General features: G+C 67.0%; 208 protein-coding genes, 3 tRNA genes, 1 pseudogene and 1 riboswitch (2 of these 213 cut by a window edge). Of the genes and pseudogenes, 105 read left to right on the plus strand and 107 right to left on the minus strand.

The genetic code is table 11. The features are described 5' to 3' along the window. Positions 1-1,275 carry the 5' portion of a metalloprotease PmbA gene (gene pmbA / locus AC1DK4_RS11335; protein ID WP_441613094.1) on the minus strand. The gene continues 93 nt to the left of window position 1, outside the view, so the window shows 1,275 of its 1,368 coding nt (coding positions 1-1,275); its start codon is at positions 1,273-1,275; its stop codon lies off the left edge, out of view. Positions 1,276-1,332: 57 nt separating this feature from the next. Here pmbA and yjgA point away from each other — a divergent pair, with 57 nt between their 5' ends. Both yjgA and mog read left to right on the plus strand, forming a co-directional pair. Next, the gene (gene yjgA, locus AC1DK4_RS11340) at positions 1,333-1,953 is read left to right on the plus strand and encodes a ribosome biogenesis factor YjgA (RefSeq protein ID WP_441613095.1); all 621 of its coding nucleotides are present in this window, start codon (positions 1,333-1,335) and stop codon (positions 1,951-1,953) included. A gap of 19 nt (positions 1,954-1,972) precedes the next feature. Continuing rightward, positions 1,973-2,626, plus strand: coding sequence for a molybdopterin adenylyltransferase (mog, locus tag AC1DK4_RS11345; RefSeq protein WP_441613096.1), 654 nt, complete (start codon positions 1,973-1,975; stop codon positions 2,624-2,626). Positions 2,627-2,637: 11 nt separating this feature from the next. Here mog and AC1DK4_RS11350 read toward each other — a convergent pair whose 3' ends face one another. Then, positions 2,638-3,519: an AEC family transporter gene (locus AC1DK4_RS11350; protein ID WP_441613097.1), complete on the minus strand. Its 882-nt coding sequence runs from the start codon at positions 3,517-3,519 to the stop codon at positions 2,638-2,640. Positions 3,520-3,587: 68 nt separating this feature from the next. Beyond that, positions 3,588-4,232 (minus strand): oligoribonuclease, encoded by a 645-nt coding sequence (gene orn / locus AC1DK4_RS11355; RefSeq protein ID WP_441613098.1) that lies wholly within the window; start codon positions 4,230-4,232, stop codon positions 3,588-3,590. A gap of 159 nt (positions 4,233-4,391) precedes the next feature. On the opposite strand from orn, the gene AC1DK4_RS11360 reads away from it, so the two are divergent. From AC1DK4_RS11360 to AC1DK4_RS11370, 3 genes are read left to right on the plus strand one after another with little or no spacing between them, the layout of a single operon-like run. After that, a complete protein-coding gene (locus AC1DK4_RS11360; protein WP_441613099.1) occupies positions 4,392-5,639 on the plus strand; it encodes a M48 family metallopeptidase in 1,248 nt (415 codons plus the stop codon). Next, positions 5,636-6,628 (plus strand): ribosome small subunit-dependent GTPase A, encoded by a 993-nt coding sequence (rsgA, locus tag AC1DK4_RS11365; RefSeq protein ID WP_441613100.1) that lies wholly within the window; start codon positions 5,636-5,638, stop codon positions 6,626-6,628. The genes AC1DK4_RS11360 and rsgA overlap by 4 nt, the downstream gene beginning before the upstream one ends. 35 nt (positions 6,629-6,663) lie before the next feature. Next, positions 6,664-6,972: a putative signal transducing protein gene (locus AC1DK4_RS11370; RefSeq protein ID WP_441613102.1), complete on the plus strand. Its 309-nt coding sequence runs from the start codon at positions 6,664-6,666 to the stop codon at positions 6,970-6,972. A 16-nt stretch (positions 6,973-6,988) separates the two neighbouring features. Here the strand turns inward: AC1DK4_RS11370 and AC1DK4_RS11375 are convergent, their stop codons facing one another. Then, positions 6,989-7,981 (minus strand): CobD/CbiB family protein, encoded by a 993-nt coding sequence (locus AC1DK4_RS11375; protein WP_441613103.1) that lies wholly within the window; start codon positions 7,979-7,981, stop codon positions 6,989-6,991. A 167-nt stretch (positions 7,982-8,148) separates the two neighbouring features. Then, a complete protein-coding gene (locus AC1DK4_RS11380; RefSeq protein ID WP_441613104.1) occupies positions 8,149-8,847 on the minus strand; it encodes a pirin family protein in 699 nt (232 codons plus the stop codon). A gap of 140 nt (positions 8,848-8,987) precedes the next feature. On the opposite strand from AC1DK4_RS11380, the gene AC1DK4_RS11385 reads away from it, so the two are divergent. Then, entirely contained in the window at positions 8,988-9,911 is a 924-nt protein-coding gene (locus AC1DK4_RS11385; RefSeq protein WP_441613105.1) for a LysR family transcriptional regulator, read from the plus strand. A gap of 39 nt (positions 9,912-9,950) precedes the next feature. Continuing rightward, a complete protein-coding gene (gene gluQRS / locus AC1DK4_RS11390; protein ID WP_441613106.1) occupies positions 9,951-10,859 on the plus strand; it encodes a tRNA glutamyl-Q(34) synthetase GluQRS in 909 nt (302 codons plus the stop codon). A gap of 64 nt (positions 10,860-10,923) precedes the next feature. Here the strand turns inward: gluQRS and AC1DK4_RS11395 are convergent, their stop codons facing one another. Beyond that, positions 10,924-12,426, minus strand: a complete 1,503-nt coding sequence (locus AC1DK4_RS11395; protein WP_441613107.1) for a DEAD/DEAH box helicase — start codon at positions 12,424-12,426, stop codon at positions 10,924-10,926. A 494-nt stretch (positions 12,427-12,920) separates the two neighbouring features. Here AC1DK4_RS11395 and AC1DK4_RS11400 point away from each other — a divergent pair, with 494 nt between their 5' ends. The 4 genes from AC1DK4_RS11400 (at position 12,921) to AC1DK4_RS11415 (ending at position 16,751) form a co-directional block, all read left to right on the plus strand. Beyond that, positions 12,921-13,415, plus strand: a complete 495-nt coding sequence (locus tag AC1DK4_RS11400) for a hypothetical protein (RefSeq protein ID WP_441613108.1) — start codon at positions 12,921-12,923, stop codon at positions 13,413-13,415. Positions 13,416-13,478: 63 nt separating this feature from the next. Then, entirely contained in the window at positions 13,479-14,201 is a 723-nt protein-coding gene (locus tag AC1DK4_RS11405) for a PspA/IM30 family protein (protein ID WP_441613109.1), read from the plus strand. A gap of 63 nt (positions 14,202-14,264) precedes the next feature. Then, positions 14,265-14,924, plus strand: coding sequence for a YqiJ family protein (locus AC1DK4_RS11410; protein ID WP_441613110.1), 660 nt, complete (start codon positions 14,265-14,267; stop codon positions 14,922-14,924). Between the two features lie 69 nt (positions 14,925-14,993). Further along, positions 14,994-16,751 carry a flotillin family protein gene (locus AC1DK4_RS11415; protein ID WP_441613111.1) on the plus strand — a complete coding sequence of 586 codons (1,758 nt, stop codon included), beginning with the start codon at positions 14,994-14,996 and terminating at the stop codon, positions 16,749-16,751. A gap of 114 nt (positions 16,752-16,865) precedes the next feature. Here AC1DK4_RS11415 and AC1DK4_RS11420 read toward each other — a convergent pair whose 3' ends face one another. Together AC1DK4_RS11420 and AC1DK4_RS11425 are read right to left on the minus strand one after the other, a co-directional pair. Continuing rightward, positions 16,866-17,864, minus strand: a complete 999-nt coding sequence (locus tag AC1DK4_RS11420) for a Bug family tripartite tricarboxylate transporter substrate binding protein (protein WP_441613112.1) — start codon at positions 17,862-17,864, stop codon at positions 16,866-16,868. 206 nt (positions 17,865-18,070) lie between these two features. Further along, positions 18,071-19,699 (minus strand): acyl CoA:acetate/3-ketoacid CoA transferase, encoded by a 1,629-nt coding sequence (locus AC1DK4_RS11425; protein WP_441613113.1) that lies wholly within the window; start codon positions 19,697-19,699, stop codon positions 18,071-18,073. 161 nt (positions 19,700-19,860) lie between these two features. On the opposite strand from AC1DK4_RS11425, the gene AC1DK4_RS11430 reads away from it, so the two are divergent. Then, complete coding sequence (locus AC1DK4_RS11430) at positions 19,861-20,667, plus strand: IclR family transcriptional regulator domain-containing protein (RefSeq protein WP_441613114.1); 807 nt, start codon at positions 19,861-19,863, stop codon at positions 20,665-20,667. Positions 20,668-20,818: 151 nt separating this feature from the next. Here the strand turns inward: AC1DK4_RS11430 and AC1DK4_RS11435 are convergent, their stop codons facing one another. Then, the gene (locus AC1DK4_RS11435) at positions 20,819-21,685 is read right to left on the minus strand and encodes an NmrA family NAD(P)-binding protein (protein WP_441613115.1); all 867 of its coding nucleotides are present in this window, start codon (positions 21,683-21,685) and stop codon (positions 20,819-20,821) included. Positions 21,686-21,794: 109 nt separating this feature from the next. Between AC1DK4_RS11435 and AC1DK4_RS11440 the strand changes: the two genes are divergently transcribed. Continuing rightward, positions 21,795-22,703 (plus strand): LysR family transcriptional regulator, encoded by a 909-nt coding sequence (locus tag AC1DK4_RS11440; protein ID WP_441613116.1) that lies wholly within the window; start codon positions 21,795-21,797, stop codon positions 22,701-22,703. A 76-nt stretch (positions 22,704-22,779) separates the two neighbouring features. After that, positions 22,780-23,247, plus strand: coding sequence for a hypothetical protein (locus tag AC1DK4_RS11445; protein WP_441613117.1), 468 nt, complete (start codon positions 22,780-22,782; stop codon positions 23,245-23,247). Here the strand turns inward: AC1DK4_RS11445 and AC1DK4_RS11450 are convergent. Beyond that, entirely contained in the window at positions 23,244-23,408 is a 165-nt protein-coding gene (locus tag AC1DK4_RS11450; RefSeq protein ID WP_441613118.1) for a hypothetical protein, read from the minus strand. The two genes, AC1DK4_RS11445 and AC1DK4_RS11450, sit on opposite strands and share 4 nt — an antisense overlap. 597 nt (positions 23,409-24,005) lie before the next feature. Between AC1DK4_RS11450 and AC1DK4_RS11455 the strand changes: the two genes are divergently transcribed. Next, complete coding sequence (locus tag AC1DK4_RS11455; RefSeq protein ID WP_441613120.1) at positions 24,006-26,003, plus strand: acyltransferase family protein; 1,998 nt, start codon at positions 24,006-24,008, stop codon at positions 26,001-26,003. Positions 26,004-26,072: 69 nt separating this feature from the next. Here AC1DK4_RS11455 and AC1DK4_RS11460 read toward each other — a convergent pair. Together AC1DK4_RS11460 and rpoD are read right to left on the minus strand one after the other, a co-directional pair. Beyond that, positions 26,073-26,151: transfer RNA gene (locus AC1DK4_RS11460), tRNA-Ile, on the minus strand. Positions 26,152-26,186: 35 nt separating this feature from the next. Then, positions 26,187-28,460, minus strand: coding sequence for an RNA polymerase sigma factor RpoD (gene rpoD, locus AC1DK4_RS11465; RefSeq protein WP_441613121.1), 2,274 nt, complete (start codon positions 28,458-28,460; stop codon positions 26,187-26,189). On the opposite strand from rpoD, the gene AC1DK4_RS11470 reads away from it, so the two are divergent. Continuing rightward, on the plus strand, positions 28,450-28,845 hold the full coding sequence (locus AC1DK4_RS11470; protein WP_441613122.1) for a hypothetical protein: 396 nt from the start codon (positions 28,450-28,452) through the stop codon (positions 28,843-28,845). The two genes, rpoD and AC1DK4_RS11470, sit on opposite strands and share 11 nt — an antisense overlap. Before the next feature lie 108 nt (positions 28,846-28,953). Here AC1DK4_RS11470 and dnaG read toward each other — a convergent pair whose 3' ends face one another. From dnaG to AC1DK4_RS11490, 4 genes are all read right to left on the minus strand, one after another. Then, entirely contained in the window at positions 28,954-30,768 is a 1,815-nt protein-coding gene (gene dnaG / locus AC1DK4_RS11475; RefSeq protein WP_441613123.1) for a DNA primase, read from the minus strand. 238 nt (positions 30,769-31,006) lie between these two features. Next, on the minus strand, positions 31,007-31,456 hold the full coding sequence (locus AC1DK4_RS11480) for a GatB/YqeY domain-containing protein (protein WP_441613124.1): 450 nt from the start codon (positions 31,454-31,456) through the stop codon (positions 31,007-31,009). A 129-nt stretch (positions 31,457-31,585) separates the two neighbouring features. Next, positions 31,586-31,798 carry a 30S ribosomal protein S21 gene (rpsU, locus tag AC1DK4_RS11485; protein ID WP_017226050.1) on the minus strand — a complete coding sequence of 71 codons (213 nt, stop codon included), beginning with the start codon at positions 31,796-31,798 and terminating at the stop codon, positions 31,586-31,588. A gap of 110 nt (positions 31,799-31,908) precedes the next feature. After that, positions 31,909-33,183, minus strand: a complete 1,275-nt coding sequence (locus AC1DK4_RS11490) for a BaiN/RdsA family NAD(P)/FAD-dependent oxidoreductase (protein WP_441613125.1) — start codon at positions 33,181-33,183, stop codon at positions 31,909-31,911. Positions 33,184-33,345: 162 nt separating this feature from the next. Between AC1DK4_RS11490 and tsaD the strand changes: the two genes are divergently transcribed. Continuing rightward, positions 33,346-34,374, plus strand: a complete 1,029-nt coding sequence (gene tsaD / locus AC1DK4_RS11495) for a tRNA (adenosine(37)-N6)-threonylcarbamoyltransferase complex transferase subunit TsaD (protein WP_477131536.1) — start codon at positions 33,346-33,348, stop codon at positions 34,372-34,374. Between the two features lie 58 nt (positions 34,375-34,432). On the opposite strand, the gene folE2 is transcribed toward tsaD, so the two are convergent. The 4 genes from folE2 to AC1DK4_RS11515 all read right to left on the minus strand — a co-directional run bounded on the left by folE2 (position 34,433) and on the right by AC1DK4_RS11515 (position 38,671). Beyond that, the gene (gene folE2 / locus AC1DK4_RS11500; RefSeq protein WP_441613127.1) at positions 34,433-35,236 is read right to left on the minus strand and encodes a GTP cyclohydrolase FolE2; all 804 of its coding nucleotides are present in this window, start codon (positions 35,234-35,236) and stop codon (positions 34,433-34,435) included. Between the two features lie 250 nt (positions 35,237-35,486). After that, positions 35,487-37,397: a 1-deoxy-D-xylulose-5-phosphate synthase gene (gene dxs / locus AC1DK4_RS11505; RefSeq protein WP_477131537.1), complete on the minus strand. Its 1,911-nt coding sequence runs from the start codon at positions 37,395-37,397 to the stop codon at positions 35,487-35,489. Positions 37,398-37,454: 57 nt separating this feature from the next. Continuing rightward, the gene (locus tag AC1DK4_RS11510; protein WP_441613129.1) at positions 37,455-38,375 is read right to left on the minus strand and encodes a polyprenyl synthetase family protein; all 921 of its coding nucleotides are present in this window, start codon (positions 38,373-38,375) and stop codon (positions 37,455-37,457) included. Next, entirely contained in the window at positions 38,372-38,671 is a 300-nt protein-coding gene (locus tag AC1DK4_RS11515; RefSeq protein ID WP_441613130.1) for an exodeoxyribonuclease VII small subunit, read from the minus strand. The genes AC1DK4_RS11510 and AC1DK4_RS11515 overlap by 4 nt, the downstream gene beginning before the upstream one ends. A gap of 353 nt (positions 38,672-39,024) precedes the next feature. On the opposite strand from AC1DK4_RS11515, the gene AC1DK4_RS11520 reads away from it, so the two are divergent. The 3 genes from AC1DK4_RS11520 (at position 39,025) to AC1DK4_RS11530 (ending at position 42,073) form a co-directional block, all read left to right on the plus strand. Beyond that, a complete protein-coding gene (locus AC1DK4_RS11520; protein ID WP_441643183.1) occupies positions 39,025-40,128 on the plus strand; it encodes an aromatic ring-hydroxylating oxygenase subunit alpha in 1,104 nt (367 codons plus the stop codon). 98 nt (positions 40,129-40,226) lie between these two features. After that, positions 40,227-41,147 carry a DMT family transporter gene (locus AC1DK4_RS11525; protein ID WP_441613132.1) on the plus strand — a complete coding sequence of 307 codons (921 nt, stop codon included), beginning with the start codon at positions 40,227-40,229 and terminating at the stop codon, positions 41,145-41,147. Between the two features lie 68 nt (positions 41,148-41,215). Then, positions 41,216-42,073, plus strand: a complete 858-nt coding sequence (locus tag AC1DK4_RS11530; protein WP_441613133.1) for a sulfurtransferase — start codon at positions 41,216-41,218, stop codon at positions 42,071-42,073. A 4-nt stretch (positions 42,074-42,077) separates the two neighbouring features. Here the strand turns inward: AC1DK4_RS11530 and AC1DK4_RS11535 are convergent, their stop codons facing one another. From AC1DK4_RS11535 to polA, 4 genes are all read right to left on the minus strand, one after another. After that, complete coding sequence (locus AC1DK4_RS11535; RefSeq protein ID WP_441613322.1) at positions 42,078-42,911, minus strand: ZIP family metal transporter; 834 nt, start codon at positions 42,909-42,911, stop codon at positions 42,078-42,080. Between the two features lie 130 nt (positions 42,912-43,041). Continuing rightward, a complete protein-coding gene (locus AC1DK4_RS11540) occupies positions 43,042-43,914 on the minus strand; it encodes a dienelactone hydrolase family protein (RefSeq protein ID WP_441613134.1) in 873 nt (290 codons plus the stop codon). A gap of 93 nt (positions 43,915-44,007) precedes the next feature. Further along, a complete protein-coding gene (locus tag AC1DK4_RS11545; protein ID WP_441613135.1) occupies positions 44,008-45,333 on the minus strand; it encodes an NAD(P)/FAD-dependent oxidoreductase in 1,326 nt (441 codons plus the stop codon). A 227-nt stretch (positions 45,334-45,560) separates the two neighbouring features. After that, positions 45,561-48,380 (minus strand): DNA polymerase I, encoded by a 2,820-nt coding sequence (gene polA, locus AC1DK4_RS11550; protein ID WP_441613136.1) that lies wholly within the window; start codon positions 48,378-48,380, stop codon positions 45,561-45,563. 4 nt (positions 48,381-48,384) lie between these two features. On the opposite strand from polA, the gene AC1DK4_RS11555 reads away from it, so the two are divergent. The 4 genes from AC1DK4_RS11555 (at position 48,385) to AC1DK4_RS11570 (ending at position 51,953) form a co-directional block, all read left to right on the plus strand. Continuing rightward, on the plus strand, positions 48,385-49,326 hold the full coding sequence (locus AC1DK4_RS11555) for an LOG family protein (protein WP_441613137.1): 942 nt from the start codon (positions 48,385-48,387) through the stop codon (positions 49,324-49,326). Positions 49,327-49,499: 173 nt separating this feature from the next. After that, positions 49,500-49,925 carry a DUF2782 domain-containing protein gene (locus AC1DK4_RS11560; RefSeq protein WP_441613138.1) on the plus strand — a complete coding sequence of 142 codons (426 nt, stop codon included), beginning with the start codon at positions 49,500-49,502 and terminating at the stop codon, positions 49,923-49,925. A gap of 238 nt (positions 49,926-50,163) precedes the next feature. Further along, on the plus strand, positions 50,164-51,147 hold the full coding sequence (locus AC1DK4_RS11565; RefSeq protein WP_477131538.1) for a homoserine kinase: 984 nt from the start codon (positions 50,164-50,166) through the stop codon (positions 51,145-51,147). A gap of 5 nt (positions 51,148-51,152) precedes the next feature. Continuing rightward, a complete protein-coding gene (locus tag AC1DK4_RS11570; RefSeq protein ID WP_441613140.1) occupies positions 51,153-51,953 on the plus strand; it encodes a BPSS1780 family membrane protein in 801 nt (266 codons plus the stop codon). A gap of 43 nt (positions 51,954-51,996) precedes the next feature. Here the strand turns inward: AC1DK4_RS11570 and AC1DK4_RS11575 are convergent, their stop codons facing one another. Then, positions 51,997-52,794 (minus strand): amidohydrolase family protein, encoded by a 798-nt coding sequence (locus AC1DK4_RS11575; RefSeq protein WP_441613142.1) that lies wholly within the window; start codon positions 52,792-52,794, stop codon positions 51,997-51,999. 182 nt (positions 52,795-52,976) lie between these two features. Here AC1DK4_RS11575 and AC1DK4_RS11580 point away from each other — a divergent pair, with 182 nt between their 5' ends. Together AC1DK4_RS11580 and AC1DK4_RS11585 are read left to right on the plus strand one after the other, a co-directional pair. After that, positions 52,977-53,744: a GntR family transcriptional regulator gene (locus AC1DK4_RS11580; protein ID WP_441613143.1), complete on the plus strand. Its 768-nt coding sequence runs from the start codon at positions 52,977-52,979 to the stop codon at positions 53,742-53,744. A gap of 49 nt (positions 53,745-53,793) precedes the next feature. Continuing rightward, the gene (locus tag AC1DK4_RS11585) at positions 53,794-54,771 is read left to right on the plus strand and encodes a tripartite tricarboxylate transporter substrate binding protein (RefSeq protein ID WP_441613144.1); all 978 of its coding nucleotides are present in this window, start codon (positions 53,794-53,796) and stop codon (positions 54,769-54,771) included. 206 nt (positions 54,772-54,977) lie between these two features. Here AC1DK4_RS11585 and AC1DK4_RS11590 read toward each other — a convergent pair whose 3' ends face one another. Next, entirely contained in the window at positions 54,978-57,332 is a 2,355-nt protein-coding gene (locus tag AC1DK4_RS11590; RefSeq protein WP_477131539.1) for a UvrD-helicase domain-containing protein, read from the minus strand. A gap of 386 nt (positions 57,333-57,718) precedes the next feature. Here AC1DK4_RS11590 and AC1DK4_RS11595 point away from each other — a divergent pair, with 386 nt between their 5' ends. Continuing rightward, the gene (locus tag AC1DK4_RS11595; RefSeq protein ID WP_441643184.1) at positions 57,719-60,586 is read left to right on the plus strand and encodes a valine--tRNA ligase; all 2,868 of its coding nucleotides are present in this window, start codon (positions 57,719-57,721) and stop codon (positions 60,584-60,586) included. Positions 60,587-60,639: 53 nt separating this feature from the next. After that, positions 60,640-61,509, plus strand: a complete 870-nt coding sequence (gene galU / locus AC1DK4_RS11600; RefSeq protein ID WP_441613148.1) for a UTP--glucose-1-phosphate uridylyltransferase GalU — start codon at positions 60,640-60,642, stop codon at positions 61,507-61,509. Between the two features lie 853 nt (positions 61,510-62,362). Here galU and AC1DK4_RS11605 read toward each other — a convergent pair. The 6 genes from AC1DK4_RS11605 to AC1DK4_RS11630 all read right to left on the minus strand — a co-directional run bounded on the left by AC1DK4_RS11605 (position 62,363) and on the right by AC1DK4_RS11630 (position 66,812). Next, a complete protein-coding gene (locus tag AC1DK4_RS11605; RefSeq protein ID WP_011297045.1) occupies positions 62,363-62,590 on the minus strand; it encodes a sulfurtransferase TusA family protein in 228 nt (75 codons plus the stop codon). A gap of 53 nt (positions 62,591-62,643) precedes the next feature. Beyond that, positions 62,644-63,231, minus strand: a complete 588-nt coding sequence (locus AC1DK4_RS11610; protein WP_441613149.1) for an NUDIX domain-containing protein — start codon at positions 63,229-63,231, stop codon at positions 62,644-62,646. A 100-nt stretch (positions 63,232-63,331) separates the two neighbouring features. Beyond that, positions 63,332-64,363 carry a threonine aldolase family protein gene (locus AC1DK4_RS11615; RefSeq protein WP_441613150.1) on the minus strand — a complete coding sequence of 344 codons (1,032 nt, stop codon included), beginning with the start codon at positions 64,361-64,363 and terminating at the stop codon, positions 63,332-63,334. 73 nt (positions 64,364-64,436) lie between these two features. Continuing rightward, entirely contained in the window at positions 64,437-64,625 is a 189-nt protein-coding gene (locus tag AC1DK4_RS11620) for a 4-oxalocrotonate tautomerase (RefSeq protein WP_441613151.1), read from the minus strand. A gap of 53 nt (positions 64,626-64,678) precedes the next feature. After that, positions 64,679-65,452 (minus strand): class II aldolase/adducin family protein, encoded by a 774-nt coding sequence (locus AC1DK4_RS11625; protein WP_441613152.1) that lies wholly within the window; start codon positions 65,450-65,452, stop codon positions 64,679-64,681. A 136-nt stretch (positions 65,453-65,588) separates the two neighbouring features. Further along, on the minus strand, positions 65,589-66,812 hold the full coding sequence (locus AC1DK4_RS11630) for a YbfB/YjiJ family MFS transporter (RefSeq protein WP_441643185.1): 1,224 nt from the start codon (positions 66,810-66,812) through the stop codon (positions 65,589-65,591). A 204-nt stretch (positions 66,813-67,016) separates the two neighbouring features. Here AC1DK4_RS11630 and AC1DK4_RS11635 point away from each other — a divergent pair, with 204 nt between their 5' ends. From AC1DK4_RS11635 to AC1DK4_RS11645, 3 genes are all read left to right on the plus strand, one after another. Next, the gene (locus AC1DK4_RS11635) at positions 67,017-67,880 is read left to right on the plus strand and encodes a LysR substrate-binding domain-containing protein (RefSeq protein ID WP_441613154.1); all 864 of its coding nucleotides are present in this window, start codon (positions 67,017-67,019) and stop codon (positions 67,878-67,880) included. Between the two features lie 108 nt (positions 67,881-67,988). Continuing rightward, positions 67,989-69,497 carry an NfeD family protein gene (locus tag AC1DK4_RS11640; RefSeq protein WP_441613155.1) on the plus strand — a complete coding sequence of 503 codons (1,509 nt, stop codon included), beginning with the start codon at positions 67,989-67,991 and terminating at the stop codon, positions 69,495-69,497. A 2-nt stretch (positions 69,498-69,499) separates the two neighbouring features. Further along, positions 69,500-70,261, plus strand: a complete 762-nt coding sequence (locus AC1DK4_RS11645; RefSeq protein WP_441643187.1) for a slipin family protein — start codon at positions 69,500-69,502, stop codon at positions 70,259-70,261. Between the two features lie 163 nt (positions 70,262-70,424). Here AC1DK4_RS11645 and alaS read toward each other — a convergent pair whose 3' ends face one another. Then, positions 70,425-73,049 carry an alanine--tRNA ligase gene (gene alaS, locus AC1DK4_RS11650; RefSeq protein WP_441613157.1) on the minus strand — a complete coding sequence of 875 codons (2,625 nt, stop codon included), beginning with the start codon at positions 73,047-73,049 and terminating at the stop codon, positions 70,425-70,427. Between the two features lie 335 nt (positions 73,050-73,384). On the opposite strand from alaS, the gene AC1DK4_RS11655 reads away from it, so the two are divergent. From AC1DK4_RS11655 to AC1DK4_RS11665, 3 genes are all read left to right on the plus strand, one after another. Further along, positions 73,385-74,605, plus strand: a complete 1,221-nt coding sequence (locus AC1DK4_RS11655) for a CaiB/BaiF CoA transferase family protein (protein WP_441613158.1) — start codon at positions 73,385-73,387, stop codon at positions 74,603-74,605. Positions 74,606-74,757: 152 nt separating this feature from the next. Further along, positions 74,758-75,210 carry a DUF2214 family protein gene (locus AC1DK4_RS11660; protein ID WP_441613159.1) on the plus strand — a complete coding sequence of 151 codons (453 nt, stop codon included), beginning with the start codon at positions 74,758-74,760 and terminating at the stop codon, positions 75,208-75,210. Positions 75,211-75,309: 99 nt separating this feature from the next. Continuing rightward, on the plus strand, positions 75,310-76,317 hold the full coding sequence (locus tag AC1DK4_RS11665) for a tripartite tricarboxylate transporter substrate binding protein (protein WP_477131540.1): 1,008 nt from the start codon (positions 75,310-75,312) through the stop codon (positions 76,315-76,317). 48 nt (positions 76,318-76,365) lie between these two features. Here AC1DK4_RS11665 and AC1DK4_RS11670 read toward each other — a convergent pair whose 3' ends face one another. Next, positions 76,366-78,108 (minus strand): potassium/proton antiporter, encoded by a 1,743-nt coding sequence (locus AC1DK4_RS11670; protein ID WP_441613161.1) that lies wholly within the window; start codon positions 78,106-78,108, stop codon positions 76,366-76,368. A 346-nt stretch (positions 78,109-78,454) separates the two neighbouring features. Here AC1DK4_RS11670 and AC1DK4_RS11675 point away from each other — a divergent pair, with 346 nt between their 5' ends. Both AC1DK4_RS11675 and AC1DK4_RS11680 read left to right on the plus strand, forming a co-directional pair. Beyond that, a complete protein-coding gene (locus AC1DK4_RS11675) occupies positions 78,455-78,916 on the plus strand; it encodes a tripartite tricarboxylate transporter TctB family protein (RefSeq protein ID WP_441613162.1) in 462 nt (153 codons plus the stop codon). Positions 78,917-78,928: 12 nt separating this feature from the next. Then, positions 78,929-80,431 (plus strand): tripartite tricarboxylate transporter permease, encoded by a 1,503-nt coding sequence (locus tag AC1DK4_RS11680; RefSeq protein WP_441613163.1) that lies wholly within the window; start codon positions 78,929-78,931, stop codon positions 80,429-80,431. Positions 80,432-80,539: 108 nt separating this feature from the next. On the opposite strand, the gene AC1DK4_RS11685 is transcribed toward AC1DK4_RS11680, so the two are convergent. Next, positions 80,540-81,424, minus strand: coding sequence for a LysR substrate-binding domain-containing protein (locus tag AC1DK4_RS11685; RefSeq protein WP_441613164.1), 885 nt, complete (start codon positions 81,422-81,424; stop codon positions 80,540-80,542). 193 nt (positions 81,425-81,617) lie between these two features. Here AC1DK4_RS11685 and AC1DK4_RS11690 point away from each other — a divergent pair, with 193 nt between their 5' ends. The 5 genes from AC1DK4_RS11690 to AC1DK4_RS11710 all read left to right on the plus strand — a co-directional run bounded on the left by AC1DK4_RS11690 (position 81,618) and on the right by AC1DK4_RS11710 (position 86,730). Continuing rightward, positions 81,618-82,595 carry a Bug family tripartite tricarboxylate transporter substrate binding protein gene (locus tag AC1DK4_RS11690; RefSeq protein ID WP_441613165.1) on the plus strand — a complete coding sequence of 326 codons (978 nt, stop codon included), beginning with the start codon at positions 81,618-81,620 and terminating at the stop codon, positions 82,593-82,595. 69 nt (positions 82,596-82,664) lie between these two features. Beyond that, positions 82,665-84,290: a gamma-glutamyltransferase gene (gene ggt / locus AC1DK4_RS11695; protein WP_441613166.1), complete on the plus strand. Its 1,626-nt coding sequence runs from the start codon at positions 82,665-82,667 to the stop codon at positions 84,288-84,290. Positions 84,291-84,488: 198 nt separating this feature from the next. Beyond that, positions 84,489-85,349, plus strand: a complete 861-nt coding sequence (locus tag AC1DK4_RS11700; RefSeq protein WP_441613167.1) for a PhzF family phenazine biosynthesis protein — start codon at positions 84,489-84,491, stop codon at positions 85,347-85,349. Between the two features lie 122 nt (positions 85,350-85,471). After that, positions 85,472-86,089, plus strand: a complete 618-nt coding sequence (locus tag AC1DK4_RS11705) for a pyridoxamine 5'-phosphate oxidase family protein (protein ID WP_477131541.1) — start codon at positions 85,472-85,474, stop codon at positions 86,087-86,089. Positions 86,090-86,112: 23 nt separating this feature from the next. Continuing rightward, positions 86,113-86,730, plus strand: coding sequence for an FMN-binding negative transcriptional regulator (locus tag AC1DK4_RS11710; RefSeq protein WP_477131542.1), 618 nt, complete (start codon positions 86,113-86,115; stop codon positions 86,728-86,730). 55 nt (positions 86,731-86,785) lie between these two features. On the opposite strand, the gene AC1DK4_RS11715 is transcribed toward AC1DK4_RS11710, so the two are convergent. Continuing rightward, entirely contained in the window at positions 86,786-88,225 is a 1,440-nt protein-coding gene (locus AC1DK4_RS11715) for a CoA transferase (RefSeq protein WP_441643189.1), read from the minus strand. A gap of 225 nt (positions 88,226-88,450) precedes the next feature. Here AC1DK4_RS11715 and AC1DK4_RS11720 point away from each other — a divergent pair, with 225 nt between their 5' ends. The 7 genes from AC1DK4_RS11720 to AC1DK4_RS11750 all read left to right on the plus strand — a co-directional run bounded on the left by AC1DK4_RS11720 (position 88,451) and on the right by AC1DK4_RS11750 (position 93,217). Continuing rightward, positions 88,451-90,226 (plus strand): glutamine--tRNA ligase/YqeY domain fusion protein, encoded by a 1,776-nt coding sequence (locus AC1DK4_RS11720; protein WP_441613171.1) that lies wholly within the window; start codon positions 88,451-88,453, stop codon positions 90,224-90,226. Between the two features lie 2 nt (positions 90,227-90,228). Beyond that, entirely contained in the window at positions 90,229-90,447 is a 219-nt protein-coding gene (locus AC1DK4_RS11725; protein ID WP_441613323.1) for an RNA-binding S4 domain-containing protein, read from the plus strand. 103 nt (positions 90,448-90,550) lie between these two features. Next, complete coding sequence (locus tag AC1DK4_RS11730) at positions 90,551-90,934, plus strand: MAPEG family protein (protein WP_441613172.1); 384 nt, start codon at positions 90,551-90,553, stop codon at positions 90,932-90,934. A gap of 12 nt (positions 90,935-90,946) precedes the next feature. Continuing rightward, a complete protein-coding gene (locus AC1DK4_RS11735) occupies positions 90,947-91,549 on the plus strand; it encodes a YceI family protein (protein WP_441613173.1) in 603 nt (200 codons plus the stop codon). Positions 91,550-91,725: 176 nt separating this feature from the next. After that, positions 91,726-92,037, plus strand: coding sequence for a hypothetical protein (locus AC1DK4_RS11740; RefSeq protein ID WP_441613175.1), 312 nt, complete (start codon positions 91,726-91,728; stop codon positions 92,035-92,037). 174 nt (positions 92,038-92,211) lie between these two features. Further along, on the plus strand, positions 92,212-92,760 hold the full coding sequence (locus AC1DK4_RS11745; protein ID WP_441613176.1) for a YaeQ family protein: 549 nt from the start codon (positions 92,212-92,214) through the stop codon (positions 92,758-92,760). 109 nt (positions 92,761-92,869) lie between these two features. Beyond that, a complete protein-coding gene (locus tag AC1DK4_RS11750) occupies positions 92,870-93,217 on the plus strand; it encodes an FKBP-type peptidyl-prolyl cis-trans isomerase (protein ID WP_020204589.1) in 348 nt (115 codons plus the stop codon). Between the two features lie 76 nt (positions 93,218-93,293). On the opposite strand, the gene AC1DK4_RS11755 is transcribed toward AC1DK4_RS11750, so the two are convergent. After that, on the minus strand, positions 93,294-93,614 hold the full coding sequence (locus tag AC1DK4_RS11755; RefSeq protein WP_441613177.1) for a hypothetical protein: 321 nt from the start codon (positions 93,612-93,614) through the stop codon (positions 93,294-93,296). A 208-nt stretch (positions 93,615-93,822) separates the two neighbouring features. On the opposite strand from AC1DK4_RS11755, the gene AC1DK4_RS11760 reads away from it, so the two are divergent. Both AC1DK4_RS11760 and AC1DK4_RS11765 read left to right on the plus strand, forming a co-directional pair. Continuing rightward, entirely contained in the window at positions 93,823-94,527 is a 705-nt protein-coding gene (locus tag AC1DK4_RS11760; protein ID WP_441613178.1) for a gamma-glutamylcyclotransferase, read from the plus strand. 16 nt (positions 94,528-94,543) lie between these two features. After that, on the plus strand, positions 94,544-95,353 hold the full coding sequence (locus AC1DK4_RS11765; protein ID WP_441613179.1) for an ankyrin repeat domain-containing protein: 810 nt from the start codon (positions 94,544-94,546) through the stop codon (positions 95,351-95,353). Between the two features lie 42 nt (positions 95,354-95,395). On the opposite strand, the gene AC1DK4_RS11770 is transcribed toward AC1DK4_RS11765, so the two are convergent. Then, complete coding sequence (locus AC1DK4_RS11770) at positions 95,396-97,093, minus strand: long-chain fatty acid--CoA ligase (protein ID WP_441613180.1); 1,698 nt, start codon at positions 97,091-97,093, stop codon at positions 95,396-95,398. A 207-nt stretch (positions 97,094-97,300) separates the two neighbouring features. Between AC1DK4_RS11770 and trxA the strand changes: the two genes are divergently transcribed. Together trxA and AC1DK4_RS11780 are read left to right on the plus strand one after the other, a co-directional pair. Next, positions 97,301-98,146 carry a thioredoxin gene (gene trxA / locus AC1DK4_RS11775; protein WP_441613181.1) on the plus strand — a complete coding sequence of 282 codons (846 nt, stop codon included), beginning with the start codon at positions 97,301-97,303 and terminating at the stop codon, positions 98,144-98,146. A 38-nt stretch (positions 98,147-98,184) separates the two neighbouring features. Next, a complete protein-coding gene (locus AC1DK4_RS11780) occupies positions 98,185-98,568 on the plus strand; it encodes a cupin domain-containing protein (RefSeq protein ID WP_441613182.1) in 384 nt (127 codons plus the stop codon). A 15-nt stretch (positions 98,569-98,583) separates the two neighbouring features. Here AC1DK4_RS11780 and AC1DK4_RS11785 read toward each other — a convergent pair whose 3' ends face one another. Then, positions 98,584-99,048: a bacteriohemerythrin gene (locus AC1DK4_RS11785; RefSeq protein ID WP_441613183.1), complete on the minus strand. Its 465-nt coding sequence runs from the start codon at positions 99,046-99,048 to the stop codon at positions 98,584-98,586. Between the two features lie 170 nt (positions 99,049-99,218). Here AC1DK4_RS11785 and AC1DK4_RS11790 point away from each other — a divergent pair, with 170 nt between their 5' ends. Beyond that, complete coding sequence (locus AC1DK4_RS11790) at positions 99,219-99,797, plus strand: P-loop nucleotide/nucleoside kinase family protein (RefSeq protein ID WP_441613184.1); 579 nt, start codon at positions 99,219-99,221, stop codon at positions 99,795-99,797. 18 nt (positions 99,798-99,815) lie between these two features. Here AC1DK4_RS11790 and tcdA read toward each other — a convergent pair whose 3' ends face one another. Continuing rightward, positions 99,816-100,709: a tRNA cyclic N6-threonylcarbamoyladenosine(37) synthase TcdA gene (gene tcdA / locus AC1DK4_RS11795; protein WP_441613185.1), complete on the minus strand. Its 894-nt coding sequence runs from the start codon at positions 100,707-100,709 to the stop codon at positions 99,816-99,818. 249 nt (positions 100,710-100,958) lie between these two features. Here tcdA and AC1DK4_RS11800 point away from each other — a divergent pair, with 249 nt between their 5' ends. The 5 genes from AC1DK4_RS11800 (at position 100,959) to AC1DK4_RS11820 (ending at position 107,968) form a co-directional block, all read left to right on the plus strand. Beyond that, positions 100,959-103,244, plus strand: coding sequence for an AsmA family protein (locus AC1DK4_RS11800; protein ID WP_477131543.1), 2,286 nt, complete (start codon positions 100,959-100,961; stop codon positions 103,242-103,244). 255 nt (positions 103,245-103,499) lie between these two features. Next, entirely contained in the window at positions 103,500-104,693 is a 1,194-nt protein-coding gene (locus tag AC1DK4_RS11805; RefSeq protein WP_441613187.1) for an MFS transporter, read from the plus strand. A gap of 135 nt (positions 104,694-104,828) precedes the next feature. Beyond that, positions 104,829-105,467 (plus strand): pyridoxamine 5'-phosphate oxidase, encoded by a 639-nt coding sequence (pdxH, locus tag AC1DK4_RS11810; protein WP_441613188.1) that lies wholly within the window; start codon positions 104,829-104,831, stop codon positions 105,465-105,467. Positions 105,468-105,647: 180 nt separating this feature from the next. Then, positions 105,648-106,880 (plus strand): class I SAM-dependent methyltransferase, encoded by a 1,233-nt coding sequence (locus AC1DK4_RS11815; RefSeq protein WP_441613189.1) that lies wholly within the window; start codon positions 105,648-105,650, stop codon positions 106,878-106,880. 8 nt (positions 106,881-106,888) lie between these two features. Beyond that, positions 106,889-107,968: a DUF72 domain-containing protein gene (locus tag AC1DK4_RS11820; protein WP_441613190.1), complete on the plus strand. Its 1,080-nt coding sequence runs from the start codon at positions 106,889-106,891 to the stop codon at positions 107,966-107,968. Between the two features lie 40 nt (positions 107,969-108,008). On the opposite strand, the gene msrA is transcribed toward AC1DK4_RS11820, so the two are convergent. From msrA to AC1DK4_RS11845, 5 genes and pseudogenes are all read right to left on the minus strand, one after another. Further along, positions 108,009-108,536: a peptide-methionine (S)-S-oxide reductase MsrA gene (msrA, locus tag AC1DK4_RS11825; RefSeq protein WP_477131556.1), complete on the minus strand. Its 528-nt coding sequence runs from the start codon at positions 108,534-108,536 to the stop codon at positions 108,009-108,011. Continuing rightward, a pseudogene (locus AC1DK4_RS11830) lies at positions 108,513-110,063 on the minus strand (class I adenylate-forming enzyme family protein); the annotation flags it as partial. The pseudogene AC1DK4_RS11830 and the gene msrA, both read right to left, overlap by 24 nt. Beyond that, positions 110,060-111,304 carry an acyl-CoA dehydrogenase family protein gene (locus tag AC1DK4_RS11835; RefSeq protein ID WP_441643191.1) on the minus strand — a complete coding sequence of 415 codons (1,245 nt, stop codon included), beginning with the start codon at positions 111,302-111,304 and terminating at the stop codon, positions 110,060-110,062. The gene AC1DK4_RS11835 and the pseudogene AC1DK4_RS11830, both read right to left, overlap by 4 nt. 72 nt (positions 111,305-111,376) lie before the next feature. Then, positions 111,377-112,222, minus strand: coding sequence for an alpha/beta fold hydrolase (locus tag AC1DK4_RS11840; RefSeq protein ID WP_441613194.1), 846 nt, complete (start codon positions 112,220-112,222; stop codon positions 111,377-111,379). Between the two features lie 53 nt (positions 112,223-112,275). Then, positions 112,276-113,343: a 2,5-dihydroxypyridine 5,6-dioxygenase NicX family protein gene (locus AC1DK4_RS11845; protein ID WP_441613195.1), complete on the minus strand. Its 1,068-nt coding sequence runs from the start codon at positions 113,341-113,343 to the stop codon at positions 112,276-112,278. A 167-nt stretch (positions 113,344-113,510) separates the two neighbouring features. Here AC1DK4_RS11845 and AC1DK4_RS11850 point away from each other — a divergent pair, with 167 nt between their 5' ends. Together AC1DK4_RS11850 and AC1DK4_RS11855 are read left to right on the plus strand one after the other, a co-directional pair. Continuing rightward, a complete protein-coding gene (locus AC1DK4_RS11850) occupies positions 113,511-114,065 on the plus strand; it encodes a flavin reductase family protein (RefSeq protein WP_441613196.1) in 555 nt (184 codons plus the stop codon). A gap of 18 nt (positions 114,066-114,083) precedes the next feature. Beyond that, complete coding sequence (locus tag AC1DK4_RS11855; RefSeq protein WP_441613197.1) at positions 114,084-114,530, plus strand: MarR family winged helix-turn-helix transcriptional regulator; 447 nt, start codon at positions 114,084-114,086, stop codon at positions 114,528-114,530. A gap of 12 nt (positions 114,531-114,542) precedes the next feature. On the opposite strand, the gene AC1DK4_RS11860 is transcribed toward AC1DK4_RS11855, so the two are convergent. After that, complete coding sequence (locus tag AC1DK4_RS11860; protein WP_441613198.1) at positions 114,543-115,025, minus strand: Lrp/AsnC family transcriptional regulator; 483 nt, start codon at positions 115,023-115,025, stop codon at positions 114,543-114,545. Positions 115,026-115,187: 162 nt separating this feature from the next. Here AC1DK4_RS11860 and kynB point away from each other — a divergent pair, with 162 nt between their 5' ends. From kynB to kynA, 3 genes are all read left to right on the plus strand, one after another. Further along, positions 115,188-115,850, plus strand: coding sequence for an arylformamidase (kynB, locus tag AC1DK4_RS11865; protein WP_441613199.1), 663 nt, complete (start codon positions 115,188-115,190; stop codon positions 115,848-115,850). A 63-nt stretch (positions 115,851-115,913) separates the two neighbouring features. After that, entirely contained in the window at positions 115,914-117,170 is a 1,257-nt protein-coding gene (gene kynU / locus AC1DK4_RS11870) for a kynureninase (protein ID WP_441613200.1), read from the plus strand. 13 nt (positions 117,171-117,183) lie between these two features. Beyond that, positions 117,184-118,065 (plus strand): tryptophan 2,3-dioxygenase, encoded by an 882-nt coding sequence (gene kynA / locus AC1DK4_RS11875; RefSeq protein WP_441613201.1) that lies wholly within the window; start codon positions 117,184-117,186, stop codon positions 118,063-118,065. Positions 118,066-118,127: 62 nt separating this feature from the next. On the opposite strand, the gene AC1DK4_RS11880 is transcribed toward kynA, so the two are convergent. Continuing rightward, positions 118,128-118,952, minus strand: coding sequence for an IclR family transcriptional regulator (locus tag AC1DK4_RS11880; RefSeq protein WP_441613202.1), 825 nt, complete (start codon positions 118,950-118,952; stop codon positions 118,128-118,130). A 265-nt stretch (positions 118,953-119,217) separates the two neighbouring features. Between AC1DK4_RS11880 and AC1DK4_RS11885 the strand changes: the two genes are divergently transcribed. Then, complete coding sequence (locus tag AC1DK4_RS11885) at positions 119,218-120,411, plus strand: acyl-CoA dehydrogenase (RefSeq protein WP_441613203.1); 1,194 nt, start codon at positions 119,218-119,220, stop codon at positions 120,409-120,411. Positions 120,412-120,583: 172 nt separating this feature from the next. Here AC1DK4_RS11885 and AC1DK4_RS11890 read toward each other — a convergent pair whose 3' ends face one another. Continuing rightward, entirely contained in the window at positions 120,584-121,222 is a 639-nt protein-coding gene (locus tag AC1DK4_RS11890) for a peroxiredoxin (RefSeq protein ID WP_441613204.1), read from the minus strand. A 231-nt stretch (positions 121,223-121,453) separates the two neighbouring features. On the opposite strand from AC1DK4_RS11890, the gene AC1DK4_RS11895 reads away from it, so the two are divergent. The 5 genes from AC1DK4_RS11895 (at position 121,454) to AC1DK4_RS11915 (ending at position 126,144) form a co-directional block, all read left to right on the plus strand. Beyond that, positions 121,454-121,771 (plus strand): ElaB/YgaM/YqjD family protein, encoded by a 318-nt coding sequence (locus tag AC1DK4_RS11895; RefSeq protein WP_369796917.1) that lies wholly within the window; start codon positions 121,454-121,456, stop codon positions 121,769-121,771. Positions 121,772-121,945: 174 nt separating this feature from the next. Beyond that, a complete protein-coding gene (locus AC1DK4_RS11900) occupies positions 121,946-122,326 on the plus strand; it encodes a phage holin family protein (protein ID WP_441613205.1) in 381 nt (126 codons plus the stop codon). Continuing rightward, positions 122,323-122,853 (plus strand): DUF3318 domain-containing protein, encoded by a 531-nt coding sequence (locus AC1DK4_RS11905; RefSeq protein WP_441613206.1) that lies wholly within the window; start codon positions 122,323-122,325, stop codon positions 122,851-122,853. Before AC1DK4_RS11900 ends, AC1DK4_RS11905 begins: the two co-directional genes overlap by 4 nt. A gap of 200 nt (positions 122,854-123,053) precedes the next feature. Then, positions 123,054-124,238 (plus strand): AI-2E family transporter, encoded by a 1,185-nt coding sequence (locus AC1DK4_RS11910; protein ID WP_441613207.1) that lies wholly within the window; start codon positions 123,054-123,056, stop codon positions 124,236-124,238. A 40-nt stretch (positions 124,239-124,278) separates the two neighbouring features. Continuing rightward, positions 124,279-126,144: a S9 family peptidase gene (locus AC1DK4_RS11915; RefSeq protein ID WP_441643192.1), complete on the plus strand. Its 1,866-nt coding sequence runs from the start codon at positions 124,279-124,281 to the stop codon at positions 126,142-126,144. Positions 126,145-126,261: 117 nt separating this feature from the next. On the opposite strand, the gene AC1DK4_RS11920 is transcribed toward AC1DK4_RS11915, so the two are convergent. The 10 genes from AC1DK4_RS11920 to ybgC all read right to left on the minus strand — a co-directional run bounded on the left by AC1DK4_RS11920 (position 126,262) and on the right by ybgC (position 133,948). After that, positions 126,262-126,337 (minus strand) — tRNA-Lys (locus AC1DK4_RS11920). A gap of 85 nt (positions 126,338-126,422) precedes the next feature. Then, a complete protein-coding gene (locus AC1DK4_RS11925; RefSeq protein WP_441613209.1) occupies positions 126,423-127,538 on the minus strand; it encodes a YeeE/YedE family protein in 1,116 nt (371 codons plus the stop codon). A gap of 102 nt (positions 127,539-127,640) precedes the next feature. Beyond that, positions 127,641-128,396 carry a 7-cyano-7-deazaguanine synthase QueC gene (queC, locus tag AC1DK4_RS11930; protein WP_441613210.1) on the minus strand — a complete coding sequence of 252 codons (756 nt, stop codon included), beginning with the start codon at positions 128,394-128,396 and terminating at the stop codon, positions 127,641-127,643. A 76-nt stretch (positions 128,397-128,472) separates the two neighbouring features. After that, positions 128,473-129,231 carry a tol-pal system protein YbgF gene (gene ybgF / locus AC1DK4_RS11935; protein WP_441613211.1) on the minus strand — a complete coding sequence of 253 codons (759 nt, stop codon included), beginning with the start codon at positions 129,229-129,231 and terminating at the stop codon, positions 128,473-128,475. An 18-nt stretch (positions 129,232-129,249) separates the two neighbouring features. After that, entirely contained in the window at positions 129,250-129,762 is a 513-nt protein-coding gene (gene pal / locus AC1DK4_RS11940) for a peptidoglycan-associated lipoprotein Pal (RefSeq protein WP_441613212.1), read from the minus strand. 16 nt (positions 129,763-129,778) lie between these two features. Next, on the minus strand, positions 129,779-131,044 hold the full coding sequence (tolB, locus tag AC1DK4_RS11945; RefSeq protein ID WP_441613213.1) for a Tol-Pal system beta propeller repeat protein TolB: 1,266 nt from the start codon (positions 131,042-131,044) through the stop codon (positions 129,779-129,781). 144 nt (positions 131,045-131,188) lie between these two features. Continuing rightward, positions 131,189-132,337: a cell envelope integrity protein TolA gene (tolA, locus tag AC1DK4_RS11950; protein ID WP_441613215.1), complete on the minus strand. Its 1,149-nt coding sequence runs from the start codon at positions 132,335-132,337 to the stop codon at positions 131,189-131,191. A gap of 19 nt (positions 132,338-132,356) precedes the next feature. Further along, positions 132,357-132,794 (minus strand): protein TolR, encoded by a 438-nt coding sequence (gene tolR, locus AC1DK4_RS11955; protein WP_441613216.1) that lies wholly within the window; start codon positions 132,792-132,794, stop codon positions 132,357-132,359. 69 nt (positions 132,795-132,863) lie between these two features. After that, positions 132,864-133,547, minus strand: coding sequence for a protein TolQ (gene tolQ / locus AC1DK4_RS11960; RefSeq protein WP_477131544.1), 684 nt, complete (start codon positions 133,545-133,547; stop codon positions 132,864-132,866). Further along, positions 133,544-133,948 (minus strand): tol-pal system-associated acyl-CoA thioesterase, encoded by a 405-nt coding sequence (gene ybgC, locus AC1DK4_RS11965; RefSeq protein WP_441613218.1) that lies wholly within the window; start codon positions 133,946-133,948, stop codon positions 133,544-133,546. The genes tolQ and ybgC overlap by 4 nt, the downstream gene beginning before the upstream one ends. Before the next feature lie 163 nt (positions 133,949-134,111). Next, a riboswitch (ZMP/ZTP riboswitch) is annotated at positions 134,112-134,213 on the plus strand. Positions 134,214-134,335: 122 nt separating this feature from the next. Between ybgC and glyA the strand changes: the two genes are divergently transcribed. Further along, on the plus strand, positions 134,336-135,583 hold the full coding sequence (glyA, locus tag AC1DK4_RS11970; RefSeq protein WP_441613219.1) for a serine hydroxymethyltransferase: 1,248 nt from the start codon (positions 134,336-134,338) through the stop codon (positions 135,581-135,583). A gap of 159 nt (positions 135,584-135,742) precedes the next feature. Next, positions 135,743-136,207, plus strand: coding sequence for a transcriptional regulator NrdR (gene nrdR / locus AC1DK4_RS11975; protein ID WP_441613220.1), 465 nt, complete (start codon positions 135,743-135,745; stop codon positions 136,205-136,207). A 44-nt stretch (positions 136,208-136,251) separates the two neighbouring features. Here the strand turns inward: nrdR and AC1DK4_RS11980 are convergent, their stop codons facing one another. From AC1DK4_RS11980 to AC1DK4_RS12005, 6 genes are read right to left on the minus strand one after another with little or no spacing between them, the layout of a single operon-like run. After that, entirely contained in the window at positions 136,252-139,848 is a 3,597-nt protein-coding gene (locus AC1DK4_RS11980; RefSeq protein WP_441613221.1) for a pilus assembly protein, read from the minus strand. A gap of 6 nt (positions 139,849-139,854) precedes the next feature. Continuing rightward, positions 139,855-140,370, minus strand: coding sequence for a pilus assembly PilX family protein (locus tag AC1DK4_RS11985; RefSeq protein WP_441613222.1), 516 nt, complete (start codon positions 140,368-140,370; stop codon positions 139,855-139,857). Between the two features lie 44 nt (positions 140,371-140,414). After that, complete coding sequence (locus tag AC1DK4_RS11990) at positions 140,415-141,584, minus strand: PilW family protein (protein ID WP_441613223.1); 1,170 nt, start codon at positions 141,582-141,584, stop codon at positions 140,415-140,417. 7 nt (positions 141,585-141,591) lie between these two features. After that, positions 141,592-142,038: a type IV pilus modification PilV family protein gene (locus AC1DK4_RS11995; RefSeq protein WP_477131545.1), complete on the minus strand. Its 447-nt coding sequence runs from the start codon at positions 142,036-142,038 to the stop codon at positions 141,592-141,594. A 1-nt stretch (position 142,039) separates the two neighbouring features. Beyond that, the gene (locus tag AC1DK4_RS12000; protein WP_441613225.1) at positions 142,040-142,558 is read right to left on the minus strand and encodes a GspH/FimT family pseudopilin; all 519 of its coding nucleotides are present in this window, start codon (positions 142,556-142,558) and stop codon (positions 142,040-142,042) included. 7 nt (positions 142,559-142,565) lie between these two features. After that, positions 142,566-143,057, minus strand: a complete 492-nt coding sequence (locus tag AC1DK4_RS12005; protein WP_441613226.1) for a type IV pilin protein — start codon at positions 143,055-143,057, stop codon at positions 142,566-142,568. Positions 143,058-143,465: 408 nt separating this feature from the next. On the opposite strand from AC1DK4_RS12005, the gene AC1DK4_RS12010 reads away from it, so the two are divergent. The 12 genes from AC1DK4_RS12010 to AC1DK4_RS12065 all read left to right on the plus strand — a co-directional run bounded on the left by AC1DK4_RS12010 (position 143,466) and on the right by AC1DK4_RS12065 (position 154,033). Next, positions 143,466-144,002 (plus strand): hypothetical protein, encoded by a 537-nt coding sequence (locus AC1DK4_RS12010; RefSeq protein ID WP_441613227.1) that lies wholly within the window; start codon positions 143,466-143,468, stop codon positions 144,000-144,002. Next, the gene (locus AC1DK4_RS12015) at positions 143,987-144,940 is read left to right on the plus strand and encodes a PilW family protein (protein WP_441643193.1); all 954 of its coding nucleotides are present in this window, start codon (positions 143,987-143,989) and stop codon (positions 144,938-144,940) included. The genes AC1DK4_RS12010 and AC1DK4_RS12015 overlap by 16 nt, the downstream gene beginning before the upstream one ends. Further along, positions 144,940-145,551: a pilus assembly PilX family protein gene (locus tag AC1DK4_RS12020; RefSeq protein WP_477131546.1), complete on the plus strand. Its 612-nt coding sequence runs from the start codon at positions 144,940-144,942 to the stop codon at positions 145,549-145,551. Before AC1DK4_RS12015 ends, AC1DK4_RS12020 begins: the two co-directional genes overlap by 1 nt. Further along, entirely contained in the window at positions 145,548-147,272 is a 1,725-nt protein-coding gene (locus tag AC1DK4_RS12025; RefSeq protein ID WP_441613230.1) for a pilus assembly protein, read from the plus strand. The genes AC1DK4_RS12020 and AC1DK4_RS12025 overlap by 4 nt, the downstream gene beginning before the upstream one ends. Positions 147,273-147,359: 87 nt before the next feature. Next, the gene (locus tag AC1DK4_RS12030; protein WP_441613231.1) at positions 147,360-147,809 is read left to right on the plus strand and encodes a type IV pilin protein; all 450 of its coding nucleotides are present in this window, start codon (positions 147,360-147,362) and stop codon (positions 147,807-147,809) included. 3 nt (positions 147,810-147,812) lie between these two features. Further along, positions 147,813-148,364, plus strand: coding sequence for a GspH/FimT family pseudopilin (locus AC1DK4_RS12035; protein WP_441613232.1), 552 nt, complete (start codon positions 147,813-147,815; stop codon positions 148,362-148,364). Positions 148,365-148,445: 81 nt separating this feature from the next. Continuing rightward, positions 148,446-149,564: a bifunctional diaminohydroxyphosphoribosylaminopyrimidine deaminase/5-amino-6-(5-phosphoribosylamino)uracil reductase RibD gene (gene ribD, locus AC1DK4_RS12040; protein WP_441613233.1), complete on the plus strand. Its 1,119-nt coding sequence runs from the start codon at positions 148,446-148,448 to the stop codon at positions 149,562-149,564. Positions 149,565-149,692: 128 nt separating this feature from the next. After that, positions 149,693-150,313 carry a riboflavin synthase gene (locus AC1DK4_RS12045; RefSeq protein ID WP_441613234.1) on the plus strand — a complete coding sequence of 207 codons (621 nt, stop codon included), beginning with the start codon at positions 149,693-149,695 and terminating at the stop codon, positions 150,311-150,313. A 204-nt stretch (positions 150,314-150,517) separates the two neighbouring features. Continuing rightward, positions 150,518-151,627 (plus strand): bifunctional 3,4-dihydroxy-2-butanone-4-phosphate synthase/GTP cyclohydrolase II, encoded by a 1,110-nt coding sequence (gene ribBA / locus AC1DK4_RS12050; protein WP_441613235.1) that lies wholly within the window; start codon positions 150,518-150,520, stop codon positions 151,625-151,627. Between the two features lie 70 nt (positions 151,628-151,697). Then, positions 151,698-152,201: a 6,7-dimethyl-8-ribityllumazine synthase gene (ribH, locus tag AC1DK4_RS12055; protein ID WP_441613236.1), complete on the plus strand. Its 504-nt coding sequence runs from the start codon at positions 151,698-151,700 to the stop codon at positions 152,199-152,201. Then, positions 152,194-152,703 (plus strand): transcription antitermination factor NusB, encoded by a 510-nt coding sequence (gene nusB, locus AC1DK4_RS12060; RefSeq protein ID WP_441613237.1) that lies wholly within the window; start codon positions 152,194-152,196, stop codon positions 152,701-152,703. Before ribH ends, nusB begins: the two co-directional genes overlap by 8 nt. A 148-nt stretch (positions 152,704-152,851) precedes the next feature. Continuing rightward, positions 152,852-154,033 (plus strand): pyridoxal phosphate-dependent aminotransferase, encoded by a 1,182-nt coding sequence (locus AC1DK4_RS12065; protein ID WP_441613238.1) that lies wholly within the window; start codon positions 152,852-152,854, stop codon positions 154,031-154,033. A 119-nt stretch (positions 154,034-154,152) separates the two neighbouring features. On the opposite strand, the gene AC1DK4_RS12070 is transcribed toward AC1DK4_RS12065, so the two are convergent. Continuing rightward, entirely contained in the window at positions 154,153-155,226 is a 1,074-nt protein-coding gene (locus AC1DK4_RS12070; protein WP_441613239.1) for a lytic transglycosylase domain-containing protein, read from the minus strand. A 633-nt stretch (positions 155,227-155,859) separates the two neighbouring features. On the opposite strand from AC1DK4_RS12070, the gene ubiD reads away from it, so the two are divergent. Both ubiD and AC1DK4_RS12080 read left to right on the plus strand, forming a co-directional pair. Beyond that, entirely contained in the window at positions 155,860-157,404 is a 1,545-nt protein-coding gene (ubiD, locus tag AC1DK4_RS12075; protein WP_477131547.1) for a 4-hydroxy-3-polyprenylbenzoate decarboxylase, read from the plus strand. Between the two features lie 97 nt (positions 157,405-157,501). Next, the gene (locus AC1DK4_RS12080) at positions 157,502-159,523 is read left to right on the plus strand and encodes an acetoacetate--CoA ligase (RefSeq protein ID WP_477131548.1); all 2,022 of its coding nucleotides are present in this window, start codon (positions 157,502-157,504) and stop codon (positions 159,521-159,523) included. A gap of 70 nt (positions 159,524-159,593) precedes the next feature. Here AC1DK4_RS12080 and AC1DK4_RS12085 read toward each other — a convergent pair whose 3' ends face one another. After that, positions 159,594-160,247, minus strand: coding sequence for a glutathione S-transferase family protein (locus AC1DK4_RS12085; protein WP_441613242.1), 654 nt, complete (start codon positions 160,245-160,247; stop codon positions 159,594-159,596). Positions 160,248-160,681: 434 nt separating this feature from the next. On the opposite strand from AC1DK4_RS12085, the gene AC1DK4_RS12090 reads away from it, so the two are divergent. Further along, positions 160,682-161,896 (plus strand): polyhydroxyalkanoate depolymerase, encoded by a 1,215-nt coding sequence (locus AC1DK4_RS12090; RefSeq protein WP_441613243.1) that lies wholly within the window; start codon positions 160,682-160,684, stop codon positions 161,894-161,896. Positions 161,897-161,912: 16 nt separating this feature from the next. On the opposite strand, the gene AC1DK4_RS12095 is transcribed toward AC1DK4_RS12090, so the two are convergent. Then, complete coding sequence (locus tag AC1DK4_RS12095) at positions 161,913-162,401, minus strand: cupin domain-containing protein (RefSeq protein ID WP_441613244.1); 489 nt, start codon at positions 162,399-162,401, stop codon at positions 161,913-161,915. Positions 162,402-162,674: 273 nt separating this feature from the next. On the opposite strand from AC1DK4_RS12095, the gene AC1DK4_RS12100 reads away from it, so the two are divergent. The 5 genes from AC1DK4_RS12100 to trmB all read left to right on the plus strand — a co-directional run bounded on the left by AC1DK4_RS12100 (position 162,675) and on the right by trmB (position 167,807). Further along, a complete protein-coding gene (locus AC1DK4_RS12100; protein ID WP_441613245.1) occupies positions 162,675-163,619 on the plus strand; it encodes an aldose epimerase family protein in 945 nt (314 codons plus the stop codon). Between the two features lie 169 nt (positions 163,620-163,788). After that, a complete protein-coding gene (locus AC1DK4_RS12105; RefSeq protein WP_477131549.1) occupies positions 163,789-165,414 on the plus strand; it encodes a methyl-accepting chemotaxis protein in 1,626 nt (541 codons plus the stop codon). 520 nt (positions 165,415-165,934) lie between these two features. Beyond that, positions 165,935-166,417, plus strand: a complete 483-nt coding sequence (locus AC1DK4_RS12110; protein ID WP_441613247.1) for a hypothetical protein — start codon at positions 165,935-165,937, stop codon at positions 166,415-166,417. Between the two features lie 480 nt (positions 166,418-166,897). Further along, positions 166,898-166,972, plus strand: a tRNA-Gly gene (locus AC1DK4_RS12115). A 76-nt stretch (positions 166,973-167,048) separates the two neighbouring features. Beyond that, positions 167,049-167,807, plus strand: a complete 759-nt coding sequence (gene trmB, locus AC1DK4_RS12120) for a tRNA (guanosine(46)-N7)-methyltransferase TrmB (protein ID WP_441613248.1) — start codon at positions 167,049-167,051, stop codon at positions 167,805-167,807. Between the two features lie 105 nt (positions 167,808-167,912). Here the strand turns inward: trmB and AC1DK4_RS12125 are convergent, their stop codons facing one another. The 3 genes from AC1DK4_RS12125 to AC1DK4_RS12135 all read right to left on the minus strand — a co-directional run bounded on the left by AC1DK4_RS12125 (position 167,913) and on the right by AC1DK4_RS12135 (position 169,766). Further along, positions 167,913-168,794 (minus strand): undecaprenyl-diphosphate phosphatase, encoded by an 882-nt coding sequence (locus AC1DK4_RS12125; RefSeq protein ID WP_441613249.1) that lies wholly within the window; start codon positions 168,792-168,794, stop codon positions 167,913-167,915. Between the two features lie 97 nt (positions 168,795-168,891). Beyond that, positions 168,892-169,452: a DUF1439 domain-containing protein gene (locus AC1DK4_RS12130; RefSeq protein WP_441613250.1), complete on the minus strand. Its 561-nt coding sequence runs from the start codon at positions 169,450-169,452 to the stop codon at positions 168,892-168,894. 20 nt (positions 169,453-169,472) lie between these two features. Further along, a complete protein-coding gene (locus tag AC1DK4_RS12135; protein WP_441613251.1) occupies positions 169,473-169,766 on the minus strand; it encodes a YkgJ family cysteine cluster protein in 294 nt (97 codons plus the stop codon). A gap of 179 nt (positions 169,767-169,945) precedes the next feature. Between AC1DK4_RS12135 and AC1DK4_RS12140 the strand changes: the two genes are divergently transcribed. The 6 genes from AC1DK4_RS12140 to AC1DK4_RS12165 all read left to right on the plus strand — a co-directional run bounded on the left by AC1DK4_RS12140 (position 169,946) and on the right by AC1DK4_RS12165 (position 177,983). Continuing rightward, complete coding sequence (locus AC1DK4_RS12140; RefSeq protein ID WP_477131550.1) at positions 169,946-170,740, plus strand: TetR/AcrR family transcriptional regulator; 795 nt, start codon at positions 169,946-169,948, stop codon at positions 170,738-170,740. Beyond that, a complete protein-coding gene (locus tag AC1DK4_RS12145; protein ID WP_477131551.1) occupies positions 170,737-171,870 on the plus strand; it encodes an efflux RND transporter periplasmic adaptor subunit in 1,134 nt (377 codons plus the stop codon). Before AC1DK4_RS12140 ends, AC1DK4_RS12145 begins: the two co-directional genes overlap by 4 nt. A 10-nt stretch (positions 171,871-171,880) precedes the next feature. Beyond that, complete coding sequence (locus tag AC1DK4_RS12150) at positions 171,881-175,075, plus strand: efflux RND transporter permease subunit (RefSeq protein WP_441613254.1); 3,195 nt, start codon at positions 171,881-171,883, stop codon at positions 175,073-175,075. 209 nt (positions 175,076-175,284) lie between these two features. Continuing rightward, complete coding sequence (locus AC1DK4_RS12155; protein WP_441613255.1) at positions 175,285-175,938, plus strand: protein-L-isoaspartate O-methyltransferase family protein; 654 nt, start codon at positions 175,285-175,287, stop codon at positions 175,936-175,938. A gap of 14 nt (positions 175,939-175,952) precedes the next feature. Next, positions 175,953-176,276 (plus strand): rhodanese-like domain-containing protein, encoded by a 324-nt coding sequence (locus tag AC1DK4_RS12160; protein WP_441613256.1) that lies wholly within the window; start codon positions 175,953-175,955, stop codon positions 176,274-176,276. A gap of 210 nt (positions 176,277-176,486) precedes the next feature. After that, positions 176,487-177,983 (plus strand): TolC family outer membrane protein, encoded by a 1,497-nt coding sequence (locus AC1DK4_RS12165; RefSeq protein ID WP_441643194.1) that lies wholly within the window; start codon positions 176,487-176,489, stop codon positions 177,981-177,983. A 97-nt stretch (positions 177,984-178,080) separates the two neighbouring features. Here AC1DK4_RS12165 and AC1DK4_RS12170 read toward each other — a convergent pair whose 3' ends face one another. From AC1DK4_RS12170 to AC1DK4_RS12185, 4 genes are all read right to left on the minus strand, one after another. Then, positions 178,081-178,923 carry an META and DUF4377 domain-containing protein gene (locus AC1DK4_RS12170; protein ID WP_441613258.1) on the minus strand — a complete coding sequence of 281 codons (843 nt, stop codon included), beginning with the start codon at positions 178,921-178,923 and terminating at the stop codon, positions 178,081-178,083. Positions 178,924-179,107: 184 nt separating this feature from the next. Continuing rightward, positions 179,108-180,433 carry a lipid IV(A) 3-deoxy-D-manno-octulosonic acid transferase gene (waaA, locus tag AC1DK4_RS12175; protein ID WP_441613259.1) on the minus strand — a complete coding sequence of 442 codons (1,326 nt, stop codon included), beginning with the start codon at positions 180,431-180,433 and terminating at the stop codon, positions 179,108-179,110. Then, positions 180,433-181,518 (minus strand): lipopolysaccharide heptosyltransferase I, encoded by a 1,086-nt coding sequence (waaC, locus tag AC1DK4_RS12180; protein WP_441613260.1) that lies wholly within the window; start codon positions 181,516-181,518, stop codon positions 180,433-180,435. Before waaC ends, waaA begins: the two co-directional genes overlap by 1 nt. Before the next feature lie 4 nt (positions 181,519-181,522). Continuing rightward, entirely contained in the window at positions 181,523-182,908 is a 1,386-nt protein-coding gene (locus tag AC1DK4_RS12185; RefSeq protein WP_441613261.1) for a phosphomannomutase/phosphoglucomutase, read from the minus strand. Positions 182,909-183,123: 215 nt separating this feature from the next. Between AC1DK4_RS12185 and AC1DK4_RS12190 the strand changes: the two genes are divergently transcribed. From AC1DK4_RS12190 to AC1DK4_RS12215, 6 genes are all read left to right on the plus strand, one after another. Further along, positions 183,124-184,281 carry a glycosyltransferase family 4 protein gene (locus tag AC1DK4_RS12190; RefSeq protein WP_441613262.1) on the plus strand — a complete coding sequence of 386 codons (1,158 nt, stop codon included), beginning with the start codon at positions 183,124-183,126 and terminating at the stop codon, positions 184,279-184,281. Next, complete coding sequence (locus AC1DK4_RS12195) at positions 184,278-185,594, plus strand: sugar transferase (RefSeq protein WP_477131552.1); 1,317 nt, start codon at positions 184,278-184,280, stop codon at positions 185,592-185,594. The genes AC1DK4_RS12190 and AC1DK4_RS12195 overlap by 4 nt, the downstream gene beginning before the upstream one ends. 35 nt (positions 185,595-185,629) lie before the next feature. Beyond that, positions 185,630-186,754, plus strand: a complete 1,125-nt coding sequence (locus tag AC1DK4_RS12200) for a glycosyltransferase (protein WP_441613264.1) — start codon at positions 185,630-185,632, stop codon at positions 186,752-186,754. Further along, positions 186,754-188,004 carry a lipopolysaccharide biosynthesis protein gene (locus AC1DK4_RS12205; protein WP_441613265.1) on the plus strand — a complete coding sequence of 417 codons (1,251 nt, stop codon included), beginning with the start codon at positions 186,754-186,756 and terminating at the stop codon, positions 188,002-188,004. The genes AC1DK4_RS12200 and AC1DK4_RS12205 overlap by 1 nt, the downstream gene beginning before the upstream one ends. Continuing rightward, the gene (locus AC1DK4_RS12210) at positions 188,001-189,110 is read left to right on the plus strand and encodes a glycosyltransferase family 4 protein (RefSeq protein WP_441613266.1); all 1,110 of its coding nucleotides are present in this window, start codon (positions 188,001-188,003) and stop codon (positions 189,108-189,110) included. Before AC1DK4_RS12205 ends, AC1DK4_RS12210 begins: the two co-directional genes overlap by 4 nt. Before the next feature lie 110 nt (positions 189,111-189,220). After that, complete coding sequence (locus tag AC1DK4_RS12215) at positions 189,221-190,069, plus strand: Wzz/FepE/Etk N-terminal domain-containing protein (RefSeq protein ID WP_441613267.1); 849 nt, start codon at positions 189,221-189,223, stop codon at positions 190,067-190,069. A gap of 99 nt (positions 190,070-190,168) precedes the next feature. Here AC1DK4_RS12215 and AC1DK4_RS12220 read toward each other — a convergent pair whose 3' ends face one another. The 23 genes from AC1DK4_RS12220 to rfbB all read right to left on the minus strand — a co-directional run bounded on the left by AC1DK4_RS12220 (position 190,169) and on the right by rfbB (position 215,590). Further along, positions 190,169-190,837: a class I SAM-dependent methyltransferase gene (locus AC1DK4_RS12220; protein ID WP_441613268.1), complete on the minus strand. Its 669-nt coding sequence runs from the start codon at positions 190,835-190,837 to the stop codon at positions 190,169-190,171. A gap of 248 nt (positions 190,838-191,085) precedes the next feature. Further along, positions 191,086-192,216 carry an acyltransferase family protein gene (locus AC1DK4_RS12225; protein WP_441613269.1) on the minus strand — a complete coding sequence of 377 codons (1,131 nt, stop codon included), beginning with the start codon at positions 192,214-192,216 and terminating at the stop codon, positions 191,086-191,088. A 33-nt stretch (positions 192,217-192,249) separates the two neighbouring features. Continuing rightward, entirely contained in the window at positions 192,250-192,843 is a 594-nt protein-coding gene (locus AC1DK4_RS12230) for a sugar transferase (RefSeq protein WP_441613324.1), read from the minus strand. Positions 192,844-192,845: 2 nt separating this feature from the next. Next, entirely contained in the window at positions 192,846-194,000 is a 1,155-nt protein-coding gene (locus AC1DK4_RS12235; RefSeq protein ID WP_441613270.1) for a DegT/DnrJ/EryC1/StrS family aminotransferase, read from the minus strand. 86 nt (positions 194,001-194,086) lie between these two features. Beyond that, the gene (locus tag AC1DK4_RS12240; RefSeq protein WP_441613271.1) at positions 194,087-194,731 is read right to left on the minus strand and encodes an acyltransferase; all 645 of its coding nucleotides are present in this window, start codon (positions 194,729-194,731) and stop codon (positions 194,087-194,089) included. A gap of 9 nt (positions 194,732-194,740) precedes the next feature. Then, positions 194,741-195,976: a glycosyltransferase family 4 protein gene (locus AC1DK4_RS12245; protein ID WP_441613272.1), complete on the minus strand. Its 1,236-nt coding sequence runs from the start codon at positions 195,974-195,976 to the stop codon at positions 194,741-194,743. Next, positions 195,973-197,202, minus strand: a complete 1,230-nt coding sequence (locus AC1DK4_RS12250) for a hypothetical protein (RefSeq protein WP_441613273.1) — start codon at positions 197,200-197,202, stop codon at positions 195,973-195,975. Before AC1DK4_RS12250 ends, AC1DK4_RS12245 begins: the two co-directional genes overlap by 4 nt. A gap of 142 nt (positions 197,203-197,344) precedes the next feature. Next, positions 197,345-198,520 carry a lipopolysaccharide biosynthesis protein gene (locus AC1DK4_RS12255; protein ID WP_441649656.1) on the minus strand — a complete coding sequence of 392 codons (1,176 nt, stop codon included), beginning with the start codon at positions 198,518-198,520 and terminating at the stop codon, positions 197,345-197,347. 324 nt (positions 198,521-198,844) lie between these two features. Continuing rightward, on the minus strand, positions 198,845-200,404 hold the full coding sequence (locus AC1DK4_RS12260; protein WP_441613275.1) for a hypothetical protein: 1,560 nt from the start codon (positions 200,402-200,404) through the stop codon (positions 198,845-198,847). 58 nt (positions 200,405-200,462) lie between these two features. Continuing rightward, a complete protein-coding gene (pseI, locus tag AC1DK4_RS12265; RefSeq protein ID WP_441613276.1) occupies positions 200,463-201,512 on the minus strand; it encodes a pseudaminic acid synthase in 1,050 nt (349 codons plus the stop codon). After that, positions 201,509-202,075: a UDP-4-amino-4,6-dideoxy-N-acetyl-beta-L-altrosamine N-acetyltransferase gene (gene pseH / locus AC1DK4_RS12270; protein ID WP_477131553.1), complete on the minus strand. Its 567-nt coding sequence runs from the start codon at positions 202,073-202,075 to the stop codon at positions 201,509-201,511. Before pseH ends, pseI begins: the two co-directional genes overlap by 4 nt. After that, positions 202,068-203,156 carry a UDP-2,4-diacetamido-2,4,6-trideoxy-beta-L-altropyranose hydrolase gene (pseG, locus tag AC1DK4_RS12275; RefSeq protein WP_441613278.1) on the minus strand — a complete coding sequence of 363 codons (1,089 nt, stop codon included), beginning with the start codon at positions 203,154-203,156 and terminating at the stop codon, positions 202,068-202,070. Before pseG ends, pseH begins: the two co-directional genes overlap by 8 nt. A gap of 5 nt (positions 203,157-203,161) precedes the next feature. After that, positions 203,162-204,451, minus strand: a complete 1,290-nt coding sequence (locus AC1DK4_RS12280) for an aminotransferase class III-fold pyridoxal phosphate-dependent enzyme (RefSeq protein WP_441613279.1) — start codon at positions 204,449-204,451, stop codon at positions 203,162-203,164. A 5-nt stretch (positions 204,452-204,456) separates the two neighbouring features. Next, a complete protein-coding gene (locus AC1DK4_RS12285) occupies positions 204,457-205,227 on the minus strand; it encodes a cytidylyltransferase domain-containing protein (RefSeq protein ID WP_441613280.1) in 771 nt (256 codons plus the stop codon). Then, a complete protein-coding gene (locus AC1DK4_RS12290) occupies positions 205,224-206,120 on the minus strand; it encodes an aldo/keto reductase (protein WP_441613281.1) in 897 nt (298 codons plus the stop codon). The genes AC1DK4_RS12285 and AC1DK4_RS12290 overlap by 4 nt, the downstream gene beginning before the upstream one ends. Continuing rightward, positions 206,117-207,265 (minus strand): UDP-4-amino-4,6-dideoxy-N-acetyl-beta-L-altrosamine transaminase, encoded by a 1,149-nt coding sequence (pseC, locus tag AC1DK4_RS12295; RefSeq protein WP_441613282.1) that lies wholly within the window; start codon positions 207,263-207,265, stop codon positions 206,117-206,119. The genes AC1DK4_RS12290 and pseC overlap by 4 nt, the downstream gene beginning before the upstream one ends. Further along, positions 207,262-208,263 carry a UDP-N-acetylglucosamine 4,6-dehydratase (inverting) gene (gene pseB / locus AC1DK4_RS12300; RefSeq protein WP_441613284.1) on the minus strand — a complete coding sequence of 334 codons (1,002 nt, stop codon included), beginning with the start codon at positions 208,261-208,263 and terminating at the stop codon, positions 207,262-207,264. Before pseB ends, pseC begins: the two co-directional genes overlap by 4 nt. Before the next feature lie 32 nt (positions 208,264-208,295). Then, on the minus strand, positions 208,296-209,246 hold the full coding sequence (locus AC1DK4_RS12305) for a UDP-glucuronic acid decarboxylase family protein (RefSeq protein ID WP_441613285.1): 951 nt from the start codon (positions 209,244-209,246) through the stop codon (positions 208,296-208,298). A gap of 15 nt (positions 209,247-209,261) precedes the next feature. After that, positions 209,262-210,623, minus strand: coding sequence for a UDP-glucose dehydrogenase family protein (locus AC1DK4_RS12310; RefSeq protein WP_441613286.1), 1,362 nt, complete (start codon positions 210,621-210,623; stop codon positions 209,262-209,264). Between the two features lie 443 nt (positions 210,624-211,066). After that, positions 211,067-212,986: a polysaccharide biosynthesis protein gene (locus AC1DK4_RS12315; protein ID WP_477131554.1), complete on the minus strand. Its 1,920-nt coding sequence runs from the start codon at positions 212,984-212,986 to the stop codon at positions 211,067-211,069. A gap of 68 nt (positions 212,987-213,054) precedes the next feature. Next, positions 213,055-213,606, minus strand: a complete 552-nt coding sequence (rfbC, locus tag AC1DK4_RS12320) for a dTDP-4-dehydrorhamnose 3,5-epimerase (RefSeq protein WP_441613288.1) — start codon at positions 213,604-213,606, stop codon at positions 213,055-213,057. After that, the gene (gene rfbD / locus AC1DK4_RS12325) at positions 213,603-214,544 is read right to left on the minus strand and encodes a dTDP-4-dehydrorhamnose reductase (protein ID WP_441613289.1); all 942 of its coding nucleotides are present in this window, start codon (positions 214,542-214,544) and stop codon (positions 213,603-213,605) included. Before rfbD ends, rfbC begins: the two co-directional genes overlap by 4 nt. Then, the gene (rfbB, locus tag AC1DK4_RS12330; protein WP_441613290.1) at positions 214,541-215,590 is read right to left on the minus strand and encodes a dTDP-glucose 4,6-dehydratase; all 1,050 of its coding nucleotides are present in this window, start codon (positions 215,588-215,590) and stop codon (positions 214,541-214,543) included. The genes rfbD and rfbB overlap by 4 nt, the downstream gene beginning before the upstream one ends. Before the next feature lie 211 nt (positions 215,591-215,801). Between rfbB and AC1DK4_RS12335 the strand changes: the two genes are divergently transcribed. Further along, positions 215,802-216,656, plus strand: coding sequence for a symmetrical bis(5'-nucleosyl)-tetraphosphatase (locus AC1DK4_RS12335; RefSeq protein ID WP_477131555.1), 855 nt, complete (start codon positions 215,802-215,804; stop codon positions 216,654-216,656). 22 nt (positions 216,657-216,678) lie between these two features. Here the strand turns inward: AC1DK4_RS12335 and AC1DK4_RS12340 are convergent, their stop codons facing one another. From AC1DK4_RS12340 to AC1DK4_RS12370, 7 genes are all read right to left on the minus strand, one after another. Further along, positions 216,679-217,545: a lysophospholipid acyltransferase family protein gene (locus AC1DK4_RS12340; protein WP_441613292.1), complete on the minus strand. Its 867-nt coding sequence runs from the start codon at positions 217,543-217,545 to the stop codon at positions 216,679-216,681. 21 nt (positions 217,546-217,566) lie between these two features. Further along, positions 217,567-218,841 (minus strand): dihydroorotase, encoded by a 1,275-nt coding sequence (locus AC1DK4_RS12345; RefSeq protein ID WP_441613293.1) that lies wholly within the window; start codon positions 218,839-218,841, stop codon positions 217,567-217,569. 64 nt (positions 218,842-218,905) lie between these two features. Then, the gene (locus AC1DK4_RS12350; RefSeq protein WP_441613294.1) at positions 218,906-219,877 is read right to left on the minus strand and encodes an aspartate carbamoyltransferase catalytic subunit; all 972 of its coding nucleotides are present in this window, start codon (positions 219,875-219,877) and stop codon (positions 218,906-218,908) included. 124 nt (positions 219,878-220,001) lie between these two features. Beyond that, positions 220,002-220,529, minus strand: coding sequence for a bifunctional pyr operon transcriptional regulator/uracil phosphoribosyltransferase PyrR (gene pyrR, locus AC1DK4_RS12355; RefSeq protein WP_441613295.1), 528 nt, complete (start codon positions 220,527-220,529; stop codon positions 220,002-220,004). After that, on the minus strand, positions 220,526-220,963 hold the full coding sequence (gene ruvX / locus AC1DK4_RS12360; protein ID WP_441613296.1) for a Holliday junction resolvase RuvX: 438 nt from the start codon (positions 220,961-220,963) through the stop codon (positions 220,526-220,528). Before ruvX ends, pyrR begins: the two co-directional genes overlap by 4 nt. Beyond that, entirely contained in the window at positions 220,956-221,528 is a 573-nt protein-coding gene (locus tag AC1DK4_RS12365) for a YqgE/AlgH family protein (protein WP_035863791.1), read from the minus strand. Before AC1DK4_RS12365 ends, ruvX begins: the two co-directional genes overlap by 8 nt. Before the next feature lie 111 nt (positions 221,529-221,639). Continuing rightward, positions 221,640-222,353: a 16S rRNA pseudouridine(516) synthase gene (locus AC1DK4_RS12370; protein ID WP_441613297.1), complete on the minus strand. Its 714-nt coding sequence runs from the start codon at positions 222,351-222,353 to the stop codon at positions 221,640-221,642. 145 nt (positions 222,354-222,498) lie between these two features. Here AC1DK4_RS12370 and AC1DK4_RS12375 point away from each other — a divergent pair, with 145 nt between their 5' ends. Next, complete coding sequence (locus AC1DK4_RS12375) at positions 222,499-224,046, plus strand: cryptochrome/photolyase family protein (RefSeq protein WP_441613298.1); 1,548 nt, start codon at positions 222,499-222,501, stop codon at positions 224,044-224,046. Between the two features lie 64 nt (positions 224,047-224,110). Here the strand turns inward: AC1DK4_RS12375 and AC1DK4_RS12380 are convergent, their stop codons facing one another. The 3 genes in view from AC1DK4_RS12380 to hemC are tightly spaced (at most 9 nt apart) and all read right to left on the minus strand, a layout consistent with a single transcriptional unit that may run on beyond the window. Next, positions 224,111-225,301, minus strand: coding sequence for a heme biosynthesis protein HemY (locus AC1DK4_RS12380; protein ID WP_441613299.1), 1,191 nt, complete (start codon positions 225,299-225,301; stop codon positions 224,111-224,113). A 3-nt stretch (positions 225,302-225,304) separates the two neighbouring features. After that, complete coding sequence (hemDX, locus tag AC1DK4_RS12385) at positions 225,305-227,590, minus strand: fused uroporphyrinogen-III synthase HemD/membrane protein HemX (protein WP_441613300.1); 2,286 nt, start codon at positions 227,588-227,590, stop codon at positions 225,305-225,307. A gap of 9 nt (positions 227,591-227,599) precedes the next feature. Further along, a protein-coding gene (gene hemC, locus AC1DK4_RS12390) for a hydroxymethylbilane synthase (RefSeq protein ID WP_441649657.1) crosses the window boundary here: on the minus strand, positions 227,600-227,948 show its 3' end. The gene runs 653 nt beyond the window's last position; only the last 349 of its 1,002 coding nucleotides appear in the window; its start codon lies beyond the right edge, outside the window — the gene reads right to left on this strand; it ends in the stop codon at positions 227,600-227,602.

Here is a 227,948-nt window from a genome sequence, read left to right on the forward strand (position 1 = left end):
GCGGAACATCCCGGCCATGCTGCCGGCAATGGTGATCTCTTCCACCGGATAGCGGATCTCGCCGTTCTCCACCCAATAGCCCGAGGCACCGCGCGAATAGTCGCCGGTGACGTAGTTCACGCCCTGCCCCATCAGCTCCGTGACCAGCAGGCCGGTGCCGAGCTTGCGCAGCATGCCGGCGAAATCGTCGTCGGGCGTGGTCAGCTTGCTGGACAGCGTCAGGTTATGCGAGCCGCCGGCATTGCCGGTGGTCTTCATGCCCAGCTTGCGCGCCGAATAGGTGGAAAGGAAGTAGCCCTCCACCACGCCGCCGCGGACCACGTCGCGCGCATGGGTCCTCACGCCTTCCTCGTCGAACGGCGCGCTGCCCATGGCGCCCGGCAGGTGCGGCTGCTCGTGGATATGGATGTGCGGGGCGAACACGGCCTTGCCCAGCGTGTCGTAGAGGAACGTCGACTTGCGGTACAGCGCGCCGCCCGACACCGCCTGCACGAAGGCGCCCAGCAGGCCTGCCGCCAGCGGCGCCTCGAACAGTACCGGGCAACGGCGCGTGGAAAGCTTGCGCGAACCCAGGCGTGCCAGCGAGCGCTCGGCGGCATAGCGGCCGATATCCTCGGGCGCGGCCAGCGCGCCGGGAGCCCGCTTGGACGAGTACCAGTCGTCGCGCTGCATGCCGCTGCCGGTGCCGGCGATCGGCGCGCAGGAGATGAAGTGGCGCGAGTACGGGTAGCCGCCCGTGAAGCCGCGCGAGGTGGCCAGCACGAACTGCGAATGCTGGGCCGACACGCTGGCGCCATCGCTGTTGCGGATGCGCGGCGAGACGGCGAAGGCGGCGGCCTCGGCGCGGCACGCCAGCTCGATGGCCTGCGCGGCGTCGATGTTCCACGGATGGAACAGGTCGAGATCACGCGGGTTGTGTTCGAGCAGTTCTTCCTCCGCCAGGCCGGCGCAATCGTCCTCGGCCGTGAAGCGGGCGATGTTGTAGGCGGCCTCGGCCGTGGCGCGCAGCGCCGCCGGCGAGAAATCCGAGGTGCTGGCATTGCCGCGCCGCTTGCCGATCATCACCGTGACGCCCACCACCTTGTCGCGGTTCTGCTCGATAGTCTCCACCTCGCCCTTGCGTACCGAGACCGACAAGCCGCTGCCTTCGGAGATCTCGGTGGCCGCGTCGGTGGCGCCCAGTTCGCGTGCCACCCGCAGCACATCGGCGGCCATCTCGCTGAGCTGAGCCTGGGTATAGGTGAAATGGGCGGTCTGGTCTGCGGATTGATCCATTGTGGGCGCGGTCATCAAAAGTCCAAACAAGAATCATAGCAAGATAAAATGCCACCCATGACGCGAAACTCCCGCACCTCCCCCCGGAACGCCTCCGGCTTCCCCGGCCAGTTCGCCCCCGAACCGGACGAAGACGACCTGCCCAAGAGCAAGTCACAGAAAAAACGCGATATGCTCGCCCTGCAAGACCTGGGCGTGGAACTCGAAGCGCTGCCCAAGGATCGCCTGGCGCGCGTACCCATGCCCGAAGCGCTGGCCGACGCCATCCGCGATGCGCGCCGCATCACCAACCACGAAGGCAAGCGCCGCCAGATGCAGTTCGTGGGCAAGGTCATGCGCAGGCTGGACGACGCCGAGGTCGATGCCATCCAGCGCGTGCTGGAAGCCTTCAAGGGCGCCAGCAAGTCCGAGACGGCCAAGCTGCACCTGGTCGAGCGCTGGCGCGAACTGCTGCTGGCCGATGACGCCGCGCTGACGAAGTTCCTGGCCGAACACCCCGATACCGATGTGCAGGCGCTGCGCAACATCATCCGCAATGCCCGCAAGGAACGCGAACTGAGCAAGCCGCCGCGCTATTTCCGCGAGTTGTTCCAGGCGGTCAAGAGTGCGCTGGACGGCACCCAGGCAGCCGCCGGCGAAGCCGAGCCACTGCCGGACGGCGAAGCCAGCGACGAATGACCGCAAACCCGGAGCCAAGATGACGCAGACCACCACCCCCGCGACGACCCATCCCGTGGCCCGCAAGCATCCGGACGAACTGGTGGTCGGCTTCGTCTCGATCTCCGACCGCGCCTCGGCCGGCACCTACCAGGACGAAGGCATCCCGGCGCTGCGGGACTGGTTCGGCCGCGCCCTGACCTCGCCCTGGCAGGCCGTCGAACGGCTGGTGCCCGACGAGCAGGCGCTGATCTCGCGCACGCTGATCGAACTGGTCGACGTGGCCGGCTGCGACCTGGTGCTGACCACCGGCGGCACCGGTCCGGCGCGCCGCGATGTCACGCCGGAAGCCACGCTGGCTGTCGGCACCAAGGAAATGCCCGGCTTTGGCGAACAGATGCGCCAGATCAGCCTGCATTTCGTGCCGACCGCGATCCTGTCGCGCCAGGTGGCGGTGATCCGCGAGACCGCCAGCCGCGCCGCGCTGATCATCAACCTGCCGGGGCAACCGCGCGCCATCCGCGAAACGCTCGAAGGCCTGCGCTCTGACGATGGCAAGACCATCGTGCAGGGCATCTTTGCCGCCGTGCCCTATTGCGTGGACCTGATCGGCGGACCGTACATCGAATCCGACGAGGCGGTGGCCAGGATATGGCGGCCCAAGCAGGCCATCCGCGCCAGGCCCGCGGCCTGAGCGGCCAGGCTTCAGCGCAGCCCGAGGTAGAGCCCCAGCGGCACGAACACCACCGCGCCGACATTGCCCAGCAGCACGATCGAAGCCACCTGGTCGGGCTCCTGGCGGAAGTGGTCGGCCACCAGGAAGTTGAGCACCGCGGGCGGCAGCGACGCGAACACGAACAGCAGCCCGCGCTGGAGCTGGGTGAGCGGCACCACCTGCGCCAGCAGCAAGGCACACGCAATGCCTGTCAGCGGGCATACCGCGGCGCCGATCGCGCCCATGGTCCAGTTGCGCAGGTTCACGTCCTTCATGCGCACCCCGAGCGCGAACAGCATCAGGGGCACGGTAGCGTCGCCCAGCAGCTTGACCGATTGCAGCACCGGCTCGGGCAACGCGAACCACGGCCGCGCCAGCGACAACCCCACCCCCGCCACGGTCGCCAGCACCATCGGGTTGCGCGCGATCTGCGCCACCCGCGCATGGCGGTTGACGATCTTCATGCCGATGGTGAAGTGCATCAGGTTGGAGGCGGCGAACAGCGCCACCGCCGGCGCCAGCCCGACCTGCCCGAAGGCGAATACCGACAGCGGCAGGCCCATGTTGCCGCAGTTGTTGAACATCATCGGCGGCACGAAGGTGCGCGGGTCAGCCCGCAGCAGGCGCGCACCGAGCCATGCGAGCACACCGGAACCCAGCACCACGGCCACCGCGCAGCCAAGCAGCTCGAACTGGTCGGCCAGCACGAAATCCTTGCTGACGAAGGCCGAGACCACCAGCAACGGCGCGATCACGTCCAGCGTGGCGCGGTTGATGCCCGCCATGTCGGGATGCGCGCGCCGCCCGTACAGCCAGCCCACCAGGATGATCAGGATGACCGGGGTGATGATCGAGACGATGCGCGCGAACATGAAAGGTGGCTGCGGTAATTAACAAGGCGCCCCGCGAGGCGCCTCGTGAGTGGCGTGGAATGCTCGTATCAGGCCGCCGGGGCGGACGGCGCCACGGGCGCATCGGCGGCCACAGCCGCGGCGGGCGCCGGATGGCGGATGAAATGCGTGCGGTAGTAGCGCAGCTCTTCCACCGATTCCAGGATGTCGGCCAGGGCCGTGTGCAGCTGGCGCTTGACGAAGCCCTTGTGGATGGCCGGCTCCCAGCGCTTGCACAGCTCCTTCAGGGTAGACACATCGAGGTTGCGGTAGTGGAAGAACGCCTCCAGCTTGGGCATGTAGCGCGCCATGAAGCGGCGGTCCTGGCAGATCGAGTTGCCGCACATGGGCGACTTGCCAGCCGGCACCCAGCGCTTGACGAAGGCCAGCAGCTCGGTCTCGGCCTGGGCTTCGCTCAGGGTCGATGCCTTGACCTTGTCGATCAGGCCGGAGCGGCCATGGGTGCCCTTGTTCCAGTTGTCCATGCCGTCGAGCACGGCGTCTTCCTGGTGGATCACCAGCACCGGGCCTTCGGCCAGGATATTGAGTTCCGAATCGGTCACCACGATCGCGATCTCGATGATGCGGTCCTGGTCCGGCATCAGGCCGGTCATCTCCATGTCGAGCCAGATCAGGTTGTTTTCGCTCTTGACGGATTTGGCGCCGGCGCCGGCGTGCGTGTTTTGGCTGGTCATCTGGACTGCAATCGAAGGAGAAGCAAGAAGGGGCGCACCCGGGCCCGGACGATGAACACGGGGCGCCAGGCGCGAACAACTTATAATTCTCGCATATCCGCCGCCGCGGCCGGCCTTCGGCCCTGCACGGCAACGGTTCACACGACAAGGCCCCGCCCGATGTTCACGTTTCTGTTCCTCGCCGCCCTGATGCTGATGGTGCTGACCAAGCTCTGGCTGGCAGCCCGCCAGGTGCGCCATGTGGCGCAACACCGTCACGCGGTGCCCGGCCGCTTTGCCGACACCATCACGCTGGCTTCGCACCAGAAGGCAGCCGACTACACCATCGCGCGCACCCGCTTGTCGATGCTGGAAGTGCTGGCCGGCGCCGCGCTGCTGATCGTCCTGACCATGCTGGGCGGGCTGCAGTGGATCAACCAGTTCTGGCTGGACACCTTCGGCCCGGGCTATGCCTACAGCGTCGCGCTGATCGCCAGCGTGGCCGTGGTCGGCGGCCTGGTCGACCTGCCCTTCTCGGTCTATGGGCAGTTTGTCATCGAACAGCGCTTCGGCTTCAACCGCATGAGCTGGCAGCTTTACCTCGTCGACCTGGTCAAGATGACCGCGGTCGGCTGCGCGCTCGGCCTGCCCCTGCTGCTGGCCGTGCTCTGGCTGATGGAGCATATGGGCCAATACTGGTGGGCCTGGACCTGGCTCACCTGGATCGCATTCACCGTGTTCGTGCAGATGATCGCGCCGTCGGTGATCATGCCGCTGTTCAACCGCTTCGAGCCGCTGGCCAATGCCTCGCTGGAGGCGCGCATCACGCGCCTGCTGCAAAAGTGCGGCTTCCGCAGCCGCGGCCTGTTCGTGATGGACGGCAGCAAGCGCAGCGCGCACGGCAACGCCTACTTCACCGGCTTCGGCGCCGCCAAGCGCATCGTCTTCTTCGATACGCTGATGGAGCGCCTGGCGGACGACGAGATCGAAGCGGTGCTGGCGCACGAGCTCGGCCATTTCAAGCGCCGTCATATCCTCAAGGGCATGGTGGTCAGCTTCGCGCTGAGCCTGGCCTTCCTGGCCGCGCTGGGCTGGCTGGCCAGCCGCACCTGGTTCTACACGGGCCTGGGCGTGCTGCCCAACCTCGGCACCAGCAACCATGCGCTGGCGCTGGTGCTGTTCTTCCTGACGTTGCCGGTGTTTACGTTCCTGCTCGGGCCGCTGGCCAGCCAGACCTCGCGCCGCCACGAATTCGAAGCGGATGCCTTTGCCGCGGGACAGACCGACGCCGGCCACCTGATCTCGGCGCTGGTCAAGCTGTACAAGGACAACGCCTCGACCCTGACCCCCGATCCGCTCTACAGCGCCTTCTACTACTCGCATCCGCCCGCGGCACAGCGGATCGACCGCCTGCTGGCGCACGCATGAGCCGCGCCGCCAGAGGGGGCCAGCAGCGCGCCGCAAGCGCTGCCAAGGGCAATGGTGCAGCCACGGAAGAAGCGCTGGTCGTCGCCGCGCACGGCCGCCACTATGTGATCGAACTGGGCGACGGCAGCCGCCTGCACGCCTTTCCGCGCGGCAAGCGCAGCGAGTGCGCCGTGGGCGACCGCGTCAATATCGAGTACGCCTCCGCGGACCAGTGCGTCATCACCAGCGTCAAGCCGCGCAAGAACCTGCTGCACCGCTCGGACCAGTTCAAGTCCAAGCTGCTGGCCGCCAATATCGACCAGGTGGTGATCGTGCTGGCGACCGAGCCGGGTTTCTCGGAAGACCTGCTCGGGCGCGCGCTGGTATCGGCCGAAGCGCTGGAAATCCGGCCGCTGATCGTGCTCAACAAGGTCGACCTGACCGCGCGCCTCGACGAAGCCCGCAGCCGGCTCGCGCCCTACCAGGCGCTGGGCTACGAGATCCTCTACATGTCCGTGCACGGTGCGCCGGAAGACGCGCTGGCGCAGTTGCGCCCGCGCCTGGCGCAGCGCGCCAGCATCCTGATCGGCCAGTCCGGCATGGGCAAGTCCTCGATGCTGAACCTGCTGATCCCGGGCGTCGAAGCGCAGACGCGGGAGATCTCGGCCAAGCTGGATTCGGGCAAGCACACCACCACGTTCACGCGGCTCTACCACCTGCCGGCAAGCGTGGATAGCGATGCCGACCATGGCGAGCGCCAGCGCGGCTGCCTGATCGACTCGCCCGGCTTCCAGGAATTCGGCCTGCATCATCTCAGCGAGGGCATGCTCGAGCGCGCCTTCCCCGAGTTCCGGGCGCGCCTGACCGAGTGCCGTTTCTACAACTGCCACCACATCAACGAGCCCGGCTGCGGCGTGCTGGCGGCCATCGAGGCAGGCGAGATCTCGGAACGCCGCCATCAGCTCTACACGCAGCTGCTGCACGAATCCCGCCAGCAAAAGCCGTGGTAAGGTGATCGGGCGCCCACCCGGCGCGCCCGATCCTCATGAAACTACTGCTCTCCACCCCTTCGCTCGTGCATGCGGCGCATTGCCAGAACCTGCTGGAAGCCGCCGGCATCCGCGCTGACCTGCGCAATACCTGGCTGGTCGGCGCGATGGGCGACATTCCGTTCCGCGAAAGCGCGCCCCAGGTCTGGCTGATCGACGACGAGATGGAAGCCCAGGCATGGGCGGTCTTGCGCGCGGCCGCCAACCCGCCCTCCGGGCCAGGCTGGCAGTGCTTGTCCTGCGGGGAATGGCACGAGGCGCAGTTCGGCTCGTGCTGGCAATGCGGGGCGCCGCGCCAGGGCTAGCCTGGCGCCTGGCGCTTCAGCCCACCCACAGCGCCAGCGACAGCATCGCCAGCAGCAGCATCCACAGCACCACGGCTCGCCACACCAGGCCGATGGCCGATTGCAGCGTGCGCACGCCGGGTTCCGCGCCGAACTCGGGCGCGACCGGCTCGGGCTCGCTGTCGCCCTCCATGCCCGGCGCATAGTCCACCGCCGGGCCGGCCACGATGGTGCGCAGCACCACGGCGGAGTCGGCCTCCGCCAGCGGCACGCCGAGGCGTACGCCGAGCGCGCCGCCGCCGCTGGCCAGCAAGATGCCGTTGACCGCGTCGTTCCACTTGCGCGCATGGTTGCGCCACGCGTAGACCGCGTCTTCGAAGTTACCGACGATGGCAAAGCCCACCGCGGTCAGCCGCGAGGGAATCCAGTCCAGCAGATAGAAGGCACGCGCGGCAAAGCGACCGAGCGCGGGACTGCGCTCAGTGGAAGGCAGGTTCCAGTGGCGCGCCAGGTATTCGGTGATCCGGTACAGCACTACCCCGCCCGGGCCGATCGGCACCAGGAACCAGAAGAACACGCCGAACACATGGCGGTGGACCGCCACGATGGCGGCCTCGAGCGTGTGGCGCACGATCTCGGTGACCGGCATTTCCACGGTATCGAGCCCGGTCCACTGGTGCAGCAGCGCGCGGGCGCGCGGCAGGTCGTCGCGGTTGAGGGCTTCGTGGATGTCGGTGAAGAAGTGGCTGAACTGCCGGAATCCGAGCGTCAGGTAGAGCAGCAGGACATTCCAGGCGAGCGTGAGCGCCACGCTGATCGAAGCCAGCAGGTAGTGCACCACCATGGCCGTGAGCGTCAGCGGCAACACCACCGTGAACCAGGCCAGCGCGGCATCGCGCGGACGGCCTGTGTCGAACGCGTGTTCGGCCCGCTCGGCGAGCACGCGCACGATGTCGTAGATCGGATTGTTGCGGCCCAGGGCGCGGAACTGCTCGGCGATCAGCGCGAGGAGAACGGATACAAAAGTCATCTCTGGTCTGGGGGTCGATGGCCGGAGCGCGCCGGAAGCGGCAAGTGCCGGCCCGTGCGCTTATCTATAGCGAGAAGATAGCACACGCCAAACCCGCCAAGACAAAGCCCCGCAGACCGCCGGTGCGCCGGCGGGCTGCGGGGCTTGCCAGGACCGCCGCGGGCGCCTCAGGGCAGGTCGAAGACCAGCACTTCCGCGTTGTCTCCACCGGACAGGGCCACGGCGTCCACGCCTTCGATCTTCGCGGCGTCGCCGGCTTCGAGCGCCTTGCCGTTGATATTGACGCGGCCGCGCGCCACATGCACGTAGGCGCGCCGTTGCGGGGCGAGCGCGAGCGTGGCGGACTCGTCACCGTCGAACAACCCGGCGTACAGGCGCAGGTCCTGGTGGATCACCACCGAGCCTTCGGCGCCGTCGCGGCTGCCCACCAGGCGCAGGCGTCCGCGCTTGTCGGCGGCTTCGAAACGCCGCTCCTCGTAGCCGGGCTCGAGATTCGCCGCCTCCGGCAGGATCCAGATCTGCAGGAAGTGCGTGGTGTCGTGCGCCGCGTGGTTGTACTCCGAATGGCGCACGCCGGTGCCGGCGCTCATGCGCTGCACATCGCCCGGACGGATCACGCTGCCGTTGCCCATGCTGTCCTTGTGGGCCAGTTCGCCCTCCAGCACATAGCTGATGATCTCCATGTCGCGGTGACCGTGCGTGCCGAAACCCATGCCTGGCGCGACGCGGTCTTCGTTGATCACACGCAGCGGCCCGTACTGGACGTGGCCGGCATCGTAGTAGTCCGCGAAGGAAAAGCTGTGGTAAGACTTGAGCCAGCCATGATCAGCGTATCCGCGTTCACCCGCCTTTCTGATTTCAATCATTTTGACGGCCCTCCTTCAGGCCACATCGGCACAGAGACTGAGTCCTGGCCTTGCGCTACGTTTCGATACTAGGCAGTTTATGGGCGCAGGAGTATATTAAGCGGGACGATCTTCGTAGCAATCATTCAGAATTTCTGAACATGGCCCTCTCTCTCGAATCCCTGGAAGTCCTCGATGCCATCGAGCGCAAAGGCAGCTTTGCCGCAGCCGCCCACGAGATGGGCAAAGTGCCGTCGGCGCTGACCTATGTGGTGCGCAAGCTGGAAGAAGACCTCGACGTGCTGCTGTTCGACCGCCGCCGCCACCGCGCCGAGCTCACGCCCGCCGGACGCGCCCTGCTCGACGAAGGCCGCCACCTGCTGCACGCCGCCGACGACCTGGCGCGCCGCGTCAAGCGGCTGGCCACCGGCTGGGAAGCCACGCTGACCATCGTGGTGGACGACCTCATCAATTTCCGCGCGCTGCTGCCGGTGATCCAGGATTTCTATGCCGAGAACACCGCCACCCGGCTGCGCTTCGCCAAGGAAGTGCTGGGTGGCGCCTGGGACGCGCTGGTCAGCAACCGCGCCGACCTGGTGATCGGCGGCGCCTACGACGCGCCGAGCACGCAGGGCTTCCAGGTAAGGCCGATGGGCACCATGCCCTTCGTCTTCGCGGTGGCCGCGCATCACCCGCTGGCCACCGAGCCCGGCCCGCTCACCACCATCCAGATTGCCAAGCACCGCATCGTGGCCGTCGGCGACACCTCGCGCAACCTGCCTGCCCGCACCCACGGCGTGCTGGCCGGGCAGGACGTGCTGGTGGTGCCCACCATGCGCGACAAGCTCGAGGCGCAGATCCGCGGCCTGGGCTGCGGCTGGCTGCCGGCGCCGATGGCGCAGCCTTTCATCGAGAGCGGCGTGTTGCAGGCGCGCGAGACGCTCGAGGTGCGCGCGCCCGGCAATTTCAAGGTGGCCTGGCGCACCAGCACGCGCGGCAAGGCGCTGCAATGGTGGGCCAGCAAGCTCGAAGACCCGCGCCTGGTGCAGGCATTGCTGCAACAGCAGCCGGGGCAGCCCGACTGACACCGGCTGCGGTATCGATGATGTTCCGATGAAGTCCAGATGACGTCCCACGCCCCGGCCCCCGGTTATTGCGGCCGCTTTGCCCCCTCGCCCACCGGCCCGCTGCACATGGGCTCGCTGGTCACCGCGCTGGCCAGCTGGCTCGATGCGCGCGCGCACCGCGGCCGCTGGCTGGTGCGCGTCGAAGACATCGACTATCCGCGCTGCGTGCGCGGCGCAGACCAGCAGATCCTGCATACGCTGGAACGCCTCGGCCTGCATCCGGACGCGCCGCCGCAGTGGCAAAGCCGCCACGAGGCGTCATATGCCGATGCACTGCGCCGGCTCGATGCCGGCCACCAGACCTACCCCTGCGGCTGCTCGCGCAAGGAAATCGCCGACTCGCTGCTGCATGCGCGCGAGCGCCACCAGACGCTCGGCTATCCGGGTACCTGCCGCGACGGCCTGCACGGCAAGCTGCCGCGCGCCTGGCGCGTGCGGGTGCCGGATGGCGACGCGGCGCTGATCTGCTTCGACGACCGCTGGCAAGGCCGGCAATGCCAGAACCTCGCGACCGAGGTCGGCGATTTCGTGCTGCGCCGTGCCGACGGCCTGTGGGCCTACCAGCTCGCGGTGGTGGTGGATGACGGGCAGCAAGGCATCACGCATATCGTGCGCGGCGCCGACCTGCTCGATTCCACGCCGCGGCAGATTCACCTGCAGCACCTGCTCGGCCTGCCTACGCCGTCATACCTGCACGTGCCGGTGGTCACCAACGAGATCGGGGAGAAACTCAGCAAGCAGAGCGGCGCGGAATCGGTCGATGCACTGGAGCCGCTGGCGGCATTGCGCGCGGCGGGCGCCCACCTCGGCCTGGCGAGCGGAGCGGATTCGATGCAGGGCTGGCTGGCGGAGGCTACCGCCGGGTGGGAAGCGCTGCTCGAACGGCAGCGCAGGGGACAACGCTAGCTTTCCCGGCGCCCGCGCGCGCGGGCATCGCCGGATGCGGCGCGCCAGGCGCGCCGTCGACAGGTCAGGACTTCCTGGGCACGCCACCCAGCAGCGCCGCCAGCGGGCGCTTGGGCGCGGGCCGGCCGCGACCGAACGCGGCGGCGTGGTCGGCGGCTTCCGGCTGCACGGACGCGGCACCGCCGCTGGGCTCGTAGGGACGCGAGAAGAAAGGATCGTCGGAAGGACGGAAGGCATTGCGCGAGCTGACGGGATCGTGCCTGCGCGGACGCGGCTCTTCTTCCGTGCCGGGGCGGCTGCGGCGCACATCGGTGCGGGCGCGGCGGCGCTCGCTTTCTTCGGCGCGCGCATTGGCGCCGGTGGGGTCGAACCCTTCCAGCGCGCTGCGCGGGATGCTGCGCTTGAGCAGCTTCTCGATATCCACCAGCAGGCGCTCGTCGCTCGGCACGTAGATCGACAGCGCATCGCCGGTGGCGCCGGCGCGGCCGGTACGGCCGATGCGGTGCACGTAGTCCTCGGCGCTGAACGGCAGGTCGAAGTTGATCACGCAGGGCATGTCGGGAATGTCCAGGCCGCGCGCCGCCACGTCGGTGGCGACCAGCGCGTCGATCGCGCCCTGCTTGAAGCCGTCGAGCGTCTGCATGCGCTCGGTCTGGGTCTTGTCGCCATGGATGGCGGCCGCGTTGATGCCTTCGCGCTCGAGATGGCGGGCCAGGCGCGAGCAGCCGATCTTGCTGTTGACGAAGACGATGCACTGGCGCGACAGCCCTTCGCCGGCGCGCTTCTTCAGCAGGTGCACGACGGCGGCCTGCTTGTGGCCGTCCTCGACCTGGAACACGGCCTGGCGCACGTTCTCGTTGGCCGAGTTGCTGCGCGCGACTTCGATGGTGACCGGCTGGCGCAGGTAGCTCGAGGCGAGACGCTTGATCTCGGTGGAGAACGTGGCGGAGAACAGCAGCGTCTGGCGCTGTGCCGGCAGCAGGTTGATGATGCGCTGCAGGTCGGGCAGGAAGCCCATGTCGAGCATGCGGTCGGCCTCGTCCAGCACCAGCATCTGCACCTGCGACAGGTTCACCGATTTCTGCTGCACGTGGTCAAGCAGCCGGCCCGGGGTGGCCACCAGGATCTCGACGCCGCGGCGCAGGGCTTCGGTCTGCGGGTTCATGTCGACGCCGCCGAACACCACCGTGCTGCGCAGGTCGGTGTGCTGGGCGTAGCGGGCCACGTTGTCGTAGACCTGGTCGGCGAGTTCGCGCGTGGGCGTCAGCATCAGTGCGCGCACCGGATGGCGGGCGGGCGATGCGCTGGCGCTGGCCATCGGCAGCAGGCGCTGGATGATGGGCAGCGCAAAACCGGCGGTCTTGCCGGTACCGGTCTGGGCCGCGCCCATGACGTCCTTGCCCAGCAGCACCACGGGGATCGCCTGCGCCTGGATCGGCGTGGGCTTGGTATAGCCTTGCTCGGTCAGCGCGCGCAGGATGCGCGCGTCGAGTCCAAAGCTGTCGAAGGTGATCTCGGGGGTGGTCTGGCCGGTGGTCGCGGCGGTCTCGGTGGTCGTAGTCGTCATGGTTTCCGTGTCTTGCAGGAGGCGAACCCGGCGCCAGCGGACACGCGTCTTGAACCGAGCGGGGAAGATCTGCGCGTGGATTTCGGGGCGCGGCCGGGCAGCGTGACTGCCGCCGCTTGCCGTGCACTGCCAGTGCCTTTCGCGGGGAATTCCGCCGCGAGATCAATAGCTCATGTAAATCAAAGACTTAGATTGTAGCATCAGAGCCGCTCCGATGGGTAGTACGGGTGTGGCGCCCAAGGCAGTTTAAGCGCGACTGATTTCAGGCTGATGTCAGGCGGGCCTGGCCGTGCGGGTGCACACGGCAGTACCGCAAACGCCCCACGCGCGCCGCGCCAGGCCGGCTCCCCGCCCTTCGCTCCGTTTCTTCGCCCCGTTTCCTCGCCTCGTCCGCCATTGTTTGCCATTGTTTGCCATTTTTAAATTTCAAACGTATACAAATGCTTACGCGTGTCCTATGCTGGGTTCAGCGCATCACTTCCAGGCCGCCCCCAATGCAAACCGTCTCCGTCCGCATTCCCGAAGAAGACCTCGCCTGGCTGGGAAACCTCCGGTTGCCCGGCACCAGCAGCCCCAGCGACAAGATCCGCGCGCTGCTGGCCGATGCGCGCCGGCGTGCCGAGGGATCGTCGGACTACATCGGCTGCCTGTCGCTGCTGCGCGACCAGGTGCGCCCGCTGCTCGACGCTGCGCAAGCCCTGGAACTGGATCACCAACTGCATTCGGAAATCGTCCCGACGCTGGCCATGCAACTGCCCGAACTGATGGCCAGCCTGATCGCCGGCGTGCCGGCCGGCGACCAGGCGCCCGCGCAGGCGCGCGAACTGGAAGCCCGCCTGACCGCGCGCGCCATGCGCATGCTGCTCGGCATGCTGCGCCTGGCCGTGACCCAGCGCACGCCGGCCTACGATCCGGCCGTACTGGACGCCTATATCCCGGAAGTGTTAGAACTGGCAACATTGATCAGGAGCGCGCGCCCGGCCGGCTAGAACCAGTCCGCCTCGACGCTCGCCGCGGCGAGGCGCCCAATCGATGCACCGAGGAACCACACCATGACGACAGAAGGCCTGGGTAACCGAGTGAAGCGACTGCTGACCGCCAATGTCCACGCGCTGGTCAGCTCGCTGGAAAGCCGCACGCCGCAAGCCGTGCTCGAGCAATACCTGCGCGAGTTCGACGAAGTCATCGCCCAGGCCCGCATCGGCCTCGGCCAGCACGAAGCGGCCAAGCACCAGGCCGCCAAGGCCATCGCGCGCGTCAACAACGAGATCGAGAAGCTCGACGAGCAGGTCAGCGTCGCGCTCGACCGCGGCGACGAAGCGGCCGCACGCGCAGGCACCTCGCGCCAGATCGACCTCGAAGACCAGCTCGGCACGCTCAACGCCGGCCTGCAGGAAGCCGTGGAAAAATCGGCAGCGACGGAATCCGACCTGCTCGGCCTGCGCGCCAAGCGCGCCGAGATGGAGCAGGCCCTGGCCGCGATGGTGGCCGCACGCGTCGCGGCCGGCGTCACGGCTGGCGGCGCGGCCGCCAACGCCGGCAGCAGCGCCGCCGGCAACGCGGCCGTCCGCGCCGGGCAGCTCGAACAAGGCTTCAACCGCACCATGACCAGCGCCACCGGCATCGCCGGGCTGGGCACCGGCGGCTCGGACGCAGACCCCTCGCTGCTCAAGCGGCTCGAGACCTTGCACAAGGAACAGCGCATCAGCGAAAGACTGGAGCGCCTCAAGGCGGCGACGGCCGGGCAGGCGGGGCGCGGCGGCAACCCCGCCTGAGCCGCGCGGCAGCCGCCGCCGCGCCCGCCGCCCCTGACCGATTCATCACAACAAGAAGCCAAAATGAATCAGCTGTTATTGCCGGGCAATGCCCCGTTCGTAGTAGCGATTGGCCTGATGGTGGTGATTGGCTTGCTGGAGGCCCTGGCCGTATTGCTGGGCCTGGGCCTGTCCGAGCACGCCGATAATTTCCTCGTCACCCATTTCGCGCTCGACCACGCCGATGCCACCGGCTCGGATGCAGGGGTCATCGGCCAGTTCCTCGGCTGGCTGCATGTGGGGCGGGTGCCGCTGCTGATGCTGGTCGTGCTGTTCCTGACGGGGTTCGCCATCGCCGGCCTGATCCTGCAGTGGATGCTGGCGGCCCTGGCCGGCCACATGCTGCCGGTACCGGTGGCGGTGGCGCTGGCCACGCTCGGCGCGCTGCCCTTCGTCAGGAAAGCCGGCAGCGTGGTGGCGCGCTATTTCCCGCAGGACGAATCCTCCGCGGTGTCCGAACTGGATTTCGTCGGCCGCATCGCGCAGATCACGGCCGGCGAGGCCTCCGCCGGCACGCCCGCCGAGGCGCGCCTGGTCGACGAATACGGACAACCCCACTACATCCGCGTGGAGCCGGACGAGCCCGCGCAGCGCCTGCCACGCGGCGAGAGCGTGCTGGTGGTGGCGCGCGTCTCGGCCACCTTGTACCGTGTCATCGCCAACCCGCGGCCGGACCTGCTCTAGCGCCGCGCAGCCCTCGCCTTCTCGCTGTCCCACGGTCTTTCCATGAACTAAGGGAGTGTCAAAACCAAAATGGATTCCATCATCTTCTGGGGTGTCATCGGGCTGGCCGGGGTGATCGGCCTGTGCATCGTCGGCCTGATCTTCTCGCGCCTGTACACGCGCGCTTCCGCGGAACGCGCCTTCGTGCGCACCGGCCTCGGCGGGCAGAAGGTCATCATGAGCGGCGGCGCCATCGTGCTGCCGGTGTTCCATGAAATCATCCCGATCAACATGAACACGCTCAAGCTCGAGGTCAGCCGCGCCTCGCGCGACAGCCTGATCACCAAGGACCGCATGCGGGTCGACGTGGTGGTGGCCTTCTTCGTGCGCGTCAAGCCCACCGTGGAAGGCGTCTCCACCGCCGCGCAGACCTTGGGCCAGCGCACGCTCGCGCCGGAGAGCCTGCGCGCGCTCGTGGACGACAAGTTCGTCGACGCGCTGCGCTCCACCGCCGCCCAGATGAGCATGCAGGACCTGCAGGATGCACGCGAGCAGTTCGTGCAGGGCGTGCAGAATACGGTGGCCGAAGACCTCACCAAGAACGGCCTGGAACTGGAGAGCGTGTCGCTCACCAACTTCAACCAGACCTCGAAGGAATTCTTCGATCCCAACAACGCCTTCGATGCCGAGGGCCTGACCAAGCTGACGCAGGAAACCGAGCGCCGCCGCAAGGAGCGCAACGAGGTGGAGCAGGACACCGAAGTCGCCGTGCGCGAGAAGAACCGCGACGCGCTGGCCAAGAAGCTGGCGATCGAGCAGCAGGAATCGTTCATGAAGCTCGAGCAGGAGCAGCAGGTCAAGACCCGCACCGCCGAGCAGAATGCGCGCATCGCATCGTATGAGGCCGAGCGGCGACAGGAAGCCGAGCAAAGCCGCATCACGGCCGAGCGCCAGGTCCAGGAATCCGAGATCCAGCGCGAGCAAGCCGTGCGCACGCGCAAGGTGGAAGCCGAGCGCGACGTGCGGGTCAAGGAGATCGAGCAGCAGCGCGTCACCCAGATGGCCGCCATCGAGCAGGCCAAGGTCACGGAAATCGCCGCGCAGGAAAAGGCCATCGTGATCGCCGCCAAGTCCGAAGCGCAATCGCAGGCGCAGTCGCGCGCCAACGAGGCGCTGGCCGAGGCGGTCAAGGCCGAGCAGATGGTGGAGACCACGCGCCGCACCGCCGAAGCCGACCGGGCCAAGCAGGTCGCGCTGATCGAAGCGGCACAGGAAGCCGAGACCCAGGCCGTGCACGTGACCACGCAGGCGCGCGCCGAGCGCGAAGCCGCGCAGATGCAGGCCACCGCCATCGTCGAACTCGCCGAGGCCGCGCGCAAGAAGGGGCTGGCCGAAGCCGAGGCGCAGCATGCGCTCAACGACGCCATCAACGCGCTGTCTTCGGACCAGACCAGCCTCAAGTTCAAGCTCGCGCTGCTGCAGGCACTGCCTGCCGTGATCGAGCAGAGCGTGGAGCCGATGAAGGCCATCGACGGCATCAAGATCATCCAGGTCGACGGCCTCAATCGGGGCGGCGTCGCAGTGCCGGGAGATGCCGGCAACGGCGGGGGCAATGCCGGCAACGGCGGCAGCAACCTTGCGGAGCAGGCGATGTCCGCGGCCCTCTCCTACCGCGCCCACGCGCCGCTGATCGATTCGCTGCTGAAGGAAGTCGGCTTGTCCGGCGGCACGCTGCAGGGCCTGGTGCCCGGCCTCGCCGCCGGCTCGCCGGATGGCGGGAACGCCCAGGTCTTCCCGCTCCCGCATGCCGCCGCGCATGCCAACGGCACGCCGCGCGCCGATTCCTGAGCGCGACCGCCTGGCAAGCGCCCACAGGCGAGAGAGGCCGCCGGACAAGACAGCCGGCGGCCTCCTTCACTCCCGGCCGGCAACCTTCCCGCCGGCCAGTCCAGGCATCGGCCCTCAGTCGCCCTTGATGCCGTTGTCCTGGATCACCTTGCCCCACTTCTTGTAGTCGTTGCGCATGCGCGTGGCCAGTTGCTCGGGCGGCATGTAGGCCGCGACCGTGCCCGCGCCCAGCATCTTCTCCTGCACCACCGGATCGGCCAGCGCCGCCTTGAGTTCGGCCGACAGCTTCGCGACCACGTCCTTGGGCGTGCCGGCGGGCGCCAGCAGGCCACCCCAGGCGGTGGCTTCGAAGCCGGGGAAGCCCTGCTCCGCCACCGTCTTCACATCGGGCGTGAAACTCACGCGCTTGGCCGAGCCGACTGCGATCGGGCGCAGCTTGCCGGCCTTGATATGCGGCAGCGCCGCGATCATGTCGGAGAACATCATCGGCACCTGGCCGGCCAGCAGGTCGGAGATCGCCGGCGCGCTGCCCTTGTACGGCACGTGCTGCACGTCGAAATGCCCGAGGCTCTTGAGCAGCTCGGTCGAGAGGTGGCCAAAGCTGCCGTTGCCCGCGCTGGTGTAGTTCATCGCACCGGGCCTGGCCTTGGCGCGCGCGATGTATTGCTGCAGGTCCGTCACGTCGGGCAAGGCTTGCGGGTTGACCACCATGACGATAGGCAGGTCATAGGCAGCGCCGATCGGCGTGAAGTCCTTGAAGATGTCGTAGCCCTTGCGCGCGATCAGGTGCGGCGCCAGCAGTGTCGGCGTGGCCAGCACCATCAGCGTGTAGCCGTCGGGCGCGCTCTTGGCTACCCCTTCCGCGCCGATCGTGCCGGATGCGCCCGGGCGGTTGTCCACCAGCACCGTCTGCTTGAGCGATTCGCCGATCTTCTGGCCGATGATGCGCGCGGCGGTGTCGGTGGGCCCGCCCGGCGGGAATGGCACCACCAGCCGGATCGGCTTGGACGGGTAGGCCTGGGCGAATGCCTGCGATGCGCACAGCGGCAAGGCGGCTGCCAGGATGATCGCGCCCGCGCGGCGCGTGAAAGTACGGCGGCTTGTCTTCTGCATGATGAGTATGAAACGTGATCCGGCAATGACGCGGCCGGCTCCACAGCCCGCGCACGCGTCGGCCACCCGGCAAACCAAGGGGAACGACAGGACAAGGCTTCGATGGTCTCCTCCGCGGCCGGTCATGGCCGGTCGCCATTCTTGATGGCCGGCGGGCGCATGCCTGCCCGTTTCCCCGGGGTGTGGCCGCCGGGAGCCTCAGGGAATCAGAGCGCCAGCGGACCGGCGCGGAACAGCCGTGCATCCATCACGCGCAGGTCGCTGGCCACCGCGATCTCGGTGGCGCACTGGTCGAGCACGTCGCGCTGCAGATCGATGCCGGGCGCAATCTCGATCAGCGTCAGGCACTCCGCGCCGATCGCGTCGGGCCGCATCTCGAACACCGCGCGCTCGGTGATGTAGAGCACGGGCACGCCCATCGACGCCACATAGGGCCCGTTGAAGCTCAGGTGGGAGACGTGGGGCACGATCTTCTTGACGCGCCCTTCGCGCACGATGCGCAGCGCCCCATTCTCGACGCTCACCTCGAGCCCGCCCGCCGTGAGCGTGCCGACGAAGACCACGGCCTTGGCGCTCTGCGTGATATTGATGAAGCCGCCGACGCCGGCGATCAGCGCTTCGGCACCTTCGCCGAACTTGCTCACGTTGACGTTGCCGTGCCCGTCCAGCTCGGCCAGGCCGAGGATGGCCAGATCGATGCCGCCGCCCTCGTAGAAATCGAATTGCGCGGGCTGGTCGATCACGGCCTCCGGATACGCCGATGCGCCGAAGCTCAGCCCGTCCGCCGGCGTGCCGCCGATCGGACCGGCTTCCACGGTGAGCGTGAAGCCATCGAGGCCGGCCCCGGATGCCAGCATGCCGACAGCCGCCGGCATGCCCACGCCGAGATTGACCACGCGCGGCTGGCGACGCGCCAGCTCCAGCGCAGCGCGCCGCTGCACGATGGTGCGCGCGTCGAGCGCGACATCGGCTTGCGCGGCATGCTCGCCGGCCGCTTCGGCTTCCTCGCCCCGCCACGGCGTCACGTAGGCGGGGTTGAACGCCTCCGCGAAGGTCATCTGGTGATGCGCGGGGTCCTGGCTGACGACGACGTAGTCCACCAGGATGCCGGGCACGTGGATGGCCTGCAGGTTGTCGTGATGGTCCACCAGCGACTCCACCTGCGCGATCACGATGCCGCCGGAGTTGTGGGCGGCCTGCGCCAGCGACAGCAGTTCGTGGTGAAAGGCCTCGCGATGCGTGCTCAGGTTGCCGCGGCTGTCCGCGGCCGTGCAGCGGATCAGGGCGCAGTCGATGCGAAAGCTCGGGTAGAAGAGATATTCGTCGCCGCGGAATTCGATCGCTTCGACCCAGTTCGCGCGGTTCTCCGCGATGGCCTGCTGCCCGCCGCGGTTGATGGCGCCGCCATGGTAGCGACTGTCCTGCGCCGTGCGCGGATCGACGAAGGTATGCAGGCCGATCTTGCTCATCACGCCGGGCTTGCCGCCCGCGATGGCGCGGTACAGGTGCGTCAGCACGCCCTGCGGCAGGTTGTAGCCCTCGCACTGCTCGGCCATGGCGAGCGCGGCCAGCCGCGTGGCGGAACGCCAGTGCCCGCCGACGATGCGGCCCGTCATGCCGGCATTGCCGAAGTGGTTGACGCCGCGCGCGCCGCGGTCGCCCTGCCCGGCCGAGTACACCAGCGTCAGGTCGCGCGGCAGCCCGCACTCCAGGAAACGCTGCTCGAGCGCGCTGGTCACAGCCTCCGCATGGCCCGCGCCCACGAAACCGGCGCTGGCCACGGTCCACTGCGATTGCACGAGCGCAGCAGCCTGCTGCGCGCTGATGACCTTCATGGCTKTCTCCGTCTGTTCTTCCAGTCCGTTCTGTGCCGGACCGCATTCCGCGAACAAATGTTCGCAAAACGCATATCATACGGAGGCATGTCCGTATCGCGCAAGTGCGCTCAGGGCAATAAAATCCCCCGTTTCGATCGTTCCCCATCCACAAGCAGCCCATGAACCGTGCAAGAGCGGCAGACGAGGTCCCCGCGGCCGACCCGCAAGAAAAGAGCGAGTTGCTCGATTCCCTGACCAAGGGCCTGGCGCTGCTGCGCCTGTTCGCCTCCGGCGCGGGCAGCCTCACCATGCAAGAGGTGGCCGAACAGCTCGATGTTACCCGTGCCGCCGCACGCCGCCTGTTGCTGACGCTGCAGCACAACGGATACCTGGCGCAGGACGGGCGTGAGTTCTCCATCACGCCGCGCGTGATGGACCTGGGCTACGCCTATTTCGCCTCGATGGACCTGCCGCGCCTGGCCGGACCCTATCTGAAGGCGCTCGCCGAGCAGGCCGGTGAAACCTGTTCGCTCGGCGTGCTCGATGGCGAATCGGTGGCGCTGGTGGCGCGCGAGGAGCCGCAGCAGATACTGCGCGTGGACATGGGAGTCGGGCGCCGCATGCCCGCCTATGCGCACTCGCTCGGGCGCGTGCTGCTAGGCGGCCTGGACGACGAGGCGCTCGATGCGTACCTCGCCACCGCCCAGCTGCGCAAGCTCACCCCGTTTACCGTCAGCTCGCGCACCGCGCTGGCGCGCACCCTCAGGCAGGTGCGCAGCCATGGCTACTGCACGCTGATCAGCGAGCTCGTGGATGGCTACGCCGGCATCTCCGTGCCGCTGCGCGCGGCCTCCGGCAAGGTGGTGGCGGGCGTGGGCTTCAGCATGGTGCTGGGCAGCCGCGACGAGGCCCATCTCGTGCGGCACTACCTGCCGGCGCTGCAGCGCGCGGCGCAGGAAATCGAAGCGGTGCTGCGCAGGAGCTGACCCGGCGAACCACGGCTGTCGTCGCGCACGATCCGGGCAGCAGCACCGCGCTGTCACCCGGCAAGCCCGCACACCGCATCGGGCGGGATCACCGCCCGCCCACATGGCGGCCGGGCACTACCGCCGCCGGACATGCGCCCTCGATGCGCCTTCACTGCTGGCGCTCCACCATTGCCGCCAGCACTGTCTGCAGCGGCACGGTGCCCTTGCGCGTGTCTGCCTGCGCCGCCTCGAAGTCGATCCAGCCGGCGTTGAAGCCATCGAGCATCTGCGCGCGCGGCACCGGGTTGTTCATGCCCTGCGCGCGGAACAGCGCTTCCCACGAGGCACGCGGAACAACCTGCGCCTTGACCTCACGGCCCAGGAGTGTCGAGAGCGCGGCGGCAATCTCCAGCGGAGCGATGCGGCGCGGCCCTTCCAGCTCCACGACCCGGCGCCCTTCCCAGGATTGCTGCAGCAACTCCGCCGCGACGCGGCCCACATCGGCCGTCGCCACCATCGGCACCGGCTTGTCCAGCGGCTGCAGGTAGCTGGCGAGCACACCGTGAGCAAGCGCCGGCTCGATGTCCCACAGTGTGTTTTCCATGAACCAGCCTGCGCGCACGAAGGCAACCGGCACCGGCAGCGTGCCCAGCTCGCGCTCCATGTGGGACAGCTGCTGCAACAGGTTCGGCTGGGTTGCCTGCGCGCCGATGGTCGACAGGCAGACCACGCGCCGCGGCCGGGCGGCCAGCAGCGCCTGGCGCAATGCCGTCACGATCGCACGCGACTCGGACAGGTCGGCGCAGGGATCGAAGTTCGGCGGCAGCAGCACGAACACCGCCTCGGTGCCCGTGAAGGCACGCTGCAGAGCCTGCGCATCACTCATCTCGGCGAGCGCGACCTCGCAGCCCTGCGCGGCCCATTCGGCACCCTTGTGCGCCGAGCGCACCACCGCGCGCACATCCCTGCCAGCGGACAACAGCGCACGCGCCACCACACCACCCACCTTCCCGGTAATCCCAGTCACAGCAAACATCGTCATCTCCAGTCGGTCGCGGCACGCGCCGCGGTGACCGAATTGTGGTTTCCGCCGGGGAATTTAGCGATAACATGCCTGTCACTTGATTGATGACTGCGAGGCATCGATGAGCTTCGACGAGCGGATCCTGGACGGCATCGGCGTGCTGCTGGCGGTGGTCGACAACGGCGGCTTCGCGCGCGCCTCCGAGGCGCTGGACATGACGCAATCCGGCGTCAGCCGCGCCATCGCGCGGCTCGAAGCCCGGCTCGGCATCCGCCTGTTCGACCGCACCACGCGCACCGTCGCGCTCACCGACGATGGCCGCCGCTTCTACGAAGACATGCTGCCGCTGCTCGCGCAACTCGAGGAAACCACCGCCTCCGCGGGCAAAGGCGTGAGCGTGGTGCGCGGCCGCTTGCGCGTCAACATGGACCCGCTCTTCTCGCGTCTCGTGATCGCCCCGCGCCTCGGCGCATTCGTCGAAGACCACCCCGACCTCACGCTCGACCTGGTCACGCGCGACAACCTCGGCGACATGATCGGCGACGGTTTCGACCTGGCCTTCCGCTTCGGCTTTCCGCGCGCCTCCACGCTGGTCGCGCGCAAGCTGCTCGACATCCCGGTGCTGACCGTGGCTGCGCCCTCGTACCTCAAGCGGCATGGCGCGCCGCAGACGCCGTCTGACCTCGAGAGCGGCGCCCACGCCTGCATCCACTTCCGGGATCCGGAGACAGGCCGGCCCTTCCAGTGGGAATTCCATCGCGGCGATGAACGCATCCTCATCCAGGCCAGGGGGCGGCTGACGGTCAACGATGTCGGCACCATGCACAGCGTCTGCATGGCCGGCCACGGCATCGCGCAGGTGCTCCAGCTCGGCGCCGAGAGCCTGCTGGCTGACGGCCGGCTCGTGCCGGTGCTCACCGACTGGCCCGACGAGCGCTTTCCGCTGTACGCGCTCTATCCCTCGCGGCATCACCTGCCCGCCAAGGTACGGGCCTTCATCGATTTCGTCGCGGCGCTGTGCGTGCGCTAGCCGGCTGCAGGCGCGGCGGGCGGCATAATCGACACAACCGGCGTTAAGTCCCACGCCGCTCAAGAAGGAAGAAGACGTGCCATTCATCATTGCCGGCCTCGCGCTGATCGGGGCCCTCATCTACGGCGCGGTCCGGCTCTACGCAGCCGTGGCCGCCATGTACGGCTCGCTGGCCGGCACGGCGGCGGTTGCCACCGGCGTGGCGCTGCTGGCCGCGCTGGCCGCCAGCCTGCTGCGCCGCTACCGCGCCATCCACGGAAAGAAGATCAACGGCGAACGCGTCGTGTCCCTGGCCGGCCCGTGGGGCAGCATCCGCATCGACGCCGAGAACAAGCGCGGCTATCTCGACCTGGGCGGGCGGCAAGCGAAATTCCTGTTCGCCGATATCGCCGGCGCCAAGGCGGCGGACATCGGCGGCAGGTGGACGGTCGGCCTGGCGCTGGAGCACCACGCGCAAGCCAGCTGGGAGTTACCGATGGCGAGCCGCAAGGAAGCGCTGCGGTGGGAGAAGATCATCGGGCTGGCGGCGGCCCAGCAGCTTTAGGCGTCGAAGGCGGATGGCGGAAGGCGCGAGCGCACTGCGCATGCCCGCCGCCGTTCACCCTGCTTGCCCAGGCCTGGCTTCTCCATCGCGGCCTTTTCCTGCCGCATCGCTTGCGCCGCGTACTTCGCGTACGTCGCGCCATCCGTGTAGCGGATCTCCATGTGGGAGCGCGCCAGCGATTCCGCTTAGTCCGGCACCTCCATCGCCGTTCCGGCGTAGCCCAGAAAGCCCCGTGTTTCACGCGGAATAGACGGGTATTTCGGCGCGTTCGTGCGTTGACCCACGCAAATTGCCTACCTTATGATCGGCCCGCATGGCTGTCGAATGGCGCCATGCATCCCGGTCTCAACAAGTAGCAGCAGTGGCCAAGGTCCAATTCACGGCAAAGCAAGCAGACGAGCACGACCTTCCCGAAGGCGAGCCCGCAGCCAGCGATGCCAACTCTCGTATTCGCTTGCGCAAGCTTCCCCGGCAACGTTCCTGCCTGAGCGTTCGCGCGATCGGTGACGCCGATCGATGTCCCCTGCAAGGGATGACTGCCCAGGCACGCGAAACGCACCCCATCGGATATTCCGCACAAGCCCGCGCCGCACGCACGGCCCGCTGCCTTCGGGCAGCGCAGCGGCGCTGGGCGAGATATCACTGCTACGCGTGCGCCGCGCTCATCGATATCTGGCTTCCTCGCATTCCGGGAAATACAAACGGTATTTCACGGAATGTCCCGGGACATTCCCGGCCAAGATAAGAATTCACTGACAATGCCTCCCCCATACAGATCCGAAATAGACGGACTAAGAGCGCTCGCCGTCTTAAGTGTCATCCTCTTCCATGCCGGCATCGAGCGAGCTTCCGGAGGATTTGTCGGCGTCGACGTCTTCTTTGTCATATCGGGATACCTCATCACCTCCCTGGTACTCAAGGAAGCAGGGGAAGGAACATTTTCCTTACGCGCGTTCTATGAGCGCCGCATTCGCCGGCTGCTGCCGCCGCTTATCCCGGTATTCTTTCTCACATGGGGATGCGCATTCTTCCTGCTGAATGCCACCCAGTTCAAGAGTTTCAGCAAGAGCGCATATGCCGCGCTCGGCTTTGCCTCCAACTGGTATTTCCTGTCTACGGTCGGATATTTCGAAGGCCCCGGGGAATTCACGCCGTTGCTGCATACATGGTCCCTGGCCATCGAGGAACAGTTCTATTTCCTCTTCCCCTGCATCTTGTTGCTGCTGCTCAAGATGAAGGGCAAGTGGCTGGCCTTCGGCGTGGCGCTGGCGGGCTTGCTCTCCTTCGCTTATGCCTGCACCCTCATCGGAGACGGGCTGGTCGACACGGCCTTCTACAGCTCCCTGTCGCGCTTCTGGGAATTGCTGACAGGTGCCCTGCTCGCAACCGTTGTCGTCTCCGGGCCGCGCCGCGCCATCGTGGCCGACACGATGGAGTTGGCGGGCGTGGCGATGATCATCGCACCCGTCTTGATGTACACGGACAGCACGCCATTCCCGGGCGCGTTCGCCCTGCCGCCGACCATCGGCGCCGCCTTGATCATCGCGGCGTTCGGGCGTGGCCGCCTCGTGGCACCGATGCTGAAATCACGGCCCATGGCCGGGATCGGCCTGATTTCGTATGGCCTGTACCTGTGGCACTGGCCGATTCTCGTCTTCGCACGCACGGCAAAGCCGTCGGACGACAACAAGTTCATCTTCGCCAGCCTGTTGGCAACGCTGCTGTGTGCCGTCATTTCCTACCACTACGTCGAGAAACCCATACGGACGAAAGCCGCTGCTCCCGCGACGAAGGATGTCTACGCGCTTTTCCTGGCTTTCACCACGTCGATGCTGGTGGTGGTGGCGATTGGCGCGAGTCCGTTCGTCAAGGATTATCGCTACAGCGCATTTGCCCAGATCCGCAAGGCCCTGTATTCCGGCGGCAAGGCGCAGGTCATCGCCCATATCGAGGATGAGGAAGCCTACTACCTCGACACGTTGAATCTCAACTACGACGGCGAATCGGGAGACTATGATCCCGCTCAGGACAGCCGCTGGACATGCAGCTATGACTACGACAACAGCCCGGAACGGATCCTTCGCTGCCTGACCTCGCAGGCAAAAAGGCATAACGTCCTTGTCATGGGCGACAGCGTTGGCCGCGATACCTTGCACGCCTTGCAGCGAGGATTCCCGGCGCTGAATTTCATCATGCTGCATCAATCCTCGTGCCCGCCCGGGGACCGTCCCAAGCGGGTCGGCGGCGTCATGTGCTTCCCCGACTCCGCCGACCTTCTCGCCCAGCTGAAGAAGCGCATCCACATCGATGCGATCGTGATCAATTTCAGCTACGTCCCCGAGAACTGGGAAAACGTCGAGCCGGGCCTGGTCGCGGCGAAGACGGTGACGGACGACGTGGTCATGCTCGGCGTGTCGCCCATGTTCTACCTGCCGATCTCCCGGTACATCAAGTCGTTGCCGAAGAACGTCCCCATACCGCAGACGATCCCGGAGGCCGACACCAGCCTGACGCGCTGGAACTATCACGATATCGCGCATGAGGCGCAGTCGATGGCAGCCCGGCATGGCATCGCCTTCGTCGGTGTCACGGATATGTTCTGCCCATCGCAGCAATGCAGGCTCTGGATAAACGGTCGGCACGACAAGCCTCTTTTTATCGATCAGGAACACCTGACCAACGAAGGCATCGACGTATTTGCGCGCTTCCTGGAATCGCAACCGGTGCTGGCCAGGGCGCTCGAGCGGGCAAGCTAGGCGAGCGCTGATCTTCGCGCAATGGAAAAAAGAAAAGGCCCCACAGCAAGCTGTGGGGCCTTTCAACATTGGTGGGCCTCCCGTGAGTCGAACACGGCACCAACGGATTATGAGTCCGCTGCTCTAACCAGGCATGAGCTAGAGGCCCTGGAAAGTCAGACCGGCGCGCTGAGCGCGCTCCGGTCAGCTACCTTCGAGGAAACTCTTCAGCTTGTCGGAGCGGCTCGGGTGGCGCAGCTTGCGCAGCGCCTTGGCTTCGATCTGGCGAATACGCTCGCGGGTGACGTCGAACTGCTTGCCGACTTCCTCCAGCGTGTGGTCCGTGCTCATTTCGATGCCGAAGCGCATGCGCAGCACCTTGGCTTCGCGCGGCGTGAGCGAGTCCAGCACGTCCTTGACGACGTCGCGCATGGAACCGTGCAGCGCCGCTTCGGCCGGGGCCAGCGTGTTGGTGTCTTCGATGAAGTCGCCCAGATGGGAGTCGTCGTCGTCACCGATCGGCGTTTCCATGGAGATCGGTTCCTTCGCGATCTTCATGATCTTGCGGATCTTGTCTTCCGGCATCTCCATCTTCTCGGCCAGCGTTGCCGGATCCGGCTCGTTGCCGGTTTCCTGCAGGATCTGACGCGAGATGCGGTTCATCTTGTTGATCGTTTCGATCATGTGCACCGGAATACGGATGGTGCGCGCCTGGTCGGCGATCGAACGGGTGATGGCCTGGCGGATCCACCACGTGGCGTACGTGGAGAACTTGTAGCCGCGACGGTATTCGAACTTGTCCACCGCCTTCATCAGGCCGATGTTGCCTTCCTGGATCAGGTCGAGGAACTGCAGGCCGCGGTTGGTGTACTTCTTGGCGATCGAGATCACGAGACGCAGGTTGGCCTCGGTCATTTCACGCTTGGCTTCGCGGGCGCGCTTCTCGCCTTCGGACATCTTGCGGTTGACGTCCTTCAGTTCCTTGAGCGGCAGCACCACGCGCGCCTGCAGGTCGATCAGCTTCTGCTGCAGTTCGTGCACGGCCGGCACGTTGCGCTCGACGATGGTGCTGTAGCCCTTGCCGTCGTCGATGATGGTCTGGATCCAGTCGAGGTTGGTCTCGTTGCCCGGGAAACGGGCGACGAAGTCCGCGCGCGGCATGCCGCACTTGTCGACCACGATCTTGAGGATGGAGCGCTCGAACTTGCGCACTTCGTCCACCTGGCCACGCAGCGTGTCGCACAGGCGCTCGACATTGCGCGCGGTGAAGCGGATGCTCATCAGCTCGGCCTGGATGGCTTCCTGGGCCTTGACGTAGGCCTTGGACTTGTAGCCTTCCTTCTCGAACGAGCGGCGCATCTTGTCGAACTGCTCGGCGATGACGCGGAATTTCTCCAGCGCGGCCTGCTTCAGTTCTTCGAGCTGGCGTGCCGAAGCGGCCAGGCCGCCGGCGTCGTCGTCCTCGTCGTCCTCGGACTCTTCGTCGTCGGACTCCAGGTCTTCCTCCTCGGCGGCGGCAGCGGCTGCCACCGGCGCGGGGGCGGCGGGAACGTCATCGGCGTTGGGATCGATCAGGCCATCGACGAATTCGTCGATCTTGATCTCGTCGCTGGCAACGCGCTCGGCCAGGGCCAGGATTTCGGAAATGGTGACCGGGCAAGCCGAGATCGCCATGACCATGTCCTTCAGGCCGGCTTCGATACGCTTGGCGATTTCGATTTCGCCTTCGCGCGTGAGCAGCTCCACGGTACCCATTTCGCGCATGTACATGCGCACGGGATCCGTGGTGCGGCCGAATTCGGAGTCCACGGTGGACAGCGCCGCTTCGGCTTCTTCCTCCGCTTCTTCCTCGCTGGTGGCCGACGGTGCGTTGTCGTTGAGCAGCAGGGTYTCCGCGTCGGGCGCYTGTTCGTAGACRGCGATGCCAATGTCGTTGAGCGTGGCGACCAGSGTGTCGATCGTTTCCGAATCGACCATGTCGTCCGGAAGGTGATCGTTGATTTCCGCGTAGGTCAGGTAACCGCGCGACTTGCCCAGCTTGATCAGCGCCTTGAGCTTCTGGCGGCGAGCTTCGAGTTCTTCCTCGGTGCCCTGCTGGGTCGAGGCGAACTCCTTGAGCAGGGCCTTTTCCTTGGCCTTGCGGTCACGGGCCTTCTGCTTTTCGGTCTTGGGCGCCGCAGCAGGTGCTGCTGCGGGCATATCATCTTCGTAAAGCTCTTCAGTCACGTCGTCTGTGGTGCTGTCGTCGTGCTGCATGCCGGCCTTGGGCTTGCGGCCACGCTTCTTCGGCTCCGGCTTGACTGCCGGAGCGGCGGGACGCTCGGATGCAACGGGGGCGGAAGTGGTGGCAGGTGCCGGGGCCTCCGACTCGGGGGCGGCCGACTTGGCGCCTCCGGTCTTGGCACTGGCTGCTGCCGCTCGCTTGCTCTCGACTTCGGTAATCTGCTGTTTCGCCACGGTGATACTCTTGCCTTTCACTGGTACAGATGCGGCGTACTTGCCGCTTGTATTGGCGCTATCGCCGCTCTCGCGTGCCGAAGTCGAGGGCCTCAAATTTTCGGATATGCGGGTTCCGGAGGAAGTGCTCGCAGCGGGCGCCTTGGCGCTCCGAGCGGTCTTAGCTGGCACAGGCTGGGCGGGCGTCTTGACTGACGCGGCTGACGTCGCAGCCGCCGTTGATTTCACGGACGCCTTGCCGCTCCCCGCTTGGGGAGCTTTAGTGGAAACCTTTTCGGTTGCTTTGGCCTTTGCCATTGGCACGCTCACTTTCACCAGAACTGGAGAGAAAGATTTCGCTATCCAAACCGACTATTGTAGCACGTTGCAGCTAGCCGGCTTCCCATCAGGTGAGGTTTTCACCTGAAAAATCAAGGCTTAAGCTCAAAACGACCAGGCCAAGCCTTCACTTGTTCCTAATGCATCCACCGCCACGCCCGCTTCGGCGCACCTCGCCGGGCAGGCCTGGCGGCGCCTATCCCAGCTGCCGCCGGCGGTTGATCTCGCTGACCAGCCAGCGCATGCGGCTCTTGGCGGCCTCATCGGCCGTGCCCGCGATCACCGCCGCCTGCAGGCCATCGAGCTCGCGCCGCAGCGGCTCCGCCAGCAGCTTCGCGATGGCCGCGTCGAACTCCTGCTCGGCGGGCTCCTCTTCGATCTCTTCGCGCAGCACGGCCGCGCGCACATTGGCATAGACCTCGGCGTAGGGCGACTGCGCCAGATGCTCGCTGAAGGCCGCGAAGTTCACTTCGCCACGCAACTCGTCGCAAGCGGACACCAGATGCGCGAGGACTTCGGCGCCGGCCTGCTCGTCTTCCAGCAACAGTGCGCGGCTGTCGGCGTCGAGCCGGGCCGAGAGCTGCGGGTAGCACATCAGCAGCTGCAACACGCGCTGCTCGAGCCCCGTGGGCGCCTGACGCTTGGTGCGGGGCCGCGGCTGCGCGAACCGGCCTACCCGCGCCGGGTCGCTGGCCAGGCCGCAGACCGCCTCGATCTCGGCCGGCGTGGTGCCGGTGGCATCGGCCAGCTCGCGCACGATCTGCAGGCGCAGGCCCCCGGCCGGCATGGCCTGCAACAGCGGCTTGGCCTCATACTGGGCGCGGGCGCGGCCTTCTGGCTGGCGCAGGTCCTGCCCCTCGGCAACCACCTGCAGCAAGAAGCGCGACAGCGGCATGGCGTCGCGCACCTGGGCAGCGAAGGCATCGGTCCCCTGTTCGCGCACATAACTGTCCGGATCGTGTTCGGCCGGCAGGAACAGGAAGCGGATGGTCTTGTTGTCCGCCACGTAAGGCAGGCAGGCTTCCAGGGCGCGCCGCGCGGCCCGGCGCCCCGCGGCATCGCCGTCAAACGAGAAGACCACCGCGTCGGTCTGGCGCAGCAGCTTCTGTACGTGCACTGCCGTGCACGCGGTGCCCAGCGTGGCAACCGCGTTGGCAAAGCCCAGCTGGGCCAGCGCGACCACATCCATATAGCCTTCGACCACCAGAACGTAGCCGGTTTCCCGGATCGCATGGCGCGCCTCGAACAAGCCATAGAGCTCGGTGCCCTTGCTGAACAGCGGCGTTTCGGGCGAATTCAGGTACTTGGGCTCGCCCTGCCCCATCACCCGCCCACCAAAGCCGATGACCTGGCCCTTGGTGTTGCGAATGGGGAACATGATGCGGTCGCGGAAGCGGTCGTAGCGGCGCGGCTTGCCGTCGGCATCGCGTTTTTCGCTGCTTTCGATCAGCAGGCCAGCCTCCACCAGCGGCCCCGCGATGGCGTCGTCGCGGTAGCTGCCGAATACGGCTTCCAGCCCCTGCCAGTCATCCGGCGCATAGCCGAGGCCGAAGTGCGCGGCGATCTCGCCGGTCAGCCCGCGGCCCTTCAGGTACTGGACCGCCTGGGGCGCGCCGCGCAACTGCTTGCGGTAGAACTCGGTGGCGCGCGTCATGGCGTCCGACAGCGCCAGCGAACGTGCCTGCTGCTCGGCGCGCTGGGCCGGCGGCAGGCGATCGCGCTCCTCCGGCACCGACAGGCCGACCGATTGCGCCAGCTCGCGCACGGCATCCGGATAGCCCTGGCCGGAGTATTCCATCAGGAAGCCGATGGCCGAGCCATGCGCGCCGCAGCCGAAGCAGTGATAGAACTGCTTGGTCGGCGACACCGTGAACGACGGCGACTTCTCGTTGTGAAAGGGACACAGCCCCATGAAATTGGCGCCGCCCTTCTTCAGCTGCACGTATTTGCCCACCACGTCGACAATGTCGACACGGTTGAGCAGGTCCTGAATGAAGGATTGCGGAATCACCCGGCTGTTCGTCCTTGTGCCGAACCGCCCGTCGGGAGCGGGCGGCGGCGATATGATGGCGATGAAAAGCGTGACCGGAACTGCGCTTTCCCGGCCCTTAACTCTATATTGTAGTGCAGACGCAACGGATTGCAGGGAGCTCCGGCGAGGGGTAGTGGCCCGAATGCGACGCAAGACATACTTTTGCAGCGCATCGATGAGCGGCCGCCCGTCGCCCCGGGGCAGCATGCATTGCCGCTCAGCGCGGGGCCAGCGCGGCCTTGACCAGGCCGGAAACCGCCGTCATGTCGGCGCGGCCTGCCAGGCGGGGCTTGAGCACGGCCATCACCTTGCCCATATCCTGCGGGCCGGCCGCGCCGCTCTCGGCCACGGCCTTCTGCACTTCGGCGGCCACTTCGGCGTCGGACAGGGCCGCGGGCATATAGGCCTTGAGCACTTCCACCTCGGCGCTTTCCTTGTCCGCGAGATCGGTGCGGCCGGCTTGCGTGAACTGGGTGATGGAGTCCTTGCGCTGCTTGATCAGCTTGTCGATCACGGCCTGCACGGCGGCATCGTCGAGCTCGATACGCTCATCCACTTCCTTTTGCTTGATGGCGGCCAGCAGCAGGCGGATGGTACCGAGGCGCTCGGACTCGCGGGCACGCATGGCGGCCTTCATGTCATCGCTGATACGGGCTTTGAGGGACATGGCAATCTTCCAGATAGAGTGATGCGGGACGGGGGCGACCGGGGAACACGGCCTGCCGCGCGGCCGCCAATGCAAAAACCCGCCGGGGCCTTGCCCGCAGCGGGTTCTGACGCAGATGCGAAGGTACGGTCAGTACAGCTTCTTCGGCAGCATCTGGCTGCGGATGCGCTTGTAGTGGCGCTTCTCGGCAGCGGCCTTCTTGCGCTTGCGCTCGGCCGTCGGCTTTTCGTAAAACTCGCGAGCCCGCAACTCGGTAATCAACCCATTCTTTTCGATGGTGCGCTTGAAACGGCGCATGGCGACTTCAAACGGCTCATTGTCTTTAAGGCGGATGGTAGTCATGTGCTGAAATATGTAGCAGCGGTTAAACGGTACTGCGAGGTTTTTGCGAAAGCGCAAAGTTTAGCACAGGGGTTGTCAAGTCCGCATTGCAGGAAATCGCAGGGCGCAGCCTAGGCAGCGCCCTGTCCCGCGGCCCGTGCGATTTCCGCAACAGACTGGCCTGCGGCCACCCCGGATGCCCACGCCCACTGGAAGTTGTAGCCGCCCAGCCATCCGGTCACGTCGACCACTTCGCCGATGAAATAGAGATTGGGCACGGTACGCGCCATCATCGAGCTCGACGACAAGCCGCGGGTGTCCACGCCGCCAAGCGTCACCTCGGCCTTGCGGTAGCCCTCGGTCCCGGACGGCACCAGTTGCCAGCCGTTGAGCGCCGCGCCGAGCCGGCGCAGGGACTTGTCGGGCATGTCGTGCAGCGGCTGGGCGCCGTTCAGGCCGGCCGCCGCGCACCAGGCGTCGGCCAGCCGCGCCGGCAGGCGCTCGGCCAGGAGGTTGGCCAGGTGCTTGCGGCTGCTGCCCTTGTGCTCCAGCAGCCAGTCGCTCGCATCGTTGCCGTCGAACAGATCGATGGTGATGGGCGTACCCGGCCGCCAGAAACTGGAAATCTGCAGCACGGCGGGGCCGGACAGGCCACGGTGCGTCCACAGCAGGTCTTCGCGGAAGGCGCCGGCGGCCTTGCCGCCGCCGGAGGCGATGTCCACCTCCATCGAAACGCCGGCCAGCGGCGCGAACGGCGCCCAGCCCTGCCCGTCGAAGGTCAGCGGCACCAGCGCGGGGCGCGTCTCGACCATGCCGAGGCCGAACTGGCGGGCGATCCGGTAGCCCAGGTCGGTGGCGCCGATCTTGGGAATCGACAGGCCACCGGTCGCCACCACCAGCGCGCCGGCCCGGATCGGCCCCTGCGTGGTCATCACCAGGAAATCGTCGCCTTCGCGGCGCACCTCCTCGACGCTGCAACCGGTGCGCCAGGCCACGTCGCCAGCCCCGCATTCGGCGCCCAGCATGTCGATCACCTGCTCGGCGCTGTCGTTGCAGAACAGCTGGCCGCGGTGTTTTTCGTGCCAGTCGATCTCATGGCGGCGCATCAGGCCGAGGAAATCCTGCGGCGTGTAGCGCGCCAGCGCCGAGCGGCAAAAGTGCGGATTGCCAGACAGATAATTGGCCGGGCCAGCCTGCAGGTTGGTGAAGTTGCAGCGCCCGCCGCCGGAGATGCGGATCTTCTCCGCCAGCTTCGTGGCGTGGTCGACCAGCACCACGTTGGCGCCGCCCTGCCCCGCCACCGCGGCGCACATCATGCCCGCGGCCCCGGCGCCGAGCACCGCCACGTCGAAGCGCCCGGCGCGCGCGCTACCCTGCCCGGCTCCCGTGGTCTGCCTGCTGCTCATGTCCATCCTGCCTGCTGAAGAAGCGGCGATTGTAGCGAAAAGCGGGGCCAGCGCCGCTGTGCTACCCTGCTGGCCTTGCGCCAGGCCACCGCCCACACGGGCCGCGGCCTGCGCCAACCCCTTGATTTGCCGGCCCCGCCCGAGGCCGGCCCGGCGCTTCCCATGCTTGTCCTCGGCATCGAATCCTCCTGCGACGAAACCGGCCTGGCCCTCTACGACACCGGGGCCGGCCTGCTCTCCCACGCACTCCATTCGCAGATCGCCATGCATCGCGACTACGGCGGCGTGGTGCCCGAACTCGCCTCGCGCGACCACATCCGCCGGGTGCTGCCGCTGCTGCAGCAGATCCTCGGCGAGGCCGGGCGCACCCGCGCCGACATCGACGCGATCGCGTTCACGCAGGGACCCGGCCTGGCCGGCGCGCTGCTGGTAGGGGCATCGGTCGCCAATGCGCTGGGCTTCGCACTCAATGTGCCGATGCTCGGCGTGCACCATCTCGAAGGCCACCTGCTGTCGCCGCTGCTGACGCGCGATCCGCCGCCCTTCCCCTTCGTTGCCTTGCTGGTGTCCGGCGGGCACACGCAACTGATGGAGGTGCGCGGCATCGGCGACTACACGCTGCTGGGAGAAACGCTGGACGACGCCGCCGGCGAAGCCTTCGACAAGACCGCCAAGCTGCTCGGCCTGAACTATCCGGGCGGGCCCGAGGTATCGCGGCTGGCCGAATTCGGCACGCCCGGCGCCTTCGCGCTGCCGCGGCCGATGCTGCATTCGGGCAACCYGGATTTTTCCTTTGCCGGACTCAAGACGGCGGTGCTGACGCAAACCCGCAAGCTCGGCAATGTGTGCGAGCAGGACCGCGCCAACCTGGCGCGCTCGTTCGTCGACGCCATCGTCGACGTGCTGGCCGCCAAGTCGATGGCCGCGCTCAAGCAGACCGGGCACCGCAGGCTGGTGGTGGCCGGCGGCGTGGGCGCCAACCGGCAGTTGCGCGAGCGGCTGAACCAGCTCGCCGCGCAGAAGAAGATCGAGGTGCATTACCCCGACCTGGCGTTCTGCACCGACAACGGCGCGATGATCGCCTTCGCCGGCGCGATGCGCCTGCAGGCCGCGCCGCAGCTGGCGCAGCGCGACTACAGCTATGGCGTGACGCCGCGCTGGGAACTGTCGGATATCCGGCTGCCGGCCTAGCGCCCGGCAGGTCCGGCGGACCGCATGCTGCCTGCGCCCGCCGGCAGCATGCAGACGATCAGGCGACCCGCTTGTCCCGCTCGATCACGGCGTAGGCGCTGTGATTGTGGATGGATTCGAAATTCTCCGCCTCGAGCACGTACGCCACGATGCGCTCGTCCGCATTGAGGCGCATGGCGATGTCGCGCACTAGGTCCTCGACGAACTTCGGATTTTCATAGGCGCGCTCGGTGACGAACTTCTCGTCCGGGCGCTTGAGCAGGCCCCACAGCTCGCACGAGGCTTCTTCCTCGGCCATGCGCACCAGCGCCTCGACCGGCAGGTCGCCCGCCAGCTCGACATTCATGGTGATGTGCGAACGCTGGTTGTGCGCACCGTACTGCGAGATCTTCTTGGAGCACGGGCACAGGCTGGTGACCGGCACCAATGCCTTCAGCGATACCTTGGCGGCGCCGTTGCGCACTTCGCCGACCAGGGTGACCTCATAGTCCATCAGCGATTGCACGCCCGATACCGGCGCGACCTTGTTGATGAAATACGGGAAGGTGACTTCGATGCGGCCGGCCTCGGCCTCGAGCTTGAGCAGCATCTTGTCGAGCAGCCTGCGGAAGGTGGCCGGTTCGAGCGGCTCGCGCTCTTCCTCGAGCAAGGCCACGAAGCGCGACATATGCGTGCCCTTCTGGTCGGCGGGCAGGTGCACGTCGAGATTGAAGGTGCCAACGGTGGCCTGCACGCCAGCCGGCGTCTTCAGCGACAGGGGATAACGCACGCCTTTCACGCCGACCCGCTGGATGGGGATCTGGCGGGTGTCGAGGCTCGACTGCACGTCGGGCATCACGAAGGCGGGATTGATGTCATTCATACCGGATTCCTAGGTTTCCTCTACGGTCGCGGCATTTTTCGCAGACAACACTGCCGCGCAACGAGTGTGAAACCGCGGGCGACGGCAACCCATGCCTCCCGCAGCTGCGAACACAGAACGTGGGATTCTAAGTGAAATCGCCCGGGGCTGCCCGGGCGGAGACGATACCCGCACACGGAGCGCGGGGATGCGCAGGGGGATCAGCGCGCGGCAAGCGCACGCCCGCCGGCAGCGGGCATGCGGGGCAGGATCAGGCCGCGCGCGTGGCGACCGTCGCCGCGGCCAGGTTGAAGCGTTCGCGCACCGAGTGCTCGATGCCGGCAGCGTCCAGCCCGCACTGCGAGAGCAGGAAGGCGGGGTCGCCGTGGTCGACGAAGCGGTCGGGCAGGCCGAGCTGCAGCACCGGCACCGCGACACCGGCAGCGGCCAGCGCTTCGAGCACCGCGCTGCCCGCACCGCCCATCACGCAGCCTTCTTCGACGGTGACGAGATAGTCGTGCTCGCGCGCCAGCTTCTTCACCAGCTCTTCATCGAGCGGCTTGACGAAGCGCATGTTGGCCACCGAAGCGTCGAGCGCCTCGGCCGCGCCCAGCGCAGGATGCAGCATCGAGCCGAAGGCCAGGATGGCCACGCGCTGGCCGGCGCGCGCGCCGCCAGTGCGGCGCATCTCGCCCTTGCCCACCGGCAGTGCGGTCAGTGCCGCCTCGGTCGCCACGCCGGCGCCCGCGCCGCGCGGATAGCGCACGGCGGTCGGACAATCCTGCTGGAACGCGGTGGTCAGCAGCTGGCGGCATTCGTTCTCGTCGGCCGGCGTCATCACCATCATGTTGGGGATGCAGCGCAGGAAGGCGATATCGTAGGCACCCGCGTGGGTGGCGCCGTCGGCGCCGACCAGGCCCGCGCGGTCCAGCGCGAACACCACCGGCAGGTTCTGCAGCGCCACGTCGTGGATCAGCTGGTCGTAGCCGCGCTGCAGGAACGTCGAATAGATCGCCACCACGGGGTGCAGGCCCTCGCAGGCCAGGCCGCCGGCGAACGTCACCGCGTGCTGCTCGGCGATGCCCACGTCGTAGTAGCGGTCCGGGAAGCGCTTCTYGAACTCGACCATGCCCGAGCCTTCGCGCATGGCCGGCGTCACCGCCACCAGGCGCGAATCGGCCGCGGCCATGTCGCACAGCCAGTCGCCGAACACCTGGGTGTAGGTCTTGCGCGCCGGCTTGGCCGACGGGCGGATGCCTTCGGCCGGATTGAACTTGCCCGGGCCGTGGTACAGGATCGGGTCGGCCTCGGCCAGCTTGTAGCCCTGGCCCTTCTTGGTGACCACGTGCAGGAACTGCGGGCCGCCCCCTTCGAGGGCGCGCTGGCGGATGTTCTGCAGCGTCGGCACCAGCGACTCGAGGTCATGGCCGTCGATCGGGCCGATGTAGTTGAAGCCGAACTCTTCGAACATCGTCGCCGGCACCATCATGCCCTTGGCGTGTTCCTCGAAGCGCTTGGCGAATTCCAGCACCGGCGGCGCCACCGACAGCACGCGTTCGATATGCTTCTTGGTCGAGGCATAGAACTGGCCGCTCATCAGGCGCGCGAGGTGGCGGTTGAGCATGCCGACCGGGGGCGAGATCGACATGTCGTTGTCGTTGAGCACCACCAGCAGCGGCAGGTCCTTGTAGACGCCCGCATTGTTCATGGCTTCGAAGGCCATGCCCGCGGTCATCGCGCCGTCGCCGATCACGGCGATCGCTACGCGCTTCTCGCCCTGCGTGCGCGCGCCCAGCGCCATGCCGAGCGCGGCCGAGATCGAGGTCGAGGAATGGGCGGTGCCGAAGGTGTCGTATTCGCTTTCCGAGCGGCGCGGGAAGCCCGAGATGCCACYCCACTGGCGCAGCGAATGCATGCGGTCGCGCCGTCCGGTCAGGATCTTGTGCGGGTAGCTTTGGTGGCCGACGTCCCATACCACGCGGTCCTCGGGGGTGTCGAACACATAGTGCAGGGCGATGGTCAGCTCGACCGTGCCGAGATTGGACGACAGGTGGCCGCCGGTCTGCGACACGGATTCGAGCACGTAGGCGCGGAGTTCATCGGCCAGCGTCTGGAGCTGGCGCCGGTCCAGCCTGCGGAGGGCGGCGGGGTCTTCTATGGTTTTGAGCAGTGCGTAGGTCATAATGTCCGTTCGGCGGCCGGATTCTTGTGCCCGGTTATCGGTTTTCTGCTTATCAGTTCAATTCGAGCGCAGCACGATCAGATCGGCCAGTTCGCCCAGGCGTTTGGCGCGCGCGCCGAACACCGCCAGCGCCTCGTGCGCCGAGGCGCGCAATTTCGCTGCCAGCTCGCGGGCGGGCTCGAGGCCCATCAGCGAGACATAGGTCGGCTTGTCGTTGGCGGCATCCTTGCCGGCGGTCTTGCCCAGCGTGGCGGTATCCGCAGTCACGTCGAGGATATCGTCCACCACCTGGAACGCCAGCCCAACAGCCGCGGCATAACGGTCGAGCGCGGCCAGGCCGGCTTCGTCCACCTTGCCGCAATAGGCGCCCATGCGCACGCTGGCGCGCAACAGGGCACCGGTCTTCATGCGGTGCATCGCTTCGAGTTCATCCAGCGACATGGCCAGGCCGACGTGCTGCAGGTCGATTGCCTGCCCGCCCGCCATGCCGACCGAGCCGGAGGCCCGGGCCAGTTCCGCCACCAGGCGCATGCGCGCGGCAGCATCGAGCGAGGCCAGCGAAGCCGATTCGGCCAGGACCATGAACGCCTGGGTCTGCAGCGCGTCGCCTACCAGCAGCGCCGTCGCCTCATCATAGGCCTTGTGCACGGTGGGACGCCCGCGACGCAGGTCGTCGTCGTCCATGCAAGGCATGTCGTCATGCACCAGCGAATACGCGTGGATCATCTCCACCGCGCAGGCCGCGGCATCGCAGGCCTCGGGTGTGGCACCAGCCACTTCGCCGGCAGCGTGCACCAGCAACGGCCGTACTCGCTTGCCGCCGCCGAGCACAGCATACCGCATCGCGTCATGCAGCTTGCCGGGCACGGTATCGACGGCGGGCAGCTCGGCCTCGAGCGCCGTTTCGGTCCTGGCGCCCCGGGCGCGCATCCAGCCGGCGAAATCGCCGGCGTCGAGATTCTGCCTGGATTCGCTCATTCCTGCTCTCCCGCCATCGTGGCCTCGGCCGGGGCGGACTTCAGTACATCGCCCTCCAGCACCTTGACCTGCTGTTCCACGCGCTCGAGCGTCTGCTGGCAATACCTCACCAGCTCCGCGCCGCGCTTGTACGCCGCCAACGAATCTTCCAGCGGCAGTGCCCCGCCTTCCATGCTGGCCACCAGTGCCTCCAGTTCGGCCATGGCGGCCTCATAGGATGCGGGCGTCGCGGTGGCGGACCGCTGGTCGGCCGAGGCCGGATCGGCCTGGGCCGGGGAGCTCGTAGTCTTGGGCATTGCGGACATTGAATCTGGGGAAGCTGGGATTTTACGCCAAAGCGCGAGATTGGCCCCATCCATGCATGCGTGTGTGCATGGCGTTGCCGGAAAGTGACTTGTGCGCTTGGGTCGTCTTTCCGAATGCGCCCGCAACCGCACCCCCATGACGACCCGGGTCGACTTTTTCGCTAAAAAGGCAAAATAATCAGTCCCTTAACATTTTGGCTCGGGTACAATCCGCGGTTCGTCAGCGCGATCTCAACTCCACGGCCGGGAAGCAGGCCTGGGCGCGACTGACTGTCTTTCCCAAATCGATTTCTTTCGATGGTTGGGTTGTTCACTGCTTTCGCCTGTCATAGGGAGTGGGGATAATGTCCAATCTCAGCACCGCGCTGAAACTGGTGCCGGCTGATTCGCAACTGCCCGTCAACGTCTACTTCGACGAGGCGCTGCATCAACAAGAACTGGAACTGCTGTTCAAGAAGGGCCCCGGCTACGTCGGCCATGAACTGATGGTCCCCGAAGCAGGCGACTACCAGGCGCTCGCCGCCGAGGAAGAGGGCCGCATCCTGGTCCGCAACCCGGATGGAATCGAGCTCCTGTCCAATGTCTGCCGCCACCGGCAGGCCATCATGCTCAACGGCCGCGGCAATACGCCGAACATCGTCTGCCCGCTGCATCGCTGGACCTACGACCTGAAGGGCGAACTGCTCGGCGCGCCGCATTTCGACAAGCAGCCGTGCGTGCACCTGAACCGCTCGCCGCTGCAGAACTGGAACGGGCTGCTGTTCGAAGGCCAGCGCGACGTGCGCGCCGACCTCGCCCGCCTGGGCGTGGCCGAAGACCTGGACTTCGACGGCTACATGCTCGACCACGTCGAGATCCACGAGTGCGACTACAACTGGAAGACCTTCATCGAGGTCTATCTGGAGGACTATCACGTCGTGCCGTTCCACCCGGGCCTGGGCAGCTTCGTTTCCTGCGACGACCTGAGCTGGGAGTTCGGCGACTGGCACAGCGTCCAGACGGTGGGACTGCACGCCGGGCTCAAGCGCCCGGGCAGCCCGACGTACCAGAAATGGCACGAGGCGGTGCTGCGCTTCAACAACGGCGTGTTGCCGAAGTACGGCGCGATCTGGCTGACCTACTACCCCAACATCATGGTGGAGTGGTACCCGCATGTGCTGGTGGTTTCGACGCTGCATCCGCTCGGACCGAACAAGACGCGCAATGTGGTGGAGTTCTACTACCCCGAGGAAATCGTGCTGTTCGAGCGCGAATTCGTCGAGGCCGAGCGCGCGGCCTACATGGAAACGTGCGTGGAAGACGACGAGATCGCCGAGCGCATGGATGCGGGCCGCAAGGCTTTGCTCAGGCGCGGGGTCAGCGAAACCGGCCCGTACCAGTCCCCCATGGAAGACGGCATGCAGCACTTCCATGAATGGTATCGCCGCGCCATGTCCTTCCAGGACTGATCGCCTGGCGGCCGCCACCGTGGCAAAAGCCCCAAAACCGATGAAACGGACCGCCCCGGCGGTCCGTTTTCTGTTCATTCCTCCTTTTCGCCCCCGCCATGCAATCGCTCTGGATGCTGTTCGCCGCCTTCGCCTTTTCCTTGATGGGGGTGGGCGTCAAGCTGGCGTCCGAGCTGTACACCACGGGCGAGATCGTGTTCTACCGCAGCCTGGTGAGCGTGATCATCATGTGGGTGGTGCTGTCATCGTCGGGCGTCTCGGTACGCACGCCGCACATGGTCATGCATATCAAGCGCAGCCTGTTCGGCGTGACCGCGCTGCTGCTGTGGTTCACCTCGATCACGCTGCTGCCGCTGGCCACGGCGATGACGCTGAACTACATGTCGCCGGTATGGATCGCCCTGATCCTGGGCGCCGGCGCCGCGCTGACCGGCACCGGCGGCGCCGACCGCAAGCTGATCGGCGCCATCCTGATGTCCTTCGCCGGCGTGCTGTGCCTGCTGCAACCGTCGGTGGGCCACGATCAGCTCACCGGCGGCCTGATCGGCCTGATCTCCGGCATCTTCACCGCGCTGGCCTATGTGGAAGTGCGCCAGCTCGGTCAGCTGGGCGAGCCCGAGGGCCGCATCGTGTTCTATTTCTCCGCGGTGGGCATGGTGGTCGGGCTGGCCTGGATGCTGTTCAGCGGCCACAGCGCGCATAGCTGGCACGGCGCGGGCCTGCTGCTGGGGATCGGCGTGCTCGCCACCCTGGGCCAGACCGCCATGACGCGCGCCTACAAGCGCGGCAACACGCTGCTTACCGCCAACCTGCAATACGCCGGCATCGTGTTTTCCAGCCTGTGGGGCATGCTGGTCTGGAGCGACAAGCTCAACTGGCTGTCGTGGCTGGGCATGGCCCTCATTATCGCCAGCGGCATCGTCACCACCCTGACGCGCGCGCGGGAGGGTTCCAACCAGCAGCCCACGCGCAATACCCCGGTCAAGTCGGCGGAGGCCGAAGTCCACCCCGAGGTGTAGCATCCAACGTGGCGCGCCGTGCCCGTCCCGCGTCGCGCCAGAGTGCTTTCACAACCAGAGGCTATTCCATGTTCACCACCCTGATTTCCAGCCAGGACCTGCGCGCGCTGCGCGAAGACAGCGGCCGCCACAGCGTCGTGATCGACTGCAGCTTCGACCTGGCAAACCCGGCCGCCGGCCGCGAGTCCTACCATGCCGGCCACCTGCCGGGCGCCTTCTACCTGCACCTGGACAATGAACTGTCCGGCGAGAAGACCGGCAGCAACGGCCGCCATCCCCTGCCCGACCCCAACGCGCTGACCGCGCGCCTGCGCGTGCTCGGCGTCAACGAAGACAGCCAGGTGATTGCCTACGACGCCCAGGGCGGCATGTATGCGGCGCGCCTGTGGTGGCTGCTGCGCTGGCTGGGACATGAGGCGGTGGCGGTGCTGGACGGCGGCAAGAACGCGTGGGTGGCAGCCGGCCTGCCGCTGGAAGCGGGCAGCACGCCCGAGCCCGCGACGGCGGGCACGCTCACCGGCAAGGCATCGCTGGCGGCAACGGTGGACGCGAACCTGGTGCTTGCCAATATCGACGAGCGGGGCCGGCTGGTGGTGGACGCCCGCGCGCCCGACCGCTTCCGCGGCGAGAACGAGACCCTGGATCCGGTCGGCGGACATATTCCCGGCGCGGCCAACCGGTTCTTCAAGGACAACCTGCTGGCCGACGGCAGCTTCAAGTCCGCCGCCGCGCTGCGGCAGGAATTCACGCAGGTGCTCGGCGCCAGGCCGGCCAGCGAGGCCGTCATGCAGTGCGGCTCCGGCGTGACCGCCTGCCACAACCTGCTGGCGCTGGAAGTGGCGGGCCTGCGCGGCGCCGCCCTGTACCCGGGCTCCTGGAGCGAATGGTGCGCCGATCCGGCCAGGCCGGTGGCGAGCGGCGCGTAGTTCCTTAACGGACCGACGCCACCGCGCCGGCGTGGCGGTGGCCATGCCCCTCGTGCACGCCGTTGGTGATGAAGACGATGGCGCAGATGCCGGTTGCCACCAGCACCACCTGGATGATCGATTCGCGCCAGCGCGGCTTGCGCTGCATCTGCGGCATCAGGTCGCTCACCGCGATGTAGACGAAGCTGCTTGACGCGATCACCAGCACGTAGGGAATCCAGCCGCTCATCTGGTCCAGCAGGTAGTAGCCCACCAGGCCGCCGGCGATGGCCGCCAGGCTGGACAGCAAGTTGAACGCGAAGGCGCGCGCCTTGGAAAAGCCGGCATTGAGCAGCACGATGAAATCGCCCACTTCCTGCGGGATTTCATGGGCGGCGATGGCCAGCGCGGTGACCAGGCCGATATGCGGGTCGGCCAGGAAGGCCGCGGCGATCACGATGCCGTCGGCGAAGTTGTGGAAGGTATCGCCGACCAGGATGGTCAGGCCGCTGCGCCCGGCTTCCTCGCGGTCATGGCCGTGGTGATGGTGGTGCCCGTCGCCCTCGTGATGGTGCGAGTGGCGCAGCAGCGCGATCTTCTCCAGCAGGAAGAAGCCCAGCAAGCCGGCCAGCAGCGTGCCGAACAGGGCACGCGGATCGGCCCCCGACTCGAACGCCTCGGGCAGGGAATGCAGCAAGGCGGTAGCCAGCAGCACCCCGACCGAGAAGCTCACCATGCGCTCCACCACGCGCGAGGCCACCGTCAGCGACAGCAGGGCCGCCCCGAAGATACTGCCCACCCCCGAAATCGTGGCAGCTAGCAGGATGTAGACAAGGGTGGAATCGATGATGGGCTCCAGGGATCGGCTATGCGCCCCCTGGGGAGCCGCATCGATCTCAAACGCAACAGTGTTGCAAGAAACGAAGCCCGCATTGTACGTAGATTGGCGCCGACTTTGCAAATGCGTCGTACGGCGCCCCGCGCGGCGCCTAGACGCCGCGCTGCTTGAACCAGGTCAGGCAGTGTTGCCAGCCGTCCCTGGCATCGGCCTCGCGGTAGCTTGGCCGGTAGTCGGCATTGAAGGCATGCCCGGCATCCGGATAGACCACGAAGACCGACGCACGGGCGTTGGGATTGTCCGTCGCCGCCAGGGCCGCCTTCATCCTGGCCACGTGTTCCTGCGTGATGCCGGTATCCTTGCCGCCGTACAAGCCCAGCACGGGCACCTCGAGTTCGGCTGCCAGGTCGGACGGGTTCTTCGGCTTGAGCGGGTTCGGCTCGCCTACCAGCTGGCCATACCAGGCCACGGCGGCCTTCAGTTGCTTGCTGTGCGCGGCATACAGCCAGGTGATGCGCCCGCCCCAGCAGAAGCCGGTGATGGCCAGGCGGCTGGTATTGCCGCCATTGGCGGCGGCCCAGGCCACGGCTGCATCGAGATCGCCCACGGCCTGCTCGTCGGGCACCTTGGAGACCAGCTTGGCCTGCAGTTCCTGGATGGTGCCGAAACTGGCCGGATCTCCCTGGCGCGCAAACAGCTCGGGCGCGATGGCGAGGTAGCCCAGCTTGGCGAAGCGCCGGCAGATGTCGGCGATATGCTCGTGCACGCCGAAGATCTCGCTGACCACCAGCACCACCGGCAGGTTGGTCTTGCCCTCCGGCTGGGCGCGGTAGGCAGGCATCTGGAAGCCGCCCGAGGCGATGGTGACCTCGCCGGCGGTCAGCCCGGCGAAGTCGGTCTTGATGGCCTGCGCCATCACCGGCAGGGCGGCCGCGGCAAACGCCGAACCCAGTGCCGTCTTGACGAACGTCCGGCGGTCGAAGGACTGGCCGGGTACAAGGCTTTCCACTTCTGGCTTCAGCATGCGGTCTCCTGCTTGGAGAGTGGGCGGGAGACCGATTCTAAGCAAACATGGCGTGAAACGCACGCGGCGGGGCAAGAGGGCTGTCGCCCCCCGTCAGTGGAGCTTGACGCGCGGGCTGGTCTTGCTGCGCAGCCAGTGGGTGACGGTGTCCAGCCCCATGCGCACGGCGCCGTGCAGCGCCAGCACATGCATGCGGTACAGCGAGCTGTACATCACCCGCGCCATCAGGCCCTCGATGAACATCGAGCCGCCGATCAGCCCGCCCATCAGGCTGCCGACCGCGCTGAAGTGCCCGAGCGACACCAGCGAGCCCAGGTCCTTGAACTGGAACGCGGGCAGCGGCTTGCCCTCGATGCGTGCGCGCAGCGCGCCGAAGAGGAAGGTGGCCTGCTGGTGCGCGGCCTGGGCGCGCGGCGGCACGGCCGTCTGCTTCTCCGGCCACGGGCAGCTGGCGCAGTCGCCGAAGGCGAAGATATCGGGATCCCCCTCGCTTTGCAGCGTGGGCTTGACCACGATCTGCCCCATCCGGCTGACCGGCAGGCCGAGACTGGCCAGCACCGGCGGCGCAGTGATGCCGGCGGCCCACACCGTCAGGTCGGCGTCGATGCGCTTGCCGCTGGCGGTCAGCACCGCATTCGCGGTGACCTCGGTGACGCGCTCGGCGGTGAAGACATCGATGCCCAGCTTGTGCAGCAATTTGGTGGTTTCGCTGGAGACGCGCTCGGACAGCGCAGGCAGGATGCGCGGGCCGGCCTCGATCACGTGGATGCGCACGTCGCGGCGCGGATCGAGTTGGTGCAGGCCGTAGGCGCTGAGCACGTGCGCGGTATTGCGCAGCTCCGCGGAGAGCTCGACGCCGGTTGCGCCGGCCCCGATGATGGCCACGTCCACGCGTGGCCGCCCGTCCTCGCCGACGCGTCCGCGCGCGTTCTGCGCGCGCACGCAGGCCGCGATCAGCCGGCGGCGGAAGCGCTCGGCCTGGGCCACGGTATCGAGGGCGATGGCGTTGTCGGCGGCGCCCGGCACGCCGAAGAAATGCGTGACGCAACCGATCGCCAGCACCAGGGTGTCATAGGGCAATTCGCGCGCGGGCAGCAGCTCCATGCCATCGAGATCGACGCAGGCGGCCACCGAGATGGTCTTGCGCGACCGGTCGACCCCGGTTAGCTCGCCCTGCTGGAACTCGAAGTCGTGCCAGCGCGCCTGCGCCACGTATTCGAGCTGGTGGGTGTTGGGATCCATGCTGCCGGCCGCGACTTCATGCAGCAGCGGTTTCCAGATGTGCGTCGGCGAGCGGTCCACCAGCACCACCTGCGCTGCCCCGCTCTTGCCGAGCTTGTCGCCCAGCCGCGTCACCAGTTCCAGCCCGCCTGCGCCTCCTCCCACTACGATGATGCGATGCGCCCTCTCTGTGCTCATGATCTACCCAGTGTCGTCGAAATGCTTATAGCCGCAGGGCCAGACGCGCGTCGGCCGGCATGGCTTTTCGCCAGTTTGCTGCACAGCAGCACGACTGGCAAGACGCCATTCACCGATTCAGCGGTCGCTTCAATCGAAACCAGAATGCAGGAATACCACCGCGCCGGCAATGCCGGCGCGCAGCCCATGTGTTGGGAAAAGCGCAGAGGCGGGAGCAGGCGCAGCGCTTAGTGCGCTTCCTCCCAGTTGCTGCCGCTGCCCACCTCGGCCACCAGCGGCACGCGCAGCTCCGTCACGCCGCACATCAGTTCCGGCAGCTTGACCTTGACCAGCTCCAGTTCGGCCTCGGGCACTTCCAGCACCAGTTCGTCGTGCACCTGCATGACCTGGCGCGTACCGAGCCCGTCGCGCTCCAGCCAGCCCTGCACGGCGATCATCGACAGCTTGATCAGGTCGGCCGCGGTGCCCTGCATCGGCGCGTTGATGGCCGCGCGCTCGGCGCCCTGGCGGCGCGGGCCGTTGCCGCCGTTGATGTCGGGCAGCCACAGGCGGCGGCCGAACACGGTCTCGACGAAGCCCTGTTCGCGCGCGGTCTGGCGTGTCTCCTCCATATAGCGCGCCACGCCCGGATAGCGCATGAAGTAGCGGTCGATGTAATGCTTGGCGGCCTCGCGCTCGATGCCGAGGTTGCTGGCCAGGCCGAACGCGCTCATGCCGTAGATCAGGCCGAAGTTGATGACCTTGGCGTAGCGGCGCTGCTCGCTGTTGACGGCGGCCTGTTCCACGCCGAAGATCTCCGCCGCGGTGGCGCGGTGCACGTCGGCGCCTTCGGCGAAGGCGCGCAACAAGTTCTCGTCGCCCGAGATATGGGCCATGATGCGCAGTTCGATCTGCGAGTAGTCGGCGGAGACGATCACGTTGCCGGGGCCGGCGATGAAGGCCTCGCGGATGCGCCGTCCTTCCTCCGTGCGCACGGGAATGTTCTGCAGGTTCGGCTCGGTTGACGCGAGCCGGCCCGTCACCGCGGTGGCCTGCCCGTAGCTGGTGTGCACGCGGCCCGTGGACGCGTTGACCATCTTCGGCAGCTTGTCGGTGTAGGTCGACTTGAGCTTGGCCAGGCCGCGGTAGTCCAGCAGCAGCTTGGGCAGCGGGTAGTCCTCGGCCAGCTTCTGCAATACCTCTTCGTCGGTGGACGGCGCGCCGCTGGCGGTCTTCTTGACCACCGGCAGCTTCATCTGGCCGAACAGGATCTCGCCGATCTGCTTGGGCGAGCCGAGGTTGAACGGCTGGCCGGCGGCCTCGTAAGCGGCCTTTTCCAGCTCCAGCATGCGCTGGCCGAGTTGCGCGCTCTGCGCGCCCAGGCGCTCCGCATCGATCAGCACGCCGTTGCGCTCGATCTTCTGCAGCACCACCGAGACCGGCATCTCGATCTGCTCGTAGACGTAGTGCAGCCCGCGCAAGGCTTCCACCTGCGGGTACATATTGCCGTGCAGGCGCAGCGTGACGTCGGCATCCTCGGCAGCGTACTCGGTGGCGCGCGCGATATCGATCTGGTCGAAGCAGATCTGGCTCGCGCCCTTGCCGCACACTTCTTCGTAGGTGATGGTCTTGAGGCCGAGCACGCGCTCGGCCAGGCTGTCCATGCCGTGGTTGCGGTGCGATGCCAGCACGTAGCTTTGCAGCATGGTGTCGTGCGCGACGCCGCGCAGCGCGATGCCGTGGTTGGCGAACACGTGCACGTCGTACTTCAGGTGCTGGCCGAGCTTGGCGCGCGCGGGGTCCTCCAGCCACTTGCGCATGCGTTCGAGCACGAACTCGCGCGCCAGCTGCCCGCGCGCTTCCAGGCCGGCCACGTCGGGACCGACGTGGGCCACGGGGATATAGACGGCCTCGCCCGGCTCGATCGACATCGAGATGCCGACCAGCTGTGCCTGCATCGGATCAAGTGAAGTGGTCTCGGTATCGATGGCCACCAGCGGCGCGGTTTCCACGCGGCGCATGAAGGCCTCCAGCGCGGCTTGCGTGGTGATGGCCTCGTAGCGGATCTGGGCCGGCGCCGGCGCGGCATCGAACAGGCCGCCCTGGGCCGGGCCCTCGGCCGCGCCGGGCACCGTGCCGTTGCCGGCCGGCAGCGGCTCGCCGGCGCGCGCGCGCGCCTGGGCCCGTGGATTGGGCAGGCTCTCGCCGGCGGCTTCGCGCAGCCAGGTCTTGAAGCCGTAGCGCCCGAAGAACTCGACCAGCTTGTCCTTGTCCTCGCCCGCATCCTTGAGCTGGTGGAAATCGGACAACGCGCTCTTCAGGTCGCAGTCAAGCTTGACCGTCACCAGCTCGCGCGCCTTGGGCAGCCATTCCAGCGTATTGCGCAGGTTCTCGCCCACCACGCCCTTGATGCCYGCGGCATTGGCCATGATGTCGTCGAGCGTGCCGTACTCGGCCAGCCATTTGACAGCGGTCTTGGGACCCACCTTGGGCACGCCGGGCACATTGTCCACGGCGTCGCCGATCAGCGAGAGATAGTCGACGATGCGCTGCGGCGGCACGCCGAACTTGGCCACCACGCCCGGCGGGTCCAGGATCTCGCCGCTCATGGTGTTGACCAGCGTGACATGCTCGTCCACCAGCTGGGCGAGGTCCTTGTCCCCGGTGGAAACCACCGTGCGCATGCCCTGCGCGGTAGCCTCCCGCGCCAGCGTGCCGATCACGTCGTCGGCCTCTACGCCCTCCACCACCACGATCGGCCAGCCCAGCGCGCGCACCGCGGCGTGGATCGGCTCGATCTGCCTGGCCAGGTCCTCGGGCATCGACGGGCGATGCTCCTTGTAGGCGGGATAAAGGTCGTCGCGGAAGGTCTTGCCCTTGGCGTCGAACACGCAGGCGCTATACTCTGCCGGGAAATCGTTGCGCAGCTTGCGCAGCATATTGATCATGCCGTAGATTGCCCCTGTGGGCAGCCCTTCCGCGTTCCTCAGGTCCGGCAGGGCGTGATACGCGCGATACAGATAGCTCGACCCATCGACGAGCAAGAGTGTTTTTGGACTATCCGACATTCCCATGGACTCAAAATTGACTGGTGCCGCCGCAGGCGGTGCGAATGCCGCTCCCAGCACCGGCGCGGCCGACGCCGCAGACCCGGCTGCGGCCCTGAAGCAGGCCGCGCAAGGCAGCATTACCACTGCGGCCGATATGGACGTGAACGTGACGGTCAGCGCCGCTTCCGATGGCCCGGGCGATACCGCTCCCGCTGCCGCCGGCATTCGCGCCAACCCGCGCAAGATGATTCCCAGCCTGCGCGCGCTGGCCGACGAAGATCGCGCAACGGCAAAGAAGGCGCGCGCCTCGTGGCAAATGTTCACGATTATGGCAGAGTTCATCGAGGCGACCGAGTACCTYTCGGAGATCCGCCCGGCCGTRTCGATCTAYGGCAGCGCACGCCTGCGCGAGGACTCGCCCTACTACCAGCGCACCATCGAGATCGCGCGCCTGTTCTCGGACGCCGGCTTCGCGGTGATCTCGGGCGGCGGCCCCGGCATCATGGAGGCGGCCAACAAGGGCGCCCATGCCGGCAAATCGGCCAGCGTCGGACTGAACATCGAGCTTCCGCACGAGCAGCAAGGCAATCCCTACCAGGACATCGCCATGCGCTTTCGCCACTTCTTCACGCGCAAGGTGACCTTCGTCAAGAACTCCGACGCCTTCATCGTGATGCCGGGCGGCTTCGGCACGCTCGACGAACTGGCCGAAGTGCTGACCCTGGTGCAGACCGGCAAGTCGCGCGCGGTGCCGGTGGTGCTGTTCGGCAGCCGCTTCTGGAAGGGCCTGCTCGACTGGTTCCGCTTCACGCTGCTGCCGATGGGCCTGATCGCCGAACACGACCTCGACCTGATGAAGATCGTGGACGAACCGCATGAAGTGCTCGAAGCGGTATATGAATACTACGAGCAGCGCGGCGGCGACAACCCGATTCCGCCCAAGGAAGAAATGTTCTACCTGTAGGTTCCGCCCGGCACGGCGCGTGCCAGGGTGCCCGGCGGGTCACCGCAGGGGCCCGGCACGGGCAGGAATTGCTAGAATGGAAGCCTGACACACTGCCAAAGCCCGGCGTCGCCGGGCTGCAGCGCCATTCGCGATGCAGCATGCCTGACTGCTGGATCGCACAGGAGCCTTGAATGACCTCCCCCTCCCTCCTGGCCGCCGCGAACGCGGAAGAGCCGGAGCCGTTTCCCGCATCCGCGCGGGTGCTGGCATTCACAGCACTGCTGGCGCTCGGCGCACCTTTCGCTGCGTTTGCGCAACAAGGCACCGAGCAGGTCGGCGGCGCCCTGACCCAGCAAGAGCTGAACCAGATCAACAACAGCCCGATTGCGCCGCCCGCCAAGACCCAGCTCAACAAGCCGCGCGAGCCGAGCTTCCAGCTCAACGAGCCGGACGGCACGCAGATCCGGGAATACCGCAACAAGGGCCAGGCCACGGATATCGAGGTCAAGTCCGGGGTGGGCACCAAGTACCAGATGAGCAAACCGGAAGACAGCTCGCCGAAGATCCGCGACCGCGACATGAACCGCGTGCCGTCGGTCAACGTGCTGCAATTCTGAGACTTGCCCGGGGCCGGATGGCACAATCCGGCCGGTGGGTATCGCAGCCGGGCCGTGAAACCTGAACAGGGATTCCGGCGCTGGCTGCCTGACCCGGTTCCGATTTCCGTTTTTTTCGCTTTCCCACGACCCCGCCAGAGTACCGCTGCGGGGCCGCGCCGGCGCTTCCGGCATCCATGCCGCGGCGATGCGCAGGCTTTTGCGCCCGCCGCCATCCGATTCGATTCACACAAAGAGTATGGCCGTATTCAYCACGGTCTCGCCGGACGAGATCGCCAGTTGGCTGCTTGACTACGACCTGGGCAAGATGCGCGACCTGCGCGGCATTGCCTCGGGCATCGAGAACAGCAATTTCTTCCTGACCATGGAACAGGACGGCAGCACGCGCGAGTACGTGCTGACCATCTTCGAGCGGCTGACTTTCGAGCAGCTGCCCTACTACCTGCACCTGATGGCTCACCTGGCCACGCAAGGCATCCGCGTGCCGGCCCCGATCCCGGGCCGCGACGGCGAAATCCTGCGCGCGCTCAAGGGCAAGCCGGCCACCATCGTCACGCGCTTGCCGGGCAGCTCGCAGCTGGCGCCCGCGGCAGGGCACTGCGCCGAGGTGGGCGACATGCTGGCCCGCATGCACCTGGCCGGCCAGAGCTACCCGCGCCAGCAACCCAACCTGCGCAGCCTGCCCTGGTGGCAGCAGACCGAAGCCGAGATCCTGCCCTTCCTGGATGCCGGACAGCGCACGCTGCTGCAGCAGGAACTGGCCCACCAGGCCGCCTTTTTTCACGGCACCGACTACGCCGCGCTGCCGGGCGGCCCCTGCCACTGCGACCTGTTCCGCGACAATGCGCTGTTCGAGGTCGACCGGCAAGGCCACGACAAGCTGGGCGGCTTCTTCGACTTCTACTTCGCCGGCAACGACAAGTGGCTGTTCGACCTGGCCGTCACCGTCAACGACTGGTGCATCGACCTGGCCAGCGGCACGCTGGACGACGCCCGTGCCCAGGCGCTGCTGCGGGCCTATCATGCGGTAAGGCCGCTTGGGCCGGTCGAGGCGGCGCGCTGGCGCGACATGCTGCGCGCGGGTGCGCTGCGCTTCTGGGTATCGCGCCTTTGGGACTTCTACCTGCCGCGCGAAGCCGACATGCTGCAGCCTCACGACCCGACCCATTTCGAACGCATCCTGCGCCGGCGCATCGAAGCCGCCGCACTGCCCTGGACCTGAGCGCCATGCAATTACTGGAAGTTTCCGCCAAGGAAGGTTATGTCTGGTTCCGCCAGGGTGTCTGGCTGTTCCGCAAGAACCCGCTCGCCTTCCTGATGCTGCTGTTCATCTACCTCATCGCCGCGCAGCTGGCCGTGTTCGTGCCGCTGATCGGCATCATCGCGCTGCTGGTGATCACCCCGGGCTTGTCGGTCGGCATCATGACCGCCTGCCGCGAAGTGATCCAGAACAAGCGGGTACTACCCACCGTCCTGCTAGCGGGGTTCCGCGGCAACGGCAAGCTGGCCAGCCGCAACCTGCTGGTGCTCGGCGGCATCTACGCCGGGCTGGTGTTCGTGCTGAGCCTGATCGCCGGCAGCCTGGTCGACATCAGCACGTTGCTGCCGATCCTGCTCAAGGAGGAGGCGCCTTCGGCCGACGCAGTGCGCCAGCTTTACTTCGCGCTGATGATCGGCGCCGCGCTGTACACGCCGATCGCCATGCTGTTCTGGTTCGCGCCGCTGCTGACAGCGTGGCACAACGTGCCGCCGGTCAAGGCGCTGTTCTTCAGCTGGACCGCGTGCTGGCGCAACCGCGGCGCGTTCTTCGCCTACGCCGTGGTGTTCGCGGTGCTGCTGGTGGCGATCCCGTTCTTCCTCGAGGCGGTGTTCGGCGCGTTTGGCGCGGAGGCCCTGCTCTCCTTCCTGGTCACGCCGTATTCGCTGCTGATGCTGGCGATCATGTACTGCTCGTTCTACGCGACCTACCGCGGCTGCTTCAACGTGGTGCCCGAGAACTCCACCGGCAACGTGGACGCCGCTGCCTGAACGCATGCGGGGCCCCGGCCCCGCATGCCTGCACTGCCCACCGCTATGCCCCCGGCGCCGCCGGCAGGCCGAACAGCCGCGCGGCATTGCGGTCCGGCGCGTCGCGCAGCGGACCCAGCCATTCCCACACCATGCGCTGCAGCGCGCCGTAGCCGGGCCCCGCCTCGTGGTTGGTCCATGGCCAGTCCGATCCCCATAGCAGCCCCTGCTCTCCCAGGCAATCGTGCCAGTCGGCCACCAGGCCGCGCAGGTCCGCCGCCGCCACGCGGTATGGCGCGCTCAGTTTGACGCAGACCTGGCGCTGGCTGCGCCACTGCCGCGCGCAGGCCAGCATCGGCGCATCGCGCGCCGCGCCGGCGGCAGGCTTGCCGAAGTGATCCAGCACCAGCGCAATCGGCACCGGCGGCAGCCATGACTGCACTTCGGGCAGGCGGCCGGGATCGGTATGCAGCTCCAGGTGCCAGCCGAGCGCATGCGCGGCTTCGAGCAGAGCCGGCCAGCGCGCATCGCGCCAGCCCGCATCGTCATGGCGCCCCACCATGTTCCAGCGCAGGCCGCGCACGCCAAGCGCATGCAGCCGCGCCAGCTCCGCGGCGCACGCTTCAGGCCCCAGCACGCAGACCCCGCGCAGCGCCGCCGACGCCGCCAGCGCCGCCTCCAGTTCGCTGTTGTCGCTGCCGAAGAAGCTTGGCTGCACCACCACGCCGGCGCGCACCCCGTGCGCGGCCGCGATGGCCTGCCATTGCGCCAGGCTGGCGCCGTAGGCGGGCCGGTAGCGTGCGCCGCCCACCGCGGGCGCGCCGGTGGAGAACACGTGGAAATGGGTATCGATCTCGAACATGTTTCGCTGGCTGATGGCGCCGGGGTGGCCTGGCCGGAATGCCTGGTGTCCGCCTGGCGCCGTGTCCCGCCGTCAAACCCGTTGACAGCGCACAGCCTCCATTCTAAGCTCTACTCCTATAGATGACTAGATCTCCGATGACGGCCTCGATGCCAGCGCGGAAATCCGACACGGAGACATGCATGCCAAGCGGTTCCCCCTCCCCCATCCCGGCGGCAGCCGACGCCCCCGATTCGGCCGCCAGCCTCGCGGCACCCCGCTGGGCCCGCATCGCTACCGCGCTGCGGGGCCGGATCCTGGCCGGCGAATGGGCCTCGGGCACCGCCATCGCGGCGGAGAGCGCGCTGGCCGAGCACTACGGCGTGGCGCTGGGCACCATGCGCGCCGCCATCCAGGCGCTGGTGGACCAGGGCCTGCTCGAACGCGTGCACGGCCGCGGCACTTTCGTGCGGGGCGCGCTCGCGGGCGCCACCATGGCGCGCTTCTTCCGCTTCGGCGACGCCGGCTCGGAGATCCCGGAATCGCGCATCGTGTCGGTGCGCGCGCTGGCCGCGCCGGCCGAGGTCGCCATCCAGCTCGGCCTGGCCAGCGGCACGCAGGTGCTGCGCATGACGCGCCAGCGCGGCTGGGAAGGCAAGGTCCGCCTGCTTGAGACGATCTGGCTGCCCGCGGCGCTGTTCGACGGCCTTGCCGCGCTCAAGCCGGCCGAGTTCGCGCCCCTGCTGTACCCGATGTATGCGCAGCGCTACGGCGTCACCGTGGGCCGCGCGGTCGACGACCTGCGTTTTAGCCGGCTGGGCCCGCGCGAGGCCGCCCGGCTTGGCCTGCCCGAGGGTCACCCGGCGCTGGCGGTCAGCCGCGTGGCGTTCGACCTGGCGGGCCGGCGGGTCGAGTACCGGCAGACGCTGGGCAACGCCGACGACTTCCACTATCGCGCCGAGGTCCGCTGACGCGCCCCGCCTCGCTGCCACCCCATACCTACAGACCCCGAGGAGACCCATGCGAAATTCCATCCGCCTTTGCGCGACCGCCCTGTTCGGGCTCGCCGCCTGCGCCAGCGGCCTTGCACTCGCGCAGGCCTGGCCCGCCGCCAAGCCCATCCGCCTGGTGGTCACCTACGCGCCGGGCGGTGGCGCCGACACCATGGCCCGCATGATTTCCCCCCGCCTGGGGCAGGAACTCGGCCAAACCATCGTGGTGGACAACCGGCCCGGCGCGGGCGGCCAGATCGGCACGGACATCGTTGCCAAGTCCGCGCCGGACGGCTACACCGTGCTGCTCGATGCCGCCTCGTTCGCCTCCAACCCGGCGCTTTACAAGCGGCTGCCCTATGATCCGGCCAAGTCGTTCATCCCGGTCTCGGTGCTGGCGCTCTATCCCAATATGCTGGTGGTGAATCCGCAGTTCCCGGCCAAATCCGCGCAGGAACTGGTGGCGATGGCCCGCGCCAAGCCTGGCAGCATCGCCTACGCCTCGTCGGGGAACGGCTCGGCGCAGCATCTCGCCGGCGCGCTGTTCGCGCAGCGCATGAAGCTGGATCTGCTGCATGTGCCCTACAAGGGAGGCGGCCCGGCCATGGCCGATGTGATCGCGGGCCAGGTGCCGGTGTTCTTCGCCAACACGGCCTCGGGCCTGCAGCATGTGCGCGCGGGCAAGCTGCGCGTGCTGGCGGTGACCGGAGCCCGGCGCACGGCCATCCTGCCGGACACCCCGACCATGACCGAAGCCGGCGTGCCGCGCTATGAAGTCTATGAATGGAACGGCGTGTTCCTGCCGGCGGGCACGCCGCCGGACATCGTGGCGCGCCTCTCGGAGGCGATCCGCAAGGTCATCAACCTGCCGGAGAACCGCGAGCGCATCGCCAGCCTGGGCGGCGAGATCGTGGCCGGCACGCCGGCCGAGGCCGCGAAGTTCGTGCAGGCGCAGACGAAGGAATGGGCCAAGGTCATCAAGGACGGCAACATCCAGCTCGACTGAGGCGGGCAGGCCCTGGCGGCGCTATCGGATTGAAGCGAAGCGGTCGTGGCCAGGGCGGAGCAGGGAATCCGGACCACGCAGTGATCCGCCTGCGCAGCGGTGCGCGCCGGCCAGCGTGCACGCGCCCCGCAAGGGCGCGGCCGCGGACAGTACGACTGGCAAGGCAAGGCCGCGCAACGACGCCAGGATCTTCTTGCTGGTGCCGCTCAGTCTATCGGATCCAGCTTGGCCACCGAGAGCGCCAGCCACTTGGCGCCGTGCCGCTTGAACTTGATATTGGCGCGGGCATCCGCGCCGTCGCCTTCGAGCGCCGTGATCACGCCCTCGCCGAACTTGTTGTGGAACACGCTCTGGCCGATGCGCAGCCCGGAGCCGGCCTCGCGCTTGGAGTCGGCGTAGCCGTTGCCGGTATCCATGCCGCCGGTCGGCTTGGTGCCCGAGTAGGGCACGTCTTCCGCCTTCTTGAACCAGTCACGACCCCAGCCGCCGTCGTTCTGCTGGCGGCGCTGCGAACCGTAGGCTTGCGCCGGCGGCGTCAGCCACTTGAGCGCTTCGTCGGGCAGCTCCTCGAAGAAGCGGGAGCGCACGTGATAGCGCATCTGCCCGTGCAGCACGCGGCTCTGCGCGAATGACAGGTAGAGCCGCTGGCGGGCGCGGGTGATCGCCACATACATCAGGCGGCGCTCTTCCTCGAGGCCGTCGGCCTCGTTCGCGCTGTTCTCGTGCGGGAACAGGCCTTCTTCCAGCCCGGTGATGAACACCGCGTTGAACTCGAGGCCCTTGGCCGCGTGCACGGTCATCATCTGCACCGCGTCCTGGCCGGCCTGCGCCTGGTTGTCGCCGGCCTCGAGCGAGGCATGGGTCAGGAAGGCCACCAGCGGCGTCATCACCACGGGCAGCGCTTCGGGGTCCAGCACCTGCTGGGCCTGGTCGCCATCGGCCAGCGCCGGCAGCGCCGGCCCGCCGTCGCGTCCCACCGGGATCGCGCTGGCCAGCGCGTCCAGCCCGTAGCCCTCCTCCGTCACGAAGGCCTGCGCCGCGGTCACCAGTTCCTGCAAGTTCTCGATGCGGTCCTGGCCTTCTTTCTCGCCGCGGTAGTAGGTGATCAGGCCGCTGGTATTGGTCACGTATTCGACCGTCTCCGGCAGCGTCATGCGGCGCGTCTCCGCGCGCATCTGCTCGATCAGCCGCACGAAGGCGCCGAGCGTGCTGCCGGCCTTGCCGGCCACGTAGGCCACGGCTTCCGCGAGCGAGCAGTCATACTGGCGCGCGGCGTCCTGCAGTGCTTCGAGCGAGCGCGCGCCGATGCCGCGCGCGGGAAAGTTCACCACGCGCCCGAAGGCGGCGTCGTTGCGCGGGTTCTCCAGCAGCTGCAGGTAAGCCAGGGCGTGCTTGATTTCGGCGCGCTCGAAGAAGCGCAGGCCGCCGTACACCCGGTAAGCGATGCCCGACGAGAACAGCGCATGCTCGATCACGCGCGACTGCGCATTGCTGCGGTACAGGATGGCGATTTCCGAGCGGCTCATGCCCTGCGCCACCAGGTCGCGGATTTCCTCCACCATCCAGGCCGCTTCCTGGCCGTCGGAGCCGGCCTGGAACACCCGCACCGGCTCGCCGTGGCCGGCGTCGGTGCGCAGGTTCTTGCCGAGGCGGCGCGCATTGTGGGCGATCAGGTGGTTGGCGGAATCGAGGATGTGGCCATGCGAGCGGTAGTTCTGCTCGAGCTTGATCATGTGGCGCACGCGGAATTCGTGCTCGAAATCGCRCATGTTGCCGACATTGGCCCCGCGGAACGCATAGATGCTCTGGTCGTCGTCGCCCACCGCGAATACCGCCGCCGGGTTCTGCGTGCCGAAGCCCGCCAGCAGCTTGAGCCACTGGTACTGCAGCACATTGGTGTCCTGGAATTCGTCGACCAGCACGTGGCGGAAGCGGTTCTGGTAGTGCTGGCGGATGGCGTCGTTGTAGCGCAGCAGCTCGTAGCAGCGCAGCAGCAGTTCGGCGAAGTCGACCACGCCTTCGCGCTGGCACTGCACGTCGTAGGCGGCATAGAGGTCGACGAAGCGGCGATTGAAGTCATCGTTGGCCTCCACGTCGGCCGGACGCAGGCCCTGCTCCTTGGCATTGTTGATGAAGTACTGCAGGTTCTTGGCCGGGTACTTCTCGTCGTCCACGTTGAGCGACTTGAGCAGGCGCTTGAGCGCCGAGAGCTGGTCCTGGCTGTCGAGGATGGCGAAGGTCTGCGGCAGCCCGGCGTCGCGGAAGTGGGCGCGCAACATGCGGTTGCACAAGCCGTGGAAGGTGCCGATCCACATGCCCCGGGTGTTGATCGGCAGCATCGAAGTCAGCCGCGCGGTCATTTCCTTGGCGGCCTTGTTGGTGAAGGTCACCGCCAGCAGGCCGGCGGGCGACACGCGGCCGTTCTGGATCAGCCACGCGATGCGCGTGGTCAGCACGCGCGTCTTGCCGCTGCCCGCGCCCGCCAGGATCAGCGCCGGTTCGTCGGGCAAGGTGACGGCGGCAAGTTGTTCGGCGTTGAGATTGGCAAGCAGGTCGGACATCGGGAGGGCCTTGTGGAGTGCCCCGAATTATACCGGGGCGCACCCCCGGCCCGCGGCGGCCGGCCGCCGCCCCGTCGCGCGCTGCGGCACAGGTAGCACCAAGCGCACAATGCGCGGGCTTTCCCCTCTCCCGGAGTAAGCAGAAATCCACCCGGGACGCCGAAGCAGCGGCAAAATAGCGGCCGGATTACGCCAGCATCGCGCCCGGATCGCTCCCGGGCCACCCATGGATCGGCCCTGAAATGCGCCCGGATGGCGCGGTACTGCCCTGCGCGGGCCCATTTCCCGCACCCGGCACCCCGCCTTCCGTATAATTTAACGTTTCCCGGCGCGTTGCCCCTGCCCGCCTGGGCCGCAGAATCCGACGTAATCATCGACACCCGAGCATGACCGCCCAAGACCAGTCCCTTGCCAAGAGCTTCGAACCCGCCGCCATTGAGGCCAAATGGGGCCCAGAGTGGGAGAAGCGCGGCATCGCGAAGCCGACCCTCGACTCGGACCGCCCCGATTTCTGCATCCAGCTGCCCCCGCCTAATGTGACCGGCACGCTGCACATGGGCCATGCCTTCAACCAGACCATCATGGATGGCCTGGCCCGCCACGCCCGCATGTCGGGCGCCAACACGCTGTGGGTGCCCGGCACCGACCACGCCGGCATCGCCACCCAGATCGTGGTGGAACGCCAGCTGGAGGCACAGGGCGTGTCGCGCCAAGAACTCGGCCGCGAGAAATTCACCGAGAAGGTGTGGGCGTGGAAGGAAGAGTCCGGCTCGACCATCACGCGCCAGATCCGCCGCATGGGGGCTTCGATCGACTGGAGCCGCGAGTACTTCACCATGTCGCCGGAAATGTCCCAGGCGGTCACCGAAGTGTTCGTGCGCCTGTTCGAGCAGGGCCTGATCTACCGCGGCAAGCGCCTGGTCAACTGGGATCCGGTGCTGGGCACCGCGGTGTCCGACCTGGAAGTGGACAACGTCGAGGAAGAAGGCTCGATGTGGCACATCCGCTACCCGCTCACCGAAGCCGACAGCGTGCACGGCCTGACCCACCTGACCGTGGCCACCACACGCCCCGAAACGATGCTGGGCGACGTGGCCGTGATGGTGCACCCGGAAGACGAGCGCTATGCCCACCTGATCGGCAAGTCGGTCAGCCTGCCGCTCACCGGCCGCGACATCCCCGTGATTGCCGACGAATACGTCGACCGCGAGTTCGGCACCGGCGTGGTCAAGGTGACCCCGGGCCACGATTTCAACGACTACGCGGTGGGCCAGCGCCATAGCCTGCCCCAGCTGTCCATCCTCACGCTCGACGCGAAGATCGTCGCCGACGCCCCGGCCGCTTACGCGGGCCTGGACCGCTTCGACGCGCGCAAGCGCATCGTCGAGGACCTCGACGCGCAGGGCCTGCTGGCCGAAGTCAGGAAGCACAAGCTGATGACCCCGCGCAGCGAGCGCACCGGCAGCGCCATCGAGCCGATGCTGACCGACCAGTGGTTCGTCGCCATGAGCAAGCCGGCGCCCGAGGGCACTTTCAACCCGGGCCGCTCGATCGCCGAGGTGGCGCTCGAGGCCGTGAAAGGCGGCGAGATCAAGCTGATCCCCGAGAACTGGAACAGCACCTACAACCAGTGGCTGGAGAACATCCAGGACTGGTGCATCTCGCGCCAGCTGTGGTGGGGCCACCAGATCCCGGCCTGGTACGACGAGAACGGCAAGTGCTTCGTCGCCCGCACCGAGGAAGACGCCCTGGCGCAGGCCGCCGCGGCCGGCAGCACCGGCGCGCTGCGCCGCGAGGACGATGTGCTGGACACCTGGTTCTCGTCCGCGCTGGTCCCGTTCTCGTCGCTCGGCTGGCCTGAGGAAACGCCCGAATTGCAGCATTTTCTGCCGTCGTCGGCACTTGTTACCGGCTACGACATCATCTTCTTCTGGGTGGCGCGCATGGTCATGATGACCAAGCACTTCACCGGCAAGGTGCCCTTCCATACCGTCTACGTGCACGGCCTGGTGCGGGACTCCGAAGGCAAGAAGATGAGCAAGTCCGAGGGCAACACCCTGGACCCGGTGGACCTGATCGACGGCATCGATCTCGATACCCTGCTCCAGAAGCGCACCACCGGCCTGCGCCGCCCCAAGGACGCACCCAAGATCGAGAAGAAGACGAAGAAGGAATTCCCCGAAGGCATTCCCGCCTTCGGCGCGGACGCGCTGCGCTTCACCTTCGCCTCGCTGGCCACGCTGGGCCGCAACATCAACTTCGACACCGGCCGCTGCGAGGGCTACCGCAACTTCTGCAACAAGCTGTGGAACGCCACCCGCTTCGTGCTGATGAACACCGAAGGCCATGACTGCGGCATGGGCCCGTGCAACAACGACTGCGGCCCGGACGGCTACCTCGACTTCTCGCAGGCGGACCGCTGGATCGTATCGCTGCTGCAGCGCGTGGAAGCCGATGTGCAAAAGGGCTTTGCCGAGTACCGCTTCGACAATATCTCCAGCGCGATCTACAAGTTCGTGTGGGACGAGTACTGCGACTGGTACCTGGAACTGGCCAAGGTACAGATCCAGAACGGCACGCCCGCCCAGCAGCGCGCCACCCGCCGCACGCTGCTGCGCGTGCTGGAGACGGTGCTGCGCCTGGCCCACCCGATCATCCCCTTCATCACCGAGGAACTGTGGCAGAAGGTAGCGCCGCTGGCCGGCCGCGCCAAGGGCGACGGTAGCGAGACGCTGGCGCTGCAGGCTTACCCGCTGCCGGCCGTGGCCAAGATCGACGAGGCCGCCGAGCAGTGGACCGCGCAGCTCAAGGCGGTGGTCGACGCCTGCCGCAACCTGCGCGGCGAGATGAATATCTCCCCGGCCCAGCGCATCCCGCTCTACGCCCAGGGCGACAGCGCTTTCCTCACCTCGGCCCAGGCCTATGTGCAGGCGCTGGCGAAACTTTCCGAGGTAAAGGTATTCGAAGACGAGAATGCCCTGATGGCCGAAGGTGCCGGCGCACCGGTGGCAATCGTGGGCGGTAACCGCCTGCTGCTGAAGATCGAGATTGACGTGGCGGCCGAGCGCGTGCGGCTGTCGAAGGAAATAGAGCGCCTGAGCGCCGAGATCGGCAAGTGCCGGGGCAAGCTTTCCAATGAGAGCTTCGTCGCCAAGGCACCGCCGGCCGTGGTCGCGCAGGAAAACCAGCGTCTGTCCGATTTCGAACAGACGCTGGGCAAGTTGCAGGATCAGCTGCAACGTCTGCCGGCATGAGCTTTGCATCACCAGCAGGGTTGCGTACACCGAAACGATAAGGAAAACCTGTTATGGAAACCCGTGTCACCAAGGCTGTCTTCCCCGTAGCTGGTCTGGGCACCCGCTTTTTGCCCGCTACCAAGGCAAGCCCGAAGGAAATGCTGCCGGTGGTCGACAAGCCGCTGATCCAGTACGCGGTGGAAGAAGCCATGGCTGCCGGCATCACCGAGATGATCTTCGTGACCGGCCGCTCCAAGCGCGCCATCGAGGATCACTTCGACAAGGCCTACGAGCTCGAAGCCGAACTGGAGGCCAAGAACAAGCAGGCCCTGCTCTCGCTGGTGCGCTCGATCAAGCCCTCGCACGTGGAATTCTTCTATGTGCGCCAGCCCGAAGCACTGGGCCTGGGCCACGCCGTGCTGTGCGCGGAAAAGCTGGTGGGCGACGCGCCCTTCGCCGTGATGCTGGCCGATGACCTGCTGGACGGCCAGCCGCCCGTGATGAAGCAGATGACGGACCTGTACGGCCACTACAACTGCTCGGTACTGGGCGTGGAAGAGATCGCTCCGGAACAGAGCCGCTCGTACGGCGTGGTCGACGGCCGCGAATGGGACGAAGGCGTGATCAAGGTCTCCGGCATCGTCGAGAAGCCGGCGCCCGAGGACGCGCCCTCAAACCTGGGCGTGGTCGGCCGCTACATCCTGACGCCGCGCATCTTCGACCATATCCGCAACCTCAAGCCGGGCGCCGGCGGCGAGTTCCAGCTCACCGACGCGATCGGTTCGCTGCTCAGCCAGGAACAGGTGCTGGCCTACCGCTACAAGGGCGTGCGCTACGACTGCGGCAGCAAGCTCGGCTACCTGAAGGCGACCGTCGAATTCGCGCTCAAGCACCCGGAAGTGATGGACGAGTTCAGCACTTACCTGCGCACGCGCGGGTGATTGTTGTCGGTTTGGCTGGATAAGGAAAGCCCTGCAGGGTGGCCGGTTGCCGGCGGCTTTGCGGGGCTTTTTTGTTGGTTCGCTGGGTGAGGGGTTGGGGTCAGGATCAAACGGCTTAACTTCACTTCAAAGTCAACGGCTTTCGCTCCCCCGGAGCGACCTACTTTCTTTTCCCCGAAAAGAAAGTAGGCAAAGAGAGCGGGCTGCCTGGCCGGCAGGGGCAGAAACGTCGGGGTTTCTGGTTGTGGTGGTTTCGTCGTGGTGCCTGCGGTTCTGTTCGCATCCTGCCGTTACCGGTGCGACCAACCACGATCTTGCTGGCGGCTGCGGTTTCGGGGTCAGACCTATGATGGCGAGTGCCCTGCTGGTTCGGCCATCTGCCGTTACCGGTTCTGATGRCCACTGCATCGTTGCCTCGCTGGTTTCGTGGTGGGCGCGGTGGCGCCCACATGAGAGTAAAGAGCACTCAACCACCTGCGCCCCGGTCCACCACGCCCACCACGAAAACACCAGGGTGCTATCTCGTGGCGGCCCGAGTCGGTAACGGCAGATGCCCGAACAAGCAGTGCACCAGCAATCAGGGGCATCACCACGAAACCGGCACCGCCCGCAGCTTAGTGGCCGCCCGAGCCGGTACCGGCAGATTCCAGCAGAACCACCGCCCCCACCACGAATCCGCAAACCGGGTAACCCCTAAATGCTTCTGCCCCTCCGGCCAGGAGTCCGCTTTCTTGGCCTACTTTCTTTTCGGACAAAAGAAAGTAGGTCGCGCCGGGGGCGCGAAAGCCTTTGACTTTGATGTTGATTTTGACTTTAACGTTGACTTTGACTTAAAAGCCAAACCCAACACCCCTCACCGCCTCCGCATATAAAACACAAACACCTTGTCCACTTCCTGATGCGACAGCAACTCATTGCCAGTCTGCTTGGCAAACGCCTGGAAATCGCGCGTGGCGCCCGGATCGGTGGCAAGTACCTTGAGGACATCGCCGCTGGCCATGTCGGCCAGCGCCTTCTTGGTGCGCAGGATCGGCAGCGGGCAGTTCAGGCCGCGCGCGTCCACTTCTTTCTGGAACTCCATTCCTCTCTTCCTTTGTCTTTGTGTCCCGGCTCTTTATCCAGGACACTGAGTATTCACGGCCTGTATTGTAGCGAAGCACCGGGCAGGCCGAAGGCGTCGCGCTTGCGCGGGTCGGGAATGTCCTCGCCGGTGTTGCGGTCGAAGAAGCGCACCGGGTGGCCGCGCGAGGCCAGCCAGTCTGCCACCGCGAAGCCGGTGCCCGCCGACCAGATCCGCATGTCCTCGGGCGCCACCAGCTTGTAGTCGGCCAGTTCCTCGGATAGCGCGATCTGGCCGCTGGCCTGCACATGGTAGGCGATGATCAGCTCGTTCTTGCGCATGAACTCGTAGACCCCGATCAGCGACACCGCGTGGGCGTCCAGGTTGGTCTCTTCCTTGAGTTCGCGCGCCACGCCCTGCTCGGGCGTCTCGTCGCGCTCCAGGAAACCCGTCACCAGGGCGAACATCTTCTCGGGCCACGCGGCGTTGCGCGCCAGCAGCAGCTTGCCCTCGTACTCCACCACCGCGGCCAGCACCGGCAGCGGGTTGTTCCAGTGGACGAATCCGCATTCGGGCTGCACGCAGGCATCGCGCTCGCGCCCGGAATGCGGCAGCACTTCCAGCGGCGAACCGCATTGGGGGCAGTAACGGTAATAGGACATTGCGAAGCTCCTTGTCTTTCAGCCTTGCCGGCTTTGTTGTGTTTGTCGGGTCGTCAGCTTGTCACGATGCCTGCTTTCCTGCGTTCTTGCTTGCCGGCGCTCAGGCGGCGCAGGCGTCGCGCATGTCGGCGGCCAGCGCTTCCACCGTTTCCGGCTGCAGGTCCCACGAGCACATGAAACGGCAGCCGCCCGCACCGATGAAGGTGTAGAAGCGCCAGCCCTTCGCGCGCAGCGTTTCGATGGCCGCCAGCGGCAGTTCGGCGAAGACCGCATTGGACTCGGTCGGGAACATGATGCGCACGCCGGGGATGGTGGCGATGCGCTCGTGCAGAAGCTGGGCCATGGCGTTGGCATGGCGAGCGTTGGCCAGCCACACGTCGTTCTCCAGCAGGCCCAGCCACGGCGCCGAGATAAAGCGCATCTTGGAGGCCAGTTGCCCGGCCTGCTTGACACGGTAGGCGAAGTCCTCGGCCAGCCTGCGGTCGAAGAACACCACCGCCTCGCCCACCGGCAGGCCGTTCTTGGTGCCGCCGAAGCACAGCACATCGACCCCGGCGCGCCAGGTGATTTCCGAGGGATGCACGCCCAGCGACGCCACCGCGTTGGCAAAGCGCGCCCCGTCCATGTGCACGCGCAACTGGCGGCGCTTGGCGATGGCGGCGATGGCGCGCACCTCCTCCACCGTGTACACGGTGCCGACTTCGGTGGACTGCGTCAGCGACACCACCTTGGGCTTGGGATAGTGGATATCGGAGCGGCGCGTGACGAGCGCTTCCACGGCGTCGGGGGTGAGCTTGCCGTTGGCGCCCGGCGCGGTCAGCAGCTTGGAGCCGTTGGAAAAGAACTCAGGGCCGCCGCATTCGTCGGTTTCGATGTGCGCCAGTTCATGGCAGATCACCGAATGGTAGGACTGGCACAGCGCCGACAGCGCCAGCGAATTCGCCGCGGTGCCGTTGAAGACGAAGAAGACTTCGCAGTCGGTCTGGAACAGGTCGCGGATGCGGTCGCAGACCTTCTGGGTCCAGGAGTCGTCGCCGTAGGCCTGCTCATGGCCGCTGCCATTGGCTTCGAGGAAATACTTGAGCGATTCCGGGCAAAAGCCGGCGTAGTTGTCGGAGGCGAAGTGCTGCATGGAGGGAAAAGTCCGTGGCGGGTGGATACGTGCTGTGGTCAGCGCGGGCGGAGCGCGCAAGGTCCGCCCGTGCTCACTTCTTGTCGGCCCACAGTTCGCCGCCGGTGGACCAGTTCTCGCGCTTGATGTCGGTGATGATGATATCGACCGCCGAAGCCGAGCAGCCCAGCGTTTCGCAGGTGACGCGGGTGACTTCCTCGACCAGCTTGCGCTTTTGCTCGATGGTGCGGCCTTCGAAGAGTTCTACATGGTATGTCGGCATGGCTAGGGTTCCTCTTGGGTATCGGGGGAGCGGGACCAATGCGCTCGCGCGCGTCAATCGCGGTAGGAAACATCGATTCTATCGAGTTTGCGCAGCAATGACGGCCATTCGAGCCCGCCTTCCAGCGCGCCGTTGTCGTCGAGCTGCGCCGATGCATGCACCGCCACGGCGGGCGGCGGCTGCACGACTTCGCCGCCCGCCTGCGCCGCGATCTGGATCTCGCAGGCCTTGATCAGCGTGGCCATCAGCACATAGGCCTCGGCCACGGTGCGGCCCACCGTGAGCGTGCCGTGATTGCGCAGCAGCATGGCAGGCTGCGCGCCGAGCGAAGCGGTCAGGCGCTCGCCCTCGGCCGGCGTGAAGGCCAGGCCTTCGTAGTCGTGGTAGGCCAGCCGGCCATGGAAGCGCATGGCGTGCTGCGACAGCGCGAGCAGGCCGCGGGCCTGGGCCGACACCGCCACGCCGGCGGTATTGTGCAGGTGCATCACGCATACCGCGTCGGGCCGCGCGGCGTGCACCGCGCCATGCAGCGCAAAGCCGGTGACGTTGACCGGGTGCACGCTCTCGCCCACCACCTCGCCGCGGCCGTTGATCTTGACCAGGTCGCTGGCGCGGATCTCGTCGAAGGCAAAGCCAAACGGGTTGATCAGGAAATGATCCGGCTCGCCCGGGACGACCGCGGAGATATGCGTGTAGATCAGGTCATCCCAGCCCTGCAGCGCGCACAGGCGGTAGGCGGCCGCAAGATCGGCGCGCATGCGCGCCTCGGCCGGCGTGGCGGGCTGGGTGGCGCCGGTGGCGCGGGCAGGCTGCAGGGAAAAAGACATGGAATCGGCTCCTGCGCCACGCGCGTCCGGGCGGCCCGGACGGCGCTCCCGGTGGCAGCGCGCGCGGCGAAGGCGATACTGTAGCGCAAGCCCCGCAGCCCCGTCAGGCGGCGCCCGGGCAGGCCCGCGGGCGCGTCTAGCGCGCAGGCGCGCGCGCCATCCAGGCGAACACCGCGCTGCCCGTCAGCAGGGCCGCGACCGCACAGCACAGGGAGGCGGCAAAGCCGCCGCTGCGTGCCACCAGCGCCGTGGCCAGCGGCGGCCCCACGATCTGGCCCAGGCCGTAGCTGGCGGTCATCAGCCCCATCAGGCGCTGGGCCTGGCCGCCCCACAGGCGCCGCGCCTCGCGCATCGCGAACGACACCAGCGCGTTGAACGGCAGCCCCGCCAGCAGGCTGCTGAGCGCGAATCCGGTCACTGTCGGCCATACCACCGCGACCGCCACCCCCGCCGCCTGCATGGCGTAGGTAAAGGCCAGCAGCTTGCGGTTGTCGCACTCCACCCGCACGCGCGAGGCGACGAAGGCGCCCACGGTCACGCCGGCGCCGAAGATGGGCCAGAACAGGTCGGCCCATACCGAGCCGGGCATGGCCTGGCGCGCGATCACGGGCAGGAAGGTGGCGGTGATGATGTAGCCGAAGCCGGCCAGGCCGTAAGCCAGCGTCAGCAGCCAGGTCTCGCGGTCGAGCCTCGGCACGGCGGATGCCGCAATCGCGGCCGCCGCGGGCACCGGGCCGGCCGGTGGCGCGCCGCGGGGCGCCGGCCGGAACACAGGCCAGACCATGCCGACCAGGACGGCGCCCAGCAACCCGAAGGCCAGCCAGGCCCAGCCCGCGCGCCAGCCGGCGCCGACCATGCCGAAGGCCGAAACGCCCGTCAGCACGATGCCGATGCCGGGCCCGCAGAAGATCAGCCCGCCCAAGGGCGCCCGGCCCATCTCTGCCAGCCGGTGCATGCACCAGGCCGTGCCGTAGACCATCACGAACGCGCTCGCCACGCCCGCCGCCGCGCGCCACACGCCCCACGCCGCCATGCCGCCGGGCGCGGCCATGCCCAGGGTCAGCAGTACGGTGGCGACCAGGCCGAGCCTGACCATGCGCGCCGGCTCCGGGCGGATGAACAGGCACACGGCGGCGCCAGCGAAATAACCCAGGTAGTTCAGCGTCGCCAGCCATCCGCCCTCGCCCAGCGTGACGCTGGCGTCATGCAACATCATCGGCAGCAGCGGCGTAAAGGCAAAGCGGCCTATGCCCATCGCCACGCCCAGCGCAACCAGGCCGGCCAGCGCCACGGTCCAGATGCCGGGCTGGACGTGCGCCGGCGCGAGCGCGGCGGCCAGGCGGTGGTCAGCGCTGCCCATCCGCGCGGCCTCCCTGGAAGAGACGCCGCAGGCACGGGACGATGACGGTGGGGAATGTGAAGTCCATCGCCGCATGCTACGCTCAGGACACGCGACCGAAAAATGAATAATTGAGAACGCAACGATCTTCCGGCGAGATGGATGAGGCGTTCCCATCCGGACTTCCTTCCGGCGGCGCGTGGAACCGCTAGCAAGAGCATCGCAATGGACCTGGCTTCCCTGGAAATCTTCCGCTGCGTCGTCGAAGAAGGCGGCGTCACGCGCGCCGCGGCGCGCCTGCACCGAGTGCAATCCAACGTCACCACCCGCATCCGCCAGCTGGAAAGCTCGCTCGGCGTGGAATTGTTCCTGCGCGAAGGCAAGCGCATGGTGCTGACACCAGCCGGGCAGACCCTGTTCGACTACGCACGGCGCGTGCTGGACCTGGCCGAGGAAGCCCGCCACGCGGTGCTGCCGGCCAAGCCCCAGGGCCGCCTGCGCATCGCCTCGATGGAAAGCACGGCGGCCAGCCGCCTGCCCTCGGTGCTGGCCGCCTATCACCAGGCCTGGCCCGAGGTGCAACTCGAACTGGTGACGCTGACTACGCGGCAGGCCTTGCAGGCGCTGGGCCGCTTCGAGGTGGATTGCGCCTTCGTGGCAGAGCCGCTGGACGACCCTGCCCTGGCCTGGCTGCCGGCCTTCCAGGAGGAACTGTTGCTGATCGCGCGCGAGCAGCACCCGCCCATCGGCTGCGCGGCCGACCTGGAAACCCGCACCATGCTGGCCTTCGATCCGGGCTGCAACTACCGCATGCGGCTGGAGACCTGGCTGGCCGCGGGCAACAGCCCGCCGCGCCGGGTGCTGGAACTGGGCTCGTACCATGCCATCATCGCCTGCGCCGCGGCGGGCATCGGCGTGGCCATCGTGCCGCGCTCGGTGCTGGGCCTTTACCGCGACCTGCCCAAGATCAGCGTGCACACGCTCGGCGCCGCCGGCAAGGTCGATACCGTGCTGGCCTGGCATCCGGCCATGGCCAGCACCGCGCTGGCGGCGCTGGCCGACAGGTTCCGGCTGGCCGCCGCGGCCTGAGCCCGCCCGGTCGGCGGCCGGACGGGGCCGCGCGCCCGGCAGGATGTGCCCGTTCGCCTACACTGGAAGTGGCGCCGCGTGTGCACTCACTGTGCCGGCGTCCCTGCCATGAAGCATGCCCCGATGCACTTGCGATGGCTTGCCGCCGGCACCCGGCTGGCCGCGGCCGCTGCATTCGCCGTCACCCTGGCCGTCCTTGCCATCGTAGTGCCGGCAACGACGTGGTCCGCGACGCAGGCCGCCATGGCCCCCGCCACGCCGGCCGCCCCGGTAGTCGTGATCCCGCTCAAGGGCGCCGTCGGCCCGGCCAGCGCCAGTTTCATCGTGCGCGGCATGGCCCGCGCCCGCGACGGCGGCGCCCAGCTGATCGTGCTGGAAATGGACACGCCCGGCGGGCTGGACCTGTCGATGCGCGAGATCATCCAGGCCATCCTCGCCTCGCCGGTGCCGGTGGCGAGCTACGTCTACCCGGGCGGCGCGCGCGCGGCCAGCGCCGGCACCTACATCCTCTACGCCAGCCATATCGCCGCGATGGCGCCGGGTACCAATCTGGGCGCGGCCAGCCCGGTGCAGATCGGTATTGGCGGCACGGGCGGGCCGCAGAAACCGGAAGCCACGCCCGCCTCGGCGCCGGCCAGCACGCCCCAGCCACAGGACACCATGGAGCGCAAGCAGATGCACGATGCCTCCGCCTATATCCGCGGGCTGGCGCAGCTGCGCGGGCGCAATGCCGAATGGGGCGAACGCGCGGTGCGCGAGGCGGTCAGCCTGTCGGCCAGCGAAGCCGTGGAACAGCACGTGGCCGACCTGGTCGCGCCCGACCTGCCGGCCCTGCTGCGCGCGGTGGATGGCAGGCGCGTGCAGGCCGCCGGCGTGGAGCGCGTGCTGCGCACCGCGCAGGCGCCGGTGCAGGTGCTGGAGCCGGACTGGCGCAGCAGCTTCCTGGCAGTCATCACCGAGCCCAGCGTGGCGCTGATCCTGATGATGATCGGCATCTACGGCCTGATCTTCGAGTTCTCCACGCCGGGCATGGTGTTGCCCGGCGTGGCCGGCGCGATCTGCCTGCTGCTGGCGCTGTTCGCGCTGCAGATGCTGCCGGTGAACTACGCCGGGCTGGGACTGATCGCGCTGGGCATCGGCTGCATGGTGGCGGAGCTGTTCCTGCCAACCTTCGGCGCGCTCGGCGTGGGCGGGATCATCGCCTTCATCTTCGGCGCGGTGATGCTGATCGACACCGAGGTGCCTGGCTTCGGCATCCCGCTGTGGCTGATCGGCACGCTGGCGCTGGCCAGCGCCGCCTTCCTGCTGGGAGTCTGGACGCTGCTCTGGCGCGCGCGGCGCATGCCTTCGGTCAATGGCGGCGATGCCATGATCGGCACGCCCGGCGTGGTGCTGGACTTGCTGGACGGCGACGCGCGCGAAGACGGCTGGGCCGAGGTGCGCGGCGAGCGCTGGCGCGTGCACGGCATGCTGCCGCTGCAGCGCGGCCAGCGGGTGCTGGTCACCGGGCGCAGCGGGCTGCTGCTGGAAGTGCGCGCCATCGATGATGCCGCCGCGAACGCCGCAGGCACGGCGGGCGCGGCCGGCACGATCAATCCATCCACTCGAGGAGCATGATCATGGCATTCGGATTCAGCGCGGGCGGTCTCGTCTTCCTGGTCGCCCTGCTCATTGTCTCGTCCATCCGCGTGCTGCGCGAATACGAGCGCGGCGTGGTGTTCATGCTGGGCCGTTTCTGGAAGGTGAAGGGGCCGGGCCTGGTGATCCTGATCCCTGCCGTGCAGCAGATGGTGCGCGTGGACCTGCGCACAGTGGTGATGGACGTGCCGCCGCAGGACGTGATCTCGCGCGACAACGTCTCGGTCAAGGTCAACGCGGTGGTGTACTTCCGCGTGATCGATCCCGAGCGCGCCATCATCCAGGTGGCGAACTTCCTCGAGGCCACCAGCCAGCTGGCGCAGACCACGCTGCGCTCGGTGCTGGGCAAGCATGAGCTCGACGAGATGCTGGCCGAGCGCGAGCAGCTCAATATCGATATCCAGAAGGCGCTCGACGCCCAGACCGACAGCTGGGGCATCAAGGTCTCGAACGTGGAGATCAAGCATGTCGACCTCAACGAGACCATGATCCGCGCCATCGCGCGCCAGGCCGAGGCCGAGCGCGAACGGCGCGCCAAGGTGATCCACGCCGAAGGCGAACTGCAGGCTTCCGTGAAGCTGCTGGAGGCAGCGCAGATGCTGGCCCGCGAGCCACAGGCAATGCAGCTTCGCTACCTGCAGACGCTCACGCAGATTGCCTGCGACAAGAGTTCGACCATCGTGTTTCCGCTGCCGATCGACATCCTCACGCTGGTGGGCAAGCTCAGCCGGCAGGGGACATGATGAAGCAAGGGGACGTGAAAAAAGGCGCCGCAGCGCCTTCCTCCCGTCCCGCGTGACTAAGCGTGACAAACATGCCACCGGTGGTCTTTCCTCTCCCCATGAGGGCAGAGGAGGCCAGGACATCAGGCAGTGCCGACGTCCCTGGCCGGCCACGACGAAAGCATCACACCTTCGCCGCCACCCACTCGCCGACACCTGCCAGCGCCTTCGGCAGGTTGGCCGGCTCGGTGCCGCCTGCCTGGGCCATGTCGGGGCGGCCGCCGCCCTTGCCGCCGACCTGCTGGGCGACAAAGTTGACCAGCTCGCCGGCCTTGACCTTGCCAGTCGCGTCGGCGGTGACGCCGGCGATCAGGCTGACCTTGCCGTCGGCCACGGCGCCCAGCACGATGGCCGCGCTGCCCAGCTTGTCCTTGAGCTTGTCCATGGTCTCGCGCAGCGTCTTGAGGTCGGCGCCGTCGAGCTGGGCTGCCAGCACCTTGATGCCCTTGACGTCGATGGCCTGCGCGGCCAGCTCGTCGCCCTGCGAGGCGGCCAGCTTGCTCTTGAGGCGCTCCAGTTCCTTCTCCAGCGCGCGCACCTGCTCCTGCACCTGGCCGATGCGCGGCACCAGTTCGGACGGCTGCGCCTTGAGCGCGGCGGCGGCTTCGTTGAGCTTGGCGTCGAGCGCCTGCAGGTAGTGCAGCGCGTTGTCGCCGGTGATGGCTTCCACGCGGCGGATGCCGGCGGCCACGCCGCCTTCCACCACGATCTTGAACAGGCCGATGTCGCCGGTGCGCGCCACGTGGGTGCCGCCGCACAGTTCCTTCGAGCTGCCGATCGACAGCACGCGCACGTCGTCGGCGTACTTCTCGCCGAACAGCGCCATGGCGCCGCTCTTGACGGCATCGTCGAAGGGCATCACCTCGGCGCCGGTGGCGGCGTTCTGCAGGATCTCGGCGTTGACGATGTCCTCGACCCGGCGGATCTGCTCGTCGGTCATCGGCGCGTTGTGCGAGAAGTCGAAGCGGGTCTTGTCGGCATCCACCAGCGAGCCCTTCTGCTGCACGTGGGTGCCCAGCACTTCGCGCAGGGCCTTGTGCATCAGGTGGGTGGCCGAGTGGTTGCGCATGGTGCGCGCGCGGCGCTGCGCATCCACCTGCGCGCCGACGCTGTCGCCCACCTTGAGCGCGCCGCCCGCCAGGGTGCCCTGGTGGCCGAACACGTCGGCCTGCACCTTGGTGGTATCGGCCACGGCGAACACGGCGCTGCCGCTGCGCAGCTCGCCCTGGTCGCCGGCCTGGCCGCCGGATTCGGCGTAGAACGGGGTGTTGTCCAGCACCACCACGCCGGTCTGGCCGGGCTGCATGGTGTCGACGGCGGCGCCGTCCACGTACAGCGCGGTGATCCGGGCGGCTTCGACGGCGAGCTGGTCGTAGCCGTGGAAGGTGGTCTTGTCGCCGTTGTATTCGAGGCCGGCGGCCATCTTGAACTTGCCGGCGGCGCGGGCCTGCTCGCGCTGGCGGTTCATGGCAGCGTCGAAGGCGGTCTCGTTCACCGTCATTTCCTGCTCGCGGCACACGTCCTGCGTCAGGTCCAGCGGGAAGCCGAAGGTGTCGTGCAGCTTGAAGGCGAGTTCGCCGTCGAGCACGGTGCCGCCCTTGGCCTTGACCTCGGCCAGCGCCGCGTCGAGGATGGACATGCCATTCTCGATGGTCTCGAAGAAACGTTCCTCTTCGGCCTTGAGCACTTCGATCACGCGCGACTCTGCCTCGGCCAGCTCGGGATAGGCCTGGCCCATCTGCGCCACCAGGTCCGGCACCAGCTTGTGGAAGAACGGGGTCTTGCGGCCCAGCTTGTAGCCGTGGCGGATGGCGCGGCGCACGATGCGGCGCAGCACGTAGCCACGGCCTTCGTTGCCGGGGATCACGCCATCCACGATCAGGAAGGAGCAGGCGCGGATATGGTCGGCGATGACCTTGAGCGAGTTGTTGTTCAGGTCGGTGATGCCGGTCTCGCGCGCGGCGGCCTTGATCAGCGCCTGGAACAGGTCGATCTCATAGTTGCTGTGCACGTGTTGCAGCACCGCGGCGATGCGCTCCAGGCCCATGCCGGTGTCGACGCAAGGCTTGGGCAGGCGCGGCATATTGCCTTGCTCGTCCCGGTTGAACTGCATGAACACCAGGTTCCAGATCTCGATGTAGCGGTCGCCGTCTTCCTCGGGCGATCCCGGCGGGCCGCCCCACACGTCCGGGCCGTGGTCGTAGAAGATCTCCGAGCACGGGCCGCAGGGACCGGTGTCGGCCATCTGCCAGAAATTGTCCGAGGCGTAGCGCGCGCCCTTGTTGTCGCCGATGCGCACGATGCGCTCGGCCGGCACGCCGACTTCCTTGGCCCAGATGTCGTAGGCCTCGTCGTCTTCCGCGTACACCGTGACCCACAGCTTGTCGGCGGGCAGCTGGTACACCTTGGTCAGCAGCTCCCACGCGTACTGGATGGCCTCGCGCTTGAAGTAGTCGCCGAACGAGAAGTTGCCGAGCATTTCGAAGAACGTGTGGTGGCGCGCGGTGTAGCCCACGTTCTCCAGGTCGTTGTGCTTGCCGCCGGCGCGCACCGAGCGCTGCGACGACGTGGCGCGCGTGTACGGGCGCTTGTCGGTGCCCAGGAACACGTCCTTGAACTGCACCATGCCGGAGTTGGTGAACAGCAGCGTCGGATCGTTCCCCGGCACCAGGCTGGACGAGCGGACCACGGTGTGGCCCTTCGATTCGAAGTACTGCAGGAACTTGCTGCGGATGTCGGAGACTTTCATGTTCTGGGCAGGGCGTCCCGCGGCGTGGCAGGTCGCTGTCGGTCAGGATGGATTTGCAAACCATTGATTATACGGGGAAGCCTGCTGCCGCGGCGCGCCGCCGGGGTTTCGTGGCGCATGCGCGCCGGCGCCCGCCCGGCCGGGCCGCGATGTGCTCCCGGGGGCCTGCCGGTGGTAAAGTGCTGGCTGTCCCGGCCGGACACCCCTGGCGCCGCCCTCAGCGCCGCCCCGGTCACCCCGCAAGCCGCCCTGCATCCGGCACGAGCCAGGCAGGAACCAGACGGCGGGGCCGCCCGGCCTTCCCTTGCCACCCCTTCCGGATTGCATCACACCCCATGGGAGCCTTAAGCCACCTCCGCGTCCTCGACCTGACCCGCGTCCTCGCCGGGCCCTGGTGCGCCCAGAACCTTGCCGACTTCGGCGCCGACGTGATCAAGATCGAGCGGCCCGGCGCCGGCGACGACACCCGCACCTGGGGCCCGCCCTGGCTGCAGGACGCGGACGGCCGCGACACCGCGGAAGCCGCCTACTACCTGGCCGCCAACCGCAACAAGCGCTCGGTCACCTGCGACATCAGCACGCCCGAAGGCCAGGAACTGGTGCGCGCGCTGGCCGCCCAGAGCGACGTGGTGCTGGAGAACTACAAGGTCGGCCAGCTCAAGAAGTACGGCCTGGACTACGAATCGCTCAAGGCGGTGAAGCCGGGCCTGATCTATTGCTCGGTGACCGGCTTCGGCCAGACCGGCCCCTACGCGGCGCGCCCGGGCTACGATTTCATCATCCAGGGCATGGGCGGCTTCATGAGCCTGACCGGCGAGCGCGACGACCTGCCCGGCGGCGGCCCGCAGAAGGCCGGCGTGGCCATCTCCGACCTGATGACCGGCCAGTACGCCACCATCGCCGTGCTGGCGGCGCTGGCGCACCGCGAGCGCACCGGCGAAGGCCAGTACATCGACATGGCCCTGCTCGACGTGCAGGTCGCCATGCTGGCCAACATGAACACCAACTACCTGGCCAGCGGCGTGGCGCCGAAGCGCTGGGGCAACGCGCACCCGAACATCGTTCCCTACCAGACTTTCCAGGCCGCCGACGGCTGGATCATCGTGGCGGTGGGCAACGACGGCCAGTTCCGCAAGTTCGTGACCGCGGGCGGCCACCCCGAGCTGGCCGACGACCCGCGCTTCGCCACCAATCCGCAGCGCGTGGCGCAGCGCGACGTGCTGGTGCCGATCCTGGCCGAGATGGTCAAGCCGCGCACGCGCGCGCAGTGGATCCTCGACCTGGAAAGCGCCGGGGTGCCGTGCGGTCCGATCAATACGCTGGACGACGTGTTCGACGATGCCCAGGTCAAGGCGCGCGGCCTGCGCGTGGACCTGCCGCACCCGAGCGCCGGCGAGGTCAAGCTGGTCGGCAGCCCGATCAAGATGAGCGCGACCCCGCCCGAGGCGGTGCGGCATCCGCCGCTGCTGGGCGAACACACCGACGCGGTGCTCGAAGGCATGCTCGGCTATAGCCCTGAGCAGATCGCAGCGCTGCGCGCCAAGGGCGTGCTGTAAAGGCTTTGCCGTCCGTCCCGCAAGGCGGCGGCCGGCCTTGGCCCGTGCCGGATCCGGCAGCAAAGCAGCAAAGCAGCAAATGAAGCACAAACCGATGACCTGACCCGCGCGCCGCCGGCCGGCGCCTGCCCATACCCACGAAAGGAGTTTGGATGCTGACCGACGCCCTGCTGGCCTTCCTGCACTTTGCCTTCATCTTCGCCCTGATCGCGCTGCTCACGGCCGAGGCCGTGATCATGCGCACCGGCCTCACGCCGGCCACGCTCAGGCGGATCTCGATCTACGACCTGGTCTACTTCCTGTCAGCCATGGCGGTGCTGGCGACCGGCCTGCTGCGCCTGTTCTACGGCGCCAAGGGCATGCAGTTCTACCTGCACAACCCGTGGTTCCACGCCAAGATGACCGTGTTCGTGGTGATCGCGCTGTGTTCGCTGCCGCCCACCTTCGCCATCCAGCGCTGGCGTCGCCAGGCACGCACGGCGCCGGACTTCGTGCCGGCGGCGGCGGAGCTGAAGAAGGCGCGCCGCTGGGTCATGATCGAAGCCCACCTGCTGATCCTGCTGCCGCTGTGCGCGGTGATGATGGCCCGGGGCATCGGCATCTAGGCGGCCCGTCGAAAGAGAGCCGGGACCGCCGCGCTTTCGGGCAGCCTCCCAACCCACCAGAATTCCCATACGTACCCCGCAACTCCAATGCGCATTTCCATGTTCAAGCAACAATTCGCCGCCGCGTTGCTGGCGTTCGGCGCCCTTGGCGCACTCGCCGCCGCGCCGGCCGTGGCTTCCTCGGCCTACCCCGTCAAGCCGCTGAAGTTCGTGGTGCCCTACCCCGCCGGCGGCCCGCTGGATACCGTGGCGCGCGCCATCGGCGACAAGCTCAAGGACAGCCTGGGCCAGCCGGTAGTGGTGGAGAACCGTCCCGGCGCCGGCGGCAATATCGGCGCGGACTACGTCGCCAAGCAACCGGCGGACGGCTACACCATCGTGATGGGCGCGGTGGCCACGCACGCCATCAACCCGTCGCTGTTCGCCAGGATGCCGTACGACCCGGTCAAGGACTTCAGCCCGGTCACCCTGGTGGCGGACGTGCCAAACGTGCTGGTGATGCACCCCGGCAAGGCCGCCGAGCTGCACATCACCGACCTGCGCGAGCTGGTGGAATACGCCCGCAAGAACCCCGGCAAGCTGGACTACGCCTCGGGCGGCAACGGCAGCGCCGGGCACCTGTCGGGCGAGTTGTTCAAGAGCATGGCCAAGGTGAGCATGGTCCATATCCCGTACAACGGCGCCTCGCCCGCGCAGTTGTCCGTGCTGTCCGGCCAGACCGACATGATCTTCGACAACCTTGCCTCGGCCTYGGCCAATATCAGGGCCGGCAAGCTCAAGGCCTTCGCGGTGACCACGGCGGTGCGCGCCGCGGCCTTCCCGGAGCTGCCGACCATTGCCGAAGCCGGCAAGGGCCTGGGGCTGGAAGGCTTCGATATCTCGACCTGGTTCGGCGTGTTCGCGCCGGCCAATACGCCGCGCGAGATCGTCGACCGCCTCAACCACGACATCGTGGCCATCCTCAAGACCGACGACATGAAGGCCCGCCTGGCCCGCATCGGCGCGCAGCCGGCGCCGACCACGCCCGAGCAGTTCGGCGCGCTGGTGCAGCGCGAGCTGAAGAAGTATGCGCAGATCGTGAAGGTGTCCGGCGCGAAGGTGGATTGACGACGGGCGCCGGCCGCGCCGGCGAGGGCGCGCAATGCGCCCCGGCCCTCAGCCTTCCGCCGCTCGCGCGCCGCGCGCCGTGCGCGGCAGCAATAGTCCGACCTGGATGATGCGCGGCCCGTCCATCCGCGTCACGGTCAGCTTCAGGCCGGCGATCTCCACCATATCGCCTTCGACCGGCGGCGACGTGAAGGCCGCCTGCATGGCCGCCTCCAGCGTCAGGCCAGCCTCCGCCGCACCCAGTTCGCGCGTGCCGTAGAGCCCCGCCACATCGCGCAGCATGGCCTCGCCGGACAGCAGGAAATCGTGGCTGGCCTTGCCCCAGGCCGGCGCCGGGCCGGGCTTGCGGAACAGCAGCGCCAGCATCGGCACGCTGGTGCCGGGCGCCAGGATGGAGACCACGTCGCCGGCGCGCAGCACGGTCTGCTCGGGCGCTGCCAGCGCCTTGTCGCGCACCACCGTCAGCAAACGGCAACGCGGCGGCAGTTCGAGCTGGTCGGCACGCAGGCTCTCGGCCGGGGCATCGCGCTCCACGGCGAACTGCATCACCTCGAGCGCGGGGCCGTGGGTGCCATGCAGGCGGGCGCGCGCGAGCGGCTCGGGGTATGCCGGCCGCAGCACACGGGCCAGGCGCGCCGCGAACGGCACCGTGGTGCCCTGCAGCAGCAGGCTGGCCAGCACCACGGCGAAGGCGACGCGGAACAGCAGGCCCGCGTCGGGCAGCCCTTGCAGCAGCGGGAACAGCGCCAGCACGATCGGCACCGCGCCGCGCAGGCCCATCCACGCCATGAAGCCCTTCTCCCGCGCGCTGAAGCGGAACGGCAGCAGCGCCAGCCAGACCGCGGCCGGGCGCGCCACCAGCATCAGGAAGGCCGCCACGGCCGCGGCCGGCCCCGCCACTTCCCAGATCCGGTGCGGCGCCACCAGCAAGCCCAGCAGCAGGAACATCACCGACTGCGACAGCCAGGCCATGCCGTCCATCGCGCGCATGGCGTCCGCGCTGACCGCGCGCTCGCGGTTGCCGACCAGCACGCCGGTCAGGTAGACCGCCAGGAAGCCGCTGCCGCCGGCGCTCTGCACGATGGCGAACACCATGGCGCCGCCCGAGCACAGCAGGATGGCCTGCAGCCCCTCGGCCACGCGGATGCGCTCCATCACATTGGCCAGGCAGTAGCCCAGCCCCATGCCCAGCACGCCGCCCACGCCGAACTGCACCACCAGCCGCCACAGCAGGGCGCCCGGAGTCAGGCCGGCGGGCGCGCCGATCCACTCGATCAGGGTCAGGGTCAGGAAGATCGCCATCGGGTCGTTGATGCCGGATTCGATCTCCAGCACGCTGGCGACCCGCTCCTTGAGGCGGATGCCGCTGGTATTGAGCAGCGAGAACACCGCCGCGGCATCGGTGGAGCCGACGATGGCGCCCAGCAGCAATCCGAGCTTCCAGTCGATCTCCAGCACCCAGGCGGCGAACAGCCCTACCAGGCCGGTGGTGACCAGCACGCCCACCGTGGCCAGCGCCAGCGACGGCTTGAGCGCCACGCGGAACGTGGTCAGCCTGGTGCGCAGGCCGCCGTCGAGCAGGATCACCGCCAGCGCCAGGTTGCCGACCAGGAAGCTCAGCCAGGTATTGGAGAAGCGGATGCCACCGGGGCCGTCGACGCCGGCCAGCATGCCGACTGACAGGAAGACGAGCAGGAAAGGCACGCCGAGGCGCGCGGAGAAAGCGCCCACCACGATGCCCAGGGACATCACGACGGCGCCGATCAGGATGACATGGTCGATGCTTTCCAAAGCGGCTTTCCTTTCAGCGCCGTGCTGCATTGCCCACATGCCCGGAGGGCGGCGAGCCGCGGCATGGCGGCCAACGATGATAGCGCAGCCCATTGCCGGCACGACCGCGCCGGGCCGCCCCGGGCGGGGCGCCCCGGTGCCGTCGCGGATCGGCTGGAAGCGATCCGTATGTCGCCTAGGGAGATACCCGCAGATTGACCATTTCACAAGACATCTGAAAGGTAGCTGAAAGGTCCGCCCCTTACTTTCCACCCTGCCCGCGGCAGGTCGGTTTGGCGTGTCACTTTGATGCGCCGCAGCAGCGCCCGCCGCCCGGATTTCAAGCAGCTTTTCGAGGAGAATCATTTTGCGCATACGTAGCCAAAAGGACTTTGCCTCCGGCCTGATGTTCATCCTGGTCGGATTCGGCTTTTCCTGGGTCGCACGCGGCTATTCCATGGGAACCGCCGCCAAGATGGGTCCGGGATATTTCCCGTTCTGGCTCGGCGTCGTGCTCGCCTTGCTGGGCGCACTGGTGCTGTGGAGTTCCCTGTCCGCCAAGAAGGAAGAAGACCAGCTGGCGCGCTGGGATATCAAGACGCTGCTGTGGATCCTGGGCGCGGTGGTGCTGTTCGGCCTCATGCTCAAGCCGCTTGGCATGGTGCTGTCCGTACTGGTACTGGTGCTGGTGTCCTCGATGGCCAGCCATGAATTCAGCTGGAAGGGTGCCGTTCTCAACGCCATCATCCTGGTGGTGATCAGCATGGGCGCCTTCGTCTACGGCATCAATCTTCAGATGCCGGTGTGGCCGGCATTCTTGGCAGGATAAGGAGACGGCCATATGGAACTACTCGCCAACCTGGGGCTGGGCTTCTCTACCGCCCTGACCCTGCAAAACCTCGCATACGCCTTCCTGGGCTGCGTGCTGGGTACCCTGATCGGCGTGCTGCCGGGCCTGGGGCCTCTGGCCACCATCGCCATGCTGCTGCCGGTGACCTACACGCTGCCGCCGGTGGCCGCGCTGATCATGCTGGCCGGTATTTACTACGGCGCGCAATATGGTGGCTCCACCACCGCCATCCTGGTCAACCTGCCGGGTGAATCGTCGTCGGTGGTGACTACCATCGATGGCTACCAGATGGCCAGGCGAGGACGAGCGGGGGTGGCGTTAGCCACCGCCGGCCTGGGCTCGTTCTTCGCCGGCTGCGTGGCAACCCTGATCCTGGCTGCGTTCGCCGCGCCGCTGTCGGAACTGGCATTCAAGTTCGGCCCGGCCGAATACTTCTCGCTGATGGTGCTGGGCCTGATCGGCGCCGTGGTGCTGGCTTCGGGTTCGCTGGTCAAGGCCATCGCCATGATCGTGCTGGGCCTGCTGCTGGGCCTGGTCGGCACCGACGTGAACTCGGGCGCCGCGCGCTTTTCCTTCGACGTGCCTGAACTGACCGACGGACTGAACTTCGTCTCGGTGGCCATGGGTGTGTTCGGCTTCGCGGAAATCATCGCGAACCTSGAACAGAAGGATGCCCGCGAAACCTTCACGGACCACATCACCAACCTGTTCCCGACCAAGGCCGACTTCAAGCGCATGATTCCCGCCGTGTTGCGCGGTACTGCGCTCGGCTCTCTGCTGGGCATCCTGCCGGGCGGCGGTGCGGCACTGGCGTCGTTCGCGGCCTACTCGCTGGAGAAGAAGACCTCCAAGTATTCCCACGAATTCGGCAAGGGCGCCATCGAAGGCGTGGCCGGTCCGGAATCGGCCAACAACGCCGCGGCGCAAACCTCCTTCATCCCGCTGCTGACGCTGGGCATTCCGCCCAACGCCGTGATGGCGCTGATGGTGGGCGCGATGACCATCCACAACATCCAGCCGGGTCCGCAGGTCATGACCAGCAACCCCGCGCTGTTCTGGGGCCTGATCGCCTCGATGTGGATCGGCAACTTCATGCTGATCATCCTGAACCTGCCGCTGATCGGGATCTGGGTGAAGCTGCTCAAGGTGCCTTACCGCTACCTGTACCCGGCCATCCTGACCTTCTGCTGCATCGGCGTGTACTCGGTCCAGAACACCACGTTCGACGTGTTCCAGACCGCTGCCTTCGGCGTGATCGGCTACCTGTTCATCAAGCTGAAGTGCGAGCCGGCGCCGCTGCTGCTGGGCTTCGTGCTGGGACCGATGATGGAAGAGAACTTCCGCCGTTCCCTGCTGCTGTCGCGTGGCGAGTTCAGCGTGTTCCTGACCCGCCCCCTTTCGCTCGGCCTGCTGATCGCCGCTGCCGTGCTGGTGCTGATCGTGGCGCTGCCGTCGATCAAGAACAAGCGCGAAGAAGCGTTCCAGGAAGAATAAGCAGGACAACAAGCAACAACAGCAAGACCATCGAAGGGCGCCGCGAGGCGCCCTTTTTTCGTTTCCCGCCCGCCTGTCCGTGGGCCGCGGGAATCGGCGTCCCGCGCCTCAGGCCCCGAACAGCCCGGCGCACGCCTCGCGCACGGCCGCCGTGATATGCCGGCGCGCATGATCGCGCCGCTCCAGCATGCCGATGGTGCGCAGCACGGGCGCGCCGCCCACCGCCAGCGGCAGGATGCGCAAGGCGTCGTCGTCCAGCCAGCGCGCGCGCTGCAGCAGCGGCACCACGGTGACGCCGACCTCCTGGCGCACCAGCTCGACCAGCGCCTCGATCGAATTCAGCTCGAGGAACTCGTTGACGCGCAGGTGGGCGCGGCGCAACGCGCGCTCCACCAGCATGCCGGTGCGCTGGCCGCGGTCGAAGCGCAGGAACGGGTTGGCGGCCAGCGCCTCGCGGGCCGTCGCGCCAGGGCTGCTGAGCCCGGCGATGGCCACCAGCGGTTCGCGGTAGAGCGGCGTCCACACCAGGGTGCCGGGCAGGCGGCCGGCGCCTTCGACCAGCATGGCGGCGTCCAGCTCGCCGGCTTCCACCTGGGCGGCCAGCTCGAGGGACTTGGCGCCGACCAGGCGCACGTCCAGCGCAGGGTATTCGCGCTTCATGCGTGCCACCACGTGCGACAGGCCGCCCATCACCGAGACCACGGCGCCCACGGCCACCGCGCCGGCCATGGCGTCGGGCGCCTCGGGCGGCAGGCGCATCTCGTCGTACAGCGCCAGCATGCGGCGCGCCTGCGGCAGCAGTTCGCGTCCGCCTGCGTTGAGCGCCACTACCCTGCCGCCGCGGTCGAACAGTTCGCGGCGCAGCTCCATCTCCAGCGCACGCATCTGCAGGCTGACCGCGGCCTGGGTCAGCGACACCTGCTCGGCGGCGGCGACAAAGGAGCCGTGGTCGGCCACGGCGACGAAGGTACGGAGGAAGCGGATGGTGCTCATGAAATCGGCGCCATAAAAGCGCCCTTTAATCCACTAAATAACTTAAGAAAATATTGAGACACACAAAAGAAATATTAGCTTTCATTACGATGTAGCGCACGGAATAATGATGCAAAGCATCATCGAATCGCGTGCGGCGGCCAGCCCTGGGGCAGTTGCCGCCTGCCCCTGCCTTCCAGTTCCGGAGAACACCATGAAACACTGGCTGCGCCTGCTCGGCACGAGCCTCGCCACCGGCCTCGCACTGAGCGCGGTGCCGGCTCTCGCCGACACCTACCCGAACAAGCCGATCCGCCTGATCGTGCCGTTCCCGGCCAGCGGCGCCACCGACCTGCTGGCACGCGCCATCGCCCAGAAAGTGGGCACCAGCATGGGCCAGCAGATCGTGGTGGACAACCGGCCCGGCGCGGGCGGCGCGATCGGCTCCGACATGGCGGCCAAGGCGCCGGCGGACGGCTACACGCTGCTGATCGCCACCACCAGCACGCACTCGATCGGGCCGTATATCAACACCCGCCTGCCCTACAACACCGAAACCGACTTCACGCCGATCGGCCAGGTGGCCATCGCCACCAATGTGCTGGTGGTGCCGAACAGCCTGCCGGTGAAGAACGTCAAGGAACTGATCGACTACGCCAAGAAGCATCCCGGCGAGCTGAACTACGCTTCGAGCGGCAACGGCACGGTGGTGCACCTGACGGCCGAGGCCTTCAAGGCGCAGGCCGGCGTGTTCATCACGCACATTCCCTACCGCGGCACCGCGCTGGCCGTGCCCGACCTGATCTCCAACAAGGTGCAGGTCCTGTTCGACAGCATCGTCTCGGGCCTGCCGCACGTGAAGGACGGCAAGCTCAAGGCGCTGGCCGTGACCAGCCTGAAGCGCTCGCCGCTGGCGCCGGAGATCCCCACGGCCAGCGAGTCCGGCCTTCCGGGCTTCGAATCCGACACATGGTTCGGCATCTATGGCCCGAAGGGCATGCCGGCCGACCTGGTGAACCGCCTCAACGCCGAGTTCAACAAGGCGATCCAGTCGCCTGACGTCAAGGAGCGCCTGGGCAAGCTGGGCGCCGAGCCGGTCGGCGGCACGCCGGCGCAGTTCGCCGCGATGGTCAAGAAGGACAGCGCGCGCTGGGGTAAGCTCATCAAGGATCGCAAGATCACCGTCGAATAAGAGGTCGGTTCAAGCCACCTCCGTGGCGGCGCCGCAGGCGCGCCGCCCGCGCAAGCAACCGAGACAAGCATGCAGAATTTCAACTGGACCAACCCCTACCCCTCCGTGCGGATCCCGCTGTTCGCGCGCAACGTGGTGTCCACTTCGCATCCGCTGGCGGCGCAGGCCGGCCTGCGCATGCTGCTCAAGGGCGGCAACGCGGTGGATGCGGCCATCGCCGCGGCGGCGGCCATCACCATCGTCGAGCCGGTCTCGTGCGGCCTGGGCAGCGACGCTTTCGCCATTCTCTGGGACGGCAAGGAACTGCACGGCCTGAACGCGTCCGGCGTGGCGCCGGCGGCCTGGAGCCCCGAATATTTCAAGAACAAGTACGGCACGGACGCCAACGGCATCGCCAACCGCCCGGTGCGCGGCTGGGACGCCGTCACCGTGCCCGGCGTGATCGCCGGCTGGGCCGCGCTGCACGAGCGCTTCGGCAAGCTGCCGTTCGCCGACCTGATGGAGCCTGCCATCGAGATCGCCGAGCGCGGCTATGCGGTGCCGCCGGTGGTGGCGCACAAGTGGGCCGCGGCCGTGCCTGAACTGAAGGACCAGCCCGGCTACGCCGACACCTTCATGCCCAACGGCCGCGCGCCCAACGTGGGCGAGAAGTTCACGCTCAAGGCCGCCGCCGAGACGCTGCGCAAGATCGGCGCCACCAACGGCCGGGCCTACTACGAAGGCGAGATCGCCGAGCGCATCGCCGCCTTCAGCAAGGAATGCGGCGGCGCCATGACCGCCGCCGACCTGCGCGACTACAAGCCGGACTGGGTCAAGCCGATCAGCAAGTCCTATCGCGGCTATGAGATGCACGAGATCCCGCCCAACGGCCAGGGCATCGCCGCGCTGATGGCGCTCGGCATCCTCGACCAGTTCGACGTGGGCTCGCTGCCGGTGGATTCGGTGGAGTCGCAGCATCTGCAGATCGAAGCGATGAAGCTGGCCTTCGCCGACCTCTATCGCTACGTGGCCGATCCGCGCAGCATGGAAGTCACGCCCGAGCAGATGCTGGACGACGCCTACCTGAAGTCGCGCGCCAAGCTGATCGACATGCAGCGCGCCACGCATTTCGACTTCGGCATGCCCAAGGTGGGCGGCACCATCTACCTGACCGCCGCCGACGAGAACGGCATGATGATTTCCTTCATCCAGTCGAACTACATGGGCTTCGGCTCCGGCGTGGTGGTGCCCGGCACCGGCATCAGCCTGCAGAACCGCGGCGTGGGCTTCTCGATGGACCCGAAGTCCGCCAACGTGGTGGCAGGCGGCAAGCGTCCCTTCCACACCATCATCCCGGCCTTCCTGACCAAGGGCGGCCAGCCGGTGATGAGCTTCGGCGTGATGGGCGGCGACATGCAGCCGCAGGGCCATCTGCAGACCGTGGTGCGCATGGTGGACTACAACCAGCAGCCGCAGGCCGCATGCTGCGCGCCGCGCTGGAAGGTCAACCGAGACTTCACCCTGGACGTTGAATCCACCATGGATCCTGCCGTGGTGGCCGCCCTCAAGGCGCGCGGCCACCAGCTCAAGTCGGTCGACGACCCCTACATGGACTTTGGCTCCGGCCAGTTCATCTGGCGTATGTCCGACGACGCCGAACACGGCTACGTAGCCGCCAGCGATAGCCGGCGCGATGGGCAGGCAGTCGGTTTCTGAATCGGTTTCTGAGTCCCCGCAAGCAGTACTGGGAGGGCGCCCCCGGCAACGGGGGCGCCTTTTTTCTTGGCGGGCCGGCGCGCGACTGTCCGCAACTGGCCTGCCCGGCGTCGGCATGACTGTGCATGGCGTACGCGCGCCGGCACCTTAGACTGTGATGTCCGCCATCCATGGCCCGGCGCATTCCCCGGGAACAGCATGACCACCTACGCCTACCGCCTGCTCAACGTGTTCGCCGAATCGACCTTCGGCGGCAATCCGCTATGCGTGTTCGAAGACGCGCGCGGGCTCGACGACGCCACCATGCAAGCGCTGGCGCTGCAGTTCAACCTGTCGGAAACCACCTTCATCCTGCCGTCGGAGCGGGCTGCCGCCCAGGTGCGCATCTTCACCACCGGCTACGAGATGCGCTTCGCCGGCCATCCCACGCTCGGCACCGCCCACGTGGTGCGCGAACTGGCCGCCGCCGGCGATGCCTTCTCGCTCGAATTCAAGGCGGGAGTGGTGCCGGTCACCGCGCAGGGCGACATCTGGACCTTCACCGCGCCGCACGCGGGCGCGCCGCGTACCGCGCCGGCCGGCCTGCCGGACGCGCAGATGGCTGGCCTGCTCGGCCTGACCGCAGCGGACCTGCTGGCGCCGCCGATGTGGGTCGATACCGGCGCCGACCAGTTGCTGGTGCCGCTGCGCAGCGTGGACGCCGTGCGCCGCGCCCAGCCCGACGGCAGCCGGCTCGAAGCATGGCCGCAGAGCAGCCTGGGCCGCAAGACCGCTTATGTGTTCGCCTTCGATCCCGCGCAGCCCGGCCAGGTCGAGGCGCGCTACTTCTTCACCAAGCAGGGCGGCGGCGTGGCGGAGGACCCGGGCACCGGCTCGGCCTGCGCCAACCTGGGCGGCTGGATCGTCGCCAGCGGCCGCGACCTGCCCGCCACCTGCCGCATTGCCCAGGGCGAGGCCGTGGGCCGTCCGTGCGCGCTGCACCTGGAGGTCACGGCCGACAAGGCCATCCGCGTGGGCGGGCGCGTGATCGAGCTGGGCCGCGGCACAGTCACGCTGTAGCGCCGGGCACGCGGCGCGATTGCGGTACAGTGAGGCACTGTCCCGCAATCGTCCCGCAGCGTCTCGGGAAACCAAAAGAAACAAGCGTAGCGATGCCCCGGCCGCCGCGCATGCTCCTCGCCATGAACCCATACGCCATCACCACGCTGGCCGAGCTGGAAGCGCGCTACGCCGACGCCGCCGAAGCTTCGCTCGCCAAGGAAGTCAGCTACCTGCACCCGCTCTACCGCGCCTTCATCGAAGCCGCCCCGCTAYGCCTGCTCTCTACCGTTGGCAGCAGGCATGCCGAATGCTCGCCGCGCGGCGACGCGCCCGGCTTCGTGCAGGTGCTGGACGAACGCACCCTGTTGCTGCCCGACCGCCGCGGCAACAACCGCATCGACAGCCTGCGCAATATCGTGGCCGATCCGCGCGTGGGACTATTGTTCGTCATTCCCGGCGTCAACGAGACCATTCGCGTGGCGGGCACCGCCACCATCTCGGTGGACCCCGCGCTCATCGCGCGCTGCGTGGTCGATGGCAAGGCGCCGGCGACGGTGCTGGTGATCGCGATCGAATCGGTGTTCTTCCAGTGCGCCCGCGCGCTGGTGCGCTCGAAACTGTGGGCCCCGCAAAGCCAGGTGGCGCGCGCCAGCCTGCCGAGCAACGGCACCATCCTCGCCACCCTGAGCCACCACACCATCGACGGCACCGCCTACGACGAGACCCAGCCCGCACGGCTGCAACAAACCCTGTATTGATCCCGCCCGATCACCACGCGCCCATGTACACGCCATCCCACTTTGCCAGCACCGAAGCCGACGCCATCGACGACGTCTTGCGCGGCTACCCGTTTGCCACCCTGGTCGGCAACGATGCCGACGGCATCCCGTTCGCCACCCACTTGYCGGTGGTTGCCGAACGCGCCGGCGACAGCTGGCAGGTCGAAGGCCATATGGCGCGCGCCAACCCGCACTGGCGCTGGCTCGAACAGAACCCGCGCGCGCTGCTGGTGTTCCAGGGGCCGCACGGCTACGTATCGCCCGCGTTGTACGAGCAGAAACTGTCGGTGCCGACCTGGAACTACGTCGCCGTGCACGTCTACGCGGACATCGCCACCATCCATGACGCCACGGAGAAGGACGCACTGCTCAAGCGCCTCATTGCCCGCAACGAGCCCGCTTACGCCGCGCAGTGGCGCGCGCTGCCGGAAGACTTCCAGCAGAAGATGCTGGGCGCGATCGTGGGCCTGCGCATCGTGCCGACACGCATCGAAGCCAAGTTCAAGCTGAGCCAGAACCGCCCTGCCGCGGACCGCGAACGCATCCTCGCCGCCCAGCAGGAAGGCAGCCCCCTCGAACGCGACATGGCGCAATGGATGGCGCGCATGACTGGCGCATGACTGGCGCATGACCGGCGCCTGACCCCGGCCGGGCAAGCCCGGGAACGCGCGCCACTCAGGCGCGCGGCAGCCACTCCGGCGCGTGCGAACCCAGCGGCACTGACGGCAGCGCCCAGCGCGCGGGCGTCTCGGACAGACGCCCGGCATGCGATACCACGGTCAGCTCGCCAAACCCCGATGGCAGGGTCTCGAGCAGGTCCGCCACATCCGCGTATTGCTGGTCCGGCTGGCGCAGTCCGCCATCGACACGGCCCAGGCTGCGCAGCCACTGCCCGGTCTGCGCCAGCGACACGCGCACATGCCAGCTGCCGCCCTCGGTGGCGCGGCGGTAAAGCCCGGCCATGGCTCCCAGTGCCAGCAGGTAGCCCGCCGCGTGGTCCAGCACCTGCGCCGGCAAGGGCCGCGGCTCTTCGCTGCCGGCCGCCAGTGCCTCGGCATGGTTGAAACCGGTGGCGGCCTGCACCAGCGAATCGAAGCCACGCTTGCCTGCCCACGGCCCCACATGCCCGTAGGCGCTCAAGCTCACATAGACGATGCCGGGGCGCGCCCGCGCCGCCGCTTCCGGCCCCACCCCCAGTTCGGCCAGGCCCTGCGGACGGTAGCCCTGGATCAATACATCGGCGCCATGCAGCAGCTTGTGCAGGGCCCGCTTGTCGTCGGGGTCGCGCAGATCGAGCTGGCAGGAACGCTTGCCRCGCCCGGTATCGATCACCAGCGGCGCGATGAAAGGCAGGTGGGCAGCCGTGACGAGCAGCACGTCGGCACCATGGGCGGCCAGGGTGCGCCCCGCCACCGGCCCGGCGATGATGCGCGTGAAGTCGAGCACGCGCACGCCGGAAAGCGGACGCGCGCCGGCGCCCGGCAGCGCCGGCAAAGGCTGCGGCGGCGCGTCGCCGATACGCTCGAGCGTCAGCGGCGGCAGGCCGCGCAGGGCCTGCGCCTGCGGATGCCGGTCCCATTCGTCGAAGCCGCGCAAGGCGGCCACCACCAGGCCCGCTTCCGAGGCGGCGGTCTCGAAGGCCTCGGGCTCCCATTTGCGCAGGGCGGCGTCCACCGCGGCGGGATCGGGGCCGCAGCCGAGCAGGCGCAGCACGCCGTCCCGGTGGTGCGGGAAATTGGCGTGCAGGCGTACCCAGCCGCCGTCGCCGCAGCGGCAGAGGCGCGTCAGGGGGTCGCGGAATTCCGGCGCAGGCGCGCCGTCCACCCGCAGGTAGCGTTCACTGCGGAACTCGGCCAGCGCATGGCGCATATCGACGGCAACCTGCTGGCGACCGCCGCCGCGCAATTCCCACAGGGCCGCCGCGGCAAGCGCCGCGCTGCCCAGGCTGGCCTGCGCGGCCGTGCCCACGGCAAAGGACGAGGGCAGGCCGGGATCGGCGCCGCCGAGCCGCGCGTGGCCTGGCGCGGCGGCAGGCAGCCCGGCGGCCTGCCAGAGCCCGGCCAGGGCTTCGTGCGGGGTCGGGCGGGCGGCTGGAGTGACGGTCGAGGCAGGCATGGCGAATGGACTCCGGGAAGCGGATGCGTTGACTCCATGCTAGGACGCGCCAGCCGTTTTGGCGTCTTTTCAGGCCGGCGCGGCGAGTTTGCACGACGCCGGGCGCAGGCACGGTAAAATCACGCGATCCGGCATTCCGCCATGCAATCGAGCAGCGCGGCAGGCTGCGCGCCGCATTCCGGTGCGCAGCCTGCGCCTGCTGACGTAACCGCCTCCGGCGCAACCATGAGCCACGACCCCAAAGCCAACGACAGCACCCCCGCCGCATCCAATTTCCTGCGCAGCATCATCGACCAGGATCTCAACGCCGGTACCTATGCCGGCCGCCAGGATACGCAGGGCCAGGCGTTGCCCACCGTCATCACCCGCTTCCCGCCGGAACCCAATGGTTACCTGCATATCGGCCACGCCAAGAGCATCTGCGTGAACTTCGGCCTGGCGCGCGACTACGCCGGCCGCTGCCACCTGCGCTTCGACGACACCAACCCGGTCAAGGAAGACACCGAATACGTCGATTCCATCATCGACTCGGTGCACTGGCTCGGCTTCAGCTGGGACACCACGGACAAGGACGGCGCCCGCCAGCCGCACCTGTACTACGCCAGCGACTACTTCGACCAGCTCTACGCCTTCGCCGAAAAGCTGATAGAGCGCGGCGTGGCCTACGTGGACAGCCAGAGCGCCGAGCAGATCGCCGCCAACCGCGGCGACTTCTCGCGCCCGGGCACGCCTTCGCCGTTCCGCGATCGCAGCGTGGCGGAGAACCTGCAGATGTTCCGCGACATGCGCGACGACAAGTACGCCGACGGCGAGCACGTGCTGCGCGCCAAGATCGACATGAACGCGCCCAATATCGTGATGCGCGACCCGGTGATCTACCGTATCCGCCATGCCCATCACCACCGCACGGGCGACAAGTGGTGCATCTACCCGATGTACGACTTCACGCATTGCATCTCGGACGCGATCGAGAACATCACCCACTCGCTGTGCACGCTGGAGTTCGAGAACAACCGCCCGCTGTACGACTGGGTGCTCGCCCAGTTGCGCGATTGCGGCGTGTTCAGCGAGCCGCTGCCGCACCAGTACGAGTTCGCGCGCCTGAACCTGACCTACGCCATCACCAGCAAGCGCCGCCTGCTGCAACTGGTCAACGAGAACCGCGTGGAAGGCTGGGACGACCCGCGCATGCCGACCATCGTGGGCATGCGCCGGCGCGGCTTCACCCCGGAATCGATACAGTTGTTCTGCGAACGCATCGGCGTGGCCAAGTCCGATAGCTGGATCGACATGAGCACGCTCGAAGGCGCCGTGCGCGACGACCTCGACGCGCGCGCCGCGCGCAGCGTGGGCGTGCTGGACCCGGTCAAGCTGATCCTCGACAACTACCCCGAAGGCCAGAGCGAGGAATGCTCGGCCCCGGTGCACCCGAAGAAGCCCGAACTGGGCCGCCGCGTGTTCCCGCTGTCGCGCGAATTGTGGATCGAGCGCGACGACTTCAGCGAAGCGCCCCCCAAGGGCTACTTCCGCCTGTTCGCGCCGAAGGACGGCAACCCCGGCAGCAAGGTGCGCCTGCGCTACGGCTACGTGATCGAATGCACGGGCGTGGACCGCGACGCGGACGGCAAGGTGATCGCCGTGCACGCCAGCTACCTGCCGGACACCAAGAGCGGCACGCCGGGCGCGGACAGCGTCAAGGTCAAGGGCAACATCCACTGGGTCAGCGCGCCGCATGCGTCCGAGGCCGAGGTGCGCCTGTACGACCGCCTGTTCAACGACCCCAACCCGGACGCCGGCGGCAAGAATTTCCTCGACGCGCTGAACCCGGACTCCAGGAAAGTGGTCACAGCCTATCTGGAGCCGGGCCTGGAGCAGGCTGCCGCCGACGACCGCTTCCAGTTCGAGCGCCATGGCTACTTCGTGGCCGACCGTGTCGATTCGAAGCCGGGCAAGCCGGTCTTCAACCGTATCGTCGGCCTCAAGGACAGCTGGGGCAAATGACCATGCAGACCATCACCTTTTCGCTCGAAGGCGAGCATATCGCCCTCAACGACCTCCTCAAGGTGGCTGGCGTCTGCGACAGCGGCGGCGCCGGCAAGGCCCTGGTGGCGGCCGGTGAAGTCTCGGTCGACGGCGCGGTGGAATCGCGCAAGACCGCCAAGATCCGCGCTGGCCAGGTGGTCAGCGTGGCAGGCGTGAAGATCCGCGTGGTGGCCGCTTGAGGCTGGCCGCGCTGGCAGCGCGCCCGGGCGCCGCGACGGCAACCGGGTGCGATTTCCGCGAACGGGCAGGCCGGCAGGCAGATACGGAAACAGGGAAACAGCGATGCCGATAGCGTTCTGGTGTGTACTGCTGGCAGGCATCCTGCCCGTCGTGACGGTGGCCATCGCCAAGGCCGGCGGCGCCGGCTTCGACAACCACGACCCGCGCGGCTGGCTGGAAGGGCAGGCCGGACGCGCGCGCCGTGCCGACATGGCGCACCGCAATCACTTCGAAGCCTTTCCCTTCTTTGCCGCGGCCGTGCTGTCGGCAAGCTTCCTGCATGCGCCGGCGGCGCGCATCGACGAACTGGCGCTGGTCTTCATCGCCGCGCGCATTTTCTACACCGTGTGCTACCTGGCGGACCGCCCCACCTTGCGCACCCTGTGCTGGACCGTGGGCTTCCTGTCGGTGATCGGCATGTTCCTGCTGCCCGTGTTCGTCCACTAGAGCCCTGCCGCCATGCGCAAGACGCCGGTCCTGGTACGCACGCTGTGGCTGCTGGCCGCGGCGTTGCCCTGCGCGGCGCAGGGCGCCCCCGCCGACTATGCGGTGGACCCCACGCACACGGCGGTCTACTTTGCCGCCAGCCACTTCGAGCGCACCTCCGTGCGCGGGCGCTTCGGCAAGATCGATGGCCGCATCCGCTATGACGAGGCCACCGGCAGCGGCGGCATCGATTTCACGGCGGATGCCGATACGGTCGACACCGGCAACCGCACGCTCGACGGCGTCCTGCGTTCGGCACAGTTCCTCGATGCGCAGGCCTTCCCGGTCGTGCGGCTGCGCGCCGACCGTTTCATACGCGAAGGCGAGCGGCTGGTCGCGGTGGAAGGCGAACTGACGCTGCACGGCGTCACCCGGCCGCTGCGACTGGAGGCCGAGCGCTTCAGTTGCGGCGAGATCTCGCTGTTCGGCATCAAGCGCCACGTGTGCGGCGGCGACTTCCGGGCGGTGCTGTCGCGCAGCGCGTTCGGCATGACGCGCTTCCTGCCCGATGTGGGCGACACCGTGACGCTCACCCTCTCCGTCGAAGCCACGCCGGACAAGCCGGCGGGCGAGTGACAGCCGCGCCACCCGGCCGGCGTCCTTCCTCATGGCGGCGCTCGCGCTGCCGCCACATGTTGCCCAGCAGGCGCCTGACCGGCGATTTTCTTCTGTAGAATCAGCGGTTTGCATATTTTGGCCGGCCCCGTTTCCTTTGGCTTCCCGGCCGCCGCCTGACACGGGACGACAACAGGATGACGATGATTCACATCGGGGATGTAGTGGCGGCTTCGCTGGCCGCGGCGGGCGCCTGCCTGATCTGCAGCATTCCCTTGGGCTTCCTGCGCCGCTTCCCGGCGTGGGCGCTGCAAACGTACGGCCGCCGGGCCCTGATGGTGCCGGCGCTGAGCTTGCCGGTGGCGAGCTGGCTGGCCGGGCTGGCCATGTTCGGGCAGGTCGACAGTGCGGCCGGCCACGCCATGGTGGTCGCGGCGGCCTTCCTGTGCCTGGTGCTGGGCTCGGCGCTGCTGCGGTTCTACCTGAGCGAGTACCGCAAGGCGCGCTGAGCGTATCGCCGCGCCCGCATCCGCGGGCTGACGCCGGGGCGCCCGGGCGATGCCGCCCGCCGCCCTGCGTGGCGCAGCCGCGAGCGCGCCGCCGGATTCACGTATCATGCGGCCTTTCGCATCTCGCCGACGCCATGTGCGGCGGCGCTTCACAGCGGTTCACAGCGTTTCCCAATGGCTCTCAAATCCACCATCTACAAGGCCGAGCTTTCCGTGTCCGACATGGACCGGCCCTACTACGGCAGCCACGCCCTGACCATCGCCAAGCACCCGTCGGAGAACGACGCGCGCATGATGGTGCGGCTGCTGGCCTTTGCCTGCGAGGCCAGCGAATCGCTCACCTTCACCCGCGGCCTGGACGAGCCCGACGAGCCGGACCTGTGGGAAAAGACCCTGACCGACGAGATCGCGCACTGGATCGAGCTGGGCCAGCCCGACGAATCCCGCCTCAAGCGCGCCTCCGCGCGCGCCGGGCGCGTGACCGTGTTCACCTACAATGGTGCGAGCGCGCGCGAATGGTGGAAGGGCATGTCCGGCAAGGTCGGCAAGCTGCGCAACGTGACCATCTACAATGTGCCGGCCGATGCGGTCGATGCCCTGGCCGCGCTGGCCCAGCGCGCCATGCGCTTGTCGGTGACGATCCAGGACAGCGAGATCTGGGTCAGCGACGACGACCACAACGTGCGCATCACGCTCGACATCCTGCAGCGCGCCGCGGGCTGACCCCCGGCGCCGCCGCGGTTGCGCAGTACCCGTTTGCCCGGAACGGCCAGCCATGCGCTGGCCGTTCCGGTACCGTGACCCTCCCTGATACAGCATAAGGAAGCCAATCATGAACACCACTCCCTCCGGCCTGCAATACGAAGACACCGTCACCGGCGAAGGCGCCGAAGCCACCGCGGGCAAGCATGTCACGGTGCACTACACCGGCTGGCTTTACGACAACGGCCAGGCTGGCCGCAAGTTTGATTCGAGCAAGGACCGCAACGACCCGTTCGTGTTCCCGCTGGGTGCAGGCCACGTCATTCGCGGCTGGGACGAGGGCGTCCAGGGCATGAAGGTGGGCGGGACTCGCCGCCTGGTGATCCCGGCCGAGCTGGGCTACGGCGCGCGCGGCGCGGGCGGCGTGATCCCGCCGAACGCCACGCTGCTGTTCGAAGTGGAACTGCTGGCAGTCTGAGCCTCCGGGTCGCGGACCCGGCCATGCAAGAAGGGACGCCCGCGGGCGTCCCTTTTGCCTTCTGGCGCCCCCGGCGTCAGAAACTGATCGCGGCGTTGCCGACGTCGACCCGCACCTTGTCGCGGTCCAGCAGCCGCGCGGCGTGGCGCGCATAGTCCTGGGCCCACGCGGCATCGCCGGCAAAGCGCTGCTCGCCCGAGAACTTGGCCACGTTCAGGATCTTGTCGATCACCAGCACCTTGCCCACCGGACTCGAAGCCTGGCAATCGAGTTCGGCGTATTCGCGGTCGAACCAGCGCCAGCCGGCCTCTTCGCTGACGGCCGCCAGTTCGGCGTCGCCAATGGTGAAACCGAATTCCTTGCCGGTGCCGAAGGCCACCGTGAGCGTGCGCGCCATAGCCTGATCTCCTGGTTGATGCGGTATTGTAAGGACATGTCTGCCGCCGCCGCCACCTCGTACGGTCAACTCGGCGCGATTTTCGCTGCGCCTGCCATACCGGCAACCGTTGTCTGCCGCACACACAGGGACAGTCGTTTCAGAGATTTCTGCTTGCCATGTGGTTTCGGTGCCGCCTGAAACGCAGCTTTGGATTATGCTTGCAAGCATGGCCATCACCCGACAAGATCTCGAAACGGATCGGCTTCGTGCTTCTCTTTGCAGCACGCCGGTGGCTTCCTCCCTACTCCCGGAAGAAGCGTTCGAAGGCTCCCTGCGCGCCACGCTGGACCAGCGGCCGGACACACCAGGGCTGGCCGGCGATGTCTGGGTGTTCGGCTACGGCTCCCTGATCTGGAACCCCATGGTGGTGCACACGGCGCGTCAGCTGGCCACCGTGCATGGCTACCACCGCGGYTTCTACCTGTATTCGCGCATCAACCGCGGCACCTGGGACGATCCCGGCCTGGTGCTGGCCCTGGACCGCGGTGGTTGCTGCCACGGCATGGTGTTCCGCATCCCCCACGACATGATCGAGCAGGAATTCCGCCTGCTGTGGCGCCGCGAGATGCTCACCGGCGCCTACCATCCGCGCTGGCTCAAGGTGAAGCTGGCCGGCAGCAAGCCGCAGCCGGCGCTGGCCTTCGTCATGAACCGTACCCACGAAGCCTATGCCGGGCGCCTGCCCGACGAGCGGGTGGTGGCGTGCCTGCGCCACGCCTGCGGCCTCTATGGCCCGGCGCGCGAATACCTGCAGCAGACCTTGCTCGGCCTCGCCACGAACGGGGTCGACGATCCTTACCTGGGCCGCCTGTGGCGCCAGCTCCAGGACACCGACGCCGCCTGCGAGCGCGCCACCAGCGAAGCCGCCTGACCCGGAAAGCAGCCTGATGCCACGCCCTGCCGCCCGCTCCCGCCGAATGGTACTCGCCGAAGTGCTGGGGCTGACCGGGCTGCTGATGGGCGGGGCGCTGCTGGCCAGCCCGGGCGGTTCGAGCCTGGCGGCCCGCCCGGGCGGAAGCAGCCCGGCCCAGACCTCGCCGCGCCCGCACGGGCAGGGCGCCACCGCCGCCACCGGCGCTACCAGTGCCCACGAAAACGTTGGCGCCCTCGACCGCAACCTGATCGCTGCCGCCACGCAAGGCGATCTCGAGCTGGTCAAGCGCCTGCTGGCGGCCGGCGCTTCCGCCCAGGCCACCGACGAACGCGGCCGCGGCGCCTTGCTGGTAGCCGTGTACAGCCGCCACACCGAGGTGGCCAAGACGCTGGTGGCGGCCGGCGCCGACGTCAACCGCAAGGACATCGACTCAAACAGCCCCTTCCTGCTGGCCGCGTCCACGGGGCAGCTCGAAGTGGTGCAACTGGCGATTACGCACGGAGCAGACCTCAACAGCACGGACATCAGCAACAGCACGGCGCTGATCGTCGCCTGCGCGCATGGCAATACCGAGGTGGTGAAGGTGCTGCTGAAGGCGGGCGTGGCGGTCGACCACGTCAACCGGCAGGGCTGGACCGCCCTGCTGGAGACCATCGTCATGGGCGACGGCAGCGCGCGCTACGAGGATACGGTGCAGTTGCTGCTCGATGCCGGCGCGGACGCCAACCTGGCGGACCGCGACGGTACCAGCCCGACGCGGCACGCGCGCGAACGCAGCTACAAGACCATGGTGAAGATGCTGATGCGCGCGCGCGGGCACTAAGCCCGGCGCACGGCGCGCCGGGCGCTGTCAGGCAGCAGCCGGTTAGGCGCTGCGCGCGTTCTCGCTTTCCTGCAGCTGGCGCCACATCACCTTGCCGGTGCCCGATTTGGGCAGCGCATCGACGAACTCCACCACGCGCGGATACTTGTAGGCCGCCATGTTTTCCTTGGCCCACTCGATGATGTCCTCGGGCGTGGTCTTGCCCTTGGCATCGGCCTTGAGCACGACCACCGCCTTCACGGTTTCGCCGCGGTACGGGTCGCGCGAGCCGATGATGCAGGCCTCCTGCACGGCCGGATGCTTGTAGAGCAGGTTCTCCACCTCGGCCGGCCACACCTTGAAGCCGGACGCGTTGATCATGCGCTTGAGGCGGTCGGTCAGGAAGTAATAGCCCTCCTCGTCCATGCGGCCCAGGTCGCCGGTGCGGAAGAAGGTCTTGCCGTCGAACTCGATGAAGGCGTCACGCGTGGCGTCCGGCTTGCCCCAGTAGCCCTTGAACACCTGCGGGCCGCACACGATGATCTCGCCGACTTCATTGGGCGGCAGCTCGGCCAGCGTGACCGGGTCGATCACGCGCGCGTCGGTATTCAGGGTGGGCACGCCCAGGCATTGCAGCTTGGGGCGGTCGACCGGGTTGCTGTGGGTCGGCGCCATCGTTTCCGACAGGCCATAGCCCTCGACATAGTTCAGGCCGAACTGCTGCTGCAGGCGCTCCGCCACTGCCTGCGGCATGGCCGCGCCACCGCCGCCGATGTAGCGCAGGCTCGACAGGTCGAACTGGGCCAGGTTCGGGCTGCCGAGGAAGTCGATCACCATGGTCGGGATATTGGTCCAGTGGGTGACCTGGTAGCGCGAGATCAGGCGGCCGGCGACTTCGCGGTCCCAGCGCGGCAGCATCACCACCGTGGCGCCGCTGTAGATCGGGCCGTTCATGCCGTATTGCATGCCGGTGACGTGGAACATCGGCAGTACCGACAGGATCGTCGATTCCGCGCCGCTGCCGCTCCAGATGCCGCCGCCGATCACGTTGTGCATGACCGAGCGGTGGGTGTGGATGCAGCCCTTGGGGAAACCGGTGGTGCCCGAGGTGTAGGGCATCACTGCCACGTCGTCGGGACCGGCGGTATGTTCGGACGGCACCAGTTTCAGGGCGAGCGCCTCGGCCCACGGCGTGGCGCCGGCCGGCAGCGGATGCTGGGCGGTGAGCCAGGCGGCGGGCGCATCTTCCGGGTGTTCGTAGCTGGCAGGCAGCGCGTCGCTGTATTGCGTGACCAGCATATGCTGCAGGCGCTGCCCGGCCGGCAGCTCGGCGTTGGCCTGTTCGGCACCGGCCGCCAGGTCGGCGCTGCAGATCGCCACGCGGGCCTGGGCGTCGCTGATGTAGTGCTTGAATTCCTCGGTGCGGTTCATCGGGTTGACCGGCACCACCACGGCGTCGGCGCGCAGGATGGCGTAGTAGCCGACGATGAACTGGGGGCAGTTCTGCATATAGAGCAGCACCCGGTCGCCCTTCTTCACGCCCGCCTTCTGCTGCAGCCAGCCGGCCATGGCGCTGGCCTGCGCCTCGAGCTGGCTGAAGCTGATGGCGTTGCCGAAATAGCGGATGGCCGCCTTGTCGGCATAGCGGTGCGCGGACACCACCAGGTTGTACCAGAGCGAGGTTTCCGGCAGCACGATCTCGGTGGGTACCCGCTTGGGCCAGAACTTGAAATGCGGGCGCGCGGACTGGTGGGTTGGCATAAATGTCTCCTATGCGGTCTGCTGGACCTGATCTTGAAATGCGAATCAAGCAATATAACCGAACGACCGTTCTATTTTCAATCCATCGCTTACCCTTGTCTACCCGTCGCCCGGCCGGGCGTGGTTGCAAACGGCGCCGTCCGCCCCAATCTAGCTTAGGTCTGCCCCCCGGCACGCGCCGGGCCCACCTTCTACCGAGAGCAAGCCATGAGCGACGTAACCCTGCAGAATTTCGAGGCCGACGTGATCGAGACGTCGCATCACATCCCGGTGCTGGTGGATTTCTGGGCGCCCTGGTGCGGTCCGTGCAAGACGCTGGGCCCGATGCTGGAAAAGCTGGAAGCCGAGGCCGGCGGCAAGTGGCGGCTGGCCAAGGTGAATGTCGACGAGAACCAGGACCTGGCGGGGCACTTCGGCGTGCGCAGCATCCCGCACGTGGTTGCGTTCGCGGACGGCCAGGCGGTAGACCAGTTCACCGGCGTGCTGCCGGAGTCCGGCCTGCGCGAGTTCCTGGCCCGCGTGATGCCCAATCCTGGCCAGACCGCCTTGCGCGCGGCGCGCGATGCCATCGGCGCCGGTGATCATGAAGCCGCCCGGGAGGCTTTCCAGGCCGCGCTGGCTTTCGATCCCGGCTTCGACGCGGCCCGGCTCGAATACATCGGCTTCCTGCTCGACATGGACGCGCTGGACCAGGCCGAGTCCGAGTTCGGCATGCTGTCGCCCAGCGCACCCCAGGCGGAAGGCTTCGCCGCGCTGCGTACTCGCCTCGAGGCCATGCGCGGCGTGTCCGAACTGCCCGACACCGCCACGCTGACGGCGCGCATCGCCGCGGCGCCCGGCGACCTGCGTTCGCGCCTGGACCTCGCCCGCGCGCTCATCGCGCACCGGCAATACGAGGCCGCGCTGGAGCAATTGCTGGCGATCGTGCGGGCCGACCGCAGCTTCGAGGAAGATGTCGGGCGCGTCACCATGATCTCGGTATTCGACCTGATGAGCGACCAGCCCGAGGCGGTTTCGCGCTGGCGCCGGCAGCTGGCTTCCGCGCTGAATTAAACTGGCGGGCCTGTCATACCTTCTTGCCCGCTGCTGCCGTGACCGCTTCCCTGCCCCGCCTGGCCGATTTCCGCACCGACCCGACTCCCAGCCACGACCGTCCGCGCCCGGACCGGCTGGTGTCGGGCAATCCCGAGCGCACCACGTGGACGCACTACAGCGCCGGCCGGGGCGACTTCGACTGCGGGGTGTGGGCGTGCGAGCCGGGTGCGTGGCGCATTGCCTTCCCGGCAGGCAAGGAAGAGTTCTTCCAGATCATCAGCGGACGCATCCGCATCAGCGACGATGCCGGCAACGCCCGCGAATTCGGGCCCGGCGATGCGTGCGTGATCCCGGCGGGCTTTACCGGGCTGTTCGAGGTGATTGAAGCCGTGCGCAAGCACTTCGTCGTGCTCGACCGCGCGGCCGCCGGCGCAGGCTGAAGCCCGCCAGCGTATTCAGGCAGCCTGCCCGGCAGGTGCCTCGATCAGGCTGAAGCCGTTTTCGCGCATGTGGCTGACCATCATCGCGTCCATCGACTTCACATGCTGGTCGAACCAGCCGGGCAGCTCCGACACCAGCCGCCGGCCCAGCGCCACGTCGCCTTCCGCGACCTTGGCCCGCACCGCGTCGGCCACCGCCAGCACTTGCTGGTGCTCGCCGCGATGACAGTGCTGCGGGCCGAAGGCCATGGCTTCCATCCACGCTTCTTCCTGGCCGAAATGATGACGCGAGTGGTCGATCCACTCGTCCAGCGCGGCCAGGAAGCCGGTGTCTTCGGCACGCGCGGCGGCGTCCAGCAATTGCACGAACTCTTCATGGGTGGCGTCGGTCACCGGCTCGCCGAGCAACAACTCGGGCGCGAGGGTGGCGCGGCTCGGCGCGAGGGCATCCGCAATGGCATCCGTAGGGGAATCGGTCATGTCTGGGGAGAAGAAAGTGGGCAGGCTCGCCGGCATGCATGGCGCCGGGTGCCGGCATAAGGCCAGAGGATACCGAATCCGCGGTTCGCCGGCCTGATCCAGGACAAGACGGCGCGCGGGTTATGCTGGAGCCTGGCTTTCCATCGCGCCAGGCCCAGGCCTGCCCCCATATGCCCCGACTGCTCTTCTTCTGCGGCCACGCCGGCACCGGCAAGACCACCCTGGCCCACCGCCTGATCGGCCCGCTCATGCAGGCCACCGGCGAACCGTTCTGCCTGCTCGACAAGGACACCCTGTACGGCGGCTACAGCGCCGCGGCGATGGGCGCGCTGACCGGCGACCCGAACGACCGCGACAGCCCCACCTACCTCAAGCACCTGCGCGATGCCGAGTACCACGGCCTGCTCGACACCGCGCGCGAGAATCTTGCGCTGGGCATCAGCGTGATCGTGGTGGGCCCGCTTTCGCGCGAGGTACGCGACCATCTGCTGCACGACCCGGCGTGGCTGCGCGTGCCGCCCGGCACCGAGGTACGCACCCTGTGGGTGCACCTGCCGGAAGACGAAGCCCATGCCCGCATCATCCGGCGCGGCAACCCCAACGATGCCTACAAGCTGACGCACTGGGACGACTACCGCGCCCGGCGCTTCATGCCGGCACCGCAGGCGCATCCCGAACTGAGCTACTTCGACAACTCCGCCCCGGACGAAGCCGACCTGGCCGCGTTGCTGGCCGAGCTGGCGGCCTAGCTCCCGCGCCCCGGCGCTTCACTCCGGCGCCGTCAGCGCCCCCAGCACGCTGGCGGCCGCCACCATGCCGAACACGGCGGTCACCGCCACCGAGGAACCGAAGCCGGCGCAGGCCAGCCCCTGCGGGCCGGCGGGCGGTGCTGCCGGCACGGCCGCGGCCGGAGCCTCATCGATCTCGCAGGCCTGCTGCTCGGGTTCGGGATAGCGCAGCGGTTCGTCCGAGTACACTGCGTCGATGCCGAACTTCCGCTTGGGGTTGCGCGGCCAGCCCCAGTCCTTGCGCAGGCTGGAGCGCACCTTGGCCAGCAGCGGGTCCTGGACGGTGCGCGAGAAGTCGACGACGCGGATGCGGGTCGGATCGAGCTGGCCGCCGGCGCCGCCGCAGGTGATGATGCGCCGGCCTTCGCGCCGCGCCCAGCCCAGCATGGCGATCTTGACCTTGACCGAGTCGATCGCGTCGATGATGTAGTCGTGCCCGCCAAGCAGCTCCGCCACGTTGTCGACGGTGACGAAATCGTCCACCTCGGTCACGCGGCAGCGCGGGTTGATCTGCACCATGCGCTCGGCCATGGCCTGGACCTTGGCGCGGCCGTAGTCGTCGCCCAGCGCGTGGATCTGGCGGTTGGTATTGGACAGCGCGATATGGTCGAGGTCGATCAGCGTGACGCGGCCCACGGCATTGCGCGCCAGCGCCTCTGCCGCCCAGCTGCCCACGCCGCCGATGCCGACCACGCAAACGCTCGCCGCCTCCAGGCGCGCCAGGCCGTCGGCGCCGTACAGGCGCGCCACGCCGCCGAAGCGGCGGTGGTAGTCGTCGTCGGCCGGGCTCTCGTGCGTCAGCGCCGGCGGCAGTTGCGCCAGTGCCGGGGAGGTGGACGTTTCCGGGGCTGTTTCCGGGACGAGATTGCTCATATCTTGGCTCGAGACTTGCTGGTAAGAGAGAAAAGAGGCTGCCGTGGAAGCACGGCAAGGCACGCGGCAACCACGCGAAAGCCACGCGAGAAGCAAAATGCCCGTCACATCACACTGTCAGCCAAGCGCCGACAGGAGAACGGGGCGCGCAACTATACAATACCTACAGCAGTGGTTCGACCGCCGCCTCGCCCCCCAAGACGCAATACATGCGCTGCGCGCGGTCCGCCCGACCAGGATACCGACCCCATGTCCCTGCGCCGCAAGGCAGTTATCTGGAGTGTACTGACACCGCTGGTGTTGATCGCCGTGCTGTTCGTGGTCATTCTGACCTTCGACTGGAACCGCCTCAAGCCGTGGCTCAACCAGCGCGTGTCCGAGGCGATCGGCCGGCCCTTTGCCGTCAACGGCGACCTGACCCTGACCTGGCGCCGGGCGGAAGGCGAGACCGGCTGGCACACCTGGGTGCCCTGGCCCCGCCTGTCCGCCACCGACATCACCGTCGGCAACCCCGGCTGGGCGCGCGAGCCCAACTTCGCCACCGTGCGCGAGCTGATCTTCGTGGTGCGTCCGCTGCCGCTGCTCAGGCACCAGATCTCGGTTCCCACCATCGTCGTCGACAGCCCCGCCGTGTGGCTGGAGCGCCTGGCGGACCAGCGCAACAACTGGACGTTCGACATGGCGTCGAGCAAGAAGCCTTCGGAATGGAAGCTCGATATCGGCGAAATGGCGCTGGCGCGGGGCGACCTGACCCTGTCCGACAAGGCCATGAAAATCGAGATGCAGGCCCGCCTGGACACCATAGGCGACAGCCCGCTCTACGACAGGGCCCGCGACGGCGCGCTGATCAATCCCGCGGCCTCGGGCACGCCGGGGAGCGCCAGCGCAACGGTCCCCGCCCCCGGCCAGCCCGGCACCGGCAGCCAGCGCTATGGCGTGCGCTGGAAGGCCACCGGGCGCTACAACGACGCCACCATCAACGCCACCGGCAAGGCCGGCACGGTGCTCAGCCTGCGCGACACCAACATGCCCTTCCCGGTACAGGCCGACGCGCGTGTCGGCAATACGCGCGCGGTGGTGGAGGGCACGCTGACCAACCCCGCCCACCTTGGCGCGCTCGACGTCCACCTGCAGCTGTCGGGCGACAACATGGCCAAGCTCTATGCCCTGACCGGCATCGTGCTGCCCAGCACGCCGCCATACGAAACACGCGGCCGGCTCGTCGCCACGCTGAAAAAAGGCAGCTCGGTGTACCGCTACGACAAGTTCAGCGGACGCGTCGGCGGCAGCGACCTGAACGGCACGCTTACCTACACGCAGCGCCAGCCACGCCCCCTGCTGTCGGGCGAGCTCGAATCCGGCCAGTTGCGCTTCGAAGACCTCGCACCGCTGATCGGCGCCGACGCCAAGCCCGGGCAAGCTGCTTCCGGCAGCGGCGTGAAGCAGCCCGCCGACAAAGCCCTGCCGGTGGCGCCATTCCGCACCGAACGCTGGGACAGCATCGACGCCGACGTGAAGTTCACCGGCAAGCGCATCATCCGCACCAGCGACCTGCCGATCACCGACCTCGTCACCCATCTCAAGCTCGACGACGGCGTGCTGACCCTGGACCCGCTCGACTTTGGCGTGGCGGGGGGCAACCTGGTGTCCTCGCTGCAACTCAACGGCAAGCGCGAACCCCTGGCCGCCATCATCAACATGAAGGCGCGCCACCTCAAGCTCAAGGAGTTGTTCCCCAAGCTCGAATCGATGCGCGCCAGCATCGGCGAGCTCAACGGCAGCGCCAGGCTGAGCGCGACCGGCAACTCGGTGGCCACGCTGCTGGGCAGCGCCAACGGCGAAGCCAAGCTGCTGGTGGAGAACGGCACGGTGAGCAAGTTCGTCCTGGAGGCGATGGGGCTGAACGTGGGCAGCGTGGTGATCTCGAAGCTGTTCGGCGACAAGCCGGTGCAGATCAATTGCGGCGTCAGCGATTTCAGTTTCACCAACGGCGTGGCGCGCGCGCGTACCTTCGTGCTCGATACGCAGGATGCCGTGATCGATACCAGCGGCGCCGTCGACCTGGCCAGCGAGCGGCTGGCGCTGACCGTCCGGCCCGACTCGAAGGGCCTGCGCATCTTCTCGCTGCGCTCGCCGCTCTATGTGGGCGGCACGCTGAAAAAACCATCGGTCAGCCCGGACGTGGGCGTGCTGGCCCTGCGCGCCGGGGGCGTGGTGGCGCTCGCGCTGGTGGCGCCTATCGGCGCCGCCGTGCTGCCCCTGATCGACCTTTCCACCAGCGAGAACTCGCAGTGCGGCAAGCTGCTGGCCGAGATCCGCAAGCGTCCGATCGCCCCGCCTCCCGGCAAGACCTACCGCGATCCGGCCACCGGCGCCACCGGCCAGGCTGCCGGACCCGCGCCGTCGCCGGACAGCGGGGCCGAAGCCAGGACGCCGGCCGCCGCCGCGGCCGCGGCGAGTGCCAGGCCCGCGCAAGTGCRCCCCGCCGCGCCTGCGCGCCCGGCTCCCGATGCCTCGCTGCACCAGGGCGGCTGAGCCAACCCCGCGGCTGTTGCCCACCCGCGACACATCCCCGCCAGACGAGGCACTTTCGCAACACTTTCGCGCTCTCCGCGCAGACAGTCGTTGTACATCGGCCACGCCGCTCGCATAATTAAACGGCCATTTACAACGAAGTTTCCAATAGATGGCGCAATACGGATGTCCGCGAGCGATCGTGGCCTCCTTCCCTGGGTGCGGTTTCGGCCGCACTTGTTTTTCCTCCGGTTTCCTACCCGCCCCCGCCCGCGCATGCCGCCGCTACAGACCACCGTTCCGCCGATCAGTTGCCTGATCGCGCTCACGGTGTGTAACCACGTGGCCTTCAATGCCAGCCGCGTGGTGGTCTCGCTGTTCGCCCTCTCCCTCAAGGCTTCCACCGTCACGCTCGGCATCCTGATGTCGCTCTATGCGCTGTTGCCGATGTTGCTGGCCATCCATGCCGGCAAGCGCATCGATGAGACCGGGCCGCGCAAGCCCATGGCCGCCGGTTCGATGATGGTCCTGGCGGGCACGCTGCTGCCGGCATTGTGGCCGGGCATCGCGGCGCTGTATCTTTCGTGCGCGCTGATCGGGGTCGGCTTCATGCTGGTCCAGGTCGCCATGCAGTTGCTGATCGGGCAGATCTCCAGCGACGGCACGCGACTGCGCAACTACACGCTGCACGCGCTCGGGCTGTCGTTCTCGGGCACGGTGGGGCCGGTGGTGATGGGCTACCTGATCGAGCACGCCGGCTTCCGTCCGGCCTTCTGCGCGCTAGTCGTGGTGGCCGGCGCCGGACTGGCCGGGCTGTGCCTGGTACGCCGCCGGCTGCCCGAACGCGGCGGGCGTGCCGCACGCGGCGCCATCGCCGACGGCAGCCGCAACTCCACGCTGGGGCTGCTGGCGCACCCCGAGCTGCGTGCGGTCTTCATCGCCAGCGCAGTGCTGTCCGCCGCCTGGGACCTGCACGCATTCCTGATCCCGATCCAGGGCACGCGCGTCGGGCTTTCGCCGTCGTCGATCGGCTGGGTGCTGGGCGCCTTCGCCATCGCCACCTTCGCGATCCGGGTGGCGATGCCGCTGGTGTCGCGCCGGCTGTCCGAATGGAAGGTGATCCGCGGCGCGCTGCTGGTCGGCGCGGTGGCCTACCTGCTCTATCCCTTCGTGTCCCAGTTCTGGCTGATGTGCTGCCTGGCGTTCCTGCTCGGGCTCGCGCTGGGCAGCGCGCAACCCAACGTGATGAACATCCTGCATGCGGCGTCGCCTTCCGGGCGTGCCGGCGAAGCGCTGGGCCTGCGTTCGGCGGTGCTCAACACGAGCCAGGTGGTGTGGCCGCTGACATTCGGCGTGGTCGGCACGGCGCTTGGCATGCTGCCGATCTTCCTGTCGATGGCGGGCGCCATGGGCGTGGCTGGCTACTATTCGCGCGCGCATGCGCGCAAGCTGCCGCCGTCCGAGGCCTGAGCGCTGGCCGGGCGAAGGGATTGCGCAGGCGCAAATGCGGCTTGCAGCGCTTTCGCTATACTCAAATCAGGCGCGCCGCCGGTGCCGGGCAGGCTTGCCCGGTGCGCGGCCCGCAGACTTGATACCTGACCTGACATGACCCAACTTGCCGACCTCCGCCGCACCTATGTGCTGGGCTCCCTTTCCGAGTCCGACGTGGCGCCCGACCCGATCAGCCAGTTCCAGCGCTGGTTCGATGAAGCCACCCACGCCAAGCTGCCCGAACCCAATGCGATGACGCTGGCAACGGTCGATGCCGGCGGCCAGCCTTCCGCGCGCATCGTCCTGCTCAAGGGCATGGATGCCAGGGGCTTCACGTTCTTCACCAACTATGAAAGCCGCAAGGGCCTGGACATGGCTGCCAACCCGCGCGCGGCGCTGTTGTTCCACTGGGTGCAACTGGAGCGCCAGGTGCGCGTGGAAGGCGTCGTGGAGAAGGTGGACGAGTCCGAGAGCGATGCCTACTACGCCTCGCGCCCGCTCGGCTCGCGCCTCGGCGCCTGGGCCTCGGAACAAAGCCGCGAGGTCGCGGACCGCGCCGTGCTGGAGCAGCGCGAAGCGGATTTCCGCGCCAAGTTCGGCGACAACCCGCCACGCCCGGCCCACTGGGGCGGCTACCGTCTCGCGCCGACACGGATCGAGTTCTGGCAGGGCCGCCCGTCGCGCCTGCATGACCGCATCGCCTACCGCCTGCAGGCGGACGGTGCGTGGCAGATCGCGCGGCTGTCGCCATGAAGGACGCGGGGGCCCTGGGAACGCTCGCCCGACCGGGGCCGCGCACTGCACAAATTTGGGAATTGTCGTAAAGTGGTTTATGGCTGCTTCCATCAGGGAGCGGCCATAAGGCGCGGGCCACAAGCCTGCCCGATGCTGAGGTTCGAGGAGTGTGCCGCAACCGCCGAATAGGGAGGCCGCATGTTTTTCAAGCAAGCACTGGACAAGCAACTGGATCACTGGATCGCCGATTTGCGCGACCGTGCCAATCTCCCTGTCAGATTGCGGCTATGGAACGGCAGCGAATATCCACTCGGCCGTTTCGAGCACCCGGCTGTGACGCTGACGATACGCGAGGCCGGCGCCCTGTCACTGCTGCTGACGCCCAGCCTGGACAACCTCGGTGAAGCCTACGTACAGGAGAAGATCGACCTGGACGGCAAGCTCAGCGACATCATCGCCGTGGCCTACCGCTTTTCCGCCGCCGCCAGCGCACAGGCAGGCGGCGCACTGGCCCGGGTGGCGCAGCACTTCGCTCACACCAAGGCGGCCGACAAGGCATCGATCCAGTACCACTACGACGTTTCCAACGAGTTCTACCGGCTCTGGCTCGACCCGGCGATGGTCTATTCCTGCGCCTATTTCGAGCACGGCAACGAGGATCTCGCCACCGCGCAGCGCAAGAAGATCGACCACATCCTGACCAAGATCCGCCTGCAGCCCGGGCAGACCCTGCTCGACATCGGCTGCGGCTGGGGCGCGCTGGTGCTGCGCGCGGCGCAGAAGTTCGGCGCGCGCTGCGTGGGCATCACGCTGTCGCAAAACCAGTTCGACCTCGCTACCGAGCGCGTCAGGCAGGCCGGACTGTCCGAGCGCATCGAGATCCGCCTGCAGGACTACCGCGATACCGCCGGGACCTTCGACCGCATCACCAGCGTCGGCATGTTCGAGCACGTGGGCAAGAACAATCTGTCCGGCTACTTCAGCCGCATGTGCGACCTGCTGGCCGACGACGGCTATGCCATGAACCATGGCATCACCTCGCCCGATCCGGATAGCGGCGCCACGCCGATGGACGGCTCCGAGTTCATGGATCGCTATGTGTTCCCGCAGGGCGAGCTGCCGCACATCGGCATGGTGCTCAACACCCTGCAGCGCGGCGGCCTGGAGGCGACCGACGTCGAACTGATGCGCGGCCACTATCACCGCACGCTGCATCACTGGGCGGACAACTTCGAGGCGCAGGGTGATACCATCCGCGCCATGGTGGGCGAGAAGAAATACCGCATCTGGCGCGTCTACCTGGCGGGCTGCGCGCATGCCTTCGACACCGACCAGATGTCGATCTACCAGGTGGTGTGCCACAAGGCCGGCCTGTCGGCGACGGGCCTGCCCTGGTCGCGCCGCTATATCTACGACAAATCGCTGGACTGAAAACCTGCTTGACTGAAGACCTGTTCGGCGGCCTGCCGGAAATACCCGCGGCCACCGCGCGCAGTGGCGACACATTGCCTGGCACCGACGCCACGGCCTGCGCCGCGCGCCCTGTGCGCGGAAAAAGCGTGCAGGCGCCCCCTCCCGATCCCGCCCTGCTCGCACTGGCCGAGCGCCTTCCGGCCGGACTGCACCTCGGTACATCGTCGTGGTCCTATGGCGGCTGGAACGGACTGGTCTACCACGGTGAATACAGCGACAACCTGCTCTCGCGCAAGGGCCTGGCCGCTTACTCCCTGCATCCACTGCTACGGGCTGCCGGCATCGACCGCGGCTTCTACGCACCGATCCCGCTTGCGGACTATCTTGCCTATGCGGCCCAGGTGCCGGCGCATTTCCGCTTCCTGACCAAGGCGCCCGCGAGCGTATGCGATCCGTGGCTGCGCACGTCGGAGGGCGCGGGGCGGCTGGCCAATGCGAGCTTCCTCGATGCGGGGATCGCGGCGCGCGATTTCGTCGGGCCGGCTACCGCGGGGCTCGGAGCCAAGTGCGGCCCGCTGCTGTTCCAGCTGTCGCCGCTGGGCGCGATGGCCGTGGACAGCGCCGGCTTCCTGTCTCGGCTCGATGCTTTCCTGGGTGCCCTGCCCGCGCTCGACGCCGCCGCCACGCCGCATGCGTGCTATGCGGTGGAACTGCGCGATGCGTCCCTGCTCACGCCCCGTTTCATCAAGCTGCTGCGTGCGCGTGGCGTGCGTTTCTGCCTGTCGGCGCGCGAGCGCATGCCGCCGGCAGAACGCCAGCTGCCCGCGCAGGCATTGATGGATGAAGCCGCGCCGGGACCACTGGTGCTGCGCTGGATGCTGCATGCGGGCTTTGCCTACGAGCAGGCCGAATCGCGCTACGCGCCGTTCGACCGGCTGGTCGACGAAGATCCGCACACGCGCGCCGTGATCGCCGAGCAGGTTGCCCGCACGCTGCGCGCCGGACAGCCCGCCTATGTGATCGTCAGCAACAAGGCCGAAGGTTCCGCGCCGCTGACCTGCGTGCGGCTGGCGGAGGCGATCGCCGAGCGGCTTGCCGCGAACTGAGCGGCTCGCCGGCACGCAAGCGCACCGGCGACGGCGCGCCTCACCGGATCAGCAAGTGCGCGAACTTCTGCCGGAACTTGGCCAGCTTGGGCGAGATCACGAACGAGCAATAACCCTGGTTGGGGTGGTTCTGGTAGTAGTTCTGGTGGCTTTCCTCGGCACGCCAGTACGGCTGGGTGGGCTCGATCTGGGTGACCAGCGGGGCGTCGTAGAGCTTCTGCGCGATAACTTCGCGCATGACGTACTCGGCCATCGCGCGCTGGGGCTCGGAGTGCGTGAAGATGACCGAGCGGTATTGCGTGCCGACGTCGTTGCCCTGCCGGTTCAGCGTGGTCGGGTCATGGATGGCGAAGAAGATCTCCAGGATCTCGCGATACTTGATCACGGACGGGTCGAAGCTCACCTGCACCACTTCGGCGTGTCCGGTCTCACCGTCGCATACCTGCTCGTACGTCGGATGGTTCACGTGGCCGCCGGTATAGCCTGACTCCACCGCCCGCACCCCCCTGACCTGCTGGTACACCGCCTCCAGGCACCAGAAACAGGCGCGCAATTGCGGCTTGAGCACTTTGCCCAGCGCGCTCCTGGGCAGGGCATCGAGCAGCACCACGCGGCGCGGCAACTTGAAACGCGCGATCTGCGCGGCCAGCGCTTCGCGCAGCGGCTCCTGCGCCAGCGCGGCACGGTCCGCGCCAGTGGCCGGCACCACCACCGCGACCGGCACCTCGCCCCAGTGCGTATCGGGCAGGCCGACCACCGCGCAATCCGCCACGCCCGGCAGGCCCAGCAGGACGTTCTCGATCTCGGCCGGATAGATGTTCTCGCCGCCCGAAATGATCATGTCCTTGCTGCGGCCGACCACCTCGATGCAGCCGTCGGCATTGCAATGCGCGAGGTCGCCCGAATGGAACCAGCCGTCGCGGAAATCCGGATGGTCCGGCTGGCGCCAGTAGCCCTGCATCAGGTTGGTGCCGGACAGCCACAACTCGCCGACCTCGCCTGGCGCCACCTCGGCGCCGCCGGCGCCGGCCACGCGCACCCGCACTTCGGGCTGCGGCCAGCCCGCGTAGCCGGGGTGTGCCATGGCCTGGTCCAGCCGCAGCACGACCGACACCGGGCCGCTCTCGGTGGCGCCRTAGACCTGCCCGAGCGGCACGCCGCGCGCATGGAAGGCATCGATATACGCGCGCGGAATCGGCGACGATCCCGCCATCACGCCGCGCAGCGAAGCAAGGTCCGCGCGCGCCCAGTCCGGGTGCTCGAGCACCGCGCGCAGCGTGGCCGGCACCATCAGCGACAGCGTGACCTTGGAGCGCGCCAGTTCGGCCAGCCATGCCTGCGGCGCGAAGCGCTGGTGCAGCGTGACCTGCGCGCCGGCCAGCAGGGCCGGCAGCGTCTGGATGCACAGGCCGCCCACATGGAACAGCGGCAGCACCGACAGGACGTGGTCGTCCGGCGTCATGCCGTGCGCCCACCAGCTCGCGCGCGCATTGGCCAGCAAGGCCGCCTGCGTGTGCAGTGCGCCCTTGGGCTGACCGGTGGAACCCGAGGTATAGACCAGCAGCAGCGGCGCCTGGTCTGGTTGCCCGGGCGGCGCAGGCAGCGCCGCGTGTCCCGTGGCAGGACGATCCACCAGGCTGTCGATGGGCGCGTGCCCGACGCGAGCCTGCGTTGCGCAGGCGGCCGCGGCGGCCACTGCCCCGGCCGCCTGCGCGTGTGGCGCGTCGTGGAACAGCACGCGGATGCCCGCATGCACTGCGATGGCTTCCAGCTCGGGAACCGCAAGACGGAAGTTCAGCGGCACGAAGATCGCGCCGAGCCGTGCGCAGGCGAACAGCATGGCGAGCTGCAGGTCGTGGTTCAGGCAGAGCGTGGCAACCCGCTCGCCCGGCTGCACGCCCCAGGTGCCGGCAAGGTGGGCACTGAGACGCTCCACGCGCCGCCACAGCCGGCCGTAGCTGATGGTGTGGCCGAGGCTGTGGAGCGCGGGCCGCTGCGGCGCCGCGCGTGCGTGCGCATGCAGCGCGCGCAGCAAGGCGCCTGGCTCCGGCGTGCCGGCGGGAACGACAAGGAGCCGGTCGGCACGCGCGCTCATTCGTCGCGCTCGCCCGATTCGTAGAGCGTTTCCCGGCCCATGCGGTCGAGGATCAGCTCGGCGGTCCACGGCAGCATCAGCGCGCCGCAGCGCGAATCGCGGTAAAGCCGCTCGAGTGGCAGGTCCTTGAGCATGGACTGCCCGCCGCAGGTGCGGATCGCCAGGCGCGCGATGTCGTTGGCGCCCTCCATCACGCTGTAGTGCGCGGCGTACAGGCGCATGCGCGCATCCTTGGAAGGATTGGCGCACGCTTCGTGGATCACGCGCCAGAAGATCGAGCGCATGTTTTCCAGCTGGATGCGCATCTGCGCCACCGCGATCTGCTTGGTGGGATACATGCGCCGCTTCACCGGCGGCTGGCCCGGCACCTCGCCGCGCAGATACTGCACGGTGAAGTCATAGGCTGCCTGGGCCACGCCGAGGTAGGTCGGCGAGAGCGTGAAGAACATCGCGGGCCAGGTCTGCGCGGCCTTGAAGTAGACGCCGCGCGGCATCAGCTGCTCGTGGTCGGCGACGAACACATCCTTGAGCAGCAGCGTGCGCGAGACCGTGCCGCGCATGCCCATCGGGTCCCACTCGCCGGTGACGGCGAGGCCTTCGGCATTGCCCGGCACGGCGATATAGAGCGTGTCGCGCATGTCGGGCGAATGGTCGGCGCATTCCTCGGTGCAAAGGATGCCGTAGTAGTCGGCGGCGCCCGACAGCGAAGCAAAGATCTTGCGGCCGTTGAGCACCCAGCCGCCATCGACCTTGTGCGCGCTGGTGCCGAACGGGGCTCGCCCGGCGGCGGCGGCCGAGCCTTCCGAGAACGGCTGCGCGTAGATGGCGCCGTCCCTGACCACGCGCGCGAAATGCAGCTCGCGGCGGCCGTCGTGTTCGGCCCGTTGCGCGGGCGTCATGGCGACGCCGTCGGCCAGCATGCCCGTCCACATGGTGGAGCAGATATGCATGTTGTAGGTCAGTGCCGTGGCACCGCAGAAGCGGCCGATCTCCGCGCCCACCATGCAATAGGTAGCGAAGTCCGCGCCCTCGCCGCCGAACTCGCGCGGCACGCACAGGCCGAGCAGGCCGGCTTCGCGCAGGTCGTCATAGTTGGCGAAGGGAAAGCTGGCCTCGCGGTCCCACTGTGCAGCGCGCGGGGCGAAGCGCTCGCGGCCGAGCCGGTTGGCCAGCACCAGCAGGCGCTCCTGCGCCTGGGTGAAGTCGGCGGCGCCGACGGCAGGGATAAAGTCCAATGGCATTGGTTGGTCTCCCGGGCATCGTCGCGCGGCGATGCCTCGCTATTGCTTGTGTTTTCTGGTGAAACGCCGCCTTCAGCGCGCGGGAAAATGGCGGCCGAGGAAAGCGAGCACGGCGGCATTGAATGCCGCGGGCCGTTCCATGCATGCGAGGTGACCCACCGCCGGCAGGCACAGGTACTCGGCGCCGGCGATCTTCTGCGCCATGCGCTCCATCACCGCCGGTGCCGCATTGGCGTCGTGCTCGCCGGCCAGCGCCAGCACCGGCACCGTGATGCGCGCCAGCAGCTCGCGGCAATCGAAACGCACCAGCGCCTGCAGCGCGGCGCGATAGGTCGCGGGGGGGACGGCAGCCATCACGCTGGCGGCGAAGGCTACCGCATCGGCATCCGCCTGCGGCGCCACCATCGCGCGCACCAGCCCGCTCGCCATTTCGGCCATGGTCTTGCCCGCGTCGAGCGGCGCCGTGCGCGCGGCGACGAAGTCGCGCTGCCACTGGCCATCAGCCTTGCCGAACGCCGGCGAGGTACCGGACAGCACCATGCCGTCGATCAGCGCGGGTGCGGCGGCGTATGCTTGCTGCGCCACCATGCCGCCCATGCTGTGACCCAGCAGCAGGACGCGCCGGCCGGCGTCGCGCTCGGCCTGCAACACCGGCATCAGCGCTTGCGCCAGCCCGGCGAAATCGTAGGGCTCGATCATTGCGCTCGCGCCGTAGCCAGGCATGTCCCAGGCCACGGCGCGATAGCCCGCCTGCGCCAGCGCGTCGAGCTGCGCCGGCCACGCGGCCTTGCCGCCGCCGATGCCATGCAGCATCACCACCGCCACCGGGCCATCGCCCTGCGCGATGGTGGCGATGCCGTTGGGATGGGTGTGGATGGTGGTCTTTGTGGTCGCTGTGGTCTTTGTGGTCTCTGCCATTGCGTTTCCTGTCATGCGCCTGCCCTCTTCAAATGGTCTGCCCGGCCATCGCATCAGCTGGCCGCGGCCAGCCTGCCTTCCTCGACCTCGTTCGCCCCGTCCAGCGTGACGGTGCAATTGCGCAGCGGCAGGTCGAAGTGGCCAAGGGTGTGGCGGCCGGCGACCTCGTTGGCGCCGGTCGAATAGAGGAAGTTGCCGGCAAAGGCGCGCAGCTCGGTACCGTTGCAGTCGCGCTTGTCGTAGAACGTCATCGCATCCCAGCGCGCCTGCGGGTTCATGCCCCAGCCCACGTGGGAAACCGCATAGGCATCGCGCGTGCCTTCGCGGTCGGCCCACGCCGCGTAGTAGCCGCGCATCATGTCGGCGTCGACACCCAGGCCTTCGATGGCGACGATGTAGTCATCCTCGACATGGCAGACGATGATGTCGCGCAGGTAGGTCTTGAAGGTCAGGTTGACGTCGCCGGGCGCCAGCACCAGCGTGCCGTTGACCTGGCCACCGGCGGGAAATGCCAGGCACAGGCCGCCCGGCCAGTGCGCGACCTGCCCCGGCTTGTTGCAGTAGCCCCACACGCCGCCCACGCGGGCGTCGCCGAGGCCGATGCGCAGCTCGGTTCCGGCCGCCGAACGCACGCGCATCTCGCGCGCGCCGCGCAGGCGCTTCATGGCGGCGCGCACGCTGCCCTCCAGCGCAGCATCGGGCTGGCAGCGCTCGAGGATTTCGGGATGTTCGTTGCTGACCATCAGCAACCGCGGCACGATGCCGTCGGCGCCCTGCAGGATGCGCGGCAACTCGGGAGCGTGCAGCAGGCCTTCCACGGTGCAGTCGATCACCAGGTGGCAGCGTTGCAGCGCGGCCACTACCGGAGCAAGTTGCCGGAGCGCGTCGCTGGCGCCGGTGGAGCGCACCGGGGCGGGCGCACTGAGGGGCGCGGACGGCACCCGGATGCGTACCGGCGTGGCGCCGAGCGCCTGCACCGCCAGCTCGGCCAACTCCACATTGACAGGACGGGATTGGGACTCCGTTACAATCCCCACGACTTGTCCGGCCGACAGGGCGCAGAGTTCGAGGGTATGACGGAACGCCGCCAGCCAGCGGTGTTCGATGTGCTCGATGAGCATGTTGTCTCCTCCAGTGCGGAATCCGCCGCGTCCCGGCAGGCCCGCGGGCAGCCTTGGTGCGCCAGCCCACCGATGCCTGGCACCGGACGCATTAGCTTGTACTTGTGCTTCTTGTCGCTGGCGCAAATAATATATGAAATTTCATGGATTCAAGTGGAGCCCGCGCTATGGGCATGCCTGAGGCCACGCCGCGCATGATCGGCAAGGCTGCTTCTCCCGATTTCGATACGCTGCACTTCCGGCGCACGCTGTCGCAGTTCGCCACCGGCGTGACGGTCATCACCACCCGTGCGGGCCCTGGCTCGCCCCCGGGCGTGCCGTTCGTGGGCATCACCGCCAGCTCCTTCAACTCGGTATCGCTGGACCCGCCCCTGGTGCTGTGGAGCATGGCCACGCGCGCGAACAGCCTGCCGATGTTCCGCGACGGCTCGCACTACATCATCAATGTGCTGTCATCCACGCAGCTGGACCTGTGCCAGCGCTTCGCCACGCTCAAGGGCGATCGTTTCGCCGGCGTGGACTACCGCCTGTCCGAGAACGGCCTGCCCATCCTGAGCAATGCGCTGGCGTGGTTCGAATGCCATAACCGCAGCCGGTACGACGAGGGCGACCATGTGATCTTCGTGGGCGAGGTGGAGCGCTGCGGCGTGCACGATGACGGCGGCAGCCCGCTGGTGTTCCACGACGGACGCTTCGCCACCACCTACCCGCTGGCGGACTGAGGCGCCGGGCGCACGGCCATGACGCAATCGTCCAAGCCTGCCTTCGTCGACGGCTACCTGCCTTACCTGCTGGCGCGCGCAAGCTATCTCGTTTCGGGCGAATTCCACCGGCAGGTGGAAGCCGCGGGTTTCTCCGTGCCCGAATGGCGCGTGCTGGCCACGCTGGCCGACCGGCCCGCCTGCACCATCGGCGCCCTGGCCGATATCACCCTCACCAAGCAGCCTACCCTGACCAAGCTGATCGACCGCATGGAGGCCAGCGGCCTGGTCACGCGCCGCAACGGCGCGCATGACCGCCGCCATGCGCTGGTCTCCATCACCGCGGGCGGCCGCACCCGTGCCCGCGCCCTGCTCGACCAGGCCGCCGTGCACGAGCAGCAGGTGCTGGACGACTTCGGCGCCGCGCAGGCCGACCAGCTCAAGGACACGCTGCGCCGGCTGATCGCGCTGCACGCGCCGCGCTAGCGGGGCCTGCGCTCATGTGCCGGGCGAGCCCTTGATCACGGCCAGTGGGGAGCCATCGGTCTTGATCTTCTGCAGCACGATATTGGAGCGGATGTCCATCACGCCCGGCGTGCGGTAGAGCCGGTTGACGATGAAATCCGAGTAGTGCTTGAGGTTGCGCGCCTGCACCTTGAGGATGTAGTTGCTGTCGCCGGTGATGATGTAGGCAGACACCACTTCAGGCCACGCCTGCACCGCCGCGTTGAAGGTGTCGTGCCAGCCTTCCACGTCGTGCCGCATCGACACCTGCACGATCGCTTCGATTTCCAGCCCGAGCCGCTCGGCATCGAACCAGGCGCGATAGCCGCCGATCACGCCGCTTTCTTCCAGCAACCGCACCCGCCGCAGGCAGGCCGACGGCGACAGCGCCACGCGGTCCGCCAGGTCCTGGTTGCTGATGCGTCCGTTCTCCTGCAGGCAGCTCAGGATGCGCAAATCGGTGGGGTCGAGATTCATTTCGCAGATTATTTACACATTTTGTCGTCTCGTGAAATTCTATGCGAATTCGCGACCAAAACCCCAGGCATTTAGCAAGCCTCTTGCCCGGAATATTGACTATCATGCCGTCATCCGCTCCCCACTGAGCCAAGGAGCGCCGGATGACGGCGCGACCAGCCAATGACAGACCAAGCCGCCCTCGCACCCCCCACCGAACGCCAGTTGTGGGACATCAGCCCGCCGCTGTCGCCCGCCACCCCGGTGTGGCCGGGCGACACGCCGTTCCAGGAAGAGCGCGCCTGGCAGATGGACGCGCACTGCCCGGTGAATGTCGGCCGCATCACCTTGTCGCCGCACACCGGCGCCCATGCCGACGCGCCACTGCACTACGCCGCCGACGGCGCGCCCATCGGCGCGGTGGACCTGGCGCCCTACCTCGGCCCCTGCCGCGTCATCCACTGCATCGGCGCCGCACCGGTGGTCGAGCCGCGCCATCTCGGGCACGCGCTGGCCGGCACACCGCCGCGCGTGCTGCTGCGCACTTATCGGCAGGCGCCGCTGGCGCACTGGGATCCGGATTTCTGCGCGGTCGCGCCAGAGACCATCGCCCTGCTGGCTGCGCACGGCGTGACGCTGGTCGGCATCGACACGCCTTCGCTGGACCCGCAGCAATCCAAGACCATGGATGCGCACCGCATGGTGCGCCGGCACCGGCTGGCCATCCTCGAGGGGCTGGTGCTCGATGCGGTCGACGAAGGCGACTATGAACTGATCGCGCTGCCGCTGCGCCTGGCGGGCCTCGACGCCAGCCCGGTGCGCGCGGTACTGCGCAGCCTGGCATGACGCGGAGCCGCGTCGCCACCCACCCGACACTGAACCACTGAACTCTTCCAGGACGCTTCGCCCATGACCGTACAAACCCGCGCGCAATGTCTCGCGCTAGACCAGCAGGACCCGCTGCGCAGCCTGCGCGACCAATTCGCGCTGCCCGAGGGCGTGATCTATCTCGACGGCAATTCGCTGGGCGCCCGCCCGCGCAGTGCCGCCGCGCGCGCCGCCGAGGTGGTGAGCGAGGAATGGGGCACGGGCCTGATCTGCAGCTGGAACACGGCCGGCTGGTTCGAACTGCCGCAGCGCCTGGGCAACAAGCTGGCGCCGCTGATCGGCGCCGGCGAGGACGAAGTGGTGGTGACGGACACCACGTCGATCAACCTGTTCAAGGTCCTGGCGGCAGCGCTGCGCGTGCAGCAGGCGCGCGACCCCAGGCGCAAGGTGATCGTCTCGGAAGCCAGCAACTTTCCCACCGACCTCTATATCGCGCAGGGCCTTGCGGACCTGCTGCAGCAGGGCTATTCGCTGCGCCTGGTGAATTCGCCGGCGGAGATCGAGGCGGCGGTCGATGCCGACACCGCGGTGTTGATGCTGACCCACGTGAACTACCAGAGCGGCGAGATGCTGGACATGGCCGCCGTGACCGAGATGGCGCACGCGTGCGGCGCGCTGACGGTGTGGGACCTGGCGCATTCGGCCGGCGCGGTGCCGGTTGCGCTGAAGGCATCGGGCGCGGACTACGCGGTCGGCTGCACCTACAAGTACCTCAACGGCGGGCCCGGTTCGCCGGCCTTCCTGTGGGTGGCGCCCGCGCTGCGCGATGCATTCTGGCAGCCGCTGTCCGGCTGGTGGGGCCATGCCGCGCCGTTCGCGATGGAACCGGGCTACCGGCCGCGCGAAGGGGTCGGCCGCTTCCTGTGCGGCACGCAGCCCGTGACCTCGCTGGCCATGGTCGAATGCGGGCTCGACATCTTCGCCCAGACCGACATGCGGGCGCTGCGCGCCAAGTCGCTGTTGCTGACCGATCTCTTCGTCGCGCTGGTGGAGCAGCGCTGCGGCCACCACCCGCTCGAACTGGCCACGCCGCGCGCGCATGCACGCCGCGGCAGCCATGTCAGCCTTGCCCATCCCGAYGGCTTCGCGGTGGTGCAGGCGCTGATCGAGCGCGGCGTGATCGGCGATTACCGCGAACCACGCATTGCACGCTTCGGCTTCACCCCGCTGTACATCGGCTTTACCGACGTGTGGGATGCGGTGGAGGTGCTGCGCGACGTGCTCGACAGCGGCAGCTACAAGGAAGCGCGTCACCAGGCCCGCGGCCAGGTGACCTGAACAGGAATTCGCCATGACGATCAACAAGGGATGCCCGATGTCGGGCGCGGGCAGCGCGGCGGCAAGCGGGAACGATGCCGCCTGGCACGACGCGCAGATGGACTTCGCCAGGGACATGAGCTACGGCGACTACCTGGCGCTGGACCAGATCCTCAACGCCCAGCATCCGCTCTCGCCCGAGCACAACGAGATGCTGTTCATCGTGCAGCACCAGACCAGCGAACTGTGGATGAAGCTGGCGCTGCACGAACTGCGCGCGGCGCGCGAATGCGTGCGGTGCGACCAGTTGCCGCCGGCCTTCAAGATGCTCACGCGCGTGTCGCGCATCATGGAGCAGCTGGTGCAGGCGTGGAGCGTGCTGGCCACCATGACGCCGCCGGAGTACACGGCGATGCGTCCCTACCTGGGCATGTCCTCCGGCTTCCAGTCCTACCAGTATCGCGAGATCGAGTTCATCCTCGGCAACAAGAACGCCGCCATGCTGCTTCCGCACGCGCACCGGCCGGAGCACCTGGCGCTGGTGGAAGAGGCGCTGCGCACGCCGTCGCTCTATGACGAAGCGATCCGCCTGATGGCGCGGCGCGGCTTCGCCATCGACGCGGCCTGCATCGAACGCGACTGGACCCGCCCTGCCGGGGAGAATGCCTCGGTGGAGGCTGCGTGGCTGGAGGTCTATCGCCAGCCCGAGGCGCACTGGGAACTGTATGAACTGGGCGAGAAGTTCGTCGACCTGGAAGATGCGTTCCGGCAATGGCGCTTCCGCCATGTCACCACCGTGGAGCGCGTGATCGGCTTCAAGCGCGGCACCGGCGGCACGGAAGGCGTGAGCTACCTGCGCAAGATGCTCGACGTGGTGCTGTTCCCCGAACTCTGGAAACTGCGCACCGATCTCTAGGCGTCTGCGGGAAACGCTTCAAGACAGGAAGGACCCCGGAGGACCCCGGCGCGGGCCGTGCTTCAGGACGCCGGGTCCGACAGCCGCGCCGCCAGCGCGCGCAGGGCCGGCGCCAGCTTGTCGTGGAATTCGGCCTCTTCCACCGAGCCGTACGACGCGCTGCAGCTCAGCATGTGCAGCTCCTTCTCCCCCACCGGCCGGAAGGCCACCGCGCAGGCGTGGATCGCCGGGTGCCAGTCGCGGAACGATGCCGCATAGCCCCGTGCAGCGGCCTGCGTCACCGACGCGCGCATGGCCGCCTCCTGGGTCTTCCATTGCTCCGGAAAGGCCTGTGCGAACTCCGCCAGCACGCGGTCGCGCCTGGCTGCCGTCAAGGCTGCCAGATAGGCGCGCCCCATCGAGCTGGATACCAGCGAGAGCCGCGATCCCACGCCCAGTCCGAGCATCACGCCGGCATCGTTGCGGATCGACTCGAGATAGATCACGTCCAGCCGCTCGCGCTTGCCCAGCGACACAGACACCCCGTACGCCTGCGCAAACGCCAGCATATGCGGGCGTGCCAGCGTCACCACGTTGGATGCCGCCAGATACGAATAGCCCAGCGCCAGCACGCCGGCGTCGAGCGCGTACTTGCCCAGGCTGTCGTCGTAGCGCAGGTAGCCGAGCTGCACCAGCGTGCCGGCCAGCCTGCTCACGGTCGCCTTCGGGAAGCCGGTACGGCGCACGAAGTCCTGGTTGCCCAGCATCGATTCGCCGGTGCGGAAGCAGCGCAGCAGTTCCAGGCCGCGCGCCAGGGCGGCGACGAAATTGGGATCGCTTTCGCGCGGCGCGGCGCCGGCGGCATCCGCATCCTTCGTGGCGGACAAGGCTTGCGATTCAGTGGCCAAGGGACGGCTCCGGCTGGTTGGATGGGAACGCACCGCGGCCGGTCAGCGAACGGTCGTATTGCGGGTGCCGATTCCGGCTATTGCACGGACGGCGCATTGCGCTATACTACATCATCGGAACAAGGTTCCGCAATGCGGAACTGAAAAGCGTCACGACAGACCGCGGAAYGCGCCGATGATGTTGAGTTCCGGGCCGCCCGCGAGACTGCCCGACCTATCTGCAAGACCACCTGCACTACGAACTGCACTACCGAAGGAGACCTACATGGCTGCCAACGCCGAATTCCACTGGGCCGACCCGCTGTTGCTGGACCACCAACTGAGCGACGACGAGCGCATGGTGCGCGATGCCGCCCAGGCCTATTGCCAGGACAAGCTCGCCCCGCGCGTGCTGCAATCGTTCCGCAATGAGAAGACCGACATCGAGATCTTCCGTGAAATGGGCGAACTCGGCCTGCTCGGCCCGACCATTCCCGAGCAATACGGTGGCCCGGGCCTGAACTACGTGGCCTACGGCCTGATCGCGCGCGAAGTGGAACGTGTGGATTCGGGCTATCGCTCGATGATGAGCGTGCAGTCGTCGCTGGTGATGGTGCCGATCCATGAATTCGGCAGCGAAGCGCAGAAGCAGAAATACCTGCCCAAGCTGGCCAGCGGCGAATGGATCGGCTGCTTCGGCCTGACCGAACCCAATCACGGCTCCGACCCGGGCTCCATGGTCACGCGCGCCAAGAAGGTCGCCGGCGGCTATGAGCTGAGCGGCGCCAAGATGTGGATCACCAACTCGCCGATCGCCGATGTGTTCGTGGTGTGGGGCAAGCTGGCCGGCGACGATGGCAAGGAAGCCATCCGCGGCTTTATCCTGGAAAAGGGCTGGAAGGGCCTGACGGCTCCCGCCATCCACGGCAAGGTGGGCCTGCGCACCTCGATCACCGGCGAAATCGTCATGGACCAGGTGTTCGTGCCGGAGGAAAACCTGATGCCCGGCGTGTCCGGCCTGAAGGGTCCCTTCACCTGCCTGAACTCGGCGCGCTACGGTATCGCCTGGGGCGCGCTCGGCGCCGCCGAATTCTGCTGGCACACCGCCCGCCAGTACACCCTGGACCGCCTGCAGTTCGGCCGCCCGCTGGCCGCCAACCAGCTCGTGCAGAAGAAGCTGGCCGACATGCAGACCGAGATCACGCTGGGCCTGCAAGGCTGCCTGCGCCTGGGCCGCATGAAGGACGAAGGCACCGCCGCGGTCGAGATCACCTCGATCATGAAGCGCAATTCCTGCGGCAAGTCGCTGGACATCGCCCGCGTGGCGCGCGACATGCTCGGCGGCAACGGCATCTCGGACGAATTCGGCGTGATCCGCCATGTGGTGAACCTCGAGGTCGTCAATACCTACGAGGGCACGCATGACATCCACGCGCTGATCCTGGGCCGCGCCCAGACCGGCATCCAGGCGTTCTACTGAAGCCTGCGCGGCACCGCCGCCCGTTGCGACCAATCTCTCCCGAGAAATAAAAAGGCCCGGCTGCGAAGCCGGGCCAAGCACACTACCAAGGAGAGACGACGGGCGAGCCCATCGCGTTACAACACCGTGACGCTCCGGCCCGGCGCAATGCGCCCGGCCGGCCGCAAGGCCATTACCTGTTGGGCTGCGGCGTCAACCGAAGATAGGGCCGCACGGCCTTGTAGCCCTTCGGGAATTTCTGCCTGATGACTTCCTCGTCCTTCAGCGAAGGCACGATCACCACGTCATCGCCGTCCTGCCAGTTGCCCGGCGTGGCGACGCTGTGGTTGTCGGTGAGCTGCAGCGAATCGATCACCCGCAGGATCTCGTTGAAATTGCGCCCGGTGCTGGCCGGATACGTGATGATCAGGCGCACCTTCTTCTTCGGATCGATCACGAACAGCGAACGCACCGTCAGGGTTTCGTTCGCGTTGGGATGGATCATGTCGTAGAGCTGCGAGACCTTGCGGTCGCCATCGGCGATGATCGGGAAGTTGACCACCGTGCCCTGGGTATCGTTGATGTCCTTGATCCACTCCCGATGGGATTCGACCGAGTCGACCGACAGCGCAATGGCCTTGACGTTGCGGCTGGCGAAGTCGCCCTTGAGCTTGGCGGTCAGGCCCAGTTCGGTGGTGCAGACGGGCGTGAAATCGGCCGGGTGCGAGAACAGCACGCCCCAGCTATCGCCAAGCCACTGGTGGAAGCTGATCTGGCCTTCACTGGAATCCTGCTCGAAATCCGGGGCGAGGTCGCCAAGACGTAATGCCATTAATGTCTCCTTCATGGGCCAAATTAGGGTTGAACCAGTCTAGTCCGATTGCGATCCAACCCAAACGAATATAAAGTCACTACAAAATCACCTTTGTGTCTTTAGGACCTTTGACATACGTTACTGTCCTACATGCGATGTCGGACCCGTGGTGTTGAAACCACGGCGGTTCCCCGCATATGCTAGGAAAGAGGGCGAGAAAAATGCCCGAGAACGTGCGAGGAAGGCAAAATGTCACAATCCGAAACCACCGCCCGCAAACAGGAGAAACTGATGAGCGATGTCAAGACCGTGTTGTCCGATGCCGAAGAACTGCTTAAGCAAGCGGCCTCGACCACTGGCGAGAAAGCCGCCGAACTGCGCGAACGCGGCATGGGCCTGCTGAAGCAAGCCAAGGAGAAAGCCCAGGACCTGCAGGACGCAGTCGTCACCAAGAGCAAGGCGGCAGCTCGCGCCACCGATGACTACGTGCACGATCACCCGTGGCGCGCCGTGGGCGTGGCGGCCGGCGTCGGCCTGCTGGTCGGCCTGCTGCTCAACCGCAAGTAATTCGGATTTTTCGAACTGCCGGGCCAGCGGGCCCGGCACCAGAACCCGAGCGCCCTGCAGGCCCGCCTGGCGGGCATGCAGGGCGAATGCCTCGCGGGCAGGCCTTACGCCGCCCGCCTGGCTTCCCGTCCGCAACCGGTGCAGCCTTCCGTTGCACGCCCTTGCCGGAATTGCATGAGCGACCCCACCCCTTCCCCCAAGTTCATGGACGCCCTGCGCAGCCTGGCAGGATCGTTGGTGGCGATGATGCTGACGCGCCTCGAACTTGCCACCGTCGAACTCGCGGAAGAACGAACCCGCCTGATGAAGATGGCCTTGCTGGCCTGCTTCGGCCTGGTGTTCTTCGGCCTGTCCATGGTCACGCTTACGTTCCTGATCGCCATCGTATTCTGGGATTCCTACCGCTGGCAGGCCCTGGGCGCGCTGGTCGCGCTCTACCTGCTCGCCTGCGTGGCCTGCCTGGCCATGGCGCGCCATCTCGTGCGCAACGCCCCGCCCCTGTTCGAGGCCACGCTGGCCGAGATCGACAAAGACCGGGAGATCCTGCGCCGATGAGCACGCCATCCACTCCCCCCGAGGCGCCCGACGACCAGGCGGATACGGCGGCGGCCCGCGCTACCGGGCAGCCCCGCGCGCATCCCCGCCCCGTGCGTCATTCCCGCGAAGTCCGCCTGCCACTCGCGATCCGCAAGGAATTGCTGATCACGCGTGCCCTGATTGAGCGCCATGACTGCGCCGAGGCCCTGCGCCAGGTGCGTGGCGGCGCGGTCCGGCTCGGCCGCTTCAGCACATGGCTGCCACGCATGACGCGGCCAGCCTCCTGGCTCAAGCTGCTAGGCCTGGCCAAGGACTATCCGATGCTCAGTTCGGCCGTGTCCCTGGCCCTGCCCCTGGTGCGCAGGACCCCGGTGCTGCGCTGGGGCTGGAAGCTCGCCAAGTTGGGCGGCCTGGCGGCGGCCGGCTACTGGGCCTACGAGACCTGGCAGAAAGGCACGGCCGAGGCACGGCAGGCACGGCCCGGCCCCGGCGATACCCCCGCCGGCACCATCGACACCGGCTTCCGCGACCCCCTGGTACGCTAGATGCCGTCATGCCGGGCCGCCGCACTGGCGGCCCTGTCCCGCGCACACGCGCCACGGGGCACACCGCGCAGCGCGCCGCGGCACCAGTCACGCCAGATCTCCACATGGCGCGCGCGGCAGGAACCCGTTGCGGAAACGAGATCCGGGCGAGGTCCTTTTTAGACCAGCCCCGAAGGATTTGCCACGCAAGGTAGAGCGCAATGACCCAACGAGCGGATATGCAGCAGAAGGCGTTCTATCTGCTCCTGGCGGCAGTCTCGATAGCCTTTTGCTTCGTGCTGTGGCCATTCTTCGGCGCCGTGTTCTGGGGCGCCATCCTCGCCATCATCTTCACACCGCCGAACAACTGGCTCACGCGCCGCATGGGCGGTCGCCGCAACCTGGCCGCGCTGACCACGCTCACGCTGTGCCTGCTGATCGTGGTGCTGCCGCTGATCTTCGTCACCGGCGCGCTGATGCAGGAAATCAGCATGGTCTACCAGCAGATCAAGTCGGGCCAGATCAACTTCGGCTCCTACTTCCAGCAAGCGGTGCATGCGCTGCCGCCTTCCATCGGCAGGGTGCTGGAACGCTTCGGCCTTTCGGACATCGCCGACCTGCAGCGAAAGCTGACCGCCGGCGCCGCCCAGGCCAGCCAGCTGATTGCCACACAGGCGCTGAGCATCGGACAGAACACCTTCCAGTTCGTGATCAGCTTCGGCGTGATGCTGTACCTGCTGTTTTTCCTGCTGCGCGATGGCCCCGAGATCTCGCGCCGCATCGTGCATGCCATCCCGCTGAGCGAGCCGCACAAGCTGCACCTGTTGCGCAAGTTCACCACCGTGGCGCGCGCCACCGTCAAGGGCAATATCGCCGTGGCGGCGGTGCAAGGCGCGCTCGGCGGCCTGATCTTCTGGTTCCTCGGCATCCAGGGCTCGCTGCTGTGGGGCGTGCTGATGGCCTTCCTTTCGCTGCTGCCCGCCATCGGCGCGGCGCTGATCTGGGGGCCGGTGGCAATCTACTTCCTGCTGACCGGCGACGTCGGCAAGGGCTCGATCCTGATCGGCTTCTGCGTGGTGGTGATCGGCGCGGTGGACAACGTGCTGCGCCCCATCCTGGTCGGCAAGGACACCCGCATGCCCGACTGGGTGGTCCTGATCTCCACGCTGGGCGGCATGGCGCTGTTCGGGCTGAACGGCTTCGTCATCGGTCCGCTGATCGCCGCGCTGTTCATCGCCAGCTGGGACCTGTCCACCTCCACGCGCGAGGAAATCGAACGCCGCGAGGCTGCGCAGGACCAGGCCGCGACACCCCCGCCGGCGCCCGACATGGCCGCCAGCCCTGCCGCCCCGGCCACGCCGGCCAGCCCGCAGGACCGCCGCCCTGCCGCGGACCGCACCGAGTAAGCACGCCGCGGGCATCCCCGCATCCATCCAGGAGCAAGCCTTGAACCAGAGCGACACAAAACCCAGGCACTACACGGTGCGCGAGCTGTTCCGCAAGCCGGACCGCTCCCAGTTCTCGATCTCGCCGGACGGGCGCCACCTGTCGTTCCTGGCGCGCCACCAGGGCCGCCAGAACATCTTCGTGCAAGCCATCGACGCCGAAGGCAACCTCCTTGGCGAAGCCCGGCCGCTGACCGGAGAAACCGAGCGCGACCTGCCCTTCCATACATGGAAAGGCAATGCGCACATTCTCTACATCAAGGACTTCGGCGGCGACGAGAATTTCCATGTGCTGTCGGTGCCAATCGACGGCGGCGATCCGGTCGACCTGACCCCGTACCCGGACGTTCGCGCGGACATCGTCGATGACCTCGAGGACGACGACCGCCATATCCTGCTGTCGCACAACCGGCGCGACCCGCAGGTGTTCGACGTGCTGCGCGTGGACGTGGTGACCGGGGAATCGGTACAGATCGCCGAGAACCCCGGCAATGTGATGAGCTGGGGCACCGACCATGCCGGCCGCCTGCGCGTGGCCACGGCAAGCGACGGCGTCAACACCACCCTGCTCTACCGCGATGCCGAAGACGAGCCGTTCCGCCCCATCCTCACCACGGATTTCCGCGAGACGGTCTCGCCGCTGTTCTTCACCTTCGACGATGCCCGGCTCTACGTGCAATCGAACCGCGGCCGCGACAAGCTGGCCATCTTCGAGTTCGACCCGCAAACCGCGCAGGAAGGGCGCCTGGTGTTCGAGCACGGCGAGGTCGATGCCGGCGGCCTGGCGTATTCGCGCCACCGCCGCGTGCTGACCGCCGCCTGGTACACGGACTGGAAGACCCGCCGGCATTTCTTCGACGCGCGCAGCGAGCAGATCCATGCCGACCTGGAACGCCAGCTGCCGGGCTACGAGCACCACGTCACCAGCATCACGCGCGACGAGACCCGCATGATCGTCTCGGCATCGAGCGACCGCACTACCGGCACGCGCTACCTGTACGACAGCGACACGCGCAAGCTGGTCTCGCTCGGGCAGATCCTGCCGTGGCTCGACGAGGCCGACATGGCGCCGATGCAAGCGGTGAGCTTCACCTCGCGCGATGGCCTGCAACTGCACGGCTACCTGACGCTGCCGCTGGCAGCCGGGGCCGAGCCAGGGAACCTGCCGCTGGTGGTCAACCCGCACGGCGGCCCGTGGACGCGCGACGTGTGGGGCTTCAACCCCGAGGTGCAGTTGCTGGCCAACCGCGGCTATGCGGTGCTGCAGATCAACTTCCGCGGCTCGACCGGCTACGGGCGCAAGTTCTGGGAAGCCAGCTTCAAGCAATGGGGCAGGACGATGCAGAACGACATCGACGACGGCGTCGACTGGCTGACCGCGCAAGGCATCGCCGATGCGCGCCGCGTGGCGATCTACGGCGGCAGCTACGGCGGCTATGCCACCCTGGCGGGTGTGGCCTTCACGCCCGAGCGCTATGCTGCGGCCATCGACTACGTAGGCGTATCGAACCTGTTCACGCTGCTGGAGACCATTCCCGCCTACTGGACGCCGATGCTCGACATGCTCTACGAGATGATCGGCAACCCCGACGACGAGAACGACCGCAAGGCCATGCACGACGCCTCGCCGGTATTCTTCGCCGACCGCATCCGCACGCCGCTGCTGGTGGCCCAGGGCGCCAACGACCCGCGCGTCAAGCAGGCGGAGAGCGACCAGATCGTCGAGGCGCTGCGCGCGCGCGGCGTCGACGTGGCCTACCTGCTCAAGGAGAACGAAGGACACGGCTTCCACAACGAAGAAAACCGCTTCGATTTCTACGAGGCGATGGAAGCGTTCCTTGCCAAGCACCTGGGCAAGCCCGCCTGAGCGGGCGATCTGGCCCGGGCGAACACCGTCCGGGCCAGGTCCGGACCGAGCCGGAAGGCAAAACGGAACGCAAAACAAAAAGGGCCTGTGACTTGCGCCACAGGCCCTTCGTAATGCTGGTGGGTCGTGCGTGACTCGAACACGCGACCAACGGATTAAAAGTCCGCTGCTCTACCGACTGAGCTAACGACCCGGAAAAACTGAAGCCGCGATTATAGGAAGATACCGGCCTCTATGTCAACCTTGGAACGCAGGCACGGTGTGATAAGCCATGCTGGCTAGGCCATGCGCTCAAGGCGCCATATCTGGTAGCGAAAGCCCAGTACCGAGCCCGCCAGGATGCCGGCCAGCGCAATGAACGAGCCGATCGCCAGCGTCGACACGCCCGACAGGCCCTGCCCGATGGTACAGCCGAGCGCGGTCACGCCGCCGGCGCCCATCAGGATGCCGCCCACCATATGGTTGCCGACGTCCTCGGCGTTACCGAACCCTTCCCAGCGGAACGTGCCCGTGACCAGCGCGTAGGCGGCGGCACCGGCCACCACGCCGAACACGCTGACGATACCAAGCGTCAACACTTTGCTCTTGTCGCTGAACAGCATCAGCCAGTCGAGCGTATAGGCGTACGGCGCGACGAAGCTCAGGCTTTCCATGCGGCCGCTGTTGGTGGCAACGAACAGTTCTTCGAGCGTATTGGGATCCTCGGCGACATAGCCGAGATGCCCCGACACATACCACATCGCCACGATGATCAGGCCTACGGCAAGGCCGCCGAGCAGGTTGTCGAAGGTGCGGAAGCCCCGCCCCGCCAGCGCCCAGATCACAAGCGCCCCGCCCAGCACCAGCGCCATGCCGAGTTGCAGGGTCGGGCGCGCCATGCCGCTGGCGTGCGCCAGCACGGACGGCAGGTCCTGCGTGGTGGGCAACGTGAGCGATACCGCATCGACCGTGTTGACGCGGATCACGCCGAACAGCCCGCGCAGCGTCATATAGGCCGACAGCCCGAGGAAGACAAAGACCACCAGCGATTTCAGGTTGCCCGCACCGATGCGCACCAGCGTCTTGCTGCCGCAGCCCGAAGCCAGCACCATGCCAAAGCCGAACATCAGCCCGCCCACCAGCGCGGAAAGCCAGCCCAGCTTGCTGGCCGCATAGATGGTCTTGGTGGGGTCGATCAGGCCGCCCGCGGCCAGCGCGCCCGTGCCGATCATCGCCACGCCGATGGCCAGCCCCCACATGCGCATGCGGCTCCAGTCGCCCATGTTGACGATGTCGGAGACGGCGCCCATGGTGCAGAAATGCGTGCGTTGCAGCACCGCGCCGAAGAGGAAGGTCAGGATGAACGTGCTGGCCAGTATGGTACGGCTGAGCGCGGCGATGTCGATTTCAGGCATGGGTGTCCGGCGGGGGAAGCGGAACGGGGAAAGGGATGGGGAAAGGGGCGGATGTGGCGCCGGCCAGACGGCACGCGATCGCGCCGCCTTGCCGGTCAGCCGTCAGGCAGCATCCTGGTAGCGCGTGGGATCGGGCACGCCGGCGGCCTCGAAGCCGCTGCGGCGGATGCGGCAGGAATCGCAGACACCGCAGGCGCGGCCATCGTCGTCGGCCTGGTAGCACGACACGGTCATGCCGTAGTCAACGCCAAGGCGGACCCCGGCGCGGATGATCTCGGCCTTGGTCATGTCGATGATGGGCGCATGCACGCGAATGCGCTCGCCTTCCACGCCGGCCTTGGTGGCCAGGTTGGCCAGCGCCTCGTAGGCGGAGACGTACTCGGGGCGGCAGTCCGGATAGCCGGAATAGTCGACCGCGTTGGCGCCGAAGAACAAGTCGCGCCCGCCCACGGCCTCGGCCCAGCCGAGCGCCAGCGACAGCATGATCGTATTGCGCGCCGGCACGTAGGTCACGGGGATGCCGCCGAGGGCACCGTCGGTGGGCACATCGAGGCTGTCGTCGGTCAGGGCCGAGCCGCCGAAGCGGCGCAGGTCCAGGTCGATGATCTCGTGGCGCACCGCGCCGAGGGCCGCGGCCACGCGCCTGGCCGCCTCCAGCTCGGAGGAATGGCGCTGGCCGTAGCGCATCGACAGGGCATAGGTCTCGAAGCCCTGCGCATTGGCCATGGCGAGGACGGTGGCGGAATCCAGGCCGCCGGAGAGCAGGACGATAGCGCGTTTTTTCATGATGGCGGGGGCGCGGCGCCGCACGGCGGCACGCGGAAAATCAGGGCGAATCGCGTATTTTAGCGCGAGCATGACAAAGGCCCGCGAATGCGGGCCTTTGTCATGCTCCGGCAAGGCCGCCCTTTCGAGGCGCCGGCCCGCGCAACGCCTACTTCAGCGTCTTCAGGCGATTGCTCGCTGCCTGCGCGCCCTCGGTGCCAGGATACTTTGCCACCACCTGCTCCAGGGTCTTGCGGGCCGCGGGCTTCTGGCCCGATTCCATCTGGTTGTTGGCGATGGCGATCAGCGCGTCGGGCACCTTGGGGTGGTCCGGGTACGCCTGCACCATGTTCTGCAACACCGTGGTGGAACCGCGGTAGTCCCGCTGCGCGTACAGCGAGTTGCCGAGCCAGAACTGCGCCAGCGGGACATACGGGCTCTGCGGGTACTTCTTGATGAACCCGGCGAATACGTTGCCCGCGCCCTTGAAGTCCCCGGTCTGGAACTGCTTGAGCGCGGCATCGTACTCGGTCTTCTCGCCAGGTTGCGACAAGCCCTCACGGCCGTCCACGGTGACCTGCTGCGGCTCGAATTTCTTCAGGCGCGCATCGAGGTCGGCGTAGTAGTCCTTCTGCTGCTTCTGCAGCGTGGTCACCTCGTTCTGCAGCATCTCGTTCTGGCCGCGCAGCCGCGCCACTTCCTGGCGCAGGCCCTCGAGCTGGTTCTGCATGTCGAGCTGGGCGCGGCTGTTCTGGTCGATGCGCTGCGATGCCGTCGCCTGGAAACCGTTGAACTGGTCTCGCATGGTAACGATGGCGCGGCGCGCCTCGTCATCGTCGAACACGCCCGCTCGCGCCTGCGCCACCGGCAGCAGGCTGGCGCAGGACATCGCAGTGAGCAATACCAACTTGGAGACGCGTGCTTTCATGAGATGCCTATGCGCGGATTAGTACGTGATGTCCGCGCGGCGGTTTTCCGCCCAGGCGGCTTCGTCGTGACCGGTTGCCTTGGGCTTTTCCTTGCCCAGGCTGACGGCTTCCATCTGGCTTTCAGGCACGCCCAGCGAGGACAGCGAGCGGCGCACGGCCTCGGCGCGCTTCTGGCCCAGCGCCAGGTTGTACTCGCTGGTGCCACGCTCGTCGGTGTTGCCCTGGATCAGGATGCGGCGGCCCTTGTTGGCGCCCAGGTACTTCGAATGCTCGGACAGCATGCCCTGGTAGTCGGACTTGACGCTGTAGCTGTCGAAGTCGAAGTACACGCTGCGCTTGGCCAGCGGGCTGTTCGGGTCGTTCAGCGGATCGCGCGAGACGTCCACCGGCGCCACGGCGCGGGCATCGGTCGTCGGCGCGCCCTTGTTGGCGCCGGCGTTGGCGGTGTCGTCCAGCTTGACGCCGGAGCTGCAGGCGCCGAGGGCCAGCAGTGCGGCTACGGCAAGGGTCTTGGTCATCATTTGGGTCATGGCGTGATACTCCTCGTTATTGCATGAATGGGCCCCAGGACGGCTCGCGAACCTCGCCGGACTGGAGGGACAGAACCTGCCGGGTGCGCCCGTCGGTGGATACCGCCGCCAGCACCGCGCGACCGCCCACCCGGGTGGCGTAGAGAATGTACTTGCCGTTGGCGGCGAAGCTCGGGGCTTCGTCGTTGGCGGTATCGGTCAGCGAAGTGACATCGCCGCTGCCCAGGTCCAGCAGTTGCAGCTTGAAGCCGCCGCTACGGGTAATGTAGGCCAGTTGCTTGCCGTCCGGCGAAATGCGCGGGCTGACGTTGTAGCTGCCCTTGAAGGTCACGCGCTGGGCCGCGCCGGCTTCCTCGCCGCCGGTGGGCATGCGGTAGACCTGCGGCGCACCGCCCCGGTCGCTGGTGAAATAGATGTTGCGGCCGTCCGGCGCGTATTGCGGCTCGGTGTCGATGGCGCTGCTGCGCGTCAGGCGCTTGAGGCCGGAGCCGTCGGCGTTGACCTGGTAGATCTGGGTATTGCCGTCGCGCGACAGCGCCACCGCCAGGCGCTGCCCGTCGGGCGACCACGAAGGCGCGCTGTTGTTGCCCTTCTGGTTCGACACCAGCGTGCGGCGGCCCGAAGCGAGGTCATGCACATAGACCACCGGCTTCTTGGCCTCGAACGAGACGTAGGCAACCTTGCCCCCGTCCGGCGACCACGACGGCGAGATGATCGGCTCGTTGCTGGTCAGCGCCACCTGCGAGTTCTGGCCGTCGGAATCCGAGATCAGCAGCTGGTAGCGGCCACCCACGCGCGCCACATAGGACAGGCGCGTGGCGAACACGCCGCGCTCGCCCAGCAGCTTTTCATAGATGTAGTCGGCGATCTTGTGGCCGGTGACGCGCAGCTGGTTGGCACCGACCGTGAAGGCCAGGCCGCCGAGGCTCTGCCCCTTCTGCGTGTCGTAGAGACGGAAGCGGACATCGTACTGGCCGTTGCCGGTGGGAGTCACGCTGCCGGCCACGAAGGCATCCGCGCCGCGCGACTTCCAGCTGCCCAGGTCGACGTTGGCGGACTCGGCCACCGTGGCGCCGGCCACGTCGACATTGCGGAAGCGGCCACTGCGCTGCAGGTCGCTGCGGATGATGGCGGTGAGGTTCTGCGGTGCCTGCGCCTCGCCCTGGAAGTTGGCCGTGGCAATCGGGAACTGGGTCGGGCCTACGCCGGTGACTTCCACCGTGAATTGCGCCTGGGCGCCGGTTGCCAGCAGCAGCAGGCTACCGAGGAGAAGTCCCTTCATCCAGGCTATGTTCCGTTTGCAGAATCGCATGTCGTTTCCTAACAAATGGTTTAACTTGCCGGCCGTGCCCGGCCATGAGCGCTAGATAGTAGCCGCATCGTCGCCAGGCATCCGTTCACTATGCATATTGTTACGTTCGCCGCTTCAATTGGCATGCGGGCGCAGCCGGATGTCGAAGCTCGGGGGTGCCTTGCCGTTCTCATCCTTGGGCAGCGGATCCGAGTTCTGCACCGCCCTCAGGGCGGCGTCGTCCCAGGCCGCGTTGCCACTCGACGACTTGACCCGAGCCGACAGCAACGCGCCGTCCGGTGCCAGCCGGACCGAGATCACGGCCGCGAGGCTGGCCGGGAAATCCTCCGAATACTTGATATTGGGCTGCACCTTGCGCTGTACGCGATCCGAATAACCCGGCGAGGCCTTGCCACCCGAACCTGCGCCGCTGCCGGCATTGCTGCCCACGCCGCCGGCCCCGCCCGGCACGCCGGCTCCGCCGGCCATGGCCTGCAGCCGCGCCAGTTCGCTGTGGCGCTGCGCGTTGGCGGCGGCATCGCGCTTGGCCTTGGCGTCCGCGTCGGCCTTCGCCTTCGCGCTGGCGGCGGCCTTGGCGTCCGCATTTGCCTTGGCCTTGGCGTCGGCTTCGGCGCGGGCCTTGGCGTCGGCGTCCGCGCGGGCCTTCGCATCCGCGCGGGCCTTGGCGTCGGCTTCCTTGCGGTCGCGCTCGGCCTGCTCCTTGTGCTGCTGCTCCTGCTGGGCGGCAAGCTTGCGCGCGTCTTCCTTGCGTTGCGCGTCCTTGCGCAGGTCTTCCTTGCGTTGATCTTCCTTGCGCTGCGCGTCCTTACGCTGGTCTTCCTTGCGCTGCGCGTCCTTACGCTGGTCTTCCTTGCGCTGGGCCTCCTTGCGGGCCTCTTCCTGGCGCTCGGCTTCCTGGCGCGCGCGCAGATCGGCCTGCTTGCGTGCTTCCTCGCGGGCGGCAGCTTCGGCCTGCTTGCGCTTTTGCTGCTCGAGCGCGATATCGGCGTCTTCCTCGGCGCGGGACTTGACCGCGGGCGCGGGAGGGGCCGGACGCGGCTGCACCACCGGTTCGGGCACGGGACGCGGCGGTGGCGGCGCGACGGCCGTGTCCGGGATTTCTTCCCACAACTCGGCTTCGGCGCCGACCGGAGTGCTGCTTTGCCAGTGCACGCCGTAGTACAGCACGATGCCCAGCAGCAGGTGCATGAAGAGCGCGAGCAGGAAGGAACGCATGGTTCCCCGTTCCTTGACCGGCTGATAAGGATAGGCGACGGTCTTCATCTCGCGCTGCAATGTCTGATTACTTTGACTTGACCATCAGGCCGACGCGCTTGACGCCGTCGGCCTTGAGCACCGACATCACGTCGAGCACGGACTCGTACTTGACCGAGCGGTCGGCGGCGATCACCACGGGCTGGTCGGGATTTTCGTTCTGGCGCTGATGCACGAATGCCACCAGTCCGGCCTTGTCGACCTTGCGGTCGAAGGCGTTGCCGGCATTGTCCTTGCCGCGTGCGGTCAGCTGGCCGTCTTCATGCACGGTCACCACGATCGGCGGCGCCTTCTGCTGCGGCGTGGCGTTGGCCACGGTGGGGAGGTCGACCACGGCCGGATTCACGATCGGTGCCGCCACCATGAAGATGACGAGCAGCACCAGCATCACGTCGATATAGGGAACGACGTTGATCTCGGCGCTGGCCCGGCGGCGCGAACCGCCGCGGCGCTGTATCGCTGCCATATGCGGGTTTCTCCTTGACCTTGACTACGTAACTGCGTGGACTTGCGCGAGCCGGCGCGAACCGGCAGCTCAGCGAGTCTGGCGCTGCAGGATATTCAGGAACTCTTCCATGAAGCTTTCAAAGCGGATTGCCAGGCGATCGATCTCGGTGGCGTAGCGGTTGTAGGCGATCACGGCGGGAATGGCGGCAAACAGGCCGATGGCGGTGGCGACCAGCGCCTCCGCGATGCCGGGCGCCACGGAAGCCAGCGTCGCCTGCTGCACATTCGACAGGCCGCGGAAGGCGTTCATGATCCCCCACACGGTGCCGAACAGGCCGATATAGGGACTGACCGAGCCAACCGACGCCAGGAACGGAAGGTGCGATTCCAGCACATCCATCTCGCGCTGGTAAGCCGCGCGCATGGCGCGCCGGGCGGCGTCGAGCAGGGCCCCGGCTTCGTGGTTGCGCTCGCGTGCCTTCAGGTATTCACCCATGCCGGACTCGAAGATACGTTCCAGGGCACYGGTGCTGTGGCGGTTGTTGGCCGCGCTCTGGTATAGCGCCTGGAGGTCGCCGCCGGCCCAGAAATCGCGCTCGAAGCGCTCCGTCTGGGTGCGCGCGGCGCGCAGCGCCAGGTGCTTGCGGAAGATATATGTCCACGAGAACAGGGACATGACGAGCAGCAGGGCCATGACGGCCTGGGCCAGCAAGCTGGCGTGCAGCACCAGCGAAATGATCGACAGGTCTTGCGTGACGGTCACGGGGTTCATCGGGCGGTCTTGATGGTTGCGAGGACGGGAGCGGGGATGGGGGTCGGGCGGAACGTGCTGCGATCAACACATCCGACACGGATGGCGCCGGTAGCCAGCAACTGCTCCCCACGCCAGGCTTCCTGGGCGAATTGGACCGATGCCGGCCCAACCCGTTCAATCCGGGTCCGGATCTCGAGCAGGTCGTCCAGCCGGGCGGGGGCATTGTAGTCCACCGCCGTGCTCCTGACGATAAAGACCACGCCCGCTCCGTCCGCGAGCGCCTGCTGCTCGATGCCGAGCGAGCGCAGCCACTCGGTCCGGGCGCGCTCGAAGAATTTCAGGTAATTGGCGTAGAAAACCACGCCGCCCGCGTCAGTGTCTTCCCAGTACACCCGCAGGGCCCACACATTGTTGCTCATGGCCGCGATTGTAGCGGACAGGTGGCCCGACCCGGTGTAAACCCTTGTCTGACTTTACAACAATTACATTGTCTGACAGACAAGCCATTGACTTTATGCGCTGCCGCCGCCCGGCCCACGTCTTGCGGCCGGGCGGCGCCTCGCGTAAACTGCCGCCAACCATTCCATCTTGCGCGACTGGCGAAGTCAGTGGGTACTACCACGAGGAAGCGCAAGCTCTCTGGCGCGAAGTTTCAAGCGCCTGCCGCTCGCCTGGGCAGCGAATGGGAAGCAGGGTGCGCCCTGCGCCGGACTTCTGACGTGTCCGGCGCCGGTCGCCTGTGCCTTCCCCGCGCGCCCTACCCCGAAGCCATTCGGATCCCCATTTCTTAAGACGAGTTTTTCGCCATGTTCGAACGCAGCCGCTATACGATCGACCAGATCGACCCCGAGATTTTTGCCGCCATCCAGAAGGAAGACCAGCGCCAGGAAGAGCACATCGAGCTGATCGCCTCGGAAAACTACACCTCGCCGGCCGTGATGGCCGCGCAGGGCTCGCAACTGACCAACAAGTACGCCGAAGGTTATCCCGGCAAGCGCTACTACGGTGGCTGCGAGTACGTCGACGTGGTCGAACAGCTCGCCATCGACCGCGTCAAGCAACTGTTCGGCGCCGAAGCCGCCAACGTGCAGCCCAACTCCGGCTCCCAGGCCAACCAGGGCGTGTTCTTCGCCGCCCTCAAGCCTGGCGACACCATCATGGGCATGAGCCTGGCCGAAGGCGGCCACCTGACCCACGGCATGGCGCTCAACATGAGCGGCAAGTGGTTCAACGTGGTCAGCTACGGCCTGGACGCCAACGAAGACATCGACTACGACGCGCTGGAAAAGCTGGCCCATGAAAAGCAGCCCAAGCTGATCATCGCCGGCGCCTCGGCCTTCGCCCTGCGCATCGACTTCGAGCGCATCGCCCGCGTGGCCAAGTCGGTCGGCGCGCTGTTCATGGTCGACATGGCCCACTACGCCGGCCTGATCGCCGCCGGCGAGTACCCCAACCCGGTGCCGCACGCCGACTTCGTCACCACCACCACCCACAAGAGCCTGCGCGGCCCGCGCGGCGGTGTGATCCTGATGAAGGCCGAGCACGAGAAGGCCATCAACTCGGCCATCTTCCCCGGCATCCAGGGCGGCCCGCTGATGCACGTCATCGCCGGCAAGGCCGTGGCCTTCAAGGAGGCGCTCTCGCCTGAGTTCAAGACCTACCAGCAACAAGTGGTCAAGAACGCCCGCGTGATGGCCGAGACCCTGATCGAGCGCGGCCTGCGCATCGTCTCGGGCCGCACCGAAAGCCACGTGATGCTGGTCGACCTGCGCGCCAAGAAGATCACCGGCAAGGAAGCCGAACGCGTGCTGGGCGAAGCGCACATCACCGCCAACAAGAACGCCATCCCCAACGACCCGGAAAAGCCCTTCGTCACCTCGGGCATCCGCCTGGGCTCGCCGGCCATGACCACCCGCGGCTTCAAGGAAGAAGAAGCCCGCCTGGTGGCCAACCTGGTGGCCGACGTGCTGGACAACCCGCACGACGCAGCCAACATCGCCAGCGTGCGCGAGCAAGTGTCGGCCCTGACCAAGCGTTTCCCGGTCTACGGCTGATGCCCTGCGCCGCCCGCCTGAGCGCGGGCGGCCGGCAGCCCCGTGCCGCTGTGCGGCGCGGGCCTTGCCAACCCGGCCCGGCGCATCACAGAATGACAAGATAACGGGGCGCTGCCCCGCGCAGCCGGCGCCCAGGCTCAAACTACAAGGTGGTCAGGCATGAAATGCCCCTTTTGCGCCCATTCCAATACGCAGGTCCTGGACACGCGCATGTCGGAAGAAGGCGATACCGTTCGCCGCCGCCGCCGCTGCGAATCCTGCGACCGCCGCTTCACCACCTATGAGCGGATCGAACTGTCCTTCCCCGCCATCGTCAAGAAAAACGGCTCCCGCGCGGACTATGCCCGCGACAAGCTGAAGGACTCCATGCGCCTGGCGTTGCGCAAGCGCCCCGTCTCGGCCGAAGCCATCGACGCGTCGCTGGCCCGTATCGAAGAACGACTGCTTGCGCTTGGCGAAAAGGAAATCCCCAGCAGCCAGGTCGGCGAGCAGGTCATGCGCGAACTGCGCCGGCTCGACAAGATTGCGTATATCCGCTTTGCTTCGGTGTATCGGAGCTTCGAGGACGTGGCGGAATTCTCGGACGTGCTGGCCGAGGTGAGCGGGAACAATAGCAAGCGCTGAACACGCGCGGAACAGAGGGGGCTCCCCCCTGCCCCATACGCCATTTATTTCTGGATATAGACCTCCTTCCATGCCACTCGCTTGGATGTCCCCAGAAGATTGATGGGAAGCCGCGATGTGGACGAAGTTGCATTCGACTGCTGGGTAAGCGCATCGAGGTTGCCATTGGTCAGCGCGACCAGGGAGGGTCTCGACGACAGCGCAGTATTGGACAGCGCAATGCCTGTCCACGGAGACTGGCCAGTCAAGGTGAAATTCGTGCTGGGCAGTTCGCCGCCGGTGGTCAAGTCAACGGCGTACAGGTAACTAGACGAGCCACACGTCGCCGCCGAAGGGATGTCGGTCGTAAAGACCAGGATTCCCGCGACTGCTGTCGGATTGGTCACCACACGTTCGCCCGACCCTGGCAGGTCGAAATACCAACCCGGGTTCTTGGTGTAGTCGATTGCGGGGGTGTTACTGATATGCCGAACCGACCCCGATAGTGTCACGGCTCTTTTCACGAGAGCGGTCCGTACGTTGGAGATCAGCGGTGCCGCGGTCATCTTGTCGACCAGCGCATACATCGACTGCACATTGCTGACGCCCAGGTCTGATTGACCGAGCAACAGCCCCGTACCCACGAACACCATGCGCTGCCCGTTATAGACAGTAAGCTCCGGCGCCGAGCTGATCGGCTGTACCTTGCCGGTGCTATCAGCAAGGCTGGCCAGCTTGCTGACGTTCCATGCTGTAGCGGTGGTGCCAGACAGATCGAAACGCCACACATTCCCCAGCAGGTCACCGCCATAGACGTAGTCGATCGTCGCATCGGTGGCGCCGTTCGCCGCAAACGCTGAGATATAGGCCAGCCCGGAAGGCGTAGTGGTATCGCCAACCCCCGTCGAAATCGACTTGAGCACATTGCCGGTCGCAGGATCCAGCACAAACAGCCGGCCCTTGCCATCGCCCTGCGTTCCGCCATTGCGAACCACATTGTTGTTGTAGCCCGACGGCACCAGTACCACCCACCCCATTGCTTTGGTCTTGGCGAGAACAGGCTTGCCGAAGGTCAAGCCAAGGTTGGCTGCGTCCGTACTGCTGGTGGAAGAATTCGGAAACTCCCACTTCACCTTGCTGGCTACGTCCGCATCGCTCTGCGCCGTAGAGCTGGTCACGTCAAGCGCGTAGTAGCCACTCCCACCCGCCCCCAAGCCGCCGACAAGCAATGTTTGCCAGGTCTTGGTACCTGCCATGTAGACATCGCCAACCGCCGGCGTTGCATCCACATAGTATTGGTGCGTGTAGGGCGTCACTGTGTACGCATTCATCTTCCCGCTCGAGGTCAGGAGCGCGCCCGGCACGTAAGCCCAGAGTTCTGCCCCCGAGGACGCATCGAATGCATGCAGCATGCCGTCGTTTGCCCCTTGGTAGATCGCCGACTTGCGTGATGCCAACTGGCTCTGGAAGCTAGGGTAGCCCGGATCCGAATAGTAGGCTGCGGCACCTGCGACATACACGGGCTCCGCCGAAACGATATCGCCGAGAAGCGACGACCGTGTGCGATAGGTGCTGCCTTCCAGCGAACGGTCTCCGCGCAAGTAGCCCAACACGCTGGCTCCGTCAGTCTTCCCAGGAGTATTGAGAAGACTGATAGTGGCCGGCTGCAGGAACCCGGCCCCCGACCCCGCCGCGAACGCAACGCCCTTCCCGTTATCGTAGGTACCGATCCGACGCCCGCTCGGCGTGAGGCTGGTCAGTTGGTCGCGCGCCTTCCACAACGGCGCCGCCGCATTGATAAAGCCGGTTGTCGGGTCGATAGGAGCGGCAGTCAGTTCACCGGACCAATTCTGTCCGTTGTAGCTAGCCATGAACGCCGCGCCGCCGCCGTTGGTGGAACTGACAGCAATCGCCGCATTGGATGCGGACTTCGACAGCAGGCTCTGAAGGACCTGCTGAAAGAACGAAGTCAGGTCCGCGGCATTGGTGGCACGGAACATCTGCCCGCGACCGTTGATAGTGGCGTGCCAAAGGTCGTCCAGGGCGTTCGGACTGTAGTTCTGGGATGTAGCCACCCAGGCTGGCGGGTTAAGGTTCGGATTGGCGGTCTGCGCCGCGTTCTGACCATAGATATAACCTCTGGCTCCCAGTGCCACTGCATACGTATTCATATGCGGGTCGGAGTTCTTGTCGGCATTCCATGAGCTGTCCGTCGAATTCACCGGCACCAGTCCCTTAGTGAGATCGCCGCGCAAATTGTTGACGAAGTAGGAACTGGCAATGTCCGCCAAGGAAGGCTTGGGGATCGACGTGTAAGGCGCGCTATTTATGAAGTTGCTGCTCGCCGAATAGCTTGGCGGCGTCACGGTTGACTTGTTGGCATAGCCATCAGTCAGGATAAAGCCGGCATTCTGCTGGCATGCAAACTTGACCGGCGCATTAGCGTCCGTTCTCATGAACTGCTTGCCAATGAAGTTGAGTGTTTCAAGCGTGGGCGTACCGCCGGACGCTACACTCTGGTAAATCGCCCCCAGCAAGGCGGAGCCATTCTTCGAGTTGTCCGTCGAAGAAAAGTCGTACATGGTGACATCGGTGCCCGCGCCGGAGTTGAAGTTGGTATAGGCGCCATACATGCCCTTGAGATTCGTCAATACCTGGCCCATGCCCGAGGCCAGCATCAGCTTACGCTTGCGGTAGTACTGGAACCAGTTGGCGAAATTCTGCAATTCGGCGCTATATGTACGCCCGCCGGGAAACTTCAGGCTGTTGGCGGCGGTGATCTGCCACTCCCGCACATAGCTGCCATCCGGGGTGGCGTTACATCCGGCGGTATTGGCCTTGCAGGTCGCATCCTTGACGTAGTATGTCGCAGGGCGATACGGAAGCGACACGTCCCAGTAGGTCGCGGCGTCGGGTACCGTGAGATCGGACGCCATATTGCTTGACGTCCAATTGCCATTCTTGGGCTTGTAGTAGATCGTCGTGTAGCCGTTGTCTGACGCCCACTTCGCCGTGATCGTCATGCCAGAAAACATGCGGAAGGCCGTATTGCCCGCCGCGCTGTTTTGCGCAGCGACTGTCGTCGCCAGGTTCCACAGGTAGGGCGAGGACGAACTCTGGGTCGGGTAGTATGGGTGGCTGCGTGTAGCCGCCGTATTCGCGTCGCCGAAACTCTTCATGGCGCTACCCACATAGGCGGTAGGCCACGCGACGTAAGTTACGTTCGGGTTGTAATAGAGCGGGTTGTAGTCCGAACTGCGCATGTACGAGTACTGCGGCAGAGGCGGTATTGCGTAGTGGTCGGAGTTCGAGTCGGCATAGCGGCGCAGATCGCTGTCATTGCTCGTGCTCTGGCCGTTCGGGAACAGATAGGCATACTTCATCCACGGGCTTCCGGACGATCCCGTGTCGTTGAAGTTGAACGTGCCATTCGAGTAGAAGTTCTTGTTGCTCGTATTCCACCACAAGGCACCGTCGCTCGTACTCATCAGCACCTCGAAGTCCATCGACCCCGAATCGTCAACGCCAAAGATGACATTGGGAGGAGCCTGCGACGTTGCGGACAATGGGGTGACGGAGATGTCGGTCGAAGCTGGATAGGCCGAAATCACCGCTAATGCCGAAACTGCCAGACAGGCCTTGAGCAACGTAGAGAATTTCATGGCAGATTATCTGTTAAGGATTGCCTGAACGAATGTCTCGCCGCTACGCGGGCTTGTAACATGTACCGTCACACGATAAGCAACCTGCGGCAATTGCAGCGACGGTGAGCCTACCTGGTAGCTGCCCGGCCCCTGAATCGTCTTGGGACGGGCAGTACATTGTCCGTAAGGATCGGTTACCGGCGTCAGACCACAAAGGCGCTCGACAACGTACTGGTACTGCAGGCCACCGTTGGCGACCTTGACCTGCGGGAAAGTGTTGATGTCGCCCCAGTTCACATTGGGCAGGCCATTCTGGTCCACCGCGAAGGTCCCGGAAGTCGCGTAGTACTGCTTGGTGCTATCCGTGGCATCCGGATTGGCAATCCCGTCAAGAGTGGCCTTTGCCGCGGTCAAGGCCAGGTCGGTCGCATGGCTCGCAGCCTCCTTGAAGGCGATATTGCCGGCCGTGGTTCCGGACACCGACCCGGAGCGCAGCAACGAGACGGCGGACACCAGGATGGCCAGCAGGATGATCAGCACTACCGGAAGTGCGAGGCCTCTCTGGGCGCGAAGCGATCGCATACTTATTGTTCTCCGAACACGATATTCTTGAGCGGTATGACCAGGCTCTGCGTGCGATAGCGATAGCATTGCCAGTTCTGCGTCGCGCTCAGGTCGGCTGACACGGCCGCTCCCAGCGGCGATACGGTAGCCGGAAATATCACGGGCAGCGTCGCGGCCGTGGTTGCATCGCACGCAGCTCCCGCTCCTCCCGTCGGCTTTACCGCCGCCGGAATTCGCGTCACCAGGCCTACACGGATTGCGCGGATCTGACTCATGTTTGCCGCGCTCAGCGGCCATGCCCATGCCCCGCTTGCATCAACCCACTGGGAGACGCTCAGGCCCACCCCAGCCGCCACGCCGTATTGCGCGCGCATGTAGACCACATTCTCGGCCATGGGTGTCGCCGGGGTATTGGCTGCGGCAAACTGATTGACAAGTTCAAGCATGGCAGTCGCATTGTTCACCTGGTAGGCCGTCCAGGAGAATGCCCCCGCGTTCATTACGCTGGCGCCTGCGCCATATAGTTGTGGATTCGAGAATGCGACTGTCGCCGGAGGATTCCAGTTGCCGCTACCAGCCACATGTGCGATCTGCGTACTATTGGCTTGCAGCGATGTGCCGCTGACCTGCATGACTGTGCAGGGCGAGGTCACACTGCCGGTGCCGCTGTACGCGGACACCAGCAGCACCGAACCTTGCGCATTTGGGCCTGGCGCGCTGATCCCCTGGGCCGAAGCCACGTTCAGCGAATCCGATGCGGCGGCCATGCCAGTGGTGAGGGCAATGGGCGCGGCAGCGCTAATCGAGACGGCGCCCGCGACGGAAATCGTATCCGAAGCGCCCGCCCCGCCCGGGCGCGTCACCCATACCGGCGCAATGGCGGCATTGTCGACCAGCACGCCATTGAAATAGGCATTCAGCGCCTGGCAGATGATGGTGGATTGGTTGTTTCGCCCGCTCGTGGCAACGCCTACCCCTGCGCCCTTGATATCGCGCTCGATCGCCAGCATCGCCAGCACACTGCTGTCGGCGGCGGCGTTCGTACCGAACTGCGTACGCTTGAAATCTTCGAAAAAATAAGTCGCACTGACAATGGCGACCCCGGCGATCAGACCGACAACTAGGCCGACCAGCAACTCAATCAGCGTAAAGCCGCTAGTACGCAGATGCGAGTGAAGCCTGGCGTGCATGGAGTGGCTACCTGAGGTTAGTGGTGGTCACGAGGTTGTGCCACGTGGTGAGGCTCACGTAGGTCTTCTCCTGTGCCTCGCCCGCAAGCTTCCATTGCAGCGTAACGGTCATATTGCCTGAGACGGCGTCGTACACCACGCTAGGCGCATGCGGTACATCGCTGGGCAGCGCCGCCTTCACGCGCGTCAACCAGTCGGCAGCGATCGCCTGGCCCGTGCCCGCTGTGCAGCCACCCCCGGCGGGCACGGTGTAGCRAGCTGCGTTCGCGGAATCCACCGTGGCGACCCCGATGATCTCCGCGGCGTAGTACTGTGCCACCGTGCGGTAGCGCGTTTGCGAGTTCTGCTTGGCCGCGAGCAAGGTCGCCGCGCACAAGCCAACGATCCCGATCGAGAAAAGCGTCAATGACACCAGCGCCTCGATTAGCGCGAAGCCTTCGGTGCGTACTTTCATATCAGCACGCCATCACACTGTTGGCCGCGGCCGCAGGATTGCACACGCGCGCTTGCCCCAACGCTGACAGCGTCACGCGCAAGCACTGCATGGTCCCGCCCTTGGCCTGACAGGCGGCACTTCCGCTCACAGGCTGGACATCAAACTGCGGCAGCGCCACCGGCGGTCCGCCGCAATCCGCTGCCAGCACACGCCCAGTACCGTCGAAGCAAATCGATGCCTGGTTCGAGGCAATAGCCACCGCCCGGCTCATCTCCGGCGGAGAGGCAGAATAACCGGCGAATCCGGCAGCGCTTGGCACCGCGTAGGACCAGCCCTTTGCCGACATCGTGAATGTCGTCATCCGGTTGCGATTGAGCGCTTCAACGCGCGCAGCCTTGAGATCGGAGGACAATTGTTCGCCGACGGCACGCAAGCGGTTGTTCTGCAAATAGTCGCTCAGGCTCGGCACGCCCACCATCAACAGAATGGAGATGATGGCAAGCACGGCCATCATCTCGATAAGAGACAGCCCTTTCATCCTCATATCAGCAGTTCCCCGCAGTCAGCCACCAGCAGGCGCCATTTGCCGCCTGGCCCTTGTAGATAGTGGTTGCTCTATTGCCGGTCTGGTCAAGCGTATAGGTATACCCGGTGACCGGTCCCTTGCCCTGCGCAGTCACAAGGAAGCCTTGCCCAGCAGAAGTCAGGTTGCACTGGTAGGAGAAGTTCGCCGACGACGTGGAAACATTGCAAGCTGCCACGCCATAGTTGCCGTTGTCCTGAAAGCTCTGCTCCATGCGCAAGCCGAAAACGGAAAGCGTATCAAAGGCTTCGGACAGTTTGCTACGCGTGACGTAGTCCGAGTACATCGGAATAGAGATCGCCGATAGGATGGCCAGGATCGCCACCGTCACCATCAGTTCGATCAAGGTAAAGCCGCGCGCCACTCGACATCCGCGCCGGCCTGATCCAGGCGGAGCGTCTTGCTGAGTGAGGAGGCGCGGCGCGGTCGCGAAATAGCGAAGCGGCGCGGACATGTCAACGCCGCCGGTAAACAGCCGGATACGGGCGCTGCGCGAGCGAAGATTTGACCCAGTTCATATGACCCCCGGTTGAATAACTCATCCGGATTCCGGCATCCCACTCTGCGATGGAAGCACCGAACCCATCCCGAAATATCTTTTAATTTTCTGCGGGCCGGCGACATGCGCATCGGCCTTGCTTACTTCATAGCGCATCCAGCCGTCAGCGCCACCCCGCTATAGTGGGGGAAAGGACAGGGAAGTGTCAATTCAGGCGCTCTAGCCCATGATTTTCGATCGCCGGCGTTGGTTTGTGGCCACATATGTCTGCAACATGAATTTTCAAACTCGTCACTGCCCGGCACATTCACCTGATCTTTGGCGCGGCATCCTCGGCAAATCGTCATCCAGAGCGGATTTGCCATGCCCGCAGCGACACTTCATCCGGCTTACATGAATCGGTGCGCCCGGCGCGCGGGCTTTCTGCGTCCGCTCGGTGCCACTCATGTCAATACGTTCAGAGAACTGCCGCCGCGACATGTCATGCCCCCGATTTGCGAGGGCAATCCGCCCATGCGAGGTTTCTTCCTGATCGAGGCTCTTACCGCTCTCGCCTTGCTTGGCATTGGTCTCCTGCCGCTCTGCACGCTCGCACCTGTCGCACTTGGAACATTGCGCCACTACGAAGCGCTCAGCCATGCGACGCGCGCGGGCGCCGAGCTGGCCGAACTCGAAGCACCATCACTGGTACTGTCTTCGGTGCACACCCGCGGCATCGCTACGGAGCACCTGCGTCTGTGCAAATCACTTGCTTCCGCAGGCGACCAACACATCCTGCCGGCTTGCGTGGCTGGGCAGCAGTTGGCGGTCGTTGGTCCGCTCCATGCGTTCGCGGACGCGGCCAGCGGCAACAGCAACAATGCGCGCTTGCGCACGATTGCACTATGGGTGCGACCGTGACAAGCGCTTGTGTTCCCCTGCGCCAACGCTGGAAGGGCTACTCGCTGATCGAACTCTTGGTCGGCCTGACCCTTGGCCTGCTGGTTAGCGCGCTGGCGATGTCGGCCCTTCATATGGCCCAGGCCGCCTATCGCACCGCGGTCGATCTCGTGCTGCTGGAAGAACGCGGCCAGCGTGCGCTCGCCATCGTCACGCACTTGGTCCACCACGCCGGCTGGCTGCCGGACGCCGCGCCGGATCCCGCCGATGCGCCGCCGGCGCTGTCCGGGCGCGACGACTGCGGGCAGCCCGGCATCGCCGCCGTCCCCAGTTGCGCGCGCAGCGGCGTCAATGGCAGCGACGCGTTGCTGGTGCGCTTCAGTGGCAGCGGACGCGAACTGCAGCCGACCGTGCCGGACCGGACCATGGTGGATTGCAGYGGCTATGCGCTGGCGGCGCAAAGCGTGGGCGATGCGGCCGGCGCAGCGCCCGCCACGGCGTATGCGGGCGCCAACTTGCTCTACGTCGCCATTGGCGCCGATGGCGAGCCGCAGCTACTGTGCCGCTATGCAAGCCGGCGCGGCGGGCAGGTGCAGGCTGGCAGCTGGACATCGGGCGCGCTGGTGCGCGGCGTCGAGGCCATGCAGCTGCGCTACGGCATCGACACCAGCGGCGACGGCAAGCCGGACACCTTCCTGCGCGCCGAGGAACTGAACCGGCGGGGAACGTCTGCATGGCGCGGGGTACTGGCGGTGCAGGTGGCGCTGGTCTTGCGCGGCGAGCGGCCGCTGCCGCAGGCAGCTGGGGGGCAGCGGCTCGTGCTGTTTCCGCCCACGCCCGATGTCCAGGGCGGCGACACGGTATTCCAGCCGCCCGCGGGGCCGGGTGTGATGCGGCGCGTGTTCTCGGCCTCGGTACGGCTGCGCAATGCCGTGCCTTGCGCGGCAGCGGTATGTTGATGCTGCCCTTGTTGAACGCGCGGCACCGTGCCGCCGGCGGCACGACGCTGATGCTGACCGCCACGATGTTGCTGCTCACCGCAACCGCCATGGTGGCTGGCCTGCATTTCCTGCTCTCCGCACGGCAGATCGGCACCTACCAGCTCGATCGCGAAATTGCCTTCCGTGCGGCTGAGACCGGTCTGCTGGACGCCGAGGCCGACCTGCTGCAGGCACTGCGCGCCGGCAACGCCGGCGCGGATGCACGGCTGGGCACGTGGCCGCCGGCCGGCCAGTGCGGGCAGGGACCGCGGCTGGGGCTGTGCCGGCCCGGCGTGGGCCTGCCGCCGGCCTGGGACGACTGGCTCGATGCGCGCGGAGCGGATGTGGCCACCGGCRTCGCCATGGGCGCTTTCACGGGGACCACGCTGCCGGTGCTGCCGCCAGACGTCGCTGGCGCGAATGCGCTGCCGCGCTACGTGGTCGAGCTGCTCCACGAGCGGCCAGCCGGCRAATGGCTGACGCCAGGGTATGCGAGCGGCGGCCCGCGGCTGCGCTTTCGCATCACCGCGCTTGGCGCCGGGCGCGACCGGGCGGTGCGCAGGCTGCTGCAGACGGAATTCGAGCCATGAGGCGCGCTGTCCTGGGCTGCGGCCTGCTGGTCGCCTTCTTCGCCGGTCTCGGCGCCGGCGCGGTGCAGGGCTCCGTCACGGCGTCGCGGCAGTCGCTCATTTATATAGCGGAGCCCGGCCAGCAGCCCGGGACCGGCCGCCTGCTCGCCCTTGTCCGTCCGGCCACGACTGCGAAGCAACCTCCGCATTTGCCTGCGCCCTTCCTGCCCGCCTGGGAAGCCGGAGCACGGCTTGCCGCGCGCGATCCGGATTCACGCCGGCTGCTCTCCGCGCAACCGGACGTGGATGGCGCCGCGGCACGGCATCTGGCTAGGCTGCGTCGGGCGCCCCTGGCCCGCAGCCCGACCGGTGCGCAGCCAGTTCTCGTGCCGCCGCCGGCATGGATGCCAGGCCGCCCCGGCCACGCCAGGTTTGCCCGCAAGCATGCGGCCCGCCCCGCCCTCGTCTGGCTGGGAACACACGGCGGCCTGCTGCATGCCTTCGATGCCGGCACCGGCGAGGAAGTGCTGGCTTACGCGCCAGGCGTCCTGCCGGGCCAGGCGGCACCATCGGGACCAGTCGCGCGAGGAACGCTGTCAGCCCCCGCCAACCGGCCAGCCCAGGTTCCCTGCCCATTCCCCGAGGCCGCCGATGTCCTGCTCGGACCGGGACGCTGGCGAACTGTGCTGCTGTGCGGCATGGCAGCAATCACGGCCGCCCGCCCGGGGCAGGCGAGGCAGGCGGGGCAGCAGGCCCCGGCCGCCGTGTTCGCCCTCGATATCACCGATACCGCGCTCGAGCCCCCGCTCGGCCCGCTGTGGGAAGCCCATGCCTCCCCCGCGCTTCCGCTGGCGCCCGCGGGGCCGATCCGGGCGCTGGCCCTGCCCGCGCCTGACGGGAACAGATGGTATGCGATGGTGCCGCTGGCGCCGGGCGGACTCGCGCTGCTGCCACTGGACAAACCCGCCCACACCCCGTGGCTCGGCAAGTACGCCGTGCAACGCCTGCGCTTGCCCGCGAGCGGCTGCGGGGCAGGCACGGCCGGTACGGCGCTGCTCGCCGCGACCGTGCTGTCCGATGCTGGCGGGCTGGCCGTGGCAGCCTATGCCGTGGATGACGCCGGCCGCCTCTGGCGCTTCGACCTGCGCGGGCCAGCGCCGTGGCTCGGGGAGGACGGCCGTTGCCAGCACCGCCTGGATACGCGCGCCTCGCAGCAAGCGGCACCGCCCATACCCGTGGCGCCGGAGATCATCAGCGCGCCCGGCGGCCATCTCGTGGTGTACGGCAGCGGCGGCGATGTCGCCGCCGTGTTCGAGCCTGCCACCTCGGCGAACGCGCAAGCCACGGGCGGCTGGAAACGAGTGCTTGCCAACCCCGGCGAGCGCCTGGAGCGGATCCTGCCCGCCGCCCCGGGTCACCTGGCCCTGGTTACGCGCACGCCCGACGCACGCCAGCGGGCTTACCTGCTCCGCGCGCTGAGCGGAGATGCCGCCCCGCCCGGCAAGCCCCTCGTGCAGCCGCCACGCGGGCAAGCCGTCGGTGCGGACGCCGCGATCAGCCTTGCCGCCACGCCGCTTTCCCCGGCACCGCCGAGCGGGCCTGGCCTAGGCGCGCGCGCGACGGTGACATTGACACTTTGGTCCCTTGAGGCGGGCCGTGCCACGCAACTCGCCAGCACGGTGGCCAGCCGCCGCACCGGCCGCCTGCGCTGGCGGGAGCTGATCCGCGCGGGCGCCCCTTGAAACGGCACGCCACACCTCCCCTCCCCTCCTCATTCACCGCCCGTCGCGCATCCCGTGGTGCGCCGGTCCGCAACCGGAGAACCGCTCATGTCGCACAGACCCCGCCCAACCGGTTTTACCCTGCTCGAATTGCTGGTCACGCTGACCGTCCTGGGCATCCTCGCCGCCATGGTCGTGCCCGCCTGGCACCAGCACCTGGAGCGCGGCTGGCGCGCCGAGGCGCGCAGCGCCTTGCTTGGCGGCATGCTGGAACTGGAACGCCACGCGCTGGCCGCCATGACCTTCGCAGCCGAGCCCGGCGGCGGACAGGTGGCAGGCAAGTGGCCGCGCCCCGTGCCGGCACCGCCGGCGCGCTCCCGACATCTGATCAGTGCCGGTGCTTGCCCGGGCGGGGAGCTGGAGCGCTGCGTCGAGCTTCGCGCCGTGCCGCAACGGCCCGATGCGCCATGCGGCACGCTGATCCTGCGCAGCACGGGCGAATGGCTTGCACATCCAGCGCATGCCGCCGAAGCGGTGCCGCTACCGCCGGTTTGCTGAGCGATGGGGCGACCGCTGGCGTGGCGCCCGTGGCACGGCGCCACGCTTGCCGAACTCCTGGCCTGCCTGGCCGTGCTTGCCATCCTTGCCGGGGCGGCCTATCCGTCGTTGCAGCACATGGTGGCGCGGCAGCAGGTCGATCTGGCGGCGGACCGCCTGGCCGGCTCGCTCGCGCTGGCGCGCGCCACCGCCGTGGCCAGGCGCAGCGACGTGATACTCGCGCCGCTGCCCGGTGCCACGACGCTCGACCGCGGCTGGCATTTGAGCGTGGTGACGGCGGGCGAACACGCCGCACCGCCGCTTGCGGTGGTGGAAATGCGCAGCGCCTGCCTGCGGATCGGCCTGCGCTCTACGGCGCAAGGCAACAATACGCTGCGCATGACAGCTGTGGGATACTCTCGCTCAGAGCAGGGTGGTTTCCTTGCCGCCACCTTCACCGTGTCCTGCCGCGGTGAACAACGGCAGCTGAGGCTCGGCGCGCATGGCCGGGTTCGCCTTTGCACTCCGGGACGGGATGCCGACTGCGACGGCGCCGCCCAGCCCGATCCACAGTGACATCGTGACATCCGGACGCCCGGGTATCCTGTTGCCGAGACCGATCCCCACCCAACGCGCCGCGAGCGACACCCTAGCCTCATGTTCTCTGACACCGACCACGCAGCCATGGCACAGGCTCTCGCGCTAGCTGCGCGGGGCATGTACACCACTACGCCCAATCCGCGCGTCGGCTGCGTGTTGTCGAAGGACGGCAAGATCATCGGCCAGGGCTTCACCCAGCCGGCCGGGCAGGACCACGCGGAAATCCAGGCGCTCAAGAACGCCGCGGCAAACGGCCACGACCCGGCGGGCGCGACGGCCTACGTCACGCTCGAGCCATGCAGCCACTTCGGTCGTACGCCGCCGTGCGCGGATGCGCTGGCGCGCGCCGGCATCGCCCGCGTGGTGGCTGCCATGGAAGACCCCAATCCCTCGGTCTCCGGGCGTGGCCTGCAGCGCCTGCGCGAAGCAGGCATCGACGTGCGCTGCGGGCTGCTGGAAAAGGAAGCGCGCGAACTCAATATCGGCTTTGTCTCTCGCATGACGCGCGGCCTGCCCTGGGTGCGGGTCAAGGTGGCGGCTTCGCTCGACGGCGGCACGGCGCTGCACGACGGCACCAGCCAGTGGATCACCGGCCAGGCGGCGCGCGACGACGGCCATGCCTGGCGCGCGCGCGCCAGCGCCATCCTCACCGGCATCGGCACCGTGCGCGACGACAACCCGCAGCTCAACGTGCGCGCCATCGAAACGCCGCGCCAGCCGCAACGCGTGGTGGTCGACTCGCGGCTGGAGATCCCGCTGGATGCGCGCCTGCTCACGCCGGACACCGGCGATTTCGCCAAGCCGGTGCTGGTCTTCTGCGCCTTCGACGACGCTGCCCGCCGGCGGGCGCTGGAAGCCCGCGGCGCCGAGGTGGTGGTGCTGCCCAATCCGCATGGCAAGGTAGAACTGCGCCGCATGCTGGAGGAACTGGGCAAGCGCGGCATCAACGAACTGCATGTGGAGGCCGGCTTCAAGCTCAACGGCTCGCTGATCCGCGAGCATTGCGTCGACGAACTGCTGGTCTACCTGGCTCCCAAGCTGCTGGGCGATGCCCAGGGCATGTTCAACCTGCCGCCGCTGGCGCGCCTGCAGGATGCCGCGGCCTTCCGCTGGCACGACGTGCGCATGGTCGGCGAAGACCTGCGCCTGATCGCCCGCCGCGCCGACCACGTCTAGGTGCCGGGCAGCGATCACGTTCAGGCGCCGGGCGGCGGCGCGGCCACGGCCACCGCCGCGTGCCGGGAAAACGAACTGGCCGCGCACCTGCTAGCATGCGTGTTTTCCCCTTGCATCCCGCACTGACCATGTTTACAGGCATTGTCGCGGCCGTCGGCCGCATCGAAACCATTTCCCCGCTGGCTGCCGGTGAAACCGCCGGCGTGCGCCTGCGCGTGCGCGCCACCGGACTGGACCTGAGCGATGTCATCCTCGGCGACAGCATTGCCATCCAGGGCGCCTGCATGACGGTGATCGCGCTGGATGGCGACGCCTTCGACGTAGATGTGTCGCGTGAATCGCTCGACAAGACCGCCGGCCTGGACCGCCCGGGCCGCGTCAACCTGGAAAAGGCACTGCGCCTGGCCGACCGCCTCGGCGGCCACCTGGTGTCCGGCCATGTCGACGGCCTCGGGGAGGTCGTCCATTTCGCCCCGGTGGGCGAGTCCCACGAACTGCGCATCCGCGCCCCGCGCGAACTCGGCCGCTATCTGGCGTACAAGGGCTCCGTGGTGGTCAACGGCGTCTCGCTGACCGTCAACAAGGTCAGCGACGACGCGCAGGGTTGCACGTTCTCGATCAACCTGATCCCCCACACCATCGAAGTCACCACGCTGCAGGACCTGAAGGCAGGCGCCCGCGTAAACCTGGAAATCGACCTGATCGCGCGCTACGTGGAGCGCATGATGAGCGCGCCCAAGGCCGGCTGAGTCCCGAACCGAGCCGACAGCCGGCGGCACCGCGCCCCGCGGCGCCGGCTTGACGTACAATATTGGGCCAGACCGCTGGCGCGGCCGGCCGGTTTTTTCCGAAAACCCGGCCAACGCGCCCCGCCAGCCGGCCAGCAATCCCATCCCGCCCCGAATTTCAAAGCACTCCGCCCCAATTTCAGCCAGTTCTCCAGCCTGCCATCCATGACAATCGCCCGTACCGAAGAAATCATTGCCGAAATCCGTGCCGGCCGCATGGTCATCCTGGTCGACGAGGAAGACCGCGAAAACGAGGGCGACCTGGTCCTGGCTGCCGATTTCGTCACACCCGAGGCAATCAACTTCATGGCGAAGTACGGGCGCGGCCTGATCTGCCTGACGCTGACCGCCGAACGCTGCCGCCAGCTGGACCTGCAACCCATGGTCAGCCGCAACGGCACGGTGCATGGCACCAACTTCACGGTCTCGATCGAGGCCGCGGAGGGCGTGACCACGGGGATTTCCGCGGCTGACCGCGCACGCACCGTACAGGCCGCGGTAGCCAAGGATGCCCGCGCGGTGGATCTGGTCCAGCCGGGCCATATCTTCCCGCTCACGGCGCAGCCGGGCGGCGTGCTGATCCGTGCCGGCCACACCGAAGCCGGTTGCGACCTGGGCGCCCTGGCCGGCCTGACGCCGGCTGCCGTGATCTGCGAGATCATGAAGGACGACGGCACCATGGCGCGCCTGCCCGACCTGATCGAGTTCGCGCAAGAACACCATATCAAGATCGGCACGATCGCCGACCTGATCCACTACCGCAGCCGGACCGAGAGCATCGTCGAGCGCGCCGGCGAACGCGCCATGCAGACCCCGTATGGCACCTTCCACAGCATCATCTACCGCGACAAGCCGAGCGGCCGCGCCCACCTGGCGCTGGTCAAGGGCGAACCGCGGCCGGAGCGCGAAACCCTGGTGCGCGTGCACGAGCCGCTGTCCACGCTGGACTTGCTGGAAGTGTCGTGCACTACGCATTCGTGGAGCGTGCCGGCCGCGCTGGAAGCCATCGCCGAGGCCGAGCATGGCGTGATGGTGCTGCTGAACTGCGGCGATACCGCCCAGCAGCTCTTCACCCAGTTTGCAGCGCTCGACACGCCCCAGGAGCGGCCGCGCCAGAAGCCGGACCTGCGTACCTACGGCACGGGCGCCCAGATCCTCAAGGACGTCGGGGTGGGCAAGATGCGCGTGCTGGCTTCGCCGCTGAAGATGCCGAGCATGACCGGCTACGACCTGGAAGTGACCGGGTACCAGCCCATGCGCGGCCAGGCAGACTGAAATATCGAATACCAGCGGCCGCCCCTTTCCGAACCGCGGCAGCCGCGAACCGAACCCAGGAGAATACAAGATGGATCACGGTTTCTACCCCAGCAACCTCGAAGGCGAAGGCCTGCGCATCGGCATCGTTCAGGCCCGCTTCAACGAGCCGGTTTGCGAAGAACTGCGCGAAGCTTGTGTCGCCGAGCTGGAAAAGCTGGGCATCGAAGGCGAAGATACCCTCGTGGTGACCGTGCCCGGCGCGCTGGAAGTGCCGCTGGCATTGCAAAAGATGGCCGAAAGCGGCCAATTCGACGCCCTGATCGCGCTGGGCGCCGTGGTACGCGGCGAGACCTACCATTTCGAACTGGTTTCGAACGAATCGGGCGCCGGCATCACCCGCGTGGGCCTGGACTTCAACGTGCCCATTTCCAACGGCATCCTGACCGTGGACACCGACGCCCAGGCGCACGCCCGCACCCGCGAGAAGGGCCGCGACTGCGCCCGTGCCGCGGTCGAGATGGCCAACCTGGTTTCCGCGCTGGATTCGCTGCGCGGCCAGGAAGAGGACGAAGACGAGGACGACGATGAGTGATGCGCCCGAGAGCAGCAACCCGGCCGGCAAGCCCGCAGGCAAGTCCGAGGCGAAGTCCGAGCCCAAGGCGGCACCCAAGAGCGCCCGCCGCCGCTCGCGCGAGCTCGCGCTGCAGGGCCTCTACCAGTGGCTGCTGAACCGCAACGACACCGGCGCCATCCAGGCGCACCTGCATGAGGCACAAGGCTTCAACAAGGCTGACCGCGAGCATTTCGACGCCCTGCTCAACGGCGCGATCCGCGAGGAAAGCACGCTGACGGGGGTGTTCGCACCGTTCCTGGACCGCCCGGTGGACGAGCTCTCGCCGGTGGAGCGCGCCGCGCTGCTGATCGGCAGCTACGAGCTGGTCCACTGCGTCGACATCCCCTACAAGGTCGTCATCAACGAGGCCGTGGAGCTGACCAAGACCTTCGGCGGCGTGGAAGGCTACAAGTACGTCAATGGCGTGCTGGACAAGCTGGCCGCCCAGGTGCGCGCACCCGAACTGGCCGCCCGACGCTGAGCAAGGCAGCCGGGGCCGCACTGCGGCGCCCGCGCCTGCCACAACGACACCCGCTTCAGGCGGGTGTTTTTACTTGAGCTGGAGCCTGTGCTCCCGCACCCGAACCGACTACGGGGCCAACCGCGCCCTCAACCGAGCCTTTTCCGCCATGGACCTGCAGCGCCTCGCCACCGCCTCCCGCCTCGCCAATATCGACGCCTTCCACGTGATGGAGCTGGCCAAGCAGGCTGCCGACCTGGAACGTGCCGGGCGGCACATCATCCACATGGGCATCGGCGAGCCTGACTTTACGGCGGCCGAGCCCGTCCTGAAGGCGGCGGAGGCGGCCATGCGGCGCGGCGTCACCCAGTACACGGGCGCCCTCGGCATCGCGCCGCTGCGCGAGGCCATCGCCGGCTACTACAAGACCACCTACGGGATCGACATCCCCGCGCGCCGCGTGATCGTCACGGCGGGTGCCTCCGGCGCGCTGCTGCTGGCCTGCGCGGTGCTGGTCGAAATCGGCGCCGAGGTGCTGATGCCGGATCCCAGCTACCCGTGCAACCGCCATTTCGTGGCAGCCTTCGACGGCCGCGCGAAGATGATTCCTAGCGGTCCGGCACAGCGCTTCCAGCTCACGGCCGACCAGGTCGAGGCCAACTGGGGCGAGCAGACGCGCGGCGTGCTGCTGGCTTCGCCCTCCAACCCGACCGGCACCTCGGTCCTGCCGGCCGAACTCGATCGCATCCTCAAGGCCGTGCGCGCCCGCCAGGGCTTCGCCATCGTCGACGAGATCTACCAGGGCTTGTCCTATGACGCGCCGCCGGTGTCGGCGCTGAGCCTGGATGACGACGTGATCACCGTCAACAGCTTCTCCAAGTACTTCAACATGACTGGCTGGCGCCTGGGCTGGCTGGTGGTGCCCGACGAACTGGTCGAGGCCTTCGAGAAGGTGGCGCAGAATCTGTTCATCTGCGCCTCTGCGGTCGCCCAGCATGCCGCGCTGGCCTGCTTCACGCCCGAGGCGCTGGCCATCTACGATGCGCGCAAGGCAGAGTTCCGCCGCCGCCGCGATGCCGTCGTGCCGGCGCTGGAATCCATCGGGCTGCGGGTGCCGGTCAAGCCGGACGGCGCCTTCTATATCTATGCGGACTGCCGCGGCGTCAACCACCCCGCCGCCGGCAACGCCGACAGCCTGACCCAGGCCATGCTGCGCGATGCCGGCGTGGTCATGGTGCCCGGACAGGACTTCGGGCCGTACACGGCCAGCGACTATATCCGCATCTCCTACGCCACCTCGATGGAAAACATCGAGGAAGCCATGGCGCGGCTGCGCAAGTTCTTCGCCTGACGCCTTGCCCGCTGCCCGGCCGCGCTGGCGCGCGGCGGGAAAAGCAAAAAGCAAAGAGCAAAAAGCAGAAAAGCACCCCGAGGGGTGCTTTTCTTGTCGATGCATGGCCAGGCGACGTATCAGGCGCTCTTGGGCACATTGCCCGCGGCTTCCAGCTTGTCGCCGGCGGTACCCTGGTTGTGCACCGCCTGGGCCTGCGCCTTGGCATCGGCGTCGGCCGTGACTTCCGGCTTGGCAGGCTCCGGCGCGCTGCGCACGCCCGGGAGCTGGCGCAGGCGGGCCCGCTCGGCCAGCACCTTGGCGCCATAGCCGCCATCGGTGTTGCTGGTCGCACCCACGTAGAACTTCAGGCCGCCTTCGAGCGAACCGGCACGGGCGATGCAGTCCTTCAGCACCAGCGCGCCGATCTTGATATTGGCGTACGGGTTGAGCGCGGCTGCCACGCCGCCCACGGCCTCGTATTTGTCCTGGTGGACCTTGGTCATGACCTGCATCAGGCCCTGCGCGCCCACGCCGCTCTCGGCATATGGGTTGAAGCTGGACTCGATGGCGATCACGCCCAGGATCAGCAGCGGATCGATACCGACCTCGCGGCCGGTCAGGTACGCGGCCTTCACCAGTTGCACGGTTGCCTGGGCTGCCACGCGGTACTTGCGGGCAATATAGTCCGCCACCACGGCCTGTTCGCGCGCGCTGCCCAGCGTGGCCGGGTTGCGGGCGTCCAGCGCTACGCGCTGTGCCGGGATCTGCGCGGCCAGGTGGGCCACGGAGGGCACCTTGCCGGCCGGCTGCTGGCCCCAGTCGTCCGTGCCGGACACCGTCGGCAGGCCCGCGGCCTTGGACAGCATCGGCGACGGCGCCAGGCCGAGCTTGGCCGCGGCCACGTCGGCCGTGGCGGCCGGCACCGCGGCTTCCATCAGCACCGCAGGCGCTTCCTCACCGGCCAGCGCGCCGGCCAGTGCAGTACGCCATTCCTGGCTGACAGCCAGCGATACCGCTGCGACTACAGACACCACCCCGAGACTGTTCAGGGCGTACTTCAGTGTTGCGCGGCCACCCCGGAAGGCGCGGCCGGCGACCCGGTGTGCGAGACGGACCTGCAATGCCCGACTCACCCCGGGAACCGGTTGTCTGAAACGGACCTGCAATGCCCGTCCGACACCGGGAAGATGAAGGGTTTTCCAACCACTCATACTTACCTCCATCCGCCGTCCGCATCGTGCCGCGCCGAAACGCACCACGCCGATGACCGCGTACTCAAAGTAAGGATGCTGCACTGCCCAGCAAAGGCTGCCAGCACCTGTTGGTGGGCGCTCCCCATGCGCCCAACGGGAAACAGGGTAGGCTCTTGGGGGAGCCTGCCCTGCCGCGAACTACTCAATGCACCCGGTCAGCGCCGGGGCAGTCGATCCGGATCCGCCCTTGCTCAGGCGATTCCGCTTAGATGATCAGATATGGATGATTCTTCACCAGCCCCTTGACAGGGCCGAAAAAAATGTGCTGCAACGCAACACTCCAACGAGCAGAACCGGATTGTAGGAACGCTTTTATACCTCGTCAAGAATAACGTTTGGCAAAATAATAACTAAAAGCTATATGTAACAAAGTCCTTTCCATCACTTTGACATGCCGTGGATTGGGGCAAAGTCAGTGCTGGTAAAGCATCGGGGCTATCGCCGCCGCAGTGGACAAGGCAAAAAAATTTACAATTTGGGCATGTAAAACAGGGCGATTTATTTGCGTCTCGCCGTGCCCATGTGATGATTAACACGCACTCACTGCCCGAAGAAGCGCGTCGCCGCGCCTGGGCATCAACACAATTCACTATGAAATACAACGACTTGCGCGATTTCATCGGCCAACTGGAAGGCCTTGGCGAACTGAAGCGAATCGGCGCGCCGGTGTCGCCCAACCTGGAAATGACTGAGATCTGCGACAGGTTGTTGCGGGCAGAAGGACCGGCAGTCGTGTTCGAAAACCCGAGCGATCCCCGGCGGCCTGGACACACTTATAGCGTGCCCGTGCTCGCCAATCTGTTCGGCACGACACGCAGGGTTGCGCTAGGTATGGGCGCAGAAAGCCTGGCCGACCTGCGCGACATCGGCCGCGTACTGTCCGCCCTCAAGGAGCCTGAGCCGCCGCGCGGCCTGCGCGAAGCCGGCAAGCTCTTCACGCTGGCCAAGTCAGTGTGGGACATGGCGCCCAAGCGCGTCGGCAGCCCGGCCTGCCAGGAGGTGGTCTGGGAAGGCAACGACGTGGACCTGGCGCGGCTGCCGATCCAGACCTGCTGGCCCGAGGATGCCGCGCCGCTGATCACCTGGGGCCTGGTGGTTACCAAGGGCCCGCACAAGAAGCGCCAGAACCTGGGCATCTACCGCCAGCAGGTCATCAGCCGCAACCAGGTCATCATGCGCTGGCTGGCCCATCGCGGCGGCGCGCTGGATTTCCGTGAACACGCGCTCGCCAGTCCGGGCAAGCCGTTCCCGATCGCGGTGGCGCTGGGCGCCGATCCCGCCACCATCYTSGGCGCSGTCACGCCGGTGCCGGACACCCTGTCCGAGTACCAGTTCGCCGGGCTGCTGCGCGGCAGCCGCACCGCCCTGGCGGGCTGCATCACGCCGACGCTGTCCGAACTGAGCGTACCGGCCTCGGCCGAGATCGTGCTCGAAGGCCATATCCAGCCCGACCCGAACCATCCCAGCGGCTACCAGCATGCGCTCGAAGGCCCTTACGGCGACCACACCGGCTACTACAACGAGCAGGACTGGTTCCCGGTCTTCACCATCGACCGCATCACCATGCGGCGCGACCCGATCTACCACTCCACCTATACCGGCAAGCCGCCCGACGAGCCGGCCATCCTGGGCGTCGCGCTGAACGAAGTGTTCGTGCCGCTGCTGCAGAAGCAGTTCCCGGAGATCACCGACTTCTACCTGCCGCCCGAGGGCTGCAGCTACCGCATGGCCGTGGTGCGCATGAAGAAGCAGTACGCCGGCCATGCCAAGCGCGTGATGTTCGGCGTGTGGAGCTTCCTGCGGCAGTTCATGTACACGAAGTTCATCGTGGTGGTGGACGACGACGTCGACGTGCGCGACTGGAAGGAAGTGATCTGGGCCATCACCACGCGCGTGGACCCGTCGCGCGACACGGTGCTGGTCGACAACACGCCGATCGACTACCTCGATTTCGCGTCCCCGGTCTCTGGGCTCGGCTCCAAGATGGGCATCGACGCGACCGACAAGTGGCCGGGCGAGACCACCCGTGAATGGGGCCGCCCGATCCGCATGGACGATGCGGTGAAGGCGCGCATAGATGGCCTGTGGGACTCGCTTTTCGAGGACCGCGCCAGCGCAAAGGGACGCAGCATGTAAGATCATGCAAAGCCGCACGCGGCAGCGCTGCCGCCGCGGCACCGAGCCAAGACCCAACCATCCGCACGTCCGCGAAAGACGGACCCGAGGAGGAGACATGACCACCCTTGAAGAAGGGAGACTGATGTGGACGCCGTCGCCGGCGTTCCGCGACGACAGCCATATCGCGCACTTCATGCGCTGGCTGGCGAGCGAGCGCGGCCTCGCTTTTGACGGTTACGCGGCCCTGTGGCAATGGTCGGTAACCGACCTCGAAGCCTTCTGGGACGCCATCCGCGCCTACTTCGACCTGCGCTTCGACACCGAGCCCGCACGCGTGCTCGGCGATCCCGCCATGCCCGGCGCACGCTGGTTCGAGGGCGCCACCCTCAATTACGTGCAACAGGTGTTCCGCCACGCAGGCAGCGGCACCGCGCGCCAGCGCGCCGCCATCCGTTCTGCCGGCGAAGCCGTCGGCGTGACAGACCTGAGCTGGGATGCGCTCGAGGCACAGGTAGCCTCGCTCGCCCACGCGCTGCGCGCCATGGGGGTGACGCGCGGCGACCGAGTGGCGGGCTACCTGCCGAATATTCCCGCCACCGTGGTCGCCTTCCTGGCCACCGCCAGCCTCGGCGCGATCTGGTCTGGCTGCGCCCCGGACATGGGCCAGGTGGCCGTGACCGACCGCTTCCGCCAGATCGAGCCCAAGGTGCTGATCGCCGTGGACGGCTACCAGTACGGCGGCAAGTACTTCGACCGCGCGCCGGTGCTGGCCGACCTGGCCGCCGCCCTGCCCTCGCTGACCGACATCGTGCTGCTGCCGGCACGCGGGCAGGCCAGCCACGTCGAGCTGCCCGCCGGCATGCGCCGCCACGCCTGGCAGGCGGTGCTGGCGCATCGCGTGGCGCTGGCGATCGAGCCGGTGCCGTTCGATCACCCGCTGTGGATCGTCTACTCGTCCGGCACCACCGGCATGCCCAAGCCCATCGTGCACGGCCACGGCGGCATCGTCATCGAGCAGCTCAAGCTCATGGCATTCCACAACAACCTCGGCCCGGACGATGTCTTCCACTCGTACAGCAGCAGCGGCTGGATCATGTGGAACGCGCAGGTGGCGGGACTGCTGCTGGGCACCACCATCGCGCTCTACGACGGCAACCCCGCCTACCCGGACGCCGGCGTGCTGTGGCGCTTCGTGGAGGCCGCGGGCGTTACTGCCTTCGGCGCGGGTGCGGCCTTCTTCACGGCCGGCATGAAGGCTGGCATCGAGCCCGCGCGCGTGGCGGACCTGTCACGGCTGCGCGCGCTCGGCTCGACCGGCTCGCCGCTGCCGGCCGAGGCCTACGACTGGATCTACCGCCATGTGCGCAGCGACATCTGGCTGGCGCCGATGAGCGGCGGCACCGATTTCGCCGGCTCCTTCGTGGCCGGGTGCCCGATCCTGCCGGTGTACTCTGGCGAGATGCAATGCCGCTGCCTGGGCGCGCGCGTGGAAGCATTCGACGAAGCCGGGCATGCGCTGATCGATGAAGTCGGCGAGCTGGTCTGCACCGCGCCGATGCCGTCGATGCCGCTGTTCCTGTGGGGCGACGCCGACGGCAAGCGTTACCGCGACAGCTACTTCGACACCTACCCCGGCGTGTGGCGCCACGGCGACTGGATCAAGATCACCGCGCACGGCGGCGCCATCATCTATGGCCGCTCGGACGCCACCATCAACCGGCACGGCATCCGCATGGGTACCAGCGAGCTGTACCGCGTGGTGGAAGACTTGCCGGAAGTGCTCGACAGCATGGTGGTGGACCTCGAATACCTCGGCCGCGATTCCTATATGCCGTTGTTCGTGGTGCTGCGCGAAGGGCTGGTGCTGGACGAAACGCTGCGCGAGACCATGCGCGCACGCATCCGCAGCGCCTTGTCGTCGCGCCATGTGCCCAACGAGATCCTGCAGGTGCCGGGCGTGCCGCGCACGCTGTCGGGCAAGAAGATGGAAGTGCCGATCAAGAAGCTGCTGCTTGGCCATGCCCCGGACAAGATCGCCAATCGCGACGCCATGGCCAACCCGGACACGCTCGACTGGTACTTCGCCTACGCCGAAGGCTTCCTGGCCGCGCGCGCCGGCACATCCGCGGCGGCCTGAAAGCGCGAGGCGCCGGGCCGCAGTCGCTGCGGCCCGGCGCCTTGCTTTGCGGCGCGCGCAGAGCGCTCGTTCAGAATTCCACTTCAAGCTCGCTGATTTCGTCCGGTTCCTTGCGCGCCTGCGCGATCCACTCCTGCAGTTCGGGCATGGCGAGGATCTCCTTGCAGTAGGCTACCGGCTGCGGATCGAGCTCGACGCCGTAGGTCAGGAAACGCGTCACCACCGGCGCGTACATCGCATCGGCCATGGTGCGCTTGCCGAACAGGAAGGGGCCGCCGTATTGCGTCAGGCACTCGGTCCAGATCTGCGTGATGCGATCGATGTCCGCCTGCGCGCGCGACCACACCTTGAAGCCGGGAAAATGGCCTTTGAGGTTCATCGGCAAGGCCGAGCGCATGGCGGCAAAGCCGGAATGCATCTCGCCGCAGATGGCGCGGCAGTGCGCGCGCGCGGCGCGATCGTCGGGCAGCAGCCCGGCCTTGGGGCTGATCTCGTTGAGATACTCGGCAATGGCCAGCGTGTCCCACACCGTCACGCCCTGGTGGAACAGGCGGGGCACGAGGATCGACGGCGACAGCAGCAGGATTTCCGCGCGCGCCGCGGCGTCGTCCGGCGGCACCAGCACTTCTTCGAACTCGAGCCCCGCGAAACGCGCGAGCAGCCAGCCGCGCAGGGACCACGACGAATATGTCTTGCTGCTGATGGTGAGGGTCGTCTTTGCCATCGCGCCTCCTTGCCAGTCCGATGAGCCGTTGCGCAGCGGGCCGGCTCGTTTGCCTCTGGTGCAAATCACGCCCCGCGTATCGCCATGCAATGCCGCTGCAATGTCTTGCTATGTGCCGCGGGCCGCTGCTTCTACTATGACGTTGTAGTACATCGCGGGTGCGAGCATCGCGGCACGGTCCGCCTGCTTGCGCGCGCGCCGGATACGCTACAAAAGACGCCGCACCTGCGCGGTGCGCCTGGCCGCACCAGCATGAAGCCACGCTGGTGCAGCAGCGATGCGGGCCTTTGCCGCACGCGGCGTGCACGCCGCAAACGAACCAGAACAGGTCACCCGCCATTCCACAGGCCCAAGCCCGCAAGCCTCATGCCAACAATACGCCGTGGCACGCATATTGCGGCGAATGAAGTCAATGCATAACAAGGGGGGCGGCCATGCTGTATCAGGTGTACCAGAGCTACGCGGACCTCATGCAGCCTGCCTGCGGCCTGGCCGACATGATTGCGGTGTCGCTGGCCGCCAATCCACGCATGGCTGGCTGCGATCCCATGCGTGCCACGCGCGCAGCCTGCGAGGTGCTGGCGTTGAGCCGGCTGACGCACCACCGCCCGCCCTTCGGCATCGACAGCGTCACCGTGGATGGCGTGCCGATGCAGGTCACGGAAGAAGTCACCGCGCGCACGCCGTTCTGTTCACTGCTGCGTTTTCGCAAGCACGGCGTGAGCAGGCAGCCGCGCGTGCTGCTGGTCGCGCCGATGTCTGGCCACTTTGCCACGCTGCTGCGCGGCACGGTGCAGACCATGTTGCGCGACCATGACGTCTACATCACGGACTGGCACAACCCGCGCGATATCTCCCTGATGCACGGCCGTTTCGGCTTTGACGAATTCGTCCAGCACCTGATCGACTTCCTGCACGTGCTCGGCGGCGGCACGCACCTGATGGCGGTGTGCCAGCCCACCGTGGCGGCGCTGGCGGCGGTGGCCCTGATGGCGGAAGACAACGACCCGGCGCAGCCGCCCAGCCTGACCCTGATGGCTGGCCCGATCGACGCGCGCATCAACCCGACCAAGGTCAACGAACTGGCCACCAGCCAGCCGATCGAGTGGTTCGAGAATTCGCTCACCAGCCATGTGCCGCTACGCTTCGCCGGCGCGATGCGCCGGGTCTACCCCGGCTTCGTGCAGCTCATGGCCTTCATGAGCATGAACAGCGAGCGCCACCAGCAAGCCTTCCGCGATCTCTACGACCTGCGCGCCAACGGCGAGCACAAGCGCGCCGACGCGATCCAGACGTTCTACGAGGAATACTTCGCCACCATGGACCTCAGCGCCGAGTTCTATCTCGAGACCGTGAGCATGGTGTTCCAGCGCTTCCTGCTGGCGCAGGGGCTGCTCGACGTGGCCGGCCGCCGCGTGAACGCGCGCGCCATCCACCGTACGGTACTGCTGACCGTGGAAGGCGAGCGCGACGATATCTGCGCCATCGGGCAGACCATGGCCGCGCAGGACCTGTGCGAAAGCCTGCGGCCCTATATGCGCATGCATCATGTGCAGACCGGTGTCGGCCACTACGGCGTGTTCAACGGCAAGCGCTGGGATGCGCAGGTCTATCCGCTGGTGCGCAACACCGTGCACATGAGCGGGTGAAGGGGCCCCTTCCTTCCTAGGCGGCGGTGCGGTCCGCCGGCCATGGCGTCACCGGCGGCACCGCGCACGGACCCTCGGCATCGACCGTGCCGAAGTCGGCCGGCCCCACGATCTCCAGGTATTCCATGTCGGGCGAATAGTCGAACAGGTAGTGCGTGATGCCGGGACGCTGGTGCACGCAGTCGCCGGCGGCTACCAGCGTTTCCTTGTCTTCGTACATGAAGCGCGCCCAGCCCTTGAGCATCAGCACCACATGGAACGCCGCCTGGTGCCGGTGCCAGCCGGTGCCCTGCTCGGGCGGGAGGTTGGCCTTGACGAGCTGTACCAGCAGCTTGCCGCCGGTGGCATCGGCCACGCCGAGGTCGCGGTAGAGGAAGAAGTCGCGCAGGCCCTGGTCGACGAAGGCCGTATCCTGCGGACGCACATGGGAGAAGCGCGTGGGAGAAAAATCCGCGGCGGGCTCGCCGGCGGTTGCGCTGCCGGACTTGCTGGTGGACTCGGCCATGACAAGCTCCTTTCGCTAGGGAGAGAACGCGCTGCGTGGCGACGCAACATCCGCGCCAGCGCGGCAAAGGTCGAACGCGGCGACGAATGTGAAGCGCCCGGCTCCGTGCCCGCCGCGGTTGCCTTGCGCAATCCGCCGCATGCACTCGCGCAGGGCGTGCAACGTCCCGGCTCGCCGGGAGCCGGCACCGGTGCGGTGCCGGTGCCATGCCGGTTATGATGCGCCGTTGCCCTCGTCATTCTCGTCGTCCCCTCACCGGACACGATACACCGCATGCAAGCCGTCGCACTCACGAATTTCCAAGGTCAGGACCTGGTCCGCGTAGGCGGGCAGGATGATTACCTGCTGCTCGCGCCGCACGCGGGCGCACGCCTGGTGCGCTGGGTGCATCGCGGCGAAGACATCCTGTTCTGGCCGGACGGCGCCGACTGGTCCCAGCCTTCCCGCGTGCGCGGCGGCAATCCATTGCTGTTTCCGTTCATTGCCCGGCACTTTGTCGATGGCGTGCCGGGCGCGTGGCGCGATGCCGGCGGCGAAGTGCGCGCCCTGCCCAATCACGGTTTCGCTCGCGACCTGCCGTTCGCGGTCTCGCAATACGAGGCAGACCGGCGCATCGCGATGACACTGCAAGCCTGCGACGCGACGCGCGCGGGCTATCCGTTCGAATTCGCGTTCGAGGCCGGCTACCGCCTGCTCGAGGACGGCATCGAGGCCACGCTGCGCACACGCAATACCGGTGCGCAGCCGCTGCCGTATTACGCGGGCCACCATTTCTATTTTGCCGTCGCCCACGAAGTGCGCGGCGCCACCGTGCTGGATATGCCCGACGCGCGGCGCATGCGCCAGCGCGCCGACGGCTCGCCCGAGGACCTCGGCCCCGGCGCTCCGGCCTATCGGCTCGACGATTCCCGCCTGCAGGACGCCTTCCACGTCCTGCGCGAGCCGCACACGGCGCCGCGCGCCTGCACCCTTGCCATCCCGCCCGACGCCACGGCGCCGCGCGGGCGCAAGCTGGCGATCGAGCTTGACGTCGCCGCCGCTCCGGCGACGGCCCCCTGGTTCGCGGTCACCACGTGGTCCGAGCACGCCGATTCCGACTTCTATTGCGTGGAACCATGGCTGGGCCTGCCCGATGCCATCCATCATGGCACCGGCCTGCGCTGGCTCGCGCCCGGCCAGGAAGAAACCGCGACCTGCCGCCTGCGCATCGTGGCCTGACCGCCTTCCGCATCGTCGGCACGAGGCAACGCCCTCCCGCTTCAAGTTTTCCGCCGGCCCGCCGTTGACCGAAATAGCGCCCCATGATCAGAGGCGTTCTCCGTGCTATGCGCCGGCGCATGTGCAGGCGACACGGAAGCCGAGTGCCATACTCAACGAGAGGAAGACAATGCTGAAGCACCTGTCCATCCGAGGCTATCTCAGCCTCATGGTCGCCTTTTTCGGTTTCGCCCTGGTGGTCGGGGCCGCGGCGGGACTCTTGTCCATGCGCGCGGGCAATGAATCGCTCAAGCAGATGTACACCGTCGACACGCCCGCGGTGGCAGACCTGGAAGGCAGCGCCGGGCAGTTGCTGCGCCTGCGCCTGGCGCTCGCGACCTACGCCTCGCTCACCGAGCTCAACGACCAGGAAGGCGCCAGCGCCGTGCTCAAGCGCTCCGACCAATACCTGAAGGCCTCCAACGAACGCCAGGCGCACTACCTTGCCGGCGCCGGCAACGGCGACGAGGAGCAACGCCTGATCAAGGACATGCAGGACAAGCGCGCCAGGTTCCTCGGCGAAGGCGTCGAGCCGGCGCTCGCGGCGCTCAAGGCAGGCGACAAGCCAGCCTTCCTGCAGCAGCAGGCGCACAAGCTGCCGCCGCTCTACAGTGCGTATGAGAAGGCCATGCTGGCACTGGAGAAGCTCCAGCTCGAGCGCGGCGCGCAGCGCTACCAGGAGGCGCAGGAACGCTTCAAGGCGGTCAGCATGGCAGTGGCCATCGGCCTCGCCGCCGCGCTGCTGCTGTCGTGGCTCGGGCGTGCCGCGCTGATGCGCGCCATCGTCGATCCGGTCAACGCCGCCATCGCGCAGTTCAATCGCATCGCCAGCGGGGACCTGACCGGCCATGTCCCGGTCGACAGCGACAATGAGATGGGCAAGCTCAGCGCCGGCCTGCAGAAGATGCAGGCGTCGCTGATCGAAACGGTCGGCACCGTGCGCGGCGGCACCGAATCAATCAACGTCGGCGTGCGCGAGATCTCCGCCGGCAACACCGATCTCTCCCAACGCACCGAAGAACAAGCCGCATCGCTGGAACAGACCGCCGCCAGCATGGAAGAACTCACTTCCACCGTGAAACAGACCGCCGAGAACGCCAGGCAGGCCAGCCATCTCGCGCAAGGCGCCTCGGGGCTGGCCGCCCAGGGCGGCGAACTCACGCAGCAGGTGGTCGGCACCATGCAGCATATCGTCGGCGACTCGCGCAAGATCGGAGAGATCGTCGGCGTGATCGAGAGCATCGCCTTCCAGACCAATATCCTGGCCCTGAACGCCGCGGTCGAAGCCGCCCGTGCCGGCGAACAGGGCCGCGGCTTCGCGGTGGTCGCCAGCGAGGTGCGCTCGCTCGCGCAGCGCAGCGCCGGCGCCGCCAAAGAGATCAAGGGCCTGATCGACGCCTCCACCGCACGCGTGGAAGCGGGCGCCGGACTGGTCGAGCGCTCCGGCGCCACCATGGCCGAGATCGTCAGCGCCATCGCCCGCGTCAGCGGCATCATGAACGAGATCGCCGCCGCCGCCGCCGAACAGAGCTCCGGCATCGACCAGGTCAACGTCGCGGTCACCCAGATGGATGAGGTCACCCAGCAGAATGCGGCGCTGGTCGAACAGGCCGCAGCGSCCGCCGGGTCGCTGGAAGAGCAGGCACGCAGGCTGTCGGCGGCGGTGGCCGTGTTCCGGATCGGCGACGGCGCCCGGGAGCCGCGGGCGCAGGGGGCGGCACCGGTAGCGGCGCGCATGGCGGTTCACGCCGCGTGATCCCGACTCCCGCCCCACGCACCCGCCTACCTGAAGAAGGTGCCAGGGTAACGTCCCGGAAAAATCCGGGAAGAGTGTCCCTCAGGGTACATGGATTGCCGCCGTACATCTTGGCGCACTAACTGTTTGAGACAGCCCGCGACTTCCAGGATTACGCCACCAAATGGCTATGGTCTTACAATCACGAGCGCCCGAACATGGCGCTCGGCGGCATGACCCGAAACAACGATCGGCCATCGTGGCCTAGCCTCAACTTCCAGAGACTGCTAGAAATGGGAGGGTTACCGAGGCGCACAGAGGCAGAAGCGGGGCGGTCTGAGCCGGTCGCCATTCGCAGCCGAGTCCGGGCCAGGAACAGTCATACCGTCATCCGTGTCGAATGGCCGCTTTCCCCGACGGGTTAGGCGCGGCTCGCACGCCACCGCGACTCGTCGCAAGCAGGTGCCGCGCTCTTGGCTGCTGGATATAGCCGCTTCCAATTGTAAAAGACGCGGATGCTGGAGTTGCTCGCCTAACAAGCGTGACAACCCGCAAGAATCCACTCAGAATTGCGCCCGAACTTCCGCTCACTGCTATGAGAACCTGCTTACTCGTTCCGATCCTACTGTTGGCTGCCTGTGCTACCCGCATTGATTACCAACCCGCCACCGTCAGCAATCCTCAGGTCATTGTGGAGCGCGTGCTGTACGAGCAGCCAGACAAGAAGCGTCCGGAGTCAGTCCAGGTCACGGACCGGTATGTGGAGTTCGGGAGCGGCGCCAGAGCTGTGTCCGCTCCTGGCTTGACATCTGTTACTACCACGTCCATTCGGAAAGCCACCAGGCTATATTACCGATCGATTGCTGAAACGCGCCTGTTCAGCAAGCGTAACTGGTTCGTGGTCGAGCCTCGATCATCCGGCGGCCGGACATTGGCGCAGATCTATGTCGAGGATGAACTGAATGCCAAGCGATTGATGGACGCCCTAGCCACCCTCAAGGAGCGCGCACCCGATGGAGAATAGGAGGGGCTTTCCGAAAAACCCTCGTGCTTGACCGAATGATGATGGAACAGATGGCCCGTACCAGACCGTCAGCGGTCGGCCGGACGGCCAGGCCTAGTAACTGGGCACGCATGGCAACAGCGGCCATTCGCCGGTAGCAGAGTTGACGCCCGTTTCGGGTCGAAAGTACCCATTCGCACCGGGAAGCAGATTGCCAGGTGGTGGGTCGCGATAGAAAAGGCATAGTCGGCCTCTACGGCCGAGCCTCAAATGCCGAACCATCTCTACAAAGATGGGAGTTCCCTCTCCGCAGCCTTACGATCGCAAGGACAGGGTGCGGACATTGCCATGCACACGCATGCCGGATTCCGCCCTCCATCGCCGCCCAAAATGATGCCAGCGCACCCAGCAAGCCGAGTTGCAGTGCATCCACTTTCGCATGCCGCGCCCACTTCCACCGCTTGCGCTCCCGCCTGAATCCCGCGTAAAATCCCGGCTCTTGCGGGCGTCGTATAATGGCCATTACCTTAGCTTCCCAAGCTAAAGACGTGGGTTCGATTCCCATCGCCCGCTCCACCTCGGATTGATACGAGCCGCCTTCGCCACCTGGTCACTGACCGATCAGGCTTCGCCCGGCGGCTTTTTTGTTGCCATGCTTCCCCAAGACCCCAGTTCCGACCCCACGCCAGCCGACGAGGCCGGCAACGCGCCCGACCAGGCCGCCGCCGTGGCGCATCCGCGCCGCATCCGCTCCTTCGTGCGCCGCGCCGGGCGGACCTCCACCGGGCAGCAGCGCGCCATCGATGACCTCGGCCCGCGCTTTATCCTGCCCTACGCGCCGCAGCCGCTGGACTGGGAAGCCACCTTCGGGCGCGTCGCGCCGGCGATCCTGGAAATCGGTTTCGGCATGGGCGAAACCACCGCGCATATCGCGCAGTTGCGGCCGCAGGACAACTTCCTGGGCTGCGAGGTGCACGAGCCCGGCGTGGGCGCCCTGCTCAAGCTGATCGGCGAGCGCGGCATCGGGAATGTGCGGATCATGCCGCACGATGCGGTCGAGGTCATCGCGCATATGCTGACCGACGGCTGCCTGGATGGCATCCATATCTTCTTCCCCGACCCCTGGCACAAGAAGCGCCACAACAAGCGCCGCCTGGTGCAGGCGCCCCTGGTGAAGGTGCTGGCCAGCCGGCTCAAGCCGGGCGGCTACCTGCACTGCGCGACCGACTGGGAAGAATATGCCCACCAGATGGTGGAAGTGCTGTCGGGCGAACCGGCGCTGGAGAACACGTCGGATGCGGCCGGCGGCTTTGCGCCGCGGCCTGACTACCGCCCCGTCACCAAGTTCGAACGCCGCGGCGTGCGGCTCGGCCATGGCGTGTGGGACGTGGTATTCCGCAAGCGGGCCTGAGGCCTGGCCGCTTGCCCAATAGAAAAGGCGTGGCCAGTGGCCACGCCTTTCTTGTTTGCGTCGCGCCCCGCGTGAACGGCCAGGCGCGGCCGCGGCTTGGCGCGATCAGGCGTGCCAGGCGATCAGTCCCGTGTAGGCGGTCACCAGCACGATCACGCCGAAGACGATCCGGTACCAGGCGAACGGCTTGAAGTCATGGGTGGCCACGAAGCGCAGCAGCCACCGCACGCACAGGAAGGCCGACAGGAAGGCAAACACGAAGCCGACGCCGAACACACCGAGATCGTCGGCGGACAGCAGCGCGCGCGCCTTGTAAAGCTCGTACACCGTGGCGCCGAAGATCACCGGGATCGCCAGGAAGAACGAGAACTCGGTCGCCACCTGGCGCGACAGCCCGAACAGCATGCCGCCGATGATGGTGGCGCCGGAGCGCGAGGTGCCGGGGATCAGCGCGAAACATTGCGCCAGGCCCACCTTGATGGCGTCGCGCCAGTTGAGGTCATCCACCGACTCGATGCGCGGCGCGCCGGCCTTGGCGGCCTCCAGCAGGGCATTGCCTGCGGGGTGGGAGACCCGGCCGCGATGCGCCTCGCGCCATTCGGCCCACAGGATCACCACGCCGCCGACGATAAAGGCGGTGGCCACGGTGACCGGGTTGAACAGATGCGCCTTGATCCATTTGCCGAACACCAGCGCCAGCACGATCGCCGGCACCGTGGCGACGATCACGTTGACGGCGAAGCGTCGCGCCTTCTCGTCGGTGGCCAGGCCGCCCACCACGGTGGTGATGCGGCGGCGGAATTCCCAGCACACCGCCAGGATGGCGCCGAACTGGATCACGATTTCGAAGATCTTGCCTTTTTCGTCGTTGAAGTCGAGCAACTGGCCAGCCAGGATCAGGTGGCCGGTGCTGGAGATGGGCAGGAACTCGGTCAGTCCTTCGACGATGCCGAGGATCACGGCTTTCAGGGCGAGCGCAATATCCATGCTGATTGGTGGGGCGAAGGAAAACGAAAAAGGAAAAAAGGAAGCCGCAGGGTACGGACCACCGTTGGCCGCGCGCCCGTCATGCGCGCACGCGCACTCACGGACGGTTGATCTTGACGTTGATCCCGTTGGGCAAAACGGTGATTGTACCGGGCTCGACACTGGAGCCGGCAAGGCGCAGCTGATCCGGACGGAAGGTATAGAGCGGATAGCCCTGCAATAGCTGCTCGGCGAGGATGCCGCCCAGCGCATTGAGCTGGCGCGTGAACTGCGCCGGCAGGCCGCCGATGTCGAACTGCTGGACCTGCGGATCCTGCAGCACCAGCGAGCGGCTGGGCGGGTCGTAGCGCAGGCCGCTATCGAGCGCGAAGCGCCCTGTCAGCGGCTGGCCGAAGAACAGGCGGTTGTCGATGGTCGCATCGAACTGCACGTTCACGCGGTTGCGCTCCGGGTCGAGCGTGAGCCGCGGGTTGGCGAGCTGGATGTCGAACAGCTCCATATAGCGCTTGTTGAATGGGAACTTGCGCTCCAGCGCTGCCTGCAGCTGGCTTTGCGAGAAGGTGTAGTCGTTGCCGAACATGGCGCAGCCCGCCAGTGCCGCGGCGAACGCGAGAGCACCGCTTGCTGCCAGCCAGCGCCGGCGATTCATCATGACCATGGGTTGGTTTCCTTTGCGGTTCAGCGGGCAATGGCAGCCGGCGCGGGCGCCGTGGCGGCCTCCAGCCGCGCCAGCCATGCCAGCGCCTGCCCCCGCGAGTCGCCGCACATGTCGGCGGCGGGCTTGAGGCCGGCGCAGAACGCCGGCCGCGAAGGCTGCCCGAAGATCGCGCAGCGGCGATCCGGCAGCAGCTGCACGCACGGCACGCCGGCGGGCTTGCCGTGCGGCATGCCCGGAATGGGTGACGTAATGGAGGGCGCAGTGCAACAAGCGCCACAATCCGGGCGGCAGGAAAGTTCAGACTGGACGGACATGGCAAAGGTTCAGGCGCGGACGGGCGTCCGGCAGGCCGTATTGTGCCCCATGCCCGCGGCGCCAGACCGTGAATGCCCCAGCTTGACCGCCCCAATCCACTCCACTACATTACTGACCCAAGAGTTATTTATTGGCAAAATCCGCGGAGAACGCACCGGCATAGGTGCGCAGCGCCCCAGTGAACAAGTCCCAAGACCAGAACAAGGCCGAGGCGAATCCCAAGCGTTGGGCCCGCCGCAAGGCCGCGCGCCCGCAGGAACTGGTGGCCGCGGCGCTCGAACTGTTTGTCGAGCGAGGCTATGCGGCCACCCGCCTGGAAGATGTCGCGGCCGCCGCAGGTGTGTCCAAGGGCACGGTGTATTTGTACTTTGCCAACAAGGAAGAGCTGTTCAAGACCGTGGTGCGGGAGAACCTGGGGCCGGCGCTGGCCCGGGGCGTCGACCTGGTGGAGACCTTCGAAGGCACCACCGCCGAGCTGCTGCGCGAACTGCTGCGCGGCTGGTGGGGCCTGATCGGCGCCACCTCGGTGGCAGGCCTGACCAGGCTGGTCCTGGCGGAGGCGAATCACTTCCCCGACATCGCCCGTTTCTACCACGAGGAGGTGACGGTACCGGGCGACGAGCTGTTCGCGCGCGTGCTGGCGCGAGGCGCGGCACGCGGGGAGTTGCGCGCGGTGCCGGCCAACCCCAACAGCGCGCTGATCTGCGCGCCGCTGGTGTTCCTGGTGTTGTGGCAACGCGGCYTCGGGGCTTCGTCGAGCATCGTGATCGACCCCGAGGCCTTTATCGACAACCTGCTCCAGATGCTGCTGTTCGGGCTCACCACCGGCGCCGCGCGCGATACGCCGCTGCCGCCGAAGGTCGGCCCCTACGTCTGGGAGCGGATACGGCAAGAACAACTAGAAGCGCTCGCACGAGCGCAAGCGCAGCAGGACGCGGCGGACTCTCCGGCGCGGCCGCCGGAGACAGCATGACCCGACGCACAAAGATACTGATTGGCACGTTCGCCGCGGTGGCCGTGATCGCGGTGCTCAGCGCCACCGCGGCCGTGCGCAAGAACGGCACCGGCAAGCCGGCCACGGCCCCGGCGGCCGTGCAGCCGGCCGCGCCAGGCCTGGTGGAATTCCTCCACTCCGACCTGGCCGAAGCCGCCACGCAGGATCTCCGCGTTGCACTGCCGCTGTCGGGCGGGCTGCGCGCGCTCAACCAGGCCTCGGTCAAGGCCAAGGTCTCGGGCGAGGTGCAGCAAGTGCTGGTGCGCGAGGGCGAGGCCGTACGCGCCGGCCAGGTCATCGTGCGCATCGACGCCACCGAATACCAGGCCAAGGTAGCCCAGGCGCGCGGCCAGATGCTGGCGGCGCGCGGCCAGTACGAGAACTCTAAGCAGACCTTCGAGCGCAACCGCGAGCTGGTTGCCAAGGGTTTCATCTCCAAGACGGCATTCGACAACTACCAGAGCAATCTCGACGTGGCGCGCGCCAACCTCGATGCCGCCCAGGGTGGGCTCGACGTCGCGCAGAAGGCGCTGGCCGATACCGTGGTCAAGGCGCCGCTGGACGGCCTGGTGGCGGCGCGCGCGGTGCAGCCGGGCGAGAAGGTCTCGCCGGATACGCGCCTGGTCGACATCGTCGACCTGCGCTCGCTGGAGCTGGAGGCGCCGATCCCGACCGCCGACGTGGCGCGCGCCGCCATCGGCCAGGCCGTGCGGCTCGACGTGGAAGGCAGCGGCCGCTTCGAAGGCAGGCTGGTGCGCATCAATCCCTCGGCCGYGCCCGGCTCGCGCAGCATCATGGTCTATGTGCGCGTGGACAATCCCGGCGCCCGCCTGCGCGCCGGCATGTTCGCGCAGGGCGCGCTGGTGCTGGGCCAGCACGCGGGCGTGGTGGCGGTGCCGGCCACCGCGATCCGCAGCGACGGCGAGCGCGCCTTCGTCTACACCGTGGAGAACGGCATGCTGGCCGAGCGAGAGGTCAAGCCCGGCATCCGCGACGACGAGCGCGGGCTGGTAGAGATCGCCGGCGGCCTGTCGGCCGGCGCACAGGTGGTGCGCAACAACCTCGGCACCTTGCGCGCGGGCAGCCGCGTCAAGCTGGTCAAGGCATAGGGCGCCCGCCATGTGGTTCACTCGCCTGTCAATCCATAACCCGGTGCTGGCCACCATGATGATGATGGCCTTCGTCGTGGTGGGGCTGTTCTCCTACCAGCGGCTGTCGGTCGACCAGTTTCCGGACATCACCTTTCCCATCGTGGTGGTGCAGACCGAGTATCCCGGCGCCGCGCCCGAATCGGTGGAGTCGGACGTCACCCGCAAGATCGAGGAGATCGTCAACACCATCTCCGGCATCGACGAGATCTTTTCGCACTCCTACCAGGGCACCTCGGTGGTGGTGATCAAGTTCGATCTCTCTGTCGACGTCGGCCAGGCCGCGCAGGACGTGCGCGACAAGATCGCGCTGATCCGCCCGCAGTTCCGCGACGAGGTGAAGGACCCGCGCGTGCTGCGCTACGACCCGTCCGACGCGCCGGTGTTCTACCTGTCGGTGTCCAACGCGCCGGGCGCCGAGCGCACGCAGCGGGAGTTGACCACGATCGCCGACCAGATCGTGCGCAAGCGCCTGGAAACCGTGCGCGGCGTGGGCGCCATCAGCCTCGTCGGCGGCACCAAGCGCGAAGTCGAGATCCGCATCCGCCCGGCCCAGCTCGAAGCACTCGGCATCGGCGTGAACCAGGTGATGGACGCGATCCGCAACGAGAACCAGGAGCTGCCGGCTGGCGAACTGCGCTCGACCTCCACCGAGACGGTGGTGCAGATCAAGGGCCGCATGCTCACGCCGGACGCCTTCCGCAAGATCATCGTGGCGCGCCGCGCCGGCCAGCCGGTCACGCTGGAGCAGGTGGCCGACGTACGCGACGGCGAAGAAGAGCAGGAAAGCCTGGCCATGCTCGACGGCAAGCGCGCGCTGTTCCTCGCGGTGGTGAAGGCGCAGGGCCAGAACACCGTGGACACCGTCGACGGCCTGATCAGGATGACCAACGAAGTGCGCAAGCTGGTGCCCGCGGGCGTGCAGCTCACCGTGGTCAACGATGCCGCGCGCGGCATCCGCAGCAGCGTCAAGGAAGTCCGCTCGACGCTGCTTGAAGGCGCCATGCTGACCGTGGCCATCGTCTTCCTGTTCCTCGGCTCCTGGCGCAGCACGGTGATCACGGGGCTGACGCTGCCGATCGCGCTGATCGGCACCTTCGGCGTGATGTACATGTTCGGCTTCACGCTCAACGTGATCACGCTGATGGCGCTGTCGCTGTGCGTGGGCCTGCTGATCGACGACGCCATCGTGGTGCGCGAGAACATCGTGCGCCACAACCTCATGGGCAAGGACCATCGCGCGGCGGCGCTGGACGGCACCAACGAGATCGGCCTGGCGGTACTGGCGACCACCTTCTCCATTGTCGCGGTGTTTCTGCCGGTGGGCTTCATGGGCGGCATCATCGGCCGCTTCTTCCATCAGTTCGGCGTCACCGTGGTGGCGGCCGTGCTGATCTCGATGTTCGTGTCGTTCACGCTCGACCCGATGCTGTCGTCGGTCTGGCATGACCCCGACCTGCACGGCACGGGCAACAAGAAGAGCCTGTACGGCCGCACCGTGGGCCGCCTGCTGGACTGGTTCTCGGCGCGCATGGACGCGCTCGGCCACGGCTATGGCAGCATGCTGGGCTGGGCACTGAAGCACCGCCTCGCCACCGCCATCATCGCCGCGGCGACCTTCTTCGGCAGCTTCGCGCTGGTGCCGCTGATCGGCACCGAGTTCGTGCCCGCCGCCGACCTCGGCGAAACCCAGGTCGGCTTCACCACGCCGGTGGGCACGTCGATCGCCGTCACCGAGGCCAAGGTCAGGCAGGTGGAGGCCGCGCTCAAGGCGTTCCCGGAAGTGGCCTATACCTATGCCACCATCAACTCGGGCAACACCTCGGGCCGCAACAACGCGCTGGTGTCGGTGCGGCTGACCGAGCGGCGCATGCGCAAGCTCACCACCACCCAGCTCAACCCGATGATCCGCGAGCGGCTCGCGGGCATCGCCGGCATCACCCTGACCATGGTCGGCATGCCCGATGGCGCGGGCGGGCAGAAGGCGCTGCAGGTGTCGATCCAGGGCGACGATCTCGAGACGCTGCGCCGCCTCTCGCTGGAGGCCAGCCGCCGCATGAATGCCGTCCGCGGCCTGGCCGACCTCGATTCCAGCATGAAGGACGACCGCCCTACCGTGGAGGTCCGCATCCGCCGCGAGCTGGCGTCGGACCTCGGCGTGGGCATCGTGCAGATCGGCAATGCGCTGCGCCCGTTGCTGGCCGGCGACGCCATCAGCTCGTGGCGCGCGCCCGACGACCAGAACTACGACGTGCGCGTGCGCCTGCCCAAGGACGCCCGCACCGGCATGGCCGACCTCAGCGGGCTGATGATCGCCAGCAGCCAGGTGGGCAGCGACGGCTCGCCACGCATGGTGCCGCTGCGCCAGATCGCCGAACTGGTGCCCACCACCGGGGCCAACCAGATCAGCCGGCGCGACCTCAGCCGCGAGGTGGAACTGACCGCCAACACCGCGGGCCGCTCGCAGGGAGAAGTGGCGCGCGAGGTCAAGGCCGCGCTGGACGGCATGAACTGGCCGGTGGGCTACAAATACCGCTTCGGCGGCTCCACCAAGTCGATGAACGAATCGTTCGGCTTCGCCGTGTCGGCGCTGGCGCTGGCGGTGATCTTCATCTACATGATCCTGGCCTCGCAGTTCGCCAGCTTCTTCCAGCCGATCGCCATCATGACCTCGCTGCCGCTCACGCTGGTCGGCGTGTTCGCGGCGCTGCTGCTGTTCCGCTCCACGCTGAACATGTTCTCCATCATCGGCTTCATCATGCTGATGGGGCTGGTGACCAAGAACGCCATCCTGCTGGTCGACTTCGCCAACCAGGCCCGGCGTGGCGCCGACGGCCAGCCGCCGATGTCGCGCGAAGCCGCGCTGGTGGCCGCCGCGCGCGTGCGCCTGCGCCCCATCCTGATGACCACGCTGGCCATGATCTTCGGCATGGTGCCACTGGCCTTCAGCCTGGGCGAAGGCGCCGAGCAGCGCGCGCCGATGGGGCAGACGGTGATCGGCGGGATCATCACCTCGTCGATCCTGACGCTGGTGGTGGTGCCGGTGATCTACACCTACCTGGACGATTTCAGCGCCTGGCTGGGGCGGCGCTGGCGCGGCAAGCCCGCCGCGCAGGCGGCGGATAGCCCCCACGTGCCGGTGCGCGAGCCGGCCAGCGCCGAATGACAGCGGCCACGGCCCGGCCCCCGCCGGTCGCCCGCAATGCCGCTTCCCGGGCCGGATTGCGGCATGGAGGCGACAATTCCTGTCACGCGCTTCGGCAACTGCCTTGGCAAGGGGTTAAAATGGCAGGTTTCACGGATTTCCCCGGCCCCTGGCACCGCGCGGCCGGACTCAGAACTGAACAAGCGGTTGGCACTGGAAGGAATGGCAAGATGGATCTCGAGAAAGCCCGATTCAATATGATCGAACAGCAAATCCGCCCGTGGGATGTGCTGGACCAGGAAATCCTGGACCTGCTGGCCGTGGTCAAGCGGGAACAGTTCGTACCGCAGGCTTACGCCGCGCTGGCCTTCGTCGACATGGAAATCCCGCTGCCCGGCGGCCAGAACATGCTGGCGCCGCGCGTCGAGGCCCGCATCCTGCAGGACCTGGCGGTGCGCAAGCACGAGCAGGTGCTCGAGATCGGCGCCGGCTCCGGCTACATGGCCGCCCTGCTGGCCCACCGCGCGCGCCACGTGGTGACCGTGGACATCCTGCCGGAACTGGCTGCGCTTGCCCGCAAGAACCTGGCCGATGCCGGCGTGACCAATGTCGACGTGGCCGAAGGCAACGCCGCCGCCGGCTGGGCCGCCAGCGCACCCTACGATGTGATCTGCATCTCCGGCGCCCTGCCCTCGGTACCCTCGTCGATCCTGTCGCAGGTCAAGGTCGGCGGCCGCATCGCCGCCTTCGTGGGCGCGCTGCCCGCGATGGAAGCGCAGATCATCACGCGCGTGAGCGAGACCGAGTACAAGACCGTCAACCTGTTCGAGACCGCTGTCACGCCGCTGAGCGGTGCCGAGCAGCCCTCGCGCTTCCACTTCTGAACGGGGCGAGCCACATGCAGGTCATCAACGCTCCCGAACTCGCGCAGTGGCTGGCCGATGCCGGCCGCCCGCAACCGGTGCTGCTCGACGTGCGCGAAGGCTGGGAGGTGCAGACCTGCGCCATGCCCGGCATCACCCACATCCCGATGGGCCAGATCCCGGCGCGCGCCGCCGAACTCGACGAAGACGCGGACATCGTCTGCATCTGCCATCACGGCATGCGCAGCATGCAGGTGGCGGGCTTCCTCGAGCGCCAGGGCTTCGCCAAGGTCTACAACCTGACCGGCGGCGTGGACGCCTGGGCCAGCCAGGTGGACCCGGCCATGCCGAAGTATTGACGGCCCAGGAAAGCACCAGGCAGCACCGGAAAGTACCAGCAGCACCAGTATTTCCAGCAGTACCGGCAGGACCAGCAGTACCAGCAGTACCAGCAAGCATTGAGCAGTAGCCCCTTGCACGGCGCCGGCAGGCTGGCGGCGCCGGCTCCCCCTGAACGCTGATCGAAAAACGTAAGCCTGGCGACTGCTGCCCGGCCGACTGGAGATGTCATGAGGTTTGCGCTGTTCCCTGCGCGGGGCCTGCCCACGACGCGCCTGGCACTGACGGGCTCGCTGCTCGCGCTGCTGCACCTGCCGGCCGCGCATGGCGCCGACCTGCTCCAGGTCTATCGCGACGCCCAGGCCAACGATGCACAGTTCGCCAGCGCGCGCGCGCAGCTGGTGGCCAGCCAGGAAAAGCTGCCGCAAGGACGCTCCGGCCTGTTGCCGCAGATCAACGGCACGCTCGGCGCCACGCGCACCAATGTGGACCAGACGGTCCCGATCGTGGCGGACCGCTTTCTCAACAACAACAACTGGTCGCTGCAACTGGTCCAGCCGCTGTTCCGCTGGGATCGCTGGGAAACCTACAAGCAGGGCGAGCTGGCCGCGCTGGCGGGCGAAGTCACGTTCAGCCAGGCGCAGCTCGACCTGATCACGCGCACCTCGCAGGCCTACTTCGACGTGCTGGCCTCGCAGGACAACCTCTACCTGGCCGGCGCGCAGAAGAAGGCCATCGCCGAGCAGCTGGCGCAGGCCAAGCGCAACTTCGAGGTCGGTACCGCCACCATTACCGACGCCAATGATGCGCAGGCGCGCTACGACCTGGCCATTTCGACCGAGATCGCGGCGCAGAGCGACCTCGAAATCAAGCGCGCCAACCTGCAGCAGATCACCGGCAAGCCGGTCGACGAACTGCCGGGATTGCGCACCGCCGCCGAGCTCCCCGGCCCGCTTCCGGCCGACGTCAATACCTGGGCCAGCCAGGCCGAGAACACCAATCCGCAAGTCGGCCTGGCCCGCTACAACCTCGACACCGCACAGCGCGAATACAACAAGGCGCGAGCCGGACACCTGCCCTCGGTCGATCTCGTGGCATCGTACGGCTTCGTCAACTCCACCGGCAGCGCGGCGCAGCAGGTCAATATTTCCAGCCGCTACAACAGCGCCCAGATCGGCGTGCAGCTGAATGTGCCGATCTACAGCGGTGGCCAGGTCCAGTCGCGCGTGCGCGAGACCGCCGCGCTGGCGGACAAGGCCGCCAGCGACCTCGAGTTCGCCCGCCGCACCGCCGCCCAGAGTGCGCGCCAGACCTATTCCGGCGTGTTCAACGGCCTGGCCCAGGTCAAGGCGCTGGAAGCCGCCGAGCGTTCGGCGCAAAGCGCGGTGGAATCCAACCAGCTCGGCTACGAGGTGGGCGTGCGCATCAATATCGACGTGCTGAACGCCGAGGCGCAGCTGTTCTCCACGCGCCGCGATCTCGCCAAGGCGCGTTACGACACCATCATGAACGGCTTGCGCCTGAAGGCCGCCACCGGCGCGCTGGTCGAGGAAGACGTGTTGCAGATCAACACCCTGCTGACCTCGTCGCCGGGCTCGATGTACAAGCTGCCGGAGAGGCTGAAGCTGGGCACGGCGCCGGGCACCACGCCGGCAAGCGCGCCGGCAGGCAAGCGCGCCGCGCAGCGCCGGGAAGCCATCGCCGGCACGCCCGCGCCGCGCAGCTGATCGCCCGCGCCGGCAGAAAACAAAAACGCCGCGGCTACCACCGCGGCGTTTTTTCCTGGCGGGCGCCAGTGGCGCCTGCAGCGCTCAGTTGAAGCGCTCAGTTGACCCGCGTACGCGACTCCACCCCCAGCAGCTGCCAGCGGACCGACGAAGCATCCGCGGGGGGATTGTCCACTCGCGTCTCGCGCACGCGCAGCTTGTACGCCATGCCCGGCTCGAAATCGAGCCCTTCGATCGGGCCGTACCAGAGCGACCACGGCGCATCGGGATTCTCGCGCACGCGATAGCAGGTCTGCTTGCCGACGCCACTGCATTCCACGCGCTGTGAATCCACGTAGACGATCTTCTCCACGCCGCCGGCCTGCTGCGCATCCATCTTCTCGCCGCGCCTGCCCACCCCCTCGCGCTCGACGAACTGCAGCAGGTCGCCATCGACGGTCTTCCAGATAATCTGGCGCCCCGTCGACCCCGCCGACGGCTGCGTGCCCACGGTGGTGAACGGCGACTGCATGGCCTTGAGCAGCGCGGCCTCCAGCTCGCCGCGCGGCGGCACGCAGGCCATGCGCGTGCCGGCCATCCTGTCGAAGCGCATGCCGGTAGCCGTCTTGCCGTAGCCGCCGGTGAAGCGGTTGCAGCCGCTGTAGCCGCTGACCGTGCCTTGCGCCGAGTCGATGCCGCTATTGAACTCGAAGATGATCGGCTGGCCGTTGTCGCCATGCGGGATCTGCCTGAGCGTGCCGTCCGGCTGCTGCCAGCGCGTCAGTTCCCAGCGGCTGGGGCCGCCGCTCTGCGCCTGGTTCAGGCTGGGGCTTGCACCCGGGGAGTCGGGCGCGGGGCCGGTGGCGCAGGCACCCACGGCGGCGCAGAGCAGCGCGGCGCAGGCGGCACGCACCGCCCACGCGGCGGGCATGCGGGAGTGATCACGAGAGGTTTTCTGCATCTGGAAGCTCCTGGTAGGGGGCGCGCGGCTTGGCCGGCCCGCGCTGCTCGACGGCGGCTTGCGGGCCTGGTGGGGCCGCCAGACGGGCCCTCACGCCGAATAGTGTAGCGAACCGCGCGGGAGCGGCCCATCGGGCGCGCGCCTACATGAAGGCAGCCCGTGCCATCCGCGTCCCCCTGCAGGCCTAATGCGCCGCGCCGATCACCTGGGCGAGAGCGGCCATGGTCCGCTGCGTGGCGCCACGATGGAGCACCGAGAACTCGCGCGCGGCATCGCGCATGGCGGCCAGCCCGGGCGCATCGCCCAGCACCGCCGCTGCGGTGCGCATCAGTTCGTCGGCATCGGCCACGCGCCGGCAGGCACCTGCGGCAATGGCGTCTTCGGTCGCCTGCGCGAAGTTGAAGGTGTGCGGGCCGATCAGCACCGGCGTGCCTGCGGCGCACGCCTCGATCAGGTTCTGCCCGCCCAGCGGCAGCAGGCTGCCACCGATGAACGCAATGTCCGAGGCCGCGAAGTACAGCGCCATCTCGCCCATCGAATCGCCCAGCAGCACATCCGCCGCGACCGGCTCCGGCAGGCCCGCCTGCTCCCATGCCGCGGCATCGCCGAGAGCGCTGCGGCGAACCAGCGAGAAGCCGTTGCGCGCGACCAGCCCCGCTACTTCATCGAAGCGCTGCGGATGGCGCGGCACCAGCAGCAGCGCCGGGCGCGGCACGGGCACCGGTGCCGTCGCGGCCAGCGCCTGCCAGCGTGCGAATGCCGCCAGCACCAGCGCCTCCTCGCCTTCGCGCGTGCTGGTGGCGGCGAACACGGCGCGCTCGCCAAACCCCTGGCGCAGCAGGCGGCCGCGCCGCAGGCCGGCCTCGGGCAGCTGCATGTCGAACTTGAGGTTGCCGGTGACCTGCACGGAGGGCAGGCCGAGCGCGCGGAAGCGTTCGGCATCGCCCTGGGTCTGCGCCAGCACCGCGGTGAAGTCGCGATACATGGCGGTGGCGGCCTGCCCGAAGCGGGCCGTGCGCCGATAGCTGCGCGGCGACAGCCGGGCGTTGACCAGCAACAGCGGCACGCCCTCCAACCGCGCGCCGCGCACCAGGCTCGGCCACACCTCGGTTTCCATCAGCATGCCCGCCGCGGGACGGAAATGGCGCAGGAAACGCCGGACCAGCCAGGGCAGGTCGTAGGGCAGGTAGCACTGCGTCACGCGCGGCTGGTTGCCGAACAGCTGGGCGCCGGTCTGGCGGCCGGTCGGCGTCATGTGCGTGAGCAGGAGACGGTGAGACGGATACCCTGCCAGCAGCGCCTCGATCAGCGGCTGCGCCGCGCGCGTCTCGCCGACCGACACCGCATGGACCCACAGCCAGGGGCCGGCCGCGGGCAGCCGGCCGTACGCACCGAGGCGCTCGCCGACGTGCTGCACATAGCCCGGCTCTTTGCGCGCGCGCCAGACCAGGCGCAACAGGGCCACCGGCAGCGCGATCAGCCATAGCAGGTTGTAGAGGGCGCGCAGCATCAGCGCCCCAGCCCGCGCACGCGCCGCGCGGCCGCGTAGACCTCGCCGGGCGGCGGCACCACGCCGTCGTCGCCCACGTTGGCGATGCTGTCCGACCAATAGCCTTCGGTCTTCCAGCGCCAGGTGGCGGTATAGATTTCCACGGTAGGACGGCACAGCGCGGCGGCGATATGGACCAGGCCCGTATCGACGCCGATCACTACCTCGGCGCGGTTGATCAGGCCGAAGCCCTGCATCACGCTGAAACGCGGCAGCACCTGCGCGCCCGGCACGCCGGCGGCGATCTCCTCGGCCGCGCGCCGCTCGGCCTCGCTGCCCCACGGCAGCAGCATGTCCAGGCCTTCGGCCACCAGGCGGCGGCCGAGTTCATGCCAGCTGGCCAGCGGCCAGCGTTTCTTCGCGCCCGCGGTGGCGTGGAAGCACACCGCATAGCGTCCGGGCAAGCCCGACCACAACGGATCGTCGACATGCAGGCTGCGCGCCTGCGGCCCGAAGAACTGCGGCGGTTCGGGCGGCGCGATGCCGGTCAGCGCCGCGCCAAGCAAGCGCGAGCGCCGCACCGAATGGGTCTGCAGCGGCACCGCCACCGGCTCGGTGTAGAACAGCCGCGCGGCCGGCTCGTAGCCCGAGCCCTGCGTGGCGTTGCCCAGTCCGATCACCGGCGCGCCCGGGCGGCGGCGCGCCACGCGCGCCACCACGGCGGTCTTGAGCAGGCCCTGGGTTTCGATCACGGCATCGTAGGCCTGTTCGCGCAGCGCTCGCCGGAAGGCACCGATCTCGCGCCACGCGGCGCCCTGGTAGACCCGCTTGCGCCAGCGCCGCAGGGCGAACGGGATCACCTTGCGCACTTCGGGCAGCAGGCGCACCAGCTCGGCATAACCCTCTTCCACCACCCAGTCGATCTCGCACTCCGGCCAGCGCGCGCGCAGGTCATGCACCAGCGGCATGTTATGCACCACGTCACCCAGCGAAGAAACCTTGACCACCAGGATGCGCGGGCGAGCCGGCAGCGCATGCGGCGGCGCGGCCACGCCCGTTTCACCCACGCCACCCGTTCCGCCCTTCGTGGGCGCGGTCAACGGCATCCGCTCAGAACGGCAGTTGCGCGTCCGGCTTTTCGGCCAGGATCACGCGTTTGAACTCGGCCTGGATGCGGGCCAGCGCGGCATCGCTGTCGGCCTCGAAGCGCATCACCACCACCGGCGTGGTGTTGGAAGGGCGCGCCAGGCCGAAGCCGTCGGCATACTCCACGCGCACACCGTCGATGGTGATGACCTCGCGCGCGCCATCGAACTTCGCATTGGCGCGGATCTTGTCCAGCAGCGTGAAGGCCTCGCCTTCCGCGCACTTGAGCTGCAGCTCGGGCGTGCAGTTCGAGTTGGGCAAGGCGTTGAGCACCGCGCTCGGGTCGGCCTCCTTCGAGAGGATCTCGAGCAGGCGCGCGCCGGTGTACAGGCCATCGTCGAAACCGTACCAGCGGTCCTTGAAGAACACGTGGCCGCTCATCTCGCCGGCCAGCGGCGCGCCGGTTTCCTTGAGCTTGGCCTTGACCAGCGAGTGGCCGGTCTTCCACATCAGCGGCTGGCCGCCATGCTGGCGGATCCACGGCGCCAGCTTGCCGGTGCACTTGACGTCGTAGATGATCTGCTGGCCCGGGTTGCGGGCCAGGATCTCCTCGGCGAACAGCATCAGCTGGCGGTCGGGGAAGATCACCTGGCCGTCCTTGGTCACCACGCCGAGGCGGTCGCCGTCGCCGTCGAAGGCCAGGCCCAGCTCGCAGTCGGTCTCGCGCAGGCACTGCATCAGGTCCTGCAGGTTTTCCACATGGGCGGGATCGGGATGGTGATTGGGGAAGTTGCCGTCGACCTCGCAGAACAGCTCGGTGACCTCGCAGCCGAGCGCGCGGAACAGGTCGCCGACGAAGGCGCCGGCCACGCCGTTGCCGGCATCGAGCGCGATCTTCATCGGGCGCGCCAGCCTGACGTCGCCGACGATGCGGTCCAGGTACTGCTGGCGGATGTCGACCTGCTGGTAGCCGCCGGCGCCGCTTGCGAACTTGCCGGATTCAATGCGCTGGCGCAGGGCCTGGATCTGCTCGCCGTAGATCGCCTTGCCGCCCAGCACCATCTTGAAGCCGTTGTAGTCCGGCGGATTGTGGCTGCCGGTCACCATGATGCCCGAGGCGGCCCGGCGGCCCGCCAGTTCGACATTGGTGCCGAAATAGACCATCGGCGTGGCGACCATGCCGAGATCGATCACATCCATGCCCGCCGCGCGCAGGCCTTCGACCAGGCCGCCCAGCAGGTCGGGCCCCGACAGGCGCCCGTCGCGCCCGACCACCACCGCGCGTTCGCCCTGTTCGGCCGCGGCAGAGCCGAAGGACAGGCCGATCGCACGCGCCACTTCGCGCGTCAGGGTCTTGTCGACGATGCCACGGATATCGTAGGCCTTGAAAATGGAGGGATCAACTTGCATGGGTCACATCCTCTGGGTAATCGGTAGGTTTTGCCATCTTGCGGGTCGCCATTGCCGGCCGCGGCGGGCCGAGCGGCGGGCAATCGCGCCAAAGACCGTATTTTGCCGGAATGCGCAGGGCGCGCCAGTTATAATCGACTGGCTATGCTTGAAAATGGCGCCGCGTACCGTCCCGGCCGCCGTTGCCGGTAGTCCGTCCTTGCCCCGTGCCACCCGTGTCTTCTCCCCTGCCCGCTACCCGTCCTCGCATTGCCTACCTGATCACGAACTCCGAGATCGGGGGAGCGCAGACGCACGTGGCAGACCTGCTGACGGCGCTGCGCGACAGGGTCGAGCCGGTGCTGCTGGCCGGCGGCACCGGCCCGCTGCTGGACCATGCGCGGGCCCTGGGCGCGCGCACCGAGCGCCTGACCCTGCTGGACAACGCGCTGTCGCCGCTGCGCGCGCTGGCCGCCTTGCGCCAGCTGCTGGGGGCGCTGCGCGCCACCGCGCCCGACCTGATCCACGCGCACAGTGCCAAGGCCGGCGCGCTGGGCCGGGTCGCGGGCTGGCTGCTGGGCGTGCCGGTGGTCTATACGGTGCACGGTTTCGCCTTCAAGGCGGCCGCCCCGGCGCGCCAGCGCCTGGCTGCGCGCGCGACCGAATGGCTGCTAGCCCCGCTCACCGCGCGGCTGATCTGCGTGGCCCGGGCCGAACGCACGCTTGCCGCGACGCTGCCGATGGCCGCATCGCGCATCAGCGTGATCCGCAACGGCATTGCCGACACGCCGGCCCGTGCCACGCCCGGCGCGCCCCTGCGGCGCATCGTCATGGTGGCGCGCCTGGCCGCGCCCAAGCGCGCGGACCTGATCATCCGCGCGTTCGCGCGCGCCGCCCTGCCTGACTGCGAACTGGTGCTGGCCGGCGTTGGCCCGCAGGCCGACGCCCTGCGTGCCCTGGCCGACACCGAGGCGCCCGCCCGGGTCCGCTTCGCCGGCGCGGTCAGCGATGTGCCGGCGCTGCTGGCGTCCGCCCAGGCCTTCGCGCTGGCATCGGACCACGAAGGCTTCCCGCTCTCGGTGCTCGAAGCCATGCGCGCCGGCCTGCCGGTCGTCGCCAGCGATCTCCCCGGCATCCGGGAGCAGCTCGGCGACGGCGCCTGCGGCCTGCTGGTGCCCGGCAACGACGAACACGCCTGGAGCGCGGCGCTCACCCGGCTGGCAAGCGATGCCGGGCTGCGCGAGGACCTCGGACAAGCCGCCCGCGCGCGCTGGGCGCGCGAGTTCGGCCTGGCGCCGATGGCCGAGGCCACCTGGGAGGTCTACCAACAGGCGCTGGCCAGCAGGCGCCCGGCCGTCCGCACCGCGGCCAGCAGCTCAGCGAGCGGACAATGAACAAGACCCACAGCGTCGCCCGCCCGGCGCAACTCAGCCGCGCCCAGGGCTCCGAAACCGTCCGCCGCGCCAGCCGCATGCTGGCCTGGGCGCTGTTCGGCCTGTTGCTGTTCGCCCTCAATACCGCGCTGGCCGAACTGGCCCACCACGCCGGACTKGTCACCTACGTSTTYACCCGCACGCTGCTGTGGTCGGYRCTRCCCTACCTGTTCKCCTTCGTGCTGCTGCACCGCTCGCTGCACCTGCCCGCGATGGAAGGCAACAGCCTGGTCGGCCTCGCCACCACCCTGCCCTTCGCCGCGCTGCTGTTCGTCTTCGCCGCCTTCCACCTCGAATACTCGCGCGGCGCGCTGCTGCTCAGCTACCTCACCACGCTGGGCTGGATCTGGTTCGGCTACCGGCGCTACGTGCGCAACTACGTGCCCGTATTCGGCTACTCCGATCCCGCCACGCTCGCGCAGCTCGAACAGATCCTCGCCATGCCCGGCGCCGCGCCGGCCAGCCCCACCCGCTTCCAGGCCATCAGCTCGCTCGACGAAGCCGTGCACTGCGACGGCCTCATGCTCGAGCGCAACGCCACCGCGGACCCCGAACGCACCCGCCTTCTCGCCCAGTTCAAGCTCAGCCACGTGCGCATGTACTCCGTGGAGCGGATCGGCGAGATGCTGACCGGGCGCGTCGGCCTGGCCCACATCGACGAGAATTTCCTCGACGACTACGCCGCCCACTACTTCTACAGCTTCGCCAAGCGCATGATCGACCTGGCCGCCGTGCTGTGCCTGGCGCCGTTCGCGCTGCCCGTGGGCCTGGCCGTGGGCGCCGCGATCCGCCTCGAGTCGCCCGGCCCGGCGCTGTTCCGCCAGGCCCGTGTCGGCCTGTTCGGCAAACCCTTCACCATGTTCAAGTTCCGCAGCATGGGATACGACATCGGCGCCCCCGCCCAGTTCGCCGCCCGCCGCGATCCGCGCGTGACCCGCGTGGGCCGCATCATCCGCAAGTACCGCCTCGACGAAATCCCGCAGCTCTGGAACGTGCTGGTTGGCGACATGAGCCTCATCGGCCCCCGCCCCGAGCAAGTGCCGATGGTCGAAGAGTTCGCCCGCACCATCGCTTACTATCCCTACCGTCACCTGGTGCGGCCGGGCCTGTCCGGCTGGGCGCAGGTGCAGCAGGGCTACGTCGGCACGCACGAAGAAACCGTGACCAAGCTCAGCTACGACCTGTACTACGTCAAGCACTGCTCGTTCGCGCTGGACCTGCTGATCGCGGTGAAGACCTTGCGGACGTTGTTGACGGGGTATGGGGCACGGTGAACCAGCCACTCCGTCCCGGCCATCCTCCCCCCCCAATGCGCATCCTGCTGCTTAGCACCGGCCTCAGGATCGGCGGCGCCGAACAGCAGGTAGCCGCGCTCGCGCGGCAGTTCATCGCGCTCGGCCACGCCGTGGCCGTAGTCAGCCTCGCGCCCGGGCGCGAGGTCGACCTGCCCGAAGCGGCAACGCTGTTCTGCGTGGACATGCGCAAGACACCGTGGTCGATGGCACGCGCGCTGTGGCGCGTGCGCGGCTTCGTGCGCGACTGGCGGCCGGATGTCATCCACGCGCACATGATCCATGCCAATGTGTTCGCGCGGGTGTTGACGCGGGTTTCGCGCACGCCGCCCGTGGTCTGCACCGCGCACAGCTATCGCGAAGGCGGCCGGCTGCGCATGCTCGCGTACCGGCTGACCGACCGCTGGGCCACGCTCACCACCCACGTCAGTGCCGACGGCCGGCAAGGCATGATCGATGCCGGCGCGGTGCCGCCCGGTCGCATCGTCGTGGTGCCGAACGGCATCGACATCGAGCGCTTCCGCCCCCAGCCCGGGCTGCGGCAGGCTACGCGCAGCGCCCTCGGCGTGCCGCCGGGCACGGCACTTGTGCTCAATGTCGGCCGGCTGGTGCCGGAGAAGGCACAGGACCTGCTCCTGGATGCGTTCAGCCGCCTCGAAGACAATGCGCAGGCGAGCCCGCGGCTCATGATTGCCGGCGACGGTCCGGCCCGCGCGGCGCTGGCCGATGACATCGGCCGGCGCGGCCTGGCCGAGCGCGCATCGCTGCTCGGCATGCGCCGCGATATCCCCGCGCTACTGAACGCTGCCGACCTCTTCGTCCTGTCTTCGCAGATCGAAGGCATGCCGCTGGCGATTGCCGAAGCGCTGGCATGCGGATGCCCGGTCGTCTCCACCGATGCGCCAGGCGTCGCCGACATGCTCGGCGATGCGGGGCAGGTCGTACCGCGGGGCGACGCCGCCGCGCTGGCAGCCGCGATCCGCACCGCGCTGGCCGCCGGCACCGGCTCCCCCGCGGCACAAGCCGCGCGCCGCCAGCGCATCGCCGCGCGCTTCGGCATCGAAGCCGTTGCCCGCCAATGGCTGGCCTGCTACGCCAGGCTCGCCACCGCCGGCGCCGCAAGCTGCGCGGAGCCCGCCTGATGCGGCGCCGCGTCGCCGGGAACCTGCTCTGGATGCTGGCCGAACGCGGCATCCAGGTCGCCGCCGGCATCGGCATCGTCGCCATGCTTGCGCGCGCGCTGGGCCCAGAGGGCTTCGCCCACTTCCAGTACGCGCAGGCCGTCGTGCTGATCGCCGCCTCGGTGGCGCTCATCTGCGGCGGCGAAGTCATTGTGCCCCGCCTGGTCGCCACCACCCTGCCGCAGGCCCAGCACCGCCTGCTCGCGCACGCCTTCTCGCTGCGCCTCGGCGGCGCCATCCTTGGCTACCTGCTGATGTGCGGTTACCTGCTGCTGCAACATCCGGCACAGGAGACCTGGACCGCTGCCCTGCTGCTCGGCATCGCCATCCTGCTACGCGAGCCGTTCGGCATCGTGGTGGCCTGGATGCAGGCGCACACCAATAACCGGCCCAACACGCTGTTCAGCCTGGCATCGCTGGCCGTCAAGGCCGGCCTCGTGGCAGCCCTGTTCGTCGCGGGCAAGCACAGCGTGCCCTTGTATGCCGGCGCCTTCGCAATCGAAGCCGTCATCATGGCCTGCCTGCTGGCAATCCACTACTACACGCACGCACAGCGCGGCAGCGTGCAGTACGACTACCGCGTCACGCGCGAGCTGATGAGCAGCGGCGCGCTGTTCTGGGTCAGCTTCATGCTGATGATGGGCGCGCGCCGGATCGACCAGCTCGTGCTGCAGCCCGCGGTGCCGCTCGCCGACTTCGGCGCATACGCGGCCTGCATGCAGATACTGGACAACTACACGGTCGTGGCCACCATCCTGGCGGCAGGCGTCGCGCCGATGTATGTGTACGGCAAGGCCGAGCTGGCAATCGCGCGTGCGAACATTGCCCGCATTGTGCTGGGCATGACGGCGACCGGCCTGTGCGGCGCAATCCTGATCGCCGTCGGCGCACCTTGGATCGTGCAACTCCTGTACGGTCACGCGTTCGCGCCCACCGCGTCGCTGCTGCGCGCCGCGGCCGTCTCCTCCACGCTCATCTTCGCCGACGTGGGCCTGACCCTGTTGCCGGTCTACCTGCGCCGGCCGGATTGGATCGCCATCAAGTGGGCGGGCGTGCTTGGCGTCACGCTCGTGTTCGACCTGGCCACCGTGCCCACCTATGGCGCCTGGGGCGCGGTCGGCGGCTATACGGTTGGCAACGCCATCGCGGTTGCCTTTGGCGTGTTCCTCTGGTGGCGCAGCAGGAAGGCGCCGGCGCTGGCAACGACATGACATCACTTCCGACGATCTGCTTCCTGACCGGCACGCTCAATGCCTTTGCCGGCGCAGAGCGGATGACCGCGGTCATCGCCAACGCGCTCGCCGAGCGCGGCTATCCGGTCAGCATACTGAGCCTGTGGGACGAGCGCAGTTGCTTCACGCTCCATCCCGCCGTCAGGCACCACGCCCTGTTCGCGCAGCGGCCCTCATTCAAGCGGGCCTACTTCTCAACGGTGCTCGGCATCCGGCGCTTTGTCACGCAACAGGGCATCGACGTACTGATCGAAGTCGACACCATGCTGACCTTGTTCACACTGCCGGCGACGCTGGGGCTGAACGTACGCAGGATTGCGTGGGAGCATTGTCATTTCGATGAAGATCTCGGGAAGCGCGCGCGACGGATTGCGCGGCGGCTCGCCGCCCGGACCTGCGAAGCGGTGGTGGTATTGACGGAGCGCGACAAGCGGCGGTGGCAGACTGCCTTGACGCCGCGCAGCCGCATCGAGGTCATTTCCAACCCATTGCCGTTCCCGTTCCCCGAGATGCCCGCCAGCCGGGAGTCGAAGACGGTCCTCGCGGTCGGCCGCCTCGTGCGCGCCAAGGGCTTCGATGTCCTGCTGAACGCCTGGGCGCGGGTAGCAGCTGGCCACCCCGACTGGCGACTCGAGATCATCGGCGAAGGTGAAGAGCGTGAAGCGCTCGAAGCACTGGCCGGCGAGTTGGATATCGCCGGCTCGGTCAGCATGCCGGGAACGCGCGCGGACATGGAATCGTGCTACCGGAGCGCGGCGATCTTCTGCCTGAGTTCGCGCTATGAGGGCTTCGGACTGGTGTTGCTGGAGGCGATGGCGTTCGGGTTGCCCGTGGTGTCGACCGATTGCGAGACAGGACCGAGGGAACTGGTACGGGATGGGGAGAACGGGCTGGTTGCGCACCCCGAGAATTCTGGATCGTTAGGAGAAAAACTCTCACTACTGATGGGCGACGTATCTCTGCAAGAGTCGCTTGCCCGAGAAGCCAGACAGTTTGCCACCCCCTTCGGGGTCGACACGATCTCCAAAAACTGGCAGTCACTGCTTGCCATGGCGGGGCGCACATCCCGAATCAGCACCGTCTAGCAAGCTTGCACCAACAAAAGTAGGAAATGCGCATCAAATCAGGGCGTTGTTGTGATCCGCGTTACAATCAATGACTCATACGTACAAAGCTTCTTAGGCTTGTCCCCCCCATGCCGTTGACACCAGAAAACTCGCCCGAGAACCTCTCATCGAAAGCATTGCAACTGTTTTTTGCGAAATCAGCAAAGCTCCTGCTAGCAACCACCGTCATTGGTGTTGCCGGCGCGATCGGATATTCCTTCTTCCAGCCACCTCAGTGGACTGCCAAGATGACTGTCCAGATCGGCCAAGTGACGACTCCCAGTTCGGGCGGGAGCAATATCAGCAAGCTCATCGAGGCACAGCTGACGGCATCCGACCGTTATAACCTGCCAAGCTTTCGCCTGGACGTGCTCAAGAACATGGGTTTGCCCGCACCGGATGCCAATTCCCCGGAATCGGCGCTGCTGTTTGATTCGCTGCGCTCAGCGCCAGCGAAAAGCATCGACCTGATCAACGTCCAGGTCTCCGGATATTCCCGCGAGCAGGCCATTCGTGCGCTTGATGTCTCATTCAAGACGCTGTCCGCGGAACATGAGAAGGTATACGCACCTGCAGTGGAGCGTATGAAAGCCGATCTCGCCAACTCGTTGACAAAGCTTGCCGTAGCGGAACAGGACTATCAGCGTACCTACACGGCGTTGAAGTCAAGCGAGAGCCGAACGACCACGCARGATCTTTTCACTACCAATATCCTAGCCGTCGTCAGCGCGCGGGTTTTGGCCCTGGGGCAGCAAAAGATACAACTAGAAGACGGCCTTGCGACCCTGAGGACCTACCCGACACGGGTGCTGGGCGAATACTACGCTCCCCAGCGTCCCTCCTCGCCCGGTAAGTTGCTGTACGCGGTAGCCGGTGCGGCCATCGGGCTGATGGCCGGCCTCTTGATCGCGCTGGCGCGCAATTCGCGTCGTTCGTAGGCGTTACTCCGACGCGAGCCCCATAGCAGAATAGAGCCCGGGGCGTGGCCATGGATCCGCCCGTTGTGGGCCAGATGGCCTCGGCCCGGCGGCGGCCATCTAGATCCGCTGATATCCTCCGCTCGTCTGCTTGTGGATCACCTGCGCCGAGAGCCGTTCCTGCGGATCCGAGGAATAACGGTTGTCAGTGTGATTGAAGCAGGACGACTCCACCAGTTGGAAATGTGGAAACGCCGTGAACAGTCGGCTGTAGTCCAGCTTGTACGAGGTAATCCCGGCGCGGTGCGCATAGGGCCGCGCGGTCGGCACGTCCGGCATGAAATCCGTGATGCCGATCCAGCCGCCGTCGCGCAGGCAACGATCTGCCTCCGCCACGACGCGTGTGATGTGCTCGCGGTCAACCAGGTAAAGACAAAATCCAAACAGGATGAAGTCGAGGGAATGGTCGGCAAAATCCAGCCGGTCGGCAGTCCCGACGCGCAGGTCCAGATGGGGAAACAGTTGCTGGCCCTTGCCGACTGCGTCGGCCGAAGGGTCAATGCCGACGCCGCGGCACCGAGTCTCCTGGCAGATCGCTGCAAGATTGACGCCCGTCGAACTTCCGACTTCCAGCACCAGATCATCTGGCTTGATGTACTTGCTGTAGAGCACCGCGGCCGCGCTCAATTCGTCGGCCGAGCGTTTGTCTGAATAGAACGCGCGGTTGCGCTGGAAGTAGCGGTCACCTTCCCCGCCTGTCGAAAAAATTTCGCTCTGTCTTGCAGCCATTGAGGAATGCTCCGGTGTGGTCATGCGAAGGCCGATCGAAGGGGTTGCCGGGAGGCTATGCGCCCAGCGCAACACCCATGTCTTTTATAGCAGACATGTTACAGGCCTGACAAATGAGCGTACCAGAACAATGCAAAGCGTGGAAGGGCTCGCGGGTTCACCAGAATGCAACCGCCCAGGAAGAATCAGCCGGCAAGGTCCGCCGTGCGTTGCGCGGAGAACATTTTCCGGTGACGATCGACAGGCGACTAGCGTTGCGCCTGGGTTCGCCAGGAGAAGAACAATGACACGAGCAGCGCGCGGTTCTCAACAACCCGCGAGACGGCTATAGAGAGAAGGCTGACGCCGAGGATAGCAATGACCGAGGCCAGGACACTGCGGCCGATCGAATCTTGCACATGCGGTTGCAGGACGCCGAACGCAAAAAGAAGAAGCGGTGCGTGAATGATATACAAGGTGTAGGAGTACCTGGCCGCCTTGCGAGCAAAGGCGCGAACCCGGATACGGCCCTGCAGCATCAATGCAAGCAGCGCAAAGACACCAAAACCTATGGCAATGTTGAATCGCGCTATGGTGATCAGCTGGTCCGCGACAGGATCGTGAGCATAGCTTGCCCACAGGAAACGCAGCCCGAACCATAGCGCCGCCGCAAAGAAAACCGCCACCGCACACCACCACAACTTTGCGCGACGCAAGAGCCCGTCGTCGTGCAGCACAGCAAGCAGGTACCCTGCCCACCATACAGGAAGGTAATAGAGGAATTGTTCGTTGTTCGCGCCATGCCAGATCACGGTGCCGATCAGCGGTAGTGCCAGCAGTTTCCACCATCCTCGCGGCACGGCAAGAAGCGCTGCCAGAACGTAGTACCAGACCTCGATGGAAAGGCTCCACAGAGGACCGTTGGCGTTCGGCGTGTCGGTAACAAAACCATTGAGCATCAGCGCCGAGCCAAGCAGTTGGGTGTTGTCGCTGATAAAGGCGGACCGGGCCAGCGCATGTCCGGGCGCCGGCAAGAATGCGTTGGTTCCGCTTGGAAACAGCAGCGGCGCAAGCTTGAACAGACAGAAGATGAGCAGCAGGGAAACCAACAGCGGCGGCCAGATCCGGATGATGCGATCGCCGAGATACCTCGCCAGCGAAAACGTGCCACCGTGCCGGGCCACATTGCCTGACACGGACTTGCCGATCAGGAAGCCGCTCAAAACAAAGAACACCATGACCGCGCTCTGGGCCAGCAGCCCCATTAGCGGGCTGAGTTTGTCGGACGCTGGCGCAACCAGGATCTGATTCGCGTGCCCGACGACCACGGCAAACGCCGACATCCCCCGCAGCGAGTCAAGCTGGTCGGATTCTGCACCAGTGAGGGGTCTGAACGTCATGTGATACCTAGGCTCCCGCTTGCTGTCCGTACATTACGTGAGCACAGCCACGACAGTGCGATAAATGATGCGCAGATCGAGCCAGAGCGACCGGTTCCGCACATACTCCACGCAGTACCGCAGCTTGGCCGGCATCACTTCCTCGACATAGGTGCGCTCCGGATCCGCGCTCTTGCCGAGCAGCGCATTCTCGTCCTTGTACTCGATCGAAGCCAGGTCGGTGATGCCCGGCCTTACGCTCAGCACGGTCTCGCGCACGTCGGCCGGGTACAGCGCTACATATTTGGGCACTTCCGGCCGCGGCCCGACCAGGCTCATCTCGCCGGTGAACACGTCGATCAGCTGGGCCAGTTCATCGAGCTTGTACTTGCGCAGGAATGCACCGCTGGCGGTGATGCGGCGATCCGCGCCGATCGTGATCAGCGGCCCCTTCCCCTCGCCCGACACGACCATGGTGCGGAACTTGTGGATGTGGAACGTACGCCCGTGCAGGCCCACGCGCTCCTGGCGGAAGAACACCGGGCCGGGCGACTCGCGCTTGATGGCGATGGCAATGGCGGCAAACACCGGCGCCATCACGAGCAGGCCGGCCGCGCTGGCGACCAGGTCGAAGAGCCTCTTGATCAGCATTAGTTGAACGCGCTCCGAACGGTCCGGACGACGCGCTCGACGTCTTCGTCGCGCATGCGCGTGTAGAGCGGCAGCGTGAGCGTGCGCTCATAGATGCGCTGGCTGACCGGGAACATCTCGGGCGTGAGCTTGTAGGTGTCGCGCCAGTACGGCTGCAGGTGCAGCGGGATGTAGTGGACGCTGCAGCCGATGCCCTGCTTGAACAGGTAGTCGATCAGCGCATCACGCGTGCGCGGCGCGCCTTCGGCGAGCTGGATCACATAGAGGTGCCAGGAATGGATGTCGCCTTCGGCTGCGTGCGGAGGCAGGACCAGCGGCAGGTCGGACAGTGCTTCGTCATAGCGGGCGGCGATCGCGGCACGGCGCTTGTGGAATGCGTCCGCCTTCTTGAGCTGATGGATGCCGATCGCGGAAGCGACGTCGGTCATGTTGTACTTGAAGCCGGGCGCCACGATCTCGTAGTACCAGCTCGGCGCGGTCGACACGAAGCGGTCGAACGCGTCGCGGCTGATGCCGTGCAGGCGCATGACCTTGGCACGCTTGGCGATCTCCGGGTCGCGCGTGACCACCATGCCGCCTTCGCCGGTGGTGATCGTCTTGTTGGCGTAGAAGCTGAATACGGTGGCGTCGGTGTCGAGCGTGCCAACCAGCTTGCCGCCGCTGGTCGCGGGCAGCGAGTGCGCCGCGTCTTCCACCACGCGCAGGCCATGCTTCTTCGCGATCGCGATGATCTTCCCCATGTCCGCCGCGCGGCCGCCGAAGTGCACCGGCATGATGGCGCGCGTGCGCGGAGTGATGGCCCGCTCGATCGCGTCCGCGTCGATGCACAGCGTTTCGGCGCTGACATCGACGAACACCGGGTGGGCACCCAGGTAGCGGATGACCTCGGCCGTGGCCGTGAAGGTATGGGTGGTCGTGATGACTTCGTCGCCGGGGCCGACGCCCACGGCTTCCAGCGCGAGGTGCAGGCCGGCCGTGGCCGAGTTCACGGCGATGGATTCCACGCCGCCGCCCAGGAACGCCGAGAAATCGCTCTCGAACTGCTTGGTCTTCGGCCCCGTGGTCACCCAGCCGGAGCGCAGCGTTGCCACGACTTCAGCGATCTCTTCTTCGCCGATCTCCGGCTGTGCGAATGGAAGGAAATTAGTGTTCATGGTAAAGCCATCCCTTGGCTTGATTGCATCGAAAATGGGCCGCGCGCCGACCCGCCGGACAGCGCCGTGAGGCAGCGCGGCAGCGCTTATGATCCGGCGCCAGGCTGGGCCGCGCGGTGCAGCTCCGCCAGCCTGTCGGGGTCGAAATAGGTGTCGTCGAGCCCGCCGTTGCGGACGAACTCGAGATCGTATTTTTCCGTGGTGCCGACGATGCGGCCAGGATTGCCGACCACCACGGAGTGATCCGGAATCTCGCCCCGTACCACGCTCCCGGCGCCGATGACGCAGCCCTTGCCTATCTTCGTGCCCGGCAGAATAATCGCGCCGCTCCCGACAAATGTAAAGGCTCCGATCACCACCGGCGACTGGATGAAACCGGCGCGCTGCGGGGTCGGCGTGGAGATGAAGTGCCTGCCCAGCAAGCGAATCGACACGTGGCTGCTGTGCGACAACACGGCGTTGAGCGAGCTGATCTGCACGCCCTCCCCTATCTCCACGCCGCCGCTGGCGTCGATCAGGCAATGTGGCCCGATCCAGCAGTGGTCGCCGATGACCAGGTCGCGCTCCGACAGGATCTTGGCGCTGGAGCTGACCCGCGTGAAACGCAGGAACCTGCCGTCTCGCCGGGAAAAATATCCGTAGACCATGAACGGGCGCAACAACATGCCCAGGAAATTCAGCACGGCCGATATCGCGTAGCCGGCAGGAGAGAGATAGAGCCTACGGAACATGGCGTTTCCTCAACGCAGCGTTTCGGTAAAGCGCACGAACGCGTCGTGCTGCACATACTGGTCGAAGCGCGGAGCCAGCGCGGCGGAGTTGGCCTTGCAGGCGTCGAGCAGCTTGCGGTCCGCCACCAGGGCCTCGATGGCCGCGGCCAGCGAGTCGGCATCGCCGGGCGTGTACTGCCGCCCGAGTTGCTGGCCGGCGATCAGGCGCTGGATCTCGCGCTCGAGCGAATTCACGGTGGCCACCCCGGCCGCCAGGTAATCGTAGAACTTGATCGGCATCGACACAGTCGAATGCGCCAGGTACGTGCTCAGCCCGATATCGCAATACTTGTACATCAGGTTGAGGTCGTTCGGGTCGAGCCGGCCCAGGTAGACCACGTTGCCACCGGGCTCGGCGCAGGCGGATTCGAGCAAGCCGCGCTGCGGGCCGTCACCGGCAAACAGGAACTTGACCGGCTTGCCGCGCAACCGCTCAGAGCGGGCCGCCTTCAGGATCGACTCCATGTCATAGCCCGCGCCGAGCGTGCCGGCGTAGATCACCCAGACTTCGTCCGGCTTCTTCTGCTCGAGACCGAGCTTGCGCAGGACACCGCCGTTCTCCTCGGCCATGGCGTTGCGCATCTGCGCGACGTCCACGCCCCAGTATGAGACATCGGACGGCACCGACGGCGCCGAGCGCACGCCCACGTCGCGGTAGTCCTCGGACACGCCGACGATGCCGTCGCACGCGCGCAGGATCGCCGCCCGCCGCATGTAGAGTGGCGCCAGCAGCAGACGCTCGAACGGCCGCAGCGGCTTGGGCAGGATCATGGCGAACACTTCCGGCCAGATGTCGATGATGTCCGCCACCAGCCTGGCACCGATGCTGCGCGCCATGTCGACCACGTACTTGCCGTAGAAGATCGAAGGTTCCGCCAGGACGATCAGGTCGGCCTTGTCCTGGGGATTGGCCTTCACCCGCTGCGCAACGTTCCTGGCGAAGTTGCGCTCGCTGCGGATGCGCGCCATCGAGACGTGGCTGCTGTACGGGGTGGTCGGCACGATACGGACGTTGACGCCGGTCTCCAGCCGCTGCTCGCTGTAGCCCTCGCTGCGGAATTTCTTGGAGCGGTGCTCGAAGTTCGAGAGCCACCAGGTCACCTCGTGCCCGGCACGCGCGTAGGCTTCCGCCAGCATGGAACTGCGGTATTCGCGCCAGGCTTCGCCAGGCAAGCTTCCGTAGGGATTGACAATCCAGACTTTCATTTGATGAATTTTGCAATCAAGTAAATAAGGCCGAACTGGAACATGACGAAGGGAAACATCATCACGTCTGCCACAAAGAGAATCGGGCTGGCCAGCAGCACGCACATCAACGCGGTCAGGCACCCGAGAGACAGTATCGACGGCACGCTGCGATACCAGCTCTGGCACAAAGCGGCGAGCATGCCGAGCGCCGCGCCCGTCAGAATCAGCATAACCCATCCGCCCTGCAGGTACAGTGCGCCAGGCAACGAGGGAAATGCGCCTGCGAGGAACCAATCGGTATCCGGAGCCTGGATGATATGCAGCTTTGCAGCCAGACCCAGGGCCGTGATAAAGACTACCGTCGCAAAATTGTTCTCATGCCCATAGTCGGCAATCGCGACTGTAGTTGCGAAACTATGCGAAAAGTAGGAAACCGACATCACCAACAGGTTAAGCAGGCTGGTGATGGGATTCCGCGGATCCAGATCTTCCAGCCAGGCGTTGGGAAGCAAGCCCAGGTCCTGGATAACCCCGCTGGAATAGTCCGTTATCGATATTCCAGCTGCATCCGCACGCTGGAGGAAAATGAACACGAAATACAAACCGCTGACGAATATGAGCACCAGCATCAAACTCAGCGATCTCCGGCTGATCGTGCGACCGGCGGGCATGCCCTTGCCGGCCAGGATCCGCGCGGCAATATAAAACAGCAGCGTCAGGATCAGCGTGGATCGCCCCCCAGTCAGCATGGTGTTCGCAAAGGCAAGAAGGCCCGCGAATGCTCCGTAGGCGAACATTCTCCTGCCAAGGTCGGCCCGCGGGAACATGACGATCGCTACGATGTAGCACGAACTCAGGAGATACCCGAGCGCGCTCGCCGGCGATGAGATCGCCCCCTCGCGCTCCGCTCCGAGTTCCCGCCATTGCTCCCGCGCCACGGCCAGGCCGGCCGAGTAATCGATACCCTGAACCACAATCTTGTCGTAGGCAAGCGCCGCGGTGCCCAAGGCCGAAAGGGCCAGGGCGAACAGAACCAGCCGGCTGTCGACACCCCACTCCCGGGCAGCAGCCGGGCCGACCGGCCAGCGTTCCACCATCAGATAGCTGAAGACCACCGTCAGCACGAAGGACATCTGGATCATCAATCCCACGAGCACGGACTCCCCCATTGGCCGCACAGGCAGGATCACCTGCAGCAGCCAATAGAAGATCCAGGCAACAAGGAAGCTCTTCAGGATTTTCACAACAAACTCACCGACAAGACATTACTTGTAAGAAATGGGGCGTAGCACGTGCACGGGCGACATTCCCTCATCGAAGGCAGTGGCTGCGCGCCGATGACCGCGACAGAAGAAGCACATGCGACTAAAGCCGGCACGCCCGAAATCACTTGGCACCTCCGATCCTCAATGCAGCGAAACCAAAGACGAACGACAGGCACGAGAGCATGAACGTCAGCAATGACAGTTTGAACAGCATCGAAAGTGAAGCAGTATAGCGGGTCGCAATAAACCAGAGAAAAATCGCACCAAACAGGACCGCACCCTGACTTATGAATAACAGGCGTGTTTTTCTCGAAATGATCAGATAATTCGACCAAAAATCGGAAGCACGGAGCGCCGCCGCAGCAAGGAACAGCGGTATATAACTTATCACCTCGATGTACTGCGGGTAATATGCCTCGATACCCCACTTAATGATATAAAAGCCGGGCACGGCGCACGCCGCCAAGATCCCGAACATGCCAAGCGACACCCTGCGAGTCTGCGCAAGCACCGCCCCGGGCCCATCATGGTAGATGCGCGCCGCGAGTCCGGGAAACAGGTTTGCATTGATGGTCGCCTGAAAAGTGGATGCCATCGAAAGCAACGTCCAGCCGAATGCAAACTGCGCAAAAACCCGCTTGTCCAATGCGTCGACTGCCAACCAGCGATCAATATTCTGAATCAGAAAGGCGAGAATCACACTGACAAGCAATCCACTCGCCACCCGCCATTCCGAGCGGCGCAGATGGCGAACGGCCAGCATTGGCAACAGACGGAACTTCTGCCGGAACCTCGCCGCGGCCTGCACCGAAGCAATTGCCACTACAACGGCAGTGAGCCCCAGTTCCGCCGCCAGGACCGCCTCTGCGCTATCCCACATCAACGCGGCGCAGAAACCCGCTATCGAGACGAGGCAGCTGCGGCCGAACAATGTGACGGCAAACTCGACTTGCCGCAAACGGCTCTTGCTTTCCGTAGAGATCACGCCAAACAGCTGATTACTCAAACCATGGAGCGTCGCAAGGGCCAACAACATCCCGGCGCCTCCCGCGAGAGAGACGCCCGTCCAACTCAGAGCAATGAGCGGGATGGCCGAAGCGATGGTAACGAGCGAGACTTTCCCCATCAGCACCATGCCGCGGGTGACACGACCAGCGGCGAACAATCGCGGCATGTCCCTTTGCATCAGCAAATAGAGGCCGAACGCATTGACCATGCCGAGCGAAGCGGAAATCAGCAAACCGATGCTGAGAACGCCAAACTGCTCCACATCGAGCACTTTGGCGTACGCGAACATGCGACACATCATCAATACGGCCGCAAATCCGTTCAGGCACGTGGTTCCGAGATTTCGCTTATGGCTCATGAGATGTCACGATATTGACTCCCTCGCAGGCAACCAGGGCCATACTTAGATCGGGCAGGTAATGCTCCCCAAGACGACTCAGCCGTACTGGGGCACTCCGAAACAGTCCCAGGGAAATTCGCCGGGTTCGCCGTGAATTACTCTTCGCTGCTGCCACACTTCCATTTATCCCTCCGCCGGTAACCCGGCCAAGGAGCATATGAAAATGCGAAACCAACGCATCTCGCATACTTTCCGCGGTAGCTCCGGCCGGGCTTATCTATCGCCGATCGGCATGCGCTCGCGGATCGCGTCCAGGTAGCGGAACACGCCGCGGCGATGCACCGCACGGTAGTTCTGCGGAATCGGCTTCTGCGCTTCGCGCAATTCCTCCCAGCGCCGCTCGTGCAGCAGTTTGAGAACACGGTCCTCGCCGATGGTATCCGATGCGACTTGCGCATCGTCCGCCTCGATGCGGCGGGTGCGCAGCAGGCGCTCGAGCCGCGTGGCGTCCGGTTCCGGATTGTACGCATACTGCGTGGTCGTCCTGGCGCGGATGTCGTCCACGTACTGGTTGAAGCGGAAATTGAACGTGTAGGCAAAGCGCAGAACCTGCCGCGCGATCTCGTCCGGCGTCTGCTGCCCGACCATGGCCAGATTGGGCGCATCTTCAGGACCATAGAGCTGGATCTGGAAGCCGGCGGTCTGGTAGATCGAAGTGCCGAGCGCGATGACCTGCTTGCCCAGCGCGCCGGCCTCGAAGGCGGCGCTGCCGCCGTTGACCACCACGGCATCGGCCTGGGCGATCAGGCCGAGGGTGTTCGCCCGCTCCTTGCTGCCGATGATATGCACGCCGCGCCGCTGCGCCCACTCGGTGTACATGCGCTCGGCAAGGCCGCCGTCCCGCAGGCCGATCTTCTCGCCCCAGTTCGGGTGGCAGCGCAAGATGCAGCTGGCCGGATCCACTTCGAGATGGTCGAACAGGAAATCCAGCGCGGCGATCTGGTTGGGCCATTTGGTGCGCCAGTCGGGATGCCCGTCGAACTCGTTCAGGCTGCTGGGTGTGATCAGCAGCTTCAGGCCCTTGCGTTGCGCCGGCCATGCGAGGTCTTCGGCATTCCGGTTGTAGGCGCGCCACTCCAGCGTATTGGTGCGCAGGAAGCGGGCCGCGAGCAGCGAAGCCACGACGCGCGCCTGCGGCTCGGTGAGCGGCTTGTCCTTGTACGCGGCAACCACGCGGCCCACTTCGTCGAGCGCCAGGCAATTCTGGTCAGGGATCAGCAGGAGCCCGTCGCCGAACCAGGTGCGTTCCACCGAGATGAACGGAATGCCCTTGGCCTTGGCGGCTTCCAGCAACGCGCGCGGCCCTTCCATGCGGCCGTTGAAGCAGATGATCCCGTCGAGCTTGCGCTCCTCGATCCAGCGGCAGGCCGCGGCGAAGGCTTCGGCCGAGCCGGTGGCGAGCCGCTGGTGCAGCGCGTGGAATTCCCCGGTCTGCTTGTCGGACTGGCTTTCGGTACGCAAGATGGTGCAAGCACCCGAAAAACCCCACTGCTGGGCGGGCGCCGCGGCTGCCGCGGCACCCGCGGGATCACGATAACGGCGCATCGAATCGACCCCGGGTGCAAACGAGCGAATCCCGCCCATCGTGCATTTCAGGCATTCCTTGGCCGCGCTGGAATCGTCGCGCAGCTCGCGCGTGTAGCACTCCGACAGCGCGCTGTCGCAACTGAGGTAGAACACCTCGTGCCCGCGCGCCTGCATCATCGACGAGAGAAAGTAGACGTGCTCGACGTGCGGGCGATAAGCGTAAATTGTGGCGAAACCGAGACGCATATAGTAATAGTTATGGGGCCAAACGAGACAGGCTCGGCAAGACAGGGAAGGACCGGGCTCAGGCGAGCAGGTCCCATGCAAGCGGCGTCCCGCGGCTGATGTCCCGCTTCACGGCACGGCCGAGCACCTGGTCGAGGTGCCGCGGCGCGAGGCCGAAGCCCGGGCGGATGGCACGCACGCTGGACACATCGAGTACGTCGCCGGCCTTGAGATCGCGCGTGATGTAGAGCGAGCGGCGGAACACCAGCGATTTCTGCTCCGCTTCGGTGGGGCCGTAGCTGACGCCGCCAAGGGCTTGCCACGCACGGCGCGTTTCCACCACCAGCGACTTGAATTCGGCAGGCTCGAGCGAGAACGTCGAATCCACGCCGCCGTCGGCGCGATCCAGCGTGAAGTGCTTCTCGATCACGGCTGCGCCCATGGCGATGCTCGCCACCGACACGCCCACGCCCATGGTGTGGTCCGACAGTCCCACCTCGCAGCCGAACAGCTCCCGCATATGGGGAATCGTGCGGATATTCGTATTCTCCGGCGAGGCCGGATAGGTGCTGGTGCACTTCAGCAGGATCAGTTCCTTGCAGCCCGCCTCGCGCGCCGCGCGCACGCTCAGGTCGAGCTCGGCGATGCTGGCCATGCCGATGGAGATGATCATCGGCTTGCCGGTCCGCGCCACCTTGCGGATCAGCGGAATGTCGGTGTTCTCGAACGATGCGATCTTGTAGACGGCGGCATCGAGCCCTTCGAGGAAATCGACCGCGCTGTCGTCGAACGGCGTGCTGAACGGAATCATGCCGTGCCCGCGCGCGCGCTCGAAGATGGCCTTGTGCCATTCCCACGGCGTATGCGCCTCGTGGTACAGCTCATAGAGGGACTTGCCCTTCCACAGGCTCTTGGGATCCGAGATGAAGAACTCGCGCTCCCGGATATCCAGCGTCATGGTGTCGGCCGTGTAGGTCTGGATCTTCAGCGCATGCGCGCCGGACGCAGCCGCGGCATCGACGATTTCCAGTGCGCGGTCGAGCGACTGGTTATGGTTGCCGGACATTTCCGCGATCAGGAATGGCTCGTGCTCGCGGCCGATGAGGCGTCCGCCGATATTGATCGTCATTTCGATGCTCCTTCGGGCGAGAAACACAGCGCGCGCAGCGTCTGCCGGTCACTCTCCCATTGATTGCTGAATTTGGCGAAGCAGAGGATGTCCTCGCGCCGGCCTTGTTTCACGTAGTGCTCGACGAGGTGGCCMTCTTCCCGGAAGCCGAGCTTGCGATGCAGGCCCACCGAACCCTGGTTGAAGGCGAACGCCTCCGAGGCCAGCTTGTACATGCCCAGCGTGTCGAACGCATGGGCCAGCGACAGATAGCCGAGCGCCGAGCCGGTGCCTTTCGGCAGGTTCTGCTCGCCCAGGTAGAAGCCCCAGGTGCAGCGCTGGTGTTCGCGGCTGATGCCGGTAAACGAGCTGAACCCGACCGGCACGCCTTGCAGCGCGAACACCATGAACGATGCGCTCGGATGCTGCAGCGCCGAGGCGAACCAGCGCTCATGCTCCTCGGGCCTGATCAGGTGGTCCGTGTACATATTGCTGCGCACCGGCTCGCTGTTGCGCCAGGCCAGCAAGATATCCTTGTCGCCCGGACGGATCGGGCGCAGCTCGCAGTCCTCGAATCTATGCATGGGGCATGCCTTCGCAGATCAGGTCGGCCGCGGTCTTGGGATGGCGCCCGGCCAGTTCGCGGCTGCGGCGGGACAAGCCCATGCGGGCGGCCGCATCCGCGCTCAGTGCCGCCACCGCCTGGCCGACGGCTTCCGGCGTGACTGACGCGACGTCGCCCAGGCTGACGATGTAGCCTGCCGCCGCCAGGTCGCCGGCCGATTTGCGCTGGTTGTCGGCCAGCACGATGGCGATCGTCGGCAGGCCGAGCAAACAGCGCTCCCAGGTGGCGGAGCCGCAGGCGCCGATAGCCAAGTCTGCCCGTGCCATCAGCTCGGCCATATTGTCCACCTGCACATGCAAGTGCGTGTTCGGCATGCTGCCACACAGGGCCCGAACCTGTTCGCGGTGCGGAGCGGCCGCGCCCAGCACCACATCGATGGCGACACCATCGCGCGCGGCGTCTTGCAGGCCGAGCAGCGCGGTGCCGGTGGCGTTGTCCTGGTCCATCCCGCCCATGAAGAGCAGGATGCGCCTGACGGGGCCTTCCTCGCGGTGCAGCGCGCTGGCCGCGGCGGTGAATTCCGGCCGCAGCAGGGCGTAGCCGGGGCCCAGCAGGCAGGTGCAGTGCGGCGGCACCAGCGCGGCGTAGCGCTGGTCCATGTCGCTGTAGTAATTCTGGTCGAGCAGGAGGTCGCAATCGTGGCGCCGGTCGGCGACGTCATCGATGGCCATGATGCGCGGCGCATGGCTGCGCATCGCCTGCTCCCAGCGCCAGTCGATGCCATAGTGGTCAACCACCAGCCAGTCGGGCGACCAGCCCGCCAGGGCCGCGGCGCTTTGCTCGAGATCCGTTTCCCAGGCGACGCCCAGCCACGCGCTGTGGGCCAGGTCGCCGGCCGGCGCCGCCAGCGTTGCCGGAGGCAGCACATGGCATGCGTAGCCGCGCTGTTCGAGCAGTGCTTGCGCGCCGCCCTGGTGCGCACGGCTGACGAAACGCACTTCGGCCCCGCGCGCGCGCAGGACATCGGCAAGCGTCAGGCAACGCATGGCGTGGCCCGACCCGATCTGCACGGAAGCGTCGGCGCGAATCGCAACCTTCATGGCAATCAGCGCACCTTGAACAGCGGCTCGAGCGGAGCGCACTTCAGCATCTGCTCGATGCCGCCATCGCGCACTGCCTGGACCAGCATCGGCAGGGTATGGTCGTAGGCGGAGAACAGCTTGGCGATGTCCGCGTCGGTATGCTTGTAGCCAATGTTGTGCGTGCCGAAGGTGAGGACGCCCTGGGCCAGCATCTCCTGCATGAACAGGGTCTTGAGGTGCCACATCGGGTAGCGCGCAGTGTCCTTGATCAGCAGGAAGCTCCAGCTCGGATGCCCGGAAACCGAGAGGAAATCGTCGGCGCCCAGCGCGGCGATGCGCTGGCGCAGGCCGTCGATCACGACCTGTCCCTGGCGGGCCAGGGTGGCGGTGACCGGCTCGCGCTCGAGCTTCTTCATGGTGGCAAGTGCTGCCGCCAGCGACAGCGTTTCGCCGCCGAACGTGAACGAGAAGAAGATCTCCTCCATCAACTGCATGACATCGGCGCGGCCCGCGACGGCGGAAACCGGGTAGCCATTGGCCAGGCCCTTGCCGAAGGTGGCCAGGTCGGGGGTCACGCCGAACAGCTGCTGGGCACCGCCGTTGGCATAGCGGAAACCCGTGATGGTTTCGTCGAACACCAGCAACGCGCCGTGCTTGTGCGCCAGTTCCTTGACTGCCTGCAGGAAACCCGGGGCCGGCTCGACCACGTTCATCGGCTCGAGGATGACGGCGGCAACCTGGTCCGGATGCGCCTTGAAGATGGCGTCGAGGCTGGCGATGTCGTTGTATGCCCAGGAATGCGACAGGTCGCGCGTGGCCTGCGGCACGCCGCGGTTGCGCGCGGTGGTGCCGATATACCAGTCCTGCCAGCCGTGATAGCCGCACACCGCCACGTGATCGCGGCCGGTGAAAGCGCGCGCCACGCGCACGGCGCCGGCGGTGGCGTCGGAACCGTTCTTGCCGAAGCGGACCTTCTCCGCGCAGGGGACCATCGACACCAGTTGCTCGGCGACTTCCATCTCGAGGCGGTGCGGCAGCGAGAAGATGATGCCGTCCTCCAGCTGGGCCTTGACCGCGGCGTCGACGTCAGGGTCGCTGTAGCCCAGCGTCAACGCGCACAGGCCACTGATCATGTCGACGTACTCGTTGCCGTCGACGTCCCACACGTGGCTGCCGCGGCCGCGTTCGATGAAATACGGCGAAACGCCGAACGGGTATTGCGTGCGGCTCTTGCTGAACGTCTGCGAGCCGAGCGGAATGGTGCGCAAGGCGCGCTCGAGCAAGGCTTCGGACTGTTGGTAGCGTTGCGACATGATGTTCAGACCCTTCGAGGTTGTTGGTCGTCTTGCACAAGAGATTTCAGGTAGCCCGCGTTGCGGACCTGGCCGGAGTTGATCTCCAGCAGCTCGGGCCGCCGCGCCATCAGTTGCAGCACGTCGGCCATCAGGAAGCCGGGGGTGTCACGGTACAGCGCCTCGTAGACCGCCTCGACGAATACCAGGTCGGCGGGCTCGTCCACGGTCCAGCGCAGCGACGACAGATCCTTTTCGCGCGTGAGGCCGCCCAGCCGGAAGCGCTCCGGATGCTGGTAGATGAAGGAGGTCACATGCTCGCGCTGCGAAGGCAGGCTGGCTTCGCGCCAGATCGTCTCGAGCACGCTGAAGCGGAACACCTCCACATCCAGCCCGTCGGGATAGGTGGGGGGCAAAACGTTGCTGGCGTAGTCGTAGCCGCCGTCGCGATAGAAATCGACAACCGCGTCGATCACTTCATGGTCGGTCAGCGGGCAGTCGGCGGTCAGCCGCACCACGTGCTCGGGCCGGATGTTCTTCACCGCCGAGTAGAAGCGGTCCAGCACATCGTCGAGGCTGCCGCGGAACACATCCACGCCGGCCTCGGCGCAGCAAGCAGCGAGCGCGTCGTCGGAGGGGCTGTCGCTGGTGACTACCATCAGCCGGTCGATGGTGCGGGCGCGCCGCAGGCGTTCGATCTGGCGCAGGATCATCGGCTCGCCGAGCAACGGCTTCAGGACCTTGCCCGGCAGGCGCGTCGAGCTCGTGCGCGCTTGCAGCAGTGCCATCACGGTCATTGGTGCTCCTTCTTCAGCGCGGGCCAGTTCGACGGCGTGACAGCCGCCGACGGCGCCATATTGCATTCTGCGAAATCAAGGGAGAGACAGGCCGCGCTACGCTCCCATGCCGCGGCGATCTGTTCGAGCTGACCCTGGTCGAGCACGCCGACCACGACGTGGTCGATCGCGCCTTGCTGGCGCAGGAACGCGAGGCTGCCTTCGAGCTGGCTCGCGCCAGCCTCCCTGCATATTGCCCGGAAGCGGTCAAAGCCAGGCGCCAGCGCTTGCAGGAATGCCGGCAGCTGCTCGGACAACAGGACTCCCTGGAGGAACGCCGAGCGCGTGTGGATCTCCACGCCGGCTGCCTTGAGGCGCGTCAGTTCGCCGGAGGCGGTGAAAGACTGGTCAAGGACATTGAGCGGCAACTGCATGGCGTCGATGCCGAAACGCTGCGTCGCGGCGCGCGCTTCTTCGACGCTGTAGACCGATACGCCAAGACGCTCGACCAGCCCTTGCGCCTTGAGCGCCTGCAGCGCGGTGTACAGGTCCTGCCCGCCCTCGCCCAGCAGGTCGCCGGCGTGATGCACCAGCAGGCCGTCCAGGCGACCGACGCCGAGATTGCGCAGGGAATCGTGCACGCCCTGCACCACGCGCCGGACCGCGGCAGCATCCGCCGCCGCCCCGCCGAGCGGCAGCGTCTTGGTATAGAGCCGGAAGGCGTGCGCCTCGCCGCCGCGGCGGCCCAGCACGCTTTCGCTCTGGCCGTATGCCGCTGCCGTATCCAGCACCGCCAGCCCAAGCTCGCGGGCGCGGCGCAGGATGCGTACCACCTCGTCTTCGGAGACCTGCCCCGCGGTATTCGTGATGCCGTAGGGCAACCCGAACTGCACGGTTCCCAGTGCCAGCTTCATGCAAGGATCCCGCGCAGGGTGGAGGTGACGTACTCTTGTTGCTGGTCGCTCAGCCCCGGGAACATCGGCAGGCTGATCGCGCCGGCGTAGTACGCCTCGGCCTTGGGAAAATCGCCCGGCTTGAAACCAAGCTCGCGGTAGTACGGCTGCGTATGGACCGGGATGTAGTGCACGTTGACGTGGATGCCGGCGGCCCGCAGCGCGTCGAACACGGCCTTGCGGCGCGTGGCGTCGTGCAGCACCACGGGGTACAGGTGCAGGCCGGACAGGCCGTCGGGATGCTGGAAGGGCACGGTCAGCGCCGCCCCGGCCAGCAGCTCGCCGTAGCGGTGCGCGATCTGGTGGCGCCGCGCCACGAAGGCGTCCAGGCGATGCATCTGGCTGACACCGAGCGCCGCCTGCATGTCGGTCATGCGGTAGTTGTAGCCCAGCGCGATCTGCTGGTAGTACCACGCGCCGTCGGCAGGCCCCGTCATCTCGGCCGGATCGCGCGTGATGCCGTGCGAACGCGCCTTGCGCATCGCCTCGGCCAGGTCGGCCCGGCGGGTCATGCACAGGCCGCCTTCGGCGGTCGTGATGACCTTGACCGGATGGAAGCTGAAGACGGTGATGTCGGCGTAGTCGCCACATCCGATCGGCTTGTCCAGGTAGCGCCCGCCGATGGCGTGGGAAGCATCCTCGATGATGGCGAAGCCATACTCGTCGCCCAGCGCGCGGATAGCCTTCATGTCGCAGGACTGGCCGGCGAAGGCGACAGGGATCACCACCTTGGGCAGGGCGTCGCGCGCCGCGGCCTCCTTGAGCTTGGCCGCGAGCGCATCGGCGCACATGTTATAGGTGCGCGCATCGATGTCGACGAAGTCGACACAGGCACCGCAGTAGCGCGCGCAGTTGGCCGACGCGACAAAGGTATTCGGCGTAGTCCAGACCGTGTCGCCGGGTCCCACGCCAAGCGCCATGCAGGCGATGTGCAAGGCGGAAGTCGCGCTGTTGACGGCGACCGCGTGCCCGCCGCCGACATAGGCCGCGACAGCAGCCTCGAAAGCCGGCACCGCCGGGCCCTGCGTCAGGAAATCGGACTTCAGGACGGCAACCACCGCCTCGATGTCGTCTGCCGAGATGTCTTGCCGGCCGTAGGGAATCATGCCATCGCCTTGGCGTTGAAGTCGCGGATTTCCTCCGGGGTGAGGAAATGCGGGTTGTTGCCGGAGTTGTACTCGAAGCCCTGGCTGACGCGCGTGCCCGTCTCGCCCAGCGCATTGACGGTGTAGTCGATGTCCGAGTGATGGAACTTGATGGTCGGGCGCAGGACATAGTGGTCCTTGAACTCGAGCGTCAGGTGGGAGTCGTCGGCCGGGCACATGATCTCGTGCAGCTTCTCGCCGGGGCGGATGCCGATCACGCGGGTGGCCACGCCAGGCGCAACCGCTTCGGCCAGGTCGGTAATGCGGATCGAAGGGATCTTCGGCACGAAGATCTCGCCGCCATGCATGCGCTCGAAATTCTTCAGCACGAAATCGACGCCGTCCTGCAGGCTGATCCAGAAGCGGGTCATGTCCGCGTGCGTGATCGGCAATTCCTTCTCGCCCTTGGCCAGCAGTTGCTCGAAGAACGGAACCACCGAGCCGCGCGAGCCAACCACGTTGCCGTAGCGCACCACCGCGAACGAGGTCTGGTTGGCACCGACCATATTGTTGGCCGCGACGAACAGCTTGTCCGACGCCAGCTTGGTCGCGCCGTAGAGGTTGATCGGGTTGGCGGCCTTGTCGGTCGACAGCGCGATCACCTTGTGGACGTTATTGGCGATCGCCGCGTTGATGACGTTCTCGGCGCCGTGGATATTGGTCTTGATGCACTCGAGCGGGTTGTATTCCGCGGCCGGCACCTGCTTGAGCGCGGCGGCGTGAATGACGTAGTCGATCCCGCGCATGGCCTGCGAGAGGCGCTCGCCATCGCGAACGTCACCGATGAAGTAGCGCATCGGCGGCGCGTCGATCTCCTGCTGCATCTCGAACTGCTTGAGTTCGTCGCGCGAATAAATCACCAGGCGCTTGGGCTTGTAGCGACCGAGAATGGTGCGCGCGTACTTCTTGCCAAACGAGCCCGTACCGCCCGTGATCAAAATAGACTTGTTATCAAACATTGCGTATCTCTTCCGAATATGATCTGGGGCGCTTAAACAAAGCGCTTGAAGTAATCGACCGTCTTGGCAAGTCCGTCGCGGAAATGCACCGAAGGATTCCAGCCGATCACTTCCTCGGCAAGGCGGGTGTCGGGGCGGCGTTGCGTGGGATCGTCGGCCGGCAGCGGCTTGAACTCGATGGTCGAGCGAGAGCCGGTCAGCTCGATTACGTGGGTCGCCAGCTCGAGCATCGTCATCTCGTGCGGGTTGCCCAGGTTCATCGGGCCAGTGAATTCCTTCGGCGTGTCCATCATGGCGACGAAGCCGTCGATCAGGTCATCGACGAAACAGAACGAACGCGTTTGCTTGCCTTCGCCGAACACGGTGATCGGCTCGCCACGCAAGGCCTGCATGATGAAGTTCGACACCACGCGGCCATCGTTCTGGTGCATGCGCGGGCCGTAGGTATTGAAGATCCGCGCGACCTTGATCTCCAGGCCGTGCTGGCGGTAGTAGTCGAAGAACAGGGTTTCGGCGCAGCGCTTGCCTTCGTCGTAGCAGGAGCGGATGCCGATGGGGTTCACATTGCCCCAGTATGCCTCGGGTTGCGGATGCACGACCGGGTCGCCGTAGACCTCGCTGGTGGAGGCCTGGAAGATCTTGGCACCGAGCCGCTTGGCCAGGCCCAGCATGTTGATGGCGCCGTGGACCGAGGTCTTGGTGGTCTGCACCGGATCGTGCTGGTAATGCACGGGCGAGGCCGGGCAAGCCAGGTTGTAGATCTGGTCCACTTCCACGAACAGCGGGAAGGTCACGTCGTGGCGCATGAACTCGAAGCGCGGATTGCCGAGCAGGTGTTCGATGTTCTGCTTGGCGCCCGTGAACAGGTTGTCGACGCACAGCACTTCGTTGCCCTGCTCGATCAGCCGATCGCAAAGATGCGAGCCGAGGAAGCCGGCGCCACCGGTCACCAGGATACGCTGGCGGGAATTGTAATTTCGCATGTTCAAGACTTTGTTCTAGGAGCGGCCGATACCGAAATATTCGAAGCCCTGTTTCTTCATCGAAGTCGGGTCGAACAGATTGCGGCCATCGAAAATCAGGGGGGTCTTCATTTCGCTGCGCATGGCCTCGAAGTCGGGGCTGCGGAACGCCTTCCACTCGGTGACGATCACCAGCGCATCGACGCCGTCCAGGGCGGCCTCGGGCTGGTCGGCGAAATGCAGGTGCGGCAAGGCCTCCGGCATATCGGCCAGGTCCTGGGCCAGCACGCGGCGCGCCTCCTCGGTGGCCACCGGGTCGTGCGCGTGCACCACGGCGCCGCGCTCGAGCAGTTCCCGGATGATGATGCGGCTCGGCGCCTCGCGCATGTCGTCGGTTTCCGGCTTGAACGCCAGGCCCCAGATGGCAAAGCGCTTGCCCGCGAGATCGTTGCCGAAACGCGCCAGGATCTTGTCGATCAGCACGCGCTTCTGCGCCTCGTTGACCTGCTCGACGGCGTCCAGCACATGCATCGACTGGCCGAACTGCGCCGCCGTCCTCGCCAGCGCCTGCACGTCCTTCGGGAAACACGAGCCGCCGTAGCCGATGCCGGCGTACAGGAAGCTATAGCCGATGCGGGGGTCGGAGCCGATGCCCTGGCGCACCAGTTCGATGTCCGCGCCGACGCGGTCGGCGAGATTCGCCAGCTCGTTCATGAAGCTGATGCGGGTGGCCAGCATGGCGTTGGCCGCATACTTGGTGAACTCCGCCGAACGCACGTCCATGAAATACATGCGTTCATGGTTCCGGTTGAACGGGGCATACAGCGTACGCATCATCGCCTTTGCCTTGTCGCCGGCCTCGTCGGCCGACACGCCAACCACGATACGGTCRGGACGCATGAAGTCCTCGACGGCCGCGCCTTCCTTCAGGAACTCCGGATTGGAGACGACCGCGCAGCCGAGATGGGACGCTTCGCGCTTCGCCAGCTCTTCCGCGATCGCGGCCTTGACCTTGTCGGCGGTACCGACCGGCACCGTCGACTTGTCGACGATCACCTTGAACGCGTCCATGTGGCGGCCGATATTGCGGGCGGCCTCGATGACGTATTTCAGGTCGGCCGAGCCGTCTTCGTCCGGCGGCGTGCCGACGGCGATGAACTGGATTTCGCCATGGGCCACGCTGGCGGCCACGTCCGTCGAGAATTTGAGTCGGCCTGCCGCGCGGTTCCGGTCGATCAGGGCCTTGAGACCCGGTTCGTAGATGGGCACCCCGCCACCGTTCAGCAAATCGATTTTCTTGGCGTCTACGTCAAGGCAGAAAACATTGTTTCCCAATTCGGCCAGGCAGGTACCTGTCACAAGCCCCACATAGCCGGTTCCGATAATAGTAATTCTCATTTCTCAAGCCAATATTTGCTTACACAAAGCGGCGGCCGGAAAAAACTCTGCTCCGTCGCCATGACTCCGCATTCCCGAAAATAATCCGCCGTCGCCTTACATATCTTCACATTTCTAAATACAGGCATCTTCCGATGCGCAATCGGGCATTGACGGCTCATGACACGATTGGGGCGTTGCAGCCTGGCATGCAGGAATCTGCGGGCCAGGTGAGGAAGACGAGGGGGAAGGCGGCGCGAGCGATTGCGACGGGACGCAAGACTGCGTCCTGCCTCCGTCTCTTGCCCACTTGCCCAATGGCTGGCACAGGACAAAAACTCCCGGCATTTTGCCATAGTTTCAGTGCTCCGAAACGAAATGGCGCCGTGGCGCGGCGTTGCCGGCACACGGGGTGCGCCCGCCCGCGCATGCCTGCGCCTTGCGGCCGGATCAACGTTCCGGCCTTAGCGCAGCAGGCGGATACGGGGTGCCGGCTCTTCATGCAGGTGGTCCTTGATGTCGCGGTCGGGACGGAAACCCGATACGCATTCGAGGAGAATGGTGCGGATCGCCTCGCAGTCGTTGCAATCGCAGGCCGCGATAAGGCTGCGCATTTCTTCGTCGAGTTTCTCGCGGCTCAGGCAGGACTCGTCCGCTTTCATGATGCGCGGATGGCCCGTGCCGCTGACGGCGTCGCCGATCAGCAGTTCCTCGTAAAGCTTCTCGCCCGGGCGCAGGCCGGTAAATTCAATCTCGATATCCCCATCCGGATTGTTTTCGTCGCGCACCTGGAATCCGCTCAGGTGAATCATGCGACGGGCCAGGTCGACGATTTTCACCGGCTGGCCCATATCGAGCACGAATACCTCGCCGTCGCCCCCCATCGCRCCGGCCTGGATAACAAGCTGGGCCGCCTCCGGGATCGTCATGAAATAACGGATGATGTCCGGGTGGGTGACGGTCACCGGACCGCCGCTCGCGATCTGCGTCCGGAACAGCGGCACCACCGACCCGCTCGACCCGAGCACGTTGCCGAAGCGGRCGATGCTGAAGCGGGTGCGCACGTGCGGCTCCTGCGCAAAGGCCTGCAGGCAGAGCTCGGCCATGCGCTTGCTTGCCCCCATGACATTGGTCGGGCGCACCGCCTTGTCGGTCGAGATCAGCACGAACGCTTCGACGTTGGCACGGATCGCCGCCTCCGCCGTGACCCGCGTGCCAACGGTGTTGTTCAGGATGCCCTCGGTCATGTTGAACTCGACGATCGGCACGTGCTTGTAGGCCGCCGCATGGTAGATCGTCTGCACGCCGTAGCGGGACATGATCCCGTACACCCGCTCGCCGTTCTGCACCGAGCCGAGCACCGGCACCAGTTCGATCGACAGCCCCTTCGCCAGGATGGTCTGCTGCAACTCGTATTCGAGCGCGTACAAGGCAAACTCGGACTGCTCATACAGGACCAGCCGCAACGGATTGTTCTTGATGATCTGCCGGCAGAGCTCGGAACCGATGGAGCCGCCCGCGCCGGTCACCATGACGCTCTTGCCGTCGATATTGCCCATCAACAGCTTCTTGTTGGGCGCCACCACGTCGCGCCCCAGCAATTCGTCGATCTCGACCTCGCGCACGTCGTCCAGGCGCACCTCGCCGGAAACCATCTCGGCCATGCCGGGCACGGCGCGCACCTCGACAGCCAGCGGCTCGAGCGCGTTGACGATCTCGATACGCCTGCTGCGCGATGCCGACGGGATGGCGATCAGCACCTGCTGGACCGCGAGCCGCCTGACCAGCGCCGGCAGTTCGTCCGCGCCGTGGACCTTGATCCCGGCGATGCTCAGCCCGCGCTTGGCCACGTCGTCGTCAACGAACGCCACGGGCTCGTACTCCGTGCCGACGCCCAGCGCGACGGCAAGCTGCCGGCCGGCGTCGCCGGCGCCATAGATCACGACCTTCTGCCCCTGGTGCCCGAACGATGGCAGCATCCTGAACGCCGCCCGCACGAAGAACCGACTGCAGACGATATAGACGATGGCAAGCAGCCAGTAGATCAGCAATGCCCCGCGCGGCACGTTGGACAGGCCCAGGAAGAAAATCAGCGACCCGAATATACCGATCGAAATGGTGACTGCGGCCACGATGGTCAGAATGGCCCGGTCCTCCATATACCGCACCACCGACCGGTACAAGCCCAGCTTGATAAAGACCGGAATCGCAACGAGGGAGGTGACGAAGTACAGGCCGATGGGGTATTGCGAGCTGACCTGCCAATGATCCGTGCGCAATCCGACCGCCGACCAGAGCGACAGCGGCAGTAAAAAGAAATCGAGCACCAGCATCAGCAGAATCTTCTTCTGACGCGACATCTCCGAGATTTTCTTGAGCAGCATGATTGTTCTTGAATTAGTCGTCACAACGGACTGCCGGCACACGCGCCGGCACTGTGGCCGCGCTGGCTTCAGGCAAAGACATCCGCCTCGGCAAGGAGAGCGCCGTGGCGATCCTTCTCCGACAGAATCGGCCGCCCCTCGAGAGGCCAGGAAATGCCCAACTGCGGTTCRTCCCACGCGATGGTCCGTTCATGGCTCTGGCTCCAGTATTCTGTTGTCTTATAAATCACTTCCGCCGTGTCCGATAAAACCAGGAAGCCGTGCGCAAAACCCGGTGGGACCCACAATTGCTGGCCGCTCCTTCGTGACAGCGTCATTCCTACCCATTGCCCGAAGCGCGGCGACTGACGCCGCAGATCCACCGCCACGTCGAAAATTTCCCCCGCCACAACCCGGACCAGTTTTCCTTGCGGGCGCCCGATCTGGTAATGCAGGCCACGAATCACATTTCTTGCCGACAGGCTGTGATTATCCTGCACAAAAACACCGCTAAAACCCGTTGCATTTTCGAACTCGCGCGCATTGAAGCTTTCGAAAAAATGCCCGCGATCGTCGGCAAACACCCTCGGTTCAAGTATCAGCACTTCCGGCAGGGCCGTAGGCGTCGCTTTCAGGTTCATGGCTGGCCCACCTCCGGCAGGATCTGATCGAGCAGGTGATGCACGCCTTCGCGCCAGTCCGGCAAATGAATGCCGAAGGTAGCGCGCAGCTTGCCGGTATCGAGCCGGGCGCTGGCCAGCCGGGCCGCCGGCAACGGGTATTCGCTTGCTGGAATCGCCTGCAGCTGCGCGGGGCCGGTCTTCAGCGCCAGACCTTTGTCCGCCGCATACTGCAGCACTTCGCTGGCATAGCCATAAGGACTGGTTTCACCCGCCGCGGCAAGATGGTAGATACCGTGCGGGAACGCCTGCCGGTCGCCGAACAGCCATTGCCGCGCCACGATCTGCGCCGTCACGTCGGCAATCAGGGCGGCGCCCGTGGGTGCGCCGAAACGGTCCCGGATCACTCGGATCGAGGCCTGTTCGCGGCCGAAGCGCAGCATGGTCTTGGCAAAATTGCGGCCGTGCGCGCCAGCCACCCAGCTTGTTCGCAAAACAAGTGCGGCTGGCTCCACGTCTGCGATGGCCTGCTCCCCTGCCAGCTTACTCCGCCCATAGACGGAAATGGGATTCACCGCATCCGTTTCCGTATAAGGAACGTCTTGCCGCCCATCGAAAACACAATCCGTTGAATAGTGCACGAAGAGGCTGCCGAGCCGCTTCGCTTCCTCGGCAAGAATACCGACGGCGGTGGCATTCACGGCAAATGCGCCCTCCGCGTCGACTTCGGCCTTATCCATGCTAGTGCAGGCCGCGGCATTGACGATGACGTCGGGGCGATATTCCTGCACGGCATGGCGGATACTGTCGGCACGCGCCAGGTCGCAGGCAGCGCGGTCGAGCGCGATCACGCGCCCGAGTGGCATCAGGGCACGCCGCAATTCGAACCCCACCTGGCCGTTGCTTCCTGTTACAAGAAGCGTCGGCACGTGAGATGGATTATTGCGCACATCGGTCATTCTCGCGCCTTCCGATACTCTCCGGAGGTCATGCGCTCGATCCACTGCGGATTGTCCAGATACCACTGAACCGTCTTGCGCAGTCCCGACTCGAAGGTCTCCTCGCAGATCCAGCCTAGTTCTGTCCGGAGCTTGTGCGAATCGACCGCATAGCGCCGGTCGTGGCCGGGACGGTCGGCAACGAAGGTGATCTGGCTGCGATAGGAACCGCTGGCCTTCGGCCGCAGTTCGTCGAGGAGATCGCACAGGGCCCCGACCACGTCGAGGTTGGCCTTCTCGTTTCCGCTCCCGACGTTGTAGGTCTCCCCAGGCCGCCCATGGGCCAGCACCGCGCGGATAGCAGCGCAATGATCCGCAATGTAGAGCCAGTCCCTTACGTTAAGTCCGTCGCCGTAGACCGGTAACGGCTCGCCAGCCAGGGCCCGGGTAATGACCAGCGGGATCAGCTTCTCGGGAAAGTGATAGGGGCCATAGCTATTTGAACCGTTCGTGGTCAGGACCGGCAAGCCATAGGTATGGTGATAAGCCCGCACCAGGTGGTCAGCACCGGCCTTGGATGCCGAATACGGACTATTCGGAGTGTAGGCCGTGGTCTCCGTGAAGGCAGGATCACTATCTTTCAGGGAACCGAATACCTCGTCCGTGGAGACGTGCAGGAAGCGGAAAGCCTCGCGCTCCGGGACCGGAAGGCTTTGCCAATAGGCGCGCGCGGCCTCCAGCAAGGTGAACGTGCCGACAACATTGGTCTGGATGAATGCGCCCGGTCCTTCGATCGAGCGGTCGACGTGGCTTTCGGCGGCAAAGTGGATCACGGCGCGGGGCCGGTGCCTGTCGAAGAGCCGGTCCAGCGCCGCCCGGTCGCAGACGTCGGTGCGGGAGAAGGTGTGGCGGCTATTGCCCTGCAGCGATGCCAGGGATTCCAGGTTGCCCGCATACGTCAGCTTGTCCACGTTGACAACCGCGTCCGCGCTGTCATCGCGCAGCCAGTCAAGAACGAAATTGGCACCGATGAAACCGGCGCCACCAGTGACAAGTATTTGGGACAAGACCAGGGCTCCCTGCTATCTGATATTCGAGAACACGGCGAATGCCAAGTCTCCGCCGGGCCCGAAACGGGCGGCGTCATGTTAAGTATTTGCAGAAGTGGCGGTATTCTATCCGACAGACCCCCCCTGCTTGAGATGCTCCCCCTTTTTTTTGTAGCGTGTTGTAACGTATCCGTGCCACCAAATGCCAACCGGGTGAAGACCTGGCGCAATGCTTAACCGGCCCCTATTTGTGACCCAAAAACATCATTTCGCCATCGGCGACCTCCAGGGCTGTGCCGGTTCGCTGGACGAACTGGTCGCTCGCCTGCCCCAGGACAGCGCCCTGCGCTTTGTCGGCGACCTCATCAACCGCGGCCCCGCCTCGCTGCGTACCCTGCGCACCGTGCGCGAACTCGGCGCCCGCGCCGAATCCGTCCTCGGCAACCACGACATCCATTTCCTGGCGGTGGCCGCGGGCGTGCRCAAGCGCGGGCGCAGCGATACGCTGGACGATCTTCTTGGCGCGCCGGATTGCGATGAATTAATCACATGGCTGCGCCACCGCCCGATGGCCATCCATGAAAACGGCTTTCTCCTGGTCCACGCCGGCGTGCTACCCCAGTGGAGCGCCGACCAGACCATGGAGCTGGCCCGGGAAGTCGAGCGCGAGCTGCAGGGCCCCGACTGGAAAACCTTCCTGGCCGATGTTTTCGGCAACGCCGCGGACCACTGGGACGACAGCCTGCGCGGCATCGACCGCCACCGGGTCGTTGTCAACGCCCTCACCCGCCTGCGCTTCTGTCGTACGGACGGCGTGATGGACCTCAAGACCAAGGAAGGCCCGGGCGGCTCGCCGGCGGGTTACATGCCCTGGTTCGACATCCCCGGCCGCCGGACGGAGGGCACCACCGTGGTGTGCGGGCACTGGTCGACCCTCGGGCTGGTAATGCGGCCGAACCTGATGGCGCTGGATACGGGCTGCGTCTGGGGCGGCAAGCTGACGGCCGCGCGGCTGGCGGCGGATCCGGCCGAGCGGACCTTGGTGCAGGTCGAGTGCCCGCAGTATTGCGACCCTCTGGCGTAATGCCATCCGGGCGGCTTGCCGCCTACTGCGAGGTGGCTGGCGCGGGCGTGCCTTCGTCCGTGAGTTCGGGAAGGCCGGGAAGGCCGGGAAGGTCGGTGGCAGGCGGAGTCACGCCGCCATTGACCCGCCCCACCACCTCCAGCGCATGGTGCTGCGCCCCCTGGCTCAGATGCCCCACCACCTCCCACGCCGCCTGCGCCAGCTCCCGCCGGCTGGCACTGGCCGCGGCGATGGCCGGAGCAAAGCACAGCCGTGCCGTGATCGGCCTCGCCCGCAGCACCGCATCGAGCGTATCGAGCAAGCTCAGGTCCCCGATATACGCCGGTGCCAGGGTGGGCTGCCCGGTGGCGGTGTCCAGGTAAGCCAGCCCGACCGGTTGCACCGGCAGCCCGCCCGAAATCGGCGCCTGCATCAGGTTGGCGTGGAACGGCAGCACGCTGGTGCCGTCGGTGGTGGTGCCTTCCGGGAACACGCATACCAGGTCGCCCTGCAGCATCACGTCGGTGATGGCGTGCAAAACGCGGTGTGCGTCACGCTTGCGGGCCCGTTCGATGAAGATGGTGCCGGTCTGGGCGCACAGCCAGCCAATCACGGGCCAGTCACGGATCTCTGATTTTGCGACGAAGCGCACCGGCTGCCAGGTGTTGATGACGTAGATGTCGAGCCAGGAAATATGGTTGGACACCACCATGGCGCCGCGCGGCGGCGCTTCTCCCGGCTTGAGCCCTTGCACTTCGACCGTGATCCCGCAGATGCGCAGCAGCCGGCGCGACCAGCGCCGGATATGCCATTGACGCGATTCGGTGCCCAGCCACGGGAACAGCAGCGCGCACGTGAGCAGGCCGCGCAGCAGGTGCAGGATGAGCGCGGTCTTGCGCAGCCAGATCATGCAAGGCTCTCCGGCATGACGTCAGTGCAGTTCGTAGACCACGTGGCCGCTGACCAGCGTGGTGCGTACGCGGCCGCGCATGTCATAGCCGAGCCATGGCGAGTTCTTGCCCTGGCTCTTGAGCGCGCGCCGCTCGACCTTCCATTCCTGTTCGGGATGGAAGATGCAGATATCCGCGGTGCTGCCGCTGGTCAGGGTGCCGGCCGGCAGGCCGAGCACGCGGGCGGGTTCGGCGGTGATGCGGGCGAGCGCCTTGGCCAGGGGGACCTTGTGTTCCGCGGCCCAGCGCAGCGTCAGCGGCAGCAGCAGTTCGAGGCCGGTGGCGCCGGGCGAGGCTTCGGCGAAGGGCAGCAGCTTTTCGTCGTCGTCCACCGGGGTGTGGTCGGAGCACAGGGCATCGATGGTGCCGTCGGCCAGGCCGGCGATGATGGCGTCGCGGTCACGGCCGCTGCGCAGCGGCGGCGAGAAGCGCATCTGCGAGTTGAAGTAGCCGATGTCCATGTCGGTCAGCGAGACGTGATGGATATTGACGTCGCAGGTGACGGCGAGGCCTTCGCGCTTGGCCTGGCGCACCAGTTCGATACCGGCGGCGGACGACAGGCGGCACAGGTGCACGCGCACGCCGGTGCTGCGCATCAGTTCGAAGATGGTGTGCAGGCGCACGGTTTCGGCGATCACCGAGACGCCGGACAGCCCCAGGCGCGACGCCACCGCGCCGCTGGCGGCCACGCCGCCGCCAAGGTAGGGGTCCTCGGGGCGCAGCCACACCGTGAAGCCGAAGGTCTGCGCGTATTGCAGCGCGCGCAGCAGCACCTGGGTGTTGTGGATCGGGGCCTCGGCCTGCGAGAAGCCGATGCAGCCAGCTTCGGTGAGCTGCGACATCTCGGTCAGGGTCGTGCCCTTGAGGCCGAGCGTGAGCGCGCCGAGCGGATAGACGTGGGTCTGGTTGAGCGTGCGCGCGCGGAACTTGAGCATTTCCACCAGGCCGGGCTCGTCGAGCACCGGGTCGGTGTCGGGCGGGCAGACCAGGCTGGTCACGCCGCCGGCGGTGGCGGCGGCCACTTCGGACTCCAGCGTGGCCTTGTATTCGTAGCCGGGCTCGCGCAGGCGCGCGGACAGGTCGACCAGGCCCGGGCAGACGACCAGCCCGCTGGCGTCGATGGTCTTGTTGGCATGGAAGTCCGCCGGCGCGCTGCCGACGCCGACGACCTTGCCGGCGGCGATGTAAAGGTCTTGCTGCGCATCGATGTTCGCGGCCGGGTCGATCAGGCGGCCGCCCTTGATGTGGATCTTCATATCGTGTCGCTTGGCTTGTTTCGGTTGTTCTGGCTGGGACGCAATGGTGCGGCTACGGCGCGATTCAGTCGTGGTTTCCGGCCACGATCCCCATCACCGCCATGCGCACGGCGATGCCGAAGGTCACCTGGTTGAGGATCACGGATTGCGGGCCGTCGGCCACGGCGGAGTCGATCTCCACGCCGCGGTTCATCGGACCCGGGTGCATCACGATGGCGTCGGGCCTGGCCAGCGCCAGCCGCTCGGGCGTCAGGCCATAGGCCTTGAAGTATTCCTGCGCCGACGGCAGCAGCGCGCCGCTCATGCGCTCGTTCTGCAGGCGCAGCATGATCACCACGTCGACGCCCTTCATCCCTTCTTCCATGTTATGGAAGACGCGCACGCCCATCTGTTCCAGTCCGGACGGCAGCAGCGTGCGCGGGCCGATGGCGCGCACTTCGGGCACGCCCAGCGTGGTCAGCGCGTGGATGTCGGAGCGCGCCACGCGCGAGTGCAGGATGTCGCCCACGATGGCCACCGTGAGCTTGGTGAAGTCCTGCTTGTAATGGCGGATCGTGTACATGTCGAGCAGCCCCTGCGTGGGGTGCGCGTGGCGGCCGTCGCCGGCGTTGATCACGTGGACATGCGGCGCGACATGCTCGGCGATCAGGTAGGGCGCGCCGGAGCTGGCATGGCGCACCACGAACATGTCGGCCGACATCGCCGACAGGTTGTTGATGGTGTCGAGCAGCGACTCGCCCTTGCTGGTGGACGAGGCGTTGATGTTCAGGTTGAGCACGTCCGCCGAGAGCCGCTTGGCGGCGATCTCGAAGGTGGTGCGGGTGCGCGTGGAGTTCTCGAAGAACAGGTTGAACACGCTTTTGCCGCGTAGCAACGGCACCTTCTTCACGTCGCGGTCGGAGTCGGACAGCGAGACGAACTGGCTGGCGGTGTCGAGGATGTGCGCGATCATCTCGCGCGACAGGCCTTCGATCGACAGCAGGTGCTTGAGCTCGCCGTTCTTGGTCAGTTGCGGGTTGCGGAACGTCTTGATCATGGCAGTTGGAGAGGGCCGGGCGGCGGCGATTGGCTGGTCTGGAGCGGACTTGTGTTGCTGAGCTTGCAAGCCAGGCTGGCGTGCCGGGGTGGATCCCCGCGCGCCAGCCCGGCAGCGGGCGGCCTCAGTTGCCGGTGGCCTCGACGGCGAAGGCGAAGCGCATGTCGGCGCCGGCGCCCTGGTGCGACAGCACCAGCGTGGTGCCGGGCGGCAGCTCGATATGCGCGGCGACGAAATCGGCGGCGGCCGGCAGTTCGCGCCCGCCGCGGTCCGCCAGCACCGCCAGCGCCACGCGGGCCGGGCGGCCGTAGTCGAACAGTTCGTTGACGGCGGCGCGGATGGTGCGGCCGGTGGCGAGCACGTCGTCGATCAGCAGGATCTTGCGGTCCTGCACGTCGAACGGCAGCGTGGTGGGCTGGGCCTGGCTGTGCAGGCCCTTCTTGGCATAGTCGTCGCGGTGAAAGGCGACGTTGATGACCCCGTGGCCGGCCAGTTGCAGGTCGGCGGCCAGCCGCTCGGCAATCCAGGCGCCACCGGAATAAATGCCGGCCACCGACCATTGCGCGCGCTCGGCCGCAGGCAGCGCTGCCTGCACCTGGTCACGCAGCGTTCGGTAGAGCGCCTCGGCGTCTGGAGAGGAAGTCTGGGTCATAGGGGATGCTGGTCGAAGTACTGTTGCAGGATAAGGCGGGCGGCTTCCGCGTCGAGCTCGCCCGGGCGATAACCGGCCATCTGGGCCAGCCGCGAGGTGTAGCGCTCGTCCACCCATTCCACCGGCAAGCCGAAGCGGCCGTTGAGCTGGTTGCCAAAGCGGCGCGCAAGGCGCATGGAAGGCTGCTCGCCGCCATCCGGCTTGATGGGCATGCCCACCACCAGCTGGACCGGCGCCCATTCCTTGATCAGCGCCGTCACCGCCTCGAAGCGGGCTTCCACGGTGGGATTGGGCAGGATGGTGAGGGGCCGCGCCTCGCGCGTGATGAAATTGCCAAGCGCGACGCCGATCTTCTTTTCGCCGTAATCGAATGCCAGGACGGTGCCGTCGGTGGGCAGCGGGCGCGGCACGTGCGCCGCTGCGCCCTCAGGCATGCCCGGCCTCGCCCGAGAGCATGGTGAAGTCGATGCCCAGCAGGCGGATGGCGGCGGCGAAGCGCTCTTCGGGAGGCACGCTGAAGATGATCTCGGGGTCAGCCTGGACTGTCAGCCAGCCGTTGCGGCTGAGCTCCTCCTCGAGCTGCCCCGCGCCCCAGCCGGCATAGCCCAGCGTGAGCAGGAAGCGATGCGGGCCGCTGCCGTTGGCCACGGCTTCCAGCACGTCCTTGGAGGTGGTCATCTCGAGTCCGCCAGGCACCGCCAGCGAAGAGACGTAGATGCCGACCGGATCATGCAGCACGAAGCCACGCTCGGTCTGCACCGGCCCGCCGAAGTACACGGGCTGCTGCGCCACCGGCTGGATCTCGAGCTTGAGGTCGATCTTGTCGAACAGCGTGGCCATATCGATGTCGATAGGCCGATTGATCACCAGGCCCAGCGCGCCGCGGTCGTTGTGCTCGCACAAGTAGACGACGGAACCCGAAAAGGTCGGGTCTGCCATGCCGGGCATGGCAATCAGGAACTGATTGGTGAGATTGATTGGGGCTTCCAGCGTCGCCATCCCTGCATTTTATCAAATCAAAGCCGTCCGTCCGGAAAAGATTCGCCCATGCCGCATCGCAGCATGCCGGCGCTTCCGCTCCGGTCCCCGGTGCGCGTCGCCGCGCGCACCCTATTCCATGCGCTTCAGCGCGGCCAGGTCGTCCGGCGTCAGCCAGCGCCATTCGCCCAGCGCCAGCGCCGCTTCCAGCACCAGCCCGCCGATGGCGCTGCGGTGCAGCGCGTCCACGTGGTTGCCGGCCGCGACCACCATGCGCTTGACCTGGTGGTACTTGCCCTCCGACAGCGTCAGGCGCAGGCTGCGCTCGCCGGTGGCCTCGCAAGCCACCGCGGCGATCGGCGCGGGTTCGTCTTCCAGCTGCACGCCGGCCACCAGCGCGTCGACCTGGGCCTGCGTGACCGGCTCGGCCGTCGTCACCTCATAGACCTTGGGCACCTTTTTCTTGGGCGAGGTCTGCGCGTGGATGAACTGGCCGTCGTCCGACAGCAGCAGCAGCCCGGTGGTGTCCTGGTCCAGCCGGCCCACCGCCTGCACCTCGCGCTGGCGCAGCGGCACCGGCAGCAGGTTGTAGACGCTGGGATGGTGGCGCGGGCGCTGCGAGCACTCGTAGCCGACCGGCTTGTTGAGCATCAGGTAGGCCTTGGCGTGGCCGATCCACGCCTCGCCGTCCACGGTCAGGCGCAGCCCTTCGACCTCGAACTGCGCGCGCGGGTCCTCGCACAACACGCCGTCGACTTCGACCAGGCCAGCGCCGATCAGGTCGCCGCAGTAGCGGCGGGTGCCGAAGCCTTGCGATTGGAGGATGCGGTCGAGTGTGGTGGCCATGTCTTGCTTCTTGCTATCTGGAAATCTTGGAAAACTGGAAATTCGGACGCGTCCGTCACAGCGCATTGCGGCAATGCGGCGCCTCGGCCGCCTGCACGCATCCGTATGGTAGGGTAGCAGGCTTCATCCCGCGGAGCGTCCGATCTTGCCCCTCTCCCCTGCCGGCGCGCGCCAGCCCTACCGGATCGACAGGCAGTTCGAGCGCGGCCTGGTCTGGTTCCGGCGCGACCTGCGCGCCGACGATCACGCGGCGCTGCATTATGCCCTCAAGCACTGCCGCCGGGTGTGGTGCGTGTTCGTATTCGACCGCGAGATCCTCGATCCGCTGCTCGCGCGCGGCCTGGCCGCCGACCGCCGGGTGGCGTTCATCCTGGCCTCGCTGGCCTCGCTGGAGGCCACCCTGAAGGCAGCCGGCGGCGGCTTGATCGTGCTCAATGCCACGGCGCGCGCGGCGATCCCCGCGCTGGCCGCCGAACTGGATGCCCAGGCCGTCTTCGTCAACCACGACTACGAACCCGCCGCGCAGGCTCGCGACACCCATGTCAGGCAAGCCCTGGCCGATGCGTCCCGCGTCTTCTTCACCTTCAAGGACCAGGTGATCTTCGAGCGCGACGAGATCCTGACCGGCCAGGGCAAGCCGTTCTCGGTGTTCACACCGTACAAGAACGCCTGGCTCAAGGCGCTGCTGCCGTTCGACCTGCGGCCCTATCCGGTCGAGCCTTGGCTTTCGGCGCTCGCCCCGGTGCCCAAGGCCCATGCGCGGGCGTTGCCCACGCTGCAGGCGCTGGGCTTCGCGCCGTCCAACCTGGCCGAGATCGCCATGCCGACGGGGAGCGAAGGCGCCCACGCCCTGTTCGAGGAGTTCTGCGAACGCATGGGCGACTACGCGCGGCGGCGCGACTTTCCCGCCCTGCGCGGCCCGAGCTACCTGTCTGTGCACCTGCGCTTCGGCACGCTGTCGATCCGCACGCTGGCCCGCGCCGCACACGCCGCCACGCTGCGCGGCGGCGCCGACAGCGCGGGCGCAGCCACCTGGCTGTCCGAGCTGATCTGGCGCGATTTCTATTTCATGATCCTGCATCACCATCCGCGCGTGGCCGCCGGGCATGCCTTCCATCCGGCCTACGATGCCATCCGCTGGGCGGCCGGCGCCACCGGCGAGCGCTACTTCGAGGCTTGGCGCGACGCCCGCACCGGCTACCCGCTGGTGGATGCGGCCATGCTGCAGATCCGTCAGAGCGGCTATATGCACAACCGCCTGCGCATGGTGGTGGCCAGCTTCCTGGTCAAGGACCTGGGCGTGGACTGGCGGCGCGGCGAGCAGTATTTCGCCGACCAGCTCAACGATTTCGATTTCTCCGCCAACAACGGCGGCTGGCAATGGGCCGCCTCCACCGGCTGCGATGCGCAGCCGTATTTCCGCATCTTCAATCCGGTGACGCAGTCGGAGAAGTTCGACCCGCAGGGGCGCTTCATCCGCAAGTACCTGCCGCAACTGGCGCGCCTGCCCGACAAGTACATCCACGCACCCTGGACGGCACCCGACGATGTCCTGGCGGGCGCCGGGGTGACGCTCGGCGAGGACTATCCACGCCCGCTCGTGCAGCACGATGTGGCACGCAAGGAAACGCTGGCGCGGTATGCGGTGGTGAAGGAGAACCGGACGGAATCCGGTCAGGGCGGGGAGGAATGAGGTTCGCCCGATGAGGTTCGCCGGCGCACGGCACCGCGCGCCTTGCAGCCCGCGGCGCCAGCCTTCACGCTGCCAGCATGGCGCTTTCCCGATAGTGCTTCTGCGCTTCCTCGGGCCGCTCGGTCTCCTCGTAGAGGCGGCCCAGCGCCAGGTGCGCGCGCACCCGCAGCCTGCGCTGTGATTCGTCGTCGGCATACTTGAGCGCCCGCTCGAAGCTCGACTGGGCCTTGCCCCATAGCTTCTCGCCCAGGCACAGCGTGCCCAGCGCGAAATACAGGTCGGCATCGACAGGATGCTGCGCCAGCCATTTCTCGGCCTGCTGGATCTGCGGCAGCGCGTGGCCGGGTTCGGCGCATTCGGCATAGCGCAGCACCAGGCGGCTGTCCCAGTTGACCTTGAGCGCGTCTTCCACGATCTTGCGCGCCTCGTCCTGGCGTCCCAGCGCCGCGAAGTAGCGCGCGGCTGGCTCGGCGATGCGCGCGGCACGGCGCTCGTCGGAGGACAGCGAGCGCCACAGGTCATGCAGTGCCTCGCTGTCGTGGCGGCATTCTTCCAGCAGGGCCTCGCAGGCCAGTTGCTTGAGGCGCAGCGCCAGCACGGGATGCAGGGCATTGCGCTTTTCCAGCGAGCGCGCCAGGCGCAGCACTTCGGACCAGTTCTTCAGGTGCTGGTGGGCGCGCAGCGCGATACGCTGCACGTGGATCTGGCGGGAGCCCTGCGATTGCAGCTGCGCGATGGTGTCGAGCGCGCCTTCCGCGTCGCGGGCGTCGACCAGCATCTCGGCCATCGACACCAGCCGCGCCTGTTCGCGCTCGGCGCCGGTGACCTGTGCCATCCAGGCGTCGCGGCGCTCCATCTCCTGCATGCGGTGGGCGGCGCGCGCACCGATCAGCGCCGCGGTCTGGGCCTGGTCGGGCCAGGCCTGGGCTTCGCGCGCGGTGCGCTCGGCCCGGGCGAAGCGGCCGGCGAACAGGTTCTCGATCGCCTCGCGCAACGCGGCCTGCGCGCGGTTCATGCGGCTGCGCTCGCGATAGGCCGCCGCGCGGCCCGGCATTTCCGACAGATGCCGCACGGTGGTGAGGATGGTCCAGACCACGAAGAACGCCAGCAGCAGCAGGGCCAGCGCCAGGTTCAGCGAGAGTTCGACCCGGTACGGCGGGTAGAACAGCACCACGTTGCTTTGATTGAATTGCGTAAACAGCGCCAGCCCGACCGCGCCGCCAAAAAGGATCGCCACCCAGAACAGAAGCCGCATGCGCTACTCCTTCTTGAGCGCCTGCAGCGCGCCGAGGCTTTCCGCCATGGTCGGCAGCTGGACTGACACGGCGCCGGCCTGGGCCTGCTTGAGCAGCGTCAGCACCGCCTGCACGCGGCGCGACTTGGTATCGAAGTAGCGGCCGATCATGGCTTGCGCGGCAGCCAGGTCGTTGCGGAACACCGGCTCGTTGCGCGACAGCAGCGCGAGGCGCGCATTGAGCAGGCGCAGCTTGACGTTCTCGCGCAGGAACCAGCCCTGGTCGCCGGTCAGCAGCAGCGCCTGCGCATCGTCGACGCGGCGGATGCGGATGACCTGCATCAGCTCGTCGCGCACGCTGCCCCACAGCCCGCCGAACCAGTTGACGATGGCGTTGCCCGCCTGGGGCGCGGCATCGGCGCGCGCGCCGTTCCTGGCGCCGGTGGCGCCCTTCTCCGTCCTGGGATCGGCCTTGACGTCAGCCTTGATGTCGGCCTTGCGCGCATCGGCTTCGCTGCGCTCGAGCATGCGCTCGCTCGACAGCAGCGGCAACACGTCGATCTGGTTGATGGCCTCGTCGAGCTTGATGGCGGCGCCGGTCAGGTCGGTATCGGGCACCGCCTTCATGCGCGCGACATCGCGCGCGATGGCCCGCCGCAGCAGGTTGTACTGCGGCTTGTCGGTACGCGCCAGGCGCGTGTCGGCACTTTGCAGCGCGGCCAGCGCCACCTGCACATTGCCGGTCAGCTGGAGCTGCTGGCCCGCGTTGGTGAGCAACTGCTGGATCTCGGCGATCTCCCAGTCGTCGCGGTTGCGCATCAGGTCCTGGTAGACCTGTTCCAGCGCGGATTGCTTGTCGCGCGCCTCGCCGACCTGGCCGTCGAGCGCGCCGACCTTGGCCTGCAGTTCCTTGACGGTGTCCTGCGCATTGCGCGACAGCACGCGCGTCTCCTGCACCAGCGCATCGTTGTTCTGCTGGCGCCGCGCCAGCTCCTGGGTCAGGTGCTCGACACGGTGCTGCAGCCACCAGAAGCCCCCGCCGATGGCGAGGATCAGCAGCGCGAGCAGCAGCCACCACGGATTGAAACGCGACGCGCCGCGGACGGGCATCACCGGGGCCGCGGACGGCGGGCTGGCGGCGGGAGGAGCGGTATGTTCTTGCGTCACGCGATCGGCCTTCGTTGACGTTGATGACGATGTTGCGGGTGATCGATTGTCTTGCCCGGGCTCGGGCGCCGCCGGTGTCGGCAGCGCGGCTGGTGCGGCCGGCGCCGCTGCCGCGGCAGACGCCGCAGACGCCGCGGATGCCGCGAATGCCACTGTTGCCCCGGGCCCCGGCACCACCGCAGCCGTGGCCACGGCCAGCGGGGGCGCCGCYGGCATCGGCGCCGGTGGTCCGGCGTGCGCCTGGGCCCACCGGCGGCACGCGGCGAGCAGCCCTCCGTCGCCCGGTGCGGCGCGCCGCACATGGGCGAAGCCCAGTGCGGCGGCCTGTTCGGCGATTCTCGCATGGGGGGCAATGCACTGCACCTGGCGCAGGCCGGCCAGCTCCTGCGGGCTAAGTGCCTCGCGGGCCATGCGGTCGAGATTGCGCACCGCTTCGGAGCTGGTCAGCAGCCACGCCTGCGGGGATGCACCCGGCTTCAGGCCATCGCGCACGGCTTGCCATTGCATGCTGCCGGGCGTCGGCACGGAGCGCTGGTAAGCCTCGACTGCGCTCACCTCTGCGCCGGCGCCACGCAGGCGCTCGGCCAGCCAGTCGCGCCCGCCGTTGCCGCGGATGATCAGGACCTGGCGCCCGGCCAGCGTCTGCATGCCAAGCCGGCTTTCGATCTGCTGCCAAAGGGCCTCGGAATCGAAGCGCGCATCGCCGTTGTCGATGCTATCCGCGCTATCGGGAATGTCGTTGCTGTCTGCGCCCCCGTTGGCGCCATCCGCTTCATGCGCATGGCTGCCCGCCGGCGCGATCACCCGGTAGTCGGGCGAGGCGATCCCGCGCTCGGCCAGGGCACCCACGCTGGCGGGCCCCACCAGCGCGAGCGGCACGGATGGCGGCCACTGCGGCGCGGGCTTGTCCTGCACCTGGGCCAGCGCGTCGAGTGCAAAGGCCACCGCATTGGGGCTGACGAAGACCACCAGCGCAAAGTCCGCCAGCCGCGCCAGCGCGGCGCGCAGGGGGCCTTCGTCGGCCGCGGGACCGATCGCCAGCAGGGGAAAGCCGAGCACGTCCAGGCCGGCTGCCGAGAGCGCCTCGGTCAGCTGCCGGGACTGCCCGGCGGGTCGTGTCACAACGACGGTCGGGCGGGGCATGGGCCGGCCTCAGGCGGGGGCTTGCGGAGAAGCCGGATCGGCCAGCGCAGCCAGGATCCCCGCTGCGCCCTGGTCCAGCAAGTCCTGCGCGACGGCCTTGCCGAGCGCCTCGGCCTGGGCGGCTGCGTCGGCACCCGCCACGACGGCCGCCGAGCTGGCGCGCACGCCGCGCGTGCCGTCCGGTAGCGCCACGAAGGCGTCGATGCTCAACCGGGTGCCGTCCCACTGCGCATGCGCGGCCAAGGGCACCTGGCACGAGCCGCCCAGCATGCGCGACACGGCGCGCTCGGCGGTCACGGCCAGCGCACTCGGCGCATGGTTGAGCGGGGCGATCCAGGCGGCCAGTTCAGGGCGGCCA

This window comes from Cupriavidus sp. 05N38, assembly GCF_056397345.1.

Bases quoted from the DNA above. Each gene is read 5' to 3' on its own strand.
- waaC (WP_441613260.1), bottom strand. From the start codon at position 181,518: ATGCCGTTGACCGCGCCCACGAAGGGCGGAACGGGTGGCGTGGGTGAA.
- AC1DK4_RS11725 (WP_441613323.1), top strand. From the start codon at position 90,229: ATGCAGACCATCACCTTTTCGCTCGAAGGCGAGCATATCGCCCTCAAC.
- AC1DK4_RS12135 (WP_441613251.1), bottom strand. From the start codon at position 169,766: ATGTCCGTCCAGTCTGAACTTTCCTGCCGCCCGGATTGTGGCGCTTGT.
- AC1DK4_RS11515 (WP_441613130.1), bottom strand. From the start codon at position 38,671: ATGCCCAAGACTACGAGCTCCCCGGCCCAGGCCGATCCGGCCTCGGCC.
- tolR (WP_441613216.1), bottom strand. From the start codon at position 132,794: ATGGCAGCGATACAGCGCCGCGGCGGTTCGCGCCGCCGGGCCAGCGCC.
- AC1DK4_RS11660 (WP_441613159.1), top strand. From the start codon at position 74,758: ATGCTGACCGACGCCCTGCTGGCCTTCCTGCACTTTGCCTTCATCTTC.
- AC1DK4_RS11850 (WP_441613196.1), top strand. From the start codon at position 113,511: ATGGGCATGCCTGAGGCCACGCCGCGCATGATCGGCAAGGCTGCTTCT.
- AC1DK4_RS11520 (WP_441643183.1), top strand. From the start codon at position 39,025: ATGTCCAATCTCAGCACCGCGCTGAAACTGGTGCCGGCTGATTCGCAA.
- AC1DK4_RS12125 (WP_441613249.1), bottom strand. From the start codon at position 168,794: ATGGATATTGCGCTCGCCCTGAAAGCCGTGATCCTCGGCATCGTCGAA.
- queC (WP_441613210.1), bottom strand. From the start codon at position 128,396: ATGCTCGCGCTAAAATACGCGATTCGCCCTGATTTTCCGCGTGCCGCC.
- AC1DK4_RS11430 (WP_441613114.1), top strand. From the start codon at position 19,861: ATGAACCGTGCAAGAGCGGCAGACGAGGTCCCCGCGGCCGACCCGCAA.
- AC1DK4_RS11385 (WP_441613105.1), top strand. From the start codon at position 8,988: ATGGCCCTCTCTCTCGAATCCCTGGAAGTCCTCGATGCCATCGAGCGC.
- galU (WP_441613148.1), top strand. From the start codon at position 60,640: ATGGAAACCCGTGTCACCAAGGCTGTCTTCCCCGTAGCTGGTCTGGGC.
- AC1DK4_RS11700 (WP_441613167.1), top strand. From the start codon at position 84,489: ATGACCACCTACGCCTACCGCCTGCTCAACGTGTTCGCCGAATCGACC.
- pseI (WP_441613276.1), bottom strand. From the start codon at position 201,512: ATGACGATCAATATCGGCGGACGCCTCATCGGCCGCGAGCACGAGCCA.
- AC1DK4_RS11785 (WP_441613183.1), bottom strand. From the start codon at position 99,048: ATGACCGATTCCCCTACGGATGCCATTGCGGATGCCCTCGCGCCGAGC.
- AC1DK4_RS11615 (WP_441613150.1), bottom strand. From the start codon at position 64,363: ATGCAGCACTTCGCCTCCGACAACTACGCCGGCTTTTGCCCGGAATCG.
- AC1DK4_RS12070 (WP_441613239.1), bottom strand. From the start codon at position 155,226: ATGAGTGGTTGGAAAACCCTTCATCTTCCCGGTGTCGGACGGGCATTG.
- pseB (WP_441613284.1), bottom strand. From the start codon at position 208,263: ATGTTTGATAACAAGTCTATTTTGATCACGGGCGGTACGGGCTCGTTT.
- kynA (WP_441613201.1), top strand. From the start codon at position 117,184: ATGACGATCAACAAGGGATGCCCGATGTCGGGCGCGGGCAGCGCGGCG.
- AC1DK4_RS12210 (WP_441613266.1), top strand. From the start codon at position 188,001: ATGACATCACTTCCGACGATCTGCTTCCTGACCGGCACGCTCAATGCC.
- ribBA (WP_441613235.1), top strand. From the start codon at position 150,518: ATGACAATCGCCCGTACCGAAGAAATCATTGCCGAAATCCGTGCCGGC.
- AC1DK4_RS11480 (WP_441613124.1), bottom strand. From the start codon at position 31,456: ATGTCCCTCAAAGCCCGTATCAGCGATGACATGAAGGCCGCCATGCGT.
- AC1DK4_RS11410 (WP_441613110.1), top strand. From the start codon at position 14,265: ATGAATCAGCTGTTATTGCCGGGCAATGCCCCGTTCGTAGTAGCGATT.
- AC1DK4_RS11730 (WP_441613172.1), top strand. From the start codon at position 90,551: ATGCCGATAGCGTTCTGGTGTGTACTGCTGGCAGGCATCCTGCCCGTC.
- trmB (WP_441613248.1), top strand. From the start codon at position 167,049: ATGCTTCCCCAAGACCCCAGTTCCGACCCCACGCCAGCCGACGAGGCC.
- orn (WP_441613098.1), bottom strand. From the start codon at position 4,232: ATGACCAGCCAAAACACGCACGCCGGCGCCGGCGCCAAATCCGTCAAG.
- AC1DK4_RS11690 (WP_441613165.1), top strand. From the start codon at position 81,618: ATGAAACACTGGCTGCGCCTGCTCGGCACGAGCCTCGCCACCGGCCTC.
- AC1DK4_RS12285 (WP_441613280.1), bottom strand. From the start codon at position 205,227: ATGACCGTGATGGCACTGCTGCAAGCGCGCACGAGCTCGACGCGCCTG.
- AC1DK4_RS12160 (WP_441613256.1), top strand. From the start codon at position 175,953: ATGCAGGTCATCAACGCTCCCGAACTCGCGCAGTGGCTGGCCGATGCC.
- AC1DK4_RS11895 (WP_369796917.1), top strand. From the start codon at position 121,454: ATGTCACAATCCGAAACCACCGCCCGCAAACAGGAGAAACTGATGAGC.
- ribH (WP_441613236.1), top strand. From the start codon at position 151,698: ATGGATCACGGTTTCTACCCCAGCAACCTCGAAGGCGAAGGCCTGCGC.
- AC1DK4_RS12095 (WP_441613244.1), bottom strand. From the start codon at position 162,401: ATGGCCGAGTCCACCAGCAAGTCCGGCAGCGCAACCGCCGGCGAGCCC.
- AC1DK4_RS11685 (WP_441613164.1), bottom strand. From the start codon at position 81,424: ATGAGCACCATCCGCTTCCTCCGTACCTTCGTCGCCGTGGCCGACCAC.
- AC1DK4_RS11380 (WP_441613104.1), bottom strand. From the start codon at position 8,847: ATGATTGAAATCAGAAAGGCGGGTGAACGCGGATACGCTGATCATGGC.
- AC1DK4_RS12345 (WP_441613293.1), bottom strand. From the start codon at position 218,841: ATGAAGATCCACATCAAGGGCGGCCGCCTGATCGACCCGGCCGCGAAC.
- AC1DK4_RS11620 (WP_441613151.1), bottom strand. From the start codon at position 64,625: ATGCCGACATACCATGTAGAACTCTTCGAAGGCCGCACCATCGAGCAA.
- pyrR (WP_441613295.1), bottom strand. From the start codon at position 220,529: ATGACCCAGACTTCCTCTCCAGACGCCGAGGCGCTCTACCGAACGCTG.
- AC1DK4_RS11435 (WP_441613115.1), bottom strand. From the start codon at position 21,685: ATGTTTGCTGTGACTGGGATTACCGGGAAGGTGGGTGGTGTGGTGGCG.
- alaS (WP_441613157.1), bottom strand. From the start codon at position 73,049: ATGAAAGTCTCCGACATCCGCAGCAAGTTCCTGCAGTACTTCGAATCG.
- nusB (WP_441613237.1), top strand. From the start codon at position 152,194: ATGAGTGATGCGCCCGAGAGCAGCAACCCGGCCGGCAAGCCCGCAGGC.
- AC1DK4_RS11750 (WP_020204589.1), top strand. From the start codon at position 92,870: ATGAACACCACTCCCTCCGGCCTGCAATACGAAGACACCGTCACCGGC.
- AC1DK4_RS12030 (WP_441613231.1), top strand. From the start codon at position 147,360: ATGTCGCACAGACCCCGCCCAACCGGTTTTACCCTGCTCGAATTGCTG.
- AC1DK4_RS11925 (WP_441613209.1), bottom strand. From the start codon at position 127,538: ATGCCTGAAATCGACATCGCCGCGCTCAGCCGTACCATACTGGCCAGC.
- AC1DK4_RS11845 (WP_441613195.1), bottom strand. From the start codon at position 113,343: ATGCTCATCGAGCACATCGAACACCGCTGGCTGGCGGCGTTCCGTCAT.
- AC1DK4_RS11755 (WP_441613177.1), bottom strand. From the start codon at position 93,614: ATGGCGCGCACGCTCACGGTGGCCTTCGGCACCGGCAAGGAATTCGGT.
- AC1DK4_RS12085 (WP_441613242.1), bottom strand. From the start codon at position 160,247: ATGGCAAAGACGACCCTCACCATCAGCAGCAAGACATATTCGTCGTGG.
- ribD (WP_441613233.1), top strand. From the start codon at position 148,446: ATGTTCTCTGACACCGACCACGCAGCCATGGCACAGGCTCTCGCGCTA.
- AC1DK4_RS12205 (WP_441613265.1), top strand. From the start codon at position 186,754: ATGCGGCGCCGCGTCGCCGGGAACCTGCTCTGGATGCTGGCCGAACGC.
- AC1DK4_RS11655 (WP_441613158.1), top strand. From the start codon at position 73,385: ATGGGAGCCTTAAGCCACCTCCGCGTCCTCGACCTGACCCGCGTCCTC.
- ybgF (WP_441613211.1), bottom strand. From the start codon at position 129,231: ATGAAAGCACGCGTCTCCAAGTTGGTATTGCTCACTGCGATGTCCTGC.
- AC1DK4_RS11980 (WP_441613221.1), bottom strand. From the start codon at position 139,848: ATGAAATTCTCTACGTTGCTCAAGGCCTGTCTGGCAGTTTCGGCATTA.
- AC1DK4_RS12065 (WP_441613238.1), top strand. From the start codon at position 152,852: ATGGACCTGCAGCGCCTCGCCACCGCCTCCCGCCTCGCCAATATCGAC.
- AC1DK4_RS12350 (WP_441613294.1), bottom strand. From the start codon at position 219,877: ATGATCAAGACGTTCCGCAACCCGCAACTGACCAAGAACGGCGAGCTC.
- AC1DK4_RS11560 (WP_441613138.1), top strand. From the start codon at position 49,500: ATGACCTCCCCCTCCCTCCTGGCCGCCGCGAACGCGGAAGAGCCGGAG.
- AC1DK4_RS12170 (WP_441613258.1), bottom strand. From the start codon at position 178,923: ATGCAGAAAACCTCTCGTGATCACTCCCGCATGCCCGCCGCGTGGGCG.
- AC1DK4_RS12150 (WP_441613254.1), top strand. From the start codon at position 171,881: ATGTGGTTCACTCGCCTGTCAATCCATAACCCGGTGCTGGCCACCATG.
- AC1DK4_RS12370 (WP_441613297.1), bottom strand. From the start codon at position 222,353: ATGGCCACCACACTCGACCGCATCCTCCAATCGCAAGGCTTCGGCACC.
- AC1DK4_RS12365 (WP_035863791.1), bottom strand. From the start codon at position 221,528: ATGGCGACGCTGGAAGCCCCAATCAATCTCACCAATCAGTTCCTGATT.
- AC1DK4_RS12260 (WP_441613275.1), bottom strand. From the start codon at position 200,404: ATGCGTCTCGGTTTCGCCACAATTTACGCTTATCGCCCGCACGTCGAG.
- AC1DK4_RS11490 (WP_441613125.1), bottom strand. From the start codon at position 33,183: ATGAGCAGCAGGCAGACCACGGGAGCCGGGCAGGGTAGCGCGCGCGCC.
- AC1DK4_RS11855 (WP_441613197.1), top strand. From the start codon at position 114,084: ATGACGCAATCGTCCAAGCCTGCCTTCGTCGACGGCTACCTGCCTTAC.
- AC1DK4_RS11605 (WP_011297045.1), bottom strand. From the start codon at position 62,590: ATGGAGTTCCAGAAAGAAGTGGACGCGCGCGGCCTGAACTGCCCGCTG.
- AC1DK4_RS11405 (WP_441613109.1), top strand. From the start codon at position 13,479: ATGACGACAGAAGGCCTGGGTAACCGAGTGAAGCGACTGCTGACCGCC.
- AC1DK4_RS11770 (WP_441613180.1), bottom strand. From the start codon at position 97,093: ATGCCAACCCACCAGTCCGCGCGCCCGCATTTCAAGTTCTGGCCCAAG.
- AC1DK4_RS12200 (WP_441613264.1), top strand. From the start codon at position 185,630: ATGCGCATCCTGCTGCTTAGCACCGGCCTCAGGATCGGCGGCGCCGAA.
- glyA (WP_441613219.1), top strand. From the start codon at position 134,336: ATGTTCGAACGCAGCCGCTATACGATCGACCAGATCGACCCCGAGATT.
- AC1DK4_RS11455 (WP_441613120.1), top strand. From the start codon at position 24,006: ATGCCTCCCCCATACAGATCCGAAATAGACGGACTAAGAGCGCTCGCC.
- AC1DK4_RS11425 (WP_441613113.1), bottom strand. From the start codon at position 19,699: ATGAAGGTCATCAGCGCGCAGCAGGCTGCTGCGCTCGTGCAATCGCAG.
- AC1DK4_RS12235 (WP_441613270.1), bottom strand. From the start codon at position 194,000: ATGAACACTAATTTCCTTCCATTCGCACAGCCGGAGATCGGCGAAGAA.
- ggt (WP_441613166.1), top strand. From the start codon at position 82,665: ATGCAGAATTTCAACTGGACCAACCCCTACCCCTCCGTGCGGATCCCG.
- trxA (WP_441613181.1), top strand. From the start codon at position 97,301: ATGAGCGACGTAACCCTGCAGAATTTCGAGGCCGACGTGATCGAGACG.
- nrdR (WP_441613220.1), top strand. From the start codon at position 135,743: ATGAAATGCCCCTTTTGCGCCCATTCCAATACGCAGGTCCTGGACACG.
- waaA (WP_441613259.1), bottom strand. From the start codon at position 180,433: ATGCTGCGCGCCCTCTACAACCTGCTATGGCTGATCGCGCTGCCGGTG.
- AC1DK4_RS11575 (WP_441613142.1), bottom strand. From the start codon at position 52,794: ATGTTCGAGATCGATACCCATTTCCACGTGTTCTCCACCGGCGCGCCC.
- AC1DK4_RS12045 (WP_441613234.1), top strand. From the start codon at position 149,693: ATGTTTACAGGCATTGTCGCGGCCGTCGGCCGCATCGAAACCATTTCC.
- AC1DK4_RS11735 (WP_441613173.1), top strand. From the start codon at position 90,947: ATGCGCAAGACGCCGGTCCTGGTACGCACGCTGTGGCTGCTGGCCGCG.
- AC1DK4_RS11905 (WP_441613206.1), top strand. From the start codon at position 122,323: ATGAGCACGCCATCCACTCCCCCCGAGGCGCCCGACGACCAGGCGGAT.
- AC1DK4_RS11840 (WP_441613194.1), bottom strand. From the start codon at position 112,222: ATGGCAGAGACCACAAAGACCACAGCGACCACAAAGACCACCATCCAC.
- pdxH (WP_441613188.1), top strand. From the start codon at position 104,829: ATGACCCAACTTGCCGACCTCCGCCGCACCTATGTGCTGGGCTCCCTT.
- tolA (WP_441613215.1), bottom strand. From the start codon at position 132,337: ATGAAGACCGTCGCCTATCCTTATCAGCCGGTCAAGGAACGGGGAACC.
- AC1DK4_RS11720 (WP_441613171.1), top strand. From the start codon at position 88,451: ATGAGCCACGACCCCAAAGCCAACGACAGCACCCCCGCCGCATCCAAT.
- AC1DK4_RS11635 (WP_441613154.1), top strand. From the start codon at position 67,017: ATGGACCTGGCTTCCCTGGAAATCTTCCGCTGCGTCGTCGAAGAAGGC.
- AC1DK4_RS12165 (WP_441643194.1), top strand. From the start codon at position 176,487: ATGAGGTTTGCGCTGTTCCCTGCGCGGGGCCTGCCCACGACGCGCCTG.
- AC1DK4_RS11765 (WP_441613179.1), top strand. From the start codon at position 94,544: ATGCCACGCCCTGCCGCCCGCTCCCGCCGAATGGTACTCGCCGAAGTG.
- pseG (WP_441613278.1), bottom strand. From the start codon at position 203,156: ATGAAGGTTGCGATTCGCGCCGACGCTTCCGTGCAGATCGGGTCGGGC.
- gluQRS (WP_441613106.1), top strand. From the start codon at position 9,951: ATGACGTCCCACGCCCCGGCCCCCGGTTATTGCGGCCGCTTTGCCCCC.
- AC1DK4_RS12000 (WP_441613225.1), bottom strand. From the start codon at position 142,558: ATGAAAGGGCTGTCTCTTATCGAGATGATGGCCGTGCTTGCCATCATC.
- AC1DK4_RS11440 (WP_441613116.1), top strand. From the start codon at position 21,795: ATGAGCTTCGACGAGCGGATCCTGGACGGCATCGGCGTGCTGCTGGCG.
- AC1DK4_RS11630 (WP_441643185.1), bottom strand. From the start codon at position 66,812: ATGGGCAGCGCTGACCACCGCCTGGCCGCCGCGCTCGCGCCGGCGCAC.
- AC1DK4_RS11835 (WP_441643191.1), bottom strand. From the start codon at position 111,304: ATGCCATTGGACTTTATCCCTGCCGTCGGCGCCGCCGACTTCACCCAG.
- mog (WP_441613096.1), top strand. From the start codon at position 1,973: ATGACGCAGACCACCACCCCCGCGACGACCCATCCCGTGGCCCGCAAG.
- AC1DK4_RS12090 (WP_441613243.1), top strand. From the start codon at position 160,682: ATGCTGTATCAGGTGTACCAGAGCTACGCGGACCTCATGCAGCCTGCC.
- kynB (WP_441613199.1), top strand. From the start codon at position 115,188: ATGACAGACCAAGCCGCCCTCGCACCCCCCACCGAACGCCAGTTGTGG.
- AC1DK4_RS11530 (WP_441613133.1), top strand. From the start codon at position 41,216: ATGTTCACCACCCTGATTTCCAGCCAGGACCTGCGCGCGCTGCGCGAA.
- AC1DK4_RS12100 (WP_441613245.1), top strand. From the start codon at position 162,675: ATGCAAGCCGTCGCACTCACGAATTTCCAAGGTCAGGACCTGGTCCGC.
- yjgA (WP_441613095.1), top strand. From the start codon at position 1,333: ATGACGCGAAACTCCCGCACCTCCCCCCGGAACGCCTCCGGCTTCCCC.
- AC1DK4_RS11860 (WP_441613198.1), bottom strand. From the start codon at position 115,025: ATGAATCTCGACCCCACCGATTTGCGCATCCTGAGCTGCCTGCAGGAG.
- AC1DK4_RS12080 (WP_477131548.1), top strand. From the start codon at position 157,502: ATGACCACCCTTGAAGAAGGGAGACTGATGTGGACGCCGTCGCCGGCG.
- AC1DK4_RS11900 (WP_441613205.1), top strand. From the start codon at position 121,946: ATGAGCGACCCCACCCCTTCCCCCAAGTTCATGGACGCCCTGCGCAGC.
- AC1DK4_RS11350 (WP_441613097.1), bottom strand. From the start codon at position 3,519: ATGTTCGCGCGCATCGTCTCGATCATCACCCCGGTCATCCTGATCATC.
- AC1DK4_RS11370 (WP_441613102.1), top strand. From the start codon at position 6,664: ATGAAACTACTGCTCTCCACCCCTTCGCTCGTGCATGCGGCGCATTGC.
- pseC (WP_441613282.1), bottom strand. From the start codon at position 207,265: ATGATTCCCTACGGCCGGCAAGACATCTCGGCAGACGACATCGAGGCG.
- folE2 (WP_441613127.1), bottom strand. From the start codon at position 35,236: ATGAATGACATCAATCCCGCCTTCGTGATGCCCGACGTGCAGTCGAGC.
- AC1DK4_RS11580 (WP_441613143.1), top strand. From the start codon at position 52,977: ATGCCAAGCGGTTCCCCCTCCCCCATCCCGGCGGCAGCCGACGCCCCC.
- pal (WP_441613212.1), bottom strand. From the start codon at position 129,762: ATGACCCAAATGATGACCAAGACCCTTGCCGTAGCCGCACTGCTGGCC.
- AC1DK4_RS11450 (WP_441613118.1), bottom strand. From the start codon at position 23,408: ATGGAGATCCGCTACACGGATGGCGCGACGTACGCGAAGTACGCGGCG.
- AC1DK4_RS12340 (WP_441613292.1), bottom strand. From the start codon at position 217,545: ATGATCTGGCTGCGCAAGACCGCGCTCATCCTGCACCTGCTGCGCGGC.
- tolB (WP_441613213.1), bottom strand. From the start codon at position 131,044: ATGAAGGGACTTCTCCTCGGTAGCCTGCTGCTGCTGGCAACCGGCGCC.
- AC1DK4_RS12225 (WP_441613269.1), bottom strand. From the start codon at position 192,216: ATGACGTTCAGACCCCTCACTGGTGCAGAATCCGACCAGCTTGACTCG.
- AC1DK4_RS12010 (WP_441613227.1), top strand. From the start codon at position 143,466: ATGCCCGCAGCGACACTTCATCCGGCTTACATGAATCGGTGCGCCCGG.
- AC1DK4_RS11745 (WP_441613176.1), top strand. From the start codon at position 92,212: ATGGCTCTCAAATCCACCATCTACAAGGCCGAGCTTTCCGTGTCCGAC.
- AC1DK4_RS11805 (WP_441613187.1), top strand. From the start codon at position 103,500: ATGCCGCCGCTACAGACCACCGTTCCGCCGATCAGTTGCCTGATCGCG.
- AC1DK4_RS12380 (WP_441613299.1), bottom strand. From the start codon at position 225,301: ATGCGGCTTCTGTTCTGGGTGGCGATCCTTTTTGGCGGCGCGGTCGGG.
- rfbD (WP_441613289.1), bottom strand. From the start codon at position 214,544: ATGACCGATGTGCGCAATAATCCATCTCACGTGCCGACGCTTCTTGTA.
- AC1DK4_RS11990 (WP_441613223.1), bottom strand. From the start codon at position 141,584: ATGCACGCCAGGCTTCACTCGCATCTGCGTACTAGCGGCTTTACGCTG.
- tcdA (WP_441613185.1), bottom strand. From the start codon at position 100,709: ATGAGCAATCTCGTCCCGGAAACAGCCCCGGAAACGTCCACCTCCCCG.
- AC1DK4_RS11540 (WP_441613134.1), bottom strand. From the start codon at position 43,914: ATGCTGAAGCCAGAAGTGGAAAGCCTTGTACCCGGCCAGTCCTTCGAC.
- AC1DK4_RS12305 (WP_441613285.1), bottom strand. From the start codon at position 209,246: ATGCGAAATTACAATTCCCGCCAGCGTATCCTGGTGACCGGTGGCGCC.
- AC1DK4_RS11815 (WP_441613189.1), top strand. From the start codon at position 105,648: ATGTTTTTCAAGCAAGCACTGGACAAGCAACTGGATCACTGGATCGCC.
- AC1DK4_RS11625 (WP_441613152.1), bottom strand. From the start codon at position 65,452: ATGTCTTTTTCCCTGCAGCCTGCCCGCGCCACCGGCGCCACCCAGCCC.
- AC1DK4_RS12280 (WP_441613279.1), bottom strand. From the start codon at position 204,451: ATGTCGCAACGCTACCAACAGTCCGAAGCCTTGCTCGAGCGCGCCTTG.
- AC1DK4_RS11415 (WP_441613111.1), top strand. From the start codon at position 14,994: ATGGATTCCATCATCTTCTGGGGTGTCATCGGGCTGGCCGGGGTGATC.
- AC1DK4_RS11595 (WP_441643184.1), top strand. From the start codon at position 57,719: ATGACCGCCCAAGACCAGTCCCTTGCCAAGAGCTTCGAACCCGCCGCC.
- AC1DK4_RS11395 (WP_441613107.1), bottom strand. From the start codon at position 12,426: ATGACGACTACGACCACCGAGACCGCCGCGACCACCGGCCAGACCACC.
- AC1DK4_RS11525 (WP_441613132.1), top strand. From the start codon at position 40,227: ATGCAATCGCTCTGGATGCTGTTCGCCGCCTTCGCCTTTTCCTTGATG.
- AC1DK4_RS12245 (WP_441613272.1), bottom strand. From the start codon at position 195,976: ATGAAAGTCTGGATTGTCAATCCCTACGGAAGCTTGCCTGGCGAAGCC.
- AC1DK4_RS11400 (WP_441613108.1), top strand. From the start codon at position 12,921: ATGCAAACCGTCTCCGTCCGCATTCCCGAAGAAGACCTCGCCTGGCTG.
- AC1DK4_RS12290 (WP_441613281.1), bottom strand. From the start codon at position 206,120: ATGAAGCTGGCACTGGGAACCGTGCAGTTCGGGTTGCCCTACGGCATC.
- ruvX (WP_441613296.1), bottom strand. From the start codon at position 220,963: ATGCCTGAGGGCGCAGCGGCGCACGTGCCGCGCCCGCTGCCCACCGAC.
- AC1DK4_RS12155 (WP_441613255.1), top strand. From the start codon at position 175,285: ATGGATCTCGAGAAAGCCCGATTCAATATGATCGAACAGCAAATCCGC.
- AC1DK4_RS11640 (WP_441613155.1), top strand. From the start codon at position 67,989: ATGAAGCATGCCCCGATGCACTTGCGATGGCTTGCCGCCGGCACCCGG.
- AC1DK4_RS12130 (WP_441613250.1), bottom strand. From the start codon at position 169,452: ATGGTCATGATGAATCGCCGGCGCTGGCTGGCAGCAAGCGGTGCTCTC.
- AC1DK4_RS11885 (WP_441613203.1), top strand. From the start codon at position 119,218: ATGGCTGCCAACGCCGAATTCCACTGGGCCGACCCGCTGTTGCTGGAC.
- AC1DK4_RS12185 (WP_441613261.1), bottom strand. From the start codon at position 182,908: ATGCAAGTTGATCCCTCCATTTTCAAGGCCTACGATATCCGTGGCATC.
- AC1DK4_RS11610 (WP_441613149.1), bottom strand. From the start codon at position 63,231: ATGTCCTATTACCGTTACTGCCCCCAATGCGGTTCGCCGCTGGAAGTG.
- AC1DK4_RS11360 (WP_441613099.1), top strand. From the start codon at position 4,392: ATGTTCACGTTTCTGTTCCTCGCCGCCCTGATGCTGATGGTGCTGACC.
- AC1DK4_RS11890 (WP_441613204.1), bottom strand. From the start codon at position 121,222: ATGGCATTACGTCTTGGCGACCTCGCCCCGGATTTCGAGCAGGATTCC.
- rsgA (WP_441613100.1), top strand. From the start codon at position 5,636: ATGAGCCGCGCCGCCAGAGGGGGCCAGCAGCGCGCCGCAAGCGCTGCC.
- AC1DK4_RS12255 (WP_441649656.1), bottom strand. From the start codon at position 198,520: ATGTTCGCGTACGCCAAAGTGCTCGATGTGGAGCAGTTTGGCGTTCTC.
- AC1DK4_RS12240 (WP_441613271.1), bottom strand. From the start codon at position 194,731: ATGTTCCGTAGGCTCTATCTCTCTCCTGCCGGCTACGCGATATCGGCC.
- AC1DK4_RS11570 (WP_441613140.1), top strand. From the start codon at position 51,153: ATGCAATTACTGGAAGTTTCCGCCAAGGAAGGTTATGTCTGGTTCCGC.
- AC1DK4_RS11740 (WP_441613175.1), top strand. From the start codon at position 91,726: ATGACGATGATTCACATCGGGGATGTAGTGGCGGCTTCGCTGGCCGCG.
- AC1DK4_RS11375 (WP_441613103.1), bottom strand. From the start codon at position 7,981: ATGACTTTTGTATCCGTTCTCCTCGCGCTGATCGCCGAGCAGTTCCGC.
- ybgC (WP_441613218.1), bottom strand. From the start codon at position 133,948: ATGAGCAACAATGTGTGGGCCCTGCGGGTGTACTGGGAAGACACTGAC.
- AC1DK4_RS11910 (WP_441613207.1), top strand. From the start codon at position 123,054: ATGACCCAACGAGCGGATATGCAGCAGAAGGCGTTCTATCTGCTCCTG.
- AC1DK4_RS11510 (WP_441613129.1), bottom strand. From the start codon at position 38,375: ATGAGCGAATCCAGGCAGAATCTCGACGCCGGCGATTTCGCCGGCTGG.
- AC1DK4_RS11645 (WP_441643187.1), top strand. From the start codon at position 69,500: ATGGCATTCGGATTCAGCGCGGGCGGTCTCGTCTTCCTGGTCGCCCTG.
- AC1DK4_RS12035 (WP_441613232.1), top strand. From the start codon at position 147,813: ATGGGGCGACCGCTGGCGTGGCGCCCGTGGCACGGCGCCACGCTTGCC.
- AC1DK4_RS11585 (WP_441613144.1), top strand. From the start codon at position 53,794: ATGCGAAATTCCATCCGCCTTTGCGCGACCGCCCTGTTCGGGCTCGCC.
- AC1DK4_RS11420 (WP_441613112.1), bottom strand. From the start codon at position 17,864: ATGCAGAAGACAAGCCGCCGTACTTTCACGCGCCGCGCGGGCGCGATC.
- rpsU (WP_017226050.1), bottom strand. From the start codon at position 31,798: ATGACTACCATCCGCCTTAAAGACAATGAGCCGTTTGAAGTCGCCATG.
- AC1DK4_RS11790 (WP_441613184.1), top strand. From the start codon at position 99,219: ATGCCCCGACTGCTCTTCTTCTGCGGCCACGCCGGCACCGGCAAGACC.
- AC1DK4_RS12025 (WP_441613230.1), top strand. From the start codon at position 145,548: ATGAGGCGCGCTGTCCTGGGCTGCGGCCTGCTGGTCGCCTTCTTCGCC.
- AC1DK4_RS12220 (WP_441613268.1), bottom strand. From the start codon at position 190,837: ATGGCTGCAAGACAGAGCGAAATTTTTTCGACAGGCGGGGAAGGTGAC.
- AC1DK4_RS12005 (WP_441613226.1), bottom strand. From the start codon at position 143,057: ATGTCCGCGCCGCTTCGCTATTTCGCGACCGCGCCGCGCCTCCTCACT.
- AC1DK4_RS11545 (WP_441613135.1), bottom strand. From the start codon at position 45,333: ATGAGCACAGAGAGGGCGCATCGCATCATCGTAGTGGGAGGAGGCGCA.